We start from the raw sequence: 169,396 nt of genomic DNA, 5'->3' as shown, positions 1-169,396 counted from the left end.
CCTTCGGACAGCGGCGCACCCGCTACGTACAACGGGCCTTCGATGGTGCGCGGGGTGCCGCCTTCGATGCCGACCGCCGCGTCCTGGGCGTCCAGCAGCAGGTCGAGGTAGTGCTCGATGCCCAGGCCGGCGACCACCAGCCCGGCCTCCTGGCGCGCGCCGAGGCGGTTGAGGTAGTCCACGGCTTTCCAGAACTCGTCGGGGGTGACATTCATGTCTTCGATGAGCCTGGCGGTGTCCTGCAGGATGCGCAGGACAAGGTTCTTCACGCGCGGGTTGCCCTGATCGTTCAGGGCGCCGCTGGCCTCTTCGAAGAAGGTCTGGATGTCGGCAGTCTGGGAAATCTTCAGGGTCACGTTGATCACCTCGTTCTTGTTGTTTTCGGAGTCAGCTCGCGCAGCGCACGGCCTCGCGGTCGACGCGGTGGAAGACGCGATTGAAGTACACCAGGCTGTCCTGGCGCTCGCGCACGGCGACCTTTTCCAGCTCGACGAACATCACGGTGTGCGAGCCGACTTCCTTGCAGTCGCTGATGCGACCCTCGAGGCTGACCAGCGCCTGGCGCAGCACCGGCAGGCCGGCGTAGCCGTCGTCCCAGAGGTCCCAGGCGAAGCGCTCTTCCATGGACACCTTGGTCATCCCGGCGAAATGCTTGGCCAGCTCTTCCTGCTCGCCACAGAGCACGTTGACGCACAGGTGGCCGTTGCTGCGGAATACATCGTGAGTGGCGCTGCCGCGGTTGACGCAGACCAGCACCGTGGGCGGCGAGTCGGTGACCGAGCAGACCGCGCTGGCGGTGATGCCGCAGCGGCCTTCCGGGCCGTTGGTGGTGATGATGTTCACCGCCGCCGGCAATTGCGCCATGGCGTTGCGGAAATCGATCTGGGTCTGGCTGAGGGTGTTGGCCATGTCTTCGCCCCTTGTGCTGGAGTGGCCGGCACGCCCGGCCTTTCTTGTATGGGGCCAGCGTAGGGCAGCGCCAGGGCGCGAAACATTCAGACGATTACCACCCCAGAGGGTGGTGGCCGCTAGTCATCTAGGTGGTTTCTTTATCGTCAGCCTCGGCGACTATGGGTATGCTCCGGGACATGCCATTGCGGCGACCGGGCCAAAGCCCGGCGCACGCGGCCTACGTGCAGCTCTACAACGATAAAAAAAGAAAGTGGCAACGCCTGATGGATGCTAGAAAACCCGTGGTCTACATCGTCGACGACGACAAGGACCTGCGCACCTCCCTCGCCTGGCTGCTCGAATCGGTCAGCATCGAATCGCTGTGCTACGGCGGCGCCGAGGAGTTCCTGCGCGAATACGACCCCAAGCTCCCCGCCTGCCTGGTGCTCGACGTGCGCATGCCCGAGACCAGTGGGTTCCAGTTGCAGGAAATGCTCAACGACAAGGGCATCGCCCTGCCGACCATCTTCGTCACCGCCCACGGCGACATCCCCATGTCGGTGAAGGCGATGAAGAACGGCGCGCTGGATTTCGTCGAGAAGCCCTACAACCCGCAGCAGATGCTCGATCGCATCCAGGCCGCACTGAAAAGCGCGGTACAGGTACACGCCGGGCAGGAGCAGAAGCAGGTCCTGCAGCACAAGCTCGACCTGCTGACCGGGCGGGAACGGGAAATCCTGATGATGGTGGTGGACGGCAAGGCCAGCAAGGTCATCGCCCGCGAGCTGAACATCAGCGTCAAGACCGTCGACGTGCACCGCACCAAGATCAAGGAAAAGATGGGCGTGAGCAGCATCGCCATGCTGGTACGCGAAGTGCTCAACGTGCCGCTGGAAGAATCGCGCCCCTGACCGGGGCGCTCTCCCTTAATTCGTTTCGACGCGCTCGCCGCACAGGTCGAGGGCGAACAGGCGCTCCGTCTCGGCCGGCGCCAGGCCGCTGCCGATCAGGCTGAACAACTTGCCCAGCGCCGCTTCGCGGGTCATGCCTCCGCCGGAAACCAGCCCCGCATCGCGCAGGCGACTGCCCGCGGCATAGACGTCGAACGCCACGTGCCCCTGCGGGCATTGGCTGATCGCAGCCAACACCACGCCGCGAGTATGAGCCTCGCGCAATACCGCGAGCAGCTCCTCGTTATCCGACGGACCGGTGCCGCTCCCGTAGCACTCCAGCAGCAACGCCTGTACCCCACTGCCGAGCAGCGCACGCAGGTGCTCGGCACGCAGGCCGGGGAACAGCGGCAGCACGGCGAGGTTCACCGGTTGGCGCGGCTGGCGGTAGCTCAGTTCGGCAGGAAGCGATTCCGCGCGTTCACCTTTGCGCTCACGCGGCAACACGGCAAAGGCATCGAACGCCTCGCTGCGCAGCTTGGTGACGCGGGCGCCGTGCATCATCTCGCCATTGAAAAACAACCGGACACCCGGCTCGACACCGGCATCCAGTGCATTCAGCGCGCCCAGCAGGTTCGCCGGCGCATCGCTGCCCGGCGCGCCCATCGGCTGCATGGAGCCGGTGAACACCACGGGCACGTCCAGCCCCAGGAGCAGGAAGGACAGCGCCGCAGCGCTGTAAGCCAGGGTGTCGGTGCCGTGCAGGACCAGCACGCCGTCATGGTCGCACTGCTCCACCGCACCGACGATGGCGTCGCGCATGGCCAGCCAGTTGGCCTGGGTCATGTTGGCACTGTCGAGCAGCGGTTGCAGTTCGCTGAAGGACCAGTCGAGGTGAATCTCGCCGTGGCCTTGCAGTTGTTCGCGCATGCGCGCTTCGAAACCGCCAGCCGGCGCCAGGCCTTCGGCAGTCTGCAGCATGCCGATGGTGCCGCCGGTATAGAGGACGAAGAGGTTCTTCACGCGACGCATGCCAGTGCTCTTGTAGGAAAGTTCACAGGATAAACCGCAAGGCCGGGAGAAGTCCCGGCCTTGCGTATCAGACCAAAGTCAGCGGATCAGCCCTGGGCGGGCAGGCTGCCGTGGGCCGGAGCGGTCGAATTGATCTTGTGCGCGTCGCGCCAGGCGTCGTGGTCGATGTCCAGGTCGGCGAACTTGCTGGCGTCGAACACCGGGCGCTCGATACCGGAGCGGCGCTGCTCGTCGTAGTCGCGCATCACGCGCAGGCCGGTCTTGATCAGCATCGCCAGGGCCACCAGGTTGACGAAGGCCAGGCAGGTCATGGTGATGTCGGCGAAGGCGAACACGGTGCCCAGGTTCTGCATCGAGCCCCAGAGGATCAGGCCCAGCACCAGCACGCGGAAGGCGATCAGCGCGGTGCGGCTGCGGCCGACGATGAACTGCAGGGCGTTCTCGCCGAGGTAGTAGTTGTAGGTGATGCAGGTGAACACGAACAGCGACAGCGCGACGCTGACGAAGATCCGGCCCCAGTCACCGACCACGGCGGCCAGCGAGTTCTGGGTCAGGGTGATGCCGTCGCCTTCGAAGCCCGGGGTGTAGAAGCCCGAGAGCAGGATCAGCAGCGCGGTGCAGGTGCAGATGACGAAGGTGTCGAGGAACACGCTGAACGCCTGGACCACGCCCTGGGACGCCGGATGGCGCACGGCGGCGACTGCGGCCACGTTCGGCGCACTGCCCAGGCCCGCTTCGTTGGCAAACACGCCACGCTTCACGCCCATCACGATGGCGCTGCCCAGCAGGCCGGCGAAGGCCGGTTCCAGCCCGAAGGCGCTCTTCACGATGGTGGTCAGCATGCCCGGCACCAGCTCGATCTGGGTGACGATCACGTACAGGGTCACGGCGATGTAGGCCAGGGTCTTGACCGGCACCAGCAGGTCGGAGACCGCGGCGATGCGCTGGATGCCACCGAAGAACACGATGGCCAGCAGCACGGCCAGGGCGATGCCCGAATACAGGACCGGGATGTCGAAGGCATTCTGCAGCGAGTGGGTTACGGTGAAGGCTTGCAGGCCGTTGAAGGCGAAACCGTAGGTCACCAGCAGCAGGACCGCGAAGGTCATGGCCATCCAGCGCAGCTTCAAGCCGTGCTGGATGTAGTAGGCCGGGCCGCCGCGGTACAGGCCGTTGCCGTCGCTACGCTTGTAGACCTGGGCCAGGGTGCACTCGAAGAAGCTGCTGGACATGCCCACCAGCGCGGTGACCCACATCCAGAACACAGCGCCGGGGCCACCGAGGGTCACGGCGATGCCGACACCCGCGATATTGCCGGCACCCACGCGGCCGGCGAGGCTCAGCATCAGTGCCTGGAACGAGCTCAGCTGGCCGGATTGGCCCCGGATCGACTCCTTGAACACGCCGAACATGTGGCCGAAGTGGCGGAACTGGACGAAACGGGAGCGGATGGTGAAGTACGCGCCGAGTCCTACGATGAGGACGATGAGGACTTTCCCGGAGAGGAAATCGTTGATCGCGTCGAGCATGTGCTGGGGCCTCGATTGTTATTGTGGGAGCACGGACCTGGGGCTGGTCCGCTCACTGGGGGCGCATGGTTGCGCCCGAAGCCTTCCGAAACAATTTCGCGGCTTGCTACGAATTGATGCTACCTGACGCTATAATTGCGCCAGTCGCATCACCTGGACCTGGCACGAATGTCCGAAAACCTCGGCCCCAATCTCAAGCTGCTCTGCGCGCACTACCGCTCTATTTCGGAGGTTTGCCGCAAGCTTTCGATCAACCGCGCACAGTTCAACAAGTATCTCGGCGGGCAGAGCCAGCCCACCGCGTACAACCTCAAGCGGATTGGCGACTTCTTCGGCGTCGAGGACTACGAGCTGCAATTGCCGCCCGAGCAATTCGCCCGGCTGATTGGTGCGCGCGGCACCTCGCAGGCCAACGTGCAACGCGACGATCCATTGCTGGAAATGCTCCGCCCGCTGCGCGACCACGCAGGCAACCTGTCGCGTTACTGCGGCTACTACTTCGAGTATTCCAACTGCATGTCGGTCCCCGGCTCGATCCTGCTCTCGCTGGTGCACCTGTACGAAGAGGACGGCAATTTCCTCTTCGAGCGCCAGGAGCGCCAGGAGCGTTCCAGCAGCACCGACGTGCAGGCCGAGGACTGGGTGCGTTGCCGCTACCTGGGCGCAGCGTTCCAGTTGCAGGACCGGGTGTTCCTGATGGACTACGAGTCGCTCACGGTCAACGAGATGAGCCAGACCATCCTCATCCCCAGCTTCAAGAGCCGCATCACACGCCTGAACGGCCTGAAGACCGGCGTCTCCAGCGGCGACCGGCGCACCCCGGCCTGCACTCGCGTGGTCTGGGAGTACCTGGGGCCGGAGATCAACCGCATCAGCGCCTATCGCCAGGTGAAGCTGTACCAGCCGGACGACCCGCGCATCGACGACGACGTGCGCCAGCGCCTGCAGGTCGGGCCGATCCGCCACGGGTTGTTCGAGATCGAGTAAGCCTGCTCGGCGCTATTGCTTTCTGTAGGAGCGAGCTTGCTCGCGAACGGATTCACCGGTTGCTCCGACGCTGGGCTGTTCGCGAGCAAGCTCGCTCCAACAGCAACGGTGTCGCCCTACCCCTTGCGACTCTGCAGCCAGGCCGCCGCCAGCCCGCTGCCGCAGATCACCGCGATCCCCAGCAGCGCCGACGGCTCCGGCGTATGGCCGAAGATCACGAACCCCAGCAGCCCGGCGAAGACGATCTGGCAATAGCTGAACGGTGCCAGCAGAGCCGGCGCGGCATGCTTGAAAGCCTGGGTCAGGAACAGGTGCGCGGTCATCCCGCAGGTGCCCAGGGCCAGCATCATCAGCCCATGGACCAGTCCCGGCCATTGCCAGAAGAACGGCACCAGCGCGCTGACGATCAGGGTGTTGCACAACCCGGCGAAGAAGTTGCTGGTGGTCGGACTGTCCACCTGGCTGAGCTTGCGGGTCAGCAACTGGTAGAAGCTGAAACACAGCGCCGAACCGAAGGGCAGCAGGACTGCCGGGGTAAACAGGTCACCGCCGGGGTGGACGATGACCAGCACGCCGGCGAATCCCACCAGCACTGCGGCCCACTGGCCGAAACTGACCCGCTCGCCCAGCAGCGGTACCGACAATGCCGTCACCAGCAGCGGCGCGAGGAAGTTCACCGAGGTCGCCTCGGCCAGCGGTATGTACTGCAGCCCCGTGGTGAACAGGAAGCTGGTACCCAGCAGGCACAGTGCCCGTAGCGTCTGCAGGAACGGATGGCGGGTCCGCAGCACGGCGAGGCCGGCGCGCGGCAGGAAGATGCCCGCCATCAGCAGCGTGTGCACCACATAGCGCGCCCACACCACCATGACGATGGGATAGATGCTCGCCAGGTACTTGGACAGCGCGTCGTGGCTGGAGAACAGGAAGGTCGCCAGGACGATGAGCAGGATGCCCTTGAAGGGCTGGTGGACGCCGGACAACGGCGATTGGCTGGTACTCATCGACTCACGGATTCAATAGGCAGATGCGGCCGGCACGGGGGCCAACATGGAGAGCGGGACAGCCTAGCAGGAGGCTCTGCAGAAAGAATCCGCCGCGCCGCTACCCGAGCACCTCGCGGGTCCGCTGAAAGGCCGGGCGATACGAGTCCTGCTCGGCGTTGTGCCAGGCATCCTACGCGCAATGCCGGCGGAAGAATGTTCCATTTGGTTAATTCATGTTCGAACAGCGAACGCTTACGCCTCTGGCGAATTGCGGCCCGCCGGCGCGGAGCACCACTATGGACCCAGCCGCCGCCTCGATGCGGCGCCAACAACTATAAGAAAGGTCCGTTCACATGCTCATGCTCACCCTGGCACGCCTGCGCGCGTGCATCGCTCGTACCGCCCCTCCGCACATTCCTGTCGCGCCTGGCTGATCCGCGTCCTGACCGCCTTAGTCCTCCATCCGCCGCCCTCCGAAAGGGCCGCGCGGAGGTCCCCGCTCGCCTCAACAATGACAAGAATGCCGAGGGAATACCCCATGCTCCGCCAGCTGCCGCATCTCACCATCAGCGTCTGCCTGTTACCCACCCTGCCCGTCCTGGCCAGTGCCGACGAAGGCGGCTTTCTCGATGACGCCAAGGCCAGCCTGCTGCTGCGCAACTTCTACATGAACCGCAATTACGTCGGCGAAGCCCGCCAGGACAAGGCGGAGGAATGGACCCAGAGCTTCATTCTCGACGCCCGCTCCGGCTACACCCAGGGCACCGTCGGGCTCGGCCTGGACCTACTCGGGCTGTACAGCCTGAAGCTCGATGGCGGCAAGGGCACGGCCGGCACCCAGTTGCTGCCGACCCACGACGACGGTCGCCCAGCCGACGATTTCGGCCGCCTGGCGGTGGCCGGCAAGGCCAAGGTGTCGAACACCGAATTCAAGGCCGGTGAATGGATGGTGGTGTTGCCGATCCTGCGCTCGGACGACGGCCGCTCGCTGCCGCAGACCTTCCAGGGCGCCCAGGTCACCTCGAAGGAAATCGACGACCTGACGCTCTACGGCGGCCAGTTCCGCCAGAACAGCCCGCGCAACGACGCCAGCATGCAAGACATGTCACTGTTCAACCGCCCCGCCTACACCTCGGACCGCTTCAACTTCGCCGGTGGCGAATACCGCTTCAACGGCGACCGCACGCTGGTCGGCCTGTGGAACGCGCAGCTGAAGGACATCTACCAGCAGCAATACCTGCAGCTGCAGCACAGCCAGCCGCTGGGCAATTGGGTACTCGGTGCGAATATCGGCTACTTCTGGGGCAAGGAGGATGGCAGTGCCAAGGCCGGAGACCTCGACAACCGGACATTTTCAGGAATGTTTTCGGCCAAGTACGGTGCAAGCACCTTCTACCTCGGCCTGCAGAAGGTCATGGGCGATGACGAATGGTTCCGCGTCAATGGCACCAGTGGTGGCACCCTCGCCAACGACAGCTACAACGCCAGCTACGAGAGCGCGAAGGAGCGCTCCTGGCAACTGCGTCATGACTACGACTTCGCCGCCTCCGGCTTTCCCGGCCTGACCCTGATGAACCGCTACATCCACGGCGAAAACGTGCACAACGCCAGCACCACCGACGGCAGCGAATGGGGCCGCGAGAGTGAACTGGCGTACACAGTGCAGAGCGGCACCTTCAGGACGCTGACCGTGAAGTGGCGCAACTCGACCATGCGCCGCGACTGGGGCAGCACCAACAGCTTCGACGAGAATCGGCTGATCATCAGCTATCCGCTGTCATTACTCTGATGCGCTTTGGGCGCCGAACTCACCGACGCGCGAAGGAACGCGCTGATTCCGCTCCCATGAAAAAGCCCCGGCGTGCCGGGGCTTTTCCTTCGTTCAACTGGCGGTTTACTGCCCGGCCGGCTTCTCGGCGTCTTCCGCCTCGATCTCTTCCAGTGCCAGTTCCAGCCCCCAACTCGAAGCCTCGACAGGCTGGGTGGCCGGCGGCGGTGCAACCGGCGCCGGGGCAGCTGGCTTGGCAGCCGCAGGTGTGGCGGTGCTGCCGACGCTGCCCGGGTTGTCCTTGTACAGCTTGAGCTTCAGCCGCAGGTTGTTCGCCGAGTCGGCGTTCTTCACCGCCTCTTCCTCGGTGATCGCCCCTTCCACCGCCAGGTCGAACAGCGCCTGGTCGAAGGTCTGCATGCCCAGGGCACGGGACTTGTCCATGATCTCCTTGATCGAACTGAAGTCGCCACGCTTGATGATGTCGCTGATGGTCGCCGTGCCCAGCAGCACTTCCACTGCTGCACGGCGCTTGCCGTCCTGGGTGCGTACCAGGCGCTGGGAAACGAAGGCCTTGAGGTTGTTGCCCAGGTCGTTGAGCAGCTGCGGCCGGCGCTCCTCGGGGAAGAAGTTGATGATGCGGTCCAGCGCCTGGTTGGCGTTGTTCGCGTGCAGCGTGGAGATCGCCAGGTGGCCGGTGTCGGCGAAGGCCAGGGCGTGCTCCATGGTCTCGCGGTCACGGATCTCGCCGATCAGGATCACGTCCGGCGCCTGGCGCAGGGTGTTTTTCAGTGCGGCATGGAAGCTGCGGGTGTCCACGCCCACTTCGCGCTGGTTGATGATCGACTTGCGGTGCCGGTGCACGTATTCGATGGGGTCTTCGATGGTGATGATGTGGCCGCCGCTGTTGCGGTTGCGGTGGTCGATCAGCGCCGCCAGGGAAGTGGACTTGCCCGAGCCGGTGCCGCCGACGAAGAGCACCAGGCCGCGCTTCTCCATGACCACCTTGAGCAGCACGTCGGGCAGCTTCAAGTCGTCGAACAGCGGAATGTCCAGCTTGATGTTGCGCGCCACGATGGACACTTCATTGCGCTGTTTGAACAGGTTGATCCGGAAACGCCCTACACCGGGAACTGAAATCGCCAGGTTCATCTCCAGCTCGCGGTCGAACTCCGCACGCTGCTCCTCGTCCATCAGCCCATAGCCGATGCGGGCGACATCGCCTGCCTTCATCGGCTCGTTGGACAGGGGTTTGAGCACCCCGTTGAACTTGGCGCAGGGCGGCGCGCCGGTGGAGAGGTAAAGATCCGAACCATCCTGGGTGGCCAGGATCTTGAGCATCGCTTGGATATCCATTGAACTGCATCCGTACGCAAGGTGGCGGCGGACGCCGTCTGTAAGCGGCGCCCCATAAATAAGAATTTGCTTATTGACTCTATGGAGCGCCCCCAGGCCAGACAATGCAACCCATCGCGAAATGCGACCTGCATCACTGCTGCCGTACAATCGCGCCCAGACGCTTTCATCTAAGGACACGAAACAATGCCCGTTGCCATGGCCCGCCACATCCTGGTCAAGACCGCCGCCGAAGCCGAGCAGATCAAGCAGCGCCTGGCCAAGGGCGAGGATTTCGCCGCCCTGGCGCGCAAGCACTCCACCTGCGCTTCCGGCAAGCGCGGCGGTGATCTGGGCGAGGTACGCCCCGGCCAGATGGTGAAGTCCATCGACCAGGTAATCTTCAAGAAGCCGGTCGGCGTGGTCCACGGCCCGGTGAAAAGCCAGTTCGGCTACCATCTGGTCGAGGTCTATTTCCGGGACTGAGGGAACCGAGTCATGACGCCGCAACAGATCGCCCGCTTCTGCCTGGAACTGCCCGGCGCCCGCGAAGACATCAAGTGGGGCAGCAACCGAGTGTTTTCGGTGGCGGGCAACAAGATGTTCGCCATCCTCGATTTCCTCGACAGCGGCAATGGCGGCCTGGCGTTCAAGGTCGGCCCGGAGCTGTTCCTGGGCTATGTCGACCGCCCCGGCATCCGCCCTGCGCCCTACCTGGCGCGGGCCTTCTGGATTTCCATGCAGCGCCCCTACCCCATGGGCGATGCCGAACTGCGCGAAGCCCTGACCCGTTCGCACCAACTGGTGGTCGCCCGCCTGCCCAAGCGGCAGCGCCTGGGCCTCGTGCTGGAGGCGCCCTGATGCGCACGCTGAATTGGGAAGGCCTGTGGCACGCGCCGACCTCCAGCTGGGAGTCCCTGCAATTGGGCGACGGCCGCGCGGAAAGCCAACTGCGCGCCATCGACGAGGCGGGCGGGCCGCCCTATCAGTTGGAGTATCAACTGGAGTGGGACAGCCAATGGCGCCTGCGCGAGGCGCATTTCTCCGTCGAGAGCAAGCGCGGTGCGCATCAGCTTCACCTGCTGACCGATGGCGAAGGCCATTGGCGAAGCGGCAGCGGCGAGTTGCTGAGCGAGCTGGAAGGATGCCTGGACATCGACCTCTGGCCGTCGCCCTTCACCAACACCTTCCCGATCCGCCGCCTGCAACTGGCCGACGGCGATCGCCGCGAACTGGCGGTGGTGTATCTGGAAGCGCCGAAGCTCATGCCGGTGCGGATGCGCCAGGGCTATACACGCATCGACGCCACTCACTACCTGTACGAAAACCTGGAGGGCACGGACTTTCAGGCGTTGCTGTCAGTGGATGCCGAAGGCCTGGTGATCGATTACCCGACACTCTTCCGCCGGGTGTGACAGGCTCGCCCCTGCGGATGACACCCCTGGCTGGCGCCTACGCAAAACCATATCCAGGTAGTTCGTTAGCTAGCTTTCCTACATGGCCACTGCGGTCCATCATGTAGCACCCACCTGCCGTACCGAACTGCTGCACATGCCTGCCCAGAACCGCTCCACCGCGTCCACCCTGCAAGTGGTGTCCGTCGTCCTGTTCACCTTCATCGCCTACCTGACCATCGGTATCCCGCTGGCCGTGCTCCCCGGCTATGTGCACACCGACCTGGGTTTCGGCTCGGTCATGGCGGGCCTGGTCATCAGCATCCAGTACCTGGCCACCCTGCTGACTCGTCCCTACGCCGGCAAGGTCATCGATACTCTCGGCCCCAAGCGCGCCGTGCTCTACGGCATGCTCGGCTGCGCCGGCAGTGGCGCGCTGATGCTCGGTTCCTGGGCGATGCAGGGCCTGCCGTGGCTCAGCCTCGGCCTGCTGATGGCTGCACGCCTGGTACTGGGCACCTCGGAAAGCCTGGTCGGCAGTGCCTCGATCGCCTGGGGCATCGACCGCGTCGGTGCGGCGAACACCGCCAAGGTGATTTCCTGGAATGGCATCGCCAGCTACGGCGCCCTGGCCATTGGCGCGCCGTTGGGCGTGCTGATGGTCGGCCAACTCGGGCTGGCCAGCCTGGGAAGCAGCGTAGTCCTGTTGGCGGCGCTCGGCTTCGCCCTGGCCTGGCCCAAGCGCGCCGCGGCATTGGTGCATGGCGAGCGTATGCCCTTCCACCACGTACTCGGCCGGGTATTCCCCCACGGCATGGGCCTGGCACTGGGCGGTATCGGATTCGGCACCATCGCCACGTTCGTCACGCTTTATTACGCCAGCCTCGGCTGGAAAGACGCCGTCTACTGCCTGACCGCTTTCGGTGGCTGCTTCATCGGCGCGCGACTGCTGTTCGCCAACGCCATCAACCGCCACGGCGGTTTCCGCGTAGCCATCGCCTGCCTGTCGGTGGAAAGCCTCGGCCTGCTCCTGCTGTGGAGCGCCCCGACGCCATGGATCGCCCTCGCCGGCGCGGCGCTGACCGGCTTCGGCTTCTCCCTGGTGTTCCCCGCGCTGGGCGTGGAAGCCGTCGGCCTGGTGCCTGCCTCCAATCGCGGCGCCGCGCTGGGCGCCTATTCGCTGTTCATCGACGTGTCGCTGGGGGTTACCGGGCCGCTGATGGGCGCCGTCGCCAACGGCTTCGGCTTTGGTTCGATCTTCCTCTGCGCCGCGCTCGCAGCATTCAGCGGGCTGATGCTCAGTTTGTGGCTCTATCAACATTCCTATCAGCAGCCCTGATTGACACGGCGCAGCTTTAGAACCGCAACAGCGTTGATTGCCTTCGAGCGCCCCTGATCCGGGAGCCATCGCCGTTGATCAGGTCATCATGACATCCGCATGACAGAGGCTGGACGAAAAAGTTCGATCCTCTGCTATTATCCGGCGGCGCCGGGGCGACCACGCCCCGAATACAACCAAAAGAACATGCCAGCACAGAACTCCACCTACCCCGTTCACGCACTTCGGGGCGGAGAGCTTTTTTCTTTCTGTTCGCTGGCGCTGCACCATTAAGGAAATCAAGATGCTGAACCACCGGATCAGTCTGCTCGCACTGGGGATCCTCGCGTCGACCGCCGCGATGGCCGAAGACCAGTCCACTGCCAAGGGCTTCGTCGAAGACAGCCACCTGGACCTGTTCTTCCGCAATGCCTACATGAATCGTGACTACAAGCACGGTCGCGACGACAAGGCCGAGTGGGGCCAGGCCGCTACCGCGACCTTCACCTCCGGCTTCACCCAGGGCACCGTGGGCTTCGGCGTTGACGCCTTCGGCATGTACGCCCTGCGTCTGGATGGCGGCCAAGGTAAGAGCGGCGCTGCCGGCATCGACTTCTTCAAGCAGGGCGACAGCGGCGAAGCCGCCAACGACCTGGCCCGCGCCGGCGGTGCAGTAAAAGCCCGCTTCTCCAACACCGTGATCAAGTACGGCGACCAGATGCCGGCCCTGCCGGTGCTGAGCTACGACAACTCCCGCCTGCTGCCGGAAAGCTTCACCGGTACCCTGATCACCTCCAAGGAGATCGAAGGCCTGGAGCTGAACGTCGGGCGCTTCACCTCGGAAACCCGCAAGAGCGCCGAAGGGCGTGACAGCGGCGGCCTGAAGCGCATCGACGTGTTCGGCGGCAGCTACAAGTTCACCGACAACTTCAGCGGCTCCCTGTACGGCTATGAGAGCGAAGACGTCGCCCGCAAGCAGTACATGAACCTGAACTACGTCATCCCGGTAGCCGACAAGCAGTCCCTGACCCTGGACTTCAACGGCTATCGCACTCGCGTGAACGAAGACTTCGCTGCCGACCACGGCTACGACGGCACCAAGAACACCATCTGGAGCCTGTCGGCCGCCTACAACATCGGCGCCCACACCTTCATGGTCGCGCACCAGCGCAACAACGGCGACTCCGGCTACCAGTACGGCTGGTACCAGAACGAAGGTGGCCTGGGTGATGGCGGCACCACCATCTGGCTGGCCAACTCCTACTGGTCGGACTTCAACGGCGAGGACGAGCGTTCCTGGCAGGGCAGCTACAGCCTGGACTTCGCCGAGTACGGCGTTCCCGGCCTGAGCTACACCGTGGCCTACGTCTACGGCGACAACATCAAGACCGCCGAGACCAGCAACGGCAAAGAGCGTGAAATCTTCAACCAGTTGAAGTACGTCGTACCGAGCGGCCCGGCCAAGGACCTGTCGGTCAAGCTGCGCGGTTCCTGGCTGCGCGTGTCCAACGACGCCCGCTCCTACAACGACGACGGCAACGAAGTGCGCGTCTTCGTCGAGTACCCGGTCAACATCTTCTGATGATCTGATCAGGCTCCAAGGAAAACGCCCCGTGGCAGCGATGCCACGGGGCGTTTTTCATTCCGGCCTCTTCTACTCCAGAGTGCGCCGCCTGGGTAGCCACGGCATCGGCGGCAGCGCCATGCGCAGGATGTGGAAGCACAGCAAGAGGATCAACCCACCGGCCACGAAGGAGCCCAGGCGCTGCGCCGGTTCGAGCGTGTCGTTGAGCACATTGAGCAGCAGCATCGCACTGCCCCCCAGCATGCAGGCGAGCAGGAATACCGCAAGGATGTAGATCTTCAGCGTCAACAGCCGCCAGTGCCAGCGCATGCGGCGGCGAACGGGGACTTCATCGGGGGGAAGTTGCGGCACGATCCTTTGCCTCCTGACAGGTTTCTGACGGGCTCACGCAACAGCAGCATGCGACGTCGAGATACTGGCAGGATGCTAGTCCGCACGGCGGGAAATGCCAAGGCGCGCAGGGTGCGACCCATCGACAGGCCGGCTGCGCGCCGATGAATGGCCGGGCGTCAGCGCACCACGCTGTTGATGTCGTGGCGATTGAGGGAGGTGCGCATTTCCTCGTACCACTCCGGAATCACGTCCTTCAGGCGCTCCTTGGCGTCCTCCAGCTTGAACGGCTGGGTATAGCGCTTCTTGCGATAGGAATAGATGAAGTAGGTGCCGTTGCGGTAAAGGATGCGGTCGAAGGTGTAGAAACCGATATGCGTGCCATTGCAGCGCGCAGTCAACACCATGTCGCCCTCTTCGTACGGCAGCACACCCTCGGCACATTCGTAGGTGAAGAACTCGCGCACGTCGTCCCAGTCCACACCATCGCTGCTGGCGTGCAGGAAGGCTTCGGCCTGCTCCTCGGATTCGTCGGAGTGGTCGCTGTACCAGATGAACAGCGGGATACTCTGGTTGGTCTCGTCACCCAGCCAGCTCTCGCCGTCCAGGTACTGCGCGCTGCGTGCGAGGCTCGCCTGCACGCGGCGGTGGCTCTGGCGGTACTCTTCCAGTTGCTCGTCGAACGCAGGAATGTCCTCGCCCAGCACCACGCCGTCCATGCCCTTGATCTCGGCCACGCGCGCCAGGTAATCGGCATACAGCGCCGCATCCTGGATCACGGTGCAGGTATCGCGGGTCAGGCTCAGGCCGATCTCGGTGAAGTTGGCACTGCCGAGGATCACCACGTCCGGCTCGATGAGCACCAGCTTCCAGTGCACGCTGTTCTGTGCACGAAAATCCACGTGCAGGGTCACGCTCTTGCCGGCGTCGCGGACGCAGAAGTCGATGAAGTCCGGCGAGGTGAAGGAATTGATGGTGCCCACCAGCAGGTCCAGGCGATTGCCCTTCTCCACCAGGGTTTCGATCAGTGCCTCGGTTTCACTGGCGGAGGCCGAGACGACCGTGATCAGCTTGCCGCTGACCTGCTCCAGGTACTGCTTGAGCGAATGTTGAGCGTTTAGGATTTTCATACAGCCCCCACCAGAATTCTGAACACCGAATTCTGATGCAGGACAATGGGGGGTTTCAACTGTCGGATGCCGACCTACGCCCGCAAATCGGGCGCTGCAGCGGCAAAGCATGCAGCCCGTGCCTGGTCATGGCATAATGAGCGGCTTTGCCAGGCGCCTGTCGGTCTCGTTCGACGACCGCGCCTTCCCTGCCCGCCCGCGCCGTCAGCGCCCGGCGCGCACCATGTCCAGCCAAGGGTCAGTCAGTTGATTTCCACCGCCAATATCACCATGCAGTTTGGCGCCAAGCCGCTGTTCGAAAACGTTTCCGTCAAGTTCGGCAACGGCAACCGCTACGGCCTGATCGGCGCCAACGGTTGCGGCAAGTCCACCTTCATGAAGATCCTTGGCGGCGAACTGGAGCCCTCGAGTGGCCAGGTCATGCTGGAAAACGGCGTGCGCCTGGGCAAACTGCGCCAGGACCAGTTCGCCTATGAAGACTTCAGCGTGATCGACACCGTGATCATGGGCCACGAGGAACTGTGGAAGGTCAAGGCCGAGCGTGATCGCATCTACTCCCTGCCGGAGATGAGCGAGGAAGACGGCATGGCCGTGGCCGAGCTGGAAGTCCAGTTCGCCGAGTTCGACGGCTACACCGCCGAATCCCGCGCCGGCGAGCTGCTGCTGGGCCTGGGCATTCCGCTGGACCAGCACTTCGGCCCGATGAGCGCCGTCGCTCCGGGCTGGAAGCTGCGCGTGCTGCTGGCCCAGGCGCTGTTCTCCGATCCGGACCTGCTGCTGCTCGACGAGCCGACCAACCACCTGGACATCAACACCATCCGCTGGCTGGAAAACATCATCACGGCGCGTAACAGCACCATGATCATCATTTCCCACGATCGCCACTTCCTGAACAGTGTCTGCACCCACATGGCGGACCTGGACTACGGCGAGCTGCGCCTGTTCCCGGGCAACTACGACGAGTACATGACCGCGGCCGAACAGGCCCGCGAGCGCCTGCTGTCGGACAACGCCAAGAAGAAGGCGCAGATCGCCGAGCTGCAGACCTTCGTCAGCCGCTTCTCGGCCAACGCCTCCAAGGCCAAGCAGGCCACCAGCCGTGCGCGCCAGATCGACAAGATCCAGCTGGAAGAGGTCAAGCCGTCCAGCCGCGTCAGCCCGTTCATCCGCTTTGAGCAGCACAAGAAGCTGCACCGCCAGGCGGTCACGCTGGAAAAGGTCAGCCAGGGCTTCGACGGCACCGCGCTGTTCAAGAACCTGAGCATGCAGGTGGAAGCCGGCGAGCGCATCGCCATCATCGGCCCCAACGGTATCGGCAAGACCACCCTGCTGCGCACCCTGGTCGGCGAAATGGCGCCGACTGCCGGCGAAGTGAAGTGGACCGACAGCGCGGACGTGGGCTACTTCGCCCAGGACCACGCCGAGGACTTCGAGGACGATTACAACCTGTTCGACTGGATGGCCCAGTGGACCCAGGGCGGCGAGCAACTGGTGCGCGGCACCCTCGGCCGCATGCTGTTCTCCAACGACGACATCAAGAAGTCGGTGAAGGTCATCTCCGGTGGCGAACAGGGCCGCATGCTGTTCGGCAAGCTGATCCTCAAGCGCCCCAACGTGCTGGTGATGGACGAACCGACCAACCACCTGGACATGGAGTCGATCGAGTCGCTCAACCTGGCGCTGGAAAACTATCCGGGCACCCTGATCTTCGTCAGCCATGACCGTGAGTTCGTCTCCTCCCTGGCGACCCGCATCATCGAACTGTCGGAAAATGGCGTGACCGACTTCAGCGGTACCTACGACGACTACCTGCGCAGCCAGGGCGTGATCGTCTGATCACTCCCCTGCCCGGATGAAAAAGCCCCGCTCTGTGCGGGGCTTTTTCTTGGGCGCATTCTGGTCGGGATTCCTTGCATCAGCGTCCCGACGTCTGCATCGTTGCGCTACCCAGGCTGACGTCGAAGAACTCCGCCGCCGAAGCGACCAGGTCACGGTGGATGGCCTGGCGATCGAGTCCCTGGGTGTCAGTGCACAGGTCCGGCGTGGCTTCTTTTTCTTCTTCCGAACAGGGCGACATGAACACGAAGTGCCCTGCCCCATCCAGCACCCGCAGGTCCGCCTGCTGTGGCAGCTTGCGAGCCAGTGCGGCGGCATTCTTCTTCCAGTCGAGGATATGGTCGTCATTGCCGGTGTAGAGCAGTACCGGCACCTGCACGTCTTCCAGCTCATGGGCGCCATACATCAGGCTCAGCGGCGCGAGCAGGAGCAAGGCGCCAACGCGCGGGTCGGCCATGGGCACCAGGTCGCTGCGGTCGGCGCGCACTTCCCCCTTCTCGCTGCAGGCATCACGGTCGTCCGGGCGCTGCTGGCAGTACTTGATCAGCCGCTCCAGGCGCGGCTGAGCGCCGGCCAGGATCAGGGCGGTCTCACCGCCGGCGGAATAGCCGATCACACCGACCTTGCGCGGGTCGACAATGGCCGCGATCTGCGGATCGAGCAGCGCGGCGCTGATGGTTTCGGAAACCTGCAGCGGCCGCCCGTAGAGATTGCTCAGCGCGCCCAGGCGGCTGTGGTCATGCAGGTTGTCGCCGGGATGCAGCAGCGTCACCACCACGAAGCCCTTGCGCACCAGCGCCTCGATCAGGTCGCGATGGGCCAGCGGCGTGCCGTAGTTGCCGTGGGACATCACCAGCAGCGGGAAGCGCCCGTTGGCGGTCTTGCCTTCATAGGCGACGTCGAGGATGAAATTGCCCAGGTGCAGGGGCTGTTCGGCGGCTCGCGTCGGGTAGAAGGCGATGGCCTTCATCGGCTGCTGATCCAGCGGGTCGCTCACCTGAAGGCGATGGAATCCGACGCCCCAACCGGAAGAGGCCCAGCTGGAGGTACTGACCGCGGTACCGAAAGTAACGAGCAGAAGAACCCAGAGCAGGCGCCTCGCCATGGTGCACACCGTCCCGTAACGACTCCAGATCAGGCGCCACGGGGCATGTCGCAGGAAAAAAAGCCGCCGGGCACCGCCAAACGGAAATATCTGCATAGTACGCGCCAGTTTTCAGCGCCCTGAAACGGCAGACGGACGGCAAAAGAAAAAGCCCCGCAATGCGGGGCTTTTTTCAGCGGCGTTACTCAGGCAGCGGCGAACTGGCTGGCAATGCTCGCCTGGGCGCCGGCAATGGCGTTGCGGCGCGGCTCGTCACCGTAGGCCAGACCTTCGGCGCGCACGACCTCGATGTCAGTGATACCGAGGAAGTTCAGCACCAGCTCGAGGTAGTTCTCGTGGGCGACACCGCTGGGTTGGCCGGCATGGATGCCGCCGGCGGTGGAGACGATGATGACTTTCTTGCCGCCAGCCAGGCCTTCCGGGCCGCTCTCGGTGTAGCGGAAGGTCTTGCCGGCAACGGCGATGCGATCGATCCAGGCCTTCAGCTGGCTGGGGATCGAGAAGTTGTACATCGGCGCGCCAATGACGATGGCGTCGGCAGCCAGGAATTCTTCGATGCTTTGCTCGCCCAGGGCGGCTTCGTGCTTCTGCGCGGCGTCGCGCAGTTCTGCCGGAGTGCCGGCGGCAACCAGGCTGGCGGCGGACAGGTGGCTGATGGCGTCAGCAGCGAGATCGCGATAGGTGACTTCGACGCCCTGCTCGGCGGCGGCCCAGGCAGCGACCAGTTCGGCGCTCAGTTGGCGGGAAGCGGAGTTGTCGCCGAGGATGCTCGAATCGATGTGCAGCAGTTTCATGTGTGTTCTCCAGAGAAGGTGCCAGGGGAATTGGCGGAGGAATTCGTCGTTGAAGGCAAGACTACGCATGTAGCCAATCTTCGATAAGTCGGCAAAAATGCAATTATTCGTCTCACCAGCAGGACAATCCCATGCAGGACCTCAATGACCTCTTCTATTTCGCCAAGGTGGTGGAGGCTGGTGGATTCGCCGCCGCCGGACGCCTGTTGGGCTTGCCGAAGTCGCGCCTCTCGCGGCGAGTAGCAGAGCTGGAAGCGCGCTTGAATGTGCGCCTGCTGCAACGCACTACCCGCAAACTGGCACTCACCGACCTGGGCGAGCGCTATTACCGGCACTGCCAGGCGATGCTGGTGGAAGCCGAGATGGCGGACGAGGTGGCCGCACAACTCAGTGCGGAACCGCGCGGACGGGTGAGGCTGTCGTGCCCGGTGGCGCTGGCGGAAACCTCGCTGAACGAGATGCTGCCGGGCTTTCTCGCCGCCTATCCGCAGGTGAACCTGGAGCTGATGCTGACCAACCGCCGCGTCGACCTGCTCAACGAAAGCATCGATGTCGCCCTGCGGGTGCGGGCGCCGGGAGACGAGGACCTGTCGCTGATCTCGCGGCGCCTGCGCCTGGCGAAGACCGCGCTGGTGGCGGCGCCGTCACTGCTCAAGGGCGTCAAGTTGCGCACGCCGGAAGACCTGGCCACCCTGCCCGTCCTTGGCGCCATCGACAATGACCGCCGCGTGCACATGAAACTGACCGGCCCCGAGGGAGAAGTGAAGGAAGTGGCGCTGGAAGCGCGTCTGGCGGTGGAGGACTTCAACCTGCGCAAGAACGTCGCGCTGGCGGGGCTGGGGGTGACCCTGCTGCCATTGCACTACTGCACCGAGGAACTGGAGGACGGTCGCCTGGTGCGCGTGCTGCCCGCCTGGAGCGAGCCGGAGGCCTACCTGCAGGCGGTTTATCCGCACCGGCGCGGCATTCTCCCGGCGGTTCGGGCGCTGCTCGATTACCTGGAGGAAGGCTTCTCCAAGGACGATTGGCCGGTCTGACGACTGCGCTTAGGCGGGATTCGCGCCCAGCCCCATCAATGCGCCGACCCAACCCAGCAGACGGCCGCCGCTGAGCCAGTCAATCCAGAACAACTGGTGCAGCAGGACGATGGCCCAGAACACCAGCTGGAACGACAGCTTACGGGTCTTGTGACGGAATACCTGCTGGGCGAGGAAGGCGCCGGGCCAGCCGCCGAGCAGCTCCAGCAGGTGCAGGCTCTGTTCGGGGGTGCGCCAGCCGTTGCGTTCGGCGCTGCGTTTGTCGCGCCAGTAGGCAAGGAAAGCCAGCGCGCTGAAGGCGGGATAGAGCAGCAGGAACCAGATGAAGTAGCCGTCCTTCAGCCAGAGCAGCGAGCCGATGACGGGTAGCGCCAGCAGCACCGCGAGAACCGCCAGCGCCCGCCCCAGCGAGCGCTTCGGCGCACTCGGGAAAGCCACTTCGCGACCGCTGCGGACGCGCTCGCGGGTGGCGGCGGGAGCAGGATTGCGGCGTATGGCCGGGGTATCGATGGCCAACCCGGCCAGCCTGGCGTGATCGGCGCGCGGGCGGCCGTCCTTGCCTGCGCCTTCGATGTAACACACCTGGTCGCCCGCTTCCGGACGGCGGTCGCCGCGGAAGTCGGAAATGTGCAGGAAGACTTCCCTGCCGCCGGCCTGGGGACGGATGAAGCCGAAGCCCTTGTCATCGTCCCAGCGGCTGATGATGCCGTTCTTTTCCACGTTCACTCGCTATCGGATCAGGGTTTGACGCTGCTCCAGTCGATCAGGGCGAACTGCCAGGTTGCCAGGATCAGCAGGCCGAACACGATACGGTACCAGGCGAAAGCCGCATAGCTGTGGTTGGCGATGAACTTGAGCAGGCCGCGCACGGCGATCATCGCGAAGATGAACGAGGTGACGAAGCCCACCGCGAACACCGGTAGATCCGCCGGCTGGAAGACATCGCGATACTTGTAGCCGGAATAGACCGCGGCGCCGACCATGGTGGGCATGGCGAGGAAGAAGGAGAACTCGGTGGCGGCCTTGCGCGACAGGCCGAACAGCAGGCCGCCGATGATGGTGGCGCCGGAGCGCGAGGTGCCAGGGATCAGCGCCAGACACTGGCAGAAACCGACCTTCAGGGCTTCCTTCCAGGTCATGTCGTCGACGGTTTCGGCGTGGATCACGTGCTGGCGCTTCTCCGCCCAGAGCATGATCACGCCGCCCACTACCAGGGCCACGGCCACGGTGATCGGGTTGAACAGGTAATGGTGGATGTAGTCGGCGAAAGCCATACCCAGCACTACGGCGGGGAAGAAGGCGATCAGCAGGTTGAGGGTGAAGCGTTGCGCCCTGGGCTGGCTGGGCAGGCCAAAGATGATGTCGAGGATCTTGCGGCGGAACTCCCAGACCACCGCAAGGATGGCGGCGAGCTGGATGATGATGTTGAAGGCGTCGGCACGTTCGCCGCCAAAGCCGATGATATCCGCCACGATGATCTGGTGGCCGGTGCTGGAGATCGGCAGGAACTCGGTAAGCCCCTCGACCACGCCAAGAATGAAGGCCTGAAAGGCGCTCCACAGATCCATACTACTTCCCCCGCGAGGCACGCTGGCTCGCACGTTTCTAATGGTTTTTTCCGCTGCCTGCTCCGGGCGCGCAAGCGCCGCAACGGCGTCGCATGCTAATGCATCGGCCGTCGGGCGCCATGAAATTCACAAAAATTTCTCTTGCACAGCGCCGGCAGAGGAAGCGTTGGCAATTTCGCAAGGAATCTCTTCCCACCGTCGCCAGGAAGATGCAGACAACCACGATCCGGGCCGGTTCGCGCCATCATGCAAAATGCCTAATTCGTTGAAAATTCTCAGCACATTCGTACCAGAAAGCCTAGGAAATACCCTGATGTGTTAGTCCGACGAAACACTCGGGTCGCCGCAAACGCAGGCCCGCTGCAGCTTGACCCTCCCCGCCCAAAGTTGTGTATCAGGGATGCAACAGAATCCGCTTCATTGGTGATCCGCGCCCCGTGCTAGGGCCCGCGCAGGAGTTTCGTACGGCCGTTCTGTATCACCCGCGTGACACGTGCCTCTCGATGGCCCGCAGGGGTGAACGCTATCTCATTGATTAGCAATGGGTGTTCAAAAGCGGCACGCCCCCTGCTCCACCTTGGTACCGCTGGTTAGGGCTCAGCGCACCAAGAAGGAACCGCCATCATGTTGGGGAGCATCGCAAGGAGAGTCGCATCCTGCTCGCTGCTGGCCGCAGGTTTCGTCGCCTCAATCGCCATGCAGCCATTCGATCAGGCGCAGGCAGACAACGGCGTCATCGTGCTGCAACGCACGGTACAACCCAGGGTCGCCACGCGGCCGACCATGACGCCCGATCCGAATCCGATCACCGTCAACACCAACATCTCTTCCCAGGTCAACGCCACCGTTGGCGGCACGCTCGGCTCGAGTGAAGTGGGCGACGCGGAATTCGCCTCGGTCACCAGCGGCTCGGGTATCAACGCGATGATCCTGCCGGGCGGCAACCTGCCTGCCATGACGACCACCCAGGCCAACATCAGCAACACCGTCGGCAATGTCAACGCCGGCCACTCTTCGGGCGGCGGTGGTGCGGGTGCCGGATTGTCCAACCAGATCAATGGCGCCATCGGCCGTGGCCTGGCTCCGTTGCAGATGCTCGGTGGAGGACGCTGACATGCGCACCATCGTGTTCTGCGCCAGTGTCCTGCTGCCGCTGCTGGCCCATGCCGCCAGCCAGACCGAGCAGGACAATGCGGTAATCGACGGCAGCGGCCGCGACTACGTGGGCAACCTCTCGATCAACCAGGCTGCGGGCAACCAGCAACAGCAGAGCAACGCTCGCGCACTCGCCAACGGCACCAACGCCCACGCCTCAACCCATCAGAACCAACAGCTGCAACTGATCGACCCCGATGCCTCGTTGGATGCCAGCGCCAGCATCAGGGGCAACTCGTTCCAGGGCAGCGGTGTCGTCGGCGTCAACCAGGGCGCAGGCCTTGGCAACCAACAGATCAACGCCTTGCGGATCAGCGCGGCAAACACCGCGAACCATCCGGAAAGCCTCGATGACAGCACCCTCGCGCAAAGCGTAGCGGTGACCAGAAACTCGGGTTCCCCCGTAGCCATGCCCGGCCAGCGGATCGTCAATACCGACGATCAGGCATTCGCCGGCAGCGTGGGTGTGGTGCAGGTGAACCAGAGCGCTGGGGTTGGAAACCAGTCGTACAACAACCTCAGCATCAGAGTCGCGGGAGGACTCTGAACAACCAACCTAGCCCAACACTAGATGCACAATAAGCAAGGAGTAAGGCCATGAAAGCAAAACTGGTACTGACCCCGTTAGCAATGGCAATGGCAGCAGTGCTCTCCGTCGCGGCTTACGCCGACCAGGGCGGAGAAGGCAAAGGCAAGGACGATCACCACCATCAACAGCACCACCAGCAGCCCAGCATTCCTGACTGGCTCAAAGGTGGCGCAACTGCCACCGTGACCGATGCCCAGTACAACCACGGCAACCAGGTCACCAACAAAGGTACCCAGAACAATGCCAGCGCCAACGGCTCCATCGGCGGCGTATCGGGCAACGTAGGGGCCAACGTGGCGGCGGGCGACAACAACCAGCAGGCCAACGCCGTGGCACTGGCAACCGCCGACGAGAGCTTCGTCTTCGGCTATGCCAACGCTTCGACGTCTGTAACCCAACAGGCATATAACAACAAGCTGGACAACTACTCGACCGCCAACAACGCCAGCCTCAACAACTCGTTGCAAGGCATTTCGGGCAACTTCGGCGTCAACGTGGCCGCGGGCAACTATAACCAACAGAAAAACGACATGGCGGCTGCCGTTTCCAACGGCCAGTACACCAGTGCAGCTGGCAGCGCAACGCAAACCAGCAATGGCAACGTCACCACCAACAACTCCACTGTCAAGACCGAGTACGTACAGGTCGGCATGGGCTTCGTCGCAGGCGGCGGCTACAAGGGGATCTCCGACCAGCACGGCGATACCTACCTGGATACCTGGTCGGGCGAAACCCACCCGGGTGGTTCCAATACGGGCCACATCGACGTGGATAGCCAGGCTCAAGGGGCTTCAGACCGCCTGAACAACGGCGGCGCGCTGTCCTTCGACGAAGTGGGCACCATCGGCCTGGCCGGCTTCGCTACCGGCTACATTCCGGTGGTATCCGGCTTCAACAAGGCCGTCGTGAACAACGCCTCGTTGAACGGCTCGATCATTGGCGTCTCCGGCAACGTCGGCGTCAACGTGGCAGCCGGTGGCGGCAACCAGCAGACCAACTCGCTGTCCATCGGCGCCGGTTGCTCTGCCTGTGCCGGCAAGTCGACCTTCTGAGTGGCCGTATCGGGTCCCGGCTTCGGCCGGGGCCCCTTCCAATGACGGGACCTGCCGCCATGCGCTCTCTCTTTGCCCTGACGTTGCTATTGCTGACCGGAATCGCCGACGCGGCCTACCTGCCGTTCGCTGCGTTGCCTGGCGGCAACCTCGCTTATAAGGAAGTCCAGAGCATTCGTGAGCGCCGCTTCGCCGATCTGGTGGAACAGAAAACCGACTTCAGCTGCGGCGCTGCCGCCCTGGCAACCATCCTCGAGAAGGCCTACAACGCCCCGCTGGATGAGCAGACCGTGATCCAGGGCATGCTGACCTATGCCGACGCCGACCAGGTGCGCAAACAAGGCTTCTCCATGCTGGATATGAAGCGCTACGTCGAGAGCATGGGCATGCGCGCCCGCGGTTATCGCATCCAGGCCGATCAGCTCGAGCAATTGAAGATTCCGGTGATCGTCCTGATGGAAATCCGTGGCTACAAGCACTTCGTGGTGCTGCAGCGGACGCAGGACAACTGGGTCTACGTCGGCGACCCCGCATTGGGCCACAAGAGGTACACCCGCGACGATTTCAACAAAGGCTGGAACGGCATCGTGTTCGCGGTGATCGGTCATGGCTATGACCGAAACAACCCTTTGCTGAGCCCGCCCGAACCCCTGACCGCGAGAGACCGACTGGACCACTTTCGCCCCGTCAGGGATGCCGATCTGATGGACTTTGGCTTCATTCACAGCGACTTCTTCTGAGAATGAGCGGAGCAGGACAGCTCCTGGAGAACGCCATGAAACGACAACTCCTGCTTGCCGCGAGCTGCCTTGCCGCAAGTTTCCAGTTACCGGCGGCCACCCTGTTGCAGCCCGTGGAACTGAGCGATCTCGAACTATCCCAACTGCGCGGCCGGTTTGTCCTTCCGGACCGTATCATCAGCTTCGGGGTGACCATGTCCAGCATCTGGCAGAACGCCAACGGACAGAGCCTGGGAGCCCAGGTCAACATGCAGGTGCAGAACACCATGAACCTGCAGACGAAAATGCCGGTGGCAACTCCCGTCTTCAACGTCACCCTGCTCAACGGCCAGCAGAACAACCAGATCGCCACGCCCCCCGCCGGCACTGGCCAGGTCAATGGCGGCGCCGGCTTGAATCAGGTACAGGGCATTGCCCAAAGCGTACGCACCGCGGGTGACTACAACCAGGCCGGCAACGACATGACCATCGACGTCAAGCAGGCCGACACCGCCGGGCCGCTGCCCAGCGGCACCAGCAACCTGAACCAGAGCGTCACTACCGACGCCGGCACCGTCGCCGTGGCGGCCGCCAACAACGGTCTGCAACTGTCGGTCCAGGCCAACGGACAGGGCACCGCCCTGCAAACCATCGGCGCCAGTGGCGTCGCTCAGGCCATCGCGCTCAGCGGCAACGCCAATCTGGTACAGAACCTGGCCAACTTGAGCGTGGTGATGAAGAACAATCCAACGGCACTGAACAACATCAACTGCGCCCTCGACCAGCTCCGCGCGTTACGTCCCACAGGGTACTAGGACACGTCCTACAGTTTATTGAAAGTTGAACTAGGCTGAGATCACCACGCGTATTTCTCAACCAAACCAATAACGACCAGGGACGCCGGAAATGCGTAAATCCAGCTGTTTGCAGGCAGTGGTGTGTGCAACGTCCATCGTGACTTCGCTGACCGCACAGGCAGCCAGCGAAGCCGAGGTGGAGGCCCTGAAGAAGGAGCTTCTGGAGCTTCGCCAGCGTTATCAGGAGCAACAGAACGCCCTATCGGTGCTCGAACAGCGGGTACGCCAGGTCGAGAGCCAGCCCGCCCAGGCTCAGGGTATCGTCAAACCCATTCAGGCACCTTACCAGGCCAAGGCCGCCGCCCAGCAACAGCAGGTGGCTGCCGCTCAGGGCGCCCCGCGCAACAGCTCCGGCAGTACCTACGGCGAGTCCCTCAAGGACAACTCGCAACCCGCGCAAAGCGTGGAGAACATCTACCAGGACGCCAGCGGCTTCTTCGGCAATGGGGCATTCAGCGTCGAGACCGGCCTGACCTACAGCCGCTACGATACCCGTCAGCTGTTCCTCAACGGCTTCTTGGCGCTGGACTCGATCTTCCTCGGCAACATCGGCGTTGACCAGATCGAGGCCGATATCTGGACCCTGGACCTCACCGCCCGCTACAACTGGCGCAATCGCTGGCAGTTCGACGTGAACGTGCCAGTGGTGTATCGCGAGTCCACCTACGAGTCGGCCGGCGCTGGCGGCAGCACCAACCAGATTTCCTCGGAATCGGTCACCGGCGACCCGCGCATCGGCGACGTCAACGTCGGCATCTCCTACAAGTTCATGGACGAGAGCGACAGCCGTCCGGACATGGTCGCCAGCTTCCGGGTCAAGGCGCCCACCGGCAAGGACCCGTATGGCATCAAGATCCACCAGGTGCCGGGCAACAATAACCTCAACGTCCCCGACGACCTGCCCACCGGCAACGGCGTCTGGTCGATCACCCCGGGCATCTCGATCGTCAAGACCGTCGACCCGGCGGTACTGTTCGGCAGCCTCTCCTATACCTACAACTTCGAAGAGTCATTCGACGACATCGACCCCTCCCAAGGCGTGAAGACCGGCGGCAAGGTCGACCTCGGCAACTGGTTCCAGATCGGCGCGGGCGTCGCCTTCGCGCTCAACGAGAAAATGAGCATGTCGTTCTCCTTCTCCGACCTGGTCAGCCAGAAGAGCAAGATCAAGCCCGACGGCGACAGCTGGCAGACCATCCAGGGCAGCGATGCCAACGCCGGCTACTTCAACTGGGGCCTGACCTACGCGGTCAGCCCGAAGCTGACCATCGTGCCGAACCTCTCCATCGGCATCACCCCGGACGCTCCCGACTTCACCTTCAGCGTAAAATTCCCCTACTACTTCTGACCGCAGAAACACGGAAGGCCCCTTTCGGGGCCTTCCTTTTTTAAAGCTCTAACCTTTCAGCGCAACTGATGCTTGTGCAACAAGCGATAGAAGGTTGGCCGCGAAATACCCAGCATCCGCGCCGCCACGCTGAGGTTATCGCCGTGCCGGGCCAGCGCATCGCACATGGCCTGTCGCTCGGCACCCAGCTTGTATTCCTCGAGCGTCACCAGCGGCAGATGGACCGAGCGTCCCTTCTCCCGCTCCAGCCCCAGATCACGGGCCTCGATCTGTCGCCCTTCGGCCAGCACCAGCCCGCGCCTTACCCGGTTGGCCAGCTCGCGCACATTGCCGGGCCAGCCATGCTCGGCCATTGCGGCCAGCGCGTCGTCCGAGAAACGCCGCGGCCGGCGGCCGGTCTCGACGCTGTAAAGGTGAGCGAAGTGATTGGCGAGCAACGCGAGGTCGCCGTTGCGCTCGCGCAGCGGCGACGTGGATACCTGGAGGACATTGAGCCGGTAGTACAGGTCTTCGCGGAACCGCCCGGCGCGGATGGCCTGCTCCAGGTCGACATGGGTCGCCGCCAGCACCCGCACATCGACATCGATGGGCTGGCTGCCGCCAACGCGCTCGATCTGCTTCTCCTGCAGCACACGCAACAGGTTGGCCTGCAGCTCCATCGGCAGATCGCCCACCTCGTCGAGGAACAGCGTGCCGCCATTGGCCTGTTCGAAGCGACCAATCTTGCGCTGATGCGCCCCGGTAAAGGAACCCTTCTCGTGGCCGAACAGCTCCGACTGGATCAGCGCTTCGGGCATTGCACCGCAGTTGATCGCCACGAAGGGGCGGATTGCCCTTCGCGACTGGCGGTGCAGCGTGCGCGCCACCAGCTCCTTGCCGGTGCCACTTTCGCCGCGAATCAGCACGGGGGACTCGGTGGGAGCGAACTTCGCCAGCAGTTTGCGCAGTTCGCGCACGTCGCGGCTTTCGCCCAACAGCTCATGTTCGCGCTCATCGCTGTGCACACTGCCGCGCCCGCGCAGGCGCGCCATGCCAAAGGCGCGGCCGAGGGTGACCTGCACCCGCGCCACATCAAACGGCAAGGTATGAAAATCGAAGAACCATTCGCTGACGAAATCGCCCACTTCGTTCAGGGGCAAAACGTCAGGGCTGAGCACGGCTATCCACTCCGTGCCACTGCGGCTGATGAGTTCCTTGACGGACTCCCGGCGTTCGAGATGCCGGGGTTGCAAACGCAGCAGGCCGACATCACAGCCGCGATTGCTGGCGTTATCCAGCTCGCAACTGTCTACCTCCCACCCTGCTGCCCGTAGTCCGGGTAATAACCTGCGGCAGTCGTCGCATGGATCAACCACCAGCAGGCGACGAAGATTCGCGGCTGCCTCGAGCATGCTCCCTTCCTTGGCGCCATTATTTTGAAAAACTTTAAAAAACAGTTGGTTGGCGCTCCAGTTTGTAAAGCTAGCAATATCTTGACGCCGCACATCGACCGTTTTCCTATAAGGTCAATGCCGAATCGATCTCACCATCCCAGCCCTCGCCGCTTGACTTCCAGCCGACGGACGAACTCCTCCAGCACCAGCTTGTAGAGATCGTCGCCCAGGTACACATCCTCCACGCCGCAGTCGATGTTCGGGTTGTCGTTCACCTCGATCACCACCACCCGCTCCCCCGACTGTTTCAGGTCCACGCCGTAGAGCCCGTCGCCGATCAGGTTCGCGGTTTTCACCGCCAGTTCCACCACTTTGCGCGGTGCCTCGTGGACGGCCATGGTGCGGAAATCGCCGCTCACTTCCTGCGCGCCAGGGCTGTGGTCGTAGATCTGCCAGTGCCCCTTGGACATGAAGTACTGGCAGGCGAATATGGGCTTCTGGTTGAGGACGCCGATCCGCCAGTCGTATTCGGTATAGAAGAACTCCTGGGCCAGCAGCAGTACCGAGCGCTCGAACAATTCGGCGCTGGCCTTGAGCAGCTCCTCCTGGTTGCTGACCTTGATCACCCCACGGGAGAAGCTGCCGTCGGGGATCTTCAGCACCAGCGGGAAGCCCAGGCGCTCGCCGACCTTTTCCAGCTCCTGCGGGTTGTCCTTGTAGAGGATTTCAGTGGCCGGCATGCCCAGCTTGTGGCTGCGCAGCAGGTCGGCCAGATAGACCTTGTTGGTGCAGCGCAGGATCGATACCGGGTCGTCCATCACCACCATGCCCTCGCTCTCGGCCTTCTTGGCGAAGCGATAGGTATGGTCGCTGACGCTGGTGGTCTCGCGGATCAGCAGCGCGTCGTATTCGGCCAGGCGCGAGTAGTCCTTCTTCTCGATCAGTTCGACGTCGATGCCCAGGGTCTTTCCGACGCGGATGAAATTCTTCAGCGCCTTGCGATCGGACGGCGGGAAGGCCTCCTCCGGATCGTGCAGGATCGCCAGGTCATAGCGGTACTGCTTGCGCGAGCGCGGCTTGCGCCATATCTGCCGGCTGAAGCCGTCCAGCGCATTGGCGAATTGCTCCTCCTGGTCCTCGCGCAGCTTGTGGATGTTCCCCGGTTTCACGCCTTCGATATGCCAGCCCCGGTTCTTGCGGAACTCCACCAGCAGCATCGGGCACGGCAGCGCCTCGAACAGCTGGCGCGCCAGGTCCTGCAGCGGCTCGATGTCGGTGCGGCCGAAGTACAGCGTCAGGGTGAAACCGTCGGTGCTGCCGTAGGGATGATCAGCCAGCGCCTTGTCGAGGGTTTTCTCCAGGTCCTCCAGGGCCAGGCTGTAGAGTGATTTCTTCGCCAGCTCGCTGATGCTGCGCACCGACGGAATCACCTTGTGCCCGCGCGCCTCGGCCAGCAGCGAGCAGTAATAGCCATGGCCCAGGTACTTGTAGTTGCGGCACAGGTTGATCACCTGCACACGCTTGCCGTTGTCGTCGTCGATGGGCATCTCCAGGTATTCCTGGGCGCTGACCACATCTTCACTGGGATAGTAGGAGGCCCAGTCTTCCTTGCGTTCCACGATGATGAACAGCTTGCTCACGACACCTCCGAAGTTGCCCCGCGCTTGCCGCGCCGATAGGCCAGGACAATACTGGTTGCTGCTTCGACCGCACTGAACCGCGCCCGTTCGCAGCCAGCACCGACACGGTGCGCCCCGCAGATTAACGAATGCTTACCCTATGAAACTCCAGTTCCGCGCCGCCTCCGCCGACGACCTGCACGCCCTGGTCGAGATGGAAAACCGCTGTTTCGAACACGACCGCCTGTCCCGCCGCAACTTCCAGTGGATGATCACCCGCGCCCACGCCAGCCTCACCGTCGCCGAATCCGACGGCGTTCTGCTCGGCTACGCGCTGGTGCTGTTCCACCAGGGCACGTCACTGGCGCGCCTGTACTCCATTGCCGTGGACGAGCGTGCGCGCGGCATCGGCCTGGGCCAGAAGTTGCTGGACCGCGCCGAGGCCGCGGCGCTGGAGAACGACTGCGCCTACCTGCGCCTGGAAGTGCGGCCGGACAACCGCGGTGCCATCGCTCTCTATGAGCGTAACGGCTACCGTCCGTTTGCCACGGTGCGCGACTATTACGAAGACCACAGCGAAGCGCTGCGCTTCGAAAAGCGTATCCGCCAGATCAACGAACGCACGCACCGTCACGTGCCTTACTACCGGCAAACCACCGAGTTCACCTGCGGCCCCTCGGCGCTGCTGATGGCCATGGGCGCGCTGGAACCCCAGCGCCGTCTGGAGCGCAGCGAGGAACTGCGCCTGTGGCGCGAGGCGACCACCATCTACATGACCGCCGGCCACGGCGGCTGCAGCCCGCAGGGCCTGGCGCTGGCGGCGCACCGACGGGGATTCCGGGTGCAATTGCAGCTATCAGAAGATGGCCCGTTGTTCCTCGATGGCGTGCGCAGCGAGGAAAAGCGCGAGGTGATGCGCCTGGTCCACGAGGACTTTGCCGCCGAACTGGCTCGCAGCGACGTGGAGCAACTGCTGCTCAACCAGTTGGATATCGACAGCGCGCTGGAGGCAGGCGGTCAGCCGATGGTGCTGATCAGCAGCTACCGCCTGACCCGCTCCAAGGCGCCGCACTGGGTGACGGTCACCGACTGCGACGAGGACTTCGTCTACCTGCACGACCCCGACGTCGACCACAGCCAGCACCGCGAGCCGCTGGACTGCCAGCACATCCCGGTGAGCCACGCGGAGTTCGAGCAGATGAGCCGCTTCGGCCGCAGCAAGCTGCGCGCGGCGGTGATCCTCTACCAGCGCTGACGCTAGCCGGCGATGGCTTCGCCACCGACCCGCAGCACGCCGGTATCGATCGCCAGGTGCACCAGTTCAGCGTGGGACACCACCTGCAGCTTCTGCTTGAGCAGGGTGACGTGGTTCGACACCGTCTTGGCGCTGATGCACAGGTGTTCTGCCACCTGCCGCACCGGCAGGCCGCGGGCGAGCATCACGAAGATCTCGAACTCGCGCTGGGTCATGCCCTGCAGGCGCGGGTCCTGGCCGTCGGCGCCCCGGGGCTGGCGCGCCAGCTGGGTGGCCAGCGGCTGCTCGATGTACGCATGCCCCGCCAATATTCGCCTGACCGCCTCCACCAGCACCGCCGGCGAGGCGCCCTTGGTGATATAGCCCGCCGCGCCGGCGTCCAGCGCCTGGCGTACCAGCGGCAGCTCGTCGTGCATGCTGAAGAACAGCACGCGCAGTTGTGGCAGGCGCTGGCGCAACCGCCGGGTGACTTCCAGGCCACTGATGCCGGGCAGGCCGATATCCAGGATCACCAGGCTCGGCACGCTGCGCTGCACCGCCTCCAAGGCGGACTCGCCATCGATGGCCTCGCTCACCTCGACCTCGGGGATCAGCCCGCGCAGCAGTGCGGCGACGCCGTCGCGGACCACGAAATGATCGTCCACCAGCAGGATCTTCACGCCCTCTCTCCTTCCATCACACCGGTTGCCAACGGCATCCACAAGCGCAGGGCCAGGCCGCCACCCGGTCGACGGCGCAGGTGCAGTTCGCCGCCCAGGCAACGGGCCCGCTCGTGCATGGAACGCATGCCGATGCCTGCTCGTGGCCGCCCGTTGCAGCCTCGCCCATCATCACGCACCCACAGGTAGAGCCGCCCGCAATGGCGTCGCAGGATCACCCGAACCCTCCGCGCGTCGGCATGTCGCGCCACGTTGGTCAGCGCCTCCTGTAGCAGGCGGTACAGGTGCGCCTTCGCCACTGTCGGCAGCGCCGGCAGTGGCTCCAGGTGCAGGCTGCACCTCACCCCCTGGCTGGCCTGCCATTGCCCGACGTGCAGCCGCAGCGCCTCTTCCAGGCTGACCCGCTCCAGCACCACCGGGTAAAGGTCGCGCACCAGCGCACGAAAACTCTCGTTTAGGCCCTGGCAATGCTGCTCCAGACGGTCGAGGGTGACGCATCCGATACCGTCCTGGCCTTCCAGGCTGCGCAGCAGGAATACCTGCGCGCGGATGCCGGCGAGGTACTGGCCGATGTCATCGTGCAGCGCCTGGGCCAACTGCTGGCGCTCACGCTCCTGCACCGCGAGCAGCGCGCGGGTCAGCTCGGCATTTTCCACGCAGGCACGTTCCAGCTCGCCGACCATGCCGTTGAAGCCACTGGCCAGGCGCTGCGCCTCGGGTAGGGCATGGTCTGGCAGGCGTACCTGGAACTGGCCACGGGAGACATTCTCCAGGGCACCATGCAGTTGCTCCACCACCCGCAAGCCCCCCTGCACGGCCCAGCGGATCGCCAGCAGACTGGCCAGCAGCGATACGCCGAACAGCACCAGCAGTTGCACCAGCGAATCGCGCACCTCGTCGATCTCGTCGCGCGGGTCCAGGCTCAATTGCACGCGTCGGCCATCGGCCAGCGTGAGCAGGGTCGGCGCCGGCAGGTCGGGATACAGGCGAGTCACCAGCCAGTCATCCAGGCCGGTGTGCGGTGCGGGCGCCCCAGAGTCCAGCCAGTGCACGCGCACATGGCGCAGGCCGGCGGTGAGGTCGGGGTCCAGGCTGGCCGGGTCGCGCTGCGCTGCCTCACGCAGGTACTCGAGCACGCCCCGCGCGGCATCCATCTCACGGCGCACATCGTCGTTGCCCTGATGCACCAGCACCGCCAGGCAAACCCCAGCGAGTAGCGCGAAGAACAACCCGACCAGCAGGTTGATCCGCCACAGCGCGGACATCTAGTGCGCGCCGCGACAGGTCGTGATGCAGCCTACCGGCGCCACGGGCGCACGCAGCTCCGCCGCCGGCAGGTAACCGTTGCGCGTGTAGAGGAAATCGAAACCGAACAGGCTGAGCATCAGCAGGATCGGCAGGACGAGAGTGACGGCGATACGCATGGCGACGCTCCTCTTCTGGTTCTTGTAGCGCCATCCTAGGTCGCGGGCGCGGCGCGCAACCTACTACCTTGGTACTGCCCCACCGGTACTTTCTGCATATTTGCCGCGCCGTGGGCGATTCCTATGCTGGCCGCACAACAACAAGCCGGCCCACCCAGGGAGTCGCCCATGCGTCAGTTCGCCCTTCATGGCGTCGCCTATCTGCTCGCGGTTGCCTGCGCCGCTGCCTTCAGCCTCGGGGCTCGTGCCGAGGAAGCTCCTGCGCTGGAAATCCGCATCGGCTACCTGGGCTACACGCCCGATCCGGGCCCGCTGCTGTCCAACGTCATCCCCGAACCCACCGACGCCGGCCTGCGCGGCGCCGAATTGGCGATCACCGACAGCAACAGCACCGGGCGCTTCCTCAAGCACCGCTACAGCCTGGAAGCCGCCAGTTCCGATACCCCGGAAAAGCTGCTGGGCGAAGCCGGGCGCCTGCACGCCGCTGGCCTGCGCCTGTTCGTGGTCAACGCCCCGGCAGACACGCTGCGCCAACTGGCCGCCGCGCTTCCGGACAGCCTGCTGTTCAACGCCGGCGCTGCCGATGACGAACTGCGCGCCAGCCAGTGCGCGGCAAACGTGCTGCATACGCTGCCCAGCCGGCTGATGCTGACCGACGCCCTCACCCAGTTCCTGGTGCTGCGCAAGTGGACGCGCTGGCTGCTGATCGTCGGCCAGCGCCCGGAAGACGCCCTGTACGCCAACGCCCTGCGCCGCTCGGCCAAGCGCTTCGGCGCGAAGATAGTCGAAGAAAAACCCTTCACCTTCGATAACGATCAGCGCCGCAGCGCCCAGGCCGACATGGCGCTGTTCACCCAGTCCAGCGAGGACTACGACGCCGTGCTGGTAGCCGACGAGCACGGCGACTTCGGCGAGTACGTGCCCTACAACACCTGGTTGCCGCGGCCCGTCGCCGGCACCCAGGGGCTGGTCGCCACCGGCTGGCACAAGACGGTGGAAACCTACGGCGCCGCGCAGCTGCAGAAGCGCTTCGAGGAACGCGCCGGGCGCTGGATGAACGACCGCGACTTCGCCGCCTGGATCGCCGTGCGCAGCATCGCCAGCGCCGTTACCCGCCTGCGCGACGCCGATCCCATGGCGATCCGCACGCTGTCGCTCTCCCCCGACCTGCCGCTGGACGGCTTCAAGGGCTACAAGCTCGGCTTCCGCCCGTGGGATGGCCAGCTGCGCCAGCCGATCCCGCTGGTACAGCCACGCGCGCTGGTCAGCACCTCCCCGCAGGAAGGCTTCCTACACCCGGCCAGCGAACTCGACAGCCTCGGCCTGGACGCACCGGAAAGCCAGTGCCACCTCGCCGACACACAGCCATAAGAAGAACGCCCCATGAGGAACCTGCCCATGCCCCGCCTGCTTGCCCTCTCCTGCCTGAGCCTCGCGCTCGGCCTGGTACCCACGGCCTTTGCCGCCACCGCCTACGTGTCCAACGAGAAGGACAACAACCTCAGCGTCATCGACCTGGATACCCTGGCCGTCACCGGCACCATCGACACCGGCAAGCGCCCGCGCGGCCTGGCGCTGTCCCACGACAACAAGCTGCTGTACGTCTGCGCCAGCGATTCGGACACCGTGCAGGTAATCGACCTGGCCACCCGCAAGATCATCAAGCAACTGCCCTCGGGCGCCGACCCCGAGCAGTTCGCCCTGCACCCCAACGACCGCTGGCTGTATGTCTCCAACGAGGACGATGCGCTGGTCACTGTGGTCGATACCCAGACCGCCCAGGTGCTCGGGCAGATCGACGTCGGCGTCGAGCCAGAAGGCATGGCGGTGAGCCCGGATGGCAAGTGGGCGGTGAACACCAGCGAGACCACCAACATGCTGCACTGGATCGACACCGCGACCCAGAAGCTGGTGGACAGCACCCTGGTGGACCAGCGCCCGCGCCACGCCGAGTTCACCCACGACGGTTCGCAGGTCTGGGTCTCGGCGGAGATCGGCGGCACCGTCAGCGTGGTCGACACCGCCAGCCGCCAGATCCTCAAGACCCTGCGCTTCGCCATCCAGGGCGTGCACCCGGACAAGGTGCAGCCGGTGGGCGTGCAACTGACCCGCGATGGCAAGTACGCCTTCGTCGCCCTCGGCCCGGCCAACCATGTGGCGGTGGTGGATGCGAAGACCTTCGAAGTCCTCGACTACCTGCTGGTGGGGCGCCGCGTCTGGCACCTGGCGTTCACCCCGGACGAGAAGACCCTGCTGGCCACCAACGGCGTCAGCGGCGATGTCTCGGTGATCGATGTCGCCTCGCGCAAGGTCACCAAGTCGATCAAGGTGGGCCGCTATCCGTGGGGCGTGGTGGTGACGCCATGAGTGCGCTGACGGTCCGCGACCTCGGCTTCTCCTACGGCCCGCGCCGCGCCCTCGACGGCCTGGAGTTCGAGCTCCCCGCCGGGCGCTTCACCGCCCTGCTGGGGCCCAACGGTGCCGGCAAGTCCACCCTGGTTGCCCTGCTCACCCGGCTCTACGACCTGCAGCAGGGCGAGATCGACGTGCTCGGCTACAGCCTGCGCCAGCAGCCGCGCCTGGCCCTGCGCCAGCTCGGCGTGGTGTTTCAGCAGAGCACCCTGGACCTGGACCTGAGCGTGGAGCAGAACCTGCGCTACCACGCCGCCCTGCATGGCCTGCCGCGCAGCGTGGCGCACGAACGGATCGACGCCGAACTGGCTCGCCAGCACTTGCAGGAGCGCCGTCGCGACAAGGTCCGTGCGCTCAATGGCGGCCATCGCCGCCGCGTGGAGATCGCCCGCGCGCTGCTGCATCGGCCACGCCTGCTGCTGCTCGACGAGGCCAGCGTCGGGCTCGACCCGGCGGCGCGCCAGGCGCTCAACAACCATGTGCGCCGGCTGTGCCGCGAGGATGGCCTGGCGGTACTCTGGACCACCCACCTGCTGGATGAGGTGCGCGACGAGGATGCGCTGCTGGTGCTCGATCGCGGCCACCTGGTCGCCCGTGGCGAGGCGCGGGACATCTGCGCGGCGGACGCCGGCAACCTGGAGCGCACCTTCCACCGCCTGACCCGCCTGGAGGCCTGCGCATGAGTACCCTGGAGAGCCTGCGGCTCGGTCCTGCCGCCTACTGGCAATGCCTGTGCGGCATCGTCAGGCGCGAATGGCTGCGCTTCGTCCTGCAACGCTCGCGTTTCCTCAGCGCGCTGGTGCGGCCGCTGCTCTGGTTGCTGGTGTTCGCCGCCGGCTTCCGCGCCGCGCTGGGCATTTCGATCATCGAGCCGTACGACACCTACGTCACCTACGAGACCTACATCGTGCCGGGGCTGTGCTGCATGATCCTGCTGTTCAATGGCATGCAGGGCTCGCTGTCAATGGTCTATGACCGCGAGATGGGCAGCATGCGCGTGCTGCTGACCAGCCCGCTGCCGCGTGCCTTCCTGCTCGCCAGCAAGCTGTTGGCCACCGCGCTGGTGTCGCTGTTGCAGGTCTACGCCTTCCTGCTCATCGCCTGGCTGTATGGCGTGCAGCCGCCGCCGATGGGGCTGGTTGCCGCGCTACCGGCATTGCTGCTGGCCGCCCTGCTGCTGGGCGCGCTGGGGTTGCTGCTGTCCAACGGCATCCGCCAGCTGGAGAACTTTGCCGGGGTGATGAATTTCGTCATCTTCCCTCTGTTCTTCCTCTCCTCCGCGCTCTACCCGTTGTGGAAGATGCGCGAGGCCAGCCAGTGGTTGTACTGGCTGTGCGCGCTGAACCCGTTCAGCCACGCCGTGGAACTGCTGCGCTTCGCCCTGTACGAGCGCTTCAATCCGCTGGCCAGTGGCGTCTGCCTGGGCCTGACGCTGCTCTTCGCCGGCCTTGCCGTGCTGACCTTCAACCCGCAGCACGCCGCCCTGCGCAAGGGGTGAAATCTCCTACTTTGGTACTGGTTTGCCCCTCCGGACGTCGAATTTCCAAAGCGGCAGCGCCGGCATCTAATGGCCACTACAAGAAGAACTAATCAGAGATACCGCCATGCCTCGCCTTGCCACTGCCCTGTACGGCCACATGAGCGGCTGCCTCGCCGCGTGCCTGCTCAGCCTGACGCTTCCGGCCGCGCAGGCCGACGACACGCCGCTGTTCTCCGCAGACGGCTATCGCCAGGCCCAGTACCGCAGCCCGACGCCGCCTTCCGCCGACCACGCCGTTACCCTCGACACCCCCGCCCTGCAGGCGCTGCTCAAGCGCGAGCCGAAGGCCCGGCTGGTGGACGTTTACCGCCGCACCTTCTTGAACGGCCAGTTCGTCGAAGATGAAAAGCACCGCAACCTGCCCGGCAGCCTGTGGCTGGCCAACGTCGGCACCGGCATCCTGGAACCGCAGTGGCAGGCCTACTTCGAACACAATCTCGCCCAACTCACCGAGGGCGATGCCAAGCGGCCGCTGGTGTTCTACTGCCGCTCCGACTGCTGGATGAGCTGGAACGCCATCCGCCGCGCGCATGCGCTGGGCTATGCCAGCCTCTACTGGTACCGTGACGGTATCGACGCCTGGGAGCAGGCGGGACTGCCCTTGCAGGACGCCCAGCCGCAACCCCTGAAGTAACTTGCAATCACCGCCCATAACGACAACAACGAGGTGCAGGCCATGTACAAGATCCTGATCGCCGACGATCACCCGCTGTTCCGCGAGGCGATCCACAACGTCATCGCCGACGGCTTCCCCGGCAGCGAAGTGATGGAGACCGCCGACCTCGACAGCGCCCTGGGCCTGACCCAGGAACACGACGATCTCGACCTGATCCTGCTCGACCTGAACATGCCCGGCATGCATGGCCTGAATGGCCTGATGAGCCTGCGCAACGAGGCGCCGACCATTCCCGTGGTGATCGTCTCCGCCGAGCAGGACAAACAGGTCGTCCTGCAGGCCATCACCTACGGCGCCGTAGGCTTCATCACCAAGTCCTCACCGCGCGTGCAGATGACCGAGGCCATCGAACAGATCCTCAACGGCAACGTCTACCTGCCGTCGGACATCATCCGCACCCAGAAGTCCTCGCCACGCCGCAGCGGCCAGGAAGACCACAGCATCCCGCCAGAACTGCTGCAGGCACTGACCCGCAAGCAACTGCTGGTGCTGGAGCGGATGACCAAGGGCGAGTCGAACAAGCAGATCGCCTACAACCTGGAGATCGCCGAGACCACGGTGAAGGCCCACGTCTCCGCCATCCTGCGCAAGCTGAAGGTGCACAACCGCGTGCAGGCGATTCTCTGCGCGGGCGACATCGACTTCGCCGCCTACCTGCGTCGCTGAAACTTTCATCAGCGTGCCGCTGAGACCGCTACCGGGAACCACTCGATGCCCTCCACCCGCACCCTGAGCCTCACCGGCCTGGCGATGCTTGCCTTCGCCGGCAACTCCATCCTCTGCCGCCTGGCGCTCAAGGCCGCCAGCATCGACGCGGTGAGCTTCACCGGCATCCGCATCCTCTCCGGCGCGCTGATGCTTGCCGTGCTGCTCAGACTGCGCCGCCGCGCCGCCAGCGAAGGGGGCAACTGGCGCGCAGCAGCGGCGCTGTTCGTCTACGCCGCGGCCTTCTCCTACGCCTACGTGCAGCTGGATGCGGGTACCGGCGCCCTGCTGCTGTTCGGCGCGGTGCAGGTGACCATGATCCTGGTCGGCCTGCTGCGCGGCGAACGCCTGCACGGCCAGGCGCTGCTCGGCTTCCTGCTGGCTCTCGGCGGGCTGCTCGCCCAGCTGCTGCCCAGCGCCAGCGCGCCGCCGTTGGCCGGCGCGCTGCTGATGCTGCTGTCGGGTGTGGCCTGGGGGCTGTATTCGTTGCTGGGTCGCCAGGGCAGCGATCCGCTGGCGATCACCACCGGCAATTTCGCGCGCGCCATTGCCTTTGCGGCCTTGCTGGCGGCTTGCTTCCACGCCGATCTGCGGGTGGATGCGATGGGTGTCGTCTATGCCGTGCTGTCCGGCGCGGTGGCGTCGGGCATCGGCTACGCGATCTGGTACAGCGCACTACCGGGTCTGTCGGCGATCCAGGGCGCTTCGGTGCAGTTGAGCGTACCCATTCTCGCCGCCCTTTCCGGCGCCGTGCTGCTCGGCGAGGCGATCAGCCTGCGCCTGGCACTGGTGTCATTGGCGGTGCTCGGCGGGATCGCGCTGATCCTGCTGGCCAAGGTGCGCGCTCCGGCCGCCCAGCGGGCCTGATTCAATCTGTTTTTTGCAGGAGCGAGCTTGCTCGCGAACGATGTTTCCGCGTTGAGCGGTTCGCGAGCAAGCTCGCTCCTACTATTCGTGGGCCTGGGAAGGTCCGTGCAAGCTATTACCCTCTCCCAGAGGATGGGGGCGTATGGTGCAGGATATAACCACAACTTCAGCCTGTACGGACTCCCCCTCTCCCCTTGGGAGAGGGCTGGGGTGAGGGCCAGCCCGAGCGACGAAGCCACCCACACACCAGCGCTCAAATCAGTGGGCGCTATCGATCAGATGGCACAGCGCGGTCTTCAGCTTCATCGGCCGCACCGGCTTGTGCATCAGCGTGTGCCCCAGCTCGCGGATCTGCTGCTTCAGCTCGTTGCTGTAGTTGGCGGTGATCATCAGCGCCGGTAGCGGCGTGCCGCGTCGGGCGTTGATCGAGGCGACGGCATCGACGCCGTTCAGCCCCTCGTCCAGGTGGTAATCGACGATCAACAGGTCCGACTCGGCATGGAAATTATCGACCTGCCGCGCCAGGTCCTCCTCCGACAGCGCGGTCACCACCTGGCAACCCCAGGTTTCCAGCAGCGTGCGCATGCCGGCGCAGATCGCGGCATCGTTATCCAGCACCCAGACGCGCGACCCGCGCAGGCGCTCCACCAGGTCGTCGGCGGTACGCTCCGGTTCCGGTTCGGTGCGCGCCACGCGGCGAGCCAAGGGGACTTCGATGGAAAAACGCGACCCCTTGCCCAGCGCCGACTCCACCTGGATACGATGGCCGAGCATGCGTGCGATCTTCTCGACGATCGCCAGCCCCAGCCCCAGCCCGCGGTCCTGGTGAAAGCGCTGCACGTCACCGCGTTTGAACTCCTGGAATATCTCGCCGAGCTTGTCCGCGGCGATGCCCACGCCGGTGTCCCAGACCTCGATCCACAGGCTGTGCCGGCGCCGCCGGCAGCCCAGCAGCACGCGCCCCGAAGGCGTGTAGCGGATGGCGTTGGTCAGCAGGTTGCGCAGGATCCGCGCCAGCAGCTGGATATCGCTGCGCACCTGGGCGCCGCACGGCACGAAATCCAGCACCAGGCCTTCGCTGGCGGCGACCTGGCGGTACTCGGCTGCGAGGTTGCCGAGCAGTTCGCTGACGTCGAACGAGGCGATGTCCGGCTTGATCACCCCGGCATCCAGCTTGGAGATGTCCACCAGAGTACCGAGCAGGGTTTCAACATCCTCCAGCGACTGGCTGATGTTGCGTACCAGCACCTCACCGCTGCGCTCCTGCAGCGCGCTGGTGAACAGCCGCGCGGCGTTCAGCGGCTGCAACAGGTCATGGCTGACGGCGGCGAGGAACTTGGTCTTCGACAGGTTGGCCTGCTCCGCCTCGCGCTTGGCCTCGCGCAGCCGGCCCTCGACCTGGCTGCGTTCGTCGATCTCGCGCTTGAGCTGGTCGTTGAGGCTGGTCAGCTCGGCGGTGCGCTCACGCACCCGCTGCTCCAGGTTCTGGTAGGCCTGGTGCAGCGCCTCGGCGGTGCGGCGGCGCTCGGTGATGTCACGGATCAGCACGAACAACCCGCTCACCGTGCCGTCGGCCTGTCGGTTGGGCACGTAGGAGCGCTGCATGTAACGCTCCTGACCGGCCAGGTTGGTCTCGGCAATCTCGAAGGTGACGCTTTCGCCCGACAGCGCGCGCTCGAAGTACGGCTCCAGCCGCTGGCAGTGTTCGGCGCTGTGCACCTCGCGCAGGTTGCGCCCGAGCATCGAGCCGCTGGGCCAGCGGTACCACTCCTCGTAGACCTTGTTGGTGAAGTCGTAGTCGAGGTCGGCGGTGAGGTAGGCGATCAGCGCCGGCACCTGGTCGGTGATCAGGCGAATCCAGCGCTCGCTCTCACGCAGCGCTTCAGCGTGGCGATAGCGCTCGGTGATGTCGGTGAAGGTGTTGACGAAGCCACCGGTAGGCAGCGCGTGGGTGCGAATCTCGAGCATGCGGCCGTCGAACAGTCTCTGCTCGATCACCCCTTCCGCCTCCCCCTTGCGCGGCCGGCTGCGTGGAGTCAGCAGCGGCAGCTCGCTGTCGGCCATGACCTCGGCAAAGGGTCGGTGTGCCCCGATCGGCGCCAGCCCGCAAAGCTCCAGGAAGCGCCGGTTCCACAGTTCCAGCGCGCCATCGGCGCCGACCATGGCCACCCCCTGGGACAGGTTATCCACGGCGCGCTGCAGCAGGTGCGACTTCTGCGCCACCGCCTGTTCGCGGCGGGCCATCTCATTCTGCTTGATCTCGGTGATGTCGCTGTAGAGCACGACCAGGCCACCGTCGCGGGTCGGCCGCTCGGTGACGCGCACCCAGCGGTCGTTGCGCAGGCGATAGAGGGTATGTTCGTCGTCGCTGCTGCGCTGTTCCTCGACGATCAACCCGCTGCTCTGTGCCAGACGGCGCACTTCGGCAAGCCGCGTCCCTGCACCGACACGGGCGCGGGTCTGCGCCCAGAACGCCCGGAAACGCTCGTTGTAGAGGACGATGCGCTGCTGCGGGTCGAACAGCACGAAGGCGTCGGAGATGCTCTCGATGGCGTCGAGCAGGTGCTGGTGCGCGGTTTCGGCGCGCAGGCGGGCATCGCTGAGCAACTGGTTGCTGGACTTCAGCTCGACCATCGCCTCGCTCAGCGCGTCGGTGCGCTCGCGCACCTGCTCGGCCAGTACCACCGAATGCTGGAAGGCGCCGTACGCGTTGTCGCCGCGCGACGTGGCCGACTCGACACGCTCGATCAGCGCTGCATTGATCCGCTGCAGCTTGTGGTTGTCGCGCTCCAGCTCGTCGATCCGCGCGTGCAGCTCAGCCTCCGGCGTTGCCCCGAGGACGGCCAATGGCGACACCGGTGAAGGTCTGGTTGATATGCATGCCATTGAATTGTTCCCCGTAGGTGTTGAAGCCGATCACCTGCTGGCTGCGGAGGAACTCGGCGGTGGGCTCGGTATCGCCGGCCACCTCCAGCTCCAGCCGCCGCAGGAAGCAGTCGCAGCCGATCGTCAGCAGTGGCGGGCCGAGGCGCTCGTGCAGGCGCTGGAACTGCGCCTGGAGCCCCGGTAGCAGCGGGCCGGTGCTCATGGCGGTGAGGACGATGCCGTTCTCCACAGCGCAGTAGAAGGTCAGGCTGAGGTCATCGTTGATCTGCTGGATCGAACGCACGTAGTACTGGTCGCGCACCCGCACCGCCAGCGGGTGCGCCGGGAACAGCGAGAAGTCCAGTTGCTCCAGCGGCACCCCGACCAGGCGGGCGAATTCCAGCGCTGCCGGTTCTGCGTTGAGCTCCAGCACGCGGCGGCTGTCGCTGTCGGCGCGGGTGACCACCAGCTTCTCCTCGCTCGGCAGCACGTGGTGGGTGGTGAACACCTCGAAGTCGAGCCAGGTGTTGAACAGCACCACCACCGCCGCCCCCGTGTGGAACTGGCCCTGGTAGAAGACGTGGGTGTGGGTCAGGTGATTATCGTCACCGGCCGAGCCGCCGAAATGCGGGATGGCACCGAGCGCAGCACTGAGCGCGGCGAGCACCACTTCCTCACGGCTGGAGAGACCGTCGAGCAGGGTCAGGGCGAAACTGTGGTCCTTGATCGGCGCCAGCCCGGCGCTGCGACAGTCCGCCACCAGCGACTCGACCATCTGCTGCGCGTCGATCAGGCTGAAGCGCTCCATCTCGTCCACCAGCGCACAGGAGATGGCGAAGCTGCGCAGGTCGAAGCCCACGGCGGTGACGCAGCCACGCCCATAACCCTGCGGGGTGATCTCGCCGGCGGTGGTGCAGCCGGCCAGGTCGATACCGCCGAAGTACTGCTCCAACGCGGCGGCCAGCGCTGGCAGGTCGTATTCGGCGGAACAGAAGAACAGCACGAAGCCCAGATTCGGATGGATCAGCTGGCGCGCCAGGTCCTGGGCGACCGCCTCGACGTCGCGGGCATCGGACATGCCGCGAACGACTCCTTGTGTTTCGTGCATGGCGTACGCCCAGTCAGGATATCGACGCTGGCATTCTACGAAGCGGCCGGGGCGCGCCCCATGCTACTTGGGTCGCGGCGGGTCTATCCGAAAGTAGCGGTGTCGGCTGTAGGAGCGAACTCCGTCCGCGATGCTTTTGAGATCGGTGTTTGTGCGCCGCTTCGGCGTGCTCGCGGACATTTTGTTTCGCCCCCTCGGGCGAGTTCCTTTTGTCAAACGTCGGCTAGCCGCCCTCACAAAAGGAACCAAAAGGTCTTCTCCCTGCATCCGGTTTTTCGCTTGGGGCGAAAAATACCCTCGTTGAATCGCAGTTTCAGGGGCACGCCGCGAAGGGGCACTCCAGAGCATGCGGGTATTCCACTGAAGACCTCACAGTCCAGAGCCAGAGCCATTTCGTAGGGCGCATAACCCGGAACGGGGTATCCGCCGATTGTCACAACGGAATGGCTGCATCAGGCAGCGGGCCAGAACAGCAACGTCAGTACCAGCATCCCGGCGTAGAATCCCGTCTCCACCGTCTCCGTCCACGGCTGAATCCTGCGCAGCGCGCCGTAGATGTGCACCACCACCATGAATCCCGCCACCGCCGCCAGCACCTCGAAAGTGGTCAGCAGCGCCTCGCCGGTCAGCGCCGCGCGCAGCATCAAGGCTTCGACGATGAGGATGAACGCCCCCAGGCAGCGCCCGAAATACACCGCAAGATCGGTGTGTTCCGGCAACTGCCACTGCATCACCCGCGCCCACAGCAGCGGCACCAGGAAGATGGGCAAGGCGAACACCAGGGTGGTGGCGATGGACAGAACCAGCAGGTAAGTCTGCGCGTGCGCGCTCCACGATCCGATCATGACGAGCCTTCCTTGAAGTGAAGAAAAAAGGCGGGCGACACGCTGTGCCGACCCGCCGAAATGCAGCCAAAGGAGTTGGGGGATTACCAGTTGAGGACGGCGCCCACCGCGAAGGTGTCGGTGTCCTCGCTGACGGTGGAGCCCTTGCGGCCGTCGATTTCGTAGACGTTGTACTCGGCTACCAGCTTCAGGTTGTCGTTGATGGTGCGGAAGTAGGCGATGCCCTTGGTGGAGTAGTCCGCCGCGCTGCCCAGGCCGTTGCCGTCGTCGCGGGTCTCGCCGGTGGACAGCGCTACACGGTTCTTGCCCCAGCTGTAGGAGCCCTGCAGCAGCACGCCGCGGCTGTCCACTTCGCGCAGCGCGGCTTCGCCGGCGTTGTTGGTGAAGAACGGGTTGATGCCCTTGGCGGTGAAGCCCGAGCCGGTCAGCGAGAGGCCGCCCATCTTCGCCTGGATGCCGTAGCCCAGGCCCTTGGAGGTCACGCTGTCGACTTCGTCGTTGGTGTTCTTCGAGGTCTGGTAGGCGCCGTTGACCCAGCTGTAGATCTGCGCGCCGCCGACATCGAACTGGTAGCTGATCTCGCTCTCGTAGCGCGGGTTGTCCTGGTAGGCCTTGTCGTCGAGGCCGTCGCTGGCGTCCTTGTCGATCTGGTTGGTGTCGATCGGGTCCATGATGCCGACAGCGACGCGTAGACCATCCACCAGGTTGTTGTTGCGGTAGGTGATCTGCGAGGTCGGGAACGGGTACGGGTAGCCGGTGCCGATGTTGCCGAAGGACACGCCCTTGCCATCCACCAGGCCGAGGGTGTCGCTGGCGTTGCCGAAGCCGGCGAGCAGTTCGTCGAGGAAGATGTTGGAGCGCGAGAACAGGCCGAAGTCCTTGCCGATCAGCACCTCGCCCCAGTCGCCGGCGACATTGCCGTAGAACTGCCGGACGTCGATGGCGGTATCGGTGCCGTCCTGCTCGCTGTCGTTGATGGTCACCCAGAACGACGAGCGCCCGGTGAGGGTCAGGCCGTCGATCTTCTTGCCGAAATTGAAGCCGATGTAGTTGGGCAGGAAGCCCATCTTCACCCGCGACTGGCGGCGGTCGTAGGTATCGCCGTTGCGGTCGACGTCGCTGTTCACATAGAAGGCGTTGAAGTAGCCGTCGGTGGAAAAGGTGGTGTCATCCTTGTCGTACAGCAGGATGTCGGCGCGAGCCCCGCTCGACGCTGAAGACAGGGCCAGGGTGGCCAGTGCCAGCGGCAGAAGCTGGCGGCGGACGGCGATGTTGTTCTTGTTCATGGCGCTCTCCGGGTGAATGGAACGACTGCGGTTTCAGTCGTGGCGGAGGCGATTATCGAAATGGCGAAAGCCGCGACATACGCTGCTTTGGCGCCGTTTCACCGGGCCCTTCGGGCGTTCTGCGAGAGCGCTGCGCAAGGCTCTGCGACCGCCACTACCTCAGGCTCGCGGCGATGGTCGCGCTGGGTCGCGACCGCCGGGCCACTACCTGGGACCCGACCCAGGGAGCAGGTCGCGGGGCGTAAGGCAGAAGTCGACCGGGCGACCGCCTTGCGGACGGTACCCTCGGTCGAAAGTACGAGTCTCAGGCGCGGCTGAGCAGCAGCCAGTGGCCGCCCTGGGCAGAGGTCAGCGCGGAATGCGCGGCGCGTAGCTCGGTGCCGCAAAGGCTCTCCAGGGCCTCGGCCATGAGTGCCCGGTGAGGCGGTAGGACACCCGCCAACTGGTCATGCCAGGCCTGCTGCAGACGCTCGGCGAAATCGCCCGGCGCGCGGGCCAGTTCGGCAGCCAGCGAAGCACGCAGACTGTCGACACGCTGCGGGTCGATGCGCAGCAGGGCCTCGCCCTGCTGGTAGAGGAAGCTGTCCACCTCGGCCTGCAATTCAACAGCCGAGAGCAACGGCGACTGCACTGCGAAGAGGATGCCGCGCCGCATGCCTATCTGGCGGAAACCACAGTACAGCGCATAAGCCAGCTGCCGTTCACCGCGCAGCCAATGGAAGAAAGCCGGCTCCAGCACACGCGCCAACAGGCGCCACGCGGCTTCGTCCGCCACCGAGCGGGACACCAGTGGGCAGAACAGCAGCAACGCTGCTTCGCCCGGCATCTCCAGCACCTGGCGGTGACGGCCGGGCGGCCCGCTGCGCGGTGGCAGCGGGCTGGCGCTCGAGTGATCGGCCAGGGTATCCGGCAACTCGATACCCAGGGCCAGGGCGTCCCAGTGAGCAGCCGACCAGTCCGGCAGCGCTTCGCTGTCCCCCGCCAGCACCTGCGGCAGCAGGTCGATCAATTGACGGATGGGCATTTCGCCTTCGCGGCGACGGCGTTCGGCCGCCAGCAGGCGCGCGCCCTGCCCCAGTACTGCGGCTGGAGGATGCTGGAGGGCATTGATAGCGCACTCGGCTAGGTCGGCGAGCTGGTTTCTGGCGCCGGACAGCAGCAGCGCCCAGTCACTTTCCAGGGCTTCCAGGCGCAGCGTGACACCTTCGTGCCGCGCCGCGCCAGCCAACGGGCGCAACACCTGCCGGGCACTGAGGAAGGCCTGTCGACCCGGCGCCTGGGGGAAGCGCCAGCGCAGGTGCAGGGCCGCTGGCTCGCTGTCGGCCGGAAGCTGCGTCGGTGTAAAGGACCAGGGCTCGGCACGCAGCGGTTCGGCGGCGCGCTTCGCGCAGCGCACGACGTCGAGAATGAAGCCGGCCGAGGTCAGGGATTCGCCGATCACCAACTCCGAGGCCAGCAGGCGGATCATTCGCGACGCCACCAATTGGCCGAGCCAGACCGATGACGCGTCGCTGCGCGCTCTGCGCTGCAACTGCGCCAATGACCCCGTTGCCCCATCGGCAGGCGCAGCGGCGAGCACATCCGCCGGCAACTTGCGCAGCGCCTCCAACCAGGAGAGAAAGGCCGACTCCACGAGATCGGCCGTGGACGCTTCGGCCAGTTCGAAATCGAAACGCAGCAACGCCTGGCCGTCGGCGAAGCGACTCAGGCGCGCACGAGCACTGTCGGCCAGCCCGTTCTGCCCCAGGCAGGCCAGCAGCGAGCCGGGCGCCTCGTCGGCCAGCCAGCCCTGCAGTTGCTCCAGCAGCGCGCCGCCCTCGCCCTCCATGCCATCCAGGGCGAATGCCAGGACCAGCCGTGGCGCGCCCGGCAGGCGCAGTTTCAGCTCCTCACCGCTGAGCGGCAGAAGGGATTCCCGGCCAGTGCTTGCAACGGCCGCGCCCAGGGGAAACACACTCCCTTCACGCTCCGCCAGTATCGCCAGCTCTTCCAGTGTTTGCGGGCCCTGCAACCAGAGTTCCAGCGCACCGCCGACCTGGCAGGAGCGGATGAAATCACGCAGCGCCTGCTGGAACTCGGCGCTTTCCACCTTCAAGGTGTCGCGCCGGCCGGCCACGAAGCGCCCCAGCGCGTGCCCCGGCGCCACCGCCAAGGCCAGGGCGGCGTCGATCAGGGTATCGGGATCGCGGCCGCGGGCAAGAAACTCGGCCTCCAGCACTTCGCGTTCGGCCACCTGCACGGCTTCATCCAGGCGTGGTCGCGCGAGCATGTCCAGCAGGCGTGCCAATCCGTCCCCCAGTGCATCGGCCGGCACCTCGAAGAAGTAGTCGGTCTGCCGCGCGCGGGTGCTGGCGTTGACCCGCCCTCCGCGCGCCTGCACCCAGGGCATCAGTCGCTCACCCTCGACGAAGCGTTCGCCGCAGAGGAACAGCAGGTGTTCGGTGAAATGCGCAAGGCCGGGAAAGGCTTCGGGCTCGTCGTGGCTGCCACGGGCAATGCGCAGCAGCGCAGCGGCGTGGCTGGCGCCGGGAGCATGAATGACAGTGGCACGCAGGCCGTTGGCGAGAATCAGGGTCTTGGCGGGGAGATTGTTCATCGACATCCGGTCCGGTTCATGGCCGACACCATCGCCCAAGCCGGGGCAAAGGGAAATACGGCTTTGGCAGCAAATGTCCGCCGGCATTGGCCCGCCGCACTCGGGCGGCTACCATTCCCAGCTTCACCGCCCCTTCGGAATTTTCCCGCCATGAGCACCGCCCTGCTGATCATCGACGTCCAGTCCGACCTGTGCACCGGCGACTTCGCCTGTTTCGACATCGACAACGTGCTGCAGCGCATCAACAGCCTGAGCCACTCGGCGCGCGAGGCCGGCGTGCCGGTGCTGCTGGTGCAGCACGAGGATGACGATCTGCAGTATGGCAGCGCCGGCTGGCAGCTGGAACCGCGCCTGCTCACCCATCACTCCGACCTGAAGGTGCGCAAGACCACCCCGGACTCCTTCCTGCGCACCGACCTGGGCGAACACCTGCATTCACGTGGCATCGATCACCTGGTGATCTGCGGCCTGCAGAGCGACTACTGCGTCGATACCACCACCCGCCGCGCCCTGGCCCAGGGCTATGCGGTGACGCTGGTGGGCGATGCCCATTCCACCGTCGACAACGCCGTGCTCAGCGCCGCGCAGATCACCGCGCACCACAATGCGGTGCTGGGCAGCATCAGCAGTTTCGGCCCGCGCGCCACGGTCGTGGCAACTGCCGACGTGCACTTCTGAAGCCCGCCACGAGATAGCCATGAACTTCGACTGGAACGACATTCCGATCCTCCTCGCCCTCGCCCGCCACGGCAGCATGAGCGCCGCCGGCCGCGCCCTGGGCGTCGATCCCTCGACCATGAGCCGGCGCCTGGTGGCGGCGGAAGCCGCGCTGCAGACGCGGCTGTTCATTCGCGACAACGCCGGCTACAAGGCCACCGACGCCGGCGAGGCCTTTCTCAGCCATGCCGAGCGCATCCTCGGCGATGTGCAGAGCATGCTGCTGGAGACCCGCGACGAAGCCAGCGCCATCAGCGGCAGCGTGCGCATCACGGCGGTGGACTTCCTCTTCAGCCACTGGCTGGTGCAGCACATGCCCCATCTGGCGCGCACCTACCCGAGCCTGCAGTTGCAGCTGATCCCGGCGAACCGTTCGTTGTCCTTCACCCGTCGCGAGGCCGACTTCGCGCTACGCCTGGCACGCCCGGCGGAAGACGCCGCACTGGTGATGCGCAAGGTCGCCGACATCGGTTTTGCCGTGTACGCGGCCACGTCCTTTTCCCGCGTGCCGGTGGAGCTGTGGCCACAGCAGGCCTGGCTGGGCTACGGCGAGGAACTCGACGATACGCCGGAGATGGCCTGGGTGCGGCGCTTCGCCCCCGGCGCCGGCTTCGCCCTGCGCGCCAGCAGCGTAACCACGCTGATCCATGCCTGCCAGAGCGGCCTGGGCATGGCCCTGCTGCCGTGCATCCTCGGTGATCGCGAAGGGTTGGTGCGGCTGTCCGGGCCGGTGGTCATGCGGGAAATCTGGCTGCTCAGCCACCGCGACGCCGGCCGCATCGGCCGCTTCCAGGCCGTCAGCGACTGGCTGCGCGAAGTGTTCGACCAGGATGCCGCGCAGCTCAGCGGCGAGCACCTGGACGCCCGCGTGCTGGGCCCAGTGGAAATCAGCCGCGGCTGACCATGAAAAAGCCCGGATGTCTTGCGACATCCGGGCTTGCTGCTGCCGGAACCGAATGCGTGGTTACGGCTGGACCGGCGGCAGGTACTGCAGGGTGGTGCCCAGCGCCCAGAGCAGGAACAGCACCAGCGGGATGTGCACCAGCAACTGGACGAAGCTGAAGCCGATCAGGTCGCGGGCCTTCAGGCCCAGCACACCCAGCAACGGCAGCATGTAGAACGGGTTGATCAGGTTCGGCAGCGCCTCGGCGGCGTTGTAGATCTGCACCGCCCAGCCCAGGTGGTATTGCAGCTCGTTGGCCACCTGCATCACGTAGGGCGCCTCGATGATCCACTTGCCGCCGCCGGACGGGATGAAGAAGCCCAGCACCGCCGAGTACACGCCCATGAGCAGCGCATAGGTATCGTGGGAGGCGATCTGCACGAAGAAGGTGGAGATATGGTGGGCGATGGTCGAGCCGTCGCCGCCCTTCACCGTGGTCAGGATCGCAGCGATAGAGCCATACAACGGGAACTGGATCAGCACACCGGTGGTGGTCGGCACGGCGCGGGCGACAGCATCAAGGAAGTTGCGCGGGCGCCAGTGCAACAGCGCGCCGGCCATGATGAACAGCAGGTTGTAGGTATTCAGCCCGGAGATCGCGGTGATCGCCGGCTTGGTGCTGAACTCGTGGACCAGCCAGCCACCGGCCAGGGCCACCAGCATCAGGATCAGCAGCGGGCTGTGCTCCAGCCACTCGCCCGGGCGGGTTGCCTTCGGCGCGCTGGGCGGGGTGAAGCTGACGTCCACGCCGCAGGCCTTGGCATCGCGGGCGCTGCCGGCGCCGGGTGCGGTCATGTAGGCGATCACCAGCGACATCAGCACCAGGGCCAGCAGCATCACGCCGGATTGCCAGAGAAAGATGGTCTCGGTGAACGGGATGACGCCGGTGATCGCCAGGATCGACGGCGGCAGGCTGGCCGGGTTGGCCTGCAACTGCGCGGCGGACGACGACAGGCCCAGCGCCCATACCGCGCCCAGGCCCAGGTAGGCGGCTGCACCAGCGGCGCGGTAGTCCATCTTCAGGTCTTCGCGGCGAGCCAGTGCGCGCACCAGCAGGCCGCCGAACACCAGGGACAGGCCCCAGTTGAGCAGCGAAGCGACCATGGAGATCAGCGCGACCCAGGCCACCGCCGAGCGGCCGTTCTTCGGCACGCGGGCGAACAGGTCGATGAGCCTGGAAGCCGGGCCGGAGCTGGCAACCACGTAACCGCCGATGACCACGAAGGCCATCTGCATGGTGAAGGGAATCAGGCTCCAGAAGCCGTCACCAAAGGCCTTGGCGGTCTCCGTGGCCGGCGCGCCGATGGCCAGCGCGGCGACGGTGACGATCAGCACCGCCAGTGCGGCGAAGACCCAGGAGTCGGGGAACCAGCGTTCGGCCCAGTTGGAACAGGCCATGGCGAAGCGCGCGGAGCGGCTGTCCTGCAAGGCAGTGCCGGGGGTGTGCACGTGGGAAGTCATAATGGTCTACCTCATTGTTCTTGTCATGGCTCAATTCGGATGAGCTCGTTGTGGCAATGGTGCGGTGTTCAAAAACAGAAAAACCGCCCGGCCTGCGTGGGGCCGAGCGGTGACGCAAGGGTTTGCCGGCACCGGGGGGACGCCGAAAACCGCGGCGGGATGTCGTCTGTCGGTGTGCCCACCTCCCATCCCGCCTGCCAGAGCAGCATTGCTACATGCCGCCCGGCGCTCGCCAATAGGTCGTTAGTCGCGCGCCTCAGTCCCGGACGAGGGCCATGGCGACACCCTGGCCACCGCCGATGCACAGGGTCGCCAGGCCCTTCTTCGCATCGCGGCGGAGCATTTCGTGGAGCAGGGTCACCAATACGCGAGCGCCGGAAGCACCGATTGGGTGGCCAAGGGCGACGGCGCCGCCGTTGACGTTGACCTTCTCGGCGTTCCAGCCCAGCTCCTTGCCGACCGACAGGGCCTGCGCAGCGAAAGCTTCGTTGGCCTCGATAAGCTCGACGTCGTCGAGACTCCAGCCGGCCTTTTCCAGGCAGCTGCGGGTCGCGGTCACCGGGGCGATACCCATGATCGACGGGTCGACGCCGCTGCTGGCATAGGCTTGGATACGCGCCAGAACCGGCAGGTTCAGACTGCGTGCGCGCTCGGCGCTCATCAGCAGCACGGCGGCGGCGCCATCGTTGAGGGTGGAGGCGTTGCCGGCGGTGACGGTGCCGTCCTTCTTGAAGGCCGGCTTGAGCTTGGCCAGGGACTCGGCAGTGGTGCCGGCGCGCGGCTGCTCGTCGGTGTCGAAGGACAGCGGCTCGCCCTTGCGCTGGGGAATCAGCACCGGGGTGATCTCGTCCTTGAAGCGCCCGGCTTCAATGGCCGAGGCGGCCTTGAGCTGGGACTGCGCGGCGAAGGCGTCCTGGGCTTCACGGCTGATGCCGAACTTCTCCGCCAGGTTCTCGGCGGTGATGCCCATGTGGTAGTCGTTGAAGGCATCGATCAGGCCATCGCGCAGCAAGGTGTCCTGCAGTTCTGCGTGACCCATGCGCAGGCCGGTACGGGCCTTGGGCAGTACATAGGGCGCCAGGCTCATGCTTTCCTGGCCGCCGGCGATCACCACGTCGGCGTCGCCACAGCGGATCGCCTGGACGCCGAGGAACAGCGATTTCAGGCCCGAACCGCAGAGCTTGTTGATGGTCATCGCGGGTACTTCAACCGGCAGACCAGCACCGATGGACGCCTGGCGCGCGGGGTTCTGTCCGGCGCCGGCGGTGAGTACCTGGCCGAGGATCACTTCATCGATCTGGTCCGGCTTCACGCCGCTGCGTTCGAGCAGCGAGCGGATCACCAGGCTGCCCAGTTCATGGGCGGGAATATTCGCCAGGCTGCCCTGGAAGGCGCCGATGGCGGTGCGGGTGGCGGCGACTATCACTACGTCTTGCATGGATCATTCTCCGGAAGGCTTGGGCTGCCCTCTCCCCCCCTCTCCCTTCGGAGCGGGGCGCGTAGCCAGGGTTGGGGAGCGGGAAGCGCGGGATAACTCAGAAGGTCATTTCCTTCACATCGTCCGGCACGATCAGGCGGCCGGCGGTCTTCTCGGCGATCTCGGCAACGCTCACGCCCGGCGCGGTCTCGCGCAGGATGAAGGCGCCGTCCTCGATCTCCAGGTAGGCCAGATCGGTGAGCACCTTGCGGATGCAGCCGGCGCCGGTCAGCGGCAGCGAGCAGCGTTCCAGCAGCTTGGATTCACCGTCCTTGGAGGCGTGGGTCATGGTGACGATGATGTTGTCCGCGCCGGCCACCAGGTCCATGGCGCCGCCCATGCCTTTCACCAGCTTGCCGGGAATCATCCAGGAGGCGATGTTGCCCTGTACGTCCACCTCGAAAGCGCCCAGCACGGTGAGGTCGACGTGGCCGCCACGGATCATCGCGAAGGATTGCGCGGAGTCGAAGATCGACGCGCCCTTCACCGCGGTCACGGTCTGCTTGCCGGCGTTGATCATGTCGGCGTCGACGCTGTCCTCGGTGGGGAACGCACCCATGCCGAGCAGGCCGTTCTCCGATTGCAGCATCACTTCCATGCCCTCGGGCACGTAGTTGGCGACCAGGGTCGGGATGCCGATGCCCAGGTTCACGTAGAAGCCATCCTGCAGCTCGCGCGCCACGCGCTGAGCCATTTGTTCGCGGGTCAATGCCATCTTCTTGTCTCTCTTGTCCGGTGGGCTCAGGAACGCACGGTGCGTTTTTCGATACGCTTTTCGAAGGTTCCCTGAATGATGCGGTCGACGTAGATGCCGGGGGTGTGGATCTGGGTCGGGTCCAGTTCGCCCGGTTCGACGATTTCTTCCACTTCGACGACGGTGATGCGGCCCGCGGTGGCGACGATGGGATTGAAGTTCTGCGCAGTGTGGCGATAGATGACGTTGCCATAGTGGTCGGCCTTCCAGCCCTTGACGATGGCGAAGTCACCGGTGATGGCGCGTTCCATCACGTAGTGGCGGCCCTCGAACTCGCGCACTTCCTTGCCATCGGCGACCGGGGTGCCGTAGCCGGTGGCGGTGAAGAAGGCCGGGATGCCGGCGCCGCCGGCACGGAGTTTTTCCGCCAGGGTGCCCTGCGGGGTCAGCTCGACCTCCAGTTCACCGGACAGCAGTTGCTGCTCGAACAACGCATTTTCGCCAACGTAGGAGGCAATCATCTTGCGGATCTGCCGATCCTCCAGCAGCACGCCGAGACCGAAACCGTCGATGCCGCAGTTGTTGGAGACCACAGTCAGGCCCTTCACGCCCAGCTTGCGGATCTGCGCGATGAGGTTCTCCGGGATGCCGCACAGGCCAAAACCGCCGGCCAGTACCGTCATGTCGTCGGTGAGCCCGGCGAGGGCTTCCTCGTAACTGCCTACACGCTTGTCGAGTCCTGCCATGTTGCTGCCTCTTTCTTATTTGGAATGTCCGACCCATCGGTCAGAGAGCGAATGCAGCTTCACCGGCAAAGACTGATTTGTTAAGTTTGTTTTTCCAATCGATTGATTTGGCGTATTTATAAATGACCGTAAAGCAACTGCGCGCCTTCCTCGCCGTGGCCCAGAGCTTGAGCTTCGCCCAGGCCTGCGAGCGCCTGCACCTGTCGCAACCGGCGCTGAGCCTGGCGATCAAGAGCCTGGAGGAATCCCTGGGCGGCCAGTTGCTGGTGCGCACTACGCGCAGCGTGGCATTGACACCCGAAGGCGAGACGTTGCTGCCGGTGGCACGGCGCCTGTTGGCGGACTGGGACAACGCCGAAGAACTGATGCACCAGCACTTCACCTTGCAGCTGGGCAAGGTTTCCATCGCCGCCATGCCCTCCTTCGCCGGCAACCTGCTGCCTGCCGTGCTGCGCACCTTCCGTGATCGCCACCCGAAGGTGAATGTGGCGGTACACGACGTGATCAACGAGCAGGTGCTGGAGATGGTCCGCAACCGCCGTGTGGAACTGGGCATCGCACTGGAACCGGACAGTCTCGACGGGCTGACCTTCACGCCCTTCTATACCGACCGTTTCGTCGCGGTGCTGCCGGCGGATTCACTGCTGGCGAATGAGGCGCGAATTACCTGGGAGCAGTTGCTGGAAGATCACTTCATCACCCTGCAGCGCCCGTCAGCCGTGCGCTTGTTGCTGGAAGACCAGTTGGCGGCACGGCATGGTCGACTGCCGGTGGCGTTCGAAAGCCACCAGTTGGTGACGGTGGGCCGGATGGTCGCCGAGGGGCTGGGCGTCAGCGCCGTACCGCGTCTGTGCCGGCAGCAGATGGAGGAGTTGGGCGCGCGCTGCGTGGTGCTTGAGGAACCGCGCATCGAGCGCCGCGTTGGCCTGTTCTGCCTGGCGGAGCACCAGTTGTCCAGCGCCGCGCAGGCGCTGAGCGATGTGCTGGTGCACGGGACAGATTGGGCGGGGATGGAGCGGGAGTGATCGCGCCACGGGCCCAAGAGCCCCTCCCAGAGGGAACACTTCGAGAGCGCCGGCTGACTCAGAATTTCTCCTCGCCCCGAACGTTCCCCTCTCCCTTTAGGGGAGGGTTAGAGTGAGCGAGATCCATGGTTGCGGAATCTCAGATCTTCCCCCCCATCCGCAAACTGATCTCCCGTGCCACTTCCAGCAGCGCCCCCGCCGCCTCGCCGTGAACTTCGGCGGCAAAGCTCGCTTGTGAGCCAACCACGGTAATCACCCCGGCCAGTTCGCGGCCGGTCTTGAACAGCGGCACCGACAGCGCGTTCACTCCAGGCATCAGCAAACCGTGGACCGCATGCAGTCCTTCGCTGCGAATGCTCTCCAGCACTGACTGGTCCGCGCCCTCCTCCAGCCCAGCCTTGAACGCCGCGAACACCAGCCCGGTGGATGAACCGTGCAGCGGCAACACCGAGCCTACCTGCGTGACCAGCGTGACCACGCCCTGGGCCGGCTCGACCTGCACCACGGTGGGCCCGTGACTGCCCCAGATGGCGAGGAAGCAGGTCTGCCCCAGCGCGTCGCGCAGATCGGCCAGCGCCGGGCTGGCGACCTTCACCACATCCAGCCGGCGGATTGCGGCCAGGCCGACGTACAGCGCCTCACGCCCCAGGCCGTAATGGTTGGTCAGGGGATCCTGCTCGGCGAAGCCACTGGCGATCAATGCCTGCAGGTAGCGATGAACCTTGGCCGCCGGCATGTCCAGGTACTCGCCCAGGCGCTTGAGCGAGGTGCTCGGCGCGAGGTCCGCCAGGGCCTTGAGGATCTGCGTGCCGACCTCGGCGGACTGCACCTTCGCGCCCTTCGTCGGGACGGAGTCTTCTGCGTCGTTCATGGTCTTCAACTTAAAGGAACTCCCGGACGGGCTTGACGGCCCGTCGACACGAAATTACGTTAATCGTAATTCAATTACGATAAAAAGAGTAAAACCACCATGACCGCCTCTCCTGCCTACCAATCCGGGTTCGGCAACGAATTCGCCAGCGAGGCCCTGCCGGGTGCACTGCCCGTAGGCATGAACTCGCCGCAGCAGGTACCGTTCGGGCTCTACGCCGAGCAGTTCTCCGGCACCGCCTTTACCGTCCCGCGCAGCGAAGCCCGGCGCACCTGGCTGTATCGCATCCGCCCGTCCGCCGCGCACCCGCGCTTCGAGCGCCTGGAGCGGCAGATCACCGGCACGGCGCTTGGCCCGGTCACGCCCAATCGCCTGCGCTGGAACAGCTTTGAAATCCCGCAGGAGCCTACCGACTTCGTCGACGGCCTGCTATGCATGGCCGCCAACGCCGAGGCAGAAGCCTGCAGTGGCGTCAGCCTGTATGCCTACCGCGCCAATATCTCGATGCGCCGGGTATTCTTCAACGCCGACGGCGAACTGCTGATCGTGCCCCAGGCCGGCCGCCTGCGCCTGGTCACCGAACTCGGCATGCTGGAGGTCGAACCGCTGGAAATCGCCGTGATCCCGCGCGGCATGCGCTTGCGCGTCGAACTGCTCGACAGCCAGGCCGCCGGCTATATCGCCGAGAACCACGGCGCCGCCCTGCGCCTGCCCGACCTCGGTCCCATCGGCAGCAACGGCCTGGCCAATGCCCGCGACTTCCTCGCCCCGGTGGCGCATTACGAAGACGTGGAAGGCCCGGTGCAACTGGTGCAGAAATTCCTCGGCGAACTCTGGGCCACCCAGCTCGACCACTCGCCGCTGGACGTCGTCGCCTGGCACGGCAACAACGTGCCCTACAAGTACGACCTGCGCCGCTTCAACACCATCGGCACGGTGAGCTACGACCACCCGGACCCGTCCATCTTCACCGTACTGACCTCGCCCAGCGACACCCATGGCATGGCCAACATGGACTTCGTGATCTTCCCGCCGCGCTGGATGGTGGCCGAGAGCACCTTCCGCCCGCCGTGGTTCCACCGCAACCTGATGAACGAGTTCATGGGCCTGATCCAGGGCGTGTACGACGCCAAGGCCGACGGCTTCGTCCCCGGCGGCGCCTCGCTGCACAACTGCATGAGCGCCCACGGCCCGGACAACGCCACCACGCGGCAGGCCATCACCGCCGACCTAAAACCCCACAAGATCGACCAGACCATGGCCTTCATGTTCGAGACCGGCCGCGTGCTGCGCCCCAGCCGCTTCGCCCTCGACTGCCCGCAGCTGCAGCCTGACTACGACAGCTGCTGGAGCGGCATGCAGAAGACCTTCGACCCTTCCCAGGAGCAGTAACATGAGCGCCGCCCACAGCACACAAAGCTGGATCGAATCGGCCAACGGCCACCCGGATTTTCCCCTGCAGAACCTGCCGCTGGGCGTGTTCAGCCCGCCGGGTGACTCGCCCCGTGGCGGCGTGGCCATCGGCGACTACATCTTCGACCTGAAGACCGCTTGCGAAACCGGCCTCTTCCACGGCGCCGCGCACCAGGCCGCGCTGGTGGCCAGCGGCGACAGCCTGAACGCCTTCTTTGCCCTCGGGGGCACCGCACGACGTACCCTGCGCGATGCGCTGATCTACCTGCTCAGCGAAGGTAGCGGCGAACAGAAGCGCATGGAGCACTTGGGCGCCGCGCTGCTCAAGCCCCAGGCCGCGTGCCGCATGCACCTGCCGGCCAAGGTTGGCGACTACACCGACTTCTACGTCGGCATCCACCACGCGAAGAACGTCGGCAAACTGTTCCGCCCGGACAACCCGCTGCTGCCCAACTACAAGTACGTGCCCATCGGCTACCACGGTCGCGCGTCCACCGTCGTGCCCTCCGGCACCGAGGTGCGCCGCCCCAACGGCCAGACCCTGCCCGCCGGCGTCGACGTACCGACCTTCGGCCCCTGCGCACGCATGGACCTGGAGCTGGAACTGGGCATCTGGATCGGCCAGGGCAACGACCAGGGCAAGGCGATCCCGATCAATGCGGCCTCCGGCCACATCGCCGGCTTCTGCCTGCTCAACGACTGGTCCGCGCGTGACGTTCAGGCCTGGGAATACCAACCGCTGGGACCGTTCCTGTCGAAGAGCTTCGCCACCACGGTGTCGCCCTGGGTGGTCACCGCCGAGGCGCTGGAGCCTTTCCGCGTGGCCCAGCCGGCCCGCCCGGAAGGCGACCCGCAGCCGCTGCCGTACCTGTACGACGAAAGCGACCAGCAACACGGCGCTCTGGATATCGAGCTGGAAGTGCTGCTGCACACTGCGCGCATGCGCCGCGAACACCAGGCTCCCGAGCGCATTGCCCTGAGCAACACGTTGAACATGTACTGGACGGTCGCACAGATGGTCGCGCACCACAGCGTCAATGGCTGCCGCCTGCAACCGGGCGACCTGTTCGGCTCCGGTACCCTCTCCGGCGAGACCCCTGACAGCTTCGGCAGCCTGCTGGAAATGACCTTTGGTGGAAAGCAGCCGGTGGTGCTGGCCAATGGCGAAGAACGGCGCTTCCTCGAAGACGGCGACGAGATCATCCTGCGCGCCCGCTGCCGCCGCGAGGGGCATGCGACCATCGGCTTCGGCGAATGCCGCGGACGGATTCTGCCAGCGCACTGATGCGATTCCCGCGGACCGTAGGGCGCATAACGCGTCAGCGTTATTCGCCCTACGCCTCATACCGCTCTGCGCTCCACCCATCCTACGACTCGCCACCGCGCGAGGCTTTTCGTAGGGCCGAGGGGGACGCCTAGTCCTTGCTCGCGAACAGCCAGTGTCACCGCGGCTGGGCGGTTCGCGAGCAAGCTCGCTCCTACAAGTCCGGTCCGATACAAATCCCGCGCAAAAAAAACGGGCCCGAAGGCCCGCTGCTAAACGAGGGTGTTGCTCTCTCTATCAATCAGTGCGCGATGCACACCGACTTGATCTCGGTATAGGCCTCGACCACGGCACGGCCGAACTCGCGGCCCATGCCCGACTGCTTGACGCCGCCGAAGGGCATGCTCGGGTCGAGCAGCACGTGGGCGTTGACCCACACGGTGCCGGACTCGATGCGCGGCACCAGGTTCATCGCCTTGCTCAGGTCGTTCGTCCACAGGCTCGCGCCCAGACCGTATTCGCTGTCGTTGGCCATCTCGATGGCCTGGTCTTCATCATCGAACGGCAGCACCGCCAGCACCGGGCCGAAGACTTCGTCACGGGCCACGGCCATCTGCATGGTCACGTCCGCCAGCACGGTGGGCTGCACGTAGAAACCGTTGCCAGCGATCCGCTCACCGCCACAGACGATGCGCGCGCCCTGCTCACCGGCGCGGGCAATGTGCTCCAGTACGCTGCGCTGCTGCTTGGCGGATACCAGCGGGTTGATCTGCGCGGATGGATCCATGCCCTCGCCCAGGCTCATGCCGGCGACGGCAGCGGCCAGCTTCTCGACGAACTCGTCGTAGCGCGAGCGATGTACGTAGAAGCGCGAAGCCGCAGCGCAGACCTGGCCGTTGTTCAGCAAGCCGCCCAGCAGCGCGCCCTGCACCGCGTTGTCGATGTTGGCGTCGGCCAGCACGATCATCGGGTTCTTGCCGCCCAGTTCCAGGGCAAAGCGGGTCATGTTCTGCACGGCGGCCAGGCCGACGCTGCGACCCACCGCAGTGGAACCGGTGAAGGACACCTTATTGACCAACTTGTGGCTGGCCAGGCCACCACCGATACGCGGGCCATCGCCAGTCACCAGGTTGAACACGCCGGCCGGTACGCCGGCTTCGAAGGCCAGTTCAGCCAGGCGCAAGGCGGTCAGAGGAGTTTCCGAAGCGGGCTTGATCACCACGCTGTTACCGGTAGCCAGTGCCGGGATCAACTTCCACACAGCGATCATCAGCGGGAAGTTCCACGGCACGATGCCGGCGACCACGCCTACCGGCTCGCGGCGGGTGTAGGCGGTGAACTTGGCGCCCGGCGGCAGCGGGATGGAGACGTTCAGCGACTGGCCTTCGATCTTGGTCGCCCAGCCAGCCATGTAGCGCATGAACTCGACGGTGGCGCCCACATCCAGCATACGCGCGATATTGATCGACTTGCCCTGGCTGAGGGTTTCCAGCTGGGCCAGTTCTTCGCCGTTGGCTTCCACCAGGTCAGCGAAGCGCAGCAGAATGCGCTCGCGGTCGGCCGGGCGCAAATCGGCCCAGACGCGGGACTTGTAGGAGGCGTGGGCGGACTTCACCGCGTGGTCGAGCAGGTCGGTGTCGATGTCGGCAACGCTGGAGATCGCCTCGCCGGTGGCCGGGTTCAGCACGTCGGTGCGGGCGCCTTCGGGCACCACCCAGGCGCCGTCGATGAAGCAGCCATGCTTGCGCTGCAGGAAGGCCGTGACCTTGGGCAGAGTCTGTGTGACGTTCATGGTCTCTCCTGGAATATCAGTGCTGCTGGCTCAGCCAGCAGGTGAGCGCCCGCCGCTCGGCCGCGTCGGCCAAGCCTGCAAAGGGCATGTAGGTTCCGGGCACGGCGGCCTGGGGCTGGCTGACGAAGGCGTCGAGATTGTCGCGCGACCAGGCCGCGCCCTTGCTCTTCATCGCCTGGGAATAGCTGAAGCCGGCGAGCGAACCGGCCATGCGGCCGACCACGCCATGCAGGTTGGGGCCCATCATGCCGGGGCCGTCGGCCTTGGCGGTGTGGCAGATCGAGCAGTCGCGGGCGAAGACGGTCTCGCCTTTCTGCGCATCGTTTGCCGGGCAGCCCCCGGCGAACGCCAGGACCGGTTGCAGCAGCGCGCCGGCCAGCAGCAGGCCGAGGGCACCGAATCGGAGCTTGTTACGGGACATCGGGATATCACCTTCGAGAACAGCGTGCGGCCGAGAGGGCGCGCGTCATCGAAGCTGATTGTTGCCAGCGGCGCTCGGGAGAGTCTTTTCCTCTGTGCCAGACGTGTTGGCGGGAGTGCCAGGATGGCACTCAGGTGACGAGGATCATTGTGCGAAAGCGTTCGCGAGCAAGCTCGCTCCTACAGAGGTAGCACCGTCGCTCTCTTCGTAGGACCGAGGGGGGACGCCTGGTCCTTGCTCGCGAACCCGCATGGGCACGGTGCTAACCCACGGCATGGGTATCGCTGCGCTCCCCCCATCCTACAAAGGTGTCAGTCGAGGGGAATGGTGCAGATGGGCTTCAACATAGGGTGGCGTGGCGCGCAGCGATACCCATCACTCACGGCACGAAGCCGCTAGGTATCGCCGTCGACCGGCTGAATCAATTGGCGTAACGCTTGCGATACTCGCCCGGAGAAACCCCGAAGCGCCCCTTGAACGCCGTGGAGAAGTAGCTCGAATCGGAGAAGCCCCAGGCATAGCCCAGCGCCGACAGCTTCTGCTCGAACTGGGCGTTGCGCAGAGTTTCGGCGCAGAAGTCCAGGCGGCGGTTCTTGATGTACTGCGCCACCACCAGGCCCTTCTTGGCGAACATGCGGTACAGGCCGCGCACCGAAATGCCCACTTCACGGGCGATCAGCTCGGGGCAGAGCTCTTCGGCGCCGATGTGCTGGTCGATGAAGACGGTGGCCTTGCGGAACATGCGTTCGTGGTTGTCCTGCTCGGCGTCGTGGCTGGCCAGCGCCGGGCGCAGCAGCGTCACCAGGGCGTCGAGGGTCGCTTCGCTTTCCAGCATGCCGAGGCTTTCCTGCTGGCTGGTCTCGACGATCAGTCGATTGGCGAGCACGGCAATCGGCGAGCTGGCGGGGATCTTCGAGGCGCAGGTCACTTCCGACATGCGCAGGCCGCGCTCGATCACCTGGCGCGGAAGGATCAGCGAGAGCTGCCGGGATTCCTCCAGGTAGGTCATGTCGCTGGGGCGGCTGGCGTCGATCAGGCTGATGTCGCCTCGCGACAGCTCCACACGGTTGTCGCCCTGCTCCAGGCGCGAGCGCCCTTCGAGCTGGAACACCGCGTAGTAGTGGCCGCCGGCGCTGGAGCCGACCTCCTTGCTGGTCCGGTACAGGTGCACCTGGGCCATGTCGACCACGGAAAGCTTGATCGCACCGCCCTGGTACTCGCGCAACCGTCCATGGAACTGGGGGCCGAGGGTACGCGCATCGAAACGACCGCACGCCCGGTTGACCTGTCCCAGCCACGCCTCGAAAGCGTCATCCCTCAATGTCGATGAAGAATTCATGACCTGCAAAGCCTCACACGCATTGTTTGTTGTTATTCAGCGACAGCCTCATGGGCCTGTCGTCATCGTCCGCCGCTCGCCTTCTCAGGAAGGATTCGCGGCGGTGTCCCCGCGCTGCAACCGCAGCGTTGCAGAGCGGGAGGCATTTTTCACGCCAACTCCTGTCAGTTCAATCCGCCGAAACGCTTGTAGAAGCTTTCCCCGACGTCCGGCAGCGGGCCGTCGGCGGTCTCCAGGTTGCGGTTCAGCCAGTCCTCGGCCTTGGCGTGGATCAGTCGGTAGATGTTGCGGCACAACTGTCGCGCGGCGCGGCCTTCCCAATCACCCGGCAGCAGTTCGTCGGGCAGTTGTGGGTCGCGCAGTAGCAGCCGGCGGTATTCGTGGATCAAAAGGGTGCGCGCCAGGAAGCAGTCTTCCGGGCGCAACTGGTCCTGCTCGCGCAGTGCCTGCCAGAGCGGGCGGAACAGCTGGATGAATTCGCTGTAGTGCTCGCCGAGCTCGTCGATCTTCCAGCTCTCGCGCACCTGCAGGCGCATGGCACGGGACGCCAGCACGTCCTGCGCGCGGGTTTCGAAGACAATGCAATCGTCGGCGACTTCGAGATCCTGCAGAGTCGCCATGACGTCGCTGCGGTCGGCGCGCGGGCAGGCCATGACGGTCGGCGAAATCGCGCCAAAGCCCTGCCATTCCAGTTCCTCGCGGACCTGCTTGCGCTTGTCGGCAGCGATCTGCGAGAGCATCACCAGGGTCCAGGAACCGTCCCAGGCCGGCAGGCTGGAGCTGTAGACGCGCTTGAAGGCCTTCTCGAACCGCCGCCGGCCGGTGCCGGTCAGGCTGTAGTAACTGCGCCGGCCGACCTTTTCGGCGGTCAGCCAGTCTTCCTTGGTCAGGCGGAAGATCGAGGTGCGGATCAGCCGCTCGTTGATGCCGAACGGTTCCAGCAGATTGATCAGGCTGCCCAACCAGACGGTGCCGCCGTGGGGTTCGATGGCATCGCCATACAGGGTGATGATCAGCGAACTGGCGCGGATCGGCGTCTGTTCCTGGAAGCGATTGATCAGCTGGTTCAGCGGTGCTAGAGCGGTCATGGCACGTTGCGCAGGCGAAGGAGCGGCGACTATACCTGCCCGCCGCACCGCCTGGCCATTGGAGCGAACCCCAGTACTCATGCGCCCTTCCCTGCCTCTGCCTTCGGCCGGAAACCGGAATCCCCCAGGCGCGGGCGCTCTTCTTCTATCTCTGCCAGCGGCTGGCACTCCACCAGGCTTTCGATACAGCGCCTGGCCAGGGCCTGGTATTCCTCGGTGCCACGGCGCTTCCAGGCGATCTCTTCGTCGCTGAGGCTGCGCTTGACGCTGGCCGGCGCGCCCATCACCAGGCTTTGCGCAGCGCACTCGAACTTGGCCTTGACGAAGGCGGCGGCTGAAACGATGGATCGAGCACCGATCTGCGCGTAATCCATCACCACGGCATTCATGCCCACCAGGGCGTCCTCGCCGATCCGGCAGCCGTGCAGGACGGCGCCATGGCCAATGTGGCCGTTGCGCTCGACGACGGTGTCGCTGTCCGGGAACCCGTGCATGACGCAGGTGTCCTGAAGGTTCGCGCCCTCTTCGAGGACGATCCGCCCGAAATCACCGCGCAGTGCCGCCAGAGGGCCGACGTAACAGCCGGGGCCGACGATAACGTCGCCGATCAGCACGGCGGTGGGATGGACATAGGCAGTCGGGTGTACGACGGGGCGCACGCCCTCGAGGCTGTAGCAAGGCATCGGGCTCTCCAGCTTTTCGGCATCGCTGCGCAAAGCGTTTTGTTCTTTTGCAAATCTTGTATCACATCAAATAGAAACCGACCAATCTAAATCTGCCGTATCGCTTCCAGCGACCACCTGAGGGGCTTTAAAAATCCTTGTAAAACCAGCAAATACGCTGGAGCCATCACCTTGCACGAGAACCGAACCGATTCATTCGATGGCATCGGCAGAAACAATTTAGACACGCAATTTAACTTTCGTAGTTGTTTTACTGTATCGCTTTAGGCCTATACTGCGGAAAGGCCGGAGTCGGGCAACGCCTGCCTCCCATAATTCCAATACCAGCCGGCCATGCAGCCGTGCGTGCAGCCTGAGGACGATGTCATGCCTCGCACCCTTGCCGTTCAGATGCCTGAAGCAGGCGTCCGCCTGATCACATTGCAGCGCCCCGAGGCGCTGAACGCCCTGAACACCGAACTGCTCGGCGAACTGGCCAGCGAACTCGACGCCGCCGAACAGGACGTCGAAACCCGCGCCGTGGTGCTGACCGGCAGCCGCAAGGCGTTCGCCGCCGGCGCCGATATCAAGGAAATGGCCGAGCGCGACCTGGTCGGCATCCTCAATGACCCGCGCGTCGGTTACTGGCAGCGCATCGCCGCCTTCTCCAAACCGCTGATCGCCGCCGTCAACGGCTTTGCCCTGGGTGGCGGCTGCGAGTTGGCGATGCACGCCGACATCCTGATCGCCGGGGAAGACGCCCGCTTCGGCCAGCCGGAAATCAACCTTGGCATCATGCCGGGCGCGGGTGGCACCCAACGCCTGCTGCGCGCCGTGGGCAAACCGCTGGCCATGCAGATGGTGCTCACCGGCGAGGCCATCGATGCCCGCCATGCCCAGCGCGCCGGACTGGTCAGCGAAGTCACCCAACCCGAGCTCACCGTCGAGCGCGCCCTGCAGATCGCCAGAGCCATTGCTGCCAAGGCGCCGCTGGCCGTGCGCCTGGCCAAGGAAGCACTGCTCAAGGCCCAGGACACCGACCTGGCCAGCGGCCTGCGCTTCGAACGCCACGCCTTCACCCTGCTGGCCGGCACTGCCGACCGCGACGAAGGCATTCGCGCCTTCCAGGAAAAACGCCAGCCGGCCTACGAAGGCCGCTGAGCATCCAGTTGATTTCCGCCTATTGATGGAGCGAGTCCGCCCATGAACTTCGAGCACATCCTGTTTTCCATCGAGGACGGCGTCGCCCTCCTCAGCCTGAACCGCCCCGAGCAGCTGAACAGCTTCAACACCGCCATGCACGGCGAAGTGCGCGAGGCGCTCAAGCAGATCCGACAGAACCCGGAAGCCCGCGTGCTGCTGCTGACCGGTGAAGGCCGCGGCTTCTGCGCGGGCCAGGACCTGTCCGACCGCAACGTCGCGCCCGGCGCGGAAGTGCCCGATCTCGGCCAGTCCATCGAACAGTTCTACAACCCGCTGATCCGCACCCTGCGCGACCTGCCGCTGCCGGTCATCTGCGCGGTGAACGGCGTGGCCGCCGGCGCCGGCGCGAACATTCCGCTGGCCTGCGACCTGGTGCTGGCGGCGCGCTCGGCCAGCTTCATCCAGGCCTTCTGCAAGATCGGCCTGATCCCCGATTCCGGCGGTACCTGGACCCTACCGCGCCTGGTCGGGATGGCCCGCGCCAAGGCACTCGCGCTGCTGGGCAATCGCCTGACCGCCGAGCAGGCCGAGCAATGGGGCCTGATCTACCAGGTGGTGGACGACGCCAACCTGCGTGAGGAAGCCCTCAAGCTCGCCCGTCATCTGGCCACCCAGCCGACCTACGGCCTGGCGCTGATCAAGCGCAGCCTCAATGCCAGCCTGAACAACAGCTTCGACGAACAGTTGGAGCTGGAACGCGACCTGCAGCGCCTGGCCGGGCGCAGCGAGGACTACCGCGAGGGCGTGGCCGCCTTCATGGAAAAACGCACCCCCAGCTTCAAGGGCCGCTGATCGATGAGCGCACTTCAGCAAGACGCGAAAGTCGCGGTCATCGGTGCCGGCGCCATGGGCGCGGGTATCGCCCAGGTTGCCGCCCAGGCCGGGCATCTGGTGAAGCTCTACGACAACCGCCCCGGCGCCGCCGCCCAGGCCATCGACGGCATCGACCGCCAGCTCGGCCGGCTGGTGGAAAAAGGCAAGCTTGACGCCGAAGCTCGCAGCGCCATCGTCGCCCGCCTGCAACCGGTGGAAGCCATCGACGCGCTGGCCGATTCGAAGCTGGTGATCGAGGCCATCGTCGAGAACCTGGAGATCAAGCGCAGCCTGTTCCAGCAGTTGGAAGCGCTGTGTGGCGACGACTGCATCCTCGCCAGCAACACCTCCTCGCTGTCCATCACCAGCCTCGCCGCCGGCCTCAAACGCCCGCAGCAGGTGGTCGGCATGCACTTCTTCAACCCGGCACCGCTGATGGCGCTGGTGGAAGTCGTCTCCGGCCTCGCCACCGATCCCGTACTGGCCGACCGCCTGCATGCCACCTCGCTGGCCTGGGGCAAGAAGCCGGTTCACACCAGGTCGACCCCCGGCTTCATCGTCAACCGCGTGGCGCGCCCCTTCTACGCCGAAAGCCTGCGCCTGCTGCAGGAAGGCGCCGCCGACTGCGCGACGCTGGATGCGCTGATGCGCGACGCCGGCGGCTTCCGCATGGGCGCCTTCGAGCTGACCGACCTGATCGGCCACGACGTCAACTACGCCGTCACCTGCTCGGTATTCGCCGCCTACTACGGCGACTTCCGCTTCCAGCCCTCGCTGATCCAGAAGGAACTGGTGGACGCCGGCCGCCTCGGCCGCAAGAGCGGTCGCGGCTTCTATGACTACGCCGAAGGTGCCGAGCACCCGCAGCCGGCCAGCCTGAGCAGTGCCTCGCCTGTCAGCGCCTGCGTGCTGGAGGGCGACCTGGGCGTCGCCCAGCCGCTGGTGCAGCGCCTGAAGGACGCTGGCATCGAGATCGTCCAGCGCGCCGGCAATGGCCTGCTGCGCGTCGGTGATGCAGTGATCGCACTGTCCGATGGTCGCCTCGCCAGCCGGCGCGCCAAGCAAGACGGCCTGCGCAATCTCGTGCTGGTCGACCTCGCACTGGATTACACCAAGGCTTCGCGCCTGGGCATTGCCTGCTCGGCGGACACCACGCCCGCAGCCCTCGACCAGGCCGTCGCCCTGCTGGCCAAGGCCGGCATCGCCGCCAGCCGCCTGAGTGACACGCCTGGCCTCGCCGTGCTGCGCACCGTGGTGATGCTCGCCAACGAAGGCGCGGATGCCGTGCTGCAAGGCGTCGGCAGCGCCGCTGATATCGACCTCGCCATGCGCGCCGGCGTGAACTACCCGCAGGGCCCGCTGGCCTGGGCCGGGCAGATCGGCATCGGCAACGTGCTGCGCGTACTCGACAACCTGCAGGCCGCCTACGGCGAGGACCGCTATCGCCCGTCCCTGCTGCTGCGCCGCCTGCATGCCGAGGGGAGAGCTTTCCATGACTGACACCAGCCAACTCGCCCGCGACTGCGCCGAGGCGATGTACGAGCGCGACCAGGCCACCCGACGCATGGGCATCCAGTTGCTGGATGCCGGCCCCGGCAGCGCCAAGCTGTCGATGCGCGTGCGCGAAGACATGATCCAGGGCCACGGCACCTGCCACGGCGGCTACCTGTTCGCCCTCGCCGACTCGGCCTTCGCCTTCGCCTGCAACAGTTACAACGACGCCACCGTCGCCATTGGCTGCAGCATCGATTACGTGGCGCCGGCCCGTGAAGGCGACGAGCTGATCGCCAGCGCCTTCGAGCAGAGCCGCAGCGGCCGCACCGGCAACTACGACGTGCGCATCGAGAATTCCCAGGGCCAGCTGATCGCCCTGTTCCACGGCAAATCCTACAAAGTGCGCGGCACCGTGCTGGCGCAGGAGACCTCCGCATGACAGACCTCACCGACGCCCTGATCATCGACGCGGTGCGCACGCCGATTGGCCGCTACGCCGGCGCCCTGTCCGGCGTGCGCGCCGACGACTTGGCGGCGATCCCAATGAAGGCCCTGATGCAGCGCCACCCGGAGCTGGACTGGAGCGCCATCGACGACGTGATCTTCGGCTGCGCCAACCAGGCCGGCGAGGACAACCGCAACGTCGCGCACATGGCCTCGCTGCTGGCCGGCCTGCCGGTCACCGTACCCGGCACCACGCTCAACCGCCTGTGTGGCTCGGGCCTCGACGCCGTGGGCAGCGCCGCCCGCGCCCTGCGTTGCGGCGAGGCCAGCCTGATGCTGGCGGGCGGCGTGGAATCCATGTCCCGCGCGCCGTTCGTGATGGGCAAGTCCGAGCAGGCCTTCGGCCGCAGCGCGGAGATCTTCGATACCACCATCGGCTGGCGCTTCGTCAACAAACTGATGAAACAGCAGTTCGGCATCGACTCCATGCCGGAGACGGCGGAGAACGTCGCCGAGCAGTTCAACATCAGCCGTGAAGACCAGGATGCCTTCGCCCTGCGCAGCCAGCACAAGGCTGCCGCCGCGCAAGCCAACGGCCGCCTGGCGAAGGAAATCGTCCCCGTGGAGATTCCCCAGCGCAAAGGCCCGGCCAAGCTGGTCGAGCAGGACGAACACCCGCGCGGCGACACCACCCTGGAGCAACTGGCCAAGCTCGGTACGCCGTTCCGCGAAGACGGCAGCGTCACCGCCGGCAATGCCTCGGGCGTTAACGACGGCGCCTGTGCCCTGCTGATGGCCAGCCCGGCCGCTGCCGCGCGTCACGGCCTGAAAGCCCGCGCCCGCGTCGTCGCCATGGCTACCGCCGGCGTCGAACCGCGGATCATGGGCATCGGCCCGGTGCCGGCGACTCGCAAGGTGCTGGAGCTGGCCGGCCTGTCGCTGAACGACATGGACGTGATCGAGCTGAACGAAGCCTTCGCCGCCCAGGGCCTTGCCGTGCTGCGCGAGCTGGGCCTGAAGGATGACGACGCACGGGTGAACCCCAACGGTGGCGCCATCGCCCTCGGCCACCCGCTGGGCATGAGCGGTGCGCGGCTGGTCACCACCGCCCTGCATGAACTGGAGGAACGCGGCGGCCGCTACGCCCTGTGCACCATGTGCATCGGCGTCGGCCAGGGCATCGCCCTGATCATCGAAAGAATCTGATCCACAGGGAGCTTCGGCCCCGCACCGCCAGTCGCCAAGTGCGCCGGCTGGCAGACAGAGCAACGTCTCTGGCAGGGGTTCGAATCCTTCCGCGAACGGGGGCGTTATGCTGCTCCCATGACACTCGCAGCCCGCTTACGGGCTGGCGTACAAGAACAAATCGAGTGAACCCATGAACATGTACCATGATGCCGAACGTGCCCTGCTTGACCCGATGGAGACCGCCAGTGTCGACGAGCTGCGCCAGCACCAGTTGGAGCGCCTGCGCTGGAGCCTCAAGCACGCCCACGACAACGTCCCGCTGTACCAGAAGCGCTTCGCCGAGGCTGGTGTACACCCGGACGACCTGACCTCCCTGGACGATCTCGCCAAGTTCCCCTTCACCGGCAAGAACGACCTGCGCGACAACTACCCCTACGGCATGTTCGCCGTGCCGCAGAACGAGATCGTGCGCCTGCACGCCTCCAGCGGCACCACCGGCAAACCCACGGTGGTCGGCTACACGCAGAACGACATCGACACCTGGGCCAACGTGGTCGCGCGCTCCATCCGCGCCGCCGGCGGGCGCAAGGGTGACAAGGTGCATGTGTCCTACGGCTACGGCCTGTTCACCGGCGGCCTGGGTGCGCACTACGGCGCCGAGCGCCTGGGCTGCACCGTGATCCCGATGTCCGGCGGCCAGACCGAGAAGCAGGTCCAGCTGATCCGCGATTTCCAGCCGGACATCATCATGGTCACCCCGTCCTACATGCTCAACATCGCCGACGAGATCGAGCGCCAGGGCGTCGACCCGCACAGCCTCAAGCTGCGCCTGGGCATCTTCGGCGCCGAGCCGTGGACCGCCGAACTGCGCCGCGCCGTGGAAGAACGCATGGGCATCACCGCCCTGGACATCTACGGCCTTTCGGAAATCATGGGCCCGGGCGTGGCCATGGAGTGTGCCGAGACCAAGGACGGCCCGACCGTCTGGGAAGATCACTTCTACCCCGAGATCATCGACCCGACGACCGGCGCCGTGTTGCCGGACGGCCAGTACGGCGAGCTGGTGTTCACCTCGCTGTCGAAGGAAGCGCTGCCGATGATCCGCTACCGCACCCGCGACCTGACCCGCCTGCTGCCAGGCACCGCGCGGCCGATGCGGCGCATCGACAAGATCACCGGGCGCAGCGACGACATGCTGATCATCCGCGGCGTCAACGTCTTCCCGACCCAGGTCGAGGAACAGGTGCTGAAGATCAAGCAGCTCGCCGAGTGCTACGAGATCCACCTGCACCGCAATGGCAACCTCGACTGCATCGACGTCCACGTCGAGCTGCGCCACGACCAGCAGAACCTGTCGGCGGACGAACAGAAGGCCATCGGCAGCGAACTGGGCAAGCAGATCAAGACCCACATCGGCGTCAGCGCCCGCGTGCTGGTGCAGCCGAGCCACAGCCTCAAGCGTTCGGAAGGCAAGGCCTGCCACGTGTATGACAATCGGCCCAAGGGCTGATTCGCCGGCGTGACTGAAGGCCCCGCTTCGGCGGGGCTTTTTATCTTCCGAAGGAGTGATTTAGAACCTCGGCCCGCGCAATCACCCCTCACCCCAGCCCTCTCCCAAGGGGAGAGGGAGCAGTTCGCAACTGCCGGTTGGCTCGGCATTCCTCCTCACGCCGAACGGTCCCCTCTCCCTCTGGGAGAGGGTTAGGGTGAGGGAACGCCCAGCGCCCATCGCTCCCGCAACACGACAACCATCCGTCGCCCCGCCCTCCCTGCCTGTCGATCCTTCACACTGCCCTTCGACTATTCCTCAAAGGCAGGCGGCATCCGGCCGTCTGCCCAATCGCAGGAGAAGAGCGATGACCTATGTCGATGGTTTCCTCGTACCGGTGCCCACCGCCAGCCGTGAGCGCTACATCGAAGTGGCGCGCAAGGCGGCGGCGCTGTTCAAGGAGCATGGTGCACTGAGCGTCGTCGAGTGCTGGGGCGACGACGTGCCCGAGGGCAAGGTGACCTCCTTCCCCATGGCCGTGAAACGCAAGGACGACGAAACCGTGGTGTTCTCCTGGATCACCTGGCCGAGCAAGCAGGCGCGGGACGAAGGCATGAAGAAGTTCATGGAGGACGCCCGCATGAAAACCGACTTCAACGACATGCCCTTCGACGGGCAACGCATGATCTTTGGCGGCTTCCAGGTGATCGTCCAGGCCTGACGCCTGCCTCTCCCCACACGCGCTGCTCATTGTAGGACCGAGGGGGACGCCTAGTTCTTGCTCGCGAACCGCTCGACGCCTGGTCATCGGCAAGCATGGTTCGCGAGCAAGCTCGCTCCTACAACCCCTCCGAACCACTGCATATGATTCATTCATAAAAATACATTTGCGTATCACTTTGTCATCTTTCCGGTGAATGGCAGGCGCTTTTCACGCCCAGGCAAATACGCCGCAGAATTCCGATAAATTCCTGCAAAATTCTCACTTTTTACCGAATTAGCTCGGTGAATTGCGCTCCTTTGCGCGCCCGCCTGCTCCCAAAAGACCGCTAAAGCGATACACAATCCATTTACGACACATCATTTAGTGTTAGACATTTATTTCTGTATCATTTAAAACTACAGCCATGGCCAAGGCCGTCCCACGAACAAGACAAAAGGCTGGAGACACAGCATGTACGCACAACTGGTTGAGACCGGCGTGAAGCGCATCAAGGCGCTGGACGAGATGTCGCCGGAAGAACGCGCCTTCCAGGAAAAGATCGATGCCGAGATCAAGATCGAAGCAAAGAACTGGATGCCCGACGCCTACCGCCAGACGCTGATCCGGCAGATTTCCCAGCACGCCCATTCCGAGATCGTCGGCATGCTGCCCGAGGGCAACTGGGTGACCCGTGCGCCGACCCTGAAGCGCAAGCTGCAGCTGATGGCGAAGATCCAGGACGAAGCCGGCCACGGCCTGTACCTCTACAGCGCCATGGAAACCCTGGGCGCCGACCGTGATACCGAGATCGCCAAGCTGCATTCGGGCAAGGCAAAGTATTCGAGCATCTTCAACTACCCGACGCTGAACTGGGCCGACATGGGCGCGGTGGGTTGGCTGGTGGATGGTGCGGCGATCGTCAACCAGGTGGTGCTGCAGCGCACCTCCTACGGCCCCTACTCGCGCGCGATGATCCGCATCTGCAAGGAAGAGAGCTTCCACCAGCGCCAGGGTTACGAAATCCTCCTGACCATGATGCGCCACGGCAACCAGGCACAGAAGGACATGGTCCAGGACGCCATCAACCGCCTCTGGTGGCCGGCGCTGATGATGTTCGGCCCCAGCGACGCCGACTCCCCCAACAGCGCCCAGTCCATGGCCTGGAAGATCAAGCGGCAGAGTAACGACGAGCTGCGCCAGCGCTTCGTCGACCAGACCGTGCCGCAACTCGAACTGCTCGGCTGCACCGCCCCGGACCCGGACCTGAAGTGGAACGAGGAGCGCGGCCACTACGACTTCGGCGACATCCAGTGGGAAGAATTCTACGAAGTGCTCAAGGGCAACGGCCCGTGCAACACCGAGCGCGTCGCCACCCGCCGCAAAGCCATCGAAGACGGCGCCTGGGTCCGCGAAGCCGCGGTCGCCTACGCCCGCAAACAACAACAGAAGAAAGACGCCGCCTGAGCCGCGAGGAGAGAAAAGTCATGTCCGAGTGGACTTTGTTCGAAGTATTCGTGCGTAGCAAACACGGCCTGAACCACAAGCACGTTGGCAGCGTCCATGCCGCCGACGCCGCCATGGCCATCGAGAACGCCCGCGAGCTGTACACCCGCCGCAACGAAGGCGTGAGCCTGTGGGTCGTGCCCTCCGCGCTGATCACCGCCTCCTCCCCCGACGAGAAGGACCCGCTGTTCGACCCGGCGCAGGACAAGGTCTACCGCCACGCCAGCTTCTACGAGCTGCCGCCCGAAGTCGGCCACATGTGAGATCGCGTGCGATGAACCCGAATTCTGACAAGATCGAATACCTGCTGCGCCTCGCCGACAGCGCCCTGATCCAGGGCCAGCGCCTGTGCGAATGGTGCGGCCACGCCCCGGCCCTGGAAGAAGAGCTGGCGCTGATGAACGTCGGCCTCGACCTGGTGGGCCAGGCGCGCAACTGGTACGAGTACGCCGTGGAACTGCTGGACGACGGCCGCGACGCCGACCACCTGGCCTTCCGCCGCGACGAGCGCGCCTTCCGCAACCTCCTGCTGGTCGAGCAGCCCAACGGCGACTTCGCCGTGACCATCGCCAAGCAGTTCCTCTATGACGCCTGGCACTTCCATGTGCTGCACGCCCTGAGCAGCTGCAGCGACGAGCGTATCGCCGCCATCGCCGCCAAGGGCCTGAAGGAAGTCACCTACCACCTGCGCCGTTCCTCCGAGTGGATGCAGCGTCTGGGCGACGGCACCGAGGAAAGCCATGCGCGCATGCTCGCGGCGATCCCGCAGGTATGGCGCTTCACCGTCGAGCTCTGCCCCTCTCAAGAGCAGGCGGACGAAGTGGAACAGCGCCTGTTCGAAGCCGGGATCGCACCGAACCCGACTGAGCTGGCCAATGCCTGGAAGTCCAAGGTCGCCGACATCTTCGCCGCCGCGACCCTGCCGCTGCCGGAGCCTGCGGTGAACTTCTACCTCAGCGGCCGCCGCGGCCTGCACACCGAGCACCTGGGCATTCTCCTGGCCGAGATGCAGTTCCTCCAGCGGGCCTACCCCGATGCAACCTGGTGAGCTGATTACCAGCGATCGCGGCGCGCGCGCCGGCACGGCTGATGACCTCAGCCGCGCCTGGCACGTGCTCGGCGCGGTGATGGACCCGGAAGTGCCGGTGGTCAGCGTGGTCGACCTCGGCATCGTGCGCGGGCTCGACTGGCAGGACGGGCACCTGCACGTGGTGGTCACCCCGACCTACTCCGGCTGCCCGGCCACCGAAGTCATCGAGCAGGATATCCAGCACGCCCTGGAGCACGCCGGCTTCGCCGCGCCGCAACTGGAGCGGCGCCTGAGCCCGGCCTGGACCACCGACTGGATCAGCGACAGCGGCCGCCAGGCGCTGCGCGACTACGGCATCGCCCCGCCGGCCGGCAGCACCAGCAAGCGCAGCCTGCTTGGCGAGACCCCGGAAGTGCGCTGCCCGCAGTGCGGCAGCCTGCACACCGAGCAGCTCAGCCAGTTCGGCTCCACCGCCTGCAAGGCGCTGTACCGCTGCATCGACTGCCGCGAACCCTTCGATTACTTCAAGTGCATCTAGGAGGACGAAGACAAACCGCTGCGCTAAGCCACGCGTCGCTGAAAACGACTTCGAATTGCTCATTCACAGATGTGAACCCCGCTTCCGAAGCCGCTTCCGCCTCGCCTGACCTTCGCTCGCGACGTTTGTAGTCGCCCTCCGCGCGGTAGAACCGCAGGAGAACAACAATGAGCAAATTCCACAGCCTGAAAATCAAGGAAGTGCGCGCGGAAACCCGCGATGCCGTGTCCATCGCGTTCGACGTCCCGGCGGAGCTGGTCGACAGCTTCCGCTTCCAGCATGGCCAGCACCTGGTCATGCGCACCCAGCTCGACGGCGAGGAAGTGCGCCGCTCCTACTCCATCTGCAGCGGCGTGAATGACGGCGAGCTGCGCGTGGCGATCAAGCGCGTGCCGGGCGGGCGCTTCTCCGCCTACGCCAACGAGACGCTGAAGGTCGGCGCCAGCCTGGACGTCATGCCGCCAGCCGGCCACTTCAATGTCGAACTGGACCCGGCGCGCCACGGCAACTACCTGGCGGTCGCCGCCGGCAGCGGCATCACGCCGATCCTGTCGATCGTCAAGACCACCCTGGAAACCGAGCCGCACAGCCGCGTCACCCTGCTCTATGGCAACCGCTCCAGCAACGCCGCGATGTTCCGCGAGCAGCTCGAAGACCTGAAGAACCGCTACCTGCAGCGCCTCAACCTGATCTTCGTGTTCAGCCGCGAGCAGCAGGACGTCGACCTGTACAACGGCCGCATCGACGCCGACAAGTGTGGCCAACTGTTCAGCCGCTGGCTCGACGTGAAGAGCCTGGACGCTGCCTTCATCTGCGGCCCGCAGGCGATGACCGAGACCGTGCGCGACCAGCTCAAGGTCAACGGCATGCCGGCCGAGCGCATCCATTTCGAGCTGTTCGCCGCCGCCGGCAGCGAGAGCAAGCGCGAAGCCCGCCAGGCTGCCGCTGCCGTCAACAGCGCGAAGAGCCAGATCACCGTGATCAGCGACGGCCGCGAGCTGTCCTTCGAGCTGGCCCGCAACAGCGTCAGCGTGCTCGATGCCGGCAATGCCCAGGGCGCTGAACTGCCCTATTCCTGCAAGGCCGGCGTGTGCTCGACGTGCAAGTGCAAGGTGGTTTCCGGCGAGGTGGAAATGGACAGCAACTTCGCGCTGGAGGACTACGAAGTGGCAGCGGGCTACGTACTGAGCTGCCAGGCGTACCCGATCAGCGACAACGTCGTGCTCGATTTCGACCAGCTCTGATCTGGCCCTGCGCTCCTGCAGAAAGAATTCAGCTCCACCGCCAGCGCCCACAAGGCCCCTGGCGAACCTAATCCGGCGGCATCGTCCCGCCAATGAAGAATGCGCCGCCGACGCCCACCCGGCGCGGCGGTCACCGGCAGCAGCCGGCACCCTTGCGTAGCGATCCGGAGGACAACAACCATGGCCCAAGAGCCTATCCTGCAAAGTTTCATCGGCGGCCGCTGGGTCGGCCAGCATGGCGCCCAGGCGCTGCATAGCGCGCTCAACGGCCAGACCGTGGCGCGCACCCACGAGGAGGCGCTGGACTTCGCCGAAGCCGTCGCCCACGCCCGTGAGCAGGGCCTCAAGGAACTGATGTCCATGGACTTCCAGCAGCGCGCCCAGCGCCTGAAAGCCCTGGCGCTGTACCTCACCGAGCGCAAGGAACAGCTCTACGAGATTTCCCGCCACAGCGGCGCCACCCGCGCCGACAGCTGGATCGACATCGAAGGCGGCGCCGGCACCCTGTTCGCCTACGCCGGCGTCGGCGGCCGCGAGCTGCCCTCGGGCAACGTGGTCCACGAAGGCCCGGCCATGCCGCTGGGCAAGACCGGCAAGTTCGCCGGCAGCCACATCCTGGTGCCGCGCGGCGGCATCGCCGTGCACATCAACGCCTTCAACTTCCCGATCTGGGGGATGCTGGAGAAGTTCGCGCCGAGCTTCCTCGCCGGCATGCCGTGCATCGTCAAACCGGCCACCGCCACCAGCTACATCACCGAAGCCGCCGTGCGCCTGATGCACGAATCCGGCCTGCTCCCGGCCGGCAGCCTGCAACTGATCATCGGCGGCACCGGCGACCTGCTGGACCGCCTGCAGGGCCAGGACATCGTCACCTTCACCGGCTCCGCCGACACCGCCGCCAAGCTGCGCGTCAATTCAAACCTGATCCGTAACTCGGTGCCGTTCAACGCCGAGGCCGACTCGCTGAACTGCGCCATTCTCGCGCCGGACGTCACCCCGGACGACGAGGAATTCGACCTCTTCGTCAAGGAAGTGGCCCGCGAGATGACCGTCAAGGCCGGGCAGAAGTGCACCGCCATCCGCCGCGCCATCGTGCCCGCCAAGCACATCGACGCCGTTGCCGACCGCCTGCGCGAGCGCCTGGCCAAGGTCGTGGTCGGCGATCCCTCAGTGGACGGCGTGAAAATGGGCGCCCTGGCCTCCCATGCCCAGCAGGCCGACGTCGCCGAGCGCGTGGAAGCCCTGCTGAAATCCAGCGAACTGGTGTTCGGCGCGAAGGACGGCTTCGCCCCGCGCGGCGACGGCGTGGCCGAAGGCGCATTCTTCGCCCCGACCCTGCTGCGCAGCCGCGATCCGCACGCCGAAGGCGGCGCCCACGACATCGAGGCGTTCGGTCCGGTGACCACCCTGATGGCCTACGACGATATCGACGAAGCCGTCGCCCTCGCCGCTCGCGGCAAGGGCAGCCTGGTGGCGAGCCTGATCACCCGTGATCCGCAGGTCGCCGCCAAAGTCGTCCCGGTGATGGGCGCCCTGCACGGCCGCCTGCATATCCTCGACCGCGAATCCGCCGCCGAATCCACCGGCCACGGCTCGCCACTGCCGGTGCTCAAGCACGGCGGCCCGGGTCGCGCCGGCGGTGGTGAAGAACTGGGCGGCCTGCGCGCGGTGAAGCACTACCTGCAGCGCACCGCCGTACAGGGCTCGCCGAGCATGCTGATGGCCGTCACCGGCGAGTACGTGCGCGGCGCCAAGGTCTACGAGACCGAGGTGCATCCGTTCCGCCGCCACTTCGACGACCTGAAGATCGGCGAATCGCTGCTGACCCATCGCCGCACCGTCACCGAGGCCGACCTGGTCAACTTCGGCTGCCTGTCGGGCGACCACTTCTATATGCACTTCGACGAACTGGCGGCCAAGGACTCGCAGTTCGGCAAGCGCATCGCCCATGGCTACTTCGTGCTCTCGGCGGCGGCCGGCCTGTTCGTCTCGCCCGGCGTCGGCCCGGTGCTGGCCAACTACGGCCTGGACAGCCTGCGCTTCATCAACCCGGTGGGCATCGGCGACACCATCCAGGCGCGCCTGACCTGCAAGCGCAAGATCGACCAGGGCAAGAAGAGCCCCAAGGGCGAACCGCAGGGCGTGGTCGCCTGGGACGTGGAAGTCACCAACCAGCTCGGCGAACTGGTGGCCAGCTACGACATCCTCACCCTGGTGCTCAAGCGCGCGTGATGCGCTGAGCGCTCAACTCCGCTGCCATCTTCGACCGGCCTTCGGGCCGGTTTTTTCATGCCCGCGCGCTGCCGACATGCAGGCGCCAGCGGAGCCTCTCCGCTGCCAGGGCCCTACTGGTCGGGCGCCGCCACGGTGGTCATGCTCCTGCCATCCACCCGCCGCAGCGGCAGCGATTCAGGGTCGAACCCGTCGATGCAGCAGGCGTTCACGCTGAGCAGCGCCGGGTTGCTGCGGCGCTGGTGATAGACGTAGATCCCGCACGTTCCGCAGAAATAGTGCAGCGCCACGCCGCTGTTCCAGCGATACAGGCGCAAGGCCTGATCGCCGCGGGTCAGACGGAAGTTGCCCTTCGGCACGGTTGCCATCAGCGCGTTGCGCTTGCCGCACAACGAGCAGTCGCAGCGCACCAGTTCGTCGAGTTCCGCGTCGAAGGCGAAAGCCACCGCGCCGCAGTGGCAGGTGCCGGTGTAGTGCATGGCTGATTCCTCGTCACAAGTGCCCTTGATCACTGCCTGCAAGCGTAGACCCTCACCCTATTCGTGATTCAGGATCAACTATCCTTTGCCCTTCAACGCGTTTTTCTCAAGGGCTGACTTCCGGACAATGCCTCCCATCGCATCCCATTCGTCCGGAGCCCCCCACCATGCCCCTCGCCCTCCTGGCGCTGACGCTCAGTGCCTTCGCCATCGGCACGACGGAGTTCGTCATCGTCGGCCTGATTCCCACCATCGCCAGCGACCTGGGGGTCACCCTGCCCTCCGCCGGCCTGCTGGTGAGCCTCTACGCCCTGAGCGTCGCCATCGGCGCACCGCTGCTGACCGCCATGACCGGGCGCATTCCACGCAAGGCGTTGCTGGTCGGGTTGATGGCGCTGTTCACCGTCGGCAACCTGGTGGCCTGGCAGGCGCCCAGCTACGAATCGCTGATCGTCGCGCGCATCCTCACCGGCCTCGCCCACGGCGTGTTCTTCTCGGTCGGCTCGATCATCGCCACCAACCTGGTGAGCAAGGACAAGGCCGCCAGCGCGATCGCCACCATGTTCAGCGGCATGACCGTCGCCTTCGTCACCGGCATTCCGCTGGGTACCTTCATCGGCCAGCACCTGGGCTGGCGCGTGACCTTCCTGGTGGTGGCCGCCTTTGGCGTGATCGCCCTGCTCGGCAGCCTGCTGTTCGTGCCGAAGAACATCCAGCACACGCCGCCGGCTCCGCTGCTGCGCCAGGCCCGCGTGCTGCTGCAGCCGCGCCTGCTGCTGGTCTACGCGATGACCGCGGTGGGCTACGGCGGCTCGCTGATCGCTTTCACCTTCCTCGCGCCGATCCTCCAGGATCTGGCCGGTTTCAGCCCGAACATGGTCGGCGCCGTGCTCCTGGCCTACGGTGTCTCGGTAGCCATCGGCAATATCTGGGGCGGCCGCCTGGCTGACAAACGCGGTCCGGTGAGCGCCCTGAAGATCATCTTCGGCCTGCTGGCTTCGGTGCTGCTGGTGCTCACCTTCACCGCCGGCAACCCGTGGCTGGTGGTGTTGACCGTGCTCGCCTGGGGCGCCGTCGCCTTCGGCAACGTACCGGGTCTGCAGGTCTACGTGGTACAGCAGGCCGAGCGCGTGGCGCCGGACGCCGTGGACGTGGCCGCCGGCTTCAACATCGCCGCGTTCAACCTCGGCGTGGCCGGTGGCTCCTGGGCCGGCGGCCTGGTGGTCAGCCACCTGGGCCTGGGCCATACGCCCTGGATCGCCGCTGTCGTCACCCTCGCCGCCTTCGGCCTGACCGCCCTGAGCGGTCGTCTGGACCGGCGCAATTCCATGGAACCGGCCGCCCCTGGCGCGGTTCCCACTCACTGATCGACCACAAGGAGTTCTTCCATGAGCGTTCCCGCCTTCGGCCTCGGCACCTTCCGCCTCAAGGGCCAGACCGTCATCGACTCGATCCGCACTGCGCTGGACCTGGGTTACCGCGCCATCGACACCGCGCAGATCTACGGCAACGAAGCCGACGTCGGCGAAGCCATCGCCGGCAGCAAGGTAAAGCGCGACGATCTGTACCTGACCACCAAGATCTGGACCGAGAACTACGCCGCCGACAAGCTGATCCCCAGCCTCAAGGACAGCCTGCACAAGCTGCGTACCGACCGCGTCGAGCTGACCCTGATCCACTGGCCGTCGCCCAAGGGCCAGGTACCGGTCGCCGAGTTCATGGGCGCCCTGGCCGAAGCCAAGGCCCAGGGCCTGACCGGCGAGATCGGCGTGTCCAACTTCACCATCGCCCTGATGCAGGAGGCCATTGCCGCTGTCGGCGCCGGCCAGATCGCCACCAACCAGGTGGAACTGCACCCCTACCTGCAGAACCGCAAGGTGGTGGAGTTCGCCCAGAGCCAGGGCATCCACATCACCTCCTACATGACCCTGGGCTACGGCAAGGTGCTCAGCGACGAGGTGATCATCGGTATCGCCAAGCGCCACGGCGTCACGCCGGCGCAGGTCACCCTGGCCTGGGCGATGCAGCTGGGCTACTCGGTGATCCCGTCGTCCACCAAGCGCGAGAACCTCGAAGGCAACCTGCGCGCCGTCGACCTGCGCCTGACCGACGCCGACATGGCCGCCATCGCCGCACTGGAGCGCAACGAGCGCATCACCAGCCCGGAAAGCCTGGCCCCGGCCTGGGATTGATCCGCCGCTGACCGACAGCCGCCCCACCGGGGGCGGCTTTCCCGTTTCCAAGGAGTCTTCATGAGCGCTATCACTGCAGATTATGCCGCCTGGACCTGGACGCCCAGCGCCGGCCTCGATGGCCTGAAACAGGTGCGCCTACCGATTCCGCAGCCCGGTCCGGACGAGGTACTGGTGGCCAACACCGCTATCGCGCTGAATCCGGTGGACTGGAAGATGATCGACTGGGGCCGCGACGACTGGCAGCAAGGCCAGGTACCTGGCGTGGATGGTGTCGGCATCGTCATTGCGGTGGGCAGCGAAGTGAACCTGCGCGCCGGCGCCCGCGTCGCCTACCACCAGGCGCTGACCCGTGGCGGCAGCTTTGCCGAGTACACCCTGCTGCGCGCCCGTGCTGTCTACCCGGTGCCCGATTCGCTGGACGACGCCACCGCCGCCAGCCTGCCCTGCCCCGGCCTCACGGCCTGGCAAGCACTGAATAAGCTGCCGGCCTGCAACCACCGCGATGTGCTGGTGACCGGCGCCGGTGGTGCGGTCGGCTATCTGCTCGCGCAACTGGCGCTGCAACGTGGGCTGCGCGTGTGGGTGACCGCGGCGCCGAAACACCGCGAACACCTGCTGCAACTGGGTATCGCCGGGGTCTTCGACTACCGCGACGGGCAGTGGTCCCAGCACCTGCGCGAAGCCCTCGGCCCGCGCCGCCTGCAGGGCATCTTCGATACCGTCAGCGGCAACCACGCCGCCAGCCTCGCCCCGCTGCTGGGCTACAACGGCCACCTGGTATGCATTCAGGACCGCCAGGAAAACGCTCCGCTGCCAGCCTTCAGCACTGCCATCTCGCTGCACGAAGTGGCGCTCAACAGCATCCATGCCCACGGCGAAGCGCTGGACTGGCAGGAGCTGCACCAGGCGGCAGCGAGCCTGATGCAGGGCGTCGCCAGCGGCCAGTTGCAGGCGCCAGCGAAGCAGTTGTTCGACTTCGCCGAACTGCCCGAAGCGCTGCGGCGCTTGAAGTCCGGCGAAGGCAGCGGTAAATGGATCAGTCTGCTGCCGGCGCCGATGGTCGTTGCCTGACCAGAGCGCTGCGGGCGAAAGCGGAACTCCCATTTCGCAGGACGAACACGTCCTACAAAGACACTCCCCGGGCAAACACACAGGAGAACAACATGGATCTGGGCATCAAGGGCCGCTGGGCCGTGGTCTGCGCCGCCAGCAAGGGGCTGGGCAAGGGTTGCGCCGTGGCGTTGGCCCGCGAGGGCGTGAACCTGGCGATCAACGCCCGCGACGTCGATACCCTCGCCGCTACCGCCGCCGAGCTGCGCCAACTGGGCGTGGAAGTGCGCGAAGTGGCCGGCGACATCAGCCAGCCGGAGGTGCGTGCCGCGCTGCTCGCCGCCTGCCCGCAGGTGGACATCCTGGTGAACAATGCTGGCGGCCCGCCACCCGGCGATTTCCGCGACTGGGAACGCGAAGACTGGCTGCGCGCCCTGGAGCTGAACATGCTCACGCCCATCGAGCTGATCAAGGCCACGGTGGACGGCATGGCCGAGCGCGGTTTCGGCCGCATCGTCAACATCACGTCCGGCTCGGTGAAGGCGCCAATCGCCACTCTCGGGCTGTCCAACGGAGCGCGCAGCGGCCTGACCGGCTTCGTCGCCGGCCTGGCACGCCAACCGCAGGTGGCGGGCAGGAACGTGACCATCAACGGCCTGCTGCCCGGCTCCTTCGATACCGATCGCCTGCGCAGCGGCTTCCACCGCGCCGCCCAGCTGAGCGGGCGCGATGAAGATGAGCTGGTGGAGACCGGCAAGCAGGAAATCCCCGCCGGGCGCTTCGGCAGCGCGGAAGAATTCGGCCAGTTCTGCGCCTTTCTGTGCAGCGCACAGGCCGGCTACCTGACCGGGCAGAACCTGTTGCTCGATGGCGGCGCTTATCCGGGAACCTACTGACGGCGCCACCCTATAGGAGCGAGCTTGCTCGCGAACCGCATCGCAGCCAAGGTTGGTTCGCGAGCAAGCTCGCTCCTGCAAAAGCCAGCCGCTACCATCCACCCCGCCGCTCCCGAACAGGCCCACCGATGAAAGCCCACTCCGACGAACTCAAGACCTTCGCCACGGTGATCGACTGCGGCTCCATCACCGCCGCCGCCGAGCAACTGGGGCTGACGCCCTCGGCCGTGAGCCGGGCATTGTCGAAGCTGGAGGAGAAACTCGGCACCACCCTGCTCAACCGCACCACGCGACGGATGAAGCTGACCGAGGAAGGCGAGTTCTTCCTGGAGAACGCCCGGCACATCCTCGAACAGATGGATGCCCTGGAAGAGCGCCTGGCCCTGCGCCAGCAATCCCCGGCCGGACGCCTGCGGATCAACGCTGCCTCGCCCTTCATGCTGCACGCCGTGGTGCCGCATATCGGTGCCTTCCGCGAGCGCTACCCGGACATCGAGCTGCAGCTCAATACCAACGACCTCAACATCGACCTGCTGGAGCAGAGCACCGACATCGCCATCCGCATCGGCCACCTCGCCGACTCCAGCCTGCACGCGCGCCCCCTGGGCAGCAGCCGGCTGAACCTGCTGGCGGCGCCGCAGTACCTGGAGCGCCACGGGACGCCGGGCAACCTGGAAGAGCTGCTCGGCCACTCGCTGCTGGGCTTCACCCAGCCCGAAGCGCTGAACATCTGGCCGATCCGTCACGCTGGTGGCGATACCCTGACCATCAATCCGTCGCTGTCCGCCTCCAGCGGCGAGACCCTGCGCCAACTGGCCATCGGTGGCCAGGGCATCGCCTGCCTCGCCAGCTTCATGACCTGCGACGACATCCGTGCCGGGCGGCTGGTACGAGTGCTGCCGGAGCTGACCAGTGAGCGTCGCCAGCCAATCCACGCGGTGTACTACCGCAACTCGCAACTGGCGTTGCGTATCCAGTGTTTCCTCGACTTCATCCAGGAGCGCCTGGCGCAGTCCCTGCACGCCACCGGCTGACCTAAGAAATTTCCCACAGCTGGAAAACCTCGACCACACTGAACAGGGTTCGCGACGCACCGCATCGACGGGCGTCCTCCCGCCAAGATCGAGGGCCCGGCATGTCACCCATGCTGCTGTACCTGCGCGCCATCATCCATCCCGGCCGCGACACCCTGCTGTTTGCCCTGCGCACCGTAGTCGCGGGCCTGCTGACGCTGTACCTGGCGTTCCTGCTCGACCTCGACCAGCCCAAGTGGGCGACCATGACGGTCGTCATCATCAGCACCCCGCTGGCCGGCATGACGCTGCAGAAGAGCTTCGCCCAGGTGATCGGCACCACCATCGGCGCCATGGTCGCGGTGGCGATCATGGCGCTGTTCCCCCAGGCGCCCCTGCCCTTCATCGTCACCCTGGCGCTGTGGCTGGCGATCTGCACGGCCGGCGGCACGCTGATGCGCTTCACACATTCCCATGCCTTCGTGCTCAGCGGCTTCACCGCTGTGATAGTCGCCCTGCTGGCCCAGCCGGCGCCCGAATCCACCTACACCCTGGCCATCACCCGCGTCACCGAGACCTTGCTCGGCGTCGCCTGCGTCACTCTGGTCAGCCTGTTCTTCGCTCGCCCACAGAGCGTAGCTCGGGGGTATTTCGCCAAGGTCGACCAACTGATCCGCTTGATCGCCGTGCATGCCGCTGCGGTGATCCGCGGCGAGGAGCCGGAAGAGGACTTCCAGCAAAGGCAGAAGCAACTGCTGGGCGAGATCGCCGCCCTGGAAATGTTGCGCCGCCACCTGTATTTCGACGCCCCGCGCCTGCGCGGCGCCAACGAACTGGTGCAGCAACTGGCCAACCAGCTGGTGCTGATGACCTCGCGCCTGGCCATTCTGCGGCGCCAGCGCAAGCTGATCGAAGCCCGGCTGACCGGCCCGCTGCCCGAATCCGTGCGACGGCTGCGCGAAGACGAACTGGCCTGTCTGGAGGAACTGGCCGAATTCGGTCGCTCCCTGCCCAATACCACTCGCCGACGCATCACCCAGCTGCGCCAGCGCTTCGACGCTGCTGCGCGGCAGGCCGAGGAGCTGGCCGACGGGCTGCCCGCCTCGCTGCGCTCGCTGGCCTGGGCACTGCGATTCGAACAGGCGCGGCTGATGCAGCAGCTGGACGAGATGATCGAGCTCAGCGAAGCCATCCAGGAAGGCCGACCCGGCAGCAGCACCTACCGGCAGAGCCAGGCCCAGGCGCTGCACCTGGACTTCCACCTCGCCGCGATGAACGCCACCCGCGCCTTCGTCGCGCTGTGCTGCGCCGGCTGGATCTGGGTGGAAACCGCCTGGGACGGCGCCCGCGCCGGGATGATCCTGATCGGCATCCTCTGCTCCCTGCTGGCCACCTTCCCGCGCCCGCTCATGGCCAGCCTGGCGTACATGCGCGGGCTGGCTATGGCGCTGGTGGCGGCGGCGTTGCTGCAATTCCTTCTGCTACCCAGCGTCGGCGACTTCGAGATGCTCGCACTGTTCCTCACGCCGCTGCTGTACGTGATCGCGGTGGGCCTGGCCAATCCGCAGACCGCCGGGATCGGCATCGGCCTGGGGCTGTCAACCTTCCTGCTGGTGGGCCCGCAGAACCAGGGCGCGTGGATCAACACGTCGCTGCAATGGTTCGAGTTCGCCGGTGGCTATGTCAGCGCCGGCGTGCTGGCGCTGCTGGTGTACGCCTGGGTGTTCCCCTTCGACGCCGACGCCCGCCTGCGCCGCCAGTCGCGGCGGACCCGCGCCGAGGTGCGCTCGGTGCTGCTGTCCAAACCCAGCGAGGCGCGCCGCTTCCTGTTCGAGAGCCGCATGGTGGATCGCCTGGCAATCATGCTCGGGCTGCTGCCGGCGGCGCGCGACAGCCAGTCCGGCGAGCGCTTCCAGTGCAGCCTGGCGAGCATGACCCTGGGCGTGGTGCTGCACCAGTTGCGCCGCGAGAGCCTCAACCCCGGCGGCCTGCCGCAAACCCTGCGCGCCCGACTGTCGCTGCTGCTGGATGAGCTCGCCGCCTGCCTCGACCAGCCACCCGCCGCCCCGCTGCACCGGGTGCTGCCGGCGATGCGCGAGCTGGGAAATGAGCTGGACGAGCTGCAGAGCCTCGGCAGCTACCCCAGCGGCGACGCCATGCGCCCGGTGTTCGTCAGCGGCGTGGCGCTGCTGGTGGCCGCCGATCTGCTGGAGCGCTTCCGCGACCTTTACGGCGAATCCACCGCCTTCCACGACGACCCTGGGGAACCCGCGCTGCATGCCCGTTGATATCGAATTGGGCGGGGTCTACCTGCCGCCGCTGGCCCAGGCCCTGCTGCTGGCCTTGCCGATCTTCCTGCTGCTGGACTGGAGCCTGCGCCGACTCGGCGTGTTGCGCCTGGTCTGGCACGAGGCGCTGTTCGAAGGAGCGCTCTACGCCTGCCTCTGTGCCGGCCTGATCCTGCTCATGGGAGCCCTGCACTGAATGGCCGGCCTGCGCAAAGCCCTACCGCCGCTGATCACCCTGGCCGTCGTGGCGCTCGCCCTGGTCCTCGGCTTCTTCGCCTGGACCTACTACACCCGTGCGCCCTGGACCCGCGACGCCCGGGTGCGTGCCGACGTGGTGACGGTCTCGGCCGACGTCACCGGGCGCATCGTCGAATTGCGGGTGAAGGACAACCAGCACGTCAGCAAGGGCGACCTGTTGCTGAGCATCGACCCGGCGCGCTACGAGCTGGCGGTATTGCACGCCGATCGCGCGGTGGAAGTCGCCCGCGCCGCGCTCGGCCAGTCCCAGGCCGCCATCGCTGCCAACCAGGCGCTGCTGCGTCAGCGGCAGAGCGAGGAAGTCCGCCGCAAGGCGCTCAAGGCCCGCTCGGCAATCTCCAACGAGGAGTGGGAGAAGGCTCACACCGACGTCACCGTGGCCGAGGCGCAACTGCTGCGCGAGCAAGCCAACCTGGGGCTGGCGCAAGCCAATGTCAGCCTCGCCGAGGCCGCGCAGAAACAGGCCCGCCTCGATCTGGAACGCACCCAGGTGGTGGCGCCGGTGAACGGCTACGTGACCAACCTGCTGACTCGCGCCGGCGACTACGCCACCGCCGGCCACTCGCTGGTGGCGCTGGTGGACAGCGATTCCTTCTACGTCGGCGGCTACTTCGAGGAAACCAAGCTGCCGCGCATCCGCGAGGGCGACGCGGTGAACGTGCAACTGATGAGCGGCGAGCGCTTCGCCGGCCGCGTCGAAAGCATCGCATTCGCCATCACCGACCGCGAGAACGCCCCCGGTGCGCGCCTGCTGGCGAACATCAACCCGAGCTACACCTGGGTCAAACTGGCCCAGCGCATCCCGGTACGCATCGCCATCGCCCCGGACTACAAGGGCCGTGACCGCCTGCGCGCCGGCACCACCGCCACCGTCAGCGTGGTCGAAAGCCCTCGTTAGACTCGATCTTCCGATGGGCAGGCGGAACTTTCATCAGCGCCTCGTCATCAACCCATCGCGTGATTGTCACCCGCCCGGTGCAACATGCGCCCAGCTTCCCGCATCCCGCGCGGCAGCCACCGCCGAGGATCGCCCTTGCCCCGCCTTCGCCTTCTGGCCGCTTCCCTGCTGACCTGCACCACCCTCGCCCTGGTGGCCTGGCGCGCGCTGCCCTCGCCACTGGAGGACGTGCCCAGCAGCAGCCTGTTCGCACAGAACTGGGCCCGTGGCGGAGTCGTCCTGCTGGTCCGTCACATGGAGCGCTGCGACCGCTCCAGCGCCGAATGCCTGGGCGCCGCCGACGGCATCACCGAGCGTGCCGCCGCCCTGGCACGGAGCATGGGCGAGAGCATCACCCGCCTGGGCCTGACCGCCACCGACATCTACAGCAGCCCGGCCAACCGCACCATGCAGACCGCCGACCTGATGTTCGACCGCAGCGTGGCGCGCCAGGACTGGCTGCTCACCTGCAAGGACGGCGACCTCGCCGCGCAGATCCGCGAACACAAGGCCGAGCACCGCAACCTGGTGCTGGTCACCCACAGCGAATGCTTCGACCTCCTGCGCGAGAACCTCAAGGTGCGCGAGACCGACACGCCCGAGTACGGCAGCGCCCTGGTGCTGTTCGACGAGGCCCAGCCGCGGTTGCGCATCGCCGGCGAAGTCGAGACCGATGAATGGCTGAAGCTGGTGAACCCGCACAACCCGAGCTGAGGCCGCTGCCAGAAAGCGCTTTCTGTGCCATCTTCTTGCGATCGCTCCAAGGAGAGGCTCGATGCCCGCCCTGCTCACTAGCCACCCACTGTTCGCCGCCCCCATCCTGCTGCTGATCGACCTGCTGCTCTGGCGGCTGGTCGGCCCGGCCCATCCGCATTGGCGCCTGGCCGTGCGGCTGGTCGGCTTCCTGCTGTTCAGCCTGCTGCTGTTCAATGCCGGGATGAACCCGCTGCGCGCCGCACCCTGGGCGGACGACCTGCCCAGCCACATGGTCGCCACCGCCGTGCAGATCATCTGGTGGCTGTTCGCCGCGCGCTGCCTGACGGTCGTGCTGGGCTTCCTGCTGGTGCAGCGCATCGGCCATGGCGGGCGGTTGCTGCAGGATGTGGTCGGCGCGCTGATCTTCCTGGTCGCCATCATCGCTGCCGCCGGCTATGTGCTGGAGCTACCGGTGAAGGGCCTGCTGGCGACTTCCGGGGTGGTCGCCATCGTCCTCGGCCTCGCGCTGCAGAGCACCCTGAGCGACGTGTTCTCCGGCATCGTGCTGAACACCACCAAGCCGTACCAGCTGGACGACTGGATCTCCATCGACGGCATCGAGGGCAAGGTCACCGAGATCGACTGGCGCTCCACCTACCTGCAGACCTCCCAGGGCACGCTGGCCGTGGTGCCCAACTCCCTCGCCGCCAAGGCCAAGGTGCTCAACCTCAGCCGCCCGGCGAACCTGTATGGCGTCAGCGTGAGCCTGACGGTCAGCCCGCACATCCGCCCGCGCAAGGTGATCGAGGCGCTGGAGCACGCCCTCGGCGGCTGCCGCGCCCTGCTGGCCAACCCGGCGCCGGCGGTCAGCGTGCGCAAGTCCGCGCCCGATGGTGTGGAATACGAGATGAGCGGCTTCGTCGCCGCCATGGGCGAGAAGCGCGAGGTGCGCAACCAGTTGTTCGACCTTGCCTACCGCCACCTGCAGGCCGCCGGCATCAACCTGCTGGCCGAGGCCGACGCACCGATGCGCGAAAGCGCCTCGCGGGCGCGGGCGTTGCTGGTGCGCTCGGGGCTGTTCGATGCGCTGCGGGACGAGGAGCGTGACGAACTGGCCAGCCGCATGCAGCGCCGGCCCTTCAAGCAAGGGGAAGTGCTGCTGGCGCCGGGGGATGTCAGCGACCGCCTGCTGATCATCGACTCGGGCGTCGTCAGCGTCACCCTGCCCCAGGATGCCCAGAGCATCGAAGCCGGACGCATGGGGCCGGGCGAAGTCTTCGGCGAGGCCGGCGTGCTCACCGGCTCCGGCTGGCAGGCGCAATTCACCGCCATGAGCGACGGCGCGGCCTATTACATCGACAAGGAAACCCTGGCGCCCTGCATGGAAGCCCGCCAGGAGATCGCCGAGGCCATGGGCCGCCTGCTGGACTTCCGCCAGAAGGCCAGCGCCGCGCTGCTGGTCGAGCAACCCACAGTGGTGCAGCAGCGCGGGCTGATGGCCTGGCTCAGGCAGCACGCCGGGCGCCGCTACAAGGCCTGACCCGTCGCCGGGTCAGGCGCTGACTTCCTGCAGGCAATCCAGCGGCACCCAGCCGGCCTCGCCACCGGAGCGGACGCACCAGAGCCAGCCACCGAGCTCGCGGCCGCCTTCGAGCCGCTCACCGACCTCCACGTCGAGTTCGCGGGCGGTGTAGTCCTCCATCGCCACCCCGGCGCCTGGCGCGGTCATGTTGAACACCTGCGCCGGCACCCAGCCTTCGCGCTGCCCTGGCGTGGAGCAGAAGTACCAGTCTTCCCAGCCCTCGGCGCCTTCGTAGCGTTCGCCGACGAACAACGGCGCCCCCTTGGCGAAGGTGATGGGCGTGGGGTACTCGCTACGGTGGCGTTGAATCACTTCGTAGTGCATGTCTCTCTCCCGGCTCCCTCGACCGATCCATGCTACTCCTCACAACGCATCGTGGAAGATCACCCCGAGGGTGAAGCGCTCACCGGTATGCAGGCGGCTGACGCCATGGCGCAGGTTGACCCGGTGGTAGCCGCGCACGCCACGTACCGGCCGCTGGGCCACGGCGAACACCACGGCATCGCCCTGCCTGAGCGGCACCACGGCCACCCGCGACTGCATGCGCGGCCGCTGCTCGGTGAGGACGAACTCGCCGCCCTCGAACTCCTCGCCCGGTTGCGACAGCAGAATCGCCACCTGCAACGGGAAAGCCAGCTCCCCATACAGGTCCTGGTGCAGGCAGTTGTAATCGCCGGCGCGGTAGCGCAACAGCAAGGGCGTCGGCCGCCGCTGCCCGGCGGCATGGCAGTGAGCGAGGAAGCCGGCGTGCTCCGGCGGGTAATGGATACCGGTACCCATGCGCTCGTGCCAGCAGTTGGCGATGGCGCGCAGTGGCGGATAGAAGGCTCCGCGCAACGCCTGCAGCAGTACCGGCAAGGGATAGGCGAAGTAACGGTACTCACCGAGGCCGAAGTTGTGCCGGGCCATGATCACCCGGCTGCGAAACGGCTCGTCCTGGTCGTAGAGCGCGCGCAGGGCTTCGCATTGCGCCTTGTCGAGCAGGCCCGGGATCAATGCATGGGCGTCGGCGTCAAGGCGCCCAGCCAGCAGCGGCCAGTCCAGGGCAGCGATTCGATGGGCAAGGATGGGGATGACGGGCATCTTGAAGGTCCGTGGAAACCAGGCTCCAGTCTAGGTTCGCCCCTGCCCCAGCGCGCCCCGAGGCCGACTTTCAAACTGCCCCGCAGCGACGCATTGTAGAATCAACCACTCATTCTCGATCGAACACGGCCATGCCCCCCGAAGACCCGATCCTGCGGGACATTTCCCGCGTGACCCTGCAGCATTACCAGGAGCGCGCCGAAGCGTTTCGCGAAAGCACCTGGGACCACGATGTCACCCAAAACATCGCCGCGCTGCTGCGGCATATCCAGGGCGATGCGCCCTTCGCCCTGCTCGACTTTGGCTGTGGTCCTGGGCGTGACCTGTGTGCACTGAAGCGCCTGGGACATGAGCCAGTCGGCCTGGACGGCTGCGCCGACTTCGTCGCCATGGCCCGCGAGACCAGCGGCTGCGAGGTCTGGCAGCAGGACTTCCTGGCTCTCGACCTGCCCGCCGAGCGCTTCGACGGTATCTATGCCAATGCCAGCCTGTTCCACGTCCCGCGCAGTGAACTGCCACGGGTGCTCGGCCAGTTGCAGGCAGCGCTGAAGCCGGGTGGCGTGCTGTTCAGCTCCAACCCGCGCGGGGAGAATCAGGAGGGCTGGAATGGCGGGCGCTATGGCTCCTACCACGATCTGCAGAACTGGACGCGCTTGCTGGAAGCCGCGGGATTCCGCGAGCTGGAACACTACTACCGCCCCACCGGCCTGCCGCGCGAGCAGCAGCCCTGGCTGGCGAGTGTGTGGCGCAAGGTTTGACGGCTTACAGCAGCCGGAAGTGATTCGCGAGCAAGCTCGCTCCTCCAGGCCAATGTCGTTGCAACCGTGTAGGAGTGGGCTTGCTCGCGAACCCGCCTGACGTCCGGCCGAAGACCAGACGCTCTCATCTGGACGGCGCGGGCAGTATTACCCGCGCCGCTGCGGTCAGCCCTTCGCCGCCCAGGCGTTGAAGCGCTGCTCCAGGTCCTCGCCGTGGTCGACCCAGAACTCGAAGTTCACCGGGACAGCCTGTTCGAGGTTCGCCGGTGCGGTGTTCAGGCGCTCCACCAGCTTCGGATCGAGCAGCTTGGTAGTCCCCAGGTTCACCGAGCCGTAGCCCAGCTTCACCGTGTGGATCTTCTGCTGTTCGGGTTGGAGCGAGAAGGCGATGAAGTCCTCGGCGGCCTTCTTGTTCGGGCTGCCCTTGGGGATCGCCCAGGAGTCGATGGCATACAGGCTGCCATTCCACACCACCTTCATCGGCGCGCCCTCTTCCTGGGCGGCGAAGGCGCGGCCGTTGTAGGCGGTACTCATGGCCACGTCGCCGCTGGCGATGAACTGCATCGGCTGCGCGCCGGACTCCCACCACTGGATCGACGGCTTGATCTCATCGAGCTTCTTGAACGCGCGGTCCACGCCTTCTTTCGTCGCCAGCACCTTGTACAGGTCTTCCTTCTTCACGCCGTCGGCCAGCAGGGCGATCTCCAGAGTGTACTTGGCGCCCTTGCGCAGCGAGCGCTTGCCGGGGAATTTCCTGGTGTCCCAGAAGTCCGTCCAGCCGGTGGGGCCGTTGGCGAAGCGCTTGCCGTCGTAGACCATGGCCATCGACCAGACCAGCAGGCCGGCGCCACAGTCGGAGAGGGTGCCGGGCACGTAGTCCTCGGCCTTGCCGAGTACCGCCGGGTCGAGCTGCTCGAACAGGCCGTCCTCGCAGCCGCGCAGCAGCTCCGGGCCTTCCACCTGGACGACATCCCAGTTGACGCTGCCGGTGTCGACCATCGCCTTGATCTTGCCCATTTCGCCGTTGTACTCGCCGGCGATCACCTTCATGCCTTCCTTCTTCTCGAAGGGTTTGTAGAAGGCTTCGGTCTGTACATCCTTGCTGGTGCCGCCGAAGGAGATCACGGTCAGGTCAGCAGCCATGGCGCCGGACGCCACGCCCATGAGCAGGGCTCCCAGAATCGGGTTCTTCATTTCCACCTCTTGGCTTTGTTGTTGGCAGATTGCTTAAGCACGCAGGCGCCCGGCCTCTGCGGACCGGGGCACGATAACAGGGTCAGGTGCGGTAGACCGCCTCACCGTCCTCGATCAGGCGCAGCGCTGACTCCCAGGCCAGCAGGTGCAGGCCGTCGACCAGCGCTTCTTCTTCCTGCACGGCAACGCGCTCGCATACCGCGGGCGCCGGGTAGCGCAATTGGCGACCGCCGGCCAGGGCCTGGACTTGCGCCTGGCAGGCGCGCTCGAGGAAGTAGATCTGGTTGAAGGCTTCGGCGATGCAGCGCCCGGTGGCCAGCAGGCCGTGGTTGCGCAGGATCATCACCATGTGGCTGCCCAGGTCGTTGACCAGGCGCGAGCGCTCGTCCGGGTCCAGGGCGATGCCTTCGTAGTCGTGGTAGCCCAGGCGGTTGTAGAACTTCAGCGCGTGCTGGCTGATCGGCAGCAGGCCGTCTTCCTGGGCGGACACCGCGATGCCGGCGGCGGTGTGGGTGTGGATCACGCAGGCCACGTCTTCGCGGGCGGCGTGTACCGCGGAATGAATGTTGAAGCCGGCACGATTGACGCTTTTCGGGCCGAAGCGTGGATCGATGACATCGCCTGCATGGTCGACCTTGACCAGGTCGGAGGCGCGCATTTCGTGGAACAGCACGCCGTAGCGGTTGATCAGGTAGTGGCCCTTCTCGCCCGGCACCCGTGCGGAGATGTGGGTGTCGATGTGGTCGGTCCAGCGGAAGTGCGCGATCAGGCGATACAGCGCGGCGAGGTCGCAGCGGGCCTGCCACTCTTCGGCGGAAATACTCGACGGATCGATGTTGTAAGCTGTGTCACGCATGACGGGTGGTCCTTGTTGTTCTGTCAGGCTGTGCGGCGTATTGCCGCCGTCTGGGACCGAGTGTGCTGGGCGCGCCCCGCCCGCACCATGCACAGGCACCCTGGAGAATTTGCAGTGCTGTTATGGTCCACCGACCTGTACAGATCCTTCCTCACCAGAATCGGACCCTCGGATGCTGTTGCTCGACCCCACCTCGGACACTCCCCTGGTCACCCAGATCGTCGACGGCATCGCCCAGGCCATCGACGAGCAGCGCCTGCGTGCAGGCGCCAAGCTGCCCTCGATCCGCAAGTTCGCCCAGGCCAACGGCGTCAGCCACTTCACCGTGGTCGAGGCCTACGACCGGCTGGTGGCGCGCGGCTGCCTGAACGCGGTACCCAATGCCGGCTTCTACGTGCGCGGCCCGGCGCTCGAGGACAGCGCCAGCGCCGAGGCACCGACGGAATTCGACTTCGACGCGCACCTGCTGCTGCACAAGGTCTTCCAGCCGCTGGGCATGGAGATTCGCCCCGGCGTCGGCCTGCTGCCGGAACACTGGCTGGATGGCGAAGGCCTGCAGCGCGGGCTGCGCAGCCTGGCGCGGGAAGAGCCGACGCAGTTCGGCAACTACGGCCACAGCAAAGGCAACCTGAAGCTGCGCGGCAAGCTCGCCGACCGCATGGGCGACGCCGGCGTCGCCGCCAATCCCGAGCAGATCCTGCTGACCGCCGGCGCCAGCCAGGCGCTGGACCTCACCGTACGCTACCTGGTGCAGCGTGGTGATCCGGTGCTGGTGGACGAACCCGGCTACCACAACCTGTTCCTCAACCTGCGCCTGCAAGGTGCGCAACTGCTCGGCGTGCCGCGCAGCGCCGACGGGCTGGACCTCGACCGCCTGGAGCAACTGGCCCGCGAGAACCGGCCTAAGGTCTATTTCACCCAGGCGCGCCTGCAGAGCCCCACGGGCGGCAGCCTGTCCCTGGCCGCCGCGCACCGCCTGCTGCAACTGGCGGAAAGGTACGATTTCCTCATCGTCGAGAACGATATCTACGCCGACCTCGACCCGGCCGGCCAGATGCTGCTGGCCAACCTCGACCAGCTGGCGCGGGTGATCTACATCGGCAGCCTGTCGAAAGTCATTGCACCGGCACTGCGCACCGGTTTCATCGCCGCCCACCCGGAGCTGATCGAAGAGCTGGTGCCGCTGAAGATGGTCAGCGGCCTGACCAGCTCGGAACTCACCGAAACCCTGGCCCTGGACGTCCTCCTGCAAGGCCGCCACCGCAAGCACGTACGGCAGTTGCGCGACCAGCTTGGCGAAGCCCACGACAGCGTGGCGCGGCGCCTGGAAGCGGCCGGCCTGGAAGTCTTCCACGAACCCCGCGCCGGGTTGTTCCTCTGGGCCCGGCACCGCGCGGTGGACGATGCCACCCTGCTCGCCAGCCGCGCCAAGGAAGCGAAGATCCTGCTGTTCCCCGGCCAGCTGTTCATGCCCGATGGCCGCAGCGTGCCGTGGATGCGCTTCAACGTGGCGCATTCCCTGGATGAGCGGCTGTACGCTTTTCTTTCCCGGCAGGGCTGAAGACGGTCACAAAACTCGCGGCAGCCAAGTCCAAGGAAGAAGAGCCGGAATTTCCCCGGCCACGTCAGGAGGACACCGTGAAATTCCCAGCCATCGAACCCGAGCAACTGCAACGCGCCCGGCAGGGCGAACCCGCTGCCCTCGACGCACTGCTGCTGGCCTTGCAGGCGCCGGTGTACAACCTCGCCCTGCGCATCCTCGGCCGCCGCGAAGACGCCCAGGACGCCAGCCAGGAAATCCTCCTGCGCATCACCACGCACCTCGCCAGCTTCCGTGGCGACAGCCAGTTCTCCACCTGGGCCTTCCGCATCGCCAGCAATGCACTGCTGACCGCGCGCACCAAGGTCCGCGAGACGCCCACCGTGTCGCTGGACGCCCTGGCCGACAAGCTCGACCTCGGCCTGCGTCTGGCCCAGGTCAACGAGCGCCCGCTGGAGCCAGCGGACAAGCTGGCCGCCGAACGCATCGCACTGGCCTGCACCCAGGGCATGCTGATGTGCCTGGAGCGTGAACAGCGCCTGGCCTACGTGCTGGATATCGCCTTCGGCCTGGATTCGGAAACCGCCGCCGCCGTGCTGGAGGTCGAACCGGCGACCTACCGCAAGCGCCTGTCACGGGCGCGCCAGCGGCTGGACGACTTCATGCAACAGCATTGCGCTCTGGTGAATCCCCAGGCGCCCTGCTCCTGCGAGCGCCAGGCGCTGGCCCTGCCGGCCGGCGTGAACGACACCCGCAAGGCCGAAAGCGAACTGCTTGCCCTCACCCGCCTGGCCGACGCAGCGGCGGTATTCCGCGCGCACCCGGATTACCAGGTGCCGCAACGGGTGATCGAAACCGTGCGCGCCGTGCTGCAGCAGCACACCGGAGGCTGGCAATGAACGCTTTCGCCGATCTGGGCTATCCCGAGGGCTTCCAGCCACTGCAACGGCGCAACCCGCTGCTGGACCTGCTCGGTCCCTTCCTGGTGCGTGGCGAAGGCGATTCGCTGGAACTGGGCCTGCTGCTGGACGAACGCCACACCAACAGCCGCGGCGGCGTGCATGGCGGCATTCTCGCTACCCTGGCGGACATCGGCATGGGCTACGTCATGGCCTTCTCCGGCCAACCACCACAGCCGCTGGTCACCGCCAGCCTGACCCTGGACTACGTTTCCAGCGCCCAGGTCGGCGACTGGCTGAGCATCCGCCTGCTGCACAGCCGGCGCGGCAGGCAGATGGCTTTCGCCAATGCGCTACTGTCGGTGGACGACAAGGTGGTCGCCCAGGCCAGCGCGGTGTTCGCGGTGCCGGCGCAGCGCTGAGCCGCCGGATATCGCCGCAAATATCGCCAGAGTCCGCGCAAGGCCTTAGACTTGCCGCCCATCAGCAACCGCCAGCAAGAGATCACTATGGGCGCCCAGTGGAAAGCCAAACATAAAGAAGTCGCCGCCAACGCCAAGGGCCGCGTGTTCGGCAAACTGTCGAAGGAAATCATGATCGCCGCGCGCAATGGCGCCGACCCGGACATGAACCCGAAACTGCGCCTGGTCGTCGAGCAGGCGAAGAAGGCCTCGATGCCCCGCGATACCCTGGAGCGCGCGATCAAGAAGGGCGCCGGCCTGCTGGACGGCGCCGCCACCTTCGAGCGCGTGGTCTACGAAGGCTTCGCGCCGCACCGCGTGCCGGTGATCGTCGAGTGCCTGACCGACAACGTGAACCGCACCATCGCGGAAATCCGCGTGCTGTTCCGCAAGGGCCAGCTCGGCGCCTCCGGCTCGGTAGCCTGGGACTTCGATTACCTGGGCCTGGTCGAGGCCACCCCGGCCAGCGCTGACGCCGACCCGGAACTGGCCGCCATCGAGGCCGGCGCCCAGGACTTCGAGCCGGGCGAGGAAGACGGCGACACCCTGTTCCTCACCGACTCCACCGACCTTGACGCCGTCTGCCGCGCCCTGCCCGAGCACGGCTTCACCGTTGCCTCGGCCAAGCTCGGCTACAAGGCGAAGAACCCGGTCAGCCTGTCCGGCGCGGAACTGGAGGAAGTCGAAGCCTTCCTCGACGCACTGGACGGCAACGACGACGTGCAGAACCTTTACGTCGGCCTGGCGTAACGCAGAACGGGCGGCCCATTGGCCGCCCGTTTTCTTTGTAGACCGCGCATCCCGTAGGACGCATATCGCCCCAAGCGTTACCCGTCGTCCTGCATACGGCGGATGAATCGTACCGATTCACGCGCCCTACGCTTTCCGTCCCATCAACACTTCCTGGCTGCTCTCGGCCTTCTCCCGCAGGAAGTCCCAGGTCGTGCGCATCCGCGCGATGTCCTTGAGCTCCGTGGGCATCAGCATCCAGAACGTCCGCACGAACTCGATCTCGCCAGCCAGCACCGGCTGCAGCGACGGGTCTTCGCTCGCCGCGAACGCCGGCAGGATCGCCAGACCCGCGCCCTCCGCCACCGCCCGCTGCTGGGCGAGGATGCTGGTGCAGCGCAGCGCCATGTGCAACGGCCGGCCGATCTCGTCGAGGTATTGCAGTTCCTTGCTGTACAGCAGGTCGTCGACATAGCCCACCAGCGCGTGCTCGCGCAGGTCGTCGCGCGTGCGGATCGGCCCGCGTTCGGCCAGGTAGTCCTTCGAGGCGTAGAGCCGCAGCACGTAGTCGGTCAACCGGGTGATCAAGTAAGGACCGCGACCGGGCCGCTCCAGGGTGATCACGATGTCCGCCTCGTGACGTGACAGCTGTAGCGCACGCGGCACCGCCAGCAAATCGACGCCCAGGTGCGGGTGGCGCTGGTTCAGCTCCACCAGCTGCGAGGTCAGCAGCGTCGAACCGTAGCCCTCGGTAGCGCCGATGCGCACCTTGCCGGAGAGGTTGTCCTCGGTACCGGCCAGGCGTTTCTCGATCACCTTGCAGGCGCTTTCCATCGCCTCGGCCTGGGGCAACAGACCATGTCCGGCTTCGGTCAGCCGATAGCCGGCGGGCTCGCGCACCAGCAATTGTGCGCCGATGCTCTTTTCCAGTGCCTGCAGGCGCCGGGCCACCGTGGTGTGGTCCACGCCCAGGCGCCGCGCCGCTACCGTGAGTTTGCCGGCACGAGAGAGTTCGAGGAAAAACCGCAGGTTGTCCCAGTCCATGTGCGCTCCTGTGTGCGCCCTCTATCTGCAAAAATGCAGACCATACTTGCACATCACCTCATTGAGCACATCAAAAATGCACTGTTAGGATCGGACCACACAAGAACAAAGCCTTCAGGCTGGGAGAACCACGATGACTGCACCTGCCGTCCCGACCGTCAAACTCTTCCTCGACGGCAAGCCCGTCGAGTCCACCACCGCCGAATGGCGCGACGTGATCAACCCCGCCACCCAGGAAGTCCTCGCCCGCGTGCCCTTCGCCACGCCCGAAGAAGTCGAGCGCGCGGTGGCCAGCGCCAAGGCCGCGTTCAAGACCTGGAAGAAGACCCCCATCGGCGCCCGCGCACGAATCTTCCTCAAGTACCAGCAACTGATCCGCGAGAACATGAAGGAACTGGCGGCCATCCTCACCGCCGAACAGGGCAAGACCCTGCCCGACGCCGAAGGCGACGTGTTCCGCGGCCTGGAGGTGGTCGAGCACGCCTCGGCCATCGGCAACCTGCAACTGGGCGAGCTGGCCAACAACGTGGCCGGCGGTGTGGATACCTTCACGATCCTGCAGCCCATCGGCGTGTGCGCCGGCATCACCCCCTTCAACTTCCCGGCGATGATCCCGCTGTGGATGTTCCCGATGGCGATTGCCACCGGTAACACCTTCGTCCTCAAGCCCTCCGAACAGGACCCGATGGTGACCATGCGCCTGGTCGAACTGGCCCATGAGGCCGGCGTGCCGCCGGGTGTACTGAACGTCATCCATGGCGGCCCGGACGTGGTGAACGCCATCTGCGATCACCCGGACATCAAGGCCGTCTCCTTCGTTGGCTCGACCCGTGTCGGCACCCACGTCTACAACCGCGCCTCGCTGGCCGGCAAGCGCGTGCAGTGCATGATGGGCGCGAAGAACCACGCCGTGGTGCTGCCCGACGCCAATAAGGAACAGACGCTGAACGCCATTGCCGGCGCAGCTTTCGGCGCCGCCGGGCAACGCTGCATGGCAGTCTCGGTGGCGATCCTGGTGGGCGAAGCCAACGAATGGATTCCCGACCTGGTCGCCAAGGCCAGGACCCTGAAAGTGAGTGGCGGCACCGAGGCCAACACCGACGTCGGCCCGCTGGTTTCCTGCGCGGCGCTGGACCGCGTCAGCGGCCTGATCGAGCGCGGCACCCAGGAAGGCGCCACGTTGGAACTGGACGGCCGCAATCCGCAGGTCGTCGGCTACGGCAAGGGCAACTTCGTCGGCCCGACCGTGTTTTCCGGCGTTACCCCGCAGATGACCATCTACCGCGAGGAAATCTTCGGCCCGGTGCTTTGCGTCGTGTCGGTCAAGACCTTCGACGAGGCCATCGAGCTGATCAACGCCAACCCCAACGGCAACGGCACCGCGCTGTTCACCCGCTCCGGCGCTGCCGCACGGCACTTCAAGGAGGAAATCGACGTCGGCCAGGTGGGCATCAACGTGCCGATCCCGGTGCCGGTACCGCTGTTCTCCTTCACCGGCTCGCGCGGCTCCAAGCTCGGCGACCTCGGCCCATACGGCAAGCAGGTGGTGCAGTTCTACACCCAGACCAAGACCGTCACCGAACGCTGGTTCGACGAGAATGAGGTCGGTGGTGCGGTGAACACCACCATCAATCTGAAGTAAGACTGCCCGCCCGCCTGCCCCGAGCCGGCCCGGACTTCAGCAGGGATGCTGGTCCGGATTCGGCACCACGCGGGCGGGCACCCTTTCCGGCGCTCCGACCACGGAGCGCTTCCAGTACAAGAAGAAGAGGAAATCCCCATGCGCATCGGTTTCATCGGACTCGGCAACATGGGCGGGCCCATGGCCGCCAACCTGCTCAAGGCCGGCTTCGACCTGAGCGTCTTCGATCTTTCCGCCAAGGCCGTGGAGGCCGCCGTAGCCTTGGGCGCACGCGCGCTCGGCTCGCCAGCCGAAGTGGCTCGCGACGACGTCGAGGTGATCATCACCATGCTGCCGGCCGCCGCCCATGTGAAGCAGGTGTTCCTCGGCGACGATGGCCTGCTGGCCAACGTGCAATCCGGCGTGTTGCTGATCGATTCGTCCACCATCGACCCGCTGAACGCCCGCGAGGTCTCCGCCGCCGCCCTCGCCCACGGCAACCCCATGCTCGATGCCCCGGTTTCCGGCGGGACGGCTGGCGCCGCAGCGGGCACCCTGACCTTCATGGTCGGCGGCGAGCAGGCCGACTTCGAGCGCGCCCGCCCGGTGCTGGCCGCCATGGGCAAGAACCTCGTGCACTGCGGTGGCGCCGGCAACGGCCAGGTGGCCAAGGTGGCGAACAACCTGCTGCTGGGTATCTCCATGATCGGCGTAGCGGAAGCCATGTCCCTGGGCGTGAAGCTGGGTATGGACGCCGAAGTGCTGGCCGGCATCATCAACACCTCCAGCGGCCGCTGCTGGGCCTCGGAGATCAACAACCCGCTCACCGGGGCCCCGGCGGCGCGCGGCTACAGCGGCGGCTTCGGCACCGACCTGATGCTCAAGGACCTGGGCCTGGCCAGCGAGGCCGCGCGACAGATCCGCCAGCCGGTGCTGCTTGGCGCATTGGCCCAGCAGCTGTTCCAGACCTTCAGCAACCAGGGCAACGGCCAGCTGGACTTCTCGGCGATCGTGAAGCTGTACCAACAGGGCTAGGTCCGCCAGGGCGTTCCGCTTTTCTGTAGGAGCGAGCTTGCTCGCGAACCTCTTCGCTTCGAGGCCGGTTCGCGAGCAGGCTCGCCCCTACAAAGGTCCCACTCCGCGACACGTCGCCCAAGCCTTCATCTCGGCTATCATGCGCGCTCCGCCCCACCGGATGCCGCCGCATGATCCTCCGCCCGCAAACCCCGACACTCTGGGTCCTGCTGTTCTCGCTCAAGGGATCGATCATCCCGGCCATCTGGCGCAAGGTGCTCTACACCGTGCTGCTGAGTTCCCTGGTGGTGGCCACCCACGGCACGCTCTACCACTACAAGGTGATCATCACCTCTACGCCGTTCACGCTCTGGGGCCTGACACTGGCGATCTTCCTCGGCTTTCGCAACAACGTCGCCTACCAGCGCTTCTGGGAGGCGCGCACGCTCTGGGGCGAGCTGCTGATCGTGACGCGCAACCTGGCGCGGCAGACCCGTTCGCTGCTGCCCGACCTCGATGCCGATGGCCGCCGCCAGCTGTGCAAGCCGCTGATCGCCTTCGGCTACACCCTGCGCGACCAGCTGCGCGGCACCGAACAAGGCGACGACGTGAAACGTGTGCTGGGCGACGCCGCCGCGGCATTCGCCCATCGCCGCAACCCGGCAAACGCCCTGCTGGCGGACCTTGGCCAGCGCTTCGCCGACCAGGGCCGCGCGGCGGGCGCCAGCGACATCACCCTGGCCGCCATCGACCAGCAGATGACCCGCCTGTCGTACGTGCTGGGCGGCTGCGAGCGGATCAGCAACACGCCGATTCCCTACCCCTACATTCTGATGCTGCACCGCATCGTGCACGTCTACTGCTTCCTGCTGCCTTTCTGCCTGGTGGACAGCATCGGCTGGTTCACTCCGCTGGCCGTCTGCGTGCTGGCCTACACCTTCTTCGGCCTGGATGCCCTGGGCGACCAGATTGCCGACCCGTTCGATACCCAACCCAACGATCTGCCGCTGGACGCCATGAGCCGCAACCTGGAAATCACCGTGCTGGAAATCCTCGGTGAAACCGACCTGCCCGAACCGCTGAAACCGGTGGATGGCCTGCTGCTCTGAGCCAGCCCTGAGGACCCGAGAATGAGCCATCTGAAAGACGTACCGCTGAACAAGGCCTACCTGCTGCTCAACCACGGCCCGAGCACCATCGTCACCTGCGAGCACCAGGGCACGGCCAACGTCATGGCCGCCGCCTGGGTCATGCCGCTGGACTTCGACCCGCCCAAGCTGATGCTGGTGCTCGACCGCAACACCTGGTCACGTCATCTGGTGGAAGGCTCCGGCGCTTTCGTCATCCAGCTGCCAACGCGCCAGCAGGCCGAGCTGACCCTGGCGGTGGGATCGAGCAACGGCGGCGAGGGCAACAAGTTCGAGCAACTGGACATTGGCGTTTCGCGTGCGAAGCAGGTCGACGCACCGGTGGTCGATGGCTGTATCGCCTACCTGGAATGCAAGGTGATCAGCGAGCCGCACAACCAGGAGAAATACGACCTGTTCATCGCCGAGGTGGTCGCCGCCTACGCCGATGAGCGCGCCTTCTCCAACGGTCGCTGGCATTTCCCCAGCGACGAGTTGCGCACGATCCATTACCAGGCCGGCGGCGCCTTCTTCGCCACTGGCGAGGCGTTCCAGGTCAGCCGGGGCTGACCGGCTGCCAGGCGGCCGGCGCCGAGCCCAGCTCGGAGGCCGGCAACTCCCAGAAGAGCGGCGAACCGGCGACCTGCAACGGCGGGCGCAGGCGGCGCGCATGGCCCCAGGGCGTGGCTTCGATGCCCGGCGCCAGATCGGCCGCGGTTTCCGCCCCCAGCTCCGCCTGGCTTGGCGGCGCGGCACCCGCCTCCAGCAGGAACTGCGCTGTCCGCGCCAGCGACAGCCGCCAACGGCTGCCCCGGCCGCTGCGCCGGCGCTCGGCCAGCCCGCGCAAGGCGGCGGCAGCAATCAGGTAGCCGGTCGCGTGGTCGAGCGCCTGAACGGGCAAGGGTACGGGCTTTTCCTCGCCACGCCACACGCGCCCAGCTTCGGCAATGCCGCTGCTCATCTGCACCAGGCTGTCGAAGCCGCGTCTTTCGCACCATGGGCCGGACCAGCCATAGGCATTCAGGCTGACGTCCACCAGCCCCGGTGCGATGGTGCGGCGCACGTCGGCACCGAAACCCAGGCGTTCCAGGGCATCGGCCCGATAGCCGTGGACCAGAACGTCGGCGCTGGCGAGCAGCGCCTGGAAACGCTCGCGACCTGCCGGCTGGCGCAGGTCCAGCCGCGCGCACTGCTTGCCCAGGGTGACTTCCGGCACCACGCCGGGCTCATCCCAGTCCGGCGGGTCGATGCGCAGTACCTCGGCACCGAAGCCGGCGAGGAATCGGGTGGCGACCGGGCCGGCCAGTACACGGGTCAGATCCAGCACCCGCAGGCCGGCCAGCGGGCGTTCGCGGTCGATCTCGATGTCCAGGGAGGGTCCGGACACCAGTTGGATATCGCGCAACACGAGAGGCTCGCGAGCCACGGCGATGCCTTGCGGGTGCTGTTTCCAGGCATCCCATGAGCGCATCTCGGCCGCGCAGCCGCCCTCCCTGACGATCGCCAGTTCCAGCTCGCCCGCCGCCCAACCGGCCACCGCGCTGGCGACCTGATCGCGCTGATTCTCGACGCCGAGGACCCGGAGTGCGGCGGCGCGGTGGTGCGGCGCATTGGTGTGCAGGCGAATCCAGCCGTCGCGTGTGCGGTAGTTACCGGCAATGGCATCCCAGAGGTCGGGCACTGTCCAGCCCTGAGGCCGCAAGGAGGTGGAGAACCAGAAGGAGGCCAAACGGCGGTCCACGACCATGGAGGTCGCCGTGCCACCTTCCGGCTCCAGCCACTCGCCCAGTGCCAGCCCGGCGCTGGCGATGCTGGCGGCGGCCAGCTCGGTGACGAAGAATGCCGAAGGCAGGGAGCCTTCGCTGCGAGGGGCCAGGTGGCTCAGGCGTTCGGCCTGGCCGCCGAGGGCTGTCCAAAGTCGTTCCGCAAGAACCCGCTGCATCTCTATCTCCGCCTTTCCGTGGAGCTTCACCTTAGCCGCAGAGCGTCTGGCGGGCGAGCCGACCTTGGTCGGCAGGCAATAAAAAGCCCGCAATCAAGCGGGCTTTTCGATGGGGAGCTAATCCCTTAGCTGGTTTTCATCCTCTGCCCCTGGGTGTGAAAAAAACGTGAAGAGAGGGCCAGCCGAAACATTTTGTCGGAGATCGGATTTCTGGAAGCTGATGCTCAGCTCGAATAGTCCAGCGCGGTCCAGACGCGGCTGAGCCCATCGCTGATCCGGCAGCCCGAAAGGTCGTCCGCTTCGCCCTGCGGGGACAGCCGCACGGTGGAGTCGCCCTCGCCTTCGGTCAACCATTGCAGGCGCCCGCAGTTGGGCGTGTCGATCACGTAGCTGGCAGCGATCGCCGAGCGCTCCTTCGGCAGACGGATGGCATCGCGTACCGTGCCGCGCTCCTCGATGCGCTTGCCGTCAGCCACCAGAACGGCCCAGGCCTCCTTGCCCTCGATGATGAGGTAGGCGCCATTGGCGCGCGGGACATCCGCCTGGGGCTGGGCGCAACCCGCAAGCATCGCCAGACCGGCACAAAGCATCAGTTTCTGCAGCATCGCCATCGCTCCTGTTCGTCGAGCAATGCCCGCCAGGCCACTGGCGACGGGCACTTCAAGGTTTCTGTCAGACCGCGAGAGGGATACTAGGAGAAAATACTGTTCATGCATACAGTATTTTGCGAAAATTTTTTAAACCTCGACGAAAGGCCATAGTCCATTAGCTACGTCGATCACCTCGAATCACAGGGCATGGGCCTGAAACCCATTGAGGAGCAAGCGATGGTGAGTATCCATCAGCTGAAGTACACCGTGAACCACATGGCCATCGAGGAAGTCAGCGAGGCCGTGGCGGAACTGCTGTTGGAGGGGTTGGTCACAGAGGGCAAGACGCCTTTCAGCCGTACCCACTTCAACCTGTGCTTCGCGGAAATCGAGGCCCTGATGCAGCGCGCCGGCTATCACCGCCCGCTGGATGTGGTGGGTTACCAGGGCCAGGCCTACGCCATGTTCGACCCCAGCCGCTGGGATGCCGTGGAGGTGCTGCGCTGGCTGAAGGAGTACGTCGAGGAATCGAAGGCGCTCAGCACTGCCTGAGTGCGCAGGCGTTTTCGCAGGTTGCGGTTGCGGGAGCAGCGACTTGCGAAGGCCTATCAGGCGCACTAATGTCCCATGCACTTTTCCCGCTTGCCGAATCAAGGACGATTCCATGAGCGCCTCTTCCGACGACAGCTGGCTCTGGGCCTACCGCAAACTCCGTAGCTGGGATGTGGGCCGGGTCAGCTCGGCGTTTCTCGCCACACTCTTCCATTGGCGCGGCGATACCGGGCTGTTCTACAGCCACGGCGGCCTGCGTAAATCCCGCCTGACGCGCGACGACCTGGTCGACTGACCCGGCTCACTGCTGCTGATAATTGCCGTTGCCTCGCGGATAGACCGCGCCATTGGGGTATTCGATGCTCTGTCGGATGCCGCCGCTGCCCTGGTCGATGATGACCGAGTTCGAACGCGTCTCGCCGTAGCCACTGGGCACCCGCACGCCACCATAGCTGTCATTGCGTTGCCAGCTGGACGAGCTGCCTACGCTACCGCTTGCCCCCGGGCTGACATAGATGCGCTGGATCACCGGCGGCGACTGCTGCCATTGCGTCTGGTTCTGATAGCGCGGCGTACTTTGCGATTGCGCCTCCTGCCCGGTGAACTTCTGCGCGAAGGCTGGCATCGCCAGTGCGAAGCAGGCGATGGCCGCCAAGGTTCTGCGCTCAATCATGATGATCATCCCGGATGACGGAAAGGTTCAGCTTACCAAGCCTTGTGCACCTCGAGCAGGCCGCGCAAACAGATAAATTTAATCTTTTTATATCAATGACTTGCAAGAATATATTGATATCAAATCTCTGATATATGCCCCGCAAGATGCACGACAGATGCGGCCGCCACCCGCAGCAGGGGAAAACTCATTAAAACATCGTAATAGCGCTTGTTCTTAAAGTAATTTATAAAAATTAATTTACTTTAAAATCATGATGTTACGAGTCATTTATGAAGCAAGTTGAAAAGATTGGAAGCTCCATTGCCAAGCGTTCCCAGTCGCCATAAGCCCTGCGCACCACGTCGGGCGTTTCTCGTCACGCCACAGCCTTGCCATTCCATTGCCACGATTGGCAATTCTTTCTCAATCAGTAAGATGCAGCGACTTTCGTAAGGAATGCCTCATGTTCGGACGCTGCCTGGCCCTGCTGCTGATCCTCGCTGTTCCCACCGTTGCCTCTGCTGCCGCCCCGCGCACCTTCGAGGAAGCCAAGAAGGTCGGGCGCAAGCTGTACGCCCGCCAATCGGTGGAGTTCTATTGCGGCTGCCGCTACAACGGCACCAAGGTCGACCTGAAGAGCTGCGGCTACACCCCGCGCAAGAATGCCAACCGCGCCTCGCGCATCGAGTGGGAGCACATCGTTCCCGCCTGGGTGATCGGCCACCAGCGCCAATGCTGGCAGAGCGGCGGGCGCAAGAACTGCTCGCGCAATGACCGGGTGTACCAGAAGGCCGAGGCGGACCTGCACAACCTGGTGCCGAGCATCGGCGAGGTGAACGGCGACCGCGCCAACTACAGCTTCGGCTGGCTGCAGCAAAAGCCCTCGCAGTACGGCGCCTGCCCGATGGTGGTGGATTTCAAGGCACGCAAGGCCATGCCCCGCCCGCAGATTCGCGGCATGATCGCCCGCACCTACTTCTATATGAGCGACCGCTACGGCCTGAAGCTCTCCAACCAGGACCGCCAACTGTTCACCGCCTGGAGCAAGCAGTACCCGGTGGAAGCCTGGGAGCGCCAGCGCAACCAGATGGTCGGCTGCGTAATGGGCTGGGGCAATCCCTACGTCGGCCCGATCGAGAACGATCGCTGTCCGGCGCCGAAAGTGGCCTGGCGCTGAAGCCTGGCGACAGCCGCAGATACCCGCAGTAGACTCCGACGGCCGTCCACCGTGACGAGCTCACCTTCATCTGTCTGGAGTACGCAGCATGTCCCTCTCGATCTACCAGGCTTCCGTTCCCGTCTTCATCCGCATGCTCGGCAATCTCTCGGCGATTCTCGCCAAGGCCGCCACCCATGCCGAAGCCAAGTCCATCGACCCTTCCGTCCTGATCAACGCCCGTCTCGCCCCGGACATGTTCGCCCTGGGGCGCCAGGTGCAGATAGCCTCCGACTCCGCCAAAGGCGCCGGCGCGCGCCTGGCCGGTGTCGAGGTGCCGAGCTTCGCCGATGACGAAACCACCTTCGCAGAGCTGCAAGCGCGCATCGCGAAGACCATCGACTTCCTCAAGTCCCTGAAGCCCGAGCAGTTCGAAGGCGCCGAAAACCGCACCATCGAGCTGAAGCTGCGTACTCGCGAAGTCAGCTTCAAGGGCTCGGACTTCCTGCTCGGGTTCGTCAACCCGAACTTCTATTTCCACATCACCACGGCCTACGACATCCTCCGCCACAATGGCGTGGAAGTCGGCAAGATGGACTATCTCGGCGGCGTCTGACCGCCCTGGGCGCCGGCATCCCGGCGCCTTTTCAGCCGCGCGGCAGGGGCAACGTGGTGGTGGACTTGATCTCCGAGAGCGCCACGATGGAGTTGATCTCCTGCACGCCCGGCACCTGGGACAGTCGCTCGAAGAAGAAGCGCTCGTAAGCCTCCACATCCTCCGTCACGATGCGCAGCATGAAGTCGACCGCGCCCATCAGGACGTGGCACTCCAGCACCTCGGGGAACTCCTGCATGGCCTGCGCAAAATCCGTCAGGTGATTGCGCCCATGGGCGTTGAGTTTCACCTGGGCGAATATCTGGGTGTTCAGGCCGATCTTCTTGCGATCCAGCAGAGTCACCTGCTTGCGGATCACACCCTCGTCCTTCAATCGCTGAATTCGGCGCCAGCACGGCGATTGCGACAGGCCGATGCGCTCAGCGATCTGGGCCGTCGAAAGCGTTGCCTCCTCCTGCAGCAACTCGAGGATCCTGCGGTCTTGGGCATCCAGCGATATGGGCATATACAAATCTCAAATATCAGCAAGAAAGACTTATTAATGCACAAATAAGTCACCTATTGCAGAAATCAGGCAAATAATTCCTCCGGCGCGCCCGCAGAATATTCTTCACCTCTCCTGCATCGGCCAGCCGCCATGACGCTCCCCGCACTCCAACTCGTCGAACTCTCCCCGCTCCCACAAGACCGCCCCGTCCCCACCGAAGTGGCCGCCGACGTGCGCTACCTGATTCGCGCCGAGATCGATGCCGACATTCTCTGTCGCCTGCTGAACCAGTTTGCACTGCAGGGCCACGTACCGGCCGAGGTGGAATCCTCCCGTCGGGAAGACTGGCTGGACATCGCCCTGCGCGTGAACACGCTGCCGCGCTATCGCGCCGAGGTGATCGCCCAGCGCATGCGCGGAATGGTCAGCGTGTGCTCGGTGGACCTGCATGTGCAGGGAGCAGAAACTGTCCTTTCAGCGACATAAGCTGACTTTCTGGCGTTAGCCGGCACATCCTCGCAGGCTTAGAGTGCGAACCTGACCTTTGTGGTCTTTCACACACAACAACGACGAGAGATGTGCCCATGGCTCGCCCACGCCTGCTCCCCGACAACTTCACCCTGGCGCTGATCGCCACCGTGACCGTTGCCAGCCTGCTGCCCTGCGAAGGCACCGCTGCCGTGATTTTCGGCTGGATCACCAACCTGGGCATCGCGCTGCTGTTCTTCCTTCACGGTGCCAAGTTGTCGCGCCAGGCGATCATCGCCGGCGCCACCCACTGGCGGCTGCACCTGCTGATATTCTCCTGCACCTTCATCCTCTTTCCCCTGCTCGGCCTGGCGCTCAAGCCCGCATTGTCGCCCCTGGTGACCCCGGACCTGTACCTGGGCATGCTGTATCTCTGCGCCCTGCCCGCCACCGTGCAATCGGCTATCGCCTTCACGTCGCTGGCACGGGGCAATATCCCGGCGGCTATCTGCAGCGCATCGGCCTCCAGCCTGCTGGGCGTCTTCGTCACGCCGCTGCTCGTGCAGTTGCTGATCGGCGCCCATGGCGATACCGGAATGTCGACGCTGGACGCCATCGGCAAGATCACCCTGCAACTGCTGGTGCCCTTCATTGCCGGCCAGCTGCTGCGCCCGTGGATCGGCGCCTGGGTGGAGCGGCACAAGCCGGTCCTGCGCTACGTGGACCAGGGATCGATTCTGCTGGTGGTCTACACCGCCTTCAGCGCCGCCGTCATTCAGGGCCTGTGGCACCAGGTTCCGCTTCCGGCGCTGGCCGGCCTGGTCGTGGCCTGCTGCGTGCTGCTGGCACTGGCGCTGGTCGCCACCAACCTGCTGGGGCGCTGGCTGGGCTTCTCCCTGGAAGACAGGATTACCATCATCTTCTGCGGCTCGAAGAAGAGCCTCGCCACCGGCGTGCCCATGGCCTCGGTGCTGTTCGCCAGCAGCACCGTCGGCGTGATCCTGCTGCCACTGATGCTGTTCCACCAGATCCAGCTGATGGTCTGCGCCGTGCTCGCCCAGCGCTACTCCCAGCGCCAGGAAGACGGCCACGCACCGCTGGAGCGCGCCAACTGACGGCGCCCCGCCCGCAAAAAAAGCCGGTGCATCTGCACCGGCTTTTTCATTTCCGCCAGCGCCGTCAGGCACCGACCGGGGTACGCAGCGTCACGAACTCTTCCGCCGCGGTCGGGTGAATGCCGATGGTTTCATCGAACACCCGCTTGGTTGCTCCAGCCTTGAGCGCAATGGCGATGCCCTGGAGGATTTCTCCGGCTTCCGGGCCGACCATATGGCAACCCAGCACCTTATCGGTGTCGGCATCGACAATCAGCTTCATCAGGGTCCGTTCCTGGCACTCGGTGAGCGTCAGTTTCATCGGACGGAAACGGCTCTCGAACAGCTTCACCCGGTGTCCGGCGCTGCGCGCTTCATCTTCGGTCAGGCCGACCGTGCCGATGTTGGGCAGGCTGAATACAGCGGTGGGAATCAGCTTGTAGTCTACCGGGCGGTATTCCTCCGGGCGGAACAGCTTGCGCGCCAGCGCCATGCCTTCGGCCAGTGCCACGGGGGTCAACTGCACCCGGCCGATCACATCACCGATGGCATGGATCGATGGCTCGCTGGTGCAATAGGCCTCATCGACCTTGATGTAACCACGATCATCCAGCTCGACCGAGACATTCTCCAGGCCCAGGTTGTCCAGTTGCGGACGGCGGCCGGTTGCGTAGAACACGCAATCCGCCTCCAGAACGCGACCATCCTTGAGCGTCGCAGCCAGGCTGCCGTCGGCCTGCTTGTCGATGCGTGCGATGTCGCTGTTGAACTGCAGGTCCAGCCCCTTCTTCGTCAGCTCGTCGCGCAGGTGCTCGCGCACGCTGCGATCGAAGCCACGCAGGAACAAATCCTTGCGGTACAGCAGCGAAGTCTGCGCCCCCAAGCCGTGGAATATGCCGGCGAATTCCACGGCAATGTAACCGCCGCCGACCACCAGCACCCGACGCGGCAGTTCCTTGAGGAAGAAGGCCTCATTGGAAGAGATCGCGTGCTCCTTGCCGGGAATGTCCGGCACCTGCGGCCAGCCACCGGTGGCAATGAGGATGTGCTTGGCACGGAAACGCTGGCCGTCGACTTCCACGGTGTGCGCATCCTGCAGCCTGGCATGTCCCTCCAGCAGCGTGACGCCGCTGTTCACCAGCAGATTGCGGTAGATGCCATTGAGGCGATGGATCTCGCGATTCTTGTTGGCGATCAGTGTCGGCCAGTCGAACTTCGCCTCACCCAGGGTCCAGCCAAAGCCGGCAGCCTGCTCGAAGTCCTCATGGAAATGCGCCCCGTACACCAGCAGCTTCTTCGGCACGCAACCGACGTTGACGCAGGTACCGCCCAGGTAGCGGCTTTCCGCCACGGCCACCTTGGCGCCAAAGCCCGCGGCAAAGCGCGCAGCACGCACACCGCCGGAACCCGCACCGATGACGAACAGGTCGAAATCGAAAGACATCATGGATCTCCGCTTGGATATGACAGGCAGCATACCTCATGACGCCTGACCTATCCTGCCATCAGACGCTGCCAAAGGAGTATTCGCCATGCGCCCATCCCTGACCCACCTGGCCCTGCACGTACCTGATCTTGAGGCCTGCATAGCGTTCTACGAGCGCTTCTGCGGTATGCGCATCATCCACCAGCGCGAAGGCAAGGGGTCACGCATTGTCTGGATGGCGGAGCCCGGCAAGGAGCACCGCTTCATCTTCGTCATCATGCCAGGCGGGCAGGCGCGGCACCTGGCCAGCGATGACTACAGCCACTTCGGCTTCGCGGTGGACAGCCACGAGGAAGTCGACCGTATCGCCAGGGATGCCCAGTCGGCCGGCTGCCTGATCTGGGCACCCCGGGCAGAGCCTTACCCGGTGGGTTATTACTGCGGACTGCGCGACCCGGCGGGCAACTACGTCGAGTTCAGTTATGGGCAGCCACTCGGGCCGGGATCGGAGGCCATGCCAATCCCGCGCTCGATGTGATGCCCGGCTGCACACACGAAAAAGCCACCCGAAGGTGGCTTTCTCAAAGAGCGGAAAGGTCCGGAATTACCAGGCCTTGCCAGTCTTGTAGAGGTGCTCGTAGCAGAAGTTGGTCGCCTCGATGTAACCCTCGGCGCTACCGCAGTCGAAGCGCTTGCCCTTGAATTTGTAGGCCAGTACGCAACCGTCCTGGGCCTGCTTCATCAGAGCGTCGGTGATCTGGATTTCACCGCCCTTGCCCGGCTCGGTCTGCTCGATCAGGTCGAAGATATCCGGAGTCAGGATGTAACGGCCGATGATCGCCAGGTTCGACGGGGCATCTTCGGGCTTGGGCTTCTCGACCATGGTGTTCACGCGGTAGATGTCGTCGCGGATCATCTCGCCGGCGATCACACCGTATTTGTTGGTCTCTTCCGGCGGCACTTCCTGGATTGCCACGATGGAGCAGCGGAACTGGTTGTACAGCTTGACCATCTGCTTGAGGACGCTGTCGCCTTCCAGGTTCAGGCACAGGTCGTCCGCCAGCACGACAGCGAAGGGCTCGTCGCCGATCAGCGGGCGACCGGTCAGGATCGCGTGGCCCAGGCCCTTCATTTCAACCTGGCGGGTGTAGGAGAAGGTGCACTCGTCGATCAGGCGACGAATACCGACCAGGTACTTTTCCTTGTCGGTGTTGCGAATCTGGTGCTCCAGCTCATAGGAGATGTCGAAGTGGTCTTCGAGCGAGCGCTTGCCACGGCCAGTGACGATACCGATTTCGCCGAGACCGGCTTCCAGCGCCTCTTCAACGGCATACTGGATCAGCGGCTTGTTCACCACCGGCAGCATTTCCTTGGGCATGGCCTTGGTGGCCGGGAGGAAGCGGGTACCGTAGCCGGCGGCCGGGAACAGACATTTCTTGATCATGGGAGTCCTTCGAGAGGGACAGGGGTGCGAGTTGCGCGCAGTCTAATCAGGCTGCGTCCGCCTTACAATGCCCCGGATTGCAAGCTGCACGACACTTCCGCGCACTTGAAACCGATGACACGCGCATCTGACCACCGGATTGCCAGTTTAGTTCTCGAACTTAATGGCAAATGGGCAGCATCCCGGTCCTGCCCGCGCCCTTTCTATGCTCTCGCTCCTTGCGCCACGTCGCTCCCGCAAAGCCGCTGCCGCACCACGCCCCAGATCGAAAGCTCATCTCCCTCCTCGACCTTCAAGGTGGGAAAGCCATCGCTCGCTGCCTGGAGAGCGAAACAGCCATCGATGATGGCGAGCCGGCGAATCAGCGCCTCACCGTTCAGTGCCGCCACCACGATCTCACCCGGCGCCGCCAATTCGGAACGGTCGACCAGCAACAGGTCGCTGTCGTGAATGCCCGCCTGCGTCATCTCTTCGCCACACGCACGGACTATGTAGGTATGCAGAAGCACTGCGGTGGCCGCAACGCCTGCGCCCGACTGCATCACATCTTGGACATCCAGAATGGCTTGTTGCATGACCTTTCTCCGAATACTGTATATAAATACAGATATCAGATACCTGCCAGCCCGGCAAGCCATTGAATGGAACCTACGAAGAGATTGCCGCTCAACCGAAAGGACAGTAAGCCGTTGGCGGTGGACTACCCTTAGGGAGGGGTGAGGATATCAAGATGAATCCAGGCACGTTCGTCACACTCATGATTCTCGGCTGGGTCCTGCTGGCACTGGTCACGCTGTGGGCCATCCTGCGCGTACCCATGCGCCGCGCCCGCATGCAGAAGTTCAAGCACAAGGCAAAAACCGCTTCACCGAGGCGTCACCTCCTCCCGCACTAGAGTCGCCATCGTGCAAAATGCCATTGCATTTGCGCCACACCTTGCAGGCTGCATGGAAAGCGAGACGCGGATTATTTTTAACTATTTGATTTTAAAGGATTTTTAATTTATTCGAGATTGGTACGCACCCTGCAATGAAAGGGATGAATCCACCCACACATTGCCGAGGACGACGCCATGCCAATCGACCGCCTGCCTGCCGCCCAATATCTCTGCCAGGTCTTTTCCGATTTCGAAGTGAGTTTCACCGCTCGACCGGACGGCAATCTGATCATGACGTTGAGCAAGGAAGCGGGTGAACACATCGCCTGTCGGGTGGTGCGACTGGAAGAACAACGCAACGAAGAGCTCCTAACTAGCCTGGTAGGTCGCATCCGCCGCGATCTGGCAACCGAATACGGCCCGCTGCAGGAGCAGGACGCCGATCACTTCAAGGAAGAAGTACCGCTGCAGAATTTTTATGAGGCCAGCGGCCCCCTGCGCCAGCGCCGCATCGTCAAGGCCGGCGCAAAACTGCGCTCGATGGCGCACATCGGAGCCTGAATCGCTGAAAATGAAAAACCCGGCCTAGGCCGGGTTTTTCATGTATGGCGCTCGCCTCGATTCAGACATGCAAACTGCAATGATTCGGGGAGATGGGAAATGGTGCCCGGAGCCGGACTCGAACCGGCACGCCCAAAGGGCGAGAGATTTTAAGTCTCCTGCGTCTACCGATTTCGCCATCCGGGCGGCAGCGCGTTGTAGCGTATCCAGGCATGCGCCCGGAAAGGGCTGGACTATATACAGCCCCAACTCATCTGCGCAAGTTGCCGAACCTGGCAACTCCCGCAGCGGGCAGTTAAAGAAAAAGCCCTGTAAATCTTCGATTTACAGGGCTTTTCTATTGGAGGCTGAGGTCGGAATCGAACCGGCGTTCACGGATTTGCAATCCGGTGCATAACCACTCTGCTACTCAGCCGTAACACGGATGACTCAAGGTGAATCATCGAAAATCTGGAGCGGGAAACGAGACTCGAACTCGCGACCCCGACCTTGGCAAGGTCGTGCTCTACCAACTGAGCTATTCCCGCGTTGTCGTGTTGACGGGCGCCATTCTAACGATTTGGAAATGCCTGTCAACTCCTTGATTCAAAAATACTTATTTCTCTTTTGGGGTAGTGTTCAGGTGCGGCCATGCAGCCAGGAGATAGTGCAGCATCGACCACAGGGTAAGGATGGCGGCAACAATGAGCAGCGCGTAACCCACCAGGACCCAGAAAGTCATCAACGGTGGATTGGCCAGGAGAATGACCAGCGCCAGCATCTGCGCCGCCGTTTTCCATTTGCCCAGGCTGGATACCGCCACGTGCGCCCTAGCCCCGATCTCTGCCATCCATTCGCGCAGCGCGGAAACGACGATCTCGCGACCGATGATGATAACGGCCGGCAGGGTCAGCCACAGATTCGCGTGTTCCTCCACCAACAGCACTAGCGCGGTAGCGACCATCAGCTTGTCTGCCACCGGATCGAGGAAGGCACCGAAGGGCGTGCTCTGCCCCAGCCGTCGCGCCAGGTAGCCGTCCAGCCAGTCGGTGGCGGCAGCAAGGGCAAAGACGGCACTGGCGGCCAGATGGCTGGCCGGGAACGGAAGATAGAACAGCAGGATGAAGATCGGGATGAGCAGAACGCGAAGCAGTGTGAGCAGGTTCGGGATATTCATCGGGTCGGAAGGTCTGCGAGTTGAGCCGGCATTCTACTCGCTGTGCAGTGCTGCATAAATCTGCTCTGCCAGCTTTTTGCTGATGCCGGGGGCTTTGGCAATTTCATCGATACTGGCTCTGCCCAATTCCTGCAACCCGCCGAAATGCTTGAGCAGATCGCGCCGGCGCTTGGGCCCGACGCCAGCGACGTCTTCTAATGTGGAGGTGCGTCGCGCCTTGCCCCGCCGTGCACGGTGACCGGTGATGGCAAAGCGGTGCGCTTCGTCGCGGATCTGCTGGATCAGGTGCAACGCCGGTGAGTCAGCGGGCAAGGTGAATTCGTGCTCGGCATCATTGAGGTAAAGGGTTTCCAGACCAGGCTTGCGAGTGACGCCCTTGGCGACCCCTAGCAGCGTCAGGCCGACTACCGCCAGTTCCTGAAGCACCTCCTGAGCCATCGCCAGTTGCCCCTTGCCGCCGTCCACCAGAAGGATATCGGGCATCTTGCCCTCGCCTTCCTTCAATCGGCTGAAGCGGCGGGTCAGCGCCTGGTGCATGGCGGCGTAATCATCGCCGCCAGTGATGCCCTCGATATTGAAGCGGCGATAGTCCGACTTCAGTGCGCCTTCGGGGCCAAAGACCACACAGGACGCCACCGTCGCCTCGCCACTGGAATGGCTGATATCGAAACACTCGAGCCGCTGCGGTGGCTCGGGGAGGTCCAGCGCCTCTCCCAGCGCATCGAAGCGCGCAGCCATGTGCTGTCGATTGGCGAGGCGTGCCGCCAGCGCCTGCTCGGCGTTGGTCACGGCAAGCTGCTGCCAGCGGGCGCGGGTAGCACGCACGCGGTGACTGATTTCCAGCAGCCGCCCACGTGATGCCTCGATGGCGGAAGCCAGGATGGGGAAGTCTTCGTGCACGGCATTGACGATCAGCTCGTTCGGCAGATCGCGCTCGTGATGACTGAGGTAGTACTGCCCAAGGAAGGCCAGCAGGACATCGCCCACCTCCTCCTCGATCGCCACCTGCGGGAAGAAGTTCTTGCTTCCCAGCACTCGACCGCCCCGCACGCTGATCAGGTGTACGCATGCGCCACCCGGCGTAACGATGGCCGCCACCACATCGACGTTACCAGTGCCGAACTCCATGCTCTGCTGGTCCTGCACGCGGCGCAGGATCTGCACCTGATCGCGCAGCTCCGCCGCCTTTTCAAAGTCCAGGCGCATCGCCGCCGCTTCCATGTTGGTGGAGAGCTCCTCGGCCAGCACATTGCTGCGCCCTTCGAGAAACATGATCGAGTGGCGTACGTCTTCGGCGTACTCCTCCTCGCTCACCAGTCCGACACAGGGCGCCTTGCAGCGCTTGATCTGATACTGCAGACACGGGCGCGTGCGGTTGCGGTAGTAGCTGTCCTCACACTGGCGCACGAAGAAGGCCTTCTGCAGCAACGCCAGGCTTTCGCGAATGGCGCCAGCGCTCGGATAAGGCCCGAAGTACCGTCCTTTGGCCTTCTTCGCGCCGCGGTGAATGGTCAGACGCGGATACTGATCCTCGCTCGACAGGAAGACGTACGGATACGATTTATCGTCGCGCAGCAGAATGTTGTAGGGCGGCCGCCATTCCTTGATCAGCGTCTGCTCAAGCAGCAGCGCCTCGGTTTCGTTGGCGGTGATGGTGGTCTCGACCTGGGCGATCTTCGCCACCAGGGCGGCCGTCTTTGGCGCCAGGCCAGTCTTGCGGAAGTAGCTGGAGAGACGCTTCTTGAGGTCCTTCGCCTTGCCGACGTAGAGCAACTTTGCGTCGACGTCGAACATGCGATAAACGCCCGGCCGCCCGCTGCAGGTGGCAAGGAAAGCCGCCGAATCGAACGGTTGCACCATGATCAGTTACTGGCGTCGACCATGCCGTGCCGGACAGCCAGCAACGCCAGTTCGACGTCACTGGTGATCGAGAGCTTCTCGAAGATGCGGTAGCGGTAGGTATTCACAGTCTTGGGCGAGAGGCACAGCTTGTCCGAGATGCTCTGCACCTTGTGACAGTTGGCGATCATCAGCGCGATCTGGATTTCACGCTCGGGCAGGGTATCGAATGGCGATGCGTTCCTTTCCGGCTCGAAGGACTTCAGCGCGAGGTTCTGGGCAATCTGCGGGCTGATGTAGCGCTGACCGGCAAAAACCTGGCGTATCGCCTGGACCATCTCATCCAGCGCTGCACCCTTGGTGAGATATCCCGCAGCACCAGCCTGCATCAGACGGGTCGGGAACGGGTCTTCCTCGCATACCGTCACCACCACGACGCGTACATCGGGCTGGCTGCGCAACAGCTTACGGGTGGCTTCGAGACCGCCGATGCCGGGCATCTTCACATCCATCAGGACGACGTCAGGCTTGAGTTCGCGAGCGAGCTGCAGCCCACGCTCACCGGAGTCGGCCTGCCCAACGACCTGCAGGCCATCGATATCAGCCAGCATGCGGGTAATTCCGGTGCGCACCAGATCGTGATCATCGACCACCAGCACCTTAATCACGCAGCACCCCTTGAGCAGAATGGAATGGTGAGACCCGAAAAGGGACTTCGAACAATTGCCGAACCTTAACAGAAAGCAGCCTTACGACCTAGCCTGGAAGCGGTTCGCCAAAATGCAAGCGCCAGAGATACGTTGCGCAGGAGGGGTAAATGCTGACAGATGCTTGGCGAAGCGTCTAGGACGGCCGTACCGGTAACCTATTGCGCTGTAAGAAGCTGGAGCCATCGCCGGAGTTTTCCATCTGATAGACGCTATCGGCTCGACATCCATCGCGCGGGATTGCCACGCCATATCGGCGACCGACGGATGCCCCATGGCGTCACCGCGCTCATGCGGCTCAGGCCTCGACGGCGTCCAGCAGGGCCCAGGGCTTGTAGCCTGCGGCGCGCGCGGCTTTCTCCGCCTCCAGGATGGCCTCGGTACGGCTCAACGAACGTGAGCGGTGCTCGAAGCGAAATGCGGGCCCGCTTGCGCCTCGCACACTGAGAACAATCAGGTAACCCCTCATGGGGTTGCTGACTTCCCGAGTGGTTTTCACTTTCTTCGGAGCTACGCCCAGCGCTTCGCGCATCTGCCGCTCGAGATCTTCGACTTGGTTCATTCAGGGTTTTCCGAGAAGAGGAACTTTAAGTTTAACTGAGACAATCATCGCCCTACAGAAACATCTACCGGGATGACTGACTTTTCCGACGCTGTTTAACTTGTGCGATGCGTATTCGGAGGTCGAACCCTTAAAGCAACCCACCGCAGAAACGCGAAAGCCCCGCATTGCGGGGCTTTCAACGTTGTAATAGTGGCGGAAGCGTAGAGATTCGAACTCTAGGACAGTTGCCCGTCGACGGTTTTCAAGACCGTTGCCTTAAACCACTCGGCCACGCTTCCACATGAGCGGGCCGCAATATTACCGGATCGCAACACACTGTCAAACTCTGATGATTCAGCGCGCTTTTTCCTCTGTTATGATAAGCATCACTACGGTCATGGATCCGTATCCCGCTTAACAGGAGTGTCACGACATGCAAGAACGGCAATATCTCGACTCCACAGCCGTGGAGCAGAAAGAGGTCAGCGGCGTCCTGCGCAATACCTACGGCCTGCTGGCCCTGACCCTGGCCTTCAGTGGCCTGGTAGCCTTCGCCTCGCAACAGATGCGCCTGCCGTACCCGAGCTTCTTCGTGGTACTGCTCGGCTTCTATGGCCTGTTCTTCCTCACCGTGAAGCTGCGCAACAGCGCCTGGGGCCTGGTCAGCACCTTTGCCCTGACCGGCTTCATGGGCTACACCCTCGGCCCGATCCTGAACATGTACCTGGGCATGGCCAATGGCGCGAGCATCATTTCCTCCGCCTTCTTCATGACCGCCCTGGTGTTCTTTGGCCTGTCCGCCTACGTGCTGACCACCCGCAAGGACATGAGCTTCCTGTCCGGCTTCATCACCGCAGGCTTCTTCGTCCTGCTGGGCGCCGTGCTGGTCTCGCTGTTCTTCCAGATCAGCGGCCTGCAACTGGCCATCAGCGCCGGCTTCGTGCTGTTCTCCTCGGCGATGATCCTGTTCCAGACCAGCGCGATCATCCACGGTGGCGAGCGCAACTACATCATGGCGACCATCAGCCTGTATGTGTCGATCTACAACCTGTTCATCAGCCTGCTGCAGATCTTCGGCATCATGGGCAGCGACGACTGATCAACACAGCGCCACGGAAAAAGCCCGTTTCGACGGGCTTTTTTCATGTCAGGCGCGGCAAAAAAAGGCGCAGCGCCGTATCATCCTGCGAAAATTCGCCGCCAAGGCCAGCTCCATGAAGTTCGTCATCGCCCTCTTCTCCCCACCGCACTCGCCAGCCGCCCGGCGCGCCCTGCGCTTCGCCGAAGCTGCGCTGGCCGGCGGCCACGATATCTCCCGACTGTTCTTCTATCAGGACGGAGTGCACAGTGCCGCGGCCAACACCGTGGCCAGCCAGGATGAACTGGATGTTGCGGCGGCCTGGACGCGCTTCGTTGCCGACAACCAGCTTGACGGCGTTGTCTGCATCGCCGCAGCGCTGCGCCGCGGCGTGCTGAATAGCGAGGAAGCCAGCCGCTACTCCCGTCCCGCCGCCAACTTGCAGGCACCCTGGGATCTTTCCGGCCTCGGCCAGTTGCATGAAGCGGCGCAACAGGCGGACCGCCTGATCTGCTTTGGAGGCAACTGATGGCCAAGTCCCTGCTGATCATCAGCCGCCAGGCTCCCTGGGCCGGCCCCGCTGCCCGCGAGGCGCTGGATATCGCTCTGGCCGGCGGCGCGTTCGACCTGCCGATCTCAATGCTCTTCCTTGATGACGGCGTGTTCCAGCTGGCACCCGACCATCGCCCTGCCGGTATTGAGCAAAAAGACCTGCAAGCCAATCTGCAGGCCTTGCCGCTTTTTGGCGTCGAGGATCTCTATGCCAGCGCGCACAGCCTGACCGAGCGCGGCCTGGACGCCAGCAGCCTCACGCTGGCCACACAGGTGCTGGATGACAACGCCCTTCGCGGCCTGCTGCAAACCCACGACCAGGTGATCACGATCTGATGGCTACCCTCCACCTGCTCTCGCACTCCCCCTTCAATGACAGTCGGCTCGACAGCTGCCTGCGCCTGCTGGGCGCCGATGACGGCATCATGCTGACCGGGGACGCGGTATACGCGCTCCGCACAGGTACGCAGCCGGCGCAGGCGCTGGAGCAATTGCCGGCAAGCAACTCCCTGTTTGCGCTGCAGGAAGACCTGCAAGCGCGCGGGCTCGACGCCCTCGCCTCCCGAGTCGACAGCGTGGACTACCTCGGCTTCGTCGAACTCTGCACCCGCTTCGACAAGGTGAACGCCTGGCTATGAGCACCCTATTGGTCAATGGCCAAGCCCTGCCGCTGGATAAGGACGGCTACCTCGCCGACCTGAACGACTGGAGCGCCGCCGCCGCCGAAGCCCTGGCCCACAACGAAGGCATCCACCTGACCCCCGAGCATTGGGAAATCCTCCTGTTGCTGCGCGAGTTCTACGGCGAGTTCCAGCTCTCGCCGGCCAACCGCCCGCTGATCAAATACGTAGCCCAGAAGCTGGGCGCGGAAAAGGGCAGCAGCCTGCACCTCAACCTCCTGTTCAAGGGCACCCCGGCCAAGCTTGCCGCCAAGCTCGCCGGCCTGCCGAAGCCGACCAATTGCCTATGACCGCCGCCCCGCTCGTCCTGCAGACACCCGCCGAACACCCCTTCGCCCAGTTCGTCCGCATCCTCGGCAAAGGCAAGCGCGGTGCACGCGGCCTGACCCGCGAGGAGGCCCGCGAAGCGCTGGGCTTCATTCTCGACGACAAGGTCGAAGAGGCGCAGCTGGGCGCCTTCCTGATGCTGCTGCGGCACAAGGAAGAGAGCGCCGAGGAACTGGCTGGCTTCACTGAAGCGGTGCGCGAGCGCCTGCAAACTCCGAAGATCGCCGTGGACCTGGACTGGCCCAGCTACGCCGGCAAAAAGCGCCACCTGCCCTGGTACCTGCTGGCAGCGAAATGCCTGGGCGGCAGCGGCACCCGCATCCTGTTGCATGGCGCGGGCGCCCACACCGCGGGCCGCCTCTACACCGAACAACTGCTGGAGCCGTTGGGCCTGCCGCTGTGCCGCGACTGGGCCTCGGTCAGTCAGGCGCTGGATGCCCAGGGTGTCGCCTTCGCCCCGCTGGTGGACTGGATGCCGCGACTGCAGCGAATGATCGACTTGCGCAATACCCTCGGCCTGCGCTCACCCATTCATTCCTCGGTGCGCCTGATCAACCCGCTGGGCGCTACCTGCGTGCTGCAAAGCATCTTCCATCCCGGCTACCAGGCCGTACACCGCGAAGGCAGCCGGCTGCTGGGCGACTACGCCATCGTCATCAAAGGCGAAGGCGGCGAGATCGAAGTGAACCCGGACGCCTCTTCGTACCTGTACGGCTGCCGCGATGGCAATGACTGGGACGAAGAATGGCCCGCGCTTTCACCGCTGCGTCACGTCAAACCGGAAAGCCTCGACCCGCAGCATCTGGCCGCGGTCTGGCGCGGCGACGCAGAGGACGTCTACGGCGAGCTGGCCGTCCGCGCAACAATGGCCCTGGCCTTGCGCGCGCTCGGGCTGCAGCGAGACGAAGCCTTCGCAGAGGCCGATAAACGCTGGACTGAGCGCAACAGATCGATTTAGTCGATAGCTGGAATCCTGTTTTTGCGCTAAACAATCGAGCCAGAGCCGATAGACTGGTCCCATCTTCCCGCTTTCTGGAGCACTCAAGATGGGACAGTTGATTGATGGCCGCTGGCAAGATCAGTGGTATGACACCAGCAAGGACGGCCGCTTCCAGCGCGAAAATGCGCAGCGCCGCAATTGGGTCACCGCCGACGGTCAGCCCGGCCCCACCGGCGAAGGCGGCTTCCGCGCCGAGGCCGGCCGCTATCACCTCTACGTATCCCTGGCCTGCCCTTGGGCTCACCGCACGCTGATCTACCGCCAGCTCAAGGGCCTCGAATCGTTGATCGACGTGTCGGTTGTCAGTTGGCTGATGCTGGAAAACGGCTGGACCTTCGACAAGGCGCTCGGCTCCACCGGCGACAAACTCGAAGGCCTCGACTTCCTCCATCAACGCTATACCCGGGACGACCCGCACTACACCGGCCGTGTCACCGTACCAGTGCTGTGGGACAAGCATGAGCAGCGCATCGTCAGCAACGAATCGGCGGAGATCATCCGCATGTTCAACACCGCTTTCGACGGCATCACCGGCAACAAACTGGACCTCTACCCGGAGCCGCTGCGCGCGCAGATCGATGAGCTGAACGAGCGTATCTACCCGGCCGTGAACAACGGTGTTTACCGTGCGGGCTTCGCGACGACGCAGGACGCCTACGAAGAAGCCTTCAAGACATTGTTCAATGAACTGGACTGGCTGGAAGAGCGCCTGGGCGAGCAGCGCTACCTGGCGGGCGAATACCTGACCGAAGCCGATGTGCGCCTGTTCACTACGCTGATCCGCTTCGATGCGGTCTACCACGGCCACTTCAAGTGCAACCTGCGGCGCCTGGCGGACTATCCGAACCTGTCCGGCTGGCTGCGCGAGTTGTATCAACTGGACGGCGTTGCCGGTACGGTGGATTTCCAGCACATCAAGCACCACTACTACGGCAGCCATCGCACCATCAACCCGACCGGCATCGTGCCTCTGGGGCCGCAGCAGGACTTCACCAGTCCGCACGGGCGCGAGCATCTGGCGGGCGAGGGTATTTTCCGTAGGGGCTGAGTCAGCCGCGGGAGCGGAATTCGCCATCAGACCTGTGGGAGCGAGCTTGATCACGGACCCAGCGCAAGCCATCAGCGTCAAGCGGCTCGCGAGCAAGCCCGCTCCTACAAGGTCAAGAGCGGATCAGATCGGTTTTTCGATACCGTCGTAGACCTTCTGCAGCGCGCCCAGGCGCTCCTGGTAACGCTGCTTCAGGCAGGCCTTGTTGGCGCCGCAGGCGCGGCGCTGCTCCAGCCAGGCGAGCTGGGAGTCACCCAGGTTGCCCCGCATGCCCATCGCAAACAGGCCGCGCAACAGGCGGTAGGTGGTTGCCACCTGCACGTCCATTTCGGACAGTTGGCGGTCCGCGCAGATGGCTTTCTCGTCGGCCTGCCTGGCCTTCTTGCAATCGAAGCTGGCCGCTGAGGCCGGCGCGGTGAACCCCATGGCACAGCACACGGCGCCCAGGATCACCACGTAAGGGGCTTTCACTGCTGCCCCTCGAACCACGCCAGCTTTTCGCGCAGCTGCACCACTTCCCCGACGATCACCAGAGTCGGCGCATGCACTTCGTGCTCGGCGACCAGCTCCGGCAGATTCGCCAGGGTGCCGGTGAACACGCGCTGATGCACCGTGGTGCCCTGCTGCACCAGGGCGGCAGGCGTGTCGGCGGAGCGGCCGTGACGCACCAGTTGCTCGCAGATGACCGGCAAGCCGACGAGGCCCATGTAGAACACCAGGGTCTGGCCCGGAGCGACCAGGTCGTTCCAGGGCAGATCGGTGGTGCCGTCCTTCAAGTGCCCGGTCACGAAGCGTACGGATTGTGCGTAATCACGGTGTGTCAGCGGAATACCGGCATAGGCCGCGCAGCCGCTTGCCGCGGTAATGCCCGGCACCACCTGGAACGGGATTCCGTTGGCCGCCAGTTCGTCGATCTCCTCGCCGCCACGGCCGAAGATGAACGGATCACCGCCCTTCAGGCGCAGCACGCGCTTCCCTTGCTGGGCGAGCTCGACCAATTGGCGGTTGATCTCATCCTGCGGCACGGCGTGGTCCGCGCGGCGCTTGCCGACATACAGGCGGTCCGCATCGCGGCGGCACAGCTCAAGGATGGCCGGCGCAACGAGGCGGTCATAGAGCACCACATCGGCCTGCTGCATCAGGCGCAGGGCACGGAAGGTCAGCAGGTCCGGATCGCCAGGGCCGGCGCCGACCAGATAGACCTCGCCACGGGATTCGGGCTGCGGCGCTTCCAGCTTATCCGCCAGCAAGCGCTCCGCTTCGTTCGGCTGGCCGGCGAGCATGCGCTCGGCGACCGGGCCCTGGAACACCTCTTCCCAGAACTTGCGGCGCTGCTGCAGGTCCGGCAGGCGCTGCTTCACGCGCTCGCGGAAGCGGCTGGCCAGGCCGGCCAGTTGGCCGTAGGTCGCGGGAATCCAGGTTTCCAGCTTGGCGCGCAGCAGGCGCGCCAGCACCGGCGCGTCGCCGCCACTGGAGACAGCCACCACCAGCGGCGAACGGTCGACGATGGCGGGGAAGATCACGCTGCACAGGGCCGGTGCGTCGACCACGTTGACCGGTACGCCGCGCTCGTTGGCGTCTCGGGACACTTGGGCGTTGAGCGGCTCATCGTCGGTGGCGGCGATGACCAGCACGCAGTCCTGCAGGTCGCCCTGGGCGTAGGGGCGCAGGATCAATTCGCCCGCGCCCTCCTCGACCAACTCTCGCAGCTCGGAGTGCACCTCCGGCGCCACCACACGCAGCACCGCGCCGGCGTCATTCAGCAGGCGCGCCTTGCGCAGTGCGACATCACCGCCGCCGACCAGTAGCGCGCGACGTCCGCGCAGGATGTGGAACAGCGGCAGGAAGTCCATCTCAGCCGATTACCTCGATGCCCGCCATGTACGGCTTGAGCACTTCCGGCACGCGAATCGAACCGTCGGCCTGCTGGTAGTTCTCCAGCACGGCGACCAGGGTGCGGCCCACGGCCAGTCCGGAGCCGTTGAGGGTATGCACCAGCTCGGGCTTGCCGGTTTCCGGGTTACGGTAGCGCGCCTGCATGCGACGGGCCTGGAAGTCGCCACAGTTGGAGCAGGAGGAAATCTCGCGGTACTTGTCCTGACTCGGCACCCAGACTTCCAGATCGTAGGTCTTGGCGGCGCCGAAGCCCATATCGCCAGTGCACAGCGCCAGGGCGCGGTACGGCAGTTCCAGGGCCTGGAGCACCTTCTCGGCGTTACCGACCAGGCTTTCCAGGGCTTCCCAGGATTTCGACGGCTCGACGATCTGCACCATCTCGACTTTGTCAAACTGGTGCTGACGGATCATGCCGCGGGTATCGCGACCCGACGCACCAGCCTCACTGCGGAAGCAGGGAGTATGGGCGACGAACTTCAGCGGCAGCTCCTTCGCATCAAGAATCTGCCCGGCAACGATGTTGGTCAGCGAGACTTCGGCGGTCGGGATCAGGTACAGATCGGCCTCGTCTTCACGCTGGATCTTGAACAGGTCTTCTTCGAACTTCGGCAGTTGGCCGGTACCCTGCAGCGCCGGAGCCTGTACCAGGTACGGGGTATAGGCCTCTTCGTAGCCGTGTTCGCGGGTATGCAGGTCGAGCATGAACTGCGCCAGTGCGCGGTGCAGGCGGGCGATCGGGCCGCGCATCAGGGCGAAGCGGGCGCCGGACAGGCGCGCGGCGGTCTCGAAGTCCAGCCAGCCGTGCTGCTCGCCCAGGGCGACGTGGTCCTTGATCTCGAAGTCGAAGGTGCGCGGGGTGCCCCAGCGACGGACTTCGACGTTCTCTTCTTCATCGGCACCGACCGGCACGGATTCGTGCGGCAGGTTCGGGATATTCAGCAGCAGGCTGTCCAGCTCGGCCTGGATGGCATCCAGCTCGCGCTTGCCCGACTCCAGCTCCTCGGCCATGCGATTGACTTCGGCCTTCAGCGGCGCGACGTCCTCGCCATTCTTCATGGCCTGGCCGATGGCCTTGGAGCGCGAGTTGCGCTCGGCCTGCAGGGTCTCGGTGCGGGTCTGCACGGCCTTGCGCTGGCTCTCCAGCGCTTCGATGCGCGCCACGTCCAGGGTAAAGCCACGGGTGGCCAGGCGTTCGGCCACTTCCTGCGGCTGGGTACGAACCAGTTTGGAATCGAGCATGGTGTCTTCTCGTGTCTAGTGTCAGGCGGCGCTCAAGGGCGCCACTTCAGGATTTTCTGCGACGGCGGGAACTGGCCTTGTCGAGGCTGGCCAGGTGGCGCAGCTTTTCGCCGATCTTCAGTTCGAGCCCGCGCGGCACGGGTTGGTAATACTGGCGCGGTTCCATGGACTCGGGGAAGTAGTCTTCTCCGGCCGCATAGGCATCCGGCTCATCATGGGCATAGCGATACTCGTCGCCATAGCCCAGGTTCTTCATCAGCTTGGTCGGCGCGTTGCGCAAATGCAGCGGCACTTCCAGCGAACCGCTCTCCGCCACGTCACGGCGCGCCGTGTTGTAAGCGTTGTAGACGGCATTGCTCTTCGGCGCACAGGCCAGGTAAACGATAGCCTGTGCAATCGCCAGCTCGCCCTCCGGGCTGCCGAGGCGTTCCTGCACGTCCCAGGCGTGAAGGCACAGGGTCAGCGCGCGCGGATCGGCATTGCCGATGTCCTCGCTGGCCATGCGCACCACTCGGCGGGCGATGTACAGCGGATCGCAGCCACCATCGAGCATGCGCGAATACCAGTACAGCGCGCCATCGGGGCTGGAACCACGCACTGACTTGTGCAGCGCGCTGATCTGGTCGTAGAAAGCCTCGCCGCCCTTGTCGAAGCGCCGGCGTGAGTCGCCCAGCAGGTTCTGCAGCAGCTCGGCGCTGATCTCGCTGTTGTCTTCGGCGAGGTCGGAAGCGTTCTCCAGCAGATTGAGCAGGCGCCGCCCATCGCCGTCGGCGGCGGCCATGAGGATCGCGAAACTGTCGTCGGGCAGGCTCAGGTTGCGCTTGCCCAGGCCCTTTTCCTCGGTCAATGCGCGTTCTACCAACCGCCGCAGGGCCGCTTCGTCCAGGCTTTTCAGCACGTAGACGCGGGCACGGGAGAGCAACGCGTTGTTCAACTCGAAGGACGGGTTCTCGGTGGTCGCGCCGATGAAGATCAGCGTGCCGTCTTCAACGTAAGGCAGGAACGCATCCTGCTGGCTCTTGTTGAAGCGGTGCACTTCATCGACGAAGAGGATGGTGCGACGGCCATACTGCGCAGCATGCTGCTTGGCCACTTCCACCGACTGGCGGATTTCCTTCACGCCCGAGAGCACCGCCGAGAGGGTCTCGAAGTGCGCGTCGGTGACCTGCGCCAGCAGTTTCGCCAGGGTGGTCTTGCCGACTCCGGGCGGGCCCCAGAAGATCATCGAGTGCAGCGCGCCCTGCTCCAGCGCCTCACGCAGCGGCTTGCCACGGGCGAGCAGATGCTCCTGGCCGACGTACTCGTCCAGGCTGGTCGCGCGCAGCCGCGCGGCCAGGGGCTGGGAAACGGGGGCGGAGCGGAACAGGTCCACGGTATTACCTATCGATCAATCCGGCGCGCGGCCGGTCATTCCTGGATGACGTCGACGCCCTTGGGCACGTCGAAGACGAACTGCTTGGTGTCCATCGGCTCGTTCATCTTCACGTCGAAGAACAGGATATTGGTGCGCTGGCCGACGCTGTCGATCAGCTGCATGTCGTTCACCACACCGCTGCGGAAGGAAATCCGCAGGCTGTCGAACAGGGTGTCCTTGGACTTGGGCTTGAGGGTGAAGTCGACCACGTTGCCGCCATCCTTCGCGGTGATATCGAAGCTCTGGCCGATCTTCGACACGTCACCGGACAGCAGCAGCGCCGGGGTCTGGGTCAGGCGCTGGTCGAGCTTCTGGATGGTCACCTGCTCCAGGTCCGGGTCGTACAGCCAGATTTTCTCACCGTTGGAGATCAGCAGCTGCTCGTTCGGCGCATCGGTGTGCCAGCGGAACAGGCCAGGGCGCTTGAGGCCCAGGGTGCCGGCGGTTTCCTGCAGGCGGGTGCCGCTACCGTCCAGGGTCAGCTGGGAGAAGCGCGCGGTCATTGTCTGGGCCTTGGTGAGCATCCCGCTCAGGCGCTGCGCAGCAGCATCGTCGGCATGGGCCTGGGCGCCGGCAAAGGCCAGCGCAGCAACGAACAACAGGCGGATCAGACGCATCGAAATCCTCGAAGTCGAATCAATCACGGATCGGGGCCGGCGCGATCACTTCACGCGAGCCATTGGTATTCATCGCGGTGACCACGCCGGCCATTTCCATGGCCTCGATCATCCGCGCGGCGCGGTTGTAGCCGATCTTCAGCTTGCGCTGCACGGCAGAGATGGAAGCCCGGCGGCTTTCGGTCACGAAGCGCACGGCTTCGTCGTAGAGCGGATCGTCCTCGCTGCCCTCGCTGCCTTCGCCGCCACCGTCGAACGAACCACCACCGCCTTCATCGGCGCCGGCGAGAATGTCCTCGATATAGTTCGGTGCGCCACGCAGCTTCCACGCCTCAACGACACGGTGCACTTCGTCGTCGGACACGAAGGCACCATGGACACGGATCGGCAGGCCGGTGCCCGGCGGCAGGTAGAGCATGTCGCCGTGGCCCAGCAGTTGCTCGGCGCCGCCCTGGTCGAGAATGGTGCGCGAGTCGATCTTGCTGGACACCTGGAAGGCGATGCGGGTGGGGATGTTCGCCTTGATCAGGCCGGTGATCACATCCACCGACGGACGCTGGGTCGCCAAAATCAGGTGGATGCCTGCCGCACGCGCCTTCTGGGCAATACGGGCGATCAGCTCTTCCACCTTCTTGCCGACGATCATCATCATGTCGGCGAATTCGTCCACGACGACCACGATGGTCGGCAGGGTCTGCAGCAGCGGCGCTTCGTCTTCCATGCTCTCGCGACGGTACAGCGGGTCGGTCAGCGGGGTGCCGGCCTCCTCCGCGTCCTTCACCTTGCGGTTGAAGCCAGCCAGGTTACGCACGCCCATGGCCGCCATCAGCTTGTAGCGGCGCTCCATCTCGGCGACGCTCCAGCGCAGCGCGTTGGCGGCCTCCTTCATGTCAGTGACGACCGGGCAGAGCAGGTGCGGAATGCCTTCGTAGATCGACAGCTCCAGCATCTTCGGGTCGATCATGATCAGCCGCGCCTCTTCCGGCGTGGACTTGAACAGGATCGACAGCAGCATGGCGTTCACGCCCACCGACTTACCGGAACCGGTAGTACCGGCCACCAGCAGGTGCGGCATCTTCGCCAGGTCGGTGATGATCGGATGACCGCCGATATCGTGGCCCAGGGCCAGCGGCACGGTGGACTTGTGCTCGTCGTATTCCGGCGTCATCAGCACTTCGGAGAAGCGCACCATCTGCCGGTCTTCGTTGGGAATCTCGATACCCACGGTGGTCTTGCCGGGGATGACTTCCACCACGCGCACGCTGATCACTGCCAGCGAACGTGCCAGGTCCTTGGCCAGGTTGGAGATACGGCTGACCTTCACACCGGCGGCCGGCTGGATTTCGAAACGGGTGATCACCGGGCCCGGATGCACGGACTCGACGATGACTTCGACGCCGAACTCCTTGAGCTTGATCTCCAGCAGGCGCGACATGGCCTCCAGGGATTCGGGCGAATAGCTCTGCTTCTTTTCCGAGGCCGGGTCGAGGATCGACAGCGGCGGCAGCGTGCCTTCCACGGCGGTATCGACGAACAGCGGCGCCTGCTTCTCTTTCAGCACGCGCTTGCTCGGCTCGGCCGGCTTGGTAGGCGGCGGCGGGACGTCGATCTTCGGCGCCACGCGCTTCTCGCGCTCCTGCACGCTCTTGACCAGCGCTTCCTCGCGCTCGATCAGGCGCTCCTTGACCTTGGCCTGCTCGCGGCGATCAGCAACGATGGGCGCGGCAACTTCGGCCACGCGTTCGTCGACTTCACGCAACTGGGCGACGAGCTGCTTGTGCTCGCTGCGGGCGCTCCACCAGCGGTTGGTGGCGTTATGAATGAGCTCGAACAGGTCGAGGGTGATCTTGCCGGTGACGTCCATCACCTTGAACCAGGACAGGTCGGCGAACACCGTCATGCCGAAGAGGAACAGCGCCAGAAACAGCAGCGTGCTGCCCTGCACGTTCAGCGCATTGACGCCCAGCTGGCCGAGGCTTTCCCCCAGGGCGCCGCCCGCGGTAGCCGGCATGTGGGCACCGCTGGTATGGAAATGGATATAGGCCAGGGCGGAACCGGACAACACCAGGAACACCAGGCCGATCAGGCGCCAGGAGAACAGCCAGCCACTCCACTCCCAAGGCAGGTGGCGCTTGCGGAAGACCTGGTAGGTTTTCACCGCCAGCAGCAGCGGGAACAGGTAGGCGAAGTACCCCAGCACCATGAACAGGATATCGGCGCTCAGCGCCCCCAGACGGCCGGCAGCGTTCTGCACCTGCTCGACGTGACTGGAGTGGCTCCAGCCCGGATCGGAGGAATCGTAGGTGAGCAGCGCCATCCAGAGGTAAAGGCAGAGCGCGCCAAGCGCGATCAGGGCCCCTTCCTTCAGACGGTAATGCAATTGCTGGCGCCAGGCGGCGGCATGGCTTGCTGTGGTGTCCTTCAAAACGCTTCTAATCCTGCGCTATACGCGCTTCCGAGAGTCGTTGGGCCGCGAAACGGGCCTATTGTACGGCTTTGGCCGGCCGATGCCAGCGACCCCGGATGTGCCCGACTGCGCTTTTGCCGGCTTTCCGGGGTTCGGTGTAGCATAGCCCAACACCGCTTTTCGGCTGCTCAATTGGAGCATGCATTCTCTTACGTGACAAAGGCTTATGGAGTCTTTTTATGAGTGAAGTCAAGCATTCGCGCCTGATCATCCTGGGCTCCGGCCCCGCGGGCTACACCGCGGCCGTGTATGCCGCGCGCGCCAACCTCAAGCCTCTTGTCATCACCGGCATCCAGCCCGGCGGCCAGCTCACCACCACCACCGAGGTCGACAACTGGCCCGGCGACGTCGAAGGCCTGACCGGTCCCGCCCTGATGCAGCGCATGGAGCAGCACGCCAAGCGTTTCGATACCGAGATCGTCTACGACCACATCCACACCGCCGAGTTGCAGCAGAAGCCCTTCACCCTCAAGGGCGACAGCGGCACCTACACCTGCGACGCATTGATCATCGCCACCGGCGCCTCGGCCCAGTACCTGGGCATGTCCTCGGAAGAGGCCTTCATGGGCAAGGGCGTTTCCGCCTGCGCCACCTGTGACGGCTTCTTCTACCGCAACCAGGTCGTCTGCGTGGTCGGTGGCGGCAACACCGCCGTGGAAGAAGCGCTGTACCTGTCCAACATCGCCAAGGAAGTCCACCTGATCCACCGCCGCGACAAGCTGCGCTCGGAGAAGATCCTTCAGGACAAGCTGTTCGAAAAAGCCAGGAACGGCAACGTGCGCCTGCACTGGAACACCACACTGGACGAAGTCCTGGGCGACGACATGGGCGTGATCGGCGTTCGCCTGAAAGACGCCGAAAGCGGCGAAACCCGCCAACTGGACCTGTCCGGCGTATTTATCGCCATCGGCCACAAGCCCAACACCGACCTGTTCAAGGGCCAGCTGGAGATGCATGACGGTTACCTGAAGATCAAGGGCGGCGCCGAAGGCAACGCGACCCTGACCAGCATCGACGGCGTGTTCGCCGCTGGCGACGTGGCCGACCACGTCTACCGCCAGGCGATCACTTCTGCCGGCGCCGGCTGCATGGCCGCGCTGGACGCTGAAAAGTTCCTCGACGACAACTGATCGGCGCCAGGGGAGGCTCGCCCTCCCCTCCTCCCTATGCTCAAGTGGCTTTCCCGCAGCAATTTCGACTTTCCGCCCCTCGACAAGGCCCTGCGCGAGCCCAACGGCCTGCTCGCGGCCGGCGGCGACCTCAACCCGCAGCGCCTGATCCAGGCCTACCGCCATGGCTGCTTCCCCTGGTTCCAGGACGGGCAACCCATCCTCTGGTGGTCGCCGGACCCACGCACCGTGCTATTCCCCGAAGAACTGCACGTTTCCCGCAGCCTCGCCAAGCTCATCCGCCAGCAGCAGTACCAGGTCACCATCGACCGGGCGTTCGAGCAGGTCATCCACGGCTGCGCCGGCCCGCGCGATTACGCGGACGGCACCTGGATCACCACACCGATGCAGGATGCCTATTGCCAGCTGCACCGCCTGGGCGTCGCCCATTCGGCCGAAGCCTGGCAAGGCAATGAACTGGTCGGGGGCCTCTACGGCCTGGCCATCGGCCGCCTGTTCTTCGGCGAGTCCATGTTCAGCCGCGCCGACAATGCCTCCAAGGTGGCCTTCGTGACCCTGGTGCAGCGCCTGAAGGCAGCCGGCTTCGTGCTGATCGATTGCCAGATGCCGACGCAGCACTTGCACAGTTTTGGCGCTCGCGCCATTTCCCGCGGCGAATTCGCCAGCTACCTGCACCGTCATCTCGACGAAACACCTTCGCAGGACTGGACTTCGCAAGCGGACCTGCTCAGCCTGTCTTAAACTTGCCTGAGGGACCTCGCAGGGGTTGAAGATGACCGAGCTCGCCCGCCTGAAGTTTTACGCTACACAACCGCATCCATGCAGCTATCTGCCCGAAGAACAGGCCACAACGCTGTTCCTCGACCCCAGCCAGCCCATGGATGCGCAGTTGTACGCCTCGCTGTCAGAGGTTGGCTTCCGGCGCAGCGGCGAACACCTCTACCGGCCGCACTGCCAGCACTGCACCGCCTGCATCCCCGCGCGCATCCCTGCAGCCGGATTCCAGCCGAGCCGCCAGCAGAAGCGCATCATCAAGCGTAACGCCGATCTGGAAGTCATCCGCAAGCGCCCGGCCTTCACCGAGGAGTACTATGCGCTGTACATGCGCTACATCGAGCAGCGCCACGCCGATGGAGACATGTACCCACCCAGCCGCGACCAGTTCGCCACCTTCCTGGTGCGCGACCTGCCGTTCAGCTGTTTCTTCGAGTTCCGCCTGCAGGGCCGCCTGCTCGCCGTCGCCGTGACCGACGTGCTGCCCAACGGTCTTTCAGCCGTCTACACCTTCTACGATCCGGACGAAGAACGCCGCAGCCTGGGACGCTTCGCCATCCTCTGGCAGGTCGGCGAGACCGAGCGACTGGGTCTGCACGCTGTCTATCTCGGGTACTGGATCAAGAACTGCCGCAAGATGAACTACAAGACCCAGTACCGCCCGATCGAACTTTTCGTAAATCAGCGCTGGGTCGCATTGAACTGACCCGAAAACACCCATTGGCGTTGTGGGGCGATTTCAGGCACACTATGTGCCTTTTTTAATGGCCTGAAACACTTCAGGCAATCTTAGATACCGAGGGTTCTACTGCATGTCGAAAGAAGACAGCTTCGAAATGGAAGGCACTGTCGTCGACACCCTGCCCAACACCATGTTCCGCGTGGAGTTGGAAAACGGGCACGTCGTTACCGCGCACATCTCCGGGAAGATGCGCAAGAATTACATCCGCATCCTGACCGGCGACAAAGTTCGCGTTGAACTGACGCCCTACGACCTCTCCAAGGGTCGTATCACCTACCGCGCTCGCTGATAGACGGTAGGTGCCGGTAGAAACCGGCACATAGAAAAACGCCCGGCATTGCCGGGCGTTTTTGTTTGGGCCTAACTTTTCAACGTCAGGCCGGCTCTGCAGCGATCACCTCGAACTCGAAGGCCAGCTCGCCATCCTTCAGGTCCACATGGGCCACGCCACCGTGCTCGGCCAGCTCGCCGAACAGGATCTCCTCGGCCAATGGCCGCTTGATCTTGTCCTGGATAAGCCGCGCCATCGGGCGAGCCCCCATCTGCGGGTCGTAGCCCTTGTCCGCCAGCCAGGCGCGCGCCGAGTCGCTGACTTCGATCTGCACGTGCTTGTCTTCGAGCTGCGCCTGAAGTTCGGTAAGGAACTTGTCGACGATGCTCTTGATGGTCTCGTGACTCAGACGGCCGAACTGGATGATGGTATCCAGGCGGTTGCGGAACTCCGGCGTGAAGCTCTTCTTGATCACTTCCATGGCGTCGCTGGCGTGATCCTGTTGCGTGAAGCCGATGGAGGCCCGCGCCGCGGTTTCCGCGCCTGCGTTGGTGGTCATGATCAGGATGACGTTGCGGAAATCCGCCTTGCGCCCGTTGTTGTCGGTCAGGGTGCCGTGGTCCATCACCTGCAGCAGCAGGTTGAAGACTTCCGGGTGCGCTTTCTCGATCTCATCCAGCAGCAGCACGCAGTGCGGCGTCTTGGTGATTGCCTCGGTCAGCAGGCCGCCCTGGTCGAAACCAACGTAGCCCGGAGGCGCGCCGATCAGGCGGGACACGGTATGCCGCTCCATGTACTCGGACATGTCGAAGCGCACCAGCTCCACCCCCAGCGCTTTAGCCAACTGACGAGCCACTTCGGTCTTGCCCACCCCGGTCGGACCGGAGAAGAGGAAGGAGCCGACCGGCTTGTCCGGTGACTTCAGGCCGGCGCGTGAAAGCTTGATTGCCGTGGACAGCGATTCGATCGCCGCCGTCTGGCCGAACACGGTCAGCTTCAGGTCGCGCTCCAGATTACGCAGCAGCTCTTTATCGGAACTGGACACGTGCTTGGGCGGAATCCGCGCGATCTTCGCGACGATATCCTCGACCTGCGGGACTTCGATGCGCTTCACGCGCTTCTCTTCCGGCTGCAGGCGCTGGTAGGCACCCGCCTCGTCGATCACGTCGATGGCCTTGTCCGGCATGTGCCGGTCGTTGATGTAGCGGGCGGCCAGCTCGGCGGCTGCGCGCAGCGCTTCATCGCTGTACTCGATGTGGTGGTGCTGCTCGAAGCGTGGCTTCAAGCCCTTCAGGATGCCGAAGGTATCCTCGACGGACGGCTCGGTGACGTCGACCTTCTGGAAGCGACGGGCCAGCGCGCGATCCTTCTCGAAGATGCCACGGAACTCCTGGAAGGTGGTGGAGCCGATGCAGCGGATCTCACCGGAGGACAGCAGCGGTTTCAGCAGGTTGGACGCATCCATGACCCCGCCCGATGCCGCACCGGCACCGATGATGGTGTGGATCTCGTCGATGAACAACACGGCGTGCGGACGCTTGCGCAGCTCGTTGAGCAGTGCCTTGAAGCGCTTCTCGAAGTCGCCGCGGTACTTGGTGCCCGCCAGTAGCGCGCCCAGGTCCAGGGAGTAGACGACGCTGTCGGACAGAAGGTCCGGCACCTGGCCGTCGACGATGCGCTTGGCCAGGCCTTCGGCGATGGCGGTCTTGCCGACGCCAGCCTCACCCACCAGCAGCGGGTTGTTCTTGCGGCGCCGAGCCAGGATCTGGGCGACGCGCTCGACTTCCGACTCGCGACCGACCAGTGGGTCGATACGCCCCTGGCGCGCCAGGTCGTTCAGGTTGCTGGCATAGGCATCCAGCGGGTGGCTGGAAGTGGAAGACTCGCCGCCTTCCTCGTCCTGCATCTCCTGCTCACTGTCCTGATGCTCGGCATGTCCCGGCACCTTGGAGATGCCGTGGGCGATGTAGTTGACCACGTCGATCCGCGCGACGCTCTGCTGCTTGAGCAGGAACACCGCCTGACTTTCCTGTTCGCTGAAGATCGCGACCAGCACGTTGGCGCCGGTGACTTCGCGCTTGCCGGAACTTTGCACGTGGAATACCGCACGCTGCAGGACGCGCTGGAAGCCCAGGGTCGGCTGGGTTTCGCGATCCTCGTCGTGCTGGGGAATCAGCGGCGTGGTGGAATCGATGAACTCCTGCAGGTCTCGCCGCAGCTTGTCCAGATTCGCACCGCACGCCTTCAGAACCGTCGCGGCGGCTTCGTTATCCAGAAGCGCCAACAGCAAGTGCTCAACGGTCATGAACTCATGCCGCTTCGCCCGCGCCTCCTTGAAGGCGAGATTGAGGGTGACTTCGAGCTCTCGATTCAACATGACTTCACCTCGCTCCCAAACATCCGCATCAACCTTCTATCTCAATTTCACACAACAGTGGATGTTGGCTCTCCCTCGCATATTGATTGACCTGCATGGCTTTGGTTTCCGCGACATCGCGGGTAAAGGTCCCGCAGTTCGCCTTGCCCTGGGTATGCACAGTCAACATGACCTTGGTTGCCTGCTCGCGGTTCATGTTGAAGTACAACTCGAGCACCTCAACCACGAAATCCATCGGGGTGTAATCATCGTTGAACATGATGACCCGATACATGGACGGCGCTTTCAGTGCAGGCTTGGCTTCTTCAACCGCCAACCCCGTTCCGTCGTCTTCCAATGGATCCGGGCGGTCCTGATTGAATGTTAGTCGAATCTGGCTACTTGCATGCATGCTGGAATAAAAGCTTTGCGAGTGGGTGAATGAGTGGGCCAGGCAGAGTATGAAACGTCTCTCAGGCCCAGACGACGCCGCCTTGACTAATGGATGGCTACAAGACACTCAAGGCCGGCCAACCCGTCAGTTTCGAGATCCTGCAAGGTCCGAAAGGGTTGCACGCGGTGAACATCCAACCCGTCAACGCCAATGCATCCACCTCATCCGCGCAGACTGCCCCGAGCAGCGAGGTAGAGAACCTCACGGCGGAAGCCTGATTCGTCAAGGATCAGACGAAATGAAAAAGGCCGGCAGCAAGCCGGCCTTTTTCATGGACGGAAACTCACCCGGCTACATCTTGGCGATGATCGCGTCGCCGAACTCGGAGCAGGACAGCAGCTTGGCGCCGTCCATCAGACGCTCGAAGTCGTAGGTGACGGTTTTCGCGGCAATAGCCCCGTTCACGCCGTCGATGATCAGGTCGGCCGCTTCCGGCCAGCCCATGTGGCGCAGCATCATCTCGGCGGAGAGGATCACCGAGCCCGGGTTGACCTTGTCCAGGCCGGCGTACTTGGGCGCAGTACCGTGCGTCGCTTCGAACATGGCCACTGAATCGGACAGGTTGGCTCCCGGCGCGATGCCGATACCACCCACTTCCGCCGCCAGGGCGTCGGACAGATAGTCGCCATTCAGGTTGAGGGTGGCGATCACATCGTACTCGGCCGGGCGCAGCAGGATCTGCTGCAGCATGGCGTCGGCGATCACGTCCTTCACCACGATATTCTTGCCGGTAGCAGGATTCTTGAACTGCATCCACGGGCCGCCGTCGAGCAGTTGGGCACCGAACTCGTCGCGGGCAATCTCGTAGCCCCAGTCCTTGAACGCACCCTCGGTGAATTTCATGATGTTGCCCTTGTGGACGATGGTGACCGAGTCACGGTCATTGTCCACGGCGTACTGCAGGGCCTTGCGCACCAGGCGCTTGGTGCCTTCCTGGGAAACCGGCTTGATGCCGATGCCACAGTTCTCGGTGAAGCGGATCTTCTTGACGCCCATTTCCTCGGTGAGGAACTTGATGACCTTCTGGGCTTCGGGGGAGCCGGCCTTCCATTCGACGCCAGCGTAGATGTCTTCGGAGTTCTCCCGGAAGATCACCATGTCCACATCGCCGGGCTTCTTCACCGGGCTGGGCACGCCTTCGAACCAACGCACCGGGCGCAGACAGACATAGAGGTCGAGCTGCTGGCGCAGGGCCACGTTCAGGGAGCGGATACCGCCGCCGACCGGCGTGGTCAGTGGGCCCTTGATGGACACGACATAATCGCGAACGGCGTCCAGGGTCTCCTGGGGCAGCCAGGTGTCCTGGTCATAGACCTGGGTGGCTTTCTCGCCAGCGTAGACTTCCATCCATGCGATCTTGCGGTCGCCTTTGTAGGCTTTCTCGACGGCTGCGTCGACGACCTTGATCATGACCGGGCTGATATCCACGCCAATACCATCCCCCTCGATGAAGGGGATGATCGGGTTCTTCGGTACATTCAAGGACATATCGGCGTTGACGGTGATTTTGTCACCGGCCGGCACCTGGATCTTTTGGTATCCCATGCTGAACTCCGCTTTTTGGTTGAAACCCTCTTGCAGCCACTGAGGGTAGCTCACAAGTCGGTAATCGAACCACATCATTCCTTAGTCTAAAAAAGGGACGCGCTTCACCCTGCCTTTAGGGTGGTATACTGGCCGGCATGACTTAATGGTCATCGAGGTCCGAGCAGTCTGGGACCAGACTCTCTCCTCGCAGCGGCGCATGTCCCCACCAGGATTCCGCCGTACAACGCTCTACTGGCGCCCCAATATCCCCGCGGCAAATCTCGAAGGTCGGTCAACCACTTCGTTGAACGCATGCGTGTACCAACGCGATTCGAGACTCTGTGCGCGCCCAGCAAAGAAGAGAGTTAGAACGAGATGTCCATCCGCTCGAAGATCACCTACACCTTCACCGACGAAGCACCCGCCCTTGCCACCTATTCGCTTCTTCCTATCGTAAAAGCCTTTGCCGCTTCCGCCGGCATCGACGTCGAGACCCGCGACATCTCTCTTTCGGGCCGTATCCTGGCCTCCTTCGCTGACAAGCTCGGCGACAAGGCGATCGAAGACGATCTGGCCTACCTGGCCCAACTGGCCACCGACGCCAAAGCCAACATCATCAAGCTGCCGAACATCTCCGCTTCGGTACCGCAGCTCAAGGGCGCCATCGCCGAGCTGCAGAAGCTGGGCTACGCCATTCCGGACTTCCCGGAAGACCCGCAGACCGACGAAGAGAAAGACACCCGCGCTCGCTACGCCAAGGTCCTGGGCAGCGCCGTGAACCCGGTCCTGCGCGAAGGCAACTCCGACCGCCGCGCCCCGGCCGCCGTGAAGGCCTACGCCCGCAAGCACCCGCACAGCATGGGCAAGTGGAGCATGGCTTCGCGCTCCCACGCCGACTACATGCGTGGCGGCGACTTCTTCTCCAGCGAGCAGTCGGTCACCATTCCGAAGGCCGGTGAGGTCCGCATCGAGTTCGTCGGCAAGGACGGCAAGGTCGAGACCAAGAAGACCTTGAAGATGCAGGAAGGCGAAGTCCTCGACAGCATGTTCATGAGCTGCAGCAAACTGCGCGCCTTCTTCGAGAAGACCCTGCAGGACTGCAAGGAAACCGGCGTCATGTGGTCCCTGCACGTCAAGGCCACCATGATGAAGATCTCCCACCCGATCGTCTTCGGCCACGCCGTCACCGTCTACTACAAGGACGTGTTCGAGAAGTACGGCCAGCTGTTCGAAGAGCTGGGCGTGAACCCGAACAACGGCATCTCCAGCGTCTACGACAAGATCAAGTCGCTGCCGGCCTCGCAGCAGGAAGAAATCCTCCACGACATCCACGAGGTGTACAGCCACCGCCCGGAAATGGCGATGGTCGACTCGGTCAAGGGCATCACCAACCTGCACATCCCCAGCGACGTGATCGTCGACGCCTCCATGCCGGCCATGATCCGCAACTCGGGTCAGATGTGGGGCAAGGACGGCAAGCAGAAAGACACCAAAGCGGTAATGCCGGAAAGCACCTACGCCCGCATCTACCAGGAAATGATCAACTTCTGCAAAACCAACGGCGCGTTCGACCCGACCACCATGGGCAGCGTGCCGAACGTCGGCCTGATGGCGCAGAAGGCCGAGGAATACGGCTCCCACGACAAGACCTTCGAACTCGAAGCTGACGGCGTGATGCGCGTCGTCGACACCGACGGCAAGGTGCTGATGCAGCATGCCGTGCAGGCCGGCGACATCTGGCGCGCCTGCCAGACCAAGGACGCCCCGATCCGCGACTGGGTCAAGCTGGCCGTTACCCGCGCCCGCGCCTCCAACACCCCGGCCATCTTCTGGCTGGACCCGGAGCGCGCCCACGACAACGAGCTGCGCAAGAAGGTCGAGCTGTACCTGAAGGACCACGATCTGACCGGCCTGGACATCAGCATCAAGGGCTACAACGAAGCCATCCGCACCAGCATGGAGCGTCAGCTGCGCGGCCAGGACACCATCTCGGTGACCGGCAACGTCCTGCGCGACTACCTGACCGACCTGTTCCCGATCATGGAACTGGGCACCTCGGCCAAGATGCTCTCCATCGTTCCGCTGATGGCGGGCGGCGGCATGTACGAAACCGGCGCCGGCGGCTCGGCGCCGAAACACGTACAGCAGCTGGTGGAAGAGAACTACCTGCGCTGGGATTCCCTGGGCGAGTTCCTGGCCCTGGCCGTCTCCTTCGAGGAAGAAGGCATCAAGACCGACAACGCCAAGGCCAAGGTACTGGGCAAGACCCTGGACATCGCCACCGGCAAGCTGCTCGACAACAACAAGTCGCCGTCGCGCAAGATCGGTGAGATCGACAACCGCGGCAGCCACTTCTACCTGGCCATGTACTGGGCCCAGGCCCTGGCCGAGCAGAACGACGACGCCGAGCTGAAGGCCCACTTCGCCGGCCTGGCCAAGACCCTGACCGAGAAGGAAGCGGCCATCGTCGCCGAACTGAACGGTGTTCAGGGCAAGCCGGCGGACATCGGCGGCTACTACCGTTCCAACCCGGAGCTGACCAGCCAGGTCATGCGTCCGAGCGCGACCTTCAACGCCGCGATCGACGCACTGGCGTAAGCCACTTCGCGTGACACCAGAACCCCCGGGCCTTCCCGGGGGTTCTGCTTTCTGCGCCCCGCCACGTTAAACTCGCGCCTTTTGAGTATCGAGAACAGACCCATGCGCTGGCTAGCACACGTCACCGTCGCCACTATCGTCGAAGACCAGGGCCGCTTCCTGCTGGTGGAAGAAATGTCCGCTGACAAAAAACAGGTCTTCAATCAGCCGGCCGGCCACCTGGAGGCCAACGAGAGTCTGCTCGAGGCCGCCGTGCGCGAAACCCTTGAGGAGACCGGCTGGGACGTGGAGTTGACCGCCGTCACCGGCATCTACCTGTACACCGCGCCGAGCAATGGCGTGACCTACCAGCGCGTCTGCTTCGCCGCCCGCCCCCTGCGGCATCACTCCGAGCGCGCGCTGGACGACGGCATCCTCGGCGCCCGCTGGCTGACCCGCGACGAACTCGCCGCCCAGCCCGAGCGCTGGCGCAGCTACCTGGTACTGCGCTGCATCGACGATTACCTGGCAGGCGAACGCTTCCCGCTGACCCTGATCCGCACCTGAGCCAAGCCCGAGCCTCTGCCGCTCGGCTCTGGTAGAATCCCCGCCTTTACCTGCACCTGTGATGCGCCACCATGCCTGATTCCCTGAAAGCCCCGCAGAACACCCGCGTCATCGTCGGCATGTCCGGCGGCGTGGACTCCTCCGTCTCCGCCCTGCTCCTCAAGGAACAGGGCTACCAGGTGGAAGGCCTGTTCATGAAGAACTGGGAAGAGGACGACGGCACCGAGTACTGCACCGCGATGACCGACCTGGCCGACGCCCAGGCCGTCTGCGACCGCATCGGCATCAAGCTGCACACCGCCAATTTCGCCGCGGAATACTGGGACAACGTCTTCGAGCATTTCCTCGAGGAATACAAGGCCGGCCGCACGCCGAACCCGGACATCCTCTGCAACCGCGAGATCAAGTTCAAAGCCTTCCTCGATTACGCCGTCGCCCTGGGCGCCGACCTGATCGCCACCGGCCACTATGTGCGCCGCCGCGACATCGACGACCGCAGCGAACTGCTCAAGGGACTGGACCCAAACAAGGACCAGAGCTACTTCCTCCACGCCGTGGGCGGCGAGCAGATCGGCAAGACCCTGTTCCCGGTTGGCGAGCTGGAAAAGCCCGAGGTCCGCGCCATCGCCGAGAAATACGGCCTGGCCACTGCAAAGAAGAAGGACTCCACCGGTATCTGCTTCATTGGCGAACGCCGCTTCAGCGACTTCCTCAAGCAGTACCTGCCGGCCCAGCCGGGCGACATCGAGACCACCGACGGCCAGGTCATCGGCAAGCACGTCGGCCTGATGTACCACACCATCGGCCAGCGCCAGGGCCTGGGCATCGGCGGCCTGAAGAATGCCGATGACAGCCCCTGGTACGTGCTGGAGAAGGACCTGACGCGCAACGTCCTGGTCGTCGGCCAGGGTAACGACCACCCCTGGCTGTTCTCCCGCGCCCTGCACGCCTCGCACATCTATTGGGTCAACCCCGTCGACCTGGACCAGCCCAAGACCCTGCGCGCCAAGGTGCGTTACCGCCAGGCCGACCAGGATTGCGTGCTGGAGCGCACCGAGAGCGGCTATCGCGCCGTCTTCGACGAGCCGCAGCGCGCCGTGACCCCGGGCCAGTCCGTCGTCTTCTATGACGGCGAGATCTGCCTCGGCGGCGGCGTCATCGAATCCGCAGAACCCGCGTTCGCTAAGGACCGTACATGAGCGATCTGCACGACCAGATCATCGCCCTCTCCGGCGTCTTCGAAGCCGCCGCCCTGGTAGACCGCCTCGCCCGCACCGGCCAGGTTCCCGAGGCGCCGCTGGGCTGCATGCTCGGCAGCCTGCTGGTGCGCGACCCGAAGACCACTCTCGACGTCTACGGCGGCGACACCGCCAACCTGCGCGAGGGCTTCCGCGCCCTGGTCAGCGCCCTGGAGCGCGACCCGAACAGCCTGCAGCGCGAGCCGCTGCGCTACGCGCTCTCGCTGATCGGCCTGGAGCGCCAGCTGAACAAGCGCGACGACATGCTCGACATCATGGGCACCCGCCTGGACCAGATCCAGCAGCAGGTGCAGCACTTCGGCCTGGTCCACGAGAACGTCATCGCCTCCTGCGCCGGCCTCTATCAGGACACCCTGAGTACCTTCCGTCAGCGTATCCAGGTGCACGGCGACATGCGCCACCTGCAGATCAATGCCAACGCCGCGCGCATCCGCGCCCTGCTGCTGGCCGGCATCCGTTCCGCGCGCCTGTGGCGACAGCTCGGCGGCAACCGCTGGCAGATGCTGTTTGCCCGAAAGAAAATGCTTAACGAGTTGCGCCCCCTGCTGCGCGGCTGAAGCATGCCCTTCCGGTCGCCGCAAGGGCGACCGGTTCGCGCCATTCGTGTATGATGTGCGCCCTTTTCGTTGACCGACAGCTACGAGAACGCCCCCATGCAGCTTTCCTCCCTTACCGCGGTTTCCCCCGTTGACGGCCGTTACGGCAGCAAAACCAGCGCCCTGCGTCCGATCTTCAGCGAATACGGCCTGATCCGTTTCCGCGTCCTGGTGGAGGTCCGCTGGTTGCAGCGTCTCGCCGCCCATGCCGGCATCCCTGAAGTAGCGCCCTTCTCCGCCGAAGCCAACGCCGTGCTGAACCAACTGGCCGACGACTTCCAGCTGGAGCACGCACAGCGCATCAAGGACATCGAGCGCACCACCAACCACGACGTCAAGGCCGTGGAATACCTGCTCAAGGAGCAGGCGGCCAAACTGCCGGAACTGGCCAAGGTCAGCGAGTTCATCCACTTCGCCTGCACCTCCGAGGACATCAACAACCTGTCCCACGCCCTGATGCTGCGCGAAGGCCGCGACACCGTGCTGCTGCCGCTGATGCGCCAGATCGCCGACTCCATCCGTGAGCTGGCGGTAAAATTCGCCGACGTGCCGATGCTCTCGCGCACCCACGGCCAGCCGGCCTCCCCGACCACCCTGGGCAAGGAACTGGCCAACGTCGTGTACCGTTTGGAGCGCCAGATCAAGCAGGTGGCTTCGGTCGAGCTGCTGGGCAAGATCAACGGCGCCGTGGGCAACTACAACGCCCACCTGTCCGCCTATCCGCAGGTCGACTGGGAAGCCAACGCCCGCGAATTCATCGAGGGCGACCTGGGCCTGAACTGGAACCCCTACACCACCCAGATCGAGCCGCACGACTACATCGCCGAGCTGTTCGATGCCATCGCGCGTTTCAACACCATCCTCATCGACTTCGACCGCGACGTCTGGGGCTACATCTCCCTGGGCTACTTCAAGCAGAAGACCGTCGCCGGCGAGATCGGCTCCTCGACCATGCCGCACAAGGTCAACCCGATCGATTTCGAGAACTCCGAAGGCAACCTGGGCATCGCCAACGCGCTGTTCCAGCACCTGGCCAGCAAGCTGCCGATCTCCCGCTGGCAGCGCGACCTCACCGACTCCACCGTGCTGCGCAACCTGGGCGTCGGTTTCGCCCACAGCGTCATCGCCTACGAAGCCAGCCTGAAAGGCATCGGCAAGCTGGAGCTAAACGCCGCGCGTATCGCCGAAGACCTGGACGCCTGCTGGGAAGTCCTGGCCGAGCCGGTGCAGACCGTCATGCGCCGCTACGGCATCGAGAACCCCTACGAGAAGCTCAAGGAGCTGACCCGCGGCAAAGGCATCAGCGCCGAGGCCCTGCAGGTCTTCATCGAAGGTCTCGACATGCCGGCCGAAGCCAAGGCCGAGCTGAAGAAACTGACCCCCGCGAACTACATCGGTAACGCTGCCGCCCAGGCCAAGCGCATCTGAGATTCGCCCCGACTTTGCACGCCCGGCTGTGCCGGGCGTTTTTGTTTCAAGGACTTAGACATGAATCCTGCTATTCCTCTTCAGCTTTTGGGCGGCATCAGCGCCGAAGAATTCCTCCGCGACTACTGGCAGAAGAAACCCCTGCTGGTGCGCCAGGCCATCCCGGATTTCAAGAGCCCGCTCGACCCTGACGAACTGGCCGGCCTCGCCCTGGAAGAGATGATCGAGTCGCGCATCGTCGTCGAGCACGGCGACAGCCCCTGGGAACTGCGCCGCGGCCCGTTCCAGGAAGACACCTTCAGCCAGATGCCCGAGCGCGACTGGACCCTGCTGGTGCAGGCTGTCGACCAGTTCATCCCGGAGGTCGCGGAGCTGCTGGAACACTTCAAGTTCCTGCCCAGCTGGCGCATCGACGACGTGATGATCAGCTACGCCGCACCGGGCGGCGGTGTCGGCCCGCACTTCGACAATTACGACGTGTTCCTGCTGCAGGGCCACGGCCACCGCCGCTGGAAAGTCGGCCAGACCTGCGATGCCAGCAGCCCGATGCTGCCGCACGCCGACCTGCGCATCCTCGCCGAATTCGAAGAGAGCGCCGAGTGGGTCCTGGAGCCCGGCGACATGCTCTACCTGCCGCCGCGCATAGCCCACTACGGCATCGCCGAAGACGACTGCATGACCTATTCGGTCGGCTTCCGCGCCCCCAGCGCCGCCGAAGTGCTGACCCACTTCACCGACTTCCTCGCCCAGTTCCTTTCCGACGAAGAGCGTTACAGCGACGCCGGCATGGCCGCGATGAAAGGTGATTTCGACCAGCACCAGATCCAGCGCGACGCCCTCGACCGCCTGAAGAACCTGCTGCAGGAACACATGAGCGACGAGCGCCTGCTGCTCACCTGGTTCGGCCAGTTCATGACCGAACCGCGCTACCCGGAACTGGTGGCCGGCGAGGAGATCGAGGAAGCCGACCTGACCGCCGCCATCGAAGACGGCGAGGTCCTGATTCGCAACCCCAGCGCCCGCATGGCCTGGAGCGAAGTGGACGTCGGCCTGCTGCTGTTCGCCAGCGGCCAGACCGTGGTGCTTCCGGAAAAACTGCGCGACCTGCTCAAGCTGGTGTGCTCGGCGGAATCGCTGCATGAAGGGAATCTCGGCCAATGGCTGGCCGACGACGATGGGCGTAAGCTCATCGGAGAACTGATCAAACAGGGCAGTCTGGAGTTTGCCGATGAGTAGCAAGATCAGGGTTCGCGTCGCGGACTGGCAGAAGGATAATGCCGATCTGCGGCGCATTCGCGAGGCGGTGTTCATCGCCGAGCAATCGGTCCCGCCGGAACTCGAATGGGACGCCGAGGATGTCGAAGCCGTGCACTTCCTGGCCTTCGAAGGCGACTACGCCATCGGTACCGCCCGCCTCCTGCCGGACGGGCATATCGGCCGGGTGTCGGTCCTCAAGGACTGGCGCGGACTTAAGGTCGGCGACCTGCTGATGCGCGCCGCCATCGAACAGGCGGAAAGTCAGGGCCTGCAGCGCCAGTTGCTGACGGCACAGGTCTACGCCATTCCCTTCTACGAACGGCTAGGCTTCCAGGTAGCCAGCGGCGAATTCCTCGACGCCGGCCTCCCCCACGTGGACATGGTGCGCGAGAGCGCGTGAGCACCAACCAGGCAAGCGCCTGAAAGTAAAGGAGCGACATGGAAAACGCCCCGGACCAAGACGACCTCCCGGTAGAGTTGCCGGACATCGAGTTTCAGTCACCGGGGCGTTTTGCCGTCCACAACCCGCCCAGCGAAGCGCTGCCGCCCATCGCCCTGGAGCCGGCACCCTTTCGCCTCGGCGAAGGCGATCAGTTGCATCGCTTCAGCAAGCCGGATGCCGCCCGCGCCCACGCCCTGGCGCTGATCCAGCAGGCGCGCCGCACGCTCTATCTCTACACCCCTGACCTGGAGCCCTGGCTGTATCACCACAGCAGCATCCAGGAAGCGTGCACGCAACTGCTGCTGGGCAATCCGCGCAACCGTCTGATGATCCTGGTGCGCGACAGCACCCGCGCAGTGAAGGAAGGCCATCGCCTGCTCAACCTCAGCCGCCGCCTGTCCAGCTACTGCCAGATCCGCCGGATCAATCCCGACTACCCGAGCGAGGAGCACGCCTTCCTCCTCGCCGACAATTGCGGCCTGCTGCTGCGCCCGGAACCAGGCGAGTACGCCGGTTACGCGCACTACAACAACAGCGGTCGCGTCCGCCAATTGATCGCGCAATTCGAACAGACCTGGAACACCAGCGTCCTCGACCCGAACCTGCGGAGTTTCCTGATTTGAGCCTACGCCCACTTGCCCTGATGCTTGCCTGCGCCTTCAGCCTTAGCGCCATCGCGGCGCCGCGCACCGAAATCATCCCGCTCAACTACCGCACCGCCGAAGACGTGCTGCCGGTGGCACAGCAGGTATTGGGCAACGAAGGCCGGGTCACCGCCTACGGCAACCAACTGGTCGTGAATGCCGAACTGGCGAAGATTCGCGAACTGCAGCAGGTGCTCGAACAGCTGGATACCCGCCCGCACCAACTGCTGATCAGCCTCGACACGGTCGACGGCAGCCAGGGCAGCCAGAGCGGCTACTCGGTGAACGGATCGGTCAGCGCCGGCAATGTGGAGATCCAGTCCGGCCGCGGCGAAGTGAACGGCCGTGACCAGGTGCGTATCATCAACCGCTCCACCAGCAGCCGCGGCGGTGGCACCCAGCAGGTCCGGGCCACCGAAGGCTCACCCGCCTTCATCCAGATCGGCCAGAGCCAGCCGGTGACCAACGCCGGTGTCGGTCCCTACGGCCAGGTCTATAGCCAGACCGAGTACCGCGACGCCAACCAGGGCATGTACGTGACAGCCAGCCTCTCCGGGAACCTCGTGCACATTACCCTGAGCACCCGCAACGACCGCTTCAACGGCAATTATCAGGGATCGATGAACACCAGCGCGGCCGACACCCGCGTCAGCGGCCCAATCGGGCAGTGGATCGAGATCGGCGGCGTCAGCGAAAGTAACCAGAGCACCCAGGGCGGCTATACCCGCCAGTACAGCACCCAGGGGCGCAGCGACAGCAGCCTGCGGGTAAAGGTCGAAGTGCTCGACTAATCCTTCCGTAGGTGACTTGCCGGTCCTCGTTAGACCTTCGTGTAGTAGCCCAAAAAAAACACTACAAAACGTTTGACGAACGCTCGTTTGAAAGGGCATGATGGCCTCGCTCCCGCTAACCAGAGGGCCTCAAAGCCCTTCGGACCAAGCCAGTGGCCCATCCGCCATGCAGGTCCGTGTTGTTAAGCCCACAAGGCGGATCGACGAGGTTGCGACTGGCAAGAGGTTGTCCTGAGGGACGGGGAAGCAAGCCTAAGCAACAGCACGAAGTGACGGATTCAGCCGTCCACCATCGCCCAACGGCTGCCACGAGCCGGCAAGCGATTCTGGATGTCACCGCTGCAGTCACGAGTCTGTACGCCGCGCCACCCCATTCCTCCAGTGTCATTCCTTCTTTCGGTCGCCCCTTCGCCCTCCCGCGGCGAGCAACCCGCAGTCAATTCCGTTTCGATACAGGTTTTGAGTGGGTAAGTCGGTGCTCAACCAAACATATACTTTGAAGGATTGACCATGTCCGCATATCAAAACGACATCAAAGCCGTTGCCGCTCTGAAAGAGAAAGCCGGTAACAGCTGGAGCGCTATCAACCCCGAGTCGGTTGCCCGTATGCGCGCTCAGAACCGCTTCAAGACTGGTCTGGACATCGCCAAGTACACTGCGGCCATCATGCGCAAGGACATGGCCGAGTATGACGCCGACAACTCCGTCTACACCCAGTCCCTGGGCTGCTGGCACGGCTTCATCGGTCAGCAGAAGCTGATCTCGATCAAGAAGCACCTGAAGACCACCAACAAGCGCTACCTCTACCTGTCCGGCTGGATGGTTGCCGCGCTGCGTTCCGACTTCGGCCCGCTGCCCGACCAGTCCATGCACGAAAAAACCGCCGTCTCCGGCCTGATCGAAGAGCTGTACACCTTCCTGCGCCAGGCTGACGCCCGTGAGCTGGACCTGCTCTTCACCGCCCTGGACAGCGCCCGCGCCGCCGGCGACAAAGCCAAGCAGGACGAAATCCAGGCCCAGATCGACGGCTACGAAACCCACGTCGTACCGATCATCGCCGACATCGACGCCGGCTTCGGCAACCCGGAAGCCACCTACCTGCTGGCCAAGAAAATGATCGAAGCGGGTGCCTGCTGCATCCAGATCGAGAACCAGGTTTCCGACGAGAAGCAGTGCGGCCACCAGGACGGCAAAGTGACCGTTCCGCACGAAGACTTCCTCGCCAAGATCAACGCTGTTCGCTACGCATTCCTCGAACTGGGTGTTGACGACGGCGTGATCGTTGCCCGTACCGACTCCCTGGGCGCCGGCCTGACCAAGCAGATCGCCGTGACCAAAGAGCCGGGCGACCTGGGCGACCAGTACAACTCCTTCCTGGATTGCGAAGAAGTTTCCGCTGCCGAACTGCAGAACGGCGACGTGGTGATCAACCGCGGCGGCAAACTGCTGCGTCCGAAGCGCCTGGCTTCCAACCTGTTCCAGTTCCGCAAGGGCACCGGCGAAGACCGCTGCGTCCTCGACTGCATCACCTCGCTGCAGAACGGCGCTGACCTGCTGTGGATCGAAACCGAGAAGCCGCACGTTGGCCAGATCAAGGGCATGGTTGACCGCATCCGCCAAGTCATCCCGAACGCCAAGCTGGTGTACAACAACAGCCCGTCGTTCAACTGGACCCTGAACTTCCGCCAGCAGGTCTTCGACGCGTTCGTTGCCGAAGGCAAGGACGTTTCCGCCTACGACCGCGCCAAGCTGATGAGCGTCGAGTACGACGAGACCGAGCTGGCCCAGGTTGCTGACGAGAAGATCCGCACCTTCCAGCGCGATGGCTCCGCCCACGCCGGCATCTTCCACCACCTGATCACCCTGCCGACCTACCACACCGCCGCTCTGTCGACCGACAACCTGGCCAAAGGCTACTTCGCCGACCAGGGCATGCTGGCCTACGTGAAAGGCGTTCAGCGTCAGGAACTGCGTCAGGGCATCGCCTGCGTCAAGCACCAGAACATGGCCGGCTCGGACATCGGCGACAACCACAAAGAGTACTTCGCTGGCGAAGCCGCTCTGAAAGCCTCGGGTAAAGACAACACCATGAACCAGTTCCACTAAGAACTGGCTCACCGGCCCTTCGGGGCCGGGAGGCACCGCAAAACCCCGGCCCAGGCCGGGGTTTTGCTTTTTACGCTTGGCCGAACCGCCAGCCCCCACTTCCTGCCCGCCAAGGGCAGATCGGCATCCACGTGCCAGCCTCGGGCTTCCTTTGTATGAATGGAAACATCCATGCCCCAGCGCAACCGCCTCGCACTCGCCGCTCATCTCATCCAGCGCCTGCCGCACCAACTTCACGAATCGCTGCTCAGTCGCCTGTTCTGCTCCCAGGTACGCTTCGCCGGCACCGCGGGCATACGCATCCAGAAGCTCTCCAGCGATGAGGTACGGATGAGCCTGGCCAACCACCGCCGCGCCCGCAACCACATCGGCGGCGTACATGCTGCGGCCATGGCGCTACTGGCCGAATCCGCCAGCGGCTGCCTGGTCGGCATGAATCTGCCCGATCACAAGCTGCCGCTGATCAAGACCCTCAAGGTGGATTACCTGCGCCGAGCCCGTGGCAGCCTGCGCGCTATCGCCACACTGGCTCCTGAGCAGCGTCGTGCAATGCTGGAGCAAGACAAGGGGGAAGCACTGATCCAGGTGACGCTCCTGGACGACTCCGGTGCAGAGCCGGTGCGCTGCGAGATGCACTGGGCGTGGGTTCGGAAGGGAAATTGAACCACCCCGAATGAGGGGCGCCCAGGGGAATTGCAGGGGGATAATTGAATGCCGAAGATTGAGCGAAATAAAAGCGTCGCCGCTTATATGTAGTAAAGTTACGGATATACGACACAGCAAATGATAATACTTATCATTTGCGGATTGGCAATTTATTGCGGCCAAATACCTCGAAAGTACTATTCGACCAAAGCCCAAGTGCCGCCACACTAAGCGCCCAGAGCCCCGCAAACAGGGCGCTACGGGAAATGCAAAAGGCTTTTGCCCGAATTAGAAGCATCTGTTTGTGTTGGAAAAATTTACTTGCTGAAGGCTTTGGGCATAAAATTGGAAAGATGACCTGAACCCTTAGCTCACTATCCTTGAGTTGTCGGGTTCGCAGTAGTCAGGCGTTGCGCCTGGAACCCAAGACAATCGTTATTTGTAGGAAGGAGTATCGGCATGCCCAATCCAGCTGAACTTGCAGCTCAACACTGGGGACTCGCCGCCTTCCTTTTAGGAGTGCTGGGCCTGCTCGGCTTCATGCTAGGGGTTTCCAGCCTGCTTGGCAGTAAGGCATTTGGTCGCAGCAAGAACGAGCCGTTCGAATCCGGCATCGTCCCCACCGGCAGCGCCCGCCTGCGTCTGTCGGCAAAATTCTATCTGGTCGCGATGCTCTTCGTGATCTTCGACGTCGAAGCCCTCTTCCTTTTCGCCTGGTCAGTGTCCGTCCGTGAAAGCGGCTGGGCCGGTCTGATCGAGGCAACCATTTTCATAGCAATTCTGTTGGCAGGTCTTGTCTACCTGTGGCGTATCGGCGCGCTCGATTGGGCGCCGGCGGCACGCCGCGCACGGCAGGCGAAGCTAAAACAATGAGGCTTTGGCGATGCAATACAAACTTACCCGGATCGATCCGGATGCGCCCAATGATCAATACCCGATCGGCCAGCGCGAAACGGTAGAAGACCCGCTCATCGAAGGGCAGGTCCACAAGAACATCTTCATGGGCAAGCTCGAGGATGTTCTCAACGGTGCGGTGAACTGGGGTCGCAAGAACTCCCTGTGGCCGTACAACTTCGGGCTGTCCTGCTGCTACGTGGAGATGACCACGGCGTTCACCGCGCCGCACGACATCGCCCGTTTCGGCGCCGAAGTGATCCGTGCATCGCCGCGCCAGGCTGACTTCATGGTCATCGCCGGCACCTGCTTCATCAAGATGGCTCCGGTCATCCAGCGCCTGTACGAGCAGATGCTGGAACCCAAGTGGGTGATCTCGATGGGGTCGTGCGCCAACTCCGGCGGCATGTACGACATCTACTCGGTCGTTCAGGGGGTCGACAAGTTCCTCCCCGTGGACGTGTACATCCCCGGCTGCCCGCCCCGTCCGGAGGCGTTCCTGGAAGGCCTGATGCTGCTGCAGGAATCCATCGGCCAGGAGCGTCGTCCGTTGTCCTGGGTTGTAGGCGATCAAGGCGTCTATCGCGCTGACATGCCTGCCCAGAAGGATCTCAAGCGCGAACAGCGCATTGCGGTCACCAACCTGCGCAGCCCCGACGAAGTGTGATCCGGCCCTCCACGAGAGGCCCGTTTTCACTCCACCGTTGACCGAGTGACTTAAAGACTATGAATGCAGACTCCGCTCTGTACATCCCGCCTTACAAGGCAGACGACCAAGACATCGTCGTCGAACTGAATTCCCGCTTTGGCGCCGAGGCCTTCACCGTCCAGGCCACCCGCACCGGCATGCCGGTGCTCTGGGTCGCCCGTGAGCGCCTGATCGACGTCCTCACCTTCCTGCGCAATGTGCCCAAGCCGTACGTCATGCTCTATGACCTGCACGGTGTGGACGAGCGCCTGCGCACCCACCGTCGCGGCCTGCCGGGCGCCGATTTCAGCGTGTTCTACCACCTGATGTCGCTCGAGCGTAACAGTGACGTGATGATCAAGGTGGCCTTGTCCGAAGGCGACCTGAACCTGCCCACCGCCACCCGTATCTGGCCGAACGCCAACTGGTACGAGCGTGAGGTCTGGGACATGTACGGGATCACCTTCACCGGTCACCCGCACCTGACCCGCATGCTGATGCCGCCGACCTGGGAAGGTCACCCGCTGCGCAAGGACTACCCGGCGCGCGCCACCGAGTTCGATCCCTACGCGCTGTCCGCCGCCAAGCAGGACCTCGAGCAGGAAGCCCTGCGCTTCAAGCCCGAAGACTGGGGCATGAAGCGTCACGGCGAGAACGAGGACTTCATGTTCCTCAACCTCGGCCCGAACCACCCGTCCGCGCACGGTGCGTTCCGCATCATCCTGCAACTGGATGGTGAAGAGATCCTCGATTGCGTTCCGGAGATCGGCTACCACCACCGTGGCGCCGAGAAGATGGCCGAGCGCCAGTCCTGGCACAGCTTCATTCCGTACACCGACCGTATCGACTACCTCGGCGGCGTGATGAACAACCTGCCGTACGTGCTCTCGGTCGAGAAGCTCGCCGGCATCAAGGTGCCGCAGCGCGTCGACGTCATCCGCATCATGATGTCGGAGTTCTTCCGCATCCTGAACCACCTCCTCTATCTGGGTACCTACATCCAGGACGTGGGTGCGATGACCCCGGTGTTCTTCACCTTCACCGACCGCCAGCGCGCCTACAAGGTCGTCGAAGCCATCACCGGCTTCCGCCTGCACCCGGCCTGGTACCGCATCGGCGGCGTCGCCCACGACCTGCCGCGCGGCTGGGACAAACTGGTCCGCGAATTCCTCGACTGGATGCCCAAGCGCCTGGACGAGTACGAAACCGCCGCCCTGAAGAACAGCATCCTGCGTGGCCGTACCATCGGCGTTGCCCAGTACAACACCAAGGAAGCGTTGGAATGGGGCACCACCGGCGCCGGCCTGCGCGCCACCGGCTGCGATTTCGACCTGCGCAAGGCCCGCCCCTACTCCGGCTACGAGAACTTCGAGTTCGAAGTGCCGCTGGCGGCCAACGGTGACGCCTACGACCGCTGCATGGTCAAGATGGGCGAGATGCGCCAGAGCCTGCGCATCATCGAGCAGTGCCTGAAGAACATGCCCGAAGGCCCGTACAAAGCCGACCACCCGCTGACCACGCCGCCGCCCAAAGAGCGCACGCTGCAGCACATCGAGACCCTGATCACCCACTTCCTGCAGGTTTCCTGGGGCCCGGTCATGCCGGCCAACGAAGCCTTCCAGATGGTGGAAGCGACCAAGGGCATCAACAGCTACTACCTGACGAGCGATGGCAGCACCATGAGCTACCGGACCCGCATCCGGACGCCCAGCTTCGCGCACCTGCAGCAGATTCCGTCGGTGATCAACGGCAGCATGATCGCTGACCTGATCGCCTATCTGGGCAGTATCGACTTCGTTATGGCCGACGTGGACCGCTGATCATGAGTACCCTTATCCAGACTGATCGTTTCGAACTCAGCGAAACCGAGCGCTCGGCCATCGAGCACGAGATGCATCACTACGAGGACTCCCGCGCGGCGTCCATCGAAGCCCTGAAGATCGTCCAGAAGCAGCGCGGCTGGGTGCCGGACGGCGCCATTCCGGCCATCGCCGACATCCTCGGCATCCCGGACAGCGACGTCGAAGGCGTCGCTACCTTCTATAGCCAGATCTTCCGCCAGCCGGTCGGCCGCCACATCATCCGCGTCTGCGACAGCATGGTCTGCTACATCGGCGGCCACGAGTCCGTCGTTGGCGAAATCCAGAAGCAGCTGGGCATCGGCCTCGGCCAGACCACCGCCGACGGCCGCTTCACCCTGCTGCCGGTGTGCTGCCTGGGCAACTGCGACAAGGCCCCGGCGATGATGATCGACGACGACACCTTCGGCGACCTGCGTCCCGACGGCGTCGCCAAACTGCTGGAGGCCTACGCATGAGTCGCCTCACCTCCTACGGCACGCCCAATCGCACCGCGCGCGCGGCCGAAACCCATCCGCTGACCTGGCGCCTGCGTGACGACGGCGCCCCGGTCTGGCTGGAGGAGTACCAGTCGAAGAATGGCTATGCCGCCGCGCGCAAGGCGCTGGCCGAGATGGCCACCGACGACATCGTCCAGACCGTCAAGGACTCCGGCCTGAAAGGCCGCGGCGGTGCGGGCTTCCCCACCGGCGTGAAGTGGGGCCTGATGCCCAAGGATGAATCCCTCAACATCCGCTACCTGCTGTGCAACGCGGACGAGATGGAACCCAACACCTGGAAAGACCGCATGCTCATGGAGCAGCTGCCGCACCTGCTGGTGGAAGGCATGCTGATCTCCGCGCGCGCCCTCAAGGCCTACCGCGGCTACATCTTCCTGCGCGGCGAGTACGTCGACGCGGCCCGTAACCTGAACCGCGCCATCGAGGAAGCCAAGGCCGCCGGCCTCTTGGGCAAGAACATCCTCGGCAGCGGTTTCGATTTCGAGCTGTTCGTCCACACCGGCGCCGGCCGCTACATCTGTGGCGAAGAGACCGCGCTGATCAACTCGCTGGAAGGCCGCCGCGCCAACCCGCGCTCCAAGCCGCCCTTCCCCGCCGCCGTTGGCGTCTGGGGCAAGCCGACCTGCGTGAACAACGTCGAGACCCTGTGCAACGTGCCGGCGATCGTCGAGCACGGCGTCGACTGGTACAAGGGCCTCGCCCGTCCGGGCAGCGAAGACATGGGCACCAAGCTCATGGGCTTCTCCGGCAAGGTGAAGAACCCCGGCATCTGGGAACTGCCCTTTGGCCTTCCGGCCCGCGAGCTGTTCGAGGACTACGCCGGCGGCATGCGCGATGGCTACAAGCTCAAGGCCTGGCAGCCGGGCGGCGCCGGTACCGGCTTCCTCCTGCCGGAACACCTGGACGCGCTGTTCTACGCCGGCGGCGTCGCCAAGGTTGGCACCCGTATGGGTACCGGTCTGGCCATGGCGGTGGACGACAGCGTCAACATGGTGTCCCTGCTGCGCAACATGGAAGAGTTCTTCGCCCGCGAATCCTGCGGCTGGTGCACGCCGTGCCGCGACGGCCTGCCGTGGAGCGTGAAGGTGCTGCGCGCACTGGAGAAAGGCGAAGGCGCCCAGGGCGACCTGGAAACCCTCGAGCAGCTCGTCAACTTCCTCGGCCCCGGCAAGACCTTCTGTGCCCACGCACCGGGTGCCGTCGAGCCGCTGGGCAGCGCACTGAAGTATTTCCGTCCCGAGTTCGAAGCGGGCATTTCCCGCCAGGCTCAGGCCGTACAAGCACCGCGGACCGTCGGCGCTTGATGCTTTGATCGCCGGGCGCTGCGCCCGGCGTTGTTTCGTTGCAGTGCCGCGGTGTGCCGCCGGCCCGATGAAACCGTGATTTCTATTAGCCACGCCCGCTGACAACGGGCCAACGAAGACTTAGACCCATGGCCACGATCCACGTAGACGGCAAGACGTTAGAAGTCGACGGAGCGGACAACCTGTTGCAGGCCTGCCTCTCCCTCGGTCTCGACATCCCCTACTTCTGCTGGCACCCGGCGCTCGGAAGCGTCGGCGCATGCCGCCAGTGCGCGGTCAAGCAGTACACCGATGAGAACGACAAACGCGGTCGCCTCGTCATGTCCTGCATGACTCCCGCCACCGACAACACCTGGATTTCCATCGAGGACGAAGAGGCCAAGCAGTTCCGCGCCAGCGTCGTCGAATGGCTGATGACCAACCACCCGCACGACTGCCCGGTCTGCGAGGAAGGCGGTCACTGCCACCTGCAGGACATGACGGTGATGACCGGCCACAACCAGCGCCGGTACCGCTTCACCAAGCGCACCCACCAGAACCAGGAGCTCGGCCCGTTCATCGCCCACGAGATGAACCGCTGCATCGCCTGCTACCGCTGCGTCCGTTACTACAAGGACTACGCTGGCGGCACCGACCTGGGCGTCTACGGCGCGCACGACAACGTCTACTTCGGCCGGATCGAGGACGGTGTACTGGAGAGCGAATTCTCCGGCAACCTGACCGAGGTCTGCCCGACCGGCGTGTTCACCGACAAGACCCACTCCGAGCGCTACAACCGCAAGTGGGACATGCAATTCGCCCCGAGCATCTGTCATGGTTGCTCCAGCGGCTGCAACATCAGCCCCGGCGAACGTTACGGTGAAATCCGCCGCATCGAGAACCGCTACAACGGCTCGGTGAACCACTACTTCCTCTGCGACCGCGGCCGTTTCGGCTACGGCTACGTCAACCGCGAAGACCGCCCACGCCAGCCGCAGCTGATGCTGAGCAAGCAGAAGCTCTCGCTGGATGGCGCCCTCGACCAGACCGCTGCCCTGCTCAAGGGCCGCAAGGTCATCGGTATCGGTTCGCCGCGTGCCAGCCTGGAAAGCAACTACGCCCTGGCCGAACTGGTCGGCGCGCAGAACTTCTACAGCGGCATCTCCGCCGATGAACTGCAACGCCTGCAGTTGGTTCTGAAAGTCATGCAGGACGGCCCGCTGCCGGTGCCGACCATCCGTGATATCGAAGACCACGACGCGGTATTCGTGCTCGGCGAAGACCTGACCCAGACCGCTGCCCGTATCGCCCTGGCGCTGCGCCAGTCGGTGAAGGGCAAGGGCGAGGACATGGCCGCCGCGATGAAGATCCAGCCATGGCTCGACGCCGCGGTGAAGACCATCGCCCAGCACGAGATGAACCCGCTGTTCATCGCCAGCCTGGATGAAACCCGCCTGGACGACGTTGCCGCCGAGTGCGTGCACGCCGCCACCGAAGACCTGGCTCGCCTGGGCTTCGCCGTGGCCCACGCGATCGACCCGAGCGCCCCGGCCGTGGCCGGCCTCGACGCCGAAGCCGCCGCCCTCGCCCAGCGCATCGCCGATGCCCTGGTCGCCGCCAAGCGTCCGCTGGTCATCTCCGGCACCTCGCTGGGCAGCAACGCCCTGATCGAAGCCGCGGCCAACATCGCCAGCGCGCTGAAGAACCGCGAGAAGAATGGCTCCCTGAGTCTGGTGGTTCCGGAAGCCAACAGCCTGGGCCTGGCCCTCTTCGGCGGTGACTCCGTGGAAGCCGCTCTCGAGCAGCTGACCTCCGGCGCCGCCGATGCCGTGGTGATCCTGGAGAACGACCTGTACCGCCGCGCCGACGCCGCCGCTGTCGATGCTGCCCTGGCCGCTGCGAAGATCGTCGTCGTCGCCGATCACCAGCAGACTGCCACCAGCGCCAAGGCCACCGTCCTGCTGCCGGCCGCCAGCTTCGCCGAAGGCGATGGCACCCTGGTCAGCCAGGAAGGCCGCGCCCAGCGTTTCTTCCAGGTCTTTGACCCGACCTACTACAACGCCGACAACCTGGTCCGCGAAGGCTGGCGCTGGCTGCACGCCCTGCACAGCACCCTCGAAGGCAAGCGTGTCGACTGGACTCAGCTGGACCACGTGATCGACGCCGTCGTCGCCGCCAAGCCGCAACTGGCCGGCATCCGCGAAGCCGCGCCGAACGCCGCGTTCCGCATCAAGGGCCTGAAGCTGGCGCGCGAGCCGCACCGCTACTCCGGCCGTACCGCCATGCGCGCCAACATCAATGTCAGCGAGCCGCGTCAGCCGCAGGACATCGACTCCGCCTTCGCCTTCTCCATGGAAGGCTACGCCGGCAGCGCCGAACCGCGTCAGCAGATTCCCTTCGCCTGGTCCCCGGGCTGGAACTCCCCGCAGGCCTGGAACAAGTTCCAGGACGAAGTCGGCGGCCACCTGCGCGCCGGCGATCCGGGCGTACGCCTGATCGAAGCCAAGGGCGAAGCCCTGTGGTTCAGCGAGATTCCTGCGCCATTCCACACCGCCGCCAGCCAGTTCAAGGTGGTGCCCTTCTATCACCTGTTCGGCAGCGAGGAGAATTCCGCCAAGGCCGCCCCGGTGCAGGAGCGCATCCCGCAGACCTACGTCACCCTGGCCAAGGCCGAGGCTGACCGTCTGGGCGTCAACGAAGGCGCGATCATCCGCCTGACCGTCAAGGGCCAGGAACTGCGCCTGCCGCTGCGCGTGAGCGAAGGGCTCGGCGCCGGCCTGGTCGCCCTGCCGATCGGTCTGCAAGGCATTCCCGCCGGTGTCATCGGCGCCGTCGCTGAAGGTCTGCAGGAGGCTGCGCAATGAGCTGGCTGACACCCGCCGTCGTCGACATCCTGATCGAGGTCATCAAGGCCATCGTCATCCTGCTCGCCGTGGTCGTCTGCGGCGCGCTGCTGAGCTGGGTCGAGCGTCGTCTGCTCGGCCTCTGGCAGGACCGCTACGGTCCGAACCGGGTCGGCCCCTTCGGTGCCTTCCAGCTCGGCGCCGACATGCTGAAGATGTTCTTCAAGGAAGACTGGACCCCGCCGTTCGCCGACAAGATGATCTTCACCCTCGCCCCCATGATCGCCATGGGTGCGCTGCTGGTCGCCTTCGTCGTCATCCCGATCACCCCCACCTGGGGTGTGGCGGACCTGAACATCGGCATCCTGTTCTTCTTCGCCATGGCTGGCCTGACCGTGTACGCGGTGCTGTTCGCCGGCTGGTCGAGCAACAACAAGTTCGCCCTCCTCGGCAGCCTGCGCGCCTCGGCCCAGACCATCTCCTACGAGGTGTTCCTGGCCCTGTCGCTGATGGGCATCGTGGCCCAGGTCGGCTCGTTCAGCCTGCGCGACATAGTCGATTACCAGGCCGAGCACATGTGGTTCATCATCCCGCAGTTCTTCGGTTTCATGACCTTCTTCGTCGCCGGCGTCGCCGTGACTCACCGTCACCCGTTCGACCAACCCGAAGCCGAGCAGGAACTGGCCGACGGTTACCACATCGAGTACGCCGGCATGAAATGGGGCATGTTCTTCGTCGGCGAGTACATCGGCATCGTGCTGGTGTCCGCGCTGCTGGCGACCCTGTTCTTCGGCGGCTGGCACGGGCCCTTCGGCGTCCTGCCGCAGATCCCGTTCATCTGGTTCGCCCTGAAAACCGGCTTCTTCATCATGATGTTCATCCTGCTGCGCGCATCCATTCCGCGCCCGCGCTATGACCAGGTGATGGCCTTCAGCTGGAAGTTCTGCCTCCCGCTGACTCTGATCAACCTGCTGGTGACCGGCGCTGTCGTGCTGGCGACCCAGTAAGGAGCAAGACAATGATCAAATACATTTTCGAAGTCGTGCATGGCACCTACACCCAGCTTCGCAGCCTGGTGATGATCTTCGGCCATGCCTTCCGCAAGCGTGACACCCTGCAATACCCGGAAGAAGCGGTATACCTGCCGCCGCGCTACCGCGGCCGCATCGTCCTCACCCGCGACCCCGATGGCGAGGAGCGCTGCGTAGCGTGCAACCTGTGCGCTGTGGCCTGCCCGGTCGGCTGCATCTCCCTGCAGAAGGCCGAGACCGACGACGGTCGCTGGTACCCCGAGTTCTTCCGCATCAACTTCTCCCGCTGCATCTTCTGCGGCCTGTGCGAAGAAGCCTGCCCGACCACCGCGATCCAGCTGACGCCGGATTTCGAGATGGGCGAGTTCAAGCGCCAGGACCTGGTCTACGAGAAGGAAGACCTGCTGATCTCCGGCCCCGGCAAGAACCCGGACTACAACTTCTACCGCGTTGCCGGCATGGCCATCGCCGGCAAGCCGAAAGGCGCCGCGCAGAATGAAGCCGAACCGATCAACGTCAAGAGCCTGCTGCCGTAAGGAGACGTCGCGTGGAATTCGCTTTCTACTTCGCCGCCGGCGTCGCCGTGCTGGCAACCTTCCGGGTCATCACCAACAGCAACCCGGTGCATGCCCTGCTTTACCTCGTGATCTCGCTGCTGGCCATTTCGATGACCTTCTTCAGCCTCGGCGCCCCGTTCGCCGGCGCCCTGGAAATCATCGTCTATGCCGGCGCGATCATGGTGCTGTTCGTCTTCGTGGTGATGATGCTCAACCTCGGCCCGGCTATCGCCGAGCAGGAGCGCAAGTGGCTCAAGCCTGGCGTCTGGATCGGCCCGGGCGCGCTGGCCGCAGTCCTGCTGGTCGAACTGCTGTGGATGCTCTCGCGCACCCCGAGCGGTGCCGGCATCGGTCACACCACCGTGGACGCCAAGGCCGTAGGCATCAGCCTGTTCGGCCCGTACCTGCTGGTCGTCGAACTGGCCTCGATGCTGCTGCTGGCGGCACTGGTCGCCGCCTACCACCTCGGCCGCCACGAAGCGAAGGACTAACACCATGAATACAATTCCTCTCGAACACGGACTGGCGCTCGCCGGTGTGCTGTTCTGCTTCGGCCTGGTGGGCCTGATGGTGCGACGCAACATCCTGTTCGTACTGATGAGCCTGGAAGTGATGATGAACGCCGCCGCGCTGGCCTTCGTGGTCGCCGGTAGCCGCTGGGCGCAGCCCGACGGCCAGGTGATGTTCATCCTGGTGCTCAGCCTGGCTGCGGCCGAGGCCAGCATCGGCCTGGCGATCCTGCTCCAGCTGTATCGCCGCTTCCATACCCTCGATATCGACGCTGCCAGCGAGATGCGCGGATGAACCTGCTGCCCCTTACTTTCCTGTTCCCCCTGGTCGGCTTCCTGCTGCTCTCGTTCTCCCGTGGCAAGTGGTCGGAAAATCTCTCGGCTCTGGTCGGTGTCGGCTCCGTGGGGCTCGCCGCCCTCTCCGCCTTCTGGGCGATCTGGAGCTTCCACAGCAACCCGCCCGAAGGTGGCGCCTACAGCCTGGTGCTGTGGCAATGGATGAGCGTTGGTGACTTCAAGACCAACTTCACCCTGTACCTGGACGGCCTGTCGGTGACCATGCTCGGCGTGGTCACCGGCGTCGGCTTCCTGATCCACCTGTTCGCCTCCTGGTACATGCGCGGTGAAACCGGTTACTCGCGTTTCTTCGCGTACACCAACCTGTTCATCGCCAGCATGCTGTTCCTGGTGCTGGGCGATAACCTGCTGTTCATGTACTTCGGCTGGGAAGGCGTGGGCCTCTGCTCCTACCTGCTGATCGGTTTCTATTACAACCACGTGCCGAACGGCAACGCAGCGCTGAAGGCCTTCATCGTGACCCGGGTGGGTGACGTGTTCTTCGCCATCGGCATGTTCATCCTGTTCCAGCACCTGGGCACGCTGAACATCCAGGAACTGCTGGTCCTGGCTCCGCAGCACTTCGCCAAGGGCGATCTGTGGATCAACCTGGCCACGCTGATGCTGCTCGGCGGCGCCGTCGGCAAGTCGGCCCAGCTGCCGCTGCAGACCTGGCTGGCCGACGCGATGGCCGGCCCGACGCCAGTCTCCGCGCTGATCCACGCCGCCACCATGGTGACCGCGGGCGTCTACCTGATCGCCCGCTGCCACGGCCTGTTCGAGCTGGCTCCGAACGTCCTGGAACTGGTCGGCATCATCGGCGCCGTGACCCTGGTCCTGGCCGGCTTCGCCGCGCTGGTGCAGACCGACATCAAGCGCATCCTCGCCTACTCGACCATGAGCCAGATCGGCTACATGTTCCTGGCCCTGGGCGTGGGTGCCTGGGGTGGCGCGATCTTCCACCTGATGACCCACGCCTTCTTCAAGGCCCTGCTGTTCCTTGCCTCCGGTGCGGTGATCGTTGCTTGCCACCACGAGCAGAACATCTTCAAGATGGGTGGCCTGTGGAAGAAGCTGCCGCTGGCCTACGCGAGCTTCGTGGTCGGTGGTGCGGCACTGTCCGCCCTGCCCTTCCTGACCGCCGGCTTCTACTCCAAGGACGAGATCCTCTGGGAAGCCTTCGCCAGCGGCCACCAGAACCTGCTGATCGCAGGGCTCGTCGGCGCGTTCATGACTTCGCTGTACACCTTCCGCCTGATCTTCATCGCCTTCCACGGCGAAGCGAAGACCGAAGCGCACGCTGGCCATGGCATCAGCCACTGGCTGCCGCTGGGTGTCCTGATCGTGCTCTCCACCTTCATCGGCGCGCTGATCACTCCGCCGCTGGCCGGTGTCCTGCCGGAAAGCGCCGGTCACGCCGGTGGTGAAGCCAAGCACAGCCTGGAAATCGCCTCGGGCGCCATCGCCATTGCCGGTATCCTGCTGGCGGGCCTGCTGTTCCTCGGCAAGCGCCGCTTCGTCAGCGCCGTCGCCCAGAGCGCACCGGGCCGCTTCTTCGGCACCTGGTGGTACCACGCCTGGGGCTTCGACTGGCTGTACGACAAGCTGTTCGTGAAACCCTACCTGCTGATCTGCCGCCTGCTGGCCGCTGACCCGATCGACAAGACCCTGGTCCTGGTCCCGCTCACCGCCCGCGGTGGCAACAAACTCCTCAGCCTCACCGAGAACGGCCGCCTGCGTTGGTACGCCGCTTCCCTGGTGGGTGGCGCCGCGCTGCTCCTCGGCGCGCTGCTGCTGGCTTAATGAATTCACGAAAGAGATTGAGCCCGACATGATTCTGCCCTGGCTAATCCTGATCCCCTTCATCGGCGGCTTCCTTTGCTGGATCGCCGAGTACACCAGCAAGACCCTGCCTCGCTGGGTCGCCCTGGGATCGATGGTCCTCACCCTGGCCCTGAGCCTGTGGGTGTGGCACACCGGTGACTTCCAGCTGGCCCCGGCGCCGGGTGGCGAGCCGCAATGGACCCTGCAGTTCCAGGTACCCTGGATCGAGCGCTTCGGCATCAGCGTGCACCTGGCAATGGACGGCCTGTCCCTGCTGATGGTCGCACTGACCGGCCTGCTCGGCGTGCTGTCCGTTCTCTGCTCGTGGAACGAGATCCAGCGCCGCATCGGCTTCTTCCACCTGAACCTGCTGTGGATCCTGGGCGGCGTGATCGGCGTGTTCCTCGCCGTCGACCTGTTCCTGTTCTTCTTCTTCTGGGAAATGATGCTGGTGCCGATGTACTTCCTCATCGCGCTCTGGGGTCATAGTTCGGACGACGGCAAGAAGACCCGCATCTACGCCGCCACCAAGTTCTTCATCTTCACCCAGGCCAGCGGCCTGGTGATGCTGGTGGCGATCCTCGGCCTGGTGTTCGTGCACTACAACAGCACCGGCGTGCTGACCTTCAACTACGCCGACCTGCTGAAAACCCAGCTGCCGCCGCACACCGAGTGGATCCTGATGCTCGGCTTCTTCGTCGCCTTCGCGGTGAAGATGCCGGTCGTGCCGGTGCACTCCTGGCTGCCGGACGCCCACGCCCAGGCACCGACCGCCGGTTCCGTGGACCTGGCCGGCATCCTGCTGAAGACCGCCGCCTACGGCCTGATCCGCTTTGCCCTGCCGCTGTTCCCCAACGCCTCGGCCGAGTTCGCCCCGATCGCCATGACCCTGGGTCTGATCGGCATCTTCTATGGCGCCTTCCTGTCGTTCGCGCAGACCGACATCAAGCGTCTGGTGGCCTACTCCTCCGTGTCGCACATGGGCTTCGTGATGATCGGCATCTACTCCGGCAGCCCCCAGGCGCTGCAGGGTGTCGTGGTGCAGATGATCGCCCACGGCCTCTCCGCTGCCGCGCTGTTCATCCTGTGCGGCCAGTTGTACGAGCGCCTGCACACCCGTGACATGCGCAAGATGGGCGGCCTGTGGTCGCGCATCCCGTACCTGCCGGCCGTGGCGCTGTTCTTCGCCACTGCCTCGCTGGGTCTGCCGGGTACCGGCAACTTCGTCGGCGAATTCCTGATCCTGCTGGGCAGCTTCAAGGTGGTTCCGGTGATCACCGTGATCGCCACCTTCGGCCTGGTGTTCGGCTCGGTCTACTCGCTGATCATGATCCACCGCGCGTACTTCGGCCCGTCCAAGTCCGACACCGCCATTGCCGGCCTGAACTTCCGCGAACTCTCCATGGTGCTCGGCCTGGCGGTGTTGCTGATCCTGCTCGGCGTTTACCCGCAGCCGGTTCTCGACACCTCCGCGGCCACCATGCACGGCGTCCAGCAGTGGCTGGGTGCCGCCCTTTCCACCCTGGCAGTACGGTGAGCGCGACATGACCTTCACGATTCAACACTTCATCGCGCTCCTGCCACTGCTCATCACCAGCGCCACCCTGGTGGTGGTGATGCTCGCCGTGGCCTGGAAGCGTAACCACTCGATGACCGCCACCCTCTCGGTGATCGGTCTGAACCTGGCGTTGCTGTCGATCTTCCCGGTGCTGAAAGTCACCCCGATCGAAGTCACCCCGCTGATGCTGGTGGACAACTTCGCCTGCTTCTACATGGCGCTGATCCTGGTCGCCGCCCTCGCCTGCACCACGCTCGCCCATGCGTACATGGAGAGCTTCCCAGGTAACCGCGAAGAGCTCTACCTGCTCCTGCTGCTGTCCACCGCGGGCGGCCTGGTGCTGGTCAGCGCGCAGAACCTGGCCGGTCTGTTCATCGGCCTGGAGCTGCTGTCGGTGCCGGTCTACGGCATGGTGGCCTACGCCTTCTTCAACAAGCGCACCCTCGAAGCGGGCATCAAGTACACCGTACTGTCCGCCGCCGGCTCGGCTTTCCTGCTGTTCGGCATGGCCCTGCTCTATGCCGAGTCCGGCAGCCTGAGCTTCGCCGGTATCGGTGCGTCGCTGGCCGAGGGCACCAGCCATGGCCCGCTGCTGTCCATCGGCGTCGGCATGATGGTCGTCGGCCTGGGCTTCAAGCTGTCGCTCGCACCGTTCCACCTGTGGACCCCGGACGTCTACGAAGGCGCCCCGGCTCCGGTAGCGACCTTCCTCGCCACGGCCAGCAAGGTCGCCGTGTTCGCCGTGCTGCTGCGCCTGTTCCAGATCGCTCCGGCGGCCCTGAACAACGGCCTGCTGCATGACGCCATCGCGGTCATCGCGATTGCCTCGATCCTGATCGGCAACCTGCTGGCACTGACCCAGAGCAACATCAAGCGCCTGCTCGGCTACTCGTCCATCGCCCACTTCGGCTACCTGCTGATCGCCCTGGTGGCGAGCAAGGGCCTGGCCGTGGAAGCGGTTGGCGTGTACCTGACCACCTACGTCGTCACCACCCTGGGCGCCTTCGGCGTGGTCACCCTGATGTCCACCCCGTACAGCGGCCGCGACGCCGACGCGCTGTTCGAGTACCGCGGCCTGTTCTGGCGCCGCCCGGTGCTGACCGCGGTGATGACCGTGATGATGCTGTCCCTGGCCGGCATCCCGCTGACCGCCGGCTTCATCGGCAAGTTCTACATCGTCGCCACCGGCGTCGAGTCGCAGCACTGGTGGCTGGTCGGCTCGCTGGTACTGGGCAGCGCCATCGGCCTGTTCTACTACTTGCGCGTAATGGTGACCATGTTCCTGGTCGAGCCCAACATGAAGCGCCACGACGCGCCCCTGGACTGGGCCCAGCGCGCCGGCGGCATCATGCTGGTGGCCATCGCCCTGCTCGCCTTCTTCCTCGGCGTCTACCCGCAACCGCTGCTGGATATCCTCCAGCACAGCGGCCTGGTAGCCATCGCCGGCTGAGATCGACAGGCATGAAAAACCCCGCTTCGGCGGGGTTTTTTATTGGGCGCAATTCATGCGCGGTGCCTTTTTGTAGGAGCGAGGTTGCTCGCAAATACCCTCCGCTGCGAAGCCGGGTTCGCGAGCAAGCTCGCTCCTACAGTTCTGGCGCCCTACTCCGCGCCCTTGGTCACTTCACCTTCACGGCCGGTGAACAGGTCCCACGACGCCATGAACAGCGCCGCGATCAGCGGGCCGATGACGAAGCCGTTGAGGCCGAACAGCGACATGCCACCGAGGGTGGAGATCAGCACTACATAGTCGGGCATCTTGGTGTCCTTGCCGACCAGGATGGGGCGCAGGATGTTGTCCACCAGACCAATCACCACCACGCAGAACAGCGTCAGCACCACGCCTTGCCAGATCGCCCCGGTGAGCAGGAAGTAGGCGGCCACCGGCACCCAGATCAGCCCCGCGCCGATGGCTGGCAGCAGCGAGAGGAAGGCCATCAGCGTGCCCCAGAGCAGCGAGCCCTGGATACCGAGGAACCAGAAGATCAGGCCGCCCAATGCGCCCTGGGTCGCGGCAACGGCGATGTTGCCCTTCACCGTGGCGCGGATCACCGTGGTGAACTTGGTGAACAGGTGCTGCTTGTGCTCCGCGCTCAGCGGCATCGCCTGCTTGATCCGCCGCCCCAGCGCAGGCCCGTCGCGCAGCAGGAAGAACAGTAGGTAAAGCATGATGCCGAAGCTGATGACGAACTCGAAGGTGTTCTGGCCAATGCTGAACGCCTTGGTCGCCACCAGTTGGCTCGCCTGCATCGCGCCCGCGGAGAGTTTCTCCTGCAGGCTGGACAGGTCCGCCAGGTCGAAACGCTCCAGCAGCTGGTGCGCCCAGCCAGGCAGCGCGGCAACCGCCTGCTGGTAATAGGTGATGAAGTTCAGATCCCCCGACTTCAACCGCTGGTAAACCATCGCCCCCTCCTGCACCAGCGCACCGGCAATGAAGGTCACCGGCAGGATCACGATGAGGAAGCACACGCCGAGGGAAATCAGCGCGGCGAGGTTGTTGCGTCCGTTGAGTTTCAGCCGCAGGCGGCGCTGCAACGGGGCAAAGATGATCGCCAGAATGGTGCCCCAGAAGACGGCCCCGTAGAACGGCAGCAGGATCCAGCCGAAGGCGAGTGTCACCACCAGCAGCAGGGCGAGGAACGTCCGGTATTCCAGTTTCGATTCGAACATGAGCGGGTCCATGGATGGATAAACCTGCTCATTAGTCAGCAGTTGACCCGCCAAGTGCAACTTTAAGCGCGCGATTGCCGCGCGCCAGGGCCGTGCTCCCGGTCTTTCAGAGCACCATGGCGGCCACCCAGCCGAACGCCAGCAGCGGCAGGTTGTAATGCAGGAAGGTCGGCACCACGGTGTCCCAGATGTGGTTGTGCTGGCCGTCCACGTTCAGGCCGGAGGTCGGGCCAAGGGTGGAGTCCGATGCTGGCGAGCCCGCGTCACCCAGCGCTCCTGCGGTACCGACGATGCTGACGATGGCCAGCGGGCTGAAGCCCAGGTGCACCGCCAGCGGCACGAAGATCGCCGCGATGATCGGCACCGTAGAGAACGACGAGCCGATGCCCATGGTCACCAACAACCCCACCAGCAGCATCATGAAGGCGCCCAGCGCCTTGCTGCTGCCAATCCAGCCCGCGGCGCTGTCCACCAGGCTGGCGACCTGCCCGGTGGCCGTCATCACGGCGGCGAAGCCCTGGGCGGCGATCATGATGAAACCGATCATGGCCATCATCTTCATGCCTTCGGTGAACAGGTCGTCCGCCTCCTTCCAGCGCACCACGCCGGACAGCGAGAACACCAGGAAACCGACCAGCGCCCCGAGGATCATCGAGTCCAGCAGCAGCTGCACGGCGAAGGCTGCAGCGACTGCGACGCCGGCCACGGCGAGGCTCATCTTGCTGTAGGGCGTATCGACCCGCTCAGCCTGTTCGATGGGCTGCAGATCGTAATCACGCTTGCGCCGGTAGCTGAAGCACACCGCGATCAGCAGCCCGCAGACCATGCCCAGCGCCGGGATCAGCATGGCGTGGGTGACGTTGATGCCCTGCACGTCGACGCCCGCGCGCGCCACGTTGGCCAGCAAGATCTGGTTCAGGAAGATGTTGCCGAAACCCACCGGCAGGAACATGTAGGGCGTGATCAGGCCGAAGGTGATGACGCAGGCGATCAGCCGGCGGTCGATCTGCAGGCGCGTCAGGACGTAGAGCAGTGGCGGCACCAGCAGCGGAATGAAGGCGATGTGGATCGGCAGGATGTTCTGCGAGGCGATCGCCACCACCAGCAGCAGGGCAATCATCATCCACTTGAAGGCAGTGGAACCGTTCGCCTCGTGCCGGCCGAGCATCGCCAGGGCGCGATCGGCCAGGGCGTGCGCCATTCCGGAGCGCGCGATGGCCACGGCGAAGGCGCCGAGCATGGCGTAGGACAGCGCCACCGTCGCACCGGCACCCAGGCCCTCGTTGAACGCCTTGAGCGTGCCGTCCATGCCCAGGCCGCCGAGCAGACCACCTGCCACTGCACCGGCGATCAGCGCGACCACCACATGCACGCGACACAGGCTCAACACCAGCATCAGGCCAATGGCGATCAACACCGCATTCATTCCAGCACTCCTTCCAGGGCTCGCCGCGCCAGGGCGCGGGCAAAAGGCGCGCACTCTGCCAAACGCTCGCCGGGGTGTCAAAACTTGAGTCGAATCAAGACGTTTCCGAGTTAGCCTGGCAGGACTTTCACGCAGACGAGCACGCTTCTTGCCTGGCTTTTCGCCGCCCGTCGGCCAGGCACGCCAGAATCGCCTGTTTTCTGGCGTTTCACCCCGTCGCGGGTCAAGAAGATGCGGGAAAGGCCGATATAGCTGGCATCCCGAGGCTTAGTTCAAACAAGGATTCCCCTCCATGCTTCTGCGCCGTCTTTCCATCCAGTGGAAGATCACCTTGCTTGCCGGGCTCTGCCTGCTCGGCGTCGTCTCGCTGCTGTCCGGGCTGTCCGTTTACCGCACCCAGCACAGCACCGCGCTGGTCAAGCAATCGAGCACGCAGATGCTCGACGAAGCAGCCAAGGCCCGCCTGCAATCGCGCGGTGAAGTCCAGGCCATGCGCATCCAGCGCTACATCATGGACGCCTATCAATATGGCAAGGGTTTCTCACGGCAGGTGCTGTTCCTGCGTGACCAGGCGCAGAAGCGCTTCCTCGACGCCTACGACCTGCGCGAGGACCTGACCCGCCAGGTGAAGACCGCGCTGGAAGGCAACCCGGAACTGCTCGGCCTCTACGTCGCCTTCGAACCCGACGCGCTGGATGGCAAGGACAAGCTGTTCGCCGGCCAGGGCGAACTGGGCAGCAATGATGCCGGTCGCTTCTCCATCTACTGGTCCCAGGCCACGCCGGGTCACCTCGAGTCCGAGGCCATGGCCGAATCGCTGCTCAACGACACCAGCCCCGGCCCGAGTGGCAGCGCCTACAACGCCTGGTTCACCTGTCCCAAGACCACCGGCCGACCTTGCGTGCTCGACCCCTACTTCGATGAAGTGGGCAAGAAGAAGATGCTCATGACCAGTATCGCCTTCCCCCTGGAACTGGACGGCAAGGTCATCGGCGTCATGGGCCTGGATATCAGCATGGAGAAGCTGCAGGAAATCGCCTTAGAAGGCAGCCGGGAACTCTATGATGGCCAGGGCCGCGTCAGCATCGTCAGCGCGGCCGGCCTGCTCGCCGGTCACAGCGCGGATGCCTCGAAGCTGAGCAAGAACCTCAAGGAGGTCTACCCCAACCAGGGCGCCGACCTGTTGCAAGCCATCGCCGCCAACCATGAGCAGGTGTTCCGCCACGACGACCAGTTGCGCGTAGTCGAGCCGTTGCAGCCGATTCCCGGCTCCAAACCCTGGGGCGTACTGCTGGAAGTCCCCCAGAACGTCCTGCTGGGCCCGGCCATCGAACTGCAGAACGAGTTGGATAACCAGCGTGTGCAAGGCACCGTCTCGCAGCTGGGCTTCGGCCTGATCGCCGTGCTGATCGGCCTGTTCGCTATGTGGCTCACCGCCCGCGGT

166 protein-coding genes, 4 tRNA genes and 1 pseudogene are annotated in these 169,396 nt (G+C 64.7%); 107 read left to right on the top strand and 64 right to left on the bottom strand.

Features of this window, described 5'->3' with window-relative positions; all coding sequences use genetic code 11:
- Both PNI01S_RS23110 and hpaC read right to left on the bottom strand, forming a co-directional pair.
- On the bottom strand, nt 1–356 hold a 356-nt coding region (locus PNI01S_RS23110; RefSeq protein WP_276526977.1), incomplete at its 3' end, for a dioxygenase.
- A gap of 31 nt (nt 357–387) precedes the next feature.
- Complete coding sequence (gene hpaC, locus PNI01S_RS23105; RefSeq protein ID WP_024767261.1) at nt 388–909, bottom strand: 4-hydroxyphenylacetate 3-monooxygenase, reductase component; 522 nt, start codon at nt 907–909, stop codon at nt 388–390.
- 266 nt (nt 910–1,175) lie between these two features.
- On the opposite strand from hpaC, the gene PNI01S_RS23100 reads away from it, so the two are divergent.
- A complete protein-coding gene (locus PNI01S_RS23100) occupies nt 1,176–1,802 on the top strand; it encodes a response regulator transcription factor (protein ID WP_024767262.1) in 627 nt (208 codons plus the stop codon).
- 15 nt (nt 1,803–1,817) lie between these two features.
- On the opposite strand, the gene PNI01S_RS23095 is transcribed toward PNI01S_RS23100, so the two are convergent.
- Together PNI01S_RS23095 and PNI01S_RS23090 are read right to left on the bottom strand one after the other, a co-directional pair.
- Nucleotides 1,818–2,813: an asparaginase gene (locus tag PNI01S_RS23095; RefSeq protein WP_084359316.1), complete on the bottom strand. Its 996-nt coding sequence runs from the start codon at nt 2,811–2,813 to the stop codon at nt 1,818–1,820.
- An 86-nt stretch (nt 2,814–2,899) separates the two neighbouring features.
- Nucleotides 2,900–4,342 (bottom strand): alanine/glycine:cation symporter family protein, encoded by a 1,443-nt coding sequence (locus tag PNI01S_RS23090; protein ID WP_024767264.1) that lies wholly within the window; start codon nt 4,340–4,342, stop codon nt 2,900–2,902.
- Nucleotides 4,343–4,510: 168 nt separating this feature from the next.
- Here PNI01S_RS23090 and PNI01S_RS23085 point away from each other — a divergent pair, with 168 nt between their 5' ends.
- Entirely contained in the window at nt 4,511–5,329 is an 819-nt protein-coding gene (locus PNI01S_RS23085) for a helix-turn-helix domain-containing protein (RefSeq protein ID WP_024767265.1), read from the top strand.
- A 116-nt stretch (nt 5,330–5,445) separates the two neighbouring features.
- Here the strand turns inward: PNI01S_RS23085 and PNI01S_RS23080 are convergent, their stop codons facing one another.
- Nucleotides 5,446–6,330, bottom strand: coding sequence for a DMT family transporter (locus PNI01S_RS23080; RefSeq protein ID WP_024767266.1), 885 nt, complete (start codon nt 6,328–6,330; stop codon nt 5,446–5,448).
- A 520-nt stretch (nt 6,331–6,850) separates the two neighbouring features.
- On the opposite strand from PNI01S_RS23080, the gene PNI01S_RS23075 reads away from it, so the two are divergent.
- A complete protein-coding gene (locus PNI01S_RS23075) occupies nt 6,851–8,101 on the top strand; it encodes an OprD family porin (RefSeq protein WP_084359314.1) in 1,251 nt (416 codons plus the stop codon).
- Between the two features lie 105 nt (nt 8,102–8,206).
- Here the strand turns inward: PNI01S_RS23075 and PNI01S_RS23070 are convergent, their stop codons facing one another.
- A complete protein-coding gene (locus tag PNI01S_RS23070; protein WP_024767267.1) occupies nt 8,207–9,436 on the bottom strand; it encodes a PilT/PilU family type 4a pilus ATPase in 1,230 nt (409 codons plus the stop codon).
- Nucleotides 9,437–9,622: 186 nt separating this feature from the next.
- Between PNI01S_RS23070 and PNI01S_RS23065 the strand changes: the two genes are divergently transcribed.
- The 5 genes from PNI01S_RS23065 to PNI01S_RS23045 all read left to right on the top strand — a co-directional run bounded on the left by PNI01S_RS23065 (nt 9,623) and on the right by PNI01S_RS23045 (nt 13,709).
- Complete coding sequence (locus PNI01S_RS23065; protein WP_024767268.1) at nt 9,623–9,901, top strand: peptidylprolyl isomerase; 279 nt, start codon at nt 9,623–9,625, stop codon at nt 9,899–9,901.
- Nucleotides 9,902–9,913: 12 nt separating this feature from the next.
- Nucleotides 9,914–10,276 (top strand): MmcQ/YjbR family DNA-binding protein, encoded by a 363-nt coding sequence (locus PNI01S_RS23060; RefSeq protein WP_084359312.1) that lies wholly within the window; start codon nt 9,914–9,916, stop codon nt 10,274–10,276.
- Nucleotides 10,276–10,830: a putative glycolipid-binding domain-containing protein gene (locus tag PNI01S_RS23055; protein ID WP_084359309.1), complete on the top strand. Its 555-nt coding sequence runs from the start codon at nt 10,276–10,278 to the stop codon at nt 10,828–10,830. Before PNI01S_RS23060 ends, PNI01S_RS23055 begins: the two co-directional genes overlap by 1 nt.
- A gap of 136 nt (nt 10,831–10,966) precedes the next feature.
- Nucleotides 10,967–12,148 carry an MFS transporter gene (locus tag PNI01S_RS23050; protein WP_084359307.1) on the top strand — a complete coding sequence of 394 codons (1,182 nt, stop codon included), beginning with the start codon at nt 10,967–10,969 and terminating at the stop codon, nt 12,146–12,148.
- 283 nt (nt 12,149–12,431) lie between these two features.
- Nucleotides 12,432–13,709 (top strand): OprD family porin, encoded by a 1,278-nt coding sequence (locus PNI01S_RS23045; RefSeq protein ID WP_084359305.1) that lies wholly within the window; start codon nt 12,432–12,434, stop codon nt 13,707–13,709.
- A gap of 72 nt (nt 13,710–13,781) precedes the next feature.
- On the opposite strand, the gene PNI01S_RS23040 is transcribed toward PNI01S_RS23045, so the two are convergent.
- Nucleotides 13,782–14,063 carry a hypothetical protein gene (locus PNI01S_RS23040; protein ID WP_024764475.1) on the bottom strand — a complete coding sequence of 94 codons (282 nt, stop codon included), beginning with the start codon at nt 14,061–14,063 and terminating at the stop codon, nt 13,782–13,784.
- A 158-nt stretch (nt 14,064–14,221) separates the two neighbouring features.
- Nucleotides 14,222–15,172, bottom strand: a complete 951-nt coding sequence (locus PNI01S_RS23035) for a phospholipase D family protein (RefSeq protein ID WP_024764474.1) — start codon at nt 15,170–15,172, stop codon at nt 14,222–14,224.
- A gap of 246 nt (nt 15,173–15,418) precedes the next feature.
- Between PNI01S_RS23035 and PNI01S_RS23030 the strand changes: the two genes are divergently transcribed.
- The gene (locus PNI01S_RS23030) at nt 15,419–17,008 is read left to right on the top strand and encodes an ABC-F family ATPase (RefSeq protein WP_038803663.1); all 1,590 of its coding nucleotides are present in this window, start codon (nt 15,419–15,421) and stop codon (nt 17,006–17,008) included.
- Nucleotides 17,009–17,087: 79 nt separating this feature from the next.
- Here PNI01S_RS23030 and PNI01S_RS23025 read toward each other — a convergent pair whose 3' ends face one another.
- Nucleotides 17,088–18,113 (bottom strand): alpha/beta hydrolase family protein, encoded by a 1,026-nt coding sequence (locus PNI01S_RS23025; protein ID WP_084359303.1) that lies wholly within the window; start codon nt 18,111–18,113, stop codon nt 17,088–17,090.
- Between the two features lie 185 nt (nt 18,114–18,298).
- On the bottom strand, nt 18,299–18,907 hold the full coding sequence (locus tag PNI01S_RS23020) for an FMN-dependent NADH-azoreductase (protein ID WP_084359301.1): 609 nt from the start codon (nt 18,905–18,907) through the stop codon (nt 18,299–18,301).
- A 131-nt stretch (nt 18,908–19,038) separates the two neighbouring features.
- Between PNI01S_RS23020 and PNI01S_RS23015 the strand changes: the two genes are divergently transcribed.
- Entirely contained in the window at nt 19,039–19,944 is a 906-nt protein-coding gene (locus PNI01S_RS23015) for a LysR substrate-binding domain-containing protein (protein WP_024764472.1), read from the top strand.
- Between the two features lie 9 nt (nt 19,945–19,953).
- Here PNI01S_RS23015 and PNI01S_RS23010 read toward each other — a convergent pair whose 3' ends face one another.
- The gene (locus tag PNI01S_RS23010; RefSeq protein WP_024764471.1) at nt 19,954–20,664 is read right to left on the bottom strand and encodes a DUF1294 domain-containing protein; all 711 of its coding nucleotides are present in this window, start codon (nt 20,662–20,664) and stop codon (nt 19,954–19,956) included.
- 17 nt (nt 20,665–20,681) lie between these two features.
- Nucleotides 20,682–21,512, bottom strand: coding sequence for an undecaprenyl-diphosphate phosphatase (locus PNI01S_RS23005; protein WP_084359299.1), 831 nt, complete (start codon nt 21,510–21,512; stop codon nt 20,682–20,684).
- 624 nt (nt 21,513–22,136) lie between these two features.
- On the opposite strand from PNI01S_RS23005, the gene fapA reads away from it, so the two are divergent.
- The 6 genes from fapA to fapF all read left to right on the top strand — a co-directional run bounded on the left by fapA (nt 22,137) and on the right by fapF (nt 27,232).
- Nucleotides 22,137–22,625: a functional amyloid chaperone FapA gene (gene fapA, locus PNI01S_RS23000; protein WP_024764469.1), complete on the top strand. Its 489-nt coding sequence runs from the start codon at nt 22,137–22,139 to the stop codon at nt 22,623–22,625.
- Nucleotide 22,626: 1 nt separating this feature from the next.
- Nucleotides 22,627–23,214 (top strand): fibril amyloid subunit FapB, encoded by a 588-nt coding sequence (gene fapB / locus PNI01S_RS22995; protein ID WP_084359297.1) that lies wholly within the window; start codon nt 22,627–22,629, stop codon nt 23,212–23,214.
- Nucleotides 23,215–23,264: 50 nt separating this feature from the next.
- The gene (fapC, locus tag PNI01S_RS22990) at nt 23,265–24,308 is read left to right on the top strand and encodes an amyloid-like fimbrin subunit FapC (protein ID WP_024764467.1); all 1,044 of its coding nucleotides are present in this window, start codon (nt 23,265–23,267) and stop codon (nt 24,306–24,308) included.
- A 59-nt stretch (nt 24,309–24,367) separates the two neighbouring features.
- Nucleotides 24,368–25,048, top strand: a complete 681-nt coding sequence (gene fapD / locus PNI01S_RS22985; protein ID WP_038803665.1) for a fibril amyloid maturation endopeptidase FapD — start codon at nt 24,368–24,370, stop codon at nt 25,046–25,048.
- A gap of 35 nt (nt 25,049–25,083) precedes the next feature.
- Nucleotides 25,084–25,842: a fibril amyloid subunit FapE gene (gene fapE / locus PNI01S_RS22980; protein ID WP_037013686.1), complete on the top strand. Its 759-nt coding sequence runs from the start codon at nt 25,084–25,086 to the stop codon at nt 25,840–25,842.
- Between the two features lie 91 nt (nt 25,843–25,933).
- The gene (fapF, locus tag PNI01S_RS22975; RefSeq protein WP_024764465.1) at nt 25,934–27,232 is read left to right on the top strand and encodes a fibril amyloid transporter FapF; all 1,299 of its coding nucleotides are present in this window, start codon (nt 25,934–25,936) and stop codon (nt 27,230–27,232) included.
- A gap of 56 nt (nt 27,233–27,288) precedes the next feature.
- On the opposite strand, the gene PNI01S_RS22970 is transcribed toward fapF, so the two are convergent.
- Both PNI01S_RS22970 and PNI01S_RS22965 read right to left on the bottom strand, forming a co-directional pair.
- On the bottom strand, nt 27,289–28,623 hold the full coding sequence (locus PNI01S_RS22970) for a sigma-54 dependent transcriptional regulator (RefSeq protein WP_024764464.1): 1,335 nt from the start codon (nt 28,621–28,623) through the stop codon (nt 27,289–27,291).
- A gap of 131 nt (nt 28,624–28,754) precedes the next feature.
- A complete protein-coding gene (locus tag PNI01S_RS22965; RefSeq protein WP_024764463.1) occupies nt 28,755–30,245 on the bottom strand; it encodes a RimK family ATP-grasp domain-containing protein in 1,491 nt (496 codons plus the stop codon).
- Nucleotides 30,246–30,384: 139 nt separating this feature from the next.
- Here PNI01S_RS22965 and PNI01S_RS22960 point away from each other — a divergent pair, with 139 nt between their 5' ends.
- Nucleotides 30,385–31,479 carry a GNAT family N-acetyltransferase/peptidase C39 family protein gene (locus tag PNI01S_RS22960; protein ID WP_065085242.1) on the top strand — a complete coding sequence of 365 codons (1,095 nt, stop codon included), beginning with the start codon at nt 30,385–30,387 and terminating at the stop codon, nt 31,477–31,479.
- 2 nt (nt 31,480–31,481) lie between these two features.
- Here PNI01S_RS22960 and PNI01S_RS22955 read toward each other — a convergent pair whose 3' ends face one another.
- From PNI01S_RS22955 to PNI01S_RS28535, 3 genes are read right to left on the bottom strand one after another with little or no spacing between them, the layout of a single operon-like run.
- On the bottom strand, nt 31,482–32,138 hold the full coding sequence (locus tag PNI01S_RS22955; protein ID WP_084359295.1) for a response regulator: 657 nt from the start codon (nt 32,136–32,138) through the stop codon (nt 31,482–31,484).
- Nucleotides 32,135–33,403, bottom strand: coding sequence for a sensor histidine kinase (locus PNI01S_RS22950; RefSeq protein WP_084359293.1), 1,269 nt, complete (start codon nt 33,401–33,403; stop codon nt 32,135–32,137). Before PNI01S_RS22950 ends, PNI01S_RS22955 begins: the two co-directional genes overlap by 4 nt.
- Nucleotides 33,404–33,562 (bottom strand): hypothetical protein, encoded by a 159-nt coding sequence (locus tag PNI01S_RS28535; protein ID WP_164488258.1) that lies wholly within the window; start codon nt 33,560–33,562, stop codon nt 33,404–33,406. It lies immediately after the preceding gene.
- A gap of 168 nt (nt 33,563–33,730) precedes the next feature.
- Here PNI01S_RS28535 and PNI01S_RS22945 point away from each other — a divergent pair, with 168 nt between their 5' ends.
- The 7 genes from PNI01S_RS22945 (at nt 33,731) to PNI01S_RS22915 (ending at nt 39,762) form a co-directional block, all read left to right on the top strand.
- On the top strand, nt 33,731–34,933 hold the full coding sequence (locus PNI01S_RS22945; protein WP_084359291.1) for an ABC transporter substrate-binding protein: 1,203 nt from the start codon (nt 33,731–33,733) through the stop codon (nt 34,931–34,933).
- 27 nt (nt 34,934–34,960) lie between these two features.
- Entirely contained in the window at nt 34,961–35,929 is a 969-nt protein-coding gene (locus tag PNI01S_RS22940) for a YVTN family beta-propeller repeat protein (RefSeq protein ID WP_024764458.1), read from the top strand.
- On the top strand, nt 35,926–36,657 hold the full coding sequence (locus PNI01S_RS22935) for an ABC transporter ATP-binding protein (protein WP_084359289.1): 732 nt from the start codon (nt 35,926–35,928) through the stop codon (nt 36,655–36,657). Before PNI01S_RS22940 ends, PNI01S_RS22935 begins: the two co-directional genes overlap by 4 nt.
- Nucleotides 36,654–37,472 (top strand): ABC transporter permease, encoded by an 819-nt coding sequence (locus PNI01S_RS22930; RefSeq protein WP_084359287.1) that lies wholly within the window; start codon nt 36,654–36,656, stop codon nt 37,470–37,472. The genes PNI01S_RS22935 and PNI01S_RS22930 overlap by 4 nt, the downstream gene beginning before the upstream one ends.
- Nucleotides 37,473–37,578: 106 nt before the next feature.
- The gene (locus PNI01S_RS22925) at nt 37,579–38,148 is read left to right on the top strand and encodes a PQQ-dependent catabolism-associated CXXCW motif protein (protein WP_084359285.1); all 570 of its coding nucleotides are present in this window, start codon (nt 37,579–37,581) and stop codon (nt 38,146–38,148) included.
- A 42-nt stretch (nt 38,149–38,190) separates the two neighbouring features.
- Entirely contained in the window at nt 38,191–38,856 is a 666-nt protein-coding gene (agmR, locus tag PNI01S_RS22920; RefSeq protein ID WP_024764454.1) for a response regulator AgmR, read from the top strand.
- Nucleotides 38,857–38,901: 45 nt separating this feature from the next.
- A complete protein-coding gene (locus PNI01S_RS22915) occupies nt 38,902–39,762 on the top strand; it encodes an EamA family transporter (protein ID WP_024764453.1) in 861 nt (286 codons plus the stop codon).
- Between the two features lie 258 nt (nt 39,763–40,020).
- On the opposite strand, the gene nahK is transcribed toward PNI01S_RS22915, so the two are convergent.
- The 5 genes from nahK to pqqF all read right to left on the bottom strand — a co-directional run bounded on the left by nahK (nt 40,021) and on the right by pqqF (nt 48,462).
- A complete protein-coding gene (gene nahK, locus PNI01S_RS22910; RefSeq protein ID WP_081754004.1) occupies nt 40,021–42,648 on the bottom strand; it encodes a hybrid sensor histidine kinase/response regulator NahK/ErcS' in 2,628 nt (875 codons plus the stop codon).
- On the bottom strand, nt 42,578–43,735 hold the full coding sequence (nosP, locus tag PNI01S_RS22905; protein WP_024764451.1) for a nitric oxide-sensing protein NosP: 1,158 nt from the start codon (nt 43,733–43,735) through the stop codon (nt 42,578–42,580). Before nosP ends, nahK begins: the two co-directional genes overlap by 71 nt.
- A gap of 452 nt (nt 43,736–44,187) precedes the next feature.
- Nucleotides 44,188–44,580 (bottom strand): hypothetical protein, encoded by a 393-nt coding sequence (locus tag PNI01S_RS22900; protein WP_024764450.1) that lies wholly within the window; start codon nt 44,578–44,580, stop codon nt 44,188–44,190.
- Between the two features lie 83 nt (nt 44,581–44,663).
- Entirely contained in the window at nt 44,664–45,866 is a 1,203-nt protein-coding gene (locus PNI01S_RS22895) for a porin family protein (protein WP_024764449.1), read from the bottom strand.
- A 304-nt stretch (nt 45,867–46,170) separates the two neighbouring features.
- Nucleotides 46,171–48,462 carry a pyrroloquinoline quinone biosynthesis protein PqqF gene (gene pqqF / locus PNI01S_RS22890; protein ID WP_081754006.1) on the bottom strand — a complete coding sequence of 764 codons (2,292 nt, stop codon included), beginning with the start codon at nt 48,460–48,462 and terminating at the stop codon, nt 46,171–46,173.
- A 150-nt stretch (nt 48,463–48,612) separates the two neighbouring features.
- Between pqqF and PNI01S_RS22885 the strand changes: the two genes are divergently transcribed.
- Together PNI01S_RS22885 and PNI01S_RS22880 are read left to right on the top strand one after the other, a co-directional pair.
- Entirely contained in the window at nt 48,613–49,140 is a 528-nt protein-coding gene (locus PNI01S_RS22885) for a cysteine hydrolase family protein (protein WP_038803666.1), read from the top strand.
- 19 nt (nt 49,141–49,159) lie between these two features.
- Complete coding sequence (locus PNI01S_RS22880; protein ID WP_024764447.1) at nt 49,160–50,080, top strand: LysR family transcriptional regulator; 921 nt, start codon at nt 49,160–49,162, stop codon at nt 50,078–50,080.
- A 63-nt stretch (nt 50,081–50,143) separates the two neighbouring features.
- Here PNI01S_RS22880 and PNI01S_RS22875 read toward each other — a convergent pair whose 3' ends face one another.
- The 4 genes from PNI01S_RS22875 to PNI01S_RS22860 all read right to left on the bottom strand — a co-directional run bounded on the left by PNI01S_RS22875 (nt 50,144) and on the right by PNI01S_RS22860 (nt 54,500).
- On the bottom strand, nt 50,144–51,583 hold the full coding sequence (locus PNI01S_RS22875) for a short-chain fatty acid transporter (protein WP_038803667.1): 1,440 nt from the start codon (nt 51,581–51,583) through the stop codon (nt 50,144–50,146).
- Between the two features lie 256 nt (nt 51,584–51,839).
- Complete coding sequence (locus tag PNI01S_RS22870; protein ID WP_084359283.1) at nt 51,840–53,021, bottom strand: acetyl-CoA C-acetyltransferase; 1,182 nt, start codon at nt 53,019–53,021, stop codon at nt 51,840–51,842.
- 97 nt (nt 53,022–53,118) lie between these two features.
- Complete coding sequence (locus tag PNI01S_RS22865) at nt 53,119–53,775, bottom strand: CoA transferase subunit B (protein WP_065085236.1); 657 nt, start codon at nt 53,773–53,775, stop codon at nt 53,119–53,121.
- Between the two features lie 26 nt (nt 53,776–53,801).
- Nucleotides 53,802–54,500, bottom strand: coding sequence for a CoA transferase subunit A (locus PNI01S_RS22860; protein WP_024764444.1), 699 nt, complete (start codon nt 54,498–54,500; stop codon nt 53,802–53,804).
- A 122-nt stretch (nt 54,501–54,622) separates the two neighbouring features.
- Here PNI01S_RS22860 and PNI01S_RS22855 point away from each other — a divergent pair, with 122 nt between their 5' ends.
- Nucleotides 54,623–55,525 (top strand): LysR family transcriptional regulator, encoded by a 903-nt coding sequence (locus PNI01S_RS22855; RefSeq protein WP_024764443.1) that lies wholly within the window; start codon nt 54,623–54,625, stop codon nt 55,523–55,525.
- Nucleotides 55,526–55,664: 139 nt separating this feature from the next.
- Here the strand turns inward: PNI01S_RS22855 and PNI01S_RS22850 are convergent, their stop codons facing one another.
- On the bottom strand, nt 55,665–56,396 hold the full coding sequence (locus tag PNI01S_RS22850; protein WP_084359281.1) for an IclR family transcriptional regulator: 732 nt from the start codon (nt 56,394–56,396) through the stop codon (nt 55,665–55,667).
- A gap of 99 nt (nt 56,397–56,495) precedes the next feature.
- Between PNI01S_RS22850 and hmgA the strand changes: the two genes are divergently transcribed.
- Together hmgA and fahA are read left to right on the top strand one after the other, a co-directional pair.
- Nucleotides 56,496–57,788, top strand: a complete 1,293-nt coding sequence (gene hmgA / locus PNI01S_RS22845; protein ID WP_024764441.1) for a homogentisate 1,2-dioxygenase — start codon at nt 56,496–56,498, stop codon at nt 57,786–57,788.
- Between the two features lies 1 nt (nt 57,789).
- A complete protein-coding gene (gene fahA, locus PNI01S_RS22840; RefSeq protein WP_084359279.1) occupies nt 57,790–59,094 on the top strand; it encodes a fumarylacetoacetase in 1,305 nt (434 codons plus the stop codon).
- 280 nt (nt 59,095–59,374) lie between these two features.
- On the opposite strand, the gene PNI01S_RS22835 is transcribed toward fahA, so the two are convergent.
- From PNI01S_RS22835 to paaY, 5 genes are all read right to left on the bottom strand, one after another.
- Nucleotides 59,375–60,865 carry an aldehyde dehydrogenase family protein gene (locus PNI01S_RS22835; protein ID WP_084359277.1) on the bottom strand — a complete coding sequence of 497 codons (1,491 nt, stop codon included), beginning with the start codon at nt 60,863–60,865 and terminating at the stop codon, nt 59,375–59,377.
- A 16-nt stretch (nt 60,866–60,881) separates the two neighbouring features.
- The gene (locus PNI01S_RS22830; RefSeq protein WP_024764438.1) at nt 60,882–61,286 is read right to left on the bottom strand and encodes a c-type cytochrome; all 405 of its coding nucleotides are present in this window, start codon (nt 61,284–61,286) and stop codon (nt 60,882–60,884) included.
- Nucleotides 61,287–61,707: 421 nt separating this feature from the next.
- Nucleotides 61,708–62,625, bottom strand: coding sequence for a transcriptional regulator FeaR (gene feaR / locus PNI01S_RS22825; protein ID WP_024764437.1), 918 nt, complete (start codon nt 62,623–62,625; stop codon nt 61,708–61,710).
- Nucleotides 62,626–62,789: 164 nt separating this feature from the next.
- Nucleotides 62,790–63,713: a phenylacetic acid degradation operon negative regulatory protein PaaX gene (gene paaX, locus PNI01S_RS22820; protein WP_024764436.1), complete on the bottom strand. Its 924-nt coding sequence runs from the start codon at nt 63,711–63,713 to the stop codon at nt 62,790–62,792.
- 77 nt (nt 63,714–63,790) lie between these two features.
- On the bottom strand, nt 63,791–64,396 hold the full coding sequence (gene paaY / locus PNI01S_RS22815; protein ID WP_084359320.1) for a phenylacetic acid degradation protein PaaY: 606 nt from the start codon (nt 64,394–64,396) through the stop codon (nt 63,791–63,793).
- Nucleotides 64,397–64,762: 366 nt separating this feature from the next.
- Here paaY and paaF point away from each other — a divergent pair, with 366 nt between their 5' ends.
- From paaF to paaZ, 13 genes are all read left to right on the top strand, one after another.
- Entirely contained in the window at nt 64,763–65,536 is a 774-nt protein-coding gene (gene paaF, locus PNI01S_RS22810) for a 2,3-dehydroadipyl-CoA hydratase PaaF (protein ID WP_084359275.1), read from the top strand.
- Nucleotides 65,537–65,578: 42 nt separating this feature from the next.
- Nucleotides 65,579–66,370: a 2-(1,2-epoxy-1,2-dihydrophenyl)acetyl-CoA isomerase PaaG gene (gene paaG / locus PNI01S_RS22805; RefSeq protein ID WP_084359273.1), complete on the top strand. Its 792-nt coding sequence runs from the start codon at nt 65,579–65,581 to the stop codon at nt 66,368–66,370.
- Between the two features lie 3 nt (nt 66,371–66,373).
- Nucleotides 66,374–67,891 (top strand): 3-hydroxyacyl-CoA dehydrogenase PaaH, encoded by a 1,518-nt coding sequence (gene paaH / locus PNI01S_RS22800; protein WP_084359271.1) that lies wholly within the window; start codon nt 66,374–66,376, stop codon nt 67,889–67,891.
- Nucleotides 67,884–68,324 (top strand): hydroxyphenylacetyl-CoA thioesterase PaaI, encoded by a 441-nt coding sequence (paaI, locus tag PNI01S_RS22795; RefSeq protein WP_084359269.1) that lies wholly within the window; start codon nt 67,884–67,886, stop codon nt 68,322–68,324. Before paaH ends, paaI begins: the two co-directional genes overlap by 8 nt.
- Complete coding sequence (gene pcaF, locus PNI01S_RS22790) at nt 68,321–69,535, top strand: 3-oxoadipyl-CoA thiolase (RefSeq protein WP_084359267.1); 1,215 nt, start codon at nt 68,321–68,323, stop codon at nt 69,533–69,535. The genes paaI and pcaF overlap by 4 nt, the downstream gene beginning before the upstream one ends.
- A 172-nt stretch (nt 69,536–69,707) precedes the next feature.
- Nucleotides 69,708–71,027, top strand: a complete 1,320-nt coding sequence (gene paaK, locus PNI01S_RS22785) for a phenylacetate--CoA ligase PaaK (RefSeq protein WP_084359265.1) — start codon at nt 69,708–69,710, stop codon at nt 71,025–71,027.
- Between the two features lie 346 nt (nt 71,028–71,373).
- Nucleotides 71,374–71,727 (top strand): DUF1428 domain-containing protein, encoded by a 354-nt coding sequence (locus PNI01S_RS22780; RefSeq protein ID WP_084359263.1) that lies wholly within the window; start codon nt 71,374–71,376, stop codon nt 71,725–71,727.
- Between the two features lie 453 nt (nt 71,728–72,180).
- Nucleotides 72,181–73,173: a 1,2-phenylacetyl-CoA epoxidase subunit PaaA gene (gene paaA / locus PNI01S_RS22775; protein WP_024764427.1), complete on the top strand. Its 993-nt coding sequence runs from the start codon at nt 72,181–72,183 to the stop codon at nt 73,171–73,173.
- 20 nt (nt 73,174–73,193) lie between these two features.
- Nucleotides 73,194–73,475 (top strand): 1,2-phenylacetyl-CoA epoxidase subunit PaaB, encoded by a 282-nt coding sequence (gene paaB / locus PNI01S_RS22770; RefSeq protein WP_024764426.1) that lies wholly within the window; start codon nt 73,194–73,196, stop codon nt 73,473–73,475.
- 11 nt (nt 73,476–73,486) lie between these two features.
- Nucleotides 73,487–74,260, top strand: coding sequence for a 1,2-phenylacetyl-CoA epoxidase subunit PaaC (gene paaC, locus PNI01S_RS22765; protein WP_084359261.1), 774 nt, complete (start codon nt 73,487–73,489; stop codon nt 74,258–74,260).
- Nucleotides 74,247–74,780 (top strand): 1,2-phenylacetyl-CoA epoxidase subunit PaaD, encoded by a 534-nt coding sequence (gene paaD, locus PNI01S_RS22760; RefSeq protein ID WP_084359259.1) that lies wholly within the window; start codon nt 74,247–74,249, stop codon nt 74,778–74,780. Before paaC ends, paaD begins: the two co-directional genes overlap by 14 nt.
- Nucleotides 74,781–74,947: 167 nt before the next feature.
- Complete coding sequence (gene paaE / locus PNI01S_RS22755; protein ID WP_084359257.1) at nt 74,948–76,024, top strand: 1,2-phenylacetyl-CoA epoxidase subunit PaaE; 1,077 nt, start codon at nt 74,948–74,950, stop codon at nt 76,022–76,024.
- A gap of 180 nt (nt 76,025–76,204) precedes the next feature.
- On the top strand, nt 76,205–78,256 hold the full coding sequence (gene paaZ, locus PNI01S_RS22750; protein WP_084359255.1) for a phenylacetic acid degradation bifunctional protein PaaZ: 2,052 nt from the start codon (nt 76,205–76,207) through the stop codon (nt 78,254–78,256).
- Nucleotides 78,257–78,369: 113 nt separating this feature from the next.
- On the opposite strand, the gene PNI01S_RS22745 is transcribed toward paaZ, so the two are convergent.
- Nucleotides 78,370–78,735, bottom strand: coding sequence for a GFA family protein (locus PNI01S_RS22745; protein WP_037010547.1), 366 nt, complete (start codon nt 78,733–78,735; stop codon nt 78,370–78,372).
- Between the two features lie 167 nt (nt 78,736–78,902).
- Here PNI01S_RS22745 and PNI01S_RS22740 point away from each other — a divergent pair, with 167 nt between their 5' ends.
- From PNI01S_RS22740 to PNI01S_RS22695, 10 genes are all read left to right on the top strand, one after another.
- Nucleotides 78,903–80,102, top strand: a complete 1,200-nt coding sequence (locus PNI01S_RS22740) for an MFS transporter (protein ID WP_024764420.1) — start codon at nt 78,903–78,905, stop codon at nt 80,100–80,102.
- 21 nt (nt 80,103–80,123) lie between these two features.
- Nucleotides 80,124–80,927: a 2,5-didehydrogluconate reductase DkgB gene (dkgB, locus tag PNI01S_RS22735; protein WP_065085221.1), complete on the top strand. Its 804-nt coding sequence runs from the start codon at nt 80,124–80,126 to the stop codon at nt 80,925–80,927.
- 69 nt (nt 80,928–80,996) lie between these two features.
- A complete protein-coding gene (locus PNI01S_RS22730) occupies nt 80,997–82,001 on the top strand; it encodes a zinc-binding dehydrogenase (protein WP_169891283.1) in 1,005 nt (334 codons plus the stop codon).
- Between the two features lie 92 nt (nt 82,002–82,093).
- Nucleotides 82,094–82,876, top strand: coding sequence for an SDR family oxidoreductase (locus PNI01S_RS22725; RefSeq protein WP_084359251.1), 783 nt, complete (start codon nt 82,094–82,096; stop codon nt 82,874–82,876).
- Nucleotides 82,877–83,004: 128 nt separating this feature from the next.
- A complete protein-coding gene (locus PNI01S_RS22720; protein WP_024764416.1) occupies nt 83,005–83,910 on the top strand; it encodes a LysR family transcriptional regulator in 906 nt (301 codons plus the stop codon).
- A 101-nt stretch (nt 83,911–84,011) separates the two neighbouring features.
- A complete protein-coding gene (locus PNI01S_RS22715; RefSeq protein ID WP_084359249.1) occupies nt 84,012–86,177 on the top strand; it encodes an FUSC family protein in 2,166 nt (721 codons plus the stop codon).
- Complete coding sequence (locus PNI01S_RS22710) at nt 86,167–86,373, top strand: DUF1656 domain-containing protein (protein ID WP_037010560.1); 207 nt, start codon at nt 86,167–86,169, stop codon at nt 86,371–86,373. Before PNI01S_RS22715 ends, PNI01S_RS22710 begins: the two co-directional genes overlap by 11 nt.
- Nucleotides 86,374–87,333: an HlyD family secretion protein gene (locus PNI01S_RS22705; protein ID WP_084359247.1), complete on the top strand. Its 960-nt coding sequence runs from the start codon at nt 86,374–86,376 to the stop codon at nt 87,331–87,333.
- 135 nt (nt 87,334–87,468) lie between these two features.
- Nucleotides 87,469–88,086, top strand: a complete 618-nt coding sequence (gene pmrG, locus PNI01S_RS22700) for a lipopolysaccharide core heptose(II)-phosphate phosphatase PmrG (RefSeq protein ID WP_084359245.1) — start codon at nt 87,469–87,471, stop codon at nt 88,084–88,086.
- Between the two features lie 61 nt (nt 88,087–88,147).
- Nucleotides 88,148–89,608 (top strand): mechanosensitive ion channel domain-containing protein, encoded by a 1,461-nt coding sequence (locus PNI01S_RS22695; RefSeq protein ID WP_024764412.1) that lies wholly within the window; start codon nt 88,148–88,150, stop codon nt 89,606–89,608.
- 12 nt (nt 89,609–89,620) lie between these two features.
- On the opposite strand, the gene PNI01S_RS22690 is transcribed toward PNI01S_RS22695, so the two are convergent.
- On the bottom strand, nt 89,621–89,974 hold the full coding sequence (locus PNI01S_RS22690; protein WP_024764411.1) for an SH3 domain-containing protein: 354 nt from the start codon (nt 89,972–89,974) through the stop codon (nt 89,621–89,623).
- 39 nt (nt 89,975–90,013) lie between these two features.
- Nucleotides 90,014–90,733 (bottom strand): 2OG-Fe(II) oxygenase, encoded by a 720-nt coding sequence (locus PNI01S_RS22685; protein WP_084359243.1) that lies wholly within the window; start codon nt 90,731–90,733, stop codon nt 90,014–90,016.
- 131 nt (nt 90,734–90,864) lie between these two features.
- Here PNI01S_RS22685 and PNI01S_RS22680 point away from each other — a divergent pair, with 131 nt between their 5' ends.
- Nucleotides 90,865–91,491, top strand: coding sequence for a class I SAM-dependent methyltransferase (locus PNI01S_RS22680; protein WP_084359240.1), 627 nt, complete (start codon nt 90,865–90,867; stop codon nt 91,489–91,491).
- A gap of 165 nt (nt 91,492–91,656) precedes the next feature.
- Here PNI01S_RS22680 and PNI01S_RS22675 read toward each other — a convergent pair whose 3' ends face one another.
- Nucleotides 91,657–92,685, bottom strand: coding sequence for an ABC transporter substrate-binding protein (locus PNI01S_RS22675; RefSeq protein WP_037010567.1), 1,029 nt, complete (start codon nt 92,683–92,685; stop codon nt 91,657–91,659).
- A gap of 82 nt (nt 92,686–92,767) precedes the next feature.
- Nucleotides 92,768–93,541: a class II aldolase/adducin family protein gene (locus PNI01S_RS22670; RefSeq protein ID WP_084359238.1), complete on the bottom strand. Its 774-nt coding sequence runs from the start codon at nt 93,539–93,541 to the stop codon at nt 92,768–92,770.
- Between the two features lie 172 nt (nt 93,542–93,713).
- Here PNI01S_RS22670 and PNI01S_RS22665 point away from each other — a divergent pair, with 172 nt between their 5' ends.
- The 4 genes from PNI01S_RS22665 to PNI01S_RS22650 all read left to right on the top strand — a co-directional run bounded on the left by PNI01S_RS22665 (nt 93,714) and on the right by PNI01S_RS22650 (nt 97,191).
- A complete protein-coding gene (locus PNI01S_RS22665) occupies nt 93,714–95,102 on the top strand; it encodes an aminotransferase-like domain-containing protein (protein ID WP_084359236.1) in 1,389 nt (462 codons plus the stop codon).
- Nucleotides 95,103–95,179: 77 nt separating this feature from the next.
- The gene (locus tag PNI01S_RS22660; RefSeq protein ID WP_159457351.1) at nt 95,180–95,980 is read left to right on the top strand and encodes an RNA polymerase sigma factor; all 801 of its coding nucleotides are present in this window, start codon (nt 95,180–95,182) and stop codon (nt 95,978–95,980) included.
- Nucleotides 95,977–96,402 carry a PaaI family thioesterase gene (locus PNI01S_RS22655; protein WP_084359232.1) on the top strand — a complete coding sequence of 142 codons (426 nt, stop codon included), beginning with the start codon at nt 95,977–95,979 and terminating at the stop codon, nt 96,400–96,402. The genes PNI01S_RS22660 and PNI01S_RS22655 overlap by 4 nt, the downstream gene beginning before the upstream one ends.
- Nucleotides 96,403–96,489: 87 nt before the next feature.
- A complete protein-coding gene (locus PNI01S_RS22650) occupies nt 96,490–97,191 on the top strand; it encodes a YebC/PmpR family DNA-binding transcriptional regulator (RefSeq protein WP_024764403.1) in 702 nt (233 codons plus the stop codon).
- A gap of 126 nt (nt 97,192–97,317) precedes the next feature.
- Here PNI01S_RS22650 and PNI01S_RS22645 read toward each other — a convergent pair whose 3' ends face one another.
- Complete coding sequence (locus PNI01S_RS22645; protein WP_024764402.1) at nt 97,318–98,214, bottom strand: LysR family transcriptional regulator; 897 nt, start codon at nt 98,212–98,214, stop codon at nt 97,318–97,320.
- A 133-nt stretch (nt 98,215–98,347) separates the two neighbouring features.
- Here PNI01S_RS22645 and PNI01S_RS22640 point away from each other — a divergent pair, with 133 nt between their 5' ends.
- From PNI01S_RS22640 to PNI01S_RS22625, 4 genes are all read left to right on the top strand, one after another.
- Entirely contained in the window at nt 98,348–99,856 is a 1,509-nt protein-coding gene (locus tag PNI01S_RS22640; protein ID WP_024764401.1) for a CoA-acylating methylmalonate-semialdehyde dehydrogenase, read from the top strand.
- A 138-nt stretch (nt 99,857–99,994) separates the two neighbouring features.
- Nucleotides 99,995–100,870: a 3-hydroxyisobutyrate dehydrogenase gene (gene mmsB, locus PNI01S_RS22635; RefSeq protein WP_024764400.1), complete on the top strand. Its 876-nt coding sequence runs from the start codon at nt 99,995–99,997 to the stop codon at nt 100,868–100,870.
- A gap of 170 nt (nt 100,871–101,040) precedes the next feature.
- Nucleotides 101,041–101,958 carry a bestrophin family protein gene (locus tag PNI01S_RS22630; RefSeq protein ID WP_024764399.1) on the top strand — a complete coding sequence of 306 codons (918 nt, stop codon included), beginning with the start codon at nt 101,041–101,043 and terminating at the stop codon, nt 101,956–101,958.
- A gap of 21 nt (nt 101,959–101,979) precedes the next feature.
- Nucleotides 101,980–102,546, top strand: a complete 567-nt coding sequence (locus PNI01S_RS22625) for a flavin reductase family protein (protein WP_024764398.1) — start codon at nt 101,980–101,982, stop codon at nt 102,544–102,546.
- On the opposite strand, the gene PNI01S_RS22620 is transcribed toward PNI01S_RS22625, so the two are convergent.
- Complete coding sequence (locus PNI01S_RS22620; RefSeq protein ID WP_038803669.1) at nt 102,533–103,918, bottom strand: CoA transferase; 1,386 nt, start codon at nt 103,916–103,918, stop codon at nt 102,533–102,535. The two genes, PNI01S_RS22625 and PNI01S_RS22620, sit on opposite strands and share 14 nt — an antisense overlap.
- A 224-nt stretch (nt 103,919–104,142) precedes the next feature.
- On the bottom strand, nt 104,143–104,523 hold the full coding sequence (locus PNI01S_RS22615; RefSeq protein WP_024767175.1) for a hypothetical protein: 381 nt from the start codon (nt 104,521–104,523) through the stop codon (nt 104,143–104,145).
- A gap of 222 nt (nt 104,524–104,745) precedes the next feature.
- Between PNI01S_RS22615 and PNI01S_RS22610 the strand changes: the two genes are divergently transcribed.
- Together PNI01S_RS22610 and PNI01S_RS22605 are read left to right on the top strand one after the other, a co-directional pair.
- Nucleotides 104,746–105,060 (top strand): hypothetical protein, encoded by a 315-nt coding sequence (locus PNI01S_RS22610; RefSeq protein ID WP_024767174.1) that lies wholly within the window; start codon nt 104,746–104,748, stop codon nt 105,058–105,060.
- A gap of 112 nt (nt 105,061–105,172) precedes the next feature.
- A complete protein-coding gene (locus tag PNI01S_RS22605) occupies nt 105,173–105,355 on the top strand; it encodes a hypothetical protein (RefSeq protein WP_024767173.1) in 183 nt (60 codons plus the stop codon).
- Nucleotides 105,356–105,361: 6 nt separating this feature from the next.
- On the opposite strand, the gene PNI01S_RS22600 is transcribed toward PNI01S_RS22605, so the two are convergent.
- Nucleotides 105,362–105,733, bottom strand: a complete 372-nt coding sequence (locus PNI01S_RS22600; RefSeq protein ID WP_143514268.1) for a hypothetical protein — start codon at nt 105,731–105,733, stop codon at nt 105,362–105,364.
- Between the two features lie 445 nt (nt 105,734–106,178).
- Between PNI01S_RS22600 and PNI01S_RS22595 the strand changes: the two genes are divergently transcribed.
- Nucleotides 106,179–106,892 carry an endonuclease gene (locus tag PNI01S_RS22595; RefSeq protein WP_037009886.1) on the top strand — a complete coding sequence of 238 codons (714 nt, stop codon included), beginning with the start codon at nt 106,179–106,181 and terminating at the stop codon, nt 106,890–106,892.
- 88 nt (nt 106,893–106,980) lie between these two features.
- Complete coding sequence (locus PNI01S_RS22590; RefSeq protein ID WP_024767171.1) at nt 106,981–107,487, top strand: DUF1993 domain-containing protein; 507 nt, start codon at nt 106,981–106,983, stop codon at nt 107,485–107,487.
- Between the two features lie 31 nt (nt 107,488–107,518).
- On the opposite strand, the gene PNI01S_RS22585 is transcribed toward PNI01S_RS22590, so the two are convergent.
- Nucleotides 107,519–107,992, bottom strand: coding sequence for an Lrp/AsnC family transcriptional regulator (locus PNI01S_RS22585; RefSeq protein WP_084359228.1), 474 nt, complete (start codon nt 107,990–107,992; stop codon nt 107,519–107,521).
- Nucleotides 107,993–108,124: 132 nt separating this feature from the next.
- Here PNI01S_RS22585 and PNI01S_RS22580 point away from each other — a divergent pair, with 132 nt between their 5' ends.
- Nucleotides 108,125–108,460: an ACT-like domain-containing protein gene (locus tag PNI01S_RS22580; protein ID WP_084359226.1), complete on the top strand. Its 336-nt coding sequence runs from the start codon at nt 108,125–108,127 to the stop codon at nt 108,458–108,460.
- A 98-nt stretch (nt 108,461–108,558) separates the two neighbouring features.
- A complete protein-coding gene (locus tag PNI01S_RS22575) occupies nt 108,559–109,557 on the top strand; it encodes a bile acid:sodium symporter family protein (protein WP_065085207.1) in 999 nt (332 codons plus the stop codon).
- A 64-nt stretch (nt 109,558–109,621) separates the two neighbouring features.
- Here PNI01S_RS22575 and gorA read toward each other — a convergent pair whose 3' ends face one another.
- Nucleotides 109,622–110,980, bottom strand: a complete 1,359-nt coding sequence (gorA, locus tag PNI01S_RS22570) for a glutathione-disulfide reductase (RefSeq protein ID WP_065085206.1) — start codon at nt 110,978–110,980, stop codon at nt 109,622–109,624.
- Nucleotides 110,981–111,068: 88 nt separating this feature from the next.
- On the opposite strand from gorA, the gene PNI01S_RS22565 reads away from it, so the two are divergent.
- Nucleotides 111,069–111,500 (top strand): VOC family protein, encoded by a 432-nt coding sequence (locus PNI01S_RS22565; protein ID WP_084359224.1) that lies wholly within the window; start codon nt 111,069–111,071, stop codon nt 111,498–111,500.
- A 66-nt stretch (nt 111,501–111,566) separates the two neighbouring features.
- Here the strand turns inward: PNI01S_RS22565 and galU are convergent, their stop codons facing one another.
- Together galU and PNI01S_RS22555 are read right to left on the bottom strand one after the other, a co-directional pair.
- Complete coding sequence (gene galU / locus PNI01S_RS22560; RefSeq protein ID WP_024767166.1) at nt 111,567–112,406, bottom strand: UTP--glucose-1-phosphate uridylyltransferase GalU; 840 nt, start codon at nt 112,404–112,406, stop codon at nt 111,567–111,569.
- A 203-nt stretch (nt 112,407–112,609) separates the two neighbouring features.
- Nucleotides 112,610–112,981, bottom strand: a complete 372-nt coding sequence (locus tag PNI01S_RS22555) for a LexA family protein (RefSeq protein WP_024767165.1) — start codon at nt 112,979–112,981, stop codon at nt 112,610–112,612.
- A gap of 155 nt (nt 112,982–113,136) precedes the next feature.
- On the opposite strand from PNI01S_RS22555, the gene PNI01S_RS28530 reads away from it, so the two are divergent.
- Both PNI01S_RS28530 and PNI01S_RS22550 read left to right on the top strand, forming a co-directional pair.
- Complete coding sequence (locus tag PNI01S_RS28530) at nt 113,137–113,301, top strand: hypothetical protein (RefSeq protein ID WP_099051257.1); 165 nt, start codon at nt 113,137–113,139, stop codon at nt 113,299–113,301.
- A gap of 177 nt (nt 113,302–113,478) precedes the next feature.
- Nucleotides 113,479–113,844 carry a DUF3509 domain-containing protein gene (locus tag PNI01S_RS22550; protein WP_024767164.1) on the top strand — a complete coding sequence of 122 codons (366 nt, stop codon included), beginning with the start codon at nt 113,479–113,481 and terminating at the stop codon, nt 113,842–113,844.
- Nucleotides 113,845–113,944: 100 nt separating this feature from the next.
- Here PNI01S_RS22550 and PNI01S_RS22545 read toward each other — a convergent pair.
- The 8 genes from PNI01S_RS22545 to PNI01S_RS22510 form a co-directional block, all read right to left on the bottom strand.
- Nucleotides 113,945–114,030, bottom strand: a tRNA-Leu gene (locus tag PNI01S_RS22545).
- Nucleotides 114,031–114,185: 155 nt separating this feature from the next.
- Nucleotides 114,186–114,259, bottom strand: a tRNA-Cys gene (locus PNI01S_RS22540).
- A 36-nt stretch (nt 114,260–114,295) separates the two neighbouring features.
- A tRNA-Gly gene (locus PNI01S_RS22535) sits at nt 114,296–114,371 on the bottom strand.
- Nucleotides 114,372–114,439: 68 nt separating this feature from the next.
- On the bottom strand, nt 114,440–115,000 hold the full coding sequence (pgsA, locus tag PNI01S_RS22530) for a CDP-diacylglycerol--glycerol-3-phosphate 3-phosphatidyltransferase (RefSeq protein WP_024767418.1): 561 nt from the start codon (nt 114,998–115,000) through the stop codon (nt 114,440–114,442).
- Between the two features lie 33 nt (nt 115,001–115,033).
- The gene (gene uvrC / locus PNI01S_RS22525; protein WP_038803805.1) at nt 115,034–116,860 is read right to left on the bottom strand and encodes an excinuclease ABC subunit UvrC; all 1,827 of its coding nucleotides are present in this window, start codon (nt 116,858–116,860) and stop codon (nt 115,034–115,036) included.
- Nucleotides 116,861–116,862: 2 nt separating this feature from the next.
- Nucleotides 116,863–117,507 carry a response regulator transcription factor GacA gene (gacA, locus tag PNI01S_RS22520; protein ID WP_084359220.1) on the bottom strand — a complete coding sequence of 215 codons (645 nt, stop codon included), beginning with the start codon at nt 117,505–117,507 and terminating at the stop codon, nt 116,863–116,865.
- 337 nt (nt 117,508–117,844) lie between these two features.
- Nucleotides 117,845–118,108, bottom strand: a complete 264-nt coding sequence (locus tag PNI01S_RS22515; protein ID WP_226045085.1) for a hypothetical protein — start codon at nt 118,106–118,108, stop codon at nt 117,845–117,847.
- Between the two features lie 193 nt (nt 118,109–118,301).
- Nucleotides 118,302–118,389 (bottom strand) — tRNA-Ser (locus tag PNI01S_RS22510).
- Nucleotides 118,390–118,523: 134 nt separating this feature from the next.
- Between PNI01S_RS22510 and PNI01S_RS22505 the strand changes: the two genes are divergently transcribed.
- The 7 genes from PNI01S_RS22505 to PNI01S_RS22475 all read left to right on the top strand — a co-directional run bounded on the left by PNI01S_RS22505 (nt 118,524) and on the right by PNI01S_RS22475 (nt 122,775).
- Nucleotides 118,524–119,189 carry a Bax inhibitor-1/YccA family protein gene (locus PNI01S_RS22505; protein WP_024765156.1) on the top strand — a complete coding sequence of 222 codons (666 nt, stop codon included), beginning with the start codon at nt 118,524–118,526 and terminating at the stop codon, nt 119,187–119,189.
- A gap of 115 nt (nt 119,190–119,304) precedes the next feature.
- The gene (tusD, locus tag PNI01S_RS22500) at nt 119,305–119,697 is read left to right on the top strand and encodes a sulfurtransferase complex subunit TusD (RefSeq protein ID WP_065085202.1); all 393 of its coding nucleotides are present in this window, start codon (nt 119,305–119,307) and stop codon (nt 119,695–119,697) included.
- Nucleotides 119,697–120,056: a sulfurtransferase complex subunit TusC gene (tusC, locus tag PNI01S_RS22495; RefSeq protein ID WP_084359217.1), complete on the top strand. Its 360-nt coding sequence runs from the start codon at nt 119,697–119,699 to the stop codon at nt 120,054–120,056. Before tusD ends, tusC begins: the two co-directional genes overlap by 1 nt.
- Entirely contained in the window at nt 120,056–120,358 is a 303-nt protein-coding gene (tusB, locus tag PNI01S_RS22490; RefSeq protein WP_084359215.1) for a sulfurtransferase complex subunit TusB, read from the top strand. Before tusC ends, tusB begins: the two co-directional genes overlap by 1 nt.
- Complete coding sequence (locus PNI01S_RS22485; RefSeq protein WP_037009948.1) at nt 120,355–120,690, top strand: TusE/DsrC/DsvC family sulfur relay protein; 336 nt, start codon at nt 120,355–120,357, stop codon at nt 120,688–120,690. Before tusB ends, PNI01S_RS22485 begins: the two co-directional genes overlap by 4 nt.
- The gene (locus tag PNI01S_RS22480) at nt 120,687–121,685 is read left to right on the top strand and encodes a glycosyl transferase family protein (protein ID WP_084359213.1); all 999 of its coding nucleotides are present in this window, start codon (nt 120,687–120,689) and stop codon (nt 121,683–121,685) included. Before PNI01S_RS22485 ends, PNI01S_RS22480 begins: the two co-directional genes overlap by 4 nt.
- Before the next feature lie 88 nt (nt 121,686–121,773).
- On the top strand, nt 121,774–122,775 hold the full coding sequence (locus PNI01S_RS22475; RefSeq protein ID WP_084359211.1) for a glutathione S-transferase family protein: 1,002 nt from the start codon (nt 121,774–121,776) through the stop codon (nt 122,773–122,775).
- 123 nt (nt 122,776–122,898) lie between these two features.
- Here the strand turns inward: PNI01S_RS22475 and PNI01S_RS22470 are convergent, their stop codons facing one another.
- From PNI01S_RS22470 to ftsK, 6 genes are read right to left on the bottom strand one after another with little or no spacing between them, the layout of a single operon-like run.
- Entirely contained in the window at nt 122,899–123,201 is a 303-nt protein-coding gene (locus PNI01S_RS22470; RefSeq protein ID WP_037007284.1) for a lysozyme inhibitor LprI family protein, read from the bottom strand.
- Nucleotides 123,202–123,242: 41 nt separating this feature from the next.
- A complete protein-coding gene (gene cysG / locus PNI01S_RS22465; RefSeq protein ID WP_084359209.1) occupies nt 123,243–124,628 on the bottom strand; it encodes a siroheme synthase CysG in 1,386 nt (461 codons plus the stop codon).
- Between the two features lies 1 nt (nt 124,629).
- Nucleotides 124,630–125,910, bottom strand: a complete 1,281-nt coding sequence (serS, locus tag PNI01S_RS22460) for a serine--tRNA ligase (protein ID WP_065085195.1) — start codon at nt 125,908–125,910, stop codon at nt 124,630–124,632.
- A 46-nt stretch (nt 125,911–125,956) separates the two neighbouring features.
- Nucleotides 125,957–127,282 (bottom strand): replication-associated recombination protein A, encoded by a 1,326-nt coding sequence (locus PNI01S_RS22455; protein ID WP_084359207.1) that lies wholly within the window; start codon nt 127,280–127,282, stop codon nt 125,957–125,959.
- Between the two features lie 35 nt (nt 127,283–127,317).
- The gene (lolA, locus tag PNI01S_RS22450) at nt 127,318–127,941 is read right to left on the bottom strand and encodes an outer membrane lipoprotein periplasmic chaperone LolA (protein WP_024765146.1); all 624 of its coding nucleotides are present in this window, start codon (nt 127,939–127,941) and stop codon (nt 127,318–127,320) included.
- A gap of 19 nt (nt 127,942–127,960) precedes the next feature.
- Nucleotides 127,961–130,366 (bottom strand): DNA translocase FtsK, encoded by a 2,406-nt coding sequence (gene ftsK / locus PNI01S_RS22445; protein ID WP_084359205.1) that lies wholly within the window; start codon nt 130,364–130,366, stop codon nt 127,961–127,963.
- Between the two features lie 221 nt (nt 130,367–130,587).
- Here ftsK and trxB point away from each other — a divergent pair, with 221 nt between their 5' ends.
- From trxB to infA, 4 genes are all read left to right on the top strand, one after another.
- Nucleotides 130,588–131,538: a thioredoxin-disulfide reductase gene (gene trxB / locus PNI01S_RS22440; RefSeq protein WP_084359203.1), complete on the top strand. Its 951-nt coding sequence runs from the start codon at nt 130,588–130,590 to the stop codon at nt 131,536–131,538.
- Nucleotides 131,539–131,574: 36 nt separating this feature from the next.
- A complete protein-coding gene (gene aat, locus PNI01S_RS22435) occupies nt 131,575–132,279 on the top strand; it encodes a leucyl/phenylalanyl-tRNA--protein transferase (RefSeq protein WP_024765143.1) in 705 nt (234 codons plus the stop codon).
- 31 nt (nt 132,280–132,310) lie between these two features.
- Nucleotides 132,311–133,018, top strand: coding sequence for an arginyltransferase (locus PNI01S_RS22430; RefSeq protein WP_024765142.1), 708 nt, complete (start codon nt 132,311–132,313; stop codon nt 133,016–133,018).
- Nucleotides 133,019–133,124: 106 nt separating this feature from the next.
- Nucleotides 133,125–133,343, top strand: coding sequence for a translation initiation factor IF-1 (gene infA, locus PNI01S_RS22425; RefSeq protein ID WP_002553999.1), 219 nt, complete (start codon nt 133,125–133,127; stop codon nt 133,341–133,343).
- Between the two features lie 85 nt (nt 133,344–133,428).
- Here the strand turns inward: infA and clpA are convergent, their stop codons facing one another.
- Together clpA and clpS are read right to left on the bottom strand one after the other, a co-directional pair.
- On the bottom strand, nt 133,429–135,702 hold the full coding sequence (gene clpA, locus PNI01S_RS22420) for an ATP-dependent Clp protease ATP-binding subunit ClpA (protein ID WP_038803607.1): 2,274 nt from the start codon (nt 135,700–135,702) through the stop codon (nt 133,429–133,431).
- 28 nt (nt 135,703–135,730) lie between these two features.
- Nucleotides 135,731–136,093 (bottom strand): ATP-dependent Clp protease adapter ClpS, encoded by a 363-nt coding sequence (gene clpS / locus PNI01S_RS22415; protein WP_037012443.1) that lies wholly within the window; start codon nt 136,091–136,093, stop codon nt 135,731–135,733.
- A gap of 89 nt (nt 136,094–136,182) precedes the next feature.
- On the opposite strand from clpS, the pseudogene PNI01S_RS22410 reads away from it, so the two are divergent.
- Nucleotides 136,183–136,353, top strand: a pseudogene (locus PNI01S_RS22410) (cold shock domain-containing protein); the annotation flags it as partial.
- A gap of 73 nt (nt 136,354–136,426) precedes the next feature.
- On the opposite strand, the gene icd reads toward PNI01S_RS22410, so the two are convergent.
- Nucleotides 136,427–137,680 carry an NADP-dependent isocitrate dehydrogenase gene (gene icd, locus PNI01S_RS22405; RefSeq protein ID WP_024765139.1) on the bottom strand — a complete coding sequence of 418 codons (1,254 nt, stop codon included), beginning with the start codon at nt 137,678–137,680 and terminating at the stop codon, nt 136,427–136,429.
- A gap of 357 nt (nt 137,681–138,037) precedes the next feature.
- Here icd and PNI01S_RS22400 point away from each other — a divergent pair, with 357 nt between their 5' ends.
- The 24 genes from PNI01S_RS22400 (at nt 138,038) to nuoN (ending at nt 165,306) form a co-directional block, all read left to right on the top strand.
- Nucleotides 138,038–140,260 carry an NADP-dependent isocitrate dehydrogenase gene (locus tag PNI01S_RS22400; protein ID WP_084359199.1) on the top strand — a complete coding sequence of 741 codons (2,223 nt, stop codon included), beginning with the start codon at nt 138,038–138,040 and terminating at the stop codon, nt 140,258–140,260.
- A 102-nt stretch (nt 140,261–140,362) separates the two neighbouring features.
- The gene (locus tag PNI01S_RS22395) at nt 140,363–140,806 is read left to right on the top strand and encodes an NUDIX hydrolase (protein ID WP_084359197.1); all 444 of its coding nucleotides are present in this window, start codon (nt 140,363–140,365) and stop codon (nt 140,804–140,806) included.
- Between the two features lie 71 nt (nt 140,807–140,877).
- The gene (gene mnmA / locus PNI01S_RS22390; protein WP_167632569.1) at nt 140,878–142,005 is read left to right on the top strand and encodes a tRNA 2-thiouridine(34) synthase MnmA; all 1,128 of its coding nucleotides are present in this window, start codon (nt 140,878–140,880) and stop codon (nt 142,003–142,005) included.
- Nucleotides 142,002–142,622 (top strand): high frequency lysogenization protein HflD, encoded by a 621-nt coding sequence (gene hflD, locus PNI01S_RS22385; RefSeq protein WP_024765136.1) that lies wholly within the window; start codon nt 142,002–142,004, stop codon nt 142,620–142,622. Before mnmA ends, hflD begins: the two co-directional genes overlap by 4 nt.
- A 96-nt stretch (nt 142,623–142,718) precedes the next feature.
- Nucleotides 142,719–144,089 (top strand): adenylosuccinate lyase, encoded by a 1,371-nt coding sequence (gene purB, locus PNI01S_RS22380; RefSeq protein ID WP_084359195.1) that lies wholly within the window; start codon nt 142,719–142,721, stop codon nt 144,087–144,089.
- A 60-nt stretch (nt 144,090–144,149) separates the two neighbouring features.
- A complete protein-coding gene (locus PNI01S_RS22375) occupies nt 144,150–145,325 on the top strand; it encodes a ribosomal protein uL16 3-hydroxylase (RefSeq protein WP_037012450.1) in 1,176 nt (391 codons plus the stop codon).
- Nucleotides 145,318–145,746 carry a GNAT family N-acetyltransferase gene (locus tag PNI01S_RS22370; protein ID WP_017517103.1) on the top strand — a complete coding sequence of 143 codons (429 nt, stop codon included), beginning with the start codon at nt 145,318–145,320 and terminating at the stop codon, nt 145,744–145,746. Before PNI01S_RS22375 ends, PNI01S_RS22370 begins: the two co-directional genes overlap by 8 nt.
- 38 nt (nt 145,747–145,784) lie before the next feature.
- Complete coding sequence (locus tag PNI01S_RS22365) at nt 145,785–146,411, top strand: DUF7931 domain-containing protein (RefSeq protein ID WP_065085191.1); 627 nt, start codon at nt 145,785–145,787, stop codon at nt 146,409–146,411.
- 20 nt (nt 146,412–146,431) lie between these two features.
- Complete coding sequence (locus PNI01S_RS22360) at nt 146,432–147,223, top strand: secretin N-terminal domain-containing protein (protein ID WP_083196162.1); 792 nt, start codon at nt 146,432–146,434, stop codon at nt 147,221–147,223.
- 510 nt (nt 147,224–147,733) lie between these two features.
- The gene (locus PNI01S_RS22355; protein ID WP_024765130.1) at nt 147,734–149,329 is read left to right on the top strand and encodes an isocitrate lyase; all 1,596 of its coding nucleotides are present in this window, start codon (nt 147,734–147,736) and stop codon (nt 149,327–149,329) included.
- A 171-nt stretch (nt 149,330–149,500) separates the two neighbouring features.
- Nucleotides 149,501–149,992, top strand: a complete 492-nt coding sequence (locus PNI01S_RS22350; RefSeq protein ID WP_024765129.1) for a DUF4442 domain-containing protein — start codon at nt 149,501–149,503, stop codon at nt 149,990–149,992.
- Between the two features lie 441 nt (nt 149,993–150,433).
- Complete coding sequence (gene ndhC, locus PNI01S_RS22345; protein WP_015477476.1) at nt 150,434–150,847, top strand: NADH-quinone oxidoreductase subunit A; 414 nt, start codon at nt 150,434–150,436, stop codon at nt 150,845–150,847.
- A gap of 10 nt (nt 150,848–150,857) precedes the next feature.
- Entirely contained in the window at nt 150,858–151,535 is a 678-nt protein-coding gene (locus PNI01S_RS22340; protein ID WP_084359192.1) for a NuoB/complex I 20 kDa subunit family protein, read from the top strand.
- A gap of 59 nt (nt 151,536–151,594) precedes the next feature.
- Nucleotides 151,595–153,376, top strand: a complete 1,782-nt coding sequence (nuoC, locus tag PNI01S_RS22335) for an NADH-quinone oxidoreductase subunit C/D (protein ID WP_084359190.1) — start codon at nt 151,595–151,597, stop codon at nt 153,374–153,376.
- Nucleotides 153,373–153,873, top strand: a complete 501-nt coding sequence (gene nuoE / locus PNI01S_RS22330) for an NADH-quinone oxidoreductase subunit NuoE (RefSeq protein WP_169887231.1) — start codon at nt 153,373–153,375, stop codon at nt 153,871–153,873. The genes nuoC and nuoE overlap by 4 nt, the downstream gene beginning before the upstream one ends.
- Entirely contained in the window at nt 153,870–155,219 is a 1,350-nt protein-coding gene (gene nuoF, locus PNI01S_RS22325) for an NADH-quinone oxidoreductase subunit NuoF (RefSeq protein ID WP_084359188.1), read from the top strand. Before nuoE ends, nuoF begins: the two co-directional genes overlap by 4 nt.
- 128 nt (nt 155,220–155,347) lie before the next feature.
- A complete protein-coding gene (gene nuoG / locus PNI01S_RS22320) occupies nt 155,348–158,062 on the top strand; it encodes an NADH-quinone oxidoreductase subunit NuoG (RefSeq protein WP_084359186.1) in 2,715 nt (904 codons plus the stop codon).
- Entirely contained in the window at nt 158,059–159,048 is a 990-nt protein-coding gene (gene nuoH / locus PNI01S_RS22315) for an NADH-quinone oxidoreductase subunit NuoH (protein WP_084359184.1), read from the top strand. The genes nuoG and nuoH overlap by 4 nt, the downstream gene beginning before the upstream one ends.
- A gap of 11 nt (nt 159,049–159,059) precedes the next feature.
- Complete coding sequence (nuoI, locus tag PNI01S_RS22310) at nt 159,060–159,608, top strand: NADH-quinone oxidoreductase subunit NuoI (RefSeq protein WP_024765123.1); 549 nt, start codon at nt 159,060–159,062, stop codon at nt 159,606–159,608.
- Nucleotides 159,609–159,619: 11 nt separating this feature from the next.
- The gene (nuoJ, locus tag PNI01S_RS22305; RefSeq protein ID WP_024765122.1) at nt 159,620–160,120 is read left to right on the top strand and encodes an NADH-quinone oxidoreductase subunit J; all 501 of its coding nucleotides are present in this window, start codon (nt 159,620–159,622) and stop codon (nt 160,118–160,120) included.
- Between the two features lie 4 nt (nt 160,121–160,124).
- Nucleotides 160,125–160,433 (top strand): NADH-quinone oxidoreductase subunit NuoK, encoded by a 309-nt coding sequence (gene nuoK, locus PNI01S_RS22300; protein WP_024765121.1) that lies wholly within the window; start codon nt 160,125–160,127, stop codon nt 160,431–160,433.
- Entirely contained in the window at nt 160,430–162,277 is a 1,848-nt protein-coding gene (gene nuoL, locus PNI01S_RS22295; RefSeq protein ID WP_054909447.1) for an NADH-quinone oxidoreductase subunit L, read from the top strand. Before nuoK ends, nuoL begins: the two co-directional genes overlap by 4 nt.
- 28 nt (nt 162,278–162,305) lie before the next feature.
- Nucleotides 162,306–163,835: an NADH-quinone oxidoreductase subunit M gene (nuoM, locus tag PNI01S_RS22290; protein WP_037012466.1), complete on the top strand. Its 1,530-nt coding sequence runs from the start codon at nt 162,306–162,308 to the stop codon at nt 163,833–163,835.
- A gap of 7 nt (nt 163,836–163,842) precedes the next feature.
- Nucleotides 163,843–165,306 carry an NADH-quinone oxidoreductase subunit NuoN gene (nuoN, locus tag PNI01S_RS22285; protein WP_024765119.1) on the top strand — a complete coding sequence of 488 codons (1,464 nt, stop codon included), beginning with the start codon at nt 163,843–163,845 and terminating at the stop codon, nt 165,304–165,306.
- A 152-nt stretch (nt 165,307–165,458) separates the two neighbouring features.
- On the opposite strand, the gene PNI01S_RS22280 is transcribed toward nuoN, so the two are convergent.
- Together PNI01S_RS22280 and PNI01S_RS22275 are read right to left on the bottom strand one after the other, a co-directional pair.
- Nucleotides 165,459–166,526, bottom strand: a complete 1,068-nt coding sequence (locus tag PNI01S_RS22280; RefSeq protein WP_024765118.1) for an AI-2E family transporter — start codon at nt 166,524–166,526, stop codon at nt 165,459–165,461.
- A gap of 106 nt (nt 166,527–166,632) precedes the next feature.
- Entirely contained in the window at nt 166,633–167,952 is a 1,320-nt protein-coding gene (locus PNI01S_RS22275) for a Na+/H+ antiporter family protein (RefSeq protein WP_084359182.1), read from the bottom strand.
- Nucleotides 167,953–168,244: 292 nt separating this feature from the next.
- Between PNI01S_RS22275 and PNI01S_RS22270 the strand changes: the two genes are divergently transcribed.
- Nucleotides 168,245–169,396: PDC sensor domain-containing protein (locus PNI01S_RS22270; RefSeq protein WP_218191858.1), on the top strand; the 1,152-nt coding region annotated here is incomplete at its 3' end.

Source organism: Pseudomonas nitroreducens NBRC 12694, assembly GCF_002091755.1.
In the GTDB taxonomy this organism is placed as follows: Bacteria; Pseudomonadota; Gammaproteobacteria; order Pseudomonadales; family Pseudomonadaceae; genus Pseudomonas; species Pseudomonas nitroreducens.
Note: the sequence above shows the minus strand (reverse complement) of the source record. Positions and strands in the feature narration are given on the sequence as shown.

What these genes read in the sequence shown, in the direction of transcription:
- PNI01S_RS22715 (WP_084359249.1), top strand. Translation starts at nt 84,012, where the DNA reads ATGTCACCCATGCTGCTGTACCTGCGCGCCATCATCCATCCCGGCCGC.
- infA (WP_002553999.1), top strand. Translation starts at nt 133,125, where the DNA reads ATGTCGAAAGAAGACAGCTTCGAAATGGAAGGCACTGTCGTCGACACC.
- nuoN (WP_024765119.1), top strand. Translation starts at nt 163,843, where the DNA reads ATGACCTTCACGATTCAACACTTCATCGCGCTCCTGCCACTGCTCATC.
- hmgA (WP_024764441.1), top strand. Translation starts at nt 56,496, where the DNA reads ATGACCGCCTCTCCTGCCTACCAATCCGGGTTCGGCAACGAATTCGCC.
- PNI01S_RS22515 (WP_226045085.1), bottom strand. Translation starts at nt 118,108, where the DNA reads ATGAACCAAGTCGAAGATCTCGAGCGGCAGATGCGCGAAGCGCTGGGC.
- PNI01S_RS22470 (WP_037007284.1), bottom strand. Translation starts at nt 123,201, where the DNA reads ATGGGGTTCACCGCGCCGGCCTCAGCGGCCAGCTTCGATTGCAAGAAG.
- nuoC (WP_084359190.1), top strand. Translation starts at nt 151,595, where the DNA reads ATGAATGCAGACTCCGCTCTGTACATCCCGCCTTACAAGGCAGACGAC.
- gorA (WP_065085206.1), bottom strand. Translation starts at nt 110,980, where the DNA reads ATGTCTTTCGATTTCGACCTGTTCGTCATCGGTGCGGGTTCCGGCGGT.
- PNI01S_RS23015 (WP_024764472.1), top strand. Translation starts at nt 19,039, where the DNA reads ATGCAGGACCTCAATGACCTCTTCTATTTCGCCAAGGTGGTGGAGGCT.
- PNI01S_RS22915 (WP_024764453.1), top strand. Translation starts at nt 38,902, where the DNA reads ATGCCCTCCACCCGCACCCTGAGCCTCACCGGCCTGGCGATGCTTGCC.
- PNI01S_RS22275 (WP_084359182.1), bottom strand. Translation starts at nt 167,952, where the DNA reads ATGAATGCGGTGTTGATCGCCATTGGCCTGATGCTGGTGTTGAGCCTG.
- PNI01S_RS22705 (WP_084359247.1), top strand. Translation starts at nt 86,374, where the DNA reads ATGGCCGGCCTGCGCAAAGCCCTACCGCCGCTGATCACCCTGGCCGTC.
- PNI01S_RS22360 (WP_083196162.1), top strand. Translation starts at nt 146,432, where the DNA reads ATGCTTGCCTGCGCCTTCAGCCTTAGCGCCATCGCGGCGCCGCGCACC.
- PNI01S_RS22630 (WP_024764399.1), top strand. Translation starts at nt 101,041, where the DNA reads ATGATCCTCCGCCCGCAAACCCCGACACTCTGGGTCCTGCTGTTCTCG.
- PNI01S_RS22860 (WP_024764444.1), bottom strand. Translation starts at nt 54,500, where the DNA reads ATGGCAGGACTCGACAAGCGTGTAGGCAGTTACGAGGAAGCCCTCGCC.
- clpS (WP_037012443.1), bottom strand. Translation starts at nt 136,093, where the DNA reads ATGCATGCAAGTAGCCAGATTCGACTAACATTCAATCAGGACCGCCCG.
- PNI01S_RS22615 (WP_024767175.1), bottom strand. Translation starts at nt 104,523, where the DNA reads ATGCTGCAGAAACTGATGCTTTGTGCCGGTCTGGCGATGCTTGCGGGT.
- PNI01S_RS22365 (WP_065085191.1), top strand. Translation starts at nt 145,785, where the DNA reads ATGGAAAACGCCCCGGACCAAGACGACCTCCCGGTAGAGTTGCCGGAC.
- feaR (WP_024764437.1), bottom strand. Translation starts at nt 62,625, where the DNA reads ATGAATTCTTCATCGACATTGAGGGATGACGCTTTCGAGGCGTGGCTG.
- PNI01S_RS22780 (WP_084359263.1), top strand. Translation starts at nt 71,374, where the DNA reads ATGACCTATGTCGATGGTTTCCTCGTACCGGTGCCCACCGCCAGCCGT.
- PNI01S_RS22670 (WP_084359238.1), bottom strand. Translation starts at nt 93,541, where the DNA reads ATGCGTGACACAGCTTACAACATCGATCCGTCGAGTATTTCCGCCGAA.
- PNI01S_RS22945 (WP_084359291.1), top strand. Translation starts at nt 33,731, where the DNA reads ATGCGTCAGTTCGCCCTTCATGGCGTCGCCTATCTGCTCGCGGTTGCC.
- PNI01S_RS22850 (WP_084359281.1), bottom strand. Translation starts at nt 56,396, where the DNA reads ATGAACGACGCAGAAGACTCCGTCCCGACGAAGGGCGCGAAGGTGCAG.
- PNI01S_RS22690 (WP_024764411.1), bottom strand. Translation starts at nt 89,974, where the DNA reads ATGCACTACGAAGTGATTCAACGCCACCGTAGCGAGTACCCCACGCCC.
- PNI01S_RS23065 (WP_024767268.1), top strand. Translation starts at nt 9,623, where the DNA reads ATGCCCGTTGCCATGGCCCGCCACATCCTGGTCAAGACCGCCGCCGAA.
- PNI01S_RS23020 (WP_084359301.1), bottom strand. Translation starts at nt 18,907, where the DNA reads ATGAAACTGCTGCACATCGATTCGAGCATCCTCGGCGACAACTCCGCT.
- PNI01S_RS23025 (WP_084359303.1), bottom strand. Translation starts at nt 18,113, where the DNA reads ATGGCGAGGCGCCTGCTCTGGGTTCTTCTGCTCGTTACTTTCGGTACC.
- PNI01S_RS22505 (WP_024765156.1), top strand. Translation starts at nt 118,524, where the DNA reads ATGCAAGAACGGCAATATCTCGACTCCACAGCCGTGGAGCAGAAAGAG.
- PNI01S_RS28535 (WP_164488258.1), bottom strand. Translation starts at nt 33,562, where the DNA reads ATGCGTATCGCCGTCACTCTCGTCCTGCCGATCCTGCTGATGCTCAGC.
- PNI01S_RS22970 (WP_024764464.1), bottom strand. Translation starts at nt 28,623, where the DNA reads ATGCTCGAGGCAGCCGCGAATCTTCGTCGCCTGCTGGTGGTTGATCCA.
- nuoH (WP_084359184.1), top strand. Translation starts at nt 158,059, where the DNA reads ATGAGCTGGCTGACACCCGCCGTCGTCGACATCCTGATCGAGGTCATC.
- paaX (WP_024764436.1), bottom strand. Translation starts at nt 63,713, where the DNA reads ATGACCGCTCTAGCACCGCTGAACCAGCTGATCAATCGCTTCCAGGAA.
- PNI01S_RS22725 (WP_084359251.1), top strand. Translation starts at nt 82,094, where the DNA reads ATGGATCTGGGCATCAAGGGCCGCTGGGCCGTGGTCTGCGCCGCCAGC.
- PNI01S_RS22590 (WP_024767171.1), top strand. Translation starts at nt 106,981, where the DNA reads ATGTCCCTCTCGATCTACCAGGCTTCCGTTCCCGTCTTCATCCGCATG.
- PNI01S_RS22875 (WP_038803667.1), bottom strand. Translation starts at nt 51,583, where the DNA reads ATGACTTCCCACGTGCACACCCCCGGCACTGCCTTGCAGGACAGCCGC.
- PNI01S_RS22550 (WP_024767164.1), top strand. Translation starts at nt 113,479, where the DNA reads ATGCCAATCGACCGCCTGCCTGCCGCCCAATATCTCTGCCAGGTCTTT.
- PNI01S_RS22960 (WP_065085242.1), top strand. Translation starts at nt 30,385, where the DNA reads ATGAAACTCCAGTTCCGCGCCGCCTCCGCCGACGACCTGCACGCCCTG.
- tusD (WP_065085202.1), top strand. Translation starts at nt 119,305, where the DNA reads ATGAAGTTCGTCATCGCCCTCTTCTCCCCACCGCACTCGCCAGCCGCC.
- nuoL (WP_054909447.1), top strand. Translation starts at nt 160,430, where the DNA reads ATGAACCTGCTGCCCCTTACTTTCCTGTTCCCCCTGGTCGGCTTCCTG.
- hflD (WP_024765136.1), top strand. Translation starts at nt 142,002, where the DNA reads ATGAGCGATCTGCACGACCAGATCATCGCCCTCTCCGGCGTCTTCGAA.
- nuoF (WP_084359188.1), top strand. Translation starts at nt 153,870, where the DNA reads ATGAGTCGCCTCACCTCCTACGGCACGCCCAATCGCACCGCGCGCGCG.
- PNI01S_RS22485 (WP_037009948.1), top strand. Translation starts at nt 120,355, where the DNA reads ATGAGCACCCTATTGGTCAATGGCCAAGCCCTGCCGCTGGATAAGGAC.
- cysG (WP_084359209.1), bottom strand. Translation starts at nt 124,628, where the DNA reads ATGGACTTCCTGCCGCTGTTCCACATCCTGCGCGGACGTCGCGCGCTA.
- PNI01S_RS22720 (WP_024764416.1), top strand. Translation starts at nt 83,005, where the DNA reads ATGAAAGCCCACTCCGACGAACTCAAGACCTTCGCCACGGTGATCGAC.
- fapF (WP_024764465.1), top strand. Translation starts at nt 25,934, where the DNA reads ATGCGTAAATCCAGCTGTTTGCAGGCAGTGGTGTGTGCAACGTCCATC.
- fapC (WP_024764467.1), top strand. Translation starts at nt 23,265, where the DNA reads ATGAAAGCAAAACTGGTACTGACCCCGTTAGCAATGGCAATGGCAGCA.
- fapE (WP_037013686.1), top strand. Translation starts at nt 25,084, where the DNA reads ATGAAACGACAACTCCTGCTTGCCGCGAGCTGCCTTGCCGCAAGTTTC.
- serS (WP_065085195.1), bottom strand. Translation starts at nt 125,910, where the DNA reads ATGCTCGATTCCAAACTGGTTCGTACCCAGCCGCAGGAAGTGGCCGAA.
- tusB (WP_084359215.1), top strand. Translation starts at nt 120,056, where the DNA reads ATGGCTACCCTCCACCTGCTCTCGCACTCCCCCTTCAATGACAGTCGG.
- nosP (WP_024764451.1), bottom strand. Translation starts at nt 43,735, where the DNA reads ATGCACGAAACACAAGGAGTCGTTCGCGGCATGTCCGATGCCCGCGAC.
- nahK (WP_081754004.1), bottom strand. Translation starts at nt 42,648, where the DNA reads ATGGCATGCATATCAACCAGACCTTCACCGGTGTCGCCATTGGCCGTC.
- PNI01S_RS23075 (WP_084359314.1), top strand. Translation starts at nt 6,851, where the DNA reads ATGCTCCGCCAGCTGCCGCATCTCACCATCAGCGTCTGCCTGTTACCC.
- nuoM (WP_037012466.1), top strand. Translation starts at nt 162,306, where the DNA reads ATGATTCTGCCCTGGCTAATCCTGATCCCCTTCATCGGCGGCTTCCTT.
- fahA (WP_084359279.1), top strand. Translation starts at nt 57,790, where the DNA reads ATGAGCGCCGCCCACAGCACACAAAGCTGGATCGAATCGGCCAACGGC.
- hpaC (WP_024767261.1), bottom strand. Translation starts at nt 909, where the DNA reads ATGGCCAACACCCTCAGCCAGACCCAGATCGATTTCCGCAACGCCATG.
- PNI01S_RS22575 (WP_065085207.1), top strand. Translation starts at nt 108,559, where the DNA reads ATGGCTCGCCCACGCCTGCTCCCCGACAACTTCACCCTGGCGCTGATC.
- PNI01S_RS22680 (WP_084359240.1), top strand. Translation starts at nt 90,865, where the DNA reads ATGCCCCCCGAAGACCCGATCCTGCGGGACATTTCCCGCGTGACCCTG.
- PNI01S_RS22835 (WP_084359277.1), bottom strand. Translation starts at nt 60,865, where the DNA reads ATGAACGTCACACAGACTCTGCCCAAGGTCACGGCCTTCCTGCAGCGC.
- PNI01S_RS23055 (WP_084359309.1), top strand. Translation starts at nt 10,276, where the DNA reads ATGCGCACGCTGAATTGGGAAGGCCTGTGGCACGCGCCGACCTCCAGC.
- PNI01S_RS22280 (WP_024765118.1), bottom strand. Translation starts at nt 166,526, where the DNA reads ATGTTCGAATCGAAACTGGAATACCGGACGTTCCTCGCCCTGCTGCTG.
- icd (WP_024765139.1), bottom strand. Translation starts at nt 137,680, where the DNA reads ATGGGATACCAAAAGATCCAGGTGCCGGCCGGTGACAAAATCACCGTC.
- paaD (WP_084359259.1), top strand. Translation starts at nt 74,247, where the DNA reads ATGCAACCTGGTGAGCTGATTACCAGCGATCGCGGCGCGCGCGCCGGC.
- fapD (WP_038803665.1), top strand. Translation starts at nt 24,368, where the DNA reads ATGCGCTCTCTCTTTGCCCTGACGTTGCTATTGCTGACCGGAATCGCC.
- fapB (WP_084359297.1), top strand. Translation starts at nt 22,627, where the DNA reads ATGCGCACCATCGTGTTCTGCGCCAGTGTCCTGCTGCCGCTGCTGGCC.
- PNI01S_RS22880 (WP_024764447.1), top strand. Translation starts at nt 49,160, where the DNA reads ATGAACTTCGACTGGAACGACATTCCGATCCTCCTCGCCCTCGCCCGC.
- nuoG (WP_084359186.1), top strand. Translation starts at nt 155,348, where the DNA reads ATGGCCACGATCCACGTAGACGGCAAGACGTTAGAAGTCGACGGAGCG.
- PNI01S_RS22935 (WP_084359289.1), top strand. Translation starts at nt 35,926, where the DNA reads ATGAGTGCGCTGACGGTCCGCGACCTCGGCTTCTCCTACGGCCCGCGC.
- PNI01S_RS22400 (WP_084359199.1), top strand. Translation starts at nt 138,038, where the DNA reads ATGTCCATCCGCTCGAAGATCACCTACACCTTCACCGACGAAGCACCC.
- PNI01S_RS22350 (WP_024765129.1), top strand. Translation starts at nt 149,501, where the DNA reads ATGCCCCAGCGCAACCGCCTCGCACTCGCCGCTCATCTCATCCAGCGC.
- PNI01S_RS22940 (WP_024764458.1), top strand. Translation starts at nt 34,961, where the DNA reads ATGCCCCGCCTGCTTGCCCTCTCCTGCCTGAGCCTCGCGCTCGGCCTG.
- nuoI (WP_024765123.1), top strand. Translation starts at nt 159,060, where the DNA reads ATGATCAAATACATTTTCGAAGTCGTGCATGGCACCTACACCCAGCTT.
- paaB (WP_024764426.1), top strand. Translation starts at nt 73,194, where the DNA reads ATGTCCGAGTGGACTTTGTTCGAAGTATTCGTGCGTAGCAAACACGGC.
- PNI01S_RS28530 (WP_099051257.1), top strand. Translation starts at nt 113,137, where the DNA reads ATGAATCCAGGCACGTTCGTCACACTCATGATTCTCGGCTGGGTCCTG.
- PNI01S_RS22865 (WP_065085236.1), bottom strand. Translation starts at nt 53,775, where the DNA reads ATGGCATTGACCCGCGAACAAATGGCTCAGCGCGTGGCGCGCGAGCTG.
- PNI01S_RS23095 (WP_084359316.1), bottom strand. Translation starts at nt 2,813, where the DNA reads ATGCGTCGCGTGAAGAACCTCTTCGTCCTCTATACCGGCGGCACCATC.
- PNI01S_RS23035 (WP_024764474.1), bottom strand. Translation starts at nt 15,172, where the DNA reads ATGAAAATCCTAAACGCTCAACATTCGCTCAAGCAGTACCTGGAGCAG.
- PNI01S_RS23045 (WP_084359305.1), top strand. Translation starts at nt 12,432, where the DNA reads ATGCTGAACCACCGGATCAGTCTGCTCGCACTGGGGATCCTCGCGTCG.
- PNI01S_RS22595 (WP_037009886.1), top strand. Translation starts at nt 106,179, where the DNA reads ATGTTCGGACGCTGCCTGGCCCTGCTGCTGATCCTCGCTGTTCCCACC.
- PNI01S_RS23050 (WP_084359307.1), top strand. Translation starts at nt 10,967, where the DNA reads ATGCCTGCCCAGAACCGCTCCACCGCGTCCACCCTGCAAGTGGTGTCC.
- pgsA (WP_024767418.1), bottom strand. Translation starts at nt 115,000, where the DNA reads ATGAATATCCCGAACCTGCTCACACTGCTTCGCGTTCTGCTCATCCCG.
- PNI01S_RS22355 (WP_024765130.1), top strand. Translation starts at nt 147,734, where the DNA reads ATGTCCGCATATCAAAACGACATCAAAGCCGTTGCCGCTCTGAAAGAG.
- PNI01S_RS22930 (WP_084359287.1), top strand. Translation starts at nt 36,654, where the DNA reads ATGAGTACCCTGGAGAGCCTGCGGCTCGGTCCTGCCGCCTACTGGCAA.
- agmR (WP_024764454.1), top strand. Translation starts at nt 38,191, where the DNA reads ATGTACAAGATCCTGATCGCCGACGATCACCCGCTGTTCCGCGAGGCG.
- paaK (WP_084359265.1), top strand. Translation starts at nt 69,708, where the DNA reads ATGAACATGTACCATGATGCCGAACGTGCCCTGCTTGACCCGATGGAG.
- PNI01S_RS22650 (WP_024764403.1), top strand. Translation starts at nt 96,490, where the DNA reads ATGGGCGCCCAGTGGAAAGCCAAACATAAAGAAGTCGCCGCCAACGCC.
- ndhC (WP_015477476.1), top strand. Translation starts at nt 150,434, where the DNA reads ATGCCCAATCCAGCTGAACTTGCAGCTCAACACTGGGGACTCGCCGCC.
- paaH (WP_084359271.1), top strand. Translation starts at nt 66,374, where the DNA reads ATGAGCGCACTTCAGCAAGACGCGAAAGTCGCGGTCATCGGTGCCGGC.
- PNI01S_RS22585 (WP_084359228.1), bottom strand. Translation starts at nt 107,992, where the DNA reads ATGCCCATATCGCTGGATGCCCAAGACCGCAGGATCCTCGAGTTGCTG.
- PNI01S_RS22605 (WP_024767173.1), top strand. Translation starts at nt 105,173, where the DNA reads ATGAGCGCCTCTTCCGACGACAGCTGGCTCTGGGCCTACCGCAAACTC.
- lolA (WP_024765146.1), bottom strand. Translation starts at nt 127,941, where the DNA reads ATGCGTCTGATCCGCCTGTTGTTCGTTGCTGCGCTGGCCTTTGCCGGC.
- PNI01S_RS22600 (WP_143514268.1), bottom strand. Translation starts at nt 105,733, where the DNA reads ATGATTGAGCGCAGAACCTTGGCGGCCATCGCCTGCTTCGCACTGGCG.
- PNI01S_RS22950 (WP_084359293.1), bottom strand. Translation starts at nt 33,403, where the DNA reads ATGTCCGCGCTGTGGCGGATCAACCTGCTGGTCGGGTTGTTCTTCGCG.
- pcaF (WP_084359267.1), top strand. Translation starts at nt 68,321, where the DNA reads ATGACAGACCTCACCGACGCCCTGATCATCGACGCGGTGCGCACGCCG.
- PNI01S_RS22555 (WP_024767165.1), bottom strand. Translation starts at nt 112,981, where the DNA reads ATGCAACAAGCCATTCTGGATGTCCAAGATGTGATGCAGTCGGGCGCA.
- PNI01S_RS22610 (WP_024767174.1), top strand. Translation starts at nt 104,746, where the DNA reads ATGGTGAGTATCCATCAGCTGAAGTACACCGTGAACCACATGGCCATC.
- PNI01S_RS22675 (WP_037010567.1), bottom strand. Translation starts at nt 92,685, where the DNA reads ATGAAGAACCCGATTCTGGGAGCCCTGCTCATGGGCGTGGCGTCCGGC.
- PNI01S_RS22900 (WP_024764450.1), bottom strand. Translation starts at nt 44,580, where the DNA reads ATGATCGGATCGTGGAGCGCGCACGCGCAGACTTACCTGCTGGTTCTG.
- mmsB (WP_024764400.1), top strand. Translation starts at nt 99,995, where the DNA reads ATGCGCATCGGTTTCATCGGACTCGGCAACATGGGCGGGCCCATGGCC.
- nuoK (WP_024765121.1), top strand. Translation starts at nt 160,125, where the DNA reads ATGAATACAATTCCTCTCGAACACGGACTGGCGCTCGCCGGTGTGCTG.
- PNI01S_RS23100 (WP_024767262.1), top strand. Translation starts at nt 1,176, where the DNA reads ATGGATGCTAGAAAACCCGTGGTCTACATCGTCGACGACGACAAGGAC.
- paaF (WP_084359275.1), top strand. Translation starts at nt 64,763, where the DNA reads ATGCCTCGCACCCTTGCCGTTCAGATGCCTGAAGCAGGCGTCCGCCTG.
- tusC (WP_084359217.1), top strand. Translation starts at nt 119,697, where the DNA reads ATGGCCAAGTCCCTGCTGATCATCAGCCGCCAGGCTCCCTGGGCCGGC.
- PNI01S_RS22665 (WP_084359236.1), top strand. Translation starts at nt 93,714, where the DNA reads ATGCTGTTGCTCGACCCCACCTCGGACACTCCCCTGGTCACCCAGATC.
- mnmA (WP_167632569.1), top strand. Translation starts at nt 140,878, where the DNA reads ATGCCTGATTCCCTGAAAGCCCCGCAGAACACCCGCGTCATCGTCGGC.
- paaI (WP_084359269.1), top strand. Translation starts at nt 67,884, where the DNA reads ATGACTGACACCAGCCAACTCGCCCGCGACTGCGCCGAGGCGATGTAC.
- PNI01S_RS22740 (WP_024764420.1), top strand. Translation starts at nt 78,903, where the DNA reads ATGCCCCTCGCCCTCCTGGCGCTGACGCTCAGTGCCTTCGCCATCGGC.
- PNI01S_RS22625 (WP_024764398.1), top strand. Translation starts at nt 101,980, where the DNA reads ATGAGCCATCTGAAAGACGTACCGCTGAACAAGGCCTACCTGCTGCTC.
- PNI01S_RS22395 (WP_084359197.1), top strand. Translation starts at nt 140,363, where the DNA reads ATGCGCTGGCTAGCACACGTCACCGTCGCCACTATCGTCGAAGACCAG.
- PNI01S_RS22855 (WP_024764443.1), top strand. Translation starts at nt 54,623, where the DNA reads ATGACCGTAAAGCAACTGCGCGCCTTCCTCGCCGTGGCCCAGAGCTTG.
- PNI01S_RS22685 (WP_084359243.1), bottom strand. Translation starts at nt 90,733, where the DNA reads ATGCCCGTCATCCCCATCCTTGCCCATCGAATCGCTGCCCTGGACTGG.
- PNI01S_RS22885 (WP_038803666.1), top strand. Translation starts at nt 48,613, where the DNA reads ATGAGCACCGCCCTGCTGATCATCGACGTCCAGTCCGACCTGTGCACC.
- paaE (WP_084359257.1), top strand. Translation starts at nt 74,948, where the DNA reads ATGAGCAAATTCCACAGCCTGAAAATCAAGGAAGTGCGCGCGGAAACC.
- PNI01S_RS22340 (WP_084359192.1), top strand. Translation starts at nt 150,858, where the DNA reads ATGCAATACAAACTTACCCGGATCGATCCGGATGCGCCCAATGATCAA.
- paaA (WP_024764427.1), top strand. Translation starts at nt 72,181, where the DNA reads ATGTACGCACAACTGGTTGAGACCGGCGTGAAGCGCATCAAGGCGCTG.
- galU (WP_024767166.1), bottom strand. Translation starts at nt 112,406, where the DNA reads ATGATCAAGAAATGTCTGTTCCCGGCCGCCGGCTACGGTACCCGCTTC.
- PNI01S_RS22430 (WP_024765142.1), top strand. Translation starts at nt 132,311, where the DNA reads ATGACCGAGCTCGCCCGCCTGAAGTTTTACGCTACACAACCGCATCCA.
- PNI01S_RS23060 (WP_084359312.1), top strand. Translation starts at nt 9,914, where the DNA reads ATGACGCCGCAACAGATCGCCCGCTTCTGCCTGGAACTGCCCGGCGCC.
- aat (WP_024765143.1), top strand. Translation starts at nt 131,575, where the DNA reads ATGCTCAAGTGGCTTTCCCGCAGCAATTTCGACTTTCCGCCCCTCGAC.
- PNI01S_RS22645 (WP_024764402.1), bottom strand. Translation starts at nt 98,214, where the DNA reads ATGGACTGGGACAACCTGCGGTTTTTCCTCGAACTCTCTCGTGCCGGC.
- PNI01S_RS22925 (WP_084359285.1), top strand. Translation starts at nt 37,579, where the DNA reads ATGCCTCGCCTTGCCACTGCCCTGTACGGCCACATGAGCGGCTGCCTC.
- paaG (WP_084359273.1), top strand. Translation starts at nt 65,579, where the DNA reads ATGAACTTCGAGCACATCCTGTTTTCCATCGAGGACGGCGTCGCCCTC.
- PNI01S_RS22375 (WP_037012450.1), top strand. Translation starts at nt 144,150, where the DNA reads ATGAATCCTGCTATTCCTCTTCAGCTTTTGGGCGGCATCAGCGCCGAA.
- PNI01S_RS23070 (WP_024767267.1), bottom strand. Translation starts at nt 9,436, where the DNA reads ATGGATATCCAAGCGATGCTCAAGATCCTGGCCACCCAGGATGGTTCG.
- dkgB (WP_065085221.1), top strand. Translation starts at nt 80,124, where the DNA reads ATGAGCGTTCCCGCCTTCGGCCTCGGCACCTTCCGCCTCAAGGGCCAG.
- PNI01S_RS22695 (WP_024764412.1), top strand. Translation starts at nt 88,148, where the DNA reads ATGCCCGCCCTGCTCACTAGCCACCCACTGTTCGCCGCCCCCATCCTG.
- PNI01S_RS22710 (WP_037010560.1), top strand. Translation starts at nt 86,167, where the DNA reads ATGCCCGTTGATATCGAATTGGGCGGGGTCTACCTGCCGCCGCTGGCC.
- PNI01S_RS22370 (WP_017517103.1), top strand. Translation starts at nt 145,318, where the DNA reads ATGAGTAGCAAGATCAGGGTTCGCGTCGCGGACTGGCAGAAGGATAAT.
- PNI01S_RS22830 (WP_024764438.1), bottom strand. Translation starts at nt 61,286, where the DNA reads ATGTCCCGTAACAAGCTCCGATTCGGTGCCCTCGGCCTGCTGCTGGCC.
- PNI01S_RS23080 (WP_024767266.1), bottom strand. Translation starts at nt 6,330, where the DNA reads ATGAGTACCAGCCAATCGCCGTTGTCCGGCGTCCACCAGCCCTTCAAG.
- clpA (WP_038803607.1), bottom strand. Translation starts at nt 135,702, where the DNA reads ATGTTGAATCGAGAGCTCGAAGTCACCCTCAATCTCGCCTTCAAGGAG.
- PNI01S_RS22480 (WP_084359213.1), top strand. Translation starts at nt 120,687, where the DNA reads ATGACCGCCGCCCCGCTCGTCCTGCAGACACCCGCCGAACACCCCTTC.
- PNI01S_RS22475 (WP_084359211.1), top strand. Translation starts at nt 121,774, where the DNA reads ATGGGACAGTTGATTGATGGCCGCTGGCAAGATCAGTGGTATGACACC.
- pqqF (WP_081754006.1), bottom strand. Translation starts at nt 48,462, where the DNA reads ATGAACAATCTCCCCGCCAAGACCCTGATTCTCGCCAACGGCCTGCGT.
- paaC (WP_084359261.1), top strand. Translation starts at nt 73,487, where the DNA reads ATGAACCCGAATTCTGACAAGATCGAATACCTGCTGCGCCTCGCCGAC.
- PNI01S_RS22895 (WP_024764449.1), bottom strand. Translation starts at nt 45,866, where the DNA reads ATGAACAAGAACAACATCGCCGTCCGCCGCCAGCTTCTGCCGCTGGCA.
- PNI01S_RS22745 (WP_037010547.1), bottom strand. Translation starts at nt 78,735, where the DNA reads ATGCACTACACCGGCACCTGCCACTGCGGCGCGGTGGCTTTCGCCTTC.
- PNI01S_RS23005 (WP_084359299.1), bottom strand. Translation starts at nt 21,512, where the DNA reads ATGGATCTGTGGAGCGCCTTTCAGGCCTTCATTCTTGGCGTGGTCGAG.
- trxB (WP_084359203.1), top strand. Translation starts at nt 130,588, where the DNA reads ATGAGTGAAGTCAAGCATTCGCGCCTGATCATCCTGGGCTCCGGCCCC.
- PNI01S_RS23090 (WP_024767264.1), bottom strand. Translation starts at nt 4,342, where the DNA reads ATGCTCGACGCGATCAACGATTTCCTCTCCGGGAAAGTCCTCATCGTC.
- PNI01S_RS22565 (WP_084359224.1), top strand. Translation starts at nt 111,069, where the DNA reads ATGCGCCCATCCCTGACCCACCTGGCCCTGCACGTACCTGATCTTGAG.
- PNI01S_RS22580 (WP_084359226.1), top strand. Translation starts at nt 108,125, where the DNA reads ATGACGCTCCCCGCACTCCAACTCGTCGAACTCTCCCCGCTCCCACAA.
- PNI01S_RS22620 (WP_038803669.1), bottom strand. Translation starts at nt 103,918, where the DNA reads ATGCAGCGGGTTCTTGCGGAACGACTTTGGACAGCCCTCGGCGGCCAG.
- PNI01S_RS23085 (WP_024767265.1), top strand. Translation starts at nt 4,511, where the DNA reads ATGTCCGAAAACCTCGGCCCCAATCTCAAGCTGCTCTGCGCGCACTAC.
- fapA (WP_024764469.1), top strand. Translation starts at nt 22,137, where the DNA reads ATGTTGGGGAGCATCGCAAGGAGAGTCGCATCCTGCTCGCTGCTGGCC.
- PNI01S_RS22655 (WP_084359232.1), top strand. Translation starts at nt 95,977, where the DNA reads ATGAACGCTTTCGCCGATCTGGGCTATCCCGAGGGCTTCCAGCCACTG.
- paaZ (WP_084359255.1), top strand. Translation starts at nt 76,205, where the DNA reads ATGGCCCAAGAGCCTATCCTGCAAAGTTTCATCGGCGGCCGCTGGGTC.
- paaY (WP_084359320.1), bottom strand. Translation starts at nt 64,396, where the DNA reads ATGCCTTGCTACAGCCTCGAGGGCGTGCGCCCCGTCGTACACCCGACT.
- uvrC (WP_038803805.1), bottom strand. Translation starts at nt 116,860, where the DNA reads ATGGTGCAACCGTTCGATTCGGCGGCTTTCCTTGCCACCTGCAGCGGG.
- PNI01S_RS22870 (WP_084359283.1), bottom strand. Translation starts at nt 53,021, where the DNA reads ATGCAAGACGTAGTGATAGTCGCCGCCACCCGCACCGCCATCGGCGCC.
- PNI01S_RS22640 (WP_024764401.1), top strand. Translation starts at nt 98,348, where the DNA reads ATGACTGCACCTGCCGTCCCGACCGTCAAACTCTTCCTCGACGGCAAG.
- purB (WP_084359195.1), top strand. Translation starts at nt 142,719, where the DNA reads ATGCAGCTTTCCTCCCTTACCGCGGTTTCCCCCGTTGACGGCCGTTAC.